Annotated in this window: 185 protein-coding genes, 5 pseudogenes and 1 other annotated feature (1 of these 191 cut by a window edge); of the genes and pseudogenes, 104 read left to right on the top strand and 86 right to left on the bottom strand. The window is 57.5% G+C overall.

Going from position 1 to position 230,686, the window contains the following annotated elements:
- A protein-coding gene (locus AEYBE204_RS30510; protein ID WP_023462324.1) for an SDR family oxidoreductase crosses the window boundary here: on the bottom strand, positions 1-776 show its 5' portion. Its footprint begins 106 nt before the window's first position; only the first 776 of its 882 coding nucleotides appear in the window; the start codon lies at positions 774-776; its stop codon lies off the left edge, out of view.
- A 102-nt stretch (positions 777-878) separates the two neighbouring features.
- Between AEYBE204_RS30510 and AEYBE204_RS30505 the strand changes: the two genes are divergently transcribed.
- Positions 879-1,772, top strand: a complete 894-nt coding sequence (locus AEYBE204_RS30505; protein ID WP_023462323.1) for a LysR family transcriptional regulator — start codon at positions 879-881, stop codon at positions 1,770-1,772.
- Positions 1,773-1,897: 125 nt separating this feature from the next.
- Here the strand turns inward: AEYBE204_RS30505 and AEYBE204_RS30500 are convergent, their stop codons facing one another.
- Positions 1,898-2,779, bottom strand: coding sequence for an AraC family transcriptional regulator (locus AEYBE204_RS30500; RefSeq protein ID WP_023462322.1), 882 nt, complete (start codon positions 2,777-2,779; stop codon positions 1,898-1,900).
- A 135-nt stretch (positions 2,780-2,914) separates the two neighbouring features.
- Between AEYBE204_RS30500 and AEYBE204_RS30495 the strand changes: the two genes are divergently transcribed.
- The 6 genes from AEYBE204_RS30495 (at position 2,915) to AEYBE204_RS30475 (ending at position 5,941) form a co-directional block, all read left to right on the top strand.
- Positions 2,915-3,658 (top strand): SDR family NAD(P)-dependent oxidoreductase, encoded by a 744-nt coding sequence (locus tag AEYBE204_RS30495; protein ID WP_023462321.1) that lies wholly within the window; start codon positions 2,915-2,917, stop codon positions 3,656-3,658.
- 14 nt (positions 3,659-3,672) lie between these two features.
- Complete coding sequence (locus AEYBE204_RS30490; protein WP_023462320.1) at positions 3,673-4,068, top strand: VOC family protein; 396 nt, start codon at positions 3,673-3,675, stop codon at positions 4,066-4,068.
- Position 4,069: 1 nt separating this feature from the next.
- The gene (locus AEYBE204_RS40715; protein WP_200862174.1) at positions 4,070-4,411 is read left to right on the top strand and encodes a hypothetical protein; all 342 of its coding nucleotides are present in this window, start codon (positions 4,070-4,072) and stop codon (positions 4,409-4,411) included.
- Positions 4,321-5,028 (top strand): hypothetical protein, encoded by a 708-nt coding sequence (locus AEYBE204_RS30485; RefSeq protein ID WP_200862173.1) that lies wholly within the window; start codon positions 4,321-4,323, stop codon positions 5,026-5,028. Before AEYBE204_RS40715 ends, AEYBE204_RS30485 begins: the two co-directional genes overlap by 91 nt.
- Positions 5,029-5,038: 10 nt before the next feature.
- Positions 5,039-5,365: a nuclear transport factor 2 family protein gene (locus AEYBE204_RS30480; protein ID WP_023462317.1), complete on the top strand. Its 327-nt coding sequence runs from the start codon at positions 5,039-5,041 to the stop codon at positions 5,363-5,365.
- 105 nt (positions 5,366-5,470) lie between these two features.
- Positions 5,471-5,941: a nuclear transport factor 2 family protein gene (locus AEYBE204_RS30475; RefSeq protein WP_023462316.1), complete on the top strand. Its 471-nt coding sequence runs from the start codon at positions 5,471-5,473 to the stop codon at positions 5,939-5,941.
- Between the two features lie 214 nt (positions 5,942-6,155).
- Here the strand turns inward: AEYBE204_RS30475 and AEYBE204_RS30470 are convergent, their stop codons facing one another.
- Complete coding sequence (locus tag AEYBE204_RS30470) at positions 6,156-7,589, bottom strand: serine hydrolase (protein ID WP_023462315.1); 1,434 nt, start codon at positions 7,587-7,589, stop codon at positions 6,156-6,158.
- Positions 7,590-8,092: 503 nt separating this feature from the next.
- Here AEYBE204_RS30470 and AEYBE204_RS30465 point away from each other — a divergent pair.
- From AEYBE204_RS30465 to AEYBE204_RS30440, 5 genes are all read left to right on the top strand, one after another.
- Positions 8,093-9,034: a TraB/GumN family protein gene (locus tag AEYBE204_RS30465; protein WP_023462314.1), complete on the top strand. Its 942-nt coding sequence runs from the start codon at positions 8,093-8,095 to the stop codon at positions 9,032-9,034.
- A gap of 29 nt (positions 9,035-9,063) precedes the next feature.
- Positions 9,064-9,498, top strand: a complete 435-nt coding sequence (locus AEYBE204_RS30460) for a hypothetical protein (RefSeq protein ID WP_023462313.1) — start codon at positions 9,064-9,066, stop codon at positions 9,496-9,498.
- The gene (locus AEYBE204_RS30455; protein WP_023462312.1) at positions 9,495-9,815 is read left to right on the top strand and encodes a transcriptional regulator; all 321 of its coding nucleotides are present in this window, start codon (positions 9,495-9,497) and stop codon (positions 9,813-9,815) included. Before AEYBE204_RS30460 ends, AEYBE204_RS30455 begins: the two co-directional genes overlap by 4 nt.
- 282 nt (positions 9,816-10,097) lie before the next feature.
- Positions 10,098-10,155: a sequence feature (sul1 is cis-regulatory element that is thought to sense ions involved in sulfur or methionine metabolism; They are found in Alphaproteobacteria), on the top strand.
- 19 nt (positions 10,156-10,174) lie between these two features.
- Entirely contained in the window at positions 10,175-11,650 is a 1,476-nt protein-coding gene (locus AEYBE204_RS30450; protein WP_023462311.1) for a SulP family inorganic anion transporter, read from the top strand.
- Positions 11,651-12,181: 531 nt separating this feature from the next.
- The gene (locus tag AEYBE204_RS30440) at positions 12,182-12,592 is read left to right on the top strand and encodes a hypothetical protein (protein WP_023462309.1); all 411 of its coding nucleotides are present in this window, start codon (positions 12,182-12,184) and stop codon (positions 12,590-12,592) included.
- Between the two features lie 526 nt (positions 12,593-13,118).
- On the opposite strand, the gene AEYBE204_RS30435 is transcribed toward AEYBE204_RS30440, so the two are convergent.
- Both AEYBE204_RS30435 and AEYBE204_RS30430 read right to left on the bottom strand, forming a co-directional pair.
- A complete protein-coding gene (locus AEYBE204_RS30435; protein ID WP_023462308.1) occupies positions 13,119-13,898 on the bottom strand; it encodes an SDR family oxidoreductase in 780 nt (259 codons plus the stop codon).
- Positions 13,895-14,224, bottom strand: coding sequence for a nuclear transport factor 2 family protein (locus AEYBE204_RS30430; RefSeq protein WP_023462307.1), 330 nt, complete (start codon positions 14,222-14,224; stop codon positions 13,895-13,897). Before AEYBE204_RS30430 ends, AEYBE204_RS30435 begins: the two co-directional genes overlap by 4 nt.
- 157 nt (positions 14,225-14,381) lie before the next feature.
- Between AEYBE204_RS30430 and AEYBE204_RS30425 the strand changes: the two genes are divergently transcribed.
- Positions 14,382-15,278 (top strand): LysR family transcriptional regulator, encoded by an 897-nt coding sequence (locus AEYBE204_RS30425; RefSeq protein ID WP_023462306.1) that lies wholly within the window; start codon positions 14,382-14,384, stop codon positions 15,276-15,278.
- 146 nt (positions 15,279-15,424) lie between these two features.
- Here the strand turns inward: AEYBE204_RS30425 and AEYBE204_RS30420 are convergent, their stop codons facing one another.
- The 5 genes from AEYBE204_RS30420 to AEYBE204_RS30405 form a co-directional block, all read right to left on the bottom strand.
- Entirely contained in the window at positions 15,425-15,886 is a 462-nt protein-coding gene (locus AEYBE204_RS30420) for a type II toxin-antitoxin system VapC family toxin (protein ID WP_235068161.1), read from the bottom strand.
- Positions 15,855-16,097 (bottom strand): hypothetical protein, encoded by a 243-nt coding sequence (locus tag AEYBE204_RS39970; protein ID WP_023462304.1) that lies wholly within the window; start codon positions 16,095-16,097, stop codon positions 15,855-15,857. Before AEYBE204_RS39970 ends, AEYBE204_RS30420 begins: the two co-directional genes overlap by 32 nt.
- Before the next feature lie 285 nt (positions 16,098-16,382).
- Positions 16,383-16,796 (bottom strand): hypothetical protein, encoded by a 414-nt coding sequence (locus tag AEYBE204_RS30415; RefSeq protein ID WP_023462303.1) that lies wholly within the window; start codon positions 16,794-16,796, stop codon positions 16,383-16,385.
- 309 nt (positions 16,797-17,105) lie between these two features.
- Positions 17,106-17,768, bottom strand: a complete 663-nt coding sequence (locus AEYBE204_RS30410; RefSeq protein WP_023462302.1) for a putative 2OG-Fe(II) oxygenase — start codon at positions 17,766-17,768, stop codon at positions 17,106-17,108.
- 9 nt (positions 17,769-17,777) lie between these two features.
- A complete protein-coding gene (locus tag AEYBE204_RS30405; protein ID WP_023462301.1) occupies positions 17,778-20,159 on the bottom strand; it encodes a heparinase II/III-family protein in 2,382 nt (793 codons plus the stop codon).
- A 209-nt stretch (positions 20,160-20,368) separates the two neighbouring features.
- Between AEYBE204_RS30405 and AEYBE204_RS30400 the strand changes: the two genes are divergently transcribed.
- Entirely contained in the window at positions 20,369-21,796 is a 1,428-nt protein-coding gene (locus AEYBE204_RS30400) for a hypothetical protein (RefSeq protein ID WP_155908358.1), read from the top strand.
- A gap of 299 nt (positions 21,797-22,095) precedes the next feature.
- Here AEYBE204_RS30400 and AEYBE204_RS30395 read toward each other — a convergent pair whose 3' ends face one another.
- From AEYBE204_RS30395 to AEYBE204_RS30365, 9 genes and pseudogenes are all read right to left on the bottom strand, one after another.
- Complete coding sequence (locus tag AEYBE204_RS30395; protein WP_081724650.1) at positions 22,096-24,966, bottom strand: TonB-dependent receptor plug domain-containing protein; 2,871 nt, start codon at positions 24,964-24,966, stop codon at positions 22,096-22,098.
- Between the two features lie 481 nt (positions 24,967-25,447).
- A complete protein-coding gene (pgi, locus tag AEYBE204_RS0120285) occupies positions 25,448-27,088 on the bottom strand; it encodes a glucose-6-phosphate isomerase (protein ID WP_031230625.1) in 1,641 nt (546 codons plus the stop codon).
- Positions 27,089-27,151: 63 nt separating this feature from the next.
- Positions 27,152-28,267 (bottom strand): annotated as a pseudogene (locus AEYBE204_RS0120280) (AGE family epimerase/isomerase); the annotation flags it as partial.
- 19 nt (positions 28,268-28,286) lie between these two features.
- Positions 28,287-29,126 carry an alpha/beta hydrolase gene (locus tag AEYBE204_RS30390; protein ID WP_235068160.1) on the bottom strand — a complete coding sequence of 280 codons (840 nt, stop codon included), beginning with the start codon at positions 29,124-29,126 and terminating at the stop codon, positions 28,287-28,289.
- Between the two features lie 282 nt (positions 29,127-29,408).
- Positions 29,409-30,470 carry a LacI family DNA-binding transcriptional regulator gene (locus AEYBE204_RS30385; protein WP_031230554.1) on the bottom strand — a complete coding sequence of 354 codons (1,062 nt, stop codon included), beginning with the start codon at positions 30,468-30,470 and terminating at the stop codon, positions 29,409-29,411.
- A gap of 66 nt (positions 30,471-30,536) precedes the next feature.
- Positions 30,537-32,297 (bottom strand): glycoside hydrolase 43 family protein, encoded by a 1,761-nt coding sequence (locus AEYBE204_RS30380; protein ID WP_031230553.1) that lies wholly within the window; start codon positions 32,295-32,297, stop codon positions 30,537-30,539.
- A 13-nt stretch (positions 32,298-32,310) separates the two neighbouring features.
- A complete protein-coding gene (locus AEYBE204_RS30375; RefSeq protein WP_023462293.1) occupies positions 32,311-34,269 on the bottom strand; it encodes a glycoside hydrolase family 97 protein in 1,959 nt (652 codons plus the stop codon).
- Positions 34,266-35,339, bottom strand: coding sequence for a glycoside hydrolase family 43 protein (locus AEYBE204_RS30370; RefSeq protein WP_023462292.1), 1,074 nt, complete (start codon positions 35,337-35,339; stop codon positions 34,266-34,268). Before AEYBE204_RS30370 ends, AEYBE204_RS30375 begins: the two co-directional genes overlap by 4 nt.
- 12 nt (positions 35,340-35,351) lie before the next feature.
- The gene (locus AEYBE204_RS30365) at positions 35,352-36,014 is read right to left on the bottom strand and encodes a formylglycine-generating enzyme family protein (RefSeq protein WP_162148402.1); all 663 of its coding nucleotides are present in this window, start codon (positions 36,012-36,014) and stop codon (positions 35,352-35,354) included.
- A gap of 350 nt (positions 36,015-36,364) precedes the next feature.
- Here AEYBE204_RS30365 and AEYBE204_RS40980 point away from each other — a divergent pair, with 350 nt between their 5' ends.
- Positions 36,365-36,499, top strand: a complete 135-nt coding sequence (locus tag AEYBE204_RS40980; protein ID WP_023462290.1) for a hypothetical protein — start codon at positions 36,365-36,367, stop codon at positions 36,497-36,499.
- Positions 36,500-36,633: 134 nt separating this feature from the next.
- Here the strand turns inward: AEYBE204_RS40980 and AEYBE204_RS30360 are convergent, their stop codons facing one another.
- Positions 36,634-39,486 carry a TonB-dependent receptor gene (locus AEYBE204_RS30360; RefSeq protein WP_052019408.1) on the bottom strand — a complete coding sequence of 951 codons (2,853 nt, stop codon included), beginning with the start codon at positions 39,484-39,486 and terminating at the stop codon, positions 36,634-36,636.
- 457 nt (positions 39,487-39,943) lie between these two features.
- On the opposite strand from AEYBE204_RS30360, the gene AEYBE204_RS30355 reads away from it, so the two are divergent.
- From AEYBE204_RS30355 to alkB, 7 genes are all read left to right on the top strand, one after another.
- On the top strand, positions 39,944-42,403 hold the full coding sequence (locus AEYBE204_RS30355; protein ID WP_155908356.1) for a hypothetical protein: 2,460 nt from the start codon (positions 39,944-39,946) through the stop codon (positions 42,401-42,403).
- A 10-nt stretch (positions 42,404-42,413) separates the two neighbouring features.
- A complete protein-coding gene (locus tag AEYBE204_RS30350) occupies positions 42,414-43,871 on the top strand; it encodes a glycosyl hydrolase family 28 protein (protein WP_023462286.1) in 1,458 nt (485 codons plus the stop codon).
- A gap of 271 nt (positions 43,872-44,142) precedes the next feature.
- The gene (locus AEYBE204_RS30345; RefSeq protein ID WP_081724648.1) at positions 44,143-45,465 is read left to right on the top strand and encodes an oligosaccharide MFS transporter; all 1,323 of its coding nucleotides are present in this window, start codon (positions 44,143-44,145) and stop codon (positions 45,463-45,465) included.
- 2 nt (positions 45,466-45,467) lie between these two features.
- Complete coding sequence (locus tag AEYBE204_RS30340) at positions 45,468-46,676, top strand: glycoside hydrolase family 88 protein (protein WP_031230544.1); 1,209 nt, start codon at positions 45,468-45,470, stop codon at positions 46,674-46,676.
- A 5-nt stretch (positions 46,677-46,681) separates the two neighbouring features.
- Positions 46,682-47,608: an ROK family protein gene (locus AEYBE204_RS30335; RefSeq protein ID WP_369751894.1), complete on the top strand. Its 927-nt coding sequence runs from the start codon at positions 46,682-46,684 to the stop codon at positions 47,606-47,608.
- 417 nt (positions 47,609-48,025) lie between these two features.
- On the top strand, positions 48,026-48,811 hold the full coding sequence (locus AEYBE204_RS30330) for a 2OG-Fe(II) oxygenase (protein ID WP_023462282.1): 786 nt from the start codon (positions 48,026-48,028) through the stop codon (positions 48,809-48,811).
- Positions 48,801-49,460 (top strand): DNA oxidative demethylase AlkB, encoded by a 660-nt coding sequence (alkB, locus tag AEYBE204_RS30325; protein ID WP_023462281.1) that lies wholly within the window; start codon positions 48,801-48,803, stop codon positions 49,458-49,460. The genes AEYBE204_RS30330 and alkB overlap by 11 nt, the downstream gene beginning before the upstream one ends.
- 275 nt (positions 49,461-49,735) lie before the next feature.
- On the opposite strand, the gene AEYBE204_RS40325 is transcribed toward alkB, so the two are convergent.
- On the bottom strand, positions 49,736-49,939 hold the full coding sequence (locus AEYBE204_RS40325; RefSeq protein ID WP_162148401.1) for a hypothetical protein: 204 nt from the start codon (positions 49,937-49,939) through the stop codon (positions 49,736-49,738).
- 739 nt (positions 49,940-50,678) lie between these two features.
- On the opposite strand from AEYBE204_RS40325, the gene fic reads away from it, so the two are divergent.
- Positions 50,679-51,809 carry a protein adenylyltransferase Fic gene (gene fic / locus AEYBE204_RS30320; RefSeq protein WP_023462278.1) on the top strand — a complete coding sequence of 377 codons (1,131 nt, stop codon included), beginning with the start codon at positions 50,679-50,681 and terminating at the stop codon, positions 51,807-51,809.
- Positions 51,810-52,407: 598 nt separating this feature from the next.
- Here fic and AEYBE204_RS30315 read toward each other — a convergent pair.
- The 5 genes from AEYBE204_RS30315 to AEYBE204_RS30305 all read right to left on the bottom strand — a co-directional run bounded on the left by AEYBE204_RS30315 (position 52,408) and on the right by AEYBE204_RS30305 (position 56,683).
- Positions 52,408-53,469, bottom strand: coding sequence for a serine hydrolase (locus AEYBE204_RS30315; protein WP_023462276.1), 1,062 nt, complete (start codon positions 53,467-53,469; stop codon positions 52,408-52,410).
- 73 nt (positions 53,470-53,542) lie between these two features.
- Positions 53,543-53,767, bottom strand: a complete 225-nt coding sequence (locus AEYBE204_RS40975) for a hypothetical protein (RefSeq protein ID WP_255346430.1) — start codon at positions 53,765-53,767, stop codon at positions 53,543-53,545.
- Entirely contained in the window at positions 53,712-54,086 is a 375-nt protein-coding gene (locus AEYBE204_RS39965; protein WP_255346427.1) for an SDR family oxidoreductase, read from the bottom strand. Before AEYBE204_RS39965 ends, AEYBE204_RS40975 begins: the two co-directional genes overlap by 56 nt.
- 2 nt (positions 54,087-54,088) lie before the next feature.
- Positions 54,089-55,555, bottom strand: coding sequence for a DUF6880 family protein (locus AEYBE204_RS30310; RefSeq protein WP_023462275.1), 1,467 nt, complete (start codon positions 55,553-55,555; stop codon positions 54,089-54,091).
- 336 nt (positions 55,556-55,891) lie between these two features.
- Positions 55,892-56,683, bottom strand: coding sequence for a hypothetical protein (locus AEYBE204_RS30305; RefSeq protein WP_023462274.1), 792 nt, complete (start codon positions 56,681-56,683; stop codon positions 55,892-55,894).
- A gap of 92 nt (positions 56,684-56,775) precedes the next feature.
- On the opposite strand from AEYBE204_RS30305, the gene AEYBE204_RS39535 reads away from it, so the two are divergent.
- Positions 56,776-57,381, top strand: a complete 606-nt coding sequence (locus AEYBE204_RS39535) for an SOS response-associated peptidase (RefSeq protein WP_023462273.1) — start codon at positions 56,776-56,778, stop codon at positions 57,379-57,381.
- A gap of 452 nt (positions 57,382-57,833) precedes the next feature.
- Here AEYBE204_RS39535 and AEYBE204_RS30300 read toward each other — a convergent pair whose 3' ends face one another.
- Positions 57,834-58,259: a helix-turn-helix domain-containing protein gene (locus AEYBE204_RS30300; RefSeq protein ID WP_023462272.1), complete on the bottom strand. Its 426-nt coding sequence runs from the start codon at positions 58,257-58,259 to the stop codon at positions 57,834-57,836.
- 703 nt (positions 58,260-58,962) lie between these two features.
- Between AEYBE204_RS30300 and AEYBE204_RS30295 the strand changes: the two genes are divergently transcribed.
- The 4 genes from AEYBE204_RS30295 to AEYBE204_RS30285 all read left to right on the top strand — a co-directional run bounded on the left by AEYBE204_RS30295 (position 58,963) and on the right by AEYBE204_RS30285 (position 62,248).
- Positions 58,963-59,577 (top strand): GntR family transcriptional regulator, encoded by a 615-nt coding sequence (locus AEYBE204_RS30295; RefSeq protein ID WP_023462271.1) that lies wholly within the window; start codon positions 58,963-58,965, stop codon positions 59,575-59,577.
- A gap of 118 nt (positions 59,578-59,695) precedes the next feature.
- Entirely contained in the window at positions 59,696-59,839 is a 144-nt protein-coding gene (locus AEYBE204_RS40320; RefSeq protein WP_023462270.1) for a hypothetical protein, read from the top strand.
- A 39-nt stretch (positions 59,840-59,878) separates the two neighbouring features.
- Positions 59,879-60,526 carry a lasso peptide biosynthesis B2 protein gene (locus AEYBE204_RS30290; RefSeq protein WP_023462269.1) on the top strand — a complete coding sequence of 216 codons (648 nt, stop codon included), beginning with the start codon at positions 59,879-59,881 and terminating at the stop codon, positions 60,524-60,526.
- Entirely contained in the window at positions 60,527-62,248 is a 1,722-nt protein-coding gene (locus AEYBE204_RS30285) for an asparagine synthetase B family protein (protein WP_023462268.1), read from the top strand.
- A gap of 69 nt (positions 62,249-62,317) precedes the next feature.
- On the opposite strand, the gene AEYBE204_RS30280 is transcribed toward AEYBE204_RS30285, so the two are convergent.
- The 4 genes from AEYBE204_RS30280 to AEYBE204_RS30265 form a co-directional block, all read right to left on the bottom strand.
- Complete coding sequence (locus tag AEYBE204_RS30280; protein ID WP_023462267.1) at positions 62,318-64,390, bottom strand: Atxe2 family lasso peptide isopeptidase; 2,073 nt, start codon at positions 64,388-64,390, stop codon at positions 62,318-62,320.
- The gene (locus AEYBE204_RS30275; RefSeq protein ID WP_023462266.1) at positions 64,390-66,933 is read right to left on the bottom strand and encodes a TonB-dependent receptor; all 2,544 of its coding nucleotides are present in this window, start codon (positions 66,931-66,933) and stop codon (positions 64,390-64,392) included. The genes AEYBE204_RS30280 and AEYBE204_RS30275 overlap by 1 nt, the downstream gene beginning before the upstream one ends.
- 84 nt (positions 66,934-67,017) lie before the next feature.
- On the bottom strand, positions 67,018-67,968 hold the full coding sequence (locus AEYBE204_RS30270) for a DUF4880 domain-containing protein (RefSeq protein WP_023462265.1): 951 nt from the start codon (positions 67,966-67,968) through the stop codon (positions 67,018-67,020).
- 69 nt (positions 67,969-68,037) lie between these two features.
- Positions 68,038-68,610: an RNA polymerase sigma factor gene (locus AEYBE204_RS30265; RefSeq protein WP_023462264.1), complete on the bottom strand. Its 573-nt coding sequence runs from the start codon at positions 68,608-68,610 to the stop codon at positions 68,038-68,040.
- Positions 68,611-68,745: 135 nt separating this feature from the next.
- On the opposite strand from AEYBE204_RS30265, the gene AEYBE204_RS41085 reads away from it, so the two are divergent.
- From AEYBE204_RS41085 to AEYBE204_RS39955, 3 genes are all read left to right on the top strand, one after another.
- Entirely contained in the window at positions 68,746-69,024 is a 279-nt protein-coding gene (locus tag AEYBE204_RS41085; protein WP_035441951.1) for a helix-turn-helix transcriptional regulator, read from the top strand.
- Positions 69,025-69,088: 64 nt separating this feature from the next.
- Entirely contained in the window at positions 69,089-69,406 is a 318-nt protein-coding gene (locus AEYBE204_RS40315; protein WP_155908351.1) for a helix-turn-helix domain-containing protein, read from the top strand.
- Positions 69,407-69,415: 9 nt separating this feature from the next.
- Positions 69,416-69,733, top strand: a complete 318-nt coding sequence (locus AEYBE204_RS39955) for a helix-turn-helix domain-containing protein (protein WP_081724646.1) — start codon at positions 69,416-69,418, stop codon at positions 69,731-69,733.
- A gap of 2 nt (positions 69,734-69,735) precedes the next feature.
- Here the strand turns inward: AEYBE204_RS39955 and AEYBE204_RS30255 are convergent, their stop codons facing one another.
- Entirely contained in the window at positions 69,736-71,451 is a 1,716-nt protein-coding gene (locus AEYBE204_RS30255) for an ABC transporter ATP-binding protein (protein WP_052019406.1), read from the bottom strand.
- Positions 71,452-71,742: 291 nt separating this feature from the next.
- The gene (locus AEYBE204_RS30250; RefSeq protein ID WP_023462262.1) at positions 71,743-72,495 is read right to left on the bottom strand and encodes an SDR family NAD(P)-dependent oxidoreductase; all 753 of its coding nucleotides are present in this window, start codon (positions 72,493-72,495) and stop codon (positions 71,743-71,745) included.
- Between the two features lie 116 nt (positions 72,496-72,611).
- On the opposite strand from AEYBE204_RS30250, the gene AEYBE204_RS30245 reads away from it, so the two are divergent.
- A complete protein-coding gene (locus AEYBE204_RS30245; protein ID WP_023462261.1) occupies positions 72,612-73,520 on the top strand; it encodes a LysR family transcriptional regulator in 909 nt (302 codons plus the stop codon).
- Positions 73,521-74,214: 694 nt separating this feature from the next.
- On the opposite strand, the gene AEYBE204_RS40855 is transcribed toward AEYBE204_RS30245, so the two are convergent.
- Positions 74,215-76,200 carry a hypothetical protein gene (locus AEYBE204_RS40855; protein ID WP_023462260.1) on the bottom strand — a complete coding sequence of 662 codons (1,986 nt, stop codon included), beginning with the start codon at positions 76,198-76,200 and terminating at the stop codon, positions 74,215-74,217.
- 586 nt (positions 76,201-76,786) lie between these two features.
- Between AEYBE204_RS40855 and AEYBE204_RS39950 the strand changes: the two genes are divergently transcribed.
- From AEYBE204_RS39950 to AEYBE204_RS30225, 4 genes are read left to right on the top strand one after another with little or no spacing between them, the layout of a single operon-like run.
- Positions 76,787-77,161, top strand: a complete 375-nt coding sequence (locus AEYBE204_RS39950; protein WP_155908349.1) for a hypothetical protein — start codon at positions 76,787-76,789, stop codon at positions 77,159-77,161.
- A 4-nt stretch (positions 77,162-77,165) separates the two neighbouring features.
- Positions 77,166-78,494: a nucleoside 2-deoxyribosyltransferase gene (locus AEYBE204_RS30235; RefSeq protein WP_023462259.1), complete on the top strand. Its 1,329-nt coding sequence runs from the start codon at positions 77,166-77,168 to the stop codon at positions 78,492-78,494.
- A complete protein-coding gene (locus AEYBE204_RS30230; RefSeq protein WP_023462258.1) occupies positions 78,491-79,114 on the top strand; it encodes a 7-cyano-7-deazaguanine synthase in 624 nt (207 codons plus the stop codon). The genes AEYBE204_RS30235 and AEYBE204_RS30230 overlap by 4 nt, the downstream gene beginning before the upstream one ends.
- Entirely contained in the window at positions 79,111-79,776 is a 666-nt protein-coding gene (locus AEYBE204_RS30225) for a hypothetical protein (RefSeq protein WP_023462257.1), read from the top strand. The genes AEYBE204_RS30230 and AEYBE204_RS30225 overlap by 4 nt, the downstream gene beginning before the upstream one ends.
- A gap of 52 nt (positions 79,777-79,828) precedes the next feature.
- Here AEYBE204_RS30225 and AEYBE204_RS30220 read toward each other — a convergent pair whose 3' ends face one another.
- From AEYBE204_RS30220 to AEYBE204_RS30120, 23 genes and pseudogenes are all read right to left on the bottom strand, one after another.
- Entirely contained in the window at positions 79,829-80,554 is a 726-nt protein-coding gene (locus AEYBE204_RS30220) for a M48 family metallopeptidase (RefSeq protein WP_023462256.1), read from the bottom strand.
- Positions 80,551-83,808, bottom strand: a complete 3,258-nt coding sequence (locus tag AEYBE204_RS30215) for a type I restriction endonuclease subunit R (RefSeq protein WP_031230528.1) — start codon at positions 83,806-83,808, stop codon at positions 80,551-80,553. Before AEYBE204_RS30215 ends, AEYBE204_RS30220 begins: the two co-directional genes overlap by 4 nt.
- Before the next feature lie 9 nt (positions 83,809-83,817).
- The gene (locus AEYBE204_RS30210; protein ID WP_023462254.1) at positions 83,818-84,678 is read right to left on the bottom strand and encodes a DUF4868 domain-containing protein; all 861 of its coding nucleotides are present in this window, start codon (positions 84,676-84,678) and stop codon (positions 83,818-83,820) included.
- On the bottom strand, positions 84,675-85,208 hold the full coding sequence (locus tag AEYBE204_RS30205) for a hypothetical protein (RefSeq protein WP_023462253.1): 534 nt from the start codon (positions 85,206-85,208) through the stop codon (positions 84,675-84,677). The genes AEYBE204_RS30210 and AEYBE204_RS30205 overlap by 4 nt, the downstream gene beginning before the upstream one ends.
- Positions 85,201-86,427, bottom strand: coding sequence for a restriction endonuclease subunit S (locus AEYBE204_RS0120270; RefSeq protein WP_023462252.1), 1,227 nt, complete (start codon positions 86,425-86,427; stop codon positions 85,201-85,203). Before AEYBE204_RS0120270 ends, AEYBE204_RS30205 begins: the two co-directional genes overlap by 8 nt.
- Entirely contained in the window at positions 86,424-87,464 is a 1,041-nt protein-coding gene (locus tag AEYBE204_RS30200; RefSeq protein WP_023462251.1) for a virulence RhuM family protein, read from the bottom strand. The genes AEYBE204_RS0120270 and AEYBE204_RS30200 overlap by 4 nt, the downstream gene beginning before the upstream one ends.
- Positions 87,465-88,973, bottom strand: coding sequence for a type I restriction-modification system subunit M (locus AEYBE204_RS30195; protein WP_023462250.1), 1,509 nt, complete (start codon positions 88,971-88,973; stop codon positions 87,465-87,467). It lies immediately after the preceding gene.
- A complete protein-coding gene (locus tag AEYBE204_RS30190) occupies positions 88,970-89,512 on the bottom strand; it encodes a restriction endonuclease subunit S (protein WP_023462249.1) in 543 nt (180 codons plus the stop codon). The genes AEYBE204_RS30195 and AEYBE204_RS30190 overlap by 4 nt, the downstream gene beginning before the upstream one ends.
- A gap of 167 nt (positions 89,513-89,679) precedes the next feature.
- Positions 89,680-90,954 carry a site-specific integrase gene (locus tag AEYBE204_RS30185; RefSeq protein ID WP_023462248.1) on the bottom strand — a complete coding sequence of 425 codons (1,275 nt, stop codon included), beginning with the start codon at positions 90,952-90,954 and terminating at the stop codon, positions 89,680-89,682.
- Complete coding sequence (locus tag AEYBE204_RS39530; RefSeq protein ID WP_155908347.1) at positions 90,941-91,597, bottom strand: site-specific integrase; 657 nt, start codon at positions 91,595-91,597, stop codon at positions 90,941-90,943. Before AEYBE204_RS39530 ends, AEYBE204_RS30185 begins: the two co-directional genes overlap by 14 nt.
- A 40-nt stretch (positions 91,598-91,637) precedes the next feature.
- Positions 91,638-92,150: pseudogene (locus AEYBE204_RS41080) on the bottom strand (integrase arm-type DNA-binding domain-containing protein); the annotation flags it as partial.
- Entirely contained in the window at positions 92,122-92,244 is a 123-nt protein-coding gene (locus AEYBE204_RS40970) for a hypothetical protein (protein ID WP_023462245.1), read from the bottom strand. The pseudogene AEYBE204_RS41080 and the gene AEYBE204_RS40970, both read right to left, overlap by 29 nt.
- A 603-nt stretch (positions 92,245-92,847) precedes the next feature.
- Positions 92,848-93,978 carry an LPD7 domain-containing protein gene (locus AEYBE204_RS30170; RefSeq protein WP_023462243.1) on the bottom strand — a complete coding sequence of 377 codons (1,131 nt, stop codon included), beginning with the start codon at positions 93,976-93,978 and terminating at the stop codon, positions 92,848-92,850.
- 184 nt (positions 93,979-94,162) lie between these two features.
- Positions 94,163-96,217, bottom strand: coding sequence for a type IV secretory system conjugative DNA transfer family protein (locus AEYBE204_RS30160; protein ID WP_023462241.1), 2,055 nt, complete (start codon positions 96,215-96,217; stop codon positions 94,163-94,165).
- A complete protein-coding gene (gene virB11, locus AEYBE204_RS30155; protein ID WP_023462240.1) occupies positions 96,214-97,308 on the bottom strand; it encodes a P-type DNA transfer ATPase VirB11 in 1,095 nt (364 codons plus the stop codon). The genes AEYBE204_RS30160 and virB11 overlap by 4 nt, the downstream gene beginning before the upstream one ends.
- Positions 97,289-98,281, bottom strand: a complete 993-nt coding sequence (virB10, locus tag AEYBE204_RS39520; protein WP_162148399.1) for a type IV secretion system protein VirB10 — start codon at positions 98,279-98,281, stop codon at positions 97,289-97,291. The genes virB11 and virB10 overlap by 20 nt, the downstream gene beginning before the upstream one ends.
- Positions 98,282-98,598: 317 nt before the next feature.
- Positions 98,599-99,480, bottom strand: coding sequence for a TrbG/VirB9 family P-type conjugative transfer protein (locus tag AEYBE204_RS30150; protein ID WP_023462238.1), 882 nt, complete (start codon positions 99,478-99,480; stop codon positions 98,599-98,601).
- Between the two features lie 10 nt (positions 99,481-99,490).
- Positions 99,491-100,228: a virB8 family protein gene (locus AEYBE204_RS30145; RefSeq protein ID WP_023462237.1), complete on the bottom strand. Its 738-nt coding sequence runs from the start codon at positions 100,226-100,228 to the stop codon at positions 99,491-99,493.
- A gap of 20 nt (positions 100,229-100,248) precedes the next feature.
- Positions 100,249-101,022, bottom strand: coding sequence for a P-type DNA transfer protein VirB5 (gene virB5, locus AEYBE204_RS30140; protein WP_023462236.1), 774 nt, complete (start codon positions 101,020-101,022; stop codon positions 100,249-100,251).
- Between the two features lie 11 nt (positions 101,023-101,033).
- Entirely contained in the window at positions 101,034-102,089 is a 1,056-nt protein-coding gene (locus AEYBE204_RS30135; protein ID WP_023462235.1) for a type IV secretion system protein, read from the bottom strand.
- A 114-nt stretch (positions 102,090-102,203) separates the two neighbouring features.
- Positions 102,204-104,657 (bottom strand): VirB4 family type IV secretion/conjugal transfer ATPase, encoded by a 2,454-nt coding sequence (locus tag AEYBE204_RS30130; RefSeq protein ID WP_023462233.1) that lies wholly within the window; start codon positions 104,655-104,657, stop codon positions 102,204-102,206.
- Positions 104,658-104,659: 2 nt separating this feature from the next.
- Entirely contained in the window at positions 104,660-104,983 is a 324-nt protein-coding gene (locus AEYBE204_RS30125; protein WP_031230507.1) for a type IV secretion system protein VirB3, read from the bottom strand.
- The gene (locus tag AEYBE204_RS30120; protein WP_023462231.1) at positions 104,983-105,288 is read right to left on the bottom strand and encodes a TrbC/VirB2 family protein; all 306 of its coding nucleotides are present in this window, start codon (positions 105,286-105,288) and stop codon (positions 104,983-104,985) included. The genes AEYBE204_RS30125 and AEYBE204_RS30120 overlap by 1 nt, the downstream gene beginning before the upstream one ends.
- A gap of 738 nt (positions 105,289-106,026) precedes the next feature.
- On the opposite strand from AEYBE204_RS30120, the gene AEYBE204_RS30115 reads away from it, so the two are divergent.
- The 10 genes from AEYBE204_RS30115 to AEYBE204_RS30070 all read left to right on the top strand — a co-directional run bounded on the left by AEYBE204_RS30115 (position 106,027) and on the right by AEYBE204_RS30070 (position 118,620).
- Positions 106,027-106,716, top strand: coding sequence for a ParA family protein (locus AEYBE204_RS30115; RefSeq protein ID WP_023462230.1), 690 nt, complete (start codon positions 106,027-106,029; stop codon positions 106,714-106,716).
- Positions 106,716-107,006 carry a hypothetical protein gene (locus tag AEYBE204_RS30110; RefSeq protein WP_023462229.1) on the top strand — a complete coding sequence of 97 codons (291 nt, stop codon included), beginning with the start codon at positions 106,716-106,718 and terminating at the stop codon, positions 107,004-107,006. The genes AEYBE204_RS30115 and AEYBE204_RS30110 overlap by 1 nt, the downstream gene beginning before the upstream one ends.
- A gap of 32 nt (positions 107,007-107,038) precedes the next feature.
- Positions 107,039-107,974: a replication initiator protein A gene (locus tag AEYBE204_RS30105; protein WP_023462228.1), complete on the top strand. Its 936-nt coding sequence runs from the start codon at positions 107,039-107,041 to the stop codon at positions 107,972-107,974.
- Between the two features lie 1,108 nt (positions 107,975-109,082).
- The gene (locus tag AEYBE204_RS30100; protein WP_235068152.1) at positions 109,083-109,907 is read left to right on the top strand and encodes a toprim domain-containing protein; all 825 of its coding nucleotides are present in this window, start codon (positions 109,083-109,085) and stop codon (positions 109,905-109,907) included.
- Positions 109,908-109,944: 37 nt separating this feature from the next.
- Positions 109,945-111,987, top strand: a complete 2,043-nt coding sequence (locus tag AEYBE204_RS30095; protein ID WP_023462226.1) for a ParB N-terminal domain-containing protein — start codon at positions 109,945-109,947, stop codon at positions 111,985-111,987.
- A gap of 138 nt (positions 111,988-112,125) precedes the next feature.
- Positions 112,126-116,364, top strand: coding sequence for a strawberry notch-like NTP hydrolase domain-containing protein (locus tag AEYBE204_RS30090; RefSeq protein WP_023462225.1), 4,239 nt, complete (start codon positions 112,126-112,128; stop codon positions 116,362-116,364).
- Between the two features lie 68 nt (positions 116,365-116,432).
- A complete protein-coding gene (locus AEYBE204_RS30085) occupies positions 116,433-117,353 on the top strand; it encodes an ArdC family protein (protein ID WP_023462224.1) in 921 nt (306 codons plus the stop codon).
- 178 nt (positions 117,354-117,531) lie between these two features.
- Positions 117,532-117,837, top strand: a complete 306-nt coding sequence (locus AEYBE204_RS30080; RefSeq protein ID WP_023462223.1) for a DUF4326 domain-containing protein — start codon at positions 117,532-117,534, stop codon at positions 117,835-117,837.
- A 99-nt stretch (positions 117,838-117,936) separates the two neighbouring features.
- Positions 117,937-118,221, top strand: coding sequence for a hypothetical protein (locus AEYBE204_RS30075; RefSeq protein WP_023462222.1), 285 nt, complete (start codon positions 117,937-117,939; stop codon positions 118,219-118,221).
- 3 nt (positions 118,222-118,224) lie between these two features.
- A complete protein-coding gene (locus AEYBE204_RS30070; protein ID WP_031230499.1) occupies positions 118,225-118,620 on the top strand; it encodes a type II toxin-antitoxin system PemK/MazF family toxin in 396 nt (131 codons plus the stop codon).
- Positions 118,621-118,692: 72 nt separating this feature from the next.
- On the opposite strand, the gene AEYBE204_RS30065 is transcribed toward AEYBE204_RS30070, so the two are convergent.
- Entirely contained in the window at positions 118,693-119,151 is a 459-nt protein-coding gene (locus AEYBE204_RS30065; protein WP_155908345.1) for a hypothetical protein, read from the bottom strand.
- 499 nt (positions 119,152-119,650) lie between these two features.
- Here AEYBE204_RS30065 and AEYBE204_RS30060 point away from each other — a divergent pair, with 499 nt between their 5' ends.
- The 9 genes and pseudogenes from AEYBE204_RS30060 to AEYBE204_RS30030 all read left to right on the top strand — a co-directional run bounded on the left by AEYBE204_RS30060 (position 119,651) and on the right by AEYBE204_RS30030 (position 127,196).
- Positions 119,651-120,559 carry a DUF2493 domain-containing protein gene (locus AEYBE204_RS30060; protein WP_023462219.1) on the top strand — a complete coding sequence of 303 codons (909 nt, stop codon included), beginning with the start codon at positions 119,651-119,653 and terminating at the stop codon, positions 120,557-120,559.
- A gap of 263 nt (positions 120,560-120,822) precedes the next feature.
- Positions 120,823-121,092 (top strand): hypothetical protein, encoded by a 270-nt coding sequence (locus AEYBE204_RS30055; RefSeq protein ID WP_023462218.1) that lies wholly within the window; start codon positions 120,823-120,825, stop codon positions 121,090-121,092.
- 60 nt (positions 121,093-121,152) lie between these two features.
- Positions 121,153-121,671 carry a hypothetical protein gene (locus AEYBE204_RS30050; RefSeq protein ID WP_023462217.1) on the top strand — a complete coding sequence of 173 codons (519 nt, stop codon included), beginning with the start codon at positions 121,153-121,155 and terminating at the stop codon, positions 121,669-121,671.
- A gap of 10 nt (positions 121,672-121,681) precedes the next feature.
- A complete protein-coding gene (locus tag AEYBE204_RS40705; RefSeq protein WP_023462216.1) occupies positions 121,682-122,755 on the top strand; it encodes an antirestriction protein in 1,074 nt (357 codons plus the stop codon).
- Between the two features lie 897 nt (positions 122,756-123,652).
- A complete protein-coding gene (locus AEYBE204_RS30045) occupies positions 123,653-124,054 on the top strand; it encodes a single-stranded DNA-binding protein (RefSeq protein WP_023462215.1) in 402 nt (133 codons plus the stop codon).
- A gap of 182 nt (positions 124,055-124,236) precedes the next feature.
- A pseudogene (locus AEYBE204_RS41075) lies at positions 124,237-124,341 on the top strand (DUF6878 family protein); the annotation flags it as partial.
- 901 nt (positions 124,342-125,242) lie between these two features.
- Positions 125,243-125,809, top strand: a complete 567-nt coding sequence (locus AEYBE204_RS30040; protein WP_235068149.1) for a hypothetical protein — start codon at positions 125,243-125,245, stop codon at positions 125,807-125,809.
- Positions 125,806-126,738, top strand: a complete 933-nt coding sequence (locus AEYBE204_RS30035) for a hypothetical protein (protein ID WP_023462213.1) — start codon at positions 125,806-125,808, stop codon at positions 126,736-126,738. Before AEYBE204_RS30040 ends, AEYBE204_RS30035 begins: the two co-directional genes overlap by 4 nt.
- A 77-nt stretch (positions 126,739-126,815) precedes the next feature.
- Positions 126,816-127,196, top strand: coding sequence for a helix-turn-helix domain-containing protein (locus tag AEYBE204_RS30030; protein WP_031230491.1), 381 nt, complete (start codon positions 126,816-126,818; stop codon positions 127,194-127,196).
- Between the two features lie 38 nt (positions 127,197-127,234).
- Here AEYBE204_RS30030 and AEYBE204_RS0120250 read toward each other — a convergent pair whose 3' ends face one another.
- From AEYBE204_RS0120250 to AEYBE204_RS39515, 4 genes are all read right to left on the bottom strand, one after another.
- Positions 127,235-127,417, bottom strand: coding sequence for a hypothetical protein (locus AEYBE204_RS0120250; protein ID WP_031230489.1), 183 nt, complete (start codon positions 127,415-127,417; stop codon positions 127,235-127,237).
- Between the two features lie 64 nt (positions 127,418-127,481).
- Positions 127,482-127,919, bottom strand: coding sequence for a hypothetical protein (locus tag AEYBE204_RS30025; RefSeq protein WP_023462211.1), 438 nt, complete (start codon positions 127,917-127,919; stop codon positions 127,482-127,484).
- Between the two features lie 7 nt (positions 127,920-127,926).
- Positions 127,927-128,280: a hypothetical protein gene (locus AEYBE204_RS0120245; protein ID WP_023462210.1), complete on the bottom strand. Its 354-nt coding sequence runs from the start codon at positions 128,278-128,280 to the stop codon at positions 127,927-127,929.
- Between the two features lie 50 nt (positions 128,281-128,330).
- On the bottom strand, positions 128,331-128,927 hold the full coding sequence (locus AEYBE204_RS39515; protein WP_023462209.1) for a response regulator transcription factor: 597 nt from the start codon (positions 128,925-128,927) through the stop codon (positions 128,331-128,333).
- Between the two features lie 1,476 nt (positions 128,928-130,403).
- Between AEYBE204_RS39515 and AEYBE204_RS30010 the strand changes: the two genes are divergently transcribed.
- The 9 genes from AEYBE204_RS30010 (at position 130,404) to AEYBE204_RS29970 (ending at position 149,924) form a co-directional block, all read left to right on the top strand.
- On the top strand, positions 130,404-132,875 hold the full coding sequence (locus AEYBE204_RS30010) for a glycoside hydrolase family 2 TIM barrel-domain containing protein (RefSeq protein ID WP_052019398.1): 2,472 nt from the start codon (positions 130,404-130,406) through the stop codon (positions 132,873-132,875).
- A 798-nt stretch (positions 132,876-133,673) separates the two neighbouring features.
- The gene (locus AEYBE204_RS30005) at positions 133,674-137,402 is read left to right on the top strand and encodes a TonB-dependent receptor (protein WP_023462205.1); all 3,729 of its coding nucleotides are present in this window, start codon (positions 133,674-133,676) and stop codon (positions 137,400-137,402) included.
- Positions 137,403-137,502: 100 nt separating this feature from the next.
- Positions 137,503-139,599, top strand: coding sequence for a rhamnogalacturonan lyase (locus AEYBE204_RS30000; RefSeq protein WP_304412553.1), 2,097 nt, complete (start codon positions 137,503-137,505; stop codon positions 139,597-139,599).
- 26 nt (positions 139,600-139,625) lie between these two features.
- Entirely contained in the window at positions 139,626-140,105 is a 480-nt protein-coding gene (locus AEYBE204_RS29995) for an EF-hand domain-containing protein (RefSeq protein ID WP_031230475.1), read from the top strand.
- Between the two features lie 130 nt (positions 140,106-140,235).
- Positions 140,236-143,211 (top strand): TonB-dependent receptor, encoded by a 2,976-nt coding sequence (locus AEYBE204_RS29990; RefSeq protein WP_023462202.1) that lies wholly within the window; start codon positions 140,236-140,238, stop codon positions 143,209-143,211.
- 150 nt (positions 143,212-143,361) lie between these two features.
- Positions 143,362-144,654 (top strand): glycoside hydrolase family 43 protein, encoded by a 1,293-nt coding sequence (locus tag AEYBE204_RS29985; protein WP_023462201.1) that lies wholly within the window; start codon positions 143,362-143,364, stop codon positions 144,652-144,654.
- Positions 144,655-144,696: 42 nt separating this feature from the next.
- A complete protein-coding gene (locus tag AEYBE204_RS29980) occupies positions 144,697-146,745 on the top strand; it encodes a beta-galactosidase (protein ID WP_023462200.1) in 2,049 nt (682 codons plus the stop codon).
- A 63-nt stretch (positions 146,746-146,808) separates the two neighbouring features.
- Positions 146,809-148,830: a beta-galactosidase gene (locus AEYBE204_RS29975; RefSeq protein ID WP_023462199.1), complete on the top strand. Its 2,022-nt coding sequence runs from the start codon at positions 146,809-146,811 to the stop codon at positions 148,828-148,830.
- A 50-nt stretch (positions 148,831-148,880) separates the two neighbouring features.
- A complete protein-coding gene (locus tag AEYBE204_RS29970) occupies positions 148,881-149,924 on the top strand; it encodes a family 43 glycosylhydrolase (RefSeq protein WP_023462198.1) in 1,044 nt (347 codons plus the stop codon).
- A gap of 10 nt (positions 149,925-149,934) precedes the next feature.
- Here AEYBE204_RS29970 and AEYBE204_RS29965 read toward each other — a convergent pair whose 3' ends face one another.
- The 4 genes from AEYBE204_RS29965 to AEYBE204_RS29950 form a co-directional block, all read right to left on the bottom strand.
- Positions 149,935-152,445: a beta-galactosidase gene (locus AEYBE204_RS29965; protein WP_031230471.1), complete on the bottom strand. Its 2,511-nt coding sequence runs from the start codon at positions 152,443-152,445 to the stop codon at positions 149,935-149,937.
- A 102-nt stretch (positions 152,446-152,547) separates the two neighbouring features.
- Positions 152,548-153,279, bottom strand: a complete 732-nt coding sequence (locus tag AEYBE204_RS29960; RefSeq protein ID WP_023462196.1) for an SDR family NAD(P)-dependent oxidoreductase — start codon at positions 153,277-153,279, stop codon at positions 152,548-152,550.
- A 2-nt stretch (positions 153,280-153,281) separates the two neighbouring features.
- On the bottom strand, positions 153,282-154,472 hold the full coding sequence (gene dgoD, locus AEYBE204_RS29955) for a galactonate dehydratase (RefSeq protein ID WP_023462195.1): 1,191 nt from the start codon (positions 154,470-154,472) through the stop codon (positions 153,282-153,284).
- A 106-nt stretch (positions 154,473-154,578) separates the two neighbouring features.
- Positions 154,579-155,286 (bottom strand): FadR/GntR family transcriptional regulator, encoded by a 708-nt coding sequence (locus AEYBE204_RS29950; RefSeq protein WP_023462194.1) that lies wholly within the window; start codon positions 155,284-155,286, stop codon positions 154,579-154,581.
- 238 nt (positions 155,287-155,524) lie between these two features.
- On the opposite strand from AEYBE204_RS29950, the gene AEYBE204_RS29945 reads away from it, so the two are divergent.
- The 10 genes and pseudogenes from AEYBE204_RS29945 to istA form a co-directional block, all read left to right on the top strand.
- On the top strand, positions 155,525-156,964 hold the full coding sequence (locus AEYBE204_RS29945; RefSeq protein WP_035441946.1) for a sugar porter family MFS transporter: 1,440 nt from the start codon (positions 155,525-155,527) through the stop codon (positions 156,962-156,964).
- A 50-nt stretch (positions 156,965-157,014) separates the two neighbouring features.
- Positions 157,015-159,432, top strand: coding sequence for a glycoside hydrolase family 2 TIM barrel-domain containing protein (locus AEYBE204_RS29940; protein ID WP_023462192.1), 2,418 nt, complete (start codon positions 157,015-157,017; stop codon positions 159,430-159,432).
- A 670-nt stretch (positions 159,433-160,102) separates the two neighbouring features.
- A complete protein-coding gene (locus AEYBE204_RS29935; protein WP_023462191.1) occupies positions 160,103-163,705 on the top strand; it encodes a TonB-dependent receptor in 3,603 nt (1,200 codons plus the stop codon).
- A 434-nt stretch (positions 163,706-164,139) separates the two neighbouring features.
- On the top strand, positions 164,140-165,699 hold the full coding sequence (locus AEYBE204_RS29930; protein WP_200862172.1) for a DUF5597 domain-containing protein: 1,560 nt from the start codon (positions 164,140-164,142) through the stop codon (positions 165,697-165,699).
- 177 nt (positions 165,700-165,876) lie between these two features.
- A complete protein-coding gene (locus tag AEYBE204_RS29925) occupies positions 165,877-167,079 on the top strand; it encodes a family 43 glycosylhydrolase (protein WP_023462189.1) in 1,203 nt (400 codons plus the stop codon).
- Positions 167,080-167,102: 23 nt separating this feature from the next.
- Positions 167,103-169,004, top strand: coding sequence for a polysaccharide lyase family protein (locus AEYBE204_RS29920; RefSeq protein ID WP_023462188.1), 1,902 nt, complete (start codon positions 167,103-167,105; stop codon positions 169,002-169,004).
- Between the two features lie 115 nt (positions 169,005-169,119).
- Positions 169,120-169,638: an RNA polymerase sigma factor gene (locus tag AEYBE204_RS29915; RefSeq protein ID WP_031230462.1), complete on the top strand. Its 519-nt coding sequence runs from the start codon at positions 169,120-169,122 to the stop codon at positions 169,636-169,638.
- On the top strand, positions 169,635-170,666 hold the full coding sequence (locus AEYBE204_RS29910; protein WP_023462186.1) for a FecR domain-containing protein: 1,032 nt from the start codon (positions 169,635-169,637) through the stop codon (positions 170,664-170,666). The genes AEYBE204_RS29915 and AEYBE204_RS29910 overlap by 4 nt, the downstream gene beginning before the upstream one ends.
- Positions 170,667-170,753: 87 nt before the next feature.
- Positions 170,754-173,366, top strand: a complete 2,613-nt coding sequence (locus AEYBE204_RS29905) for a TonB-dependent receptor (protein ID WP_081724641.1) — start codon at positions 170,754-170,756, stop codon at positions 173,364-173,366.
- Between the two features lie 330 nt (positions 173,367-173,696).
- Positions 173,697-174,450, top strand: a pseudogene (istA, locus tag AEYBE204_RS40850) (IS21 family transposase); the annotation flags it as partial.
- A gap of 217 nt (positions 174,451-174,667) precedes the next feature.
- On the opposite strand, the gene AEYBE204_RS29895 reads toward istA, so the two are convergent.
- Positions 174,668-176,677 (bottom strand): S9 family peptidase, encoded by a 2,010-nt coding sequence (locus AEYBE204_RS29895; RefSeq protein ID WP_023462183.1) that lies wholly within the window; start codon positions 176,675-176,677, stop codon positions 174,668-174,670.
- 388 nt (positions 176,678-177,065) lie between these two features.
- Complete coding sequence (locus AEYBE204_RS29890; RefSeq protein WP_369751893.1) at positions 177,066-177,671, bottom strand: amidohydrolase family protein; 606 nt, start codon at positions 177,669-177,671, stop codon at positions 177,066-177,068.
- A 270-nt stretch (positions 177,672-177,941) separates the two neighbouring features.
- On the opposite strand from AEYBE204_RS29890, the gene AEYBE204_RS29885 reads away from it, so the two are divergent.
- Complete coding sequence (locus tag AEYBE204_RS29885; RefSeq protein ID WP_023462181.1) at positions 177,942-178,244, top strand: hypothetical protein; 303 nt, start codon at positions 177,942-177,944, stop codon at positions 178,242-178,244.
- A gap of 177 nt (positions 178,245-178,421) precedes the next feature.
- On the opposite strand, the gene AEYBE204_RS40845 is transcribed toward AEYBE204_RS29885, so the two are convergent.
- Positions 178,422-178,652: a hypothetical protein gene (locus AEYBE204_RS40845; RefSeq protein ID WP_023462180.1), complete on the bottom strand. Its 231-nt coding sequence runs from the start codon at positions 178,650-178,652 to the stop codon at positions 178,422-178,424.
- Here AEYBE204_RS40845 and AEYBE204_RS29880 point away from each other — a divergent pair.
- The 4 genes from AEYBE204_RS29880 (at position 178,557) to AEYBE204_RS29865 (ending at position 185,855) form a co-directional block, all read left to right on the top strand.
- Positions 178,557-179,975 carry a PAS domain-containing methyl-accepting chemotaxis protein gene (locus tag AEYBE204_RS29880; RefSeq protein WP_235068172.1) on the top strand — a complete coding sequence of 473 codons (1,419 nt, stop codon included), beginning with the start codon at positions 178,557-178,559 and terminating at the stop codon, positions 179,973-179,975. The genes AEYBE204_RS40845 and AEYBE204_RS29880 overlap by 96 nt on opposite strands.
- Before the next feature lie 46 nt (positions 179,976-180,021).
- Positions 180,022-182,238: a methyl-accepting chemotaxis protein gene (locus AEYBE204_RS29875; RefSeq protein WP_023462178.1), complete on the top strand. Its 2,217-nt coding sequence runs from the start codon at positions 180,022-180,024 to the stop codon at positions 182,236-182,238.
- A gap of 61 nt (positions 182,239-182,299) precedes the next feature.
- On the top strand, positions 182,300-183,988 hold the full coding sequence (locus AEYBE204_RS29870) for a methyl-accepting chemotaxis protein (protein ID WP_023462177.1): 1,689 nt from the start codon (positions 182,300-182,302) through the stop codon (positions 183,986-183,988).
- A 187-nt stretch (positions 183,989-184,175) separates the two neighbouring features.
- Positions 184,176-185,855, top strand: a complete 1,680-nt coding sequence (locus AEYBE204_RS29865; protein ID WP_023462176.1) for a methyl-accepting chemotaxis protein — start codon at positions 184,176-184,178, stop codon at positions 185,853-185,855.
- On the opposite strand, the gene AEYBE204_RS39505 is transcribed toward AEYBE204_RS29865, so the two are convergent.
- Positions 185,852-186,595, bottom strand: coding sequence for a LuxR family transcriptional regulator (locus AEYBE204_RS39505; protein ID WP_052019397.1), 744 nt, complete (start codon positions 186,593-186,595; stop codon positions 185,852-185,854). The genes AEYBE204_RS29865 and AEYBE204_RS39505 overlap by 4 nt on opposite strands.
- Before the next feature lie 211 nt (positions 186,596-186,806).
- Between AEYBE204_RS39505 and AEYBE204_RS29860 the strand changes: the two genes are divergently transcribed.
- The gene (locus AEYBE204_RS29860; protein WP_023462174.1) at positions 186,807-187,967 is read left to right on the top strand and encodes an FIST signal transduction protein; all 1,161 of its coding nucleotides are present in this window, start codon (positions 186,807-186,809) and stop codon (positions 187,965-187,967) included.
- A gap of 1 nt (position 187,968) precedes the next feature.
- Positions 187,969-189,816 (top strand): bifunctional diguanylate cyclase/phosphodiesterase, encoded by a 1,848-nt coding sequence (locus AEYBE204_RS29855; RefSeq protein WP_023462173.1) that lies wholly within the window; start codon positions 187,969-187,971, stop codon positions 189,814-189,816.
- On the opposite strand, the gene AEYBE204_RS29850 is transcribed toward AEYBE204_RS29855, so the two are convergent.
- A complete protein-coding gene (locus tag AEYBE204_RS29850) occupies positions 189,813-190,277 on the bottom strand; it encodes a helix-turn-helix domain-containing protein (RefSeq protein ID WP_023462172.1) in 465 nt (154 codons plus the stop codon). The genes AEYBE204_RS29855 and AEYBE204_RS29850 overlap by 4 nt on opposite strands.
- Before the next feature lie 14 nt (positions 190,278-190,291).
- Entirely contained in the window at positions 190,292-190,795 is a 504-nt protein-coding gene (locus tag AEYBE204_RS29845) for a response regulator (protein WP_023462171.1), read from the bottom strand.
- A gap of 321 nt (positions 190,796-191,116) precedes the next feature.
- Here AEYBE204_RS29845 and AEYBE204_RS0120225 point away from each other — a divergent pair, with 321 nt between their 5' ends.
- The 5 genes from AEYBE204_RS0120225 (at position 191,117) to AEYBE204_RS29820 (ending at position 198,765) form a co-directional block, all read left to right on the top strand.
- Positions 191,117-193,465: a PAS domain-containing protein gene (locus AEYBE204_RS0120225; RefSeq protein WP_081724639.1), complete on the top strand. Its 2,349-nt coding sequence runs from the start codon at positions 191,117-191,119 to the stop codon at positions 193,463-193,465.
- A 416-nt stretch (positions 193,466-193,881) separates the two neighbouring features.
- Positions 193,882-195,099: a tryptophan synthase subunit beta gene (trpB, locus tag AEYBE204_RS29835; RefSeq protein WP_023462168.1), complete on the top strand. Its 1,218-nt coding sequence runs from the start codon at positions 193,882-193,884 to the stop codon at positions 195,097-195,099.
- A 475-nt stretch (positions 195,100-195,574) separates the two neighbouring features.
- A complete protein-coding gene (locus AEYBE204_RS39935; protein ID WP_023462167.1) occupies positions 195,575-196,519 on the top strand; it encodes a glucokinase in 945 nt (314 codons plus the stop codon).
- Between the two features lie 97 nt (positions 196,520-196,616).
- Entirely contained in the window at positions 196,617-197,402 is a 786-nt protein-coding gene (locus AEYBE204_RS29825; RefSeq protein WP_023462166.1) for a response regulator, read from the top strand.
- Between the two features lie 145 nt (positions 197,403-197,547).
- Positions 197,548-198,765, top strand: a complete 1,218-nt coding sequence (locus AEYBE204_RS29820) for a tetratricopeptide repeat protein (protein ID WP_023462165.1) — start codon at positions 197,548-197,550, stop codon at positions 198,763-198,765.
- A gap of 138 nt (positions 198,766-198,903) precedes the next feature.
- Here AEYBE204_RS29820 and AEYBE204_RS29815 read toward each other — a convergent pair whose 3' ends face one another.
- Both AEYBE204_RS29815 and AEYBE204_RS29810 read right to left on the bottom strand, forming a co-directional pair.
- Complete coding sequence (locus AEYBE204_RS29815; RefSeq protein WP_035441943.1) at positions 198,904-199,329, bottom strand: helix-turn-helix domain-containing protein; 426 nt, start codon at positions 199,327-199,329, stop codon at positions 198,904-198,906.
- Positions 199,330-199,391: 62 nt separating this feature from the next.
- Positions 199,392-200,225, bottom strand: a complete 834-nt coding sequence (locus AEYBE204_RS29810; protein WP_081724638.1) for an EAL domain-containing protein — start codon at positions 200,223-200,225, stop codon at positions 199,392-199,394.
- A 207-nt stretch (positions 200,226-200,432) separates the two neighbouring features.
- Here AEYBE204_RS29810 and AEYBE204_RS29805 point away from each other — a divergent pair, with 207 nt between their 5' ends.
- Together AEYBE204_RS29805 and AEYBE204_RS0120220 are read left to right on the top strand one after the other, a co-directional pair.
- Complete coding sequence (locus AEYBE204_RS29805; protein ID WP_235068147.1) at positions 200,433-202,007, top strand: ATPase domain-containing protein; 1,575 nt, start codon at positions 200,433-200,435, stop codon at positions 202,005-202,007.
- Positions 202,000-203,610 carry an ATP-binding protein gene (locus AEYBE204_RS0120220; RefSeq protein ID WP_023462161.1) on the top strand — a complete coding sequence of 537 codons (1,611 nt, stop codon included), beginning with the start codon at positions 202,000-202,002 and terminating at the stop codon, positions 203,608-203,610. The genes AEYBE204_RS29805 and AEYBE204_RS0120220 overlap by 8 nt, the downstream gene beginning before the upstream one ends.
- Positions 203,611-203,881: 271 nt before the next feature.
- Here the strand turns inward: AEYBE204_RS0120220 and AEYBE204_RS29800 are convergent, their stop codons facing one another.
- From AEYBE204_RS29800 to AEYBE204_RS29790, 3 genes are all read right to left on the bottom strand, one after another.
- Entirely contained in the window at positions 203,882-205,081 is a 1,200-nt protein-coding gene (locus AEYBE204_RS29800; RefSeq protein ID WP_023462160.1) for an FAD-dependent monooxygenase, read from the bottom strand.
- 132 nt (positions 205,082-205,213) lie between these two features.
- A complete protein-coding gene (locus AEYBE204_RS29795; RefSeq protein WP_023462159.1) occupies positions 205,214-206,335 on the bottom strand; it encodes a PAS domain-containing sensor histidine kinase in 1,122 nt (373 codons plus the stop codon).
- A complete protein-coding gene (locus tag AEYBE204_RS29790; protein ID WP_023462158.1) occupies positions 206,336-207,130 on the bottom strand; it encodes an alpha/beta fold hydrolase in 795 nt (264 codons plus the stop codon).
- 239 nt (positions 207,131-207,369) lie between these two features.
- Here AEYBE204_RS29790 and AEYBE204_RS40310 point away from each other — a divergent pair, with 239 nt between their 5' ends.
- Positions 207,370-207,525 (top strand): hypothetical protein, encoded by a 156-nt coding sequence (locus tag AEYBE204_RS40310; RefSeq protein ID WP_155908339.1) that lies wholly within the window; start codon positions 207,370-207,372, stop codon positions 207,523-207,525.
- 71 nt (positions 207,526-207,596) lie between these two features.
- Here the strand turns inward: AEYBE204_RS40310 and AEYBE204_RS29785 are convergent, their stop codons facing one another.
- The gene (locus AEYBE204_RS29785; RefSeq protein WP_023462157.1) at positions 207,597-207,857 is read right to left on the bottom strand and encodes a hypothetical protein; all 261 of its coding nucleotides are present in this window, start codon (positions 207,855-207,857) and stop codon (positions 207,597-207,599) included.
- A gap of 690 nt (positions 207,858-208,547) precedes the next feature.
- Between AEYBE204_RS29785 and AEYBE204_RS29780 the strand changes: the two genes are divergently transcribed.
- From AEYBE204_RS29780 to AEYBE204_RS29770, 4 genes are all read left to right on the top strand, one after another.
- On the top strand, positions 208,548-208,826 hold the full coding sequence (locus AEYBE204_RS29780; protein WP_031230427.1) for a DUF1778 domain-containing protein: 279 nt from the start codon (positions 208,548-208,550) through the stop codon (positions 208,824-208,826).
- A gap of 74 nt (positions 208,827-208,900) precedes the next feature.
- Positions 208,901-209,350, top strand: a complete 450-nt coding sequence (locus tag AEYBE204_RS0120215; RefSeq protein ID WP_235068144.1) for a GNAT family N-acetyltransferase — start codon at positions 208,901-208,903, stop codon at positions 209,348-209,350.
- A gap of 469 nt (positions 209,351-209,819) precedes the next feature.
- Positions 209,820-210,182, top strand: a complete 363-nt coding sequence (locus AEYBE204_RS29775) for a helix-turn-helix domain-containing protein (protein ID WP_023462155.1) — start codon at positions 209,820-209,822, stop codon at positions 210,180-210,182.
- Entirely contained in the window at positions 210,179-211,549 is a 1,371-nt protein-coding gene (locus AEYBE204_RS29770; protein ID WP_023462154.1) for a type II toxin-antitoxin system HipA family toxin, read from the top strand. The genes AEYBE204_RS29775 and AEYBE204_RS29770 overlap by 4 nt, the downstream gene beginning before the upstream one ends.
- On the opposite strand, the gene AEYBE204_RS41070 is transcribed toward AEYBE204_RS29770, so the two are convergent.
- On the bottom strand, positions 211,546-211,965 hold the full coding sequence (locus tag AEYBE204_RS41070) for a type II toxin-antitoxin system VapC family toxin (protein ID WP_023462153.1): 420 nt from the start codon (positions 211,963-211,965) through the stop codon (positions 211,546-211,548). The genes AEYBE204_RS29770 and AEYBE204_RS41070 overlap by 4 nt on opposite strands.
- A gap of 1,568 nt (positions 211,966-213,533) precedes the next feature.
- Here AEYBE204_RS41070 and AEYBE204_RS29760 point away from each other — a divergent pair.
- The 9 genes from AEYBE204_RS29760 (at position 213,534) to AEYBE204_RS29720 (ending at position 224,065) form a co-directional block, all read left to right on the top strand.
- Positions 213,534-214,700 (top strand): TolC family protein, encoded by a 1,167-nt coding sequence (locus AEYBE204_RS29760; RefSeq protein WP_235068142.1) that lies wholly within the window; start codon positions 213,534-213,536, stop codon positions 214,698-214,700.
- A gap of 115 nt (positions 214,701-214,815) precedes the next feature.
- Positions 214,816-215,025 (top strand): hypothetical protein, encoded by a 210-nt coding sequence (locus AEYBE204_RS29755; RefSeq protein ID WP_023462150.1) that lies wholly within the window; start codon positions 214,816-214,818, stop codon positions 215,023-215,025.
- A complete protein-coding gene (locus AEYBE204_RS29750; protein WP_023462149.1) occupies positions 215,025-216,044 on the top strand; it encodes an efflux RND transporter periplasmic adaptor subunit in 1,020 nt (339 codons plus the stop codon). The genes AEYBE204_RS29755 and AEYBE204_RS29750 overlap by 1 nt, the downstream gene beginning before the upstream one ends.
- Positions 216,045-216,055: 11 nt before the next feature.
- Positions 216,056-219,235, top strand: coding sequence for an efflux RND transporter permease subunit (locus tag AEYBE204_RS29745; RefSeq protein ID WP_023462148.1), 3,180 nt, complete (start codon positions 216,056-216,058; stop codon positions 219,233-219,235).
- Positions 219,236-219,300: 65 nt separating this feature from the next.
- The gene (locus tag AEYBE204_RS29740; protein ID WP_023462147.1) at positions 219,301-220,242 is read left to right on the top strand and encodes a cation diffusion facilitator family transporter; all 942 of its coding nucleotides are present in this window, start codon (positions 219,301-219,303) and stop codon (positions 220,240-220,242) included.
- A complete protein-coding gene (locus AEYBE204_RS29735) occupies positions 220,239-220,670 on the top strand; it encodes a hypothetical protein (RefSeq protein WP_081724636.1) in 432 nt (143 codons plus the stop codon). Before AEYBE204_RS29740 ends, AEYBE204_RS29735 begins: the two co-directional genes overlap by 4 nt.
- On the top strand, positions 220,667-220,897 hold the full coding sequence (locus AEYBE204_RS29730; protein ID WP_023462145.1) for a hypothetical protein: 231 nt from the start codon (positions 220,667-220,669) through the stop codon (positions 220,895-220,897). The genes AEYBE204_RS29735 and AEYBE204_RS29730 overlap by 4 nt, the downstream gene beginning before the upstream one ends.
- Positions 220,898-220,956: 59 nt before the next feature.
- Complete coding sequence (locus AEYBE204_RS29725; protein WP_023462144.1) at positions 220,957-222,960, top strand: heavy metal translocating P-type ATPase; 2,004 nt, start codon at positions 220,957-220,959, stop codon at positions 222,958-222,960.
- On the top strand, positions 222,953-224,065 hold the full coding sequence (locus AEYBE204_RS29720; protein ID WP_023462143.1) for an NAD(P)/FAD-dependent oxidoreductase: 1,113 nt from the start codon (positions 222,953-222,955) through the stop codon (positions 224,063-224,065). Before AEYBE204_RS29725 ends, AEYBE204_RS29720 begins: the two co-directional genes overlap by 8 nt.
- Before the next feature lie 188 nt (positions 224,066-224,253).
- Here the strand turns inward: AEYBE204_RS29720 and AEYBE204_RS40570 are convergent, their stop codons facing one another.
- Positions 224,254-225,228 (bottom strand): GrpB family protein, encoded by a 975-nt coding sequence (locus AEYBE204_RS40570; RefSeq protein ID WP_200862171.1) that lies wholly within the window; start codon positions 225,226-225,228, stop codon positions 224,254-224,256.
- A gap of 1 nt (position 225,229) precedes the next feature.
- Positions 225,230-225,598: a VOC family protein gene (locus AEYBE204_RS0120205; protein ID WP_031230410.1), complete on the bottom strand. Its 369-nt coding sequence runs from the start codon at positions 225,596-225,598 to the stop codon at positions 225,230-225,232.
- Positions 225,599-225,702: 104 nt separating this feature from the next.
- Here AEYBE204_RS0120205 and AEYBE204_RS29710 point away from each other — a divergent pair, with 104 nt between their 5' ends.
- The gene (locus AEYBE204_RS29710) at positions 225,703-226,260 is read left to right on the top strand and encodes a TetR/AcrR family transcriptional regulator (protein ID WP_031230408.1); all 558 of its coding nucleotides are present in this window, start codon (positions 225,703-225,705) and stop codon (positions 226,258-226,260) included.
- 22 nt (positions 226,261-226,282) lie between these two features.
- Here AEYBE204_RS29710 and AEYBE204_RS29705 read toward each other — a convergent pair whose 3' ends face one another.
- The 3 genes from AEYBE204_RS29705 to AEYBE204_RS0120200 are packed head-to-tail and all read right to left on the bottom strand — an operon-like array spanning position 226,283 to position 227,942.
- Positions 226,283-226,891, bottom strand: a complete 609-nt coding sequence (locus AEYBE204_RS29705) for a hypothetical protein (RefSeq protein WP_023462139.1) — start codon at positions 226,889-226,891, stop codon at positions 226,283-226,285.
- A gap of 3 nt (positions 226,892-226,894) precedes the next feature.
- Positions 226,895-227,617, bottom strand: coding sequence for a HupE/UreJ family protein (locus tag AEYBE204_RS29700; RefSeq protein WP_023462138.1), 723 nt, complete (start codon positions 227,615-227,617; stop codon positions 226,895-226,897).
- A gap of 7 nt (positions 227,618-227,624) precedes the next feature.
- Positions 227,625-227,942 carry a hypothetical protein gene (locus tag AEYBE204_RS0120200; protein WP_023462137.1) on the bottom strand — a complete coding sequence of 106 codons (318 nt, stop codon included), beginning with the start codon at positions 227,940-227,942 and terminating at the stop codon, positions 227,625-227,627.
- A gap of 413 nt (positions 227,943-228,355) precedes the next feature.
- On the opposite strand from AEYBE204_RS0120200, the gene AEYBE204_RS40305 reads away from it, so the two are divergent.
- Complete coding sequence (locus AEYBE204_RS40305; protein WP_023462135.1) at positions 228,356-228,517, top strand: hypothetical protein; 162 nt, start codon at positions 228,356-228,358, stop codon at positions 228,515-228,517.
- Between the two features lie 193 nt (positions 228,518-228,710).
- On the opposite strand, the gene AEYBE204_RS29690 is transcribed toward AEYBE204_RS40305, so the two are convergent.
- Both AEYBE204_RS29690 and AEYBE204_RS29685 read right to left on the bottom strand, forming a co-directional pair.
- Positions 228,711-229,193, bottom strand: coding sequence for a hypothetical protein (locus tag AEYBE204_RS29690; RefSeq protein ID WP_155908337.1), 483 nt, complete (start codon positions 229,191-229,193; stop codon positions 228,711-228,713).
- A gap of 123 nt (positions 229,194-229,316) precedes the next feature.
- Positions 229,317-230,615, bottom strand: a pseudogene (locus AEYBE204_RS29685) (ISNCY family transposase).
- Between the last annotated feature and the right edge of the window lie 71 nt (positions 230,616-230,686).

Below are 230,686 nucleotides of genomic sequence, written 5' to 3'. Positions count from 1 at the left end.
GGTATCATGCCATCGCTGACATAGCGTTGGGCCATCAGGCGCATTTCATAGGCCATCCATTTCGGCATGATTTGCGCCAGGTTCTGTTCGAAGGCTGACGGATCATCGCCGCCATAGACGACCGGCTGGCCCAGCACGTCCGACCAGATGCCGGCGATTTGCGTGCCCGTCAATGTTTCCGGGCCGACCAGGTTGATGGTGTCGATCGGCAGCGTCGCCGCGGCCTCAGCGCGACGGATCAGTTCTATGGCGGCCACTTCAGCGATGTCGCGAACATCGACCATGGCGACACCCTTATTGCCAATTGGCATCGGATAGACGCCAAAGTTGGTGATCACGTCCTTGATCATCAACTCGTTGTCGATGAAGTAGGCCGGGCGCAGGATGGTGGCGCTGAACCCCATCTGGGTGATCATCCGCTCAGCGCCGGACTTGACCGCGAAGTGCGGCACGTTGACAAAACGGTCGGCGTGGATCACCGACAGATAGACGACACGGTTGACGCCAGCTTCGCGGGCGATATTGAGCGTAATCAAGGCCTGGGTAAACTCATCGCCAGCTACAGCATTGAGAAGGAACAGCGTCGACACCCCGGTGAAAGCGGTGCGTAAGCTGTCAATATCGAGGAAGTCGCCCTTTGCCAGTTCTACTGCCGCCGGTAGGTTGGCCTTTTGCGGATCGCGGACAAGTGCGCGAACGGCGGCGCCGCGGGCGATAAGTTGATCGACGACCTGGCGGCCGATGCGGCCTGTTGCGCCTGTAACAAGGATAGTCATGTGCGTCTCTCCAGTGAGGGGTTGCTGACACCGACTAATCTAAGGGTTCACATTTGATCCGATAGCCGCTATATATGGACATACTGTCTCACAGGTGGAACAATGGATCTGGTTGCCCTTTCCGACTTTACGCTTGTGGCGCGGCATGCCGGCTTCGGCCGGGCTGCGCGTGCAGCCGGTCGCCCCAAGGCCACGTTGTCGCGCCGGGTCTGCGAACTGGAGGCACAACTTGACCTTCGCCTGTTCGAACGTGGTGGCCGCACTCTGAAGCTGACGGAAGAGGGACGCGCGCTTTATGAGCGCACCGCCAGCCTGCTGACCGATCTTGATGAGACAGCGGCGGCGATCGCCTCCGGCGGGAACCGGCCGAAGGGACGATTGCGCGTCAGTGCGCCGCTACTGTTTTCGCAGACCGCCATGGGAAAGCTCGCCGCCGGGTTCGCCTTGAAGCATCCCGAGGTTAGCCTTGAAGTCACGACCGAGGATCGCTCGGTCGATATGGTCGAGGAAGGCTATGACCTGGTCATACGCGTGAACCCCTCGCCCGATGAGAGCTTGGTGGGGCGTGCCTTTCTGCGCGATAGGCTGGTTGTTGTAGCCAGTCCGGCGGTTCCTTTGCCAACAGACGATACACCGTCACCGGCGGTCCTTCGCAGCGGTGCCGCGCAGGCATTGAGTTGGCAGGTCACATCATCTGATGGACCAGCGCGCATCACCGTGCGGCCTGTTCTACACCTGTCCTCAATGATCATGGTACGCGACGCCGTGCGCGACGGCGCAGGCGCCGCCTGCCTGCCCGTGTCCCTTGTCAGTAAGGATATCATCGAGGGCCGGTTGGTCAGTTGGGGGGAGGTAATAGGTGCTGATATTGCGCTGTGGGCGCTTTACCCGTCAAGGCGCCTGCTGAACGCACGCGTGTCCGCATTTCTGGATCATCTGAAAGCAGCTTTCCCAACTGGCGCGCCAGATGAGCTGGCAACTTTCCTCAAACCCTGAAGCTACTCGGTAGGAGGGCATCGTGGTGCCCAATGCGGAAGTGGACTTCAGGTTCCAGCGATTAGGTACGATCACCCGGAAAGCGGAACTACATGATTGCGCGTCACTATATATACCGACAAAATTTACGTCACCTGCCCTCTCAGCCTCATCACATCCTTGGATGGCGGTGAACCAAACTGCCTTGCATATTCGCGGCTGAATTGGTTCGGACTTTCGTAGCCGACACCGAACGCTACCTCCGTAGCACTCCCTCCTCCAGCCATCAAAAGTGTCCTGGCATGCAGAAGACGGACTTGCTTCTGGTACTGGATGGGGCTGAGCGCCGTTACCGCCTTGAAATGTCGGTGAAACGCCGAAATGCTCAGCGAGGCCATTTCAGCGAGCGCTTCGACACGCAGCGGCTTAGCGAAGTTCTCACGGATCCATTGAATCGCTACGCCTATCCGAGAGAGCGCGGCGTCGGGTGCCGCAATGTCGCGAAGCATCCAACCTAGCGGGCCTTGCAGCACTCGGAACAGGATTTCTCGCTCATAAGCAGGCGCCAGCACTGAGACCTCGTCCGGTCGTTGCATCAATCGGAGCATCCGAACCCAGGCGTCGAGAAACTCGTCATTGACCGGAGCAACGGAGAAGCCAGATCCAGACAGTTTGCTACGTACCTGAACGGGAAGGTCGCTCATCAGAGCCGCCACTGTTGGGGGGTGAAGCGTCAGGCTTACCGCGAGATATGGTGCCCCGGAGGCCGACGGATGCACCGAGCCGACTGCGGGAAGATCGACCGACATGACGAAGTAGGTCGCCGGATCATAGGCGAACGTCCGTTCACCGACTGTCATTGTCTTCGAGCCCGTAAGAATCAGGTTGATCATCGGTTCGTAAACGGCCGAAAGTTGATGTTCGGGGATTTCGCCCTGAACCATGGCGACACGAGGGATGCCCGTTTCCGTCCTACGGTTCCCCGCCGACGAAGCCAAGCTGCGCAGTTCCTGAAGTTGCTTTTCCATGAAAACGAGCGTGGCAGACCACGGCCCGCGCCGCAAGGATGAAGCAGAAATAGGCAAGCTTTGGAGAGGAATGGGTGAGCGCCGGTGCGCGCTCGGACCTAAGCTCTGGGCACATCAAATACGGAAAGAAACGGAATGAAAATCGTCATCGTAACCGGCAGCAGCCGGAGCCTTGGAGCAAGCGCTGCTATCGAATGTGCGCGCAGCGGCATGGGGGTCGTCGTCACCTACAAAAGCAGCCCTGAAAAAGCCGAGACCGTAGTCAAGACGATCGTCGAGAACGGCGGTAAGGCCGTGGCCGTGAAGCTCGACGTGGGTGATGTCGGCTCATTCCTGGCCTTTCGTGACGCTGTTGCCGCGCGACTCCTGTCAGTCTGGGGTCGGAAGGACTTCGACTATCTCGTCAACAATGCCGGTTACGGGCTGTTCAATCCGATAGCGACCGTCACGGAAGAGCAATTCGACGGGCTGCTCAATGTCCACCTCAAAGGCCCGTTCTTCCTCACGCAATGCCTGCTGCCTTTGATGGCGGACGGCGGCCATATCATCAACATTACCAGCGCCACATCCCGCGTGGCGACGGCGGGCGTCGCGCCCTACGCTGCGTTCAAGGGTGGCCTCGAAGTCCTGACACGGTACATGGCCAAGGAGTTCGGCCCGCGCGGCATCCGGTCGAACTCAATTGCGCCGGGCGCAATACGTACCGAGCTCGGCGGCGGCCTGAACGACGAGTTTGAGGCAATGTTGGCTGGCCAGACTGCGCTTGGTCGCGTCGGCAAACCCGTAGAGATTGGCGGTGTCGTCGCCAGCCTGCTGTCCAGCGAGAACCGCTGGATCAACGCCCAGAACATCGAAGTCGCCGGCGGCTACATAATATAACCAAGGAGAGCAGCATGCTCGATCACGTCTTCATATCCGTAAGCGACATCGCTCGCTCGCTGGCGTTCTACGAGGCGGCGCTTCGCCCCCTTGGGATCGTCCATGCCCATGACTACGACGGGAAGGATGGTCCGCCGGGCCACCCGGACTTGAAGGGCTTTGGCGCCGGCGGCAGGGTGTTCTTCTGGCTTCGCGAAGGCGTCGTCGAAGGTCGTGCCGCCCATATTGGCTTTGTCGCCGACGGCACAGCGCAGGTCGATACCGCCTTCGCCGCATCCATCGTTGCGGGAGGCACGCAGATCCATTCGCCTGGTCCCCAGCTTCACTACGACCCCAGATATTACGCCGCGCAGATCCGCGATCCCGACGGTTACAGCATTGAATTTGTCTACAAGGAATGGCAGCACTAACATGGCAAAACTAATGATCTATGGCGCCAGCGGCTATACCGGTCGCATGGCAGCGCACTACGCGAAGGCGGCGGGAACACCCCTCGTTCTGGCGGGCCGCAGCAAAGAAACCCTCGCCGCGCTAGCCGCCGATCTTGATGTCGAATATCGAGTGTTCGGCCTCGACACCCCTGTGGCAATCGATGAGCGTTTTGCCGACGTTTCGGTCCTGCTGAACTGTGCCGGTCCCTTCCTGCGGCGATCCGAAACGGTGTGCACTATCTCGACACGGCTGCCGAATTCGACAGCTATCGCCTGGCCGAAGTCCTCGACGACGAGGCGAAGGCTGGGGGAACCATGCTAATGCCGGGCGGTGGCGGCAGCGTCGCCATGCTCGGCAGCCTTGCCGAATATGCTGTCGGAAAGGTCCGTAATCCTCGCAAGATCAGGATTGCGCTGCATGTCACGGGTGGTCTGTCTCGCGGATCCGCGATCAGCGCCATGGAAAATGTCACAACCGAGACGCTGGCGCGTATCGACGGAAGGCTCGTCAGTGTTGCAGCCGATGGCAGTCGAAAATTCGACTTCGGCAGGGGCGGGGTCGACTGCTTCCCGGTAACCCTTCCCGATCTCATCACAATCTGGCGCGCGACAGGTGTTCCTAATGTAGAGACCTTCGTGCATGTGACCGGCGACGGCTTCCCCCAGGACGATCTCACTTTGCTTCCAGATGGACCGAGTGAGGAAGACCGTCTCTCGAACCGATATCAGGCGGCTGTCGAAGTCACCGGTGCGGAGGGGCATGTGAGCCGTGCACTTCTCGATACGGTCAACGGCTACACCTTCACCGCGATGGCGGCGGCCGAAGCTGGCCGCCGGGCGCTTTCAGGCGAAGTCCGTGCCGGATTTCAGACGCCAAATGGAGTATTTGGAAGCGGCTTCGCCCAGACCATCGCCGACACAACGATCATCGACGTCTAAGCAAAGCATCATGCAGAAGATCATCAAACGCTTCATCGCGACCGCCAATACCTTCGACGTCGAGGGGGTGCTGTCGCTGTTTGCCGCCGACGCCGTCATCAATGACGTATCGGTCGGTGATGTCTTTGCCGGTAGAGACGGCGTCCAGCTCTACCTCCAGCGGTTCTTTGTTGGGTACAACACCGCCAGCACGCTGTTATCCATCGAAAGCTTGGATAATTTCAACGCGAACATCCGCCTCAATTTTACGGGCGATTTCGGCCACGAGATCGGCATCCTCAAGATCGCGATCAACGCGGACGGCCTGATCGAACGCATCGACGCCGATCTCGAATAATGGCGCCACTCATAGCTCTGCCGAAGCAACGAACATCGGCGTTTGAGACAGCAATACCGGAGAGGGCCCGCATCCCGCGCATCCGGCACTAGAAGGAACACGTTCATGACCACCTCTATATCTCCCGCCCAGGAAAGCACCGACAAGCTGGCCATCGTCGAAGCGCTGTATCGCTTTGCGGCTGGTATCGACCTCCGTGACAAAGGGCTTTTGGCGTCGTCACTTGCGGTAAACGCGGTTTCGGATTTTCGTCCAGCCGCCGCGAAGGCCGGGTTCGAATATCCTGTTATCGAAGGCCGAGATCTCATCGTCCGGGCCCTATCGACCTCTCTCAGCGCGTTAGACACAACCCATTCCGTCAGCAATCCGCGTGTGACGATCGACGGTGATACGGCACACATGGATGTACTCGTTGAAGCTCAGCACGTTCCTCGCAGTGATCCCTCCCGTCATTATTTGATGAAGAATCGCTACGACGTCCAATTGATCCGGTCAGGCGACAGCTGGGTCATCACGCGTAATACCGTCGACAATGTCTGGCGTTCGGGAGACATTGGCGTCCTTAGCGGGATTTAGGACCGAAGAAATGGCCTCGGCGGGAAATGGAAGAGCATCGGCAGGAGACATAACGCGCCTTGGATCGGAGGCTCGATAACCGCCTTTCCCTTACTTAGTGCAAGTCACCCTCGCGCCCTAAGCGGAAATGGAACCGCATTTTCGTCGGTTTCCGAAGTCGGCCCAGAAAGGGGACGATGGCACGGAGCTTACCGGCTCATTAGTCCCGATTGCGCTATTTCCGAACGCCGGGCATATGGCGCCCCCCCTGGTGAAGGATCAGCGACGTCGCCTTGCCATCGGGACCCCTGACGAATTCGACCTGGGCTTCGATGACCTTGTAGAAAAACCGGTCCTCGGCTTCGAGGAATATGGGGGCTTTTCCCTGCCCCGTCACCTGGGCGAACAACTGGCCGTCTTCGAGCGTAATAACCATGTCCATATCCTGCGACAGTTGATACGTGCCGGGATAGGCTGCCAGGGCTTTGGCGCTGATGGCGATTTCCTTGTGGACGACGGGCACGGCGGCGTCCTTGCCGTTCATGACGGCCACCAGCATATTGCGCATGTCTTCGGGCGACGGTGCGCCTGTACCCGTCTCGATGTTCTCAAGGATAATGATCGACATGTTAAGGTCGCGGTACCACGCGACATTGGCGCTAAAGCCCGGAATTGCGCCGGAATGATGGATGTGGCGCAAACCGCCGCGTGGCGCGCGGATGATGAGCCCAAAGCCGTTATTGCCGTCGACGCCGCGAGTGTTCTTATAGGCCGTCGTCATCCTTGTCAGCGATGCCGGTTTCAGAAGCTTGCCGCCGAACAGGCCCTGCTGCCATTTGAGCAGGTCGTGGGTCGTCGTGGAAATGCCGCTGTCGCCAAATTCCGAGGTGTGGTCCCAGGCTTGCGTGGCCGACTCCATGCCGCCGGGCGTGGCGGCATAGCCCTTGATCCCGATCACAGCGACGTTGACCCGGCTGTGGGTCATGTTCAGGGGCTTGAATATCCGCGTCTCAACGAATTTGGCAAAGGGCTTTCTGCCGAGCTTTTCGACAACGAGGGCCAGCAGGACGAAGTTGGTATTGCTGTAGGCGTATTTGGTATCGGTCGGAAAATCGAGCGGCTTGTCCGTGACGTAGGCCAGCATCTGGGTTGGCGTCATAGGTGAGGCAGAGGCGGCCAGGGCTTCGGGACCTTGCTGCCAGTCCGGAATGCCCGAAGTGTGCGTCAGCAGGTTTTTGAGCGAGATGTCGCGCCAGGCAACCGGCAGGCCCTTCAGGTACTGGCCGACCGGCGCATCAACACTGAGTTTGCCATCGTCTTCCAGCAGCATAATCGCCGCGGCCGTGAATTGCTTTGTGACCGAGCCAATATAGAAACGGGTGTCCGGGGTGATCGGCGTTTTCGCCGCACGGTCGGCAAAGCCGTAACCCTTGTCGAGCACGACCTGGCCGTCCCTGACAACCAGGACTGCGCCCATGAACTGATCGGCATCGGTAAACGACCGGATCATGGTGTCCATCTTCGCCACGGCTGCGGCGTCCGTGGTGATCGATGGTGCGGTGGCGGCAGACGCCGTGACCGCCTGTGCGCGACCTTGAGCGGCAAATGCGCTAGCGATGGCCATGGGCAGGCAGAAAACGGCTTCGCGGCGAGAAAGCGTCGATATCATGATAGGTCCTCCGAGACGAAAAACTTTGTTTTTCTTTGATATCCGGCTTAGGGAGGCACAGGTGAATGATGCATGAATACCACGTTCAATGCTGGTCGATTTCGCGCAACAATTCACGATATTTCACTCGATATGCCGGCTGGCGCCCGTACCGGAAGTAGCCTCCTCAGGCTTTCGGTTTGGCTAGCGATGTCCGAAAGCGGACCTAAGGTACTGGCCTTATTCGCTAAGACTTGGTGGGCATGGCGAGTGCGGGTTCGTAGGCCAAATGGGGCCCTGCGAACACCGATCCCGCCGGGGGCGGGGTGCCTGATGAATATGGCGCAGAATCCATAGATACCTCCCATAACGCTGGGCCGCCGCGCTTCATAAGGTCTGCCGGGTATCGTCTTCGCGCGCTTAGACGCCGCCTCTTGATTTAGACTCATCCGCACAGCATTTCGATTTTAACCACACAATCACTTTCCGTGATGGAAAGATTTGACTTGCCAAGATGGAAAGTCATGTTTATCACTTTCCACATCGGAAAGTATGGATCTGTGATGTTTAAATTTGCGCTCGCCGTTGTCTTAGCGGTCTGTCTTATTGCCCCCGTTCCGGCCTCCGCCGCGCCCGCTTCGACCGGCCTGCCTATGTGGGTTATCAAAGACGAAGATTCGACCCTCTACATCGTCGGGACGGCCCATGGGCTCCCGGCGGGCTTACCTTGGCGGTCGGCCAAATTGGATGCGGCACTTTTGGAAGCTAGCGATGTCTGGTTTGAATTCGCCGAGGTCGGCGGTGGCGCGGCAATCCCGCCGGATCGGCTACTGTCCAAAGGGCCACCCCTCTCAAGCCGGCTTACGCTCGCTGAACGCGACCAATACGCTCTGGTTGCCGCGCGACTGAAATTAACGCCGGCAACGCTTTCAGCGATGGAGCGCATGACGCCCGGTGCGGCGGTCATCATGCTTATGGCCCACGTGGCCATGGCGGGTGGGCTTTCAACGGAAGACGGCATTGATCGTAGTCTTGCCCAGAGTGCCAAGGCGCAAGGCGACCGCATCAGTGGCCTTGAAACCATCGATGATCAACTCCGCCTGCTTATATCCGGCTCGGAGGAAGATCAGTTGGTTGCCTTCAGGCAGTTCCTGTTTGCGCCAGAACCACACGAAGATTCGGCTGATTTCCAGCGCGCCCTCGCACTTTATGTGTCCAACGACGATGTCGAGGCCCTGACAACGTATTTTGCGACGTGGGCGAAATCGATGCGCGAGCGTCCCTATGGGCAGGACGCGCTGAATGCGCTGCTGCGAGACCGTAATGCAAAGTGGGTTCCTCAGGTCGAGCAGATCCTTGCCGGCAAGGGCGTGTCATTCATTGCCGTAGGCGCGGCCCATCTGATCGGCCCGGACAACCTTTTCGAGATGCTAAGCCTTCGAGGCATTAAGGCTATGCGCTACTAAACCCTGCATCTATAATAGAGAGACACAAAATGACTGACCCCATTACGCGTAAATCAGCACAACAGGCTCTGGCAGAAATCGCACGCGCCCAGGCAATCGGGCGCCGCCGGGGAGTCTGGCCGCGGTGGACCAAATACCTAGAAGCGTTACTGATTGGGTTCGCCCTGTCGGCGATGACTCACTCGATGGTTTGGATCAGCCTGGCCGCAGCCGTTGCAGCCGTTTTCCTCCGCTTCTGGTCCGTTCGGCACTACGGTGCTTTGCCGCGCTGGCACTGGACGAACACCCTGACAATCGTCGTCGTCGCGGCGAGCGCATTTTTCGTTGCGCTTCTCCGCTCCAATGCTTTACTGGGTTGGTTCCCGGTCGCCCTTGGCATCGCCGTAAGTTTGTCATTGATTGTCTTGTTTGAACTGCAGCGTAACGCCGCCCTTGCCAAGCGCGATCAAGGCGCTGAGTCATGAATGTTCCCCACTTTGACACTATAATCCACGCGCCTCAGCGGTTGCAGATCTGCGCAATTCTGTCCCAGCTGATGCAGGTAGAATTCCAGGTGGTGCGGGACGAGTTGGCCGTGAGCGACAGCGTCTTGTCCAAGCACATAAGTCAGTTAGTCGAGGCGGGTTACGTCGATCAACTCAAGATCAAAAGGGACGGGCGTCAGCGAGCGATGCTGTCGCTTTCAAAAAAGGGCAAGCTCGCCTTCACCGCCCATATCGAAAGTCTGCAGGCCCTGGCCAAATTAAGTGACAACAGTCATTCTTCTAATGAGGATGACTAGGTCACTCACGGCCATAGCCATCGATACTTATGTTAGCCTCAACCGGCCACCAAGCGCCCAATGCGGTCATTCGGCAAATGCCGAAAGATCCATTACCGGACGTTAGGGCAGTATCTAAACAAGTCCAGTAAACGGACGCTTCCTGTGCGAAGTCGGATCGGTCAGCCGCCCGCGACGTCGCGGACATTGATTACGTCAACGATAGCTTTCGTCAGAAGCATCTTATCGGAAGGCCGGCCAGTACTTGCTAGTCGCCCCCGCCTATGGCAGAGAAGGCCTTAAAATGGACCTGGTCTGAGCTGCCGGGTGGCTATTCCGGGCGCCGATCCCTCGGACAACGTTTCACCGTCTCAATTCCCATGTCATTACTCGCCTCGCTGAAACGCGAATGGCTGCCGCAACCGCGTCAGGATCTCCTGTCGGGTACGGTGGTCGCGCTGGCCCTCATCCCCGAAGCCATCGCCTTTTCCATTATTGCCGGCGTCGATCCGGCTGTCGGCCTCTACGCCTCCTTCGTCATCGCCGTGACCATCGCCTTTACCGGCGGCCGCCCGGCGATGATCTCCGCCGCCACCGGGGCCATGTCGCTGCTGATGGTGACGCTGGTGAAGGATCACGGGCTGGAATATCTGTTTGCCGCCTCGATACTCACCGGCCTGATCCAGATCGTCATCGGCCTGTTGAAACTGGGCAGTTTGATCCGTTTTGTCTCGAAGTCGGTCATGACCGGTTTCGTCAATTCTCTGGCCATACTAATCTTCATAGCGCAACTGCCGGAGATCATCGGCATGGGCTGGCTGACCTATGCCCTGATCGCCGGGGCGCTCGGTATCATCTATCTGTTCCCGTATTTAACAAGGGCCGTGCCCTCGCCATTGGTGGCCATACTGGTCATCAGCGCCATCGTCATCGGCCTGAAGCTAGATGTCCGCACCGTCGGCGATATGGGCGTCCTGCCGACGGCCCTGCCCGACTTCCACCTGCCACAGGTACCGCTCAACTGGGAAACCCTGACCATTATCGGCCCGGTGGCGCTAACGCTGGCTTTTGTGGGGCTGCTGGAGTCGCTCCTGACCTCGAACATCGTCGATGACATGACCGACACGGCGTCGGACAAGGACCGTGAAGCGCGCGGTCAGGGCATAGCCAACATCCTCTCGCCCCTGTTTGGCGGCATGGCCGGTTGCGCCATGATCGGCCAGAGCGTAATTAACGTCAAATCCGGCGGCCGCAGCCGCCTGTCGACCCTGTGGGCAGGGCTGTTCCTACTGTTCCTCATTCTGGTGCTGCAAGACTGGGTGCGGCAAATCCCGATGGCGGCACTGGTCGCCGTCATGATCATGGTCAGCGTCGGCACCTTCGACTGGGGCGCGGTGATGCGCCTGCGCTCGACGCCGGTTCAGTCGAGCGTGGTGATGATTGCGACGACCGTCACCGTCGTCCTGACGCACGACTTGTCCAAAGGCGTGCTGCTGGGAGTGGTCTTGAGCGCCCTGTTCTTCGCGCTGAAGGTCTCGAAGCTAGTGGCGGTCGAGCGCTCCGGCGATGACGATCATCCGCGCTACGTCGTAAAGGGCCAGTTGTTCTTCGTGTCTTCGGACCTGTTTATGGCGGGTTTCGAGTTCCATGGCCACCCGAAGACGGTCGAGATCGACCTGAACCATGCACGCGTCTGGGATCTGACGGCGGTGGCTAATATCGACAAGGCCGTCTTCCGCTATCGCCGGTCAGGCGCGGAAGTGACCGTCATCGGTCTGTCGGAAGCATGCAGCACGCTGGTCGAAAAGGTCGGGCAGTTCGACAAGACCCATTTGCCTGGAGCAGTCGGTCATTAGGCTGAGGGGTGCCCAAAGGAGGCATGGCTGCGCCTGCGTCGAACGACGCCCGGAAGGACATTTGCAACTATGAAATTTTCAGGAGAGCCTTTCAGAAAATTTGAGCGCGCCGCAATAAGATCTGAGCGCGTTCAATTCCTTTGTTCGGGTCAAGGCGTTCGAGGATCGCCGGTAGATCATATGCAGGGCAGGAGCTATAGATCACGATACCCACGTCTGTGTGTAAAGAGGAGTTCAATGCATCCGTCGTATGCCGGTGGCCAAGGTAACGCATATCCCCTTAGCCAACCTCGGCTTTACGATTTGTGGAAGACTTATGGGGCACCGTCGGATGAAGTCTTTGCCCGTTTGCTGGCCGAGGAGGGCGAAGCTACAACCGAACGCCTGCGCGGCACCGAACGCGCCGATCCGGACTAGGTCACCTATCCGCGCTTCAAGATTCATGACGACGCCAATTTTGTAATGATAGAAGGCTTGGCCGCAACGAGCAATCGGTGTCTAATCACCGATATTCCATTCTGAGGGGCGTCTATGAAAACGATTTGGGCAATCTTCACCGCCCTATGTGCATTTATGGCACCGGTTGCGGCAAGGGCCCAGTCGGGTACGGAATTTTACGGCAGGATATGGTTCTTCAATTACACGGATAAGCCGGCGCACCTAACCTTCGCCGACGGACGCGCGGCAATCGACGTTCCAGCGAGGCTTGTCGTTTATATTCCGGTCAATCCGGGCGGTTTCGATTTCACGGTGGAGTTGGAATCTTTCCGACCTCTGAAAGAAAGCCATTATTTCGAAAAAAGTTCTAGCTTTGCCGAGGTGGATGGAAAGCAATGGGTCTGTATGATGCTTAGCGTCCCTAACGGCGAATACTATCATCCGGATCTCGTACGTATGCTGTCGCCGGAATGTGGAGAATTGATCGAATCCGGTAAACGTTAGGCAGTACGCACGATCTTGGCGTTCGGAGGCCGAGTCGATCAGGTACGGAAGAGTCTCAATTTTCACAGAAACTGACCAGGCTAAAAGGTATAAACCTATAGCTCCTGTTGGGGTCATGTCACAGGTTTCGCTTTCGGTGATTTGGCGGATTCGGTACTTGCGGTAAGGTGAAACGTGTCATTGCCGGTCTCGAAGTAAGACTGACTACCGTACTTTGACGTGACGTGCGCAATGCAGGCCCGCGACGGAGGCGTATAGAGAGCTTTGCCATCGTAAACCTCAACCGAGGTAGGCGCTGCTTTCGAGCAACTCCCACCTTTTTGGGCATATATGCCCGGCTTAAGACCGAACACGCCTCCCGGCGGCATGGTGGTGTCAACCGCGGCCCATGCCGGCGCAGATAGACATAGGGCGAATAAACTGATCTTCCATTTCATCGTGAATCCTCTCTGTTGCCAAGATCAGCGTAGGCCGTGTTGCACGCCCTCACCATAAGGCGATGCAACACTTCTCATAAGGAATAGGATCAGACCGTTGGGATGGTTCCACCGTCGATAATGTGCTCGGTTCCCGTAATCGACGTTGCCCGATCAGAGGCCAGGAAGGCGATCAGATCGGCGACCTCTTCCGGGGCGGCCGGTCGTCCCAGCGGTATGCCGCCGAGCGAATTCATGATGACCTGAACGGCTTCATCATAGCTAATACCCGCTTGCTCAGCTATGCGCAGGGCCAGACCGTTGGCACCCGGATCAGCGATCCAGCCAGGAGACACCCTCACGACCCGCACGCCCTTCGGTGACACTTCTTTGGAGAGGCTTTTACTGTAGGTGTTCAGCGCCGCCTTGGCCGAAGCATAGCCGGTCGTCGCCTCGGGTAGCGGGAGGCGGTTCTGGATCGAGGTGACGTGGATAACAACGCCGCTGCCCTGAGCGATCATGCCGGGAATAAGCGCGCGATCCAGCCTGATCGCCGGGAAAAAGTTGAGATTGAACTCCTTCTCCCACTCCGCGTCGGTGAGCGCGGCAAAGCCGCCCGAAGGCGCCGACGAACCGCCCAGCACGTTGACGAGAATATCGATTCCGCCAAGCTCGCGGTATACCGCTTCGACGACCGTTTGGACCCCTGCCCCTGTCGTCAGGTCGGCTTCGACGAATGCTGCGCCGGAGACATCGGCCGGCTTGGTACGAGCGGTAGTGAGCACACGCGCGCCAAGCGCATTGAACAACGCCACGGTAGCGGCACCGGCCCCCGACGTGCCGCCGGTGATCAGGGCACGACGCCCCTGCAGGGTGAGGAAGGGCGTCATACGGTGATCTCCAGCTCAGAGACCTTGTCGTCCGCGAGGACAAAAAGGTATCGCAAATCGATCGGGCTGCCGGGGAAGGTTCCGGTGACGTGCGCCGTGACCTGAACCTTGCCGTTTTCAGTCGTGATGTGAAAAGGCTCGACGCTGTAGGTGTATTGTTGGCCTTCCTCGGCCATCCACTTACGAATAGCGTCGCGCCCTTTGTGGGTCTGTCCTTTATCCTTCACACTTCCGTTTTCCGTGAACGTGGCGGCGACGGCTTCCGCGCCGCCATCTCGGTCGGCGTCGAAGTAGGCTTCGATCGCCTTGGGCAGTTTGACACTCATTTTGGTCCTCCGATCATACATTCAGCTTTCACCGGCAGCCTTCACCGGCTGCGGGCCTCACCCCCCCTGCAGGAGGTCGACAGCCAGCAGTCTACGCGGCCGTTATTGACTTGATAATCGGGGTAAATCAGGATGTCTCTTTTCGAAAAGAGGGATAATGACGCGATCTGTTCTTGCCGAGTTAGACGCGGTTCTTTGCATCGCTCGCCGAGGCTCCTTTACGGCGGCGGCGCTGGAGCTGGGCATGTCGACGACATCGCTGAGCAACGCGGTCGCAAAGCTTGAGCGGCGGCTGGGTATACGCCTGTTCAACCGCACGACACGAAGCGTTTCGATTACCGATGCCGGTAAGGCCTTTGTGGAACGGGTTGCGCCGGCGATGACCGACATTCACGATGCCATGCTTGCGGCGCAATCGCTTCAGGCGATACCGAGCGGCACATTACGCATCAACGCCTTTGCCTCGGCAGCCAGAGAAGTGATGGAACCGCTCATCTTTTCATTCATGCAGCGCTACCCTCAGGTGCATGTCGATCTGGTGACGGAAGGGAAACTGGTCGACATTGTAGCCGATGGCTTTGACCTGGGGTTGAGGCCGGTCGATTTGGTGCCCAGCGACATGATTGCCTTGTCACTCGGCCTTCACCGTAGCAACGCAGTGGTCGCATCACCGGCGTTTTTGCGCACGCACGGTAAACCCATGGTGCCTGCCGACCTGTATCGGTTTCGCTGCATCCGTGCCCGCCTCCCCAATCATGCCCTGTTGCGATGGCGATTTGAGAAGGACGGCAACGCTGTCCAGATCGATGTACAAGGCTCGATCACACTCGACGAACCGAGTCTTGTCCGGTTGGCGGCACAAAATGGACTGGGGCTCGGATACATCATGGAGGCGGACGTGCGCGAGGACATCGCCGCCGGCCGACTGGCGCGCGTCCTTGAAGACTGGACGCCCCCACTGGCCCCTTTGGCGCTATATTACCCCGGAAGAAAGCACCCTCCTGCGGCCTTCAGCGCGTTCATTAAGGCAGCGCGTGAATTTGCGAATGGGTAATGGTGACATCGCGCCCATTGCGGCCATGCAACGACGGTGCAGTTATCAACTCACAGCCGACATTTGAACATTGAATAAAGTTGACGAACATTTACAGGCCCACCTAGCAAAGAGGTAAGGAAGCTCAATACCTACTGCCAAAACGATCAATTGGCGGCCCACGGATCGATCAACGCTAAAGGTAACGCCTCGAAGTCCTTGATATTGCGCGTCGCGAGAGAGGCTCCAGACGCCACAGCGATCCCCGCAATCATCATATCCGATGGGCTGGAGGGGTGTCCTACCGCTTCACGCAAAGCTCGAAACTTCCCGGCCTTGAATCCAGCCGCATCGTCCAGTGGTAACACACCGAGGGCATCCAACAACTTTATGAAGGCAGCCTGCAAATCAGCCTTGCGCTTGCCATCAGGCAACCGCTCCAACCCATGAGTGATTTCCGCGACAGTTATAGCCGTTGTCGTGAGCCGCACGTCGTCCGATCGCCCCAGCCAGTCTCGGACATGCTCATGCGGCTCCGGTTTCATCAACTCTGATACAACATTGGTGTCGAGAACGATCAATTGAAACGGCAGTATATTAAGCGCTAAAGTCAGGCGCCGAACGGTCATGCTGTCGGGCAGGCAGATCGAGGTCTACGCCATTGTTGGCACTGAACAAATTCTTCGACAGAGAAAGCAGGCCGGCACCTGTGATCCCGCCAACCGCCTGCTTCAGTATTTGTCGAACTTCCTCTTCCATAGAGTGACCGTGCGTTGCTGCGCGAACGCGAAGGCGTTCTTTCAACGTGTCATCGATATTGCGGACGGTAATGCTCGCCATTTCGGTCTCCTTGCATCTACCATACCACAATGCCCTCATTGAAATCAATGAAATCATCGGCAGCCACGCGCCCAAAGGAGACATGCCGCGCGGAAATGAGCAGTTTCACTCGAAGCGGACTTTTTCTTAAGATGTAGAAAATTGACCGAAATCATTCAGGTAAAGGCAGCCAACCACACCGTCCAACCTCGTTCAACCTGACCCCTATTTCTTCATGTCCTGATGCATCAGTCGCGCAAACCCGATCCGAAAAGGTCGGGACTAGAAGTCTTCCACCTCGAAATCCTACAAGGCCTGGTGCTGGCCGCCACAGCGCGCACGCATGGAACCGCCGAACAGGCCGTTGACACGACGGCCCTTGCCGCCGCCGACGCTCCCATCATGCATAAGGTAAATCTCGCCGCTGGCCGCATCCTTGGCGAAGAAACCGGCGACCTGAGCGGAACTAGAATTCGTTGGGGTATTCACCTCTACGGTGATCATCTGCGCTTGGCGTTTCGGGTCGTAAACTCCAAAAGCATTCCATCGGCGCGGTACCGCTGCGGCCTCCAAGTTCGTGAAGGCCGCCCACAATTCTCCGGCCCCATTCGAATAGACTGTCTCGTCCACATTGCCGCTGGGAAACCCTCGCTGTCGCGCAATTTCTAGCGACTTAGCAAAAAATATGTCTATCTGTTCTGCGCCAGGGGCTTCGGGCATTGGCTGTTCCGTGAAGGAGCGCAACGCCTCCTCTCAGGCGTGCATCGCTTTAGGCTGCTACCAATCGGTAGAATTTGCAATCAACCGTGCTACAAAACATGTGAAAAACTTCGAGAAATCGAAATTCATCAAACCCTGTCGCGCCTGATATTTGTAAAGCTCGATAGGCAAGCCATCGAGCCCCGCGAAGAAGGTGAGCCGGCCATCCGAATAAGGATCGTTGCGGATAGGCTCACCGTGACTAGGTCCGCTTTTTGCGATCAACGCGATATCGCCAATGTCGCCTTAGGGCCAAATGCGGTAGTCGGCCTAGAGGACGGCCAAATTGACACTCATGCTGCGCCGAATGCCGGCCCCACGGAATGGGTAGACGCAGTGAAGCATCCATGACGGCCAGAGATAGAAGTCTCTGACCACAGGCTTCACCATGAAAAGGTTCTTGGCACCGACGGCGGTGCGGCTGTCAATGAATTGCAGGCACCCCACACTGTTCTGCCGATGTTTTTCAGCCTGGAACTCAGCCTCGTAGTCATCAGGCACCTTGAGGAACAGAACACAGCTATAGACGCAGCCCTGATGGTAATGGACGGGGTTGAAGTCGCCAGCGACCATGTCATTGGCCCAGCCTTCCTTGATCTGGATTTCCAGCTTCTTGTCTTTCAGCTCTTCCGTGTCGTCGTAGCCGCTGTAATTTAGAAGCACATTCTCGCACCGGTACGTATAGGTACGCGCGACGTCATAAAGAAAATCGGTCAGGTCCGGCATGGCACGGATGATGTCGGTCATCCGCACTTCGGCAGACAAATTGCCGGCCAGATGTTGCCCCCATTCCCGGCTTTGCCGTTCGCTTTTTTCTGCAACGATCCGGTCGATACGCTGGTTCAGTGCGGTCACCACGGACAAAGGTGCTTCGGCCTTCATGATGATCGGGCTAAACGGAGCGACGACCTGCATTTTGTAATCGGGCGTCATAGGAAACTCCTATTGTGGGGCGCAACAGCGCAGCCGGACGAAGCGACTATTCCCCGCCACTGGCACAGCCGCACCATTGACCTCGATCGTTTTGCCAACCCTGGGCAACCACAGCCCCAGTTCGGCGTCCGTTTGCCCCTGGACCCAGAATTTAGGTTCAGCCTTATAGTCGGCGATCAGAAAGCGCTTCGACAAGCTGTCGAGCAGAAGGCTATCACCTTTGCGCAGGTAACTGCCATCGGCAACGAAGAGGCGCTCGATTGCGTCAGGCGATGGCGTTGCACCGACCTTATAGGTGATCGCGACCATGTAGGCATCGGTCTCCCATCCCATCAGCGTTGCCGTGGCATTGCGATGCTTGATACTGCCGTCGGCCTTCAGGTTGATATAGACCTCGGTGACGCGATCGCCCCGTTGAATGCGAGCGCCGATCATATCCATCCCTGTTAAGCGCTCGATCTTCGGCGCCGGCCCTTCACTCTGAGGGATAATGGCAGTGAGGATTTTCTGGCGCTCGGATTTCTCCGCCGGTTCGAAGGCGTAGTATGTAGTGCGCGTGTCGGGTGCGTGATCCGCATAGCCCTGTAACTCGCGCAGCCGCATATTCTCCGGATAGTCCGTCGGCAAGCCCGCATCCGGGAATGGCGCAGGGAATAGCGGACGAACCTGTACACTGGCGTCCCCGTTCTTCACGACGAGATTTTGCCCCTGCCGTTTGGTCTCGCCCTCCGTATGCAGTTGGAAGGCAAATTGACCGGGTTCGCGCGCCTTGAGGTCGTCATAGACCAGTATGACGTCATCGACCCACAGAAAGTGACGGAAATTCCGCGCGAAATAGGCTGAGGTCGGGCCCGTTGCATCGGCAAAGACGTACTTTATGCCAGCGCCGTCTAACAGGTTCGGGATGGAACCGCTGTTGTGAGATCCGATATAGGTGTCTTCGGCGGGCTCGGCTTTGCCATTGAATGTCGCGACATTGTGCGCGGCAGTCTGGCGGTAATAGTCATCGTATTCCTTGCGGCCATAGGATGAATTTCCCGAATCGATCAGGAGCGGCTTGCCCTTATGGAACAAAATAAAGGAACCGGCATCGGCATGAGAGTGGTTCCAGGTAAAGCCCGATCGGACGGCCAGAAAGGTCGCATTATCGTCCCATGAACTGCGCAGTGTCGCCCAGCCTATGCCGCGATACCAGGCGCTTAAGGGCAAGTTCGGGCGCTGCCCCTTCCCGCCTTTTTCAGACGGCAAAGGGATGTTGACGAGATACCGCGGCTGATAACGTATATCTTCGCTTTTCTCCGCACCGGCCGAGGCCGTCATATACCAGAGATAATCTTCGCGCGGCCGCCCGCTGAGCCAGAGATTGGCCGCAGCCCGCGAATAGTTTTTATCGATATTGCCGTCGCCGAAATTGACGTGCAGCAACTTGCCATTGGCCGGATAGGCATTGTGGAGCAGGAAATCGACCGACGTCTCCAGCAACGGCGCATCGGCCGGCTTTTCGTTGAACATCTCCTGCCAGGCCAGACGAAATTCGAGATAGGTGCCGACAGCCAGCTCCGCGTAATTGACGCTTTCCAGATTGCCGCCGTCCTGGTCGAAGGTTGGAATCTTCGTCTCGATACGGCTGCCCTTATAGTCCCACCATTCGGTGCCTGCCGTTTCCAGACGCGTTAAATAGGGCATGGCTCGCGCATCGTCACGCGAAATCGCGACCAGACCCACACCCGTGCCGAACACGATATGTGCCCACCAGTTATGCCCCATGGTGTCAAGCGTATGAATACGTCTGCGACCATCGATCCAGTCGTTGAATACCGGCGTGGCGAGCTTCTCCAGATAGCCCGACGTCAGGACCCTGCGTTCGGCAGGCGTCAAGGTGTCACGAATGGAGTCATAGATCAGACCGAACATTTCGCCCGAAAACCCCATACCCAGATCGGAGTTCCACACGGGGTCGCGTTGCAGGAGCGGCGCATCGGTCACCAGATTGGCCTGAGCGCAAAACGCCTTCAGTATATCGTGCAGTTTTGCGGCGTACCGACCATCGCCGGTCATCCGATAGGCCAGGACGATCGACTCCAAACCATCAGGCAAACGACGGCCATCCTTGACGATTTCCCTGATCGGCGCGGCGATCTGACGATCCGCGTCTGCCTTGACACGTTGCCATTGCTGCGCGACCTCGGGATTAGCCGCGATCCGGGCCTTGAAGGATCGCAAGGCCTCATCCGAAAAGGCCAGATGCACACCGCCGGATCGAACCGTCAATTTACGGTCGATGATCTGAACAGCCACGGGCTCTGCCTGAACGCCGGACGTAAATGGAACAAGTCCCAGCATCAGAGCAGCGAAGGGCCATGCCACCGCGTAGCGTTTCGATTTCAACATGCGTTTCGTCCTGTCGTTTTTCTCTTGACTTGAGGATGAGACCTAACCCCTCCCCGCGCAATCTCAATCCTATTCTGATATCGATACCATTTAGTATTACGCTTAACAATTAGCATATTGTGGCAATTTTCTCGCGTCCGAAGACCCGCAACTTTGTTATCGATAACTTTTATGATAACTTGCGCCAAACACTTTAGGGAGGACTTTTTATGTTACCGTTTTTGAAAGTAATAAGCCTGGCCTTGAGCTTGGTGGCGCTCATAGCCTCTGCCCCGGCACCCGCGCTGGCACAAAACATGGTCGATCACCTCTTGAATGTGAAGGGACGGAACGAAGCCCCAAAAATTCTGACCGACAATCAATATCCTTGTGATCTGGCCGATGCGTTGCAGGGCCCAAAGCCCATGACGGAAATCGACGGGAAGAAGCAGAGCCTGCAAATTTATGAGATCGCCTGCCAGAACAAAAGGGGTGCCATCCTCCGGGTCAATAGTCAGGGGAAAATCGTCGATGCCATCGATTGTTATCAGGCCGACTTCGAACGCAAAGCCAACAAGGCCGCACCCGGATGCCAATTGCCTCTGAATAAACATGCCCACAAGTGGCTGGATGTTTGGATCAAGCCGCTCTTTCCCACATGTGACGTGCACGGCGTCTCCTATATCGGTCGCGCGCCCAGCAAGGTCGATATCGTCTATGAGGTGGCATGTAAGGGTGGCCTGAGTGGCGGCTCGGGATTCTACACCTTGCCACCGCCCGGTACGACGTCCGAGCAGACCAAACCCCTGGCCTACCAAAGCTGTCTGCGCGCCGCCTCGGGTTCGGTGAAATGCACCCGCACCGATGAAAAGGGCACGATCAACAACTTCAAACTGCTGGCGGACAAAGGATCAAAGGGCTGCGTGCCCAGCAACGCCCGCTTCATGGGCGGATCGAAGGACAAACTCTATTATGAAATTCTGTGCGCGAGTAACGTGAACTTCGTCCTCGTCACCGACGACTTCGATCAGTTTGGCTCGGCGATAAATTGCAAGGACGCCGAACCCTATGGTGCAAAATGCCAGTACGGAGGCATAGCGGCCGCCAATTTGTCTACCGTCACTGACAAGGCCACAAATAATACCGCAAAAGCGCGCCTTGCCACGACAAATGCGGCGCTCCAAAAGGCTGGCAAAATCTGCACGGCTCTCGAGGTTCGCGTCATAGGGAACGATGCACCGACCGGCCGGGATCTGGTCGAGATCAAATGTCAGGAAAATCCATATGGTCTGGTAGGCTATCTCCCGACAGCAGCCAGCACCTCAAAAGCAGATTTGACCGATTGCTTCACGGCGTTCCTCAGAAAACTCGAATGCCGGTTCTTCCCCGTCACCTTGCAAAAGAAGCGCGTTGAAGATCTGGTCGCGGAAAGCACTGCCTTTAAGGCCGACTGCGTCGTGAGCGAAATCCGCTATGTCGGTGCCACAGCGGACCAAGACCTCACGGTCGAAATCGCCTGCGAAAATAAGCGTGGATATATGGCGGTCATAACGCCCGATCGCCGCCAGATTGCTAAGGCATTGCCCTGCCGTCTGGCGGCGAACCGCCCCGACTGGGAAAAGTGCGCCATCGTCGGAAACGGGTCTTACACGGGCTAGGCGAACGTCCGACCCAGATGAGCCCGGCCGTTTAGCCGGGCTTATTCAGTATCAAGGCCGGAGTATCTGAGATGGGGCTCCGGCCTTTTATCGTTTCCGCCCCTACGGCCCACAAGCTCTGGGCAGCCAGACCTGATTCCAGCCATATCTTGGGCACCACACCAATTCCCAACTCTGCTGGCGTAACAGGCATCGGGGCCCTGTCTTGTGCCTTCAGATTTAGCGTATTGGACCGGTCGAACGAAAAGAGGGCGGCTACGTTTCCGTAGCCGCCCTCTCTGCCGTCAAGCGCCTGATAGTCAGAACTTGTACTGCACGGTCAACCAGGCCGAACGCGGCGCATTGCGTTTCAGCAGGAAGCCCGATTCCGGCAACTGCTCTACGACGTCATAAAGTTGCACGCCGTTCGTCAGCCCCGTTGTGATCATGGTGTCGTAGGCGGAAATATACTGGGTATCCAGCACATTGCGGACATCGAGCATGATCCGCGTGCCCTTAAGGCCATCATACTGGATCGACAGATCGAGATTGTCCTGGGTCGGCAACCAGCGAGTATCGAGCGCATTGGCGTTGAGCTTACGCTCATCCATCCAGCGATGGCGCAGGTTGAAGCGGAAATCGTCCCACTTGTACGACAGCGTGTTGCTGACCGTCCACTTCGGGGATCGAGGTAGAATACCGGAGTCGACGCGTACCGCGTCATCGTCGGCACCCAAACTATTGCCGGTGATATTCAGCCAGGTGTACGCTTCGCTAGTCCGTCCGTTCAAATAGGTTACAGAAGCATCCCAGGACAAGTTGCGAGTAATTTTCCACTTGAACCAAGATTCAACGCCGCGGGTGAAATAGGTGTTGAAATTGACGGGTAGCAGGTAGGTGCTGACATTGTCCTTGTCGACAGCCGTCGGATAGTCGTTGATCGCGAAGTTCTGATAGAACAGCGTCACCTGACCGTTGAAGTCACGATCCCCGAAGGTGTAGGCCAGTTCGTGGCCTTTCACGTAACCCGTTGGCCCCAGAGGACGTACCAGGGTGGCAACCGTGGAATAGCGGTTGATGATACCGGCTGCCGGCTGACGCCCGTCGGTATAACGGTAATAGACCTTGTTCTTCGGGTCAATATTGTAACCCACCGAGACGCTGTAATTGCGGTTCTCGACCCCCTTTTCGGCGTTGATGACCTTTGTGGGATTCAGGACGTTATAGACGTTGTCGTAGACCGTCAGAGGATTGCCATCGAGACCGCCGTTGGTCAGCGACGCCGCGCCGGCGTTACGCTGATCGTAGGTCTCGGAATAGGTCTTGGCGGTATAGTGCTGATACTTGAAGCTGGCGTTGAAGTCCCACTTCTCGTTCGGGGACCAGCTCAGGCCGATAAAGGGCGACACTTCAACGATACGGGCCTTTTGGAAGACCGTGGTGAACAGGCCTGTCCCGTAGTTGCCCCACCCGCCAGCGTCAGTAAGTTGATAGGTCGTGCCGGTATTGGTGACGTATCGGACGTTCAGATTTTCCACCTGCCCGTCGGCCCAGGCCGAGACCCCCGTGCCATTGGCCCAGTTGTCGTTATATTGTTCCGATTTGGAAATGTAGAGACCCGTGCTGACACTGAAGGTATCGGCCGTGTAGGTGGCCGTGAAGTTCCCCATGATGTCATCCGAACCGCGCTCGTTGTCTTCGGCCCGGGTGAGCAGAACGAGGTCCTGCGTCAGGGATTCCGTCGGGTAGTTTGAGGAGCGGCCCGTACCGTCGCTGGCGAAAACCGTTCCACCACGCACGTCGATATTGCGGTTTGGCAGGGTGTTCATAACGAGACAATAACCCGGCGTCGTCGCGTTGGTTACTCTTGGGCACGCGGCATTGGTGCGGTAGTTGGTGCCCAGTTGCGAGCCGGCCACGTTGTTGGCTACCCGCGCGCGAAGGGTGCCCGTATTGTCGTAATATTCGTAATAGCCCGGTGTCCGGTTCAGCAGGTTGATGTTCAGTCCGTAACGCTCGGCCGTCGCCGTGGCGGAGCCCAACGATGCGAGGCTCTGGGGCTTGTAGGACTGGCCATCATAACGCGTGAAGTTGAATCGCAACGCGCCCTGATAGCTCCAGGCACCGGCGGTCTTGTGGTCCCATTTCATCCATACCGCGTCCTGCTGGTAACGATAGCCTTCCGAAGGGTTGAGAGAATGCGTGCCCGAGTCACGGAAGTTGGGAACGGTCTGCTTGCTGCCGTTCATGAACAGGTTGACGTCACGGGGAAAGCCGTCGATCGGCTCAGGATCCTGATAGCCGTAGGTCGGTTGCTGGAAGGTCGTCAGCTCGGCGTTCGTGTCGTCAAGATGCTTGAACACCACATTGAACGAGCCGCTGCCGGTGTCGGTTTCATATTTTTTATACAGGTTGAGCTTGACCTGGCCACCATGGTTCAGGTCCCAGCCCGGATTCACCTGCCCATTGGAGCGGCGATAGAAGGCACTCAGGCTATAGCCGAAGTCTCCGGCCTTATTCATCCAGCCATAATACCCGTCGACTTCTTTCCAGGAGAGGTGCAGGTCTTCCCCCTCAAAACCGATGCGGGTCTTGATCTCGGCGCCGGGACGAATTTTGCCCGTAATGTAGTTGAACGTGGCACCGACCGAGGTCGTTACCGCCGTCGCGGAAGAACCGCCACGAACCGACTCGACACGGCTGACGGAGCTGTCGGCTCGGAAGAAATAGCCGTCCTGGAAACCGCTGAACTTGAAGGGCACCACGGGAAGGCCGTCTTCCAGAATCGTCGTCCAGAAATAGCCCGAGGTATTTGCACCCGTGCCGATGGTCATGCCGCGCGTGAAGACTTCATTACGCGCCACGCCGTCGTTCGACTCGACCACGACACCCGGGATGTCGCGCAACATGTCATCCGCACTGATCGGCGTAAATTTCGACATGTCGTCTTCCGTCAGAACGGAATAGGAAACGTTCGCTTTTTTGGCTTTGGTATTGGCCATGACGCCGGTCACGATGACCGTCTCAATGTCACCTGCAGGCGCGTCGGCCGGCTTGTCGGCGGGTGCCTCGGCTTTTGGCTCAGCGGTCTGCGCCGACGCGATGCCCGTGATCCCCATGGCCGTCGCCAAAGCAATCATCGAAACGTGCATAGCCATACGCTGCCCCTGACGGGCATTTTTCTTCATCATCGCTTCCTCCCGTCGGACTTTATTGCCCGACACCTTATTGAGCAACTTGACCGCCACGCTTCATAGATGACGCCGACGCCAAGAATCTACATCCCAAGCTTTGGTGCTCAGGTGTTCTGATATCGATATCAGAATTGAATCAAATCTGTCAACACGCCGCCCCTAAAACCTGTATATCCTTCATTCGCGTTTCTAATTTGCCACACACCTCATCACGCGGCATTAAAGTCTGTCATTTCAGCCCTCCTCACCACCACATCTATGATTGCATAGCAACCTTTGTGGGCTCGTAATTCCCTGCGTATATTGACATATTTTGAATTTCAGACCGCTATTCTACCCGTTGAAATGCGTTCTCAACCCACCCAACCATTTGCCGCCTCATTCCACCAACGCATTTCACCGTAAGGACGGGCTTGAGGTGCAAACACGTTAGATATCGATATCATTCACAGATGGACGTAGGGCTGAGACGCTCCGATTAACAGGTGCAGGGTCCGTGACCCTGCTGCTTCACCTTTTCGACGGCCGCCGTGGTGGACGGATCGTGCGCGGCGATGGCGGGGCCCGTGATGTCTTTCAGCACACTGGTGGCCAGGGTCTTGCCCAGTTCCACGCCCCACTGATCGAAGCTGTTGAGACCCATGACGATGCCCTCGGCGAAGGTCTTGTGCTCATACAATGCCAGCAGCGCGCCCAGCGTTTCCGGCGTCAGGGCATCGAGGAGGACGAGGGTCGACGGCTTGTTGCCGGGGCAGACCTTCTGCGGCGCGATGATGGCGGTCTTTTCGTCATCGAAGCCTAAGCTCCGGCATTCGGCTTCCGAGGTTTCCAGCGACTTGCCGACCATGAAGGCCTCGCCCTGCGCGATGACGTTCGACAGCAGTTTTTGTTGCATGTCGAGTGGCGCCTCAGGGTTCGATTTCACCGCGATCAGCTCCAGCGGCACGATGTCTTCCGACTGGTGCAGCATCTGGAAGAAGGCGTGCTGGGCGTTGGTGCCTTCGTCGCCGAAAACGATCGGACAGGTCTTCGTCGGCAGATGGTTGCCATAGCCGTCGGTGCGCTTGCCGTTCGATTCCATCTCAAGCTGTTGCAGGAAGGCGGCGAGGCGGCGCAGGCGGTGGGCGTATGGAATGACCGCGCGCGCCGGACGGTCGAGCGCGATGCGGTTGAAGACCTGCGCAGCGGCCAGCAGCAGCGGAGCGTTCTGTGCCGCGGGCGCGGTCAGGAAGTGCTGATCCATCCCATGCGCGCCCGACAGGAGGCGTTCATAGACCTCGTACCCGCCGGCGATGATGACCGACAGCGACACCGCCGACCACAGCGAATAACGGCCGCCGACCCAGTCCTTGAAACCGAAGACGCGGTCTTCTGGGATGCCGTAGGCGGAGGTCTTGGAGGGCGCGGCAGAAACGGCGGCGAGGTGTTTGGCAGCCGCCGCCTCACCGAGGCCCTTGATGATCCAGTCGCGCGCGCCGAGGAAGTTGGCCAGGGTTTCCTGCGTCGTGAAGGTCTTCGACACGGCGATGACCAGCGTTTCTGCCGGGTCGAGATCGGCGGTGGCGATGGCCAGTTCCGAACCGTCGACATTGGCGACGAAGCGGATGTCGATCTGCGGCTTGAGCGGCGCCAGCGCCTGCCAGACGAGACGTGGGCCGAGGTCCGAACCGCCGATGCCGATGTGCAGGATCGTCCTGAACGGCTTGCCGGTCGCGCCGGTGATCTCGCCCGCACGGATGGCGTTGGCGTAAGATCTCATGGCGTCGCGGGCGGTTTTGACGTCAGACGCGATTTCCGCCCCACGCAGGCGGGCGTTCTCGCTGTCGGAGTCGCGCAGCGCCACGTGCAGCACGGCGCGATCTTCGGAGACGTTGATCGCCTGACCGGTCCACATCTTCTCGCGCGCAGCGTTCAGGCCGGCGGTTTCGAACAGACCGAGCGCGGCTTCGAACCCTTCCTGCGACCATGACTGCTTCGACACGTCGACATAGAGACCGGCTATAGACAGGGACTGCTGCCCCAGACGGTCGGCTTCGTATTCGAACTTGGCCACGATGGGCGTCTTGGCATCGACGTTTGCGATGGATTTAAGATCCGAGATGGCTTTTAAAAGCGACATATCACATTCATTTGGTAACTGGAGCGATACGCTGAGCATTTCATCTATGCCGCAGATGATATGATAGAGGCTCGACGCCGGGGCCGGCTCCACGACGAACGAGCCGTCGGGGTTCATCTTGTCGAGATAAAGCCCTGTGATGTCGGTCGACAGATAAAGCTCAAGCCCTTCGGCGGCCTTGATCAGGGTCTCGACATAGCCCGCCTTTTCTTCCGGCGTGGCGGCGATGGATTGCAGGGCCACATAGGCCTTCATGCGCTCGGTCTGGGCCCACAGGCGCGCCTTCTTGTCCTTCGGCGAAAAGTCGTCCCACAGTTCGAACACCGTGACGTTGCGATCGTGATCGGTGCCGAAGTCCTCGGCGATTTCGACCAGACGCTTGGCCGGCGCGATGAATTTATCGTCGCCCGAAATCTGCGCCCAGCGGACCAGCAGCCACGCCCATTCGAACTGATGGCCTGGCTCGATGATGCGGCCCATCTCACCTTCGAGCGGGTTCCAGTCGCCGTCGAAATATTCGCGCAAAGACCCGTTTTCCGGGTGCAGGAATTTGTCGAGACACAGGGCAGCGATCTCGGCGGCGATGTCTTTCCAGACGCTGTCGCCGCCGGCCTCGATCCACGCCAGTGAGGCCTCGAACATGTGCATATGCGGGTTTGTCTTCAGCGGCAGGGTGCGCGGATTGGCTTCCTCAAACCCGCGCACGGGGTGCTTGTAGGTCGTCAGCAGCGTGTCGCGGATCTTGAGCGCCTTGTCTTCCAGCGACTTGTCGTCCGGGCGTACCTTAAACGCCGAAGCATACCCTAGCAGTGCAAAGGCGTGGTCGTAGAAGTCGAACTCGCCCTTCACCACGTCGCCGTTCGGCGCCAACACGGCATAGACCAGACCGCCCGGCGCGGCGGCCGGTCCCGACAGCCAGTCAAGCCCCGCGTCGATGACCGAATCCGTGTCGCCCTGATAGCCCATGTTCTGCGCCAGCGCGTAGGCATAGACCTGACGCGCCGCGACGCGGGTGCGGCGGTTGACGTCGGCCGGTGTACCGTCGAGGTTCAGCGTTTCGTACACACCGCCCTTTTGCTTATCGAGACCGGCATCGCACCAGATCGGCAGGGCACTGTCGAACAGCCATTGGCGAAGCTGAGCTTGCTTCGAACGAAGCGAGGTGTCCAAAACTGACATCCTAAATCCTGAAATAAATCTAAGCGTTGATAATGCGATCGAACCAGCGCGTCGCTAATTCCGGCCACTGATCGTGCGTTCCATCAAGATCGCGCAAAGCGAAGCCGTGGGGAGCTTGCGGGAAGAGATGAAATTCGACATCGCCGCCCACCGAGTGGATGGCCTTCACGAAGTTCAGGGCGTGGTCGATGGGAACAGGCTGGTCGTGCAAAGCATAGACGAGAAATGCCGGCACCTTCGGTACCCCGTGGCCCTCGCCAGCGATCCCGATAGGCCAGGCGTCATAGAAATCTTGTTTCTGAACAGGCGGATAGTCAGGCTTACCCGCCGGCGCCTTATATTTCCGGTGATTGGCGTTGATAGGTGCATAACCCATCAAAAGACCGGCAGGCCTTATCGAATGATTTTGGCACGCCATAACGCCGGCCAGATGACCGCCGGACGACAGACCGAAATGGAAAAGCGGCAATGAAGGCAGGGCGCTTAGATAGTCAAGGCAGGTAAGACCATCCTGCAAGGCGATATCATGGGGATGGATATTCCCCGAGCGCGCATCAGTGGTGCCCGGAAGACGATGCGTGATCACATAGGCGTCAATACCAAGACCCGCCAGCCATTGGGCAACCTCGATGCCCTCCTTGTCATGGACAAGGTCCAGATAACCGCCGCCGGGATATACCAAAGCACGCGCCCTCGCCTCACCACAGGCTTTATAAATGTGCAGTTCAAGGCGATTTACGGCGTGAAATCTGCGGTCAGGCCAGTGCCCTTCAAGTACGTTTGGCGCGCCCTCACTCAGTTCAATAAGCTCGTCAGGCGTCGGCGGCGCGCCCACTGGCGTCAGCGTGGTGATTGTCACTATGCTCTTCCCTTGCGTCACAGCCGGCACCCTTAAGTGGGCGCTTCAAATCAATGACGGCACAATATCTGATATCGATATCATGATCAAGCCTCAAGGCATTACAGATGAGGGCGCCGCATAACACGGACCCCACCCAAGCCTTAATCAAGGCATTGATTAACAGAAAAGAATCTCAGATTATCAATGCCATCTATTTATGTTATCGATATCAGGAATATATGACATGCCTCTATCGACATTTGATACCGCGCACACGTCACGAACTATTAGCGATTGGCCTTAGTCACGATGCGGCGCCGGTCCCGTCGATTCCCGGTCCATCAGGGTGAACTTCATCAACTGACGCTTAGGCTTACCCATCTGACCTGACGTTCGCGCCTCTTTGATTTTCTCGACGATCGTCGCGATGGCGCTTTTCCCCATAGCGACGATCGGCTGATGGACGGTCGTCAGTTGCGGCCAGATGGTCGAGGCAACCGGCGTATCATCGAAGCCGCAAATGCTGAGCTGCTCCGGAATATGGATACCCATACCATGCGCCACCGCCATGACCCCCGCCGCCATGTCATCGTTCGAGGCGAAAATCGCGGTCGGACGGTCCTCGCGATCCAGTAATTTTCGCCCGGCTTCCAGGCCGGACTTGTAGGTAAACATACCCTGAACCACCAGGTCATCCAGCAACGGCAGATCAGCTTCATCGAGCCCCTGCAAAAACCCTTCATACCGTACTTCGGTGGGGGTGTGCGAAGGATCGCCTTTGATGAAGCCAATGCGTTTGTGGCCAAGCTTGGTCAGGTGCCGGGTCAGGGCAAGCGCCCCCTCAAAATCGTCGATGCGCACCGCCGAGACCATCGGCAGCGGTCGCGCCGTCGCCAGCGCCAGAACCGGAATCCCCTCGCGCGTCAGCATCTGAACCGTCGGCGCTGAATCGCACAACGGAGGCGGCAGAATGACGCCATCGACGCCAGCTTCAACCAGACGGCTCACTGCGGTCTTCTGCGATTGAAGCCCCCCACATTTTTCCAGAAGCACCTGCGTCCCGAGTTTGGAGGCCTGCTCAAGACCGCCGAGCATAATTTCATTCAGATAGGAAGCCGAGGGGTGCGAATACAGTATCCCGATCCGAATTCCGGAATCGCCCGAGCGCGTGGACCGCGCGGCGATATTGGGTATGTAGTTCAGCGCCTTGATCGATTCCAGCACCTTGGTACGCAACTTCTCACGAACGGGCACATTCTTATTGATCACGCGGGACACCGTCATTGACGAAACGCCAGCGTGTTTTGCTACCTCATGTATCGTCACGGACGAAGTGTTATCGCTCTCGCGTCGTTGTTTCATAGTATTGCCTACGCGATTCAGCCATTTGCAGAATTAGAACAGGTATTTGCACCAGTGGCAACCCGATCATTGCCCGATTTCAAAGGCGTCAAATTCGGCATAGCCCACCCGTGTCGCGGCAAAAGCCGGTGTCCCCGATGCCGCCTGAGCAAATACGCCGATCTGCGTGCCTACCCACCTACCAGGCTGCGTCATAAAGCCTGTTCCGACGGGTGTGAAGCTCACACCATCCAGGCTGTAACTGAACGTCACCCGGGCATGGGTCGAGCGTAGCATCGATGGCCAGTAATTCGGAAAATTCGGCGCAGGATCAGCGACGGTCATCGGGGCAAATTGCGCCCGCACCCATACCGGGCCCGTCACCTTAACCGGTACCGTAAGCACCGTTTCAGCGCCACCGATATTGGCGCGCGGCCGGGTAACCTGAACCAGCCTGATGCCATCGCTCGTGCTCTCAAGCCCGATCCAGCCGTAATCATAACCCAGCACCAATAGCCCTGCCCGCTCGCCCGCCAGATTGGGCGTCAGGCTGAGCTGTGTCGTAGCACTGAACCTCATGCCCGGCAGCTTTTGCGTCAGCAGGTTGCCCGCTTCCCACAAATTGACCGAAGAAGACACCGATTTGAGTCGCAGCTTACCCGCTACCGACCGATCCACCCAGTCTTCCGCAGGATTGGCACTCCATTGCCAGCCCTGATGATAGCCATGGGTAAAGTCGTCCTCGACCACTGGCGCGCTGACCGGCTGAGGCGTCACCCCCGGTTTTTTATGCCGCCATACGGGCTGACCAAAGGTCTGACCCTTTTGACGTTCACCGATAATCGGCCAGCCATCCTTACCCCACGACATCGGTTGCAACATGACACGGCGACCATATGAATCCGTATCCTGAAAGTGGAGGAACCAGTCCTCGCCCGGCTTTCCGTTTTGGGTCGGCGTGTCCACCCAGGCCCCCTGATGCGGTCCGTTGATGTCAGTCGCCCCTTGGTCGATCACACTACGCCCTTCATAGGGACCATAGATCGACTTCGATCGGAATACGCCCTGCCATCCACCTTTGACGGAACCGGCCGGGGCAAAGATGTAGTACCAGCCATCACGTTTATAGAGCTTTGGGCCTTCCGTCGTGAACCACGGCATCAGCCCCTGAGAGGTTTTAACCTTGGGAAGATTGTCGGCTTCGATGACCCGTACGCCCTGATCGACCGTTTTCGTTCCGTCGTCCGTCAGTTTCTTAACAAGGATGACGTTGCTAAAACCCGCACGTGACCCAGCAAAGGCCAGCGCCAGATACCCCTGACCATCCTCATCCCAGAACGGCGCCGGATCGATGGCGCCTTTTGTGTTATCGACCATCACTGGCCTGGTCCACGGCCCTTTGGGATCAGTGGCCGTGACGAGGAATATCCCGAAATCCGGATCGGGATAGTAGATCATGAACTTGCCATCGTGATGGCGGATGGCAGGCGCCCATACACCACCCCCGCGTCGCGACACCGCGTGATGCGCGTCCGGAACATTGCGTTCAAGCGCATGACCGATGAGCGTCCAGTTCACCAGATCTTTTGAATGCAGGATCGGCAAGCCCGGCACGTTGGTGAAACTGGACGCCGTCAGATAATAGTCATCGCCCACCCGCACGACATCCGGATCAGAATAATCCCCCTGAAGCACCGGGTTGATATAGGTGCCGTCGCCCTGATCCGGGGTCCAGATACCCGCCGACATCTGCGTATCCGGCTTGACCAGGGGCGGTTCGGCCGCGGCGGCAACCCATGGTGCCAGTAATCCAACTGTCAAAGCGACGATATAGGGTTTCATAGACATTTAAAAAACCTGCTTACGCCTTAGTGAAGCGAATGGCCTGGCCGCCTGCCGCGTTTAATTGCAGCTTAAGCCGTGATGCCGGGGTGACAGCTACTTTTTCGATCTTGACCGGCGTCTTGTTCGCCGGACGGCTGAGATTGCCATCCATATAGCGCGTGGCTGTCCAGTTTCCCTGCCCAAGGAACGACAGGTCCAGTTCCAGCCGACGCTCCATTTCGTTGGTGATCGCGCCCAGATACCAGTCGCTGCCCTTACGCCGGGCAATAATCACATATTCGCCCAACTCCCCGGCAATAGCCTTCGTGTCATCCCAGGTTGTCGGGCAATCATCGAACCACTTCAACTCGGGCCACGGCTTATCGGCATATTTCTCCGGCTTGTCGTACCAGTAGACGACGGTCAGCGGGCTATAGCAGGTCACGGCCAGAGCAAGCTGATGCGCATTGGTCGTCTGGTTACGCTCCTGTGCGTAGCAGATGGTGTAGTCGATGGGTCCGGCGATGGGGCGCGTATAGGCGAGATTGACGTGGTGGCGCGCCGCCGGAAACTGTTCATTGCCCTTGACGCCTTCCAGCGTCAGGTAGTTAGGCAGGGTTCGCTCCAGACCGGCCGGACGCAGGTTGTCGTGCAGATTGACAACCATGCCATGCTCACCAAAAGCCTTGACGACCTTGTAAATGAAGTCGACGTCGGACTGACGCCCCTCCCACATGAAGCCCAGCTTGACGCCCGCCACGCCCCATTTTTGATAGAGCTTGCACATGTCATCAAGCGCGCGGGTCACCGCCACGCGGTCAATATAGAGAAGAACACCGATGTTTCTCGTTTTGGCGTAATCGATGACGCGCTGAAGATCGAGGACCTTGATCGGCACCGTTGGCTCGGACGCATCCGTCCCGTCGCCGTACCAGTGCGCGTCGAACAGGACATATCTGATCCGGTGTTGTTCGGCGAAGTCGACCGCCTTAAGCGAGGCGTCGGTTCCGTAAGGCTTCATAATGCGGAAGGCCGTGCCGGGCTTCACCCAAGAAACGTCGCCAAGCTGGTTCGGCGTTGCCAGCGTAGGCACGATAGGGTGACGCTCGATAAGCCCTTTGGCGCTATCAGCGACCAGCAGAACACGCCATGGCGTTTTCTGACCGGCATCAATCGTGAACTCGGCTTCTTCAGGTGTTTCGTCCTCGCCGCCCCATCCGGTGGCGCGCCCGGGATAGCGCATAAGGTAGGTGACAAGCCCCCCCTTGTCGTGAGAGCGCACGGTCCCCCGCGGATAGTGCAGACGATCGGACTCGGCGAGAAAAGCGTAGGTTCCATTCCCTACATCAACCGTCACCGGAAAGTCGGCAAAGGGCACCTTGTCCGACGAGATCGTCAGATCGGGGTGTTCCAGCGGCGCGACCTTGTCCTGAGACGAGACGTGAATGTCACCTTCATCACGGCTGGTATAAAGCCTTGCCGTGTCGGGAAAGCGATATTGCGTGCGCTCTCCCATCAGCTTCAGCGTCTTGGTTTTCGGCGCACTTACAAACACATAGCGCAAGGCCGCGGCACCGTTGAACACCCGCAGGATGATGTCGAAGCGTATGCCGGATTTTACATCTTCGAAATGCGCCGTCAGTTCCTGAGACGCCTCATCGTAGTTCGACGACTGTCCGAACACCGGCGTCCATGACCCGGTATAGACCTTCGTCGTTGCGCCAAGACCTTTTGCGCCCTCCCCCAGCAGACGCCCCTCGGCAAGCCACAGGCCGACAGACGACGGCAGCTGCACCACCTTACCGTCATAGGTAGCGCTCCACTTAGGGATCGCACCTGACGCATCCAGCGTCACCTTCAGGCGCTTATCCGGCGAAACGATCACGTAGACGGCGGCGGCCTTCGATTTTGCGGTAGCGGACAGAGCCGTAGAGGCGCTGGCCGTAGCGGCTCCCGCCGCGGTCAAGGCAACAATATCGCGTCGGCTCGGTGTCATTTCAGTCCCTCCAGATCTTTCAGTGTCCACTGATCGCGCCAGCGGATCACCGGTTTTTCATTTTCCCATTCAATCGGCAGCCAAAAATAGCGCCCGTCGATGGCGTCCTTCGGTCGCCAGATGTCGCCCATGAAGATGAAACGGCCCCTATACGGCAGTACGAAGGTCGACTGCCCGCCGAAGGTGACGGCCGCTTGCTCGGGCGTGCCGCGCACAGGGTTGCCCAAGGCTTTCCAGGGACCAAAAATGTGATCGGCAACATAAGACTTGGCCGGATTGGGTGCCCAGCCCGTCAGCCCGGATGTGAGGAGATAATACCTGCCATTGCGCTTGAAGATCGCCGGGGCTTCGTCATCGCCCATCGGCATCATTCGGGCGTATTTTCCCGCCGGGCGCAGATAGTCTTCGCTCAGTTGCGAGATATGCATCGTGTGGTTTTCTTCGGACGCATAGAGATGGTAGGCCTTACCGTCGTCATCGACGAACAGCGTCATATCGCGCGCCATCTGCCCGGTCTCAAAATCGCGGGCGACCACGGTTTTGGCCGGATCTTTGTCGGCCTCGGACAAGTTGACGGGCCACACGCCCGCATTGGGCCTGAACGAACCCTGATAGACGTAGGGTCCGGTGACCTTATCGGCCACAGCGACACCGGCCCGGGCAGATTTATAGCCCAGACCCTTCAGTTCGAGATGGAACCACATCACGAACTTCCTGGTCTTTTTGTTATAGATGACCTTTGGCCGCTCAATCACCGAACCTTTGACAATATCACTCATCGGATCATCAACGACCGAAAGGGCGATACCTTCATCTTTCCAGTTTGTCAGATGGCGCGAACTGTAGACATGCACCCCGATATGCGCCCGATTGCCGGCATCCCCGCCGATCTTGTGTTCGCCGAACCAGTAATAGACGCCGTCATGCAACAACACGCCGCCGCCATGCGCATTGATATGAACACCCTTGTCGTCCGGCCAGATCGCCCCCGGCCGGATCGCTGTTTCAGCGGCCACGGCGACGGTTATTGGCGCCACTATTAGCGCGAGCGAAACCCAGAAAGCTTTCATGTCGATGTTTCCTTATGGCTCTCTGGCAACGCGAAGGCCGACACCGGCACCACCGAATTGCGCACGATAACGGTACGCCATGCGTAGTTGTTCCGGCCGCGTATCGTAGGCGCCCCCACGTAAAACGTGCATCTGGCACTCGCCCGTCACTGCGCTACCGTCCGATGGGGCCTGATAATATCCGGACTCCCGATAGCAGTCGGCCACCCATTCCCAGGCATTGCCATGCATGTCGTAAAGCCCGTACGCGTTAGGTTTGTACTGCCCGACCGGGCGCACACCCCCGTATCCGGACGCGGCATAATTGGCGTCACTTTTGGTGATCGTGTCACCGGTCGCATATAGACCTTTAGCCCCGGCGCGCGCCGCGTATTCCCACTCCGCCTCACTGAGAAAGCGATAGGTCTGCGCCGTTTTTACCGACAGCCAGTTGATATAGGCTTCAGCCTCCTTCCAGCGCAGGTCCCAGACGGGATAGTCGGGCCCCTGACTTTGACGCAAGGGCTTACAGACCTGCGCTGCGACACAGGCGCCCCACTGCGCTTCGGTGATCTCGTACTTGGAAACGTAAAACGGTCGAATTGTTACCCGACGCCGTGGCGCTTCATCACCTTCGCGGCCCGGCTCTCCCTTTTCGGACCCCATTTCGAATGTACCGCCAGGCACAGCAACCATTTCCGGTAGCTCGCTCGCAGCCGCACTGACTACACTCAGCGCCCATAGCGCCACACAGAGCCGCATCGCTCCGAACCTCATCCCGCATTTCCTCATTTGTATGATTTTCAGGAAGACTACACGATCTGATATCGATATCAAGACACGGAGGGCGCCTTAAGCCATTATGTGCTGAAAAAGATATGAAGCAATGTCGGGCTTGGCCGTTGCCCAAAAACCGTCTGACTGACAAAAAAAAGGCCGCTACGCCTTTGTAGCAGCCCGTAAAGTCTAACAGGGAACGCCTGATGAGGGAGTCGATCAGACGCCGACAATCGAGGAGGCTCGATCGAAAAAAGGAAAACTGCCAAATGGCCGTTTCAAAGGCAAATGCGGAGAAGAATCCGGTTGGCCTGCTTGATTTAGTAGCATTTTCTGATATCGATATCAATATAAAAATAAACCACCTCGCTCAGCGCAAGGTGGTTATAATTTTTACAATCTAATTGATTTTATTTACAATTTAAACACGCTCGCACGCCAGTCGATTTGTTGGCCAGAGACACAAAATCAACGCGACAGCTTACCGAAACCTGTTTTTAAACCAAATTTTTGTTATCGTTACCTCTTTTGCTTTCGATCAACCTCCGAACTTGTAACGCAGGCTGATGGCATAGTTACGGCCGTTCTTAAAATGCTGGCGCTCGATGCCGGTCTCAAAGTCCCCTGGTTCGCCGACAAACCGATTAAGGCCCTGATCCGTCAGGTTCGAGGCGTTGAAAGAGATTGTCACCAGATCGCTCAGTTCATAGTTCACCGAGGCATCAAGAATACCGTAAGCCTGGATCATGCGACCGTCGATGGGATTGGCGATGGCATTGAACAGGATCGATTCCGAGCGCCAGGTGTAAACGAGGCGCGCTGACAGCTTGGAATCGTCATACATGGCCGCCAGGGTATAGTTATGCTGGGACTGCATGGGCTGCTGGGTATCGACAATAACCGGAGCCGCAGCCGTTCCGAAGTTCACCGGATTCGACGTATCGACATAGGTATAGGAGCCAGATACGCCGACATTCCGCCAGGCGCTATCCATCTTGTCGAAGAAATATTGCCCGGCCAATTCCAGCCCGCGCACATATCCCTTTTGCGAATTGACGTTACGCGTCACCAGATACTGGCCGCCGGTACAGCTGTTGGCGATCGTGCCCGTATAGGCCGGAGCCGTCGCGACGGTCTGACAGGTGGTAATGCCGGTGAAGAATCCATCGATATTCTTGTTGAATAGCGCTAGCGAAAGATAGTTGGTGCCGCTGAAATAACGCTCCAGCGAGACATCGATACTATCGGCAATCTGCGGCTTCAAATCCGGGTTGCCTTGCGTCGCCGTACCGCCGGTCTGATTCACCGTGATACTCGGGTTGAGGTCGGCCAACCCTGCGCGTGTCATGCCGCGACCGTAGCCGAAGCGCAGCAGGAAGTCGTTATCTCCGGTAAGATCGTAGCTGAGATTTAACGACGGCAGCACATTGTCGTATGAGGTCCCGCGCGTCACGTCCCGGATCGTCGCCGGGGTCGTGGTGGTATCAGTGACCTTAGCGATGGCATTGCCTTCGGTTTTCACGTAACGGACGCCAATATTGCCGCGCAATCTGTCGGACGGGTCGGCGAATTCGGCCACGACGTAAGCCGCGAGCGTATTCTCATCGATATAGCGGCGCGCCGTCAGACTTTCGGCATAGCTGCCTTCCGCCAGAATGCCGGCATTGGGAAAACGCTGGCGCACCTGATTTCCCAAAAGAGCGTTGGGCGAGAACACCACGTACCCACCGGCATAACCAGCTTCGCCACCCATGAAATTGCTCGGCGCGCGCTCCAGCATATCCGCATAGGCCGCGGCACTCAGAGCGTTCGAGAAGTTGGCCGTCCGCGCCAGACCATCGGTCGTGAGATTGCGCCCGGTGAAGCTGAAGCTCTTATAGAGGCTTTCCTGATAGGCGTAACGCGTACCGAACTTTACGCGCTTCAGATAACCGTCGCCGACATGATACACGCCACTGAGGGCGACAGCGTAGCCCTTGTCGTCCCACACCTGATTGGTGCCATTGGCATAATCGCGCAGGACGAAATTGGTCGGATCAGACAGACTGGGGCCCGAGAAGGTAAGCTGATGCGGTTCGCCATCCGCGACGCGCCCGACGGTCCAGGTCAGACCCGCCGCCGAGTCCAAGTTAACCGAGCGGTTATCCTGCGTCTGATCGGACTTGATGTAAGCGAAATCCGCTTTCAGATCGAGCTTTTCAGAGGGGCTCCATTCGACCCCTGCCGCCGCGGTCCAGGTTTCATACGGCCGGTGCTCGTCGCCACCGATCGTGTTGACCGTCGAGCGAAGAAATTGCCCCGACACCAGACGCTGTGACGCCAATACATCGTTCGTGCCGCCGTTGATATTTCGATTGGCGAGGGCTTCATCGTAATTGAAGGCCGCCGTCTGCACGTTCTGAACATTGCCGCCATCGACCGAGTTCAGTCCGCGATAATTCTGATTATAGAGATAATACAAGTAGTTGAATTCGGTATAGAAACGCAGGCTATCGTTGACACGGTAATCCGCCGCAAAATTCAGCCCCTTGCGTTCACGGATGATGGTTTCCTGGAAGACGTTGCTCGTCAGGGCCGGCGCCACGATGATGTTGCTGATCTGGGCCGAGGTCAGCCCGGTCGTGACCGGTACGTTATTGTTCGCTGTGACATTGGCAAGAAGCCAGACGTCGCTGCGGCCGACATATTCCGAACGGGCCTGAGCAAAGCTATTGCTGGTGTTGGCCGCCGCCAGAGTCGAATATTCGGCACTGTCGGCACGGATCATTCGCTTGAAGTTCGGCCCGCCGTTCGCGGGGTTGTTGTCGGACCGTCCGACGCTCTTCTGATACACCCCGGCCAGCATGACCCCGATACGGCCACCATTAGCGAGATCGAAGCGATTGGCGGCAAGCCCGAAGATTTCAGGTTCGGTCTTTTGCGCCAGATCGTTATATTTGGCGGTTACACCGAACGAGAATGTTTTACCCTTGAAGTCGCTGGGGTTGCGCGTGCGCACATTGACCAGCCCCCCGATACCGCCTTCGATATGTTCGGCCGAAGGGTTCTTATACACGTCAATGCCAGCCACCATGCCGGGGATGGCGGATTCTATATTGAATTCACGGCTGCCTGCCGTAAAGAACACACGGCTGTTGATCTGCGACGCCGTCTGACCCGACAAACCGCGGATTGTGATGCCGGACCCCGCACCAACGGGCGAAGCCCCCTCGCCGCCATAACGATAACCCTGAACGCCGGGAATGCGCGTGAGCGTTTCAGAGACGTTCGGATCAGGCAGCTTGCCAATGTCCTCCGCCGTTATGGAATCGACGATTTCCTGACTGTTCTTTTTGATTGCCAGCGACGACCGCGCCGATGCCCTGATACCGGTCACGACAACGTCAGTCACGTCACTGCCGCTCGTGGGAGTAGGATCGGCCGTTTGGGCCGCAGCCGGTAAAGCCAAACCAGCCGCCAAAATCAGGGCGAGCGAAGACGCCTGCCATTTGGCAGTTATTGAGAGATTCATGAGTTCCTCCCGTGCATTGACGGTATTGTTGTTGCTGGTTCGATGCTGAAGACGCAAGCTGCCTCACGACGACACCAAACATTCTGATATCGATATCAGAAATATTGACGTTATCACAGAGTGGGAATTCGTCAATATCATTGATTGGAAGAATTTGAACATCGCGGGAAAGCCAATATTAACCAATGGAAGTGAGGGAAGTGATAGACAAAAAAGATTTTCGGACCAATGCAGCGCACCAACGACCTGTTTAAAATCAATTTTTCGCCTATGCCGTCCTGTCAATCGATTGTATTTCATTTTGTTCAAAAAGCCCTCGCCTGAGCACCAAGCCAACTTGACAACACTGCTGCAATTTCATTTATGTGTTATCGATATCAAAAACGACGGCGAATGCGGTCTCAGAGAGGATGCCATGAAGATTGTCCACACCCTGCCCGCCGGGGCGTCACTGCTGTCACTTATACTGACCATTTCCCCTATACCCCTGCTTGCGGCGACGCCGGTCGATACTTTGATCTTCGGGGACACAAAGTCCGAAACCGCTCATGGCCTTACCTCTGAGGCCAGCGATACGATTGTTGGCGCTTTGAACCAACCTGCGCGCCGCTTTCTACCGCTGAAGCCTGGAAGCGCCAACACGGATGAATGGCGCGGCGGCTCAACGGCCTTTAAGTTAAAGGTTGACGGCACTGGCCAGAACTATCTCAGCGTCAGACTATGGGGTGGTGACGACTCGGCTAATCGCGCCACGCTGTACTGCGATGGCAAGCAGGTCGGCTACCGTCAATTGAGCGATATCGACATTCTCGATCAGGGCACCCATGGCAAGGTCAAGCCCGGTCACTTTCATTACGTAACTCACACACTGCCCCTCGCCTTAACGACGGGCAAAGCCAGTATTTCGTGCTCGATCCGGGCGACGGGGCCCATCTGGCGCTACGGCGGTGACATTGCCAAGTTTCAGAAGCCCATGACTGAGCCCAGTCGCGGCTTCTATGCCTTGGTCGTTCACACCGATCCTTTTGTGAAGTTCGGAGGCGATGACGGTGCCGCTTCAGAATTCCCCCTCAATCCCAAAAATGATGCCGCTGTGATCGACAAGGTCAAGACGCGGGTCAACACCGAAGTCGGTAAGGTTTGGGCCCTCAAGGGCCGCGCACCGCATCAAATGGAAATCATTTTTCTCGCCCGGACCTTCGATACACACTGGACGAAAGGCTATCTGCGGCCGGAAAGTCTCATAGGGATCGTTAAAGGCGCTGATGCCTATTACGAGCAGTATAAAGCCAATCCCGATATCGCCATCAACGATAAGAACACGCCGAATCCCGGCTGGTTTGGGTTCGGTCTTTTGGGCGAGGCTCTGAAGATCGCCGGACCACACATCCAGAAAGAACTGGACGAGACACTGACGGCACCGGACGGCCGGGAAATCAAGCGTCGTGACGCCTATGCTGAGATGTTCCTGTACAGCCGAGAGTGGAACAAGAAAAACCGCCGACTCTACACCAACCAGTCGATGATCAAGGACCTTTATGGAATCTGGAACAATAACGAAGGCCTCATCGCTGTCGGCAGCCCCCTCGCCGATCCACGGTCAAAGCTTTTGCCTTTCTTCTACGAGTCCATAGGTCTCCTGCCCTGGAGCGGCAGCCTCGACAGCAACGGTCAACCGACCTATGCCGCGTCCGAAGGCGATGCCAAATTCTCGGTGCCGAAGGATTATTACGAGACAACCCAAAAGGGGCTCACCAAGGAACTGGGTTACGTCGGCGGTTATGGCGAGGTGCTCGACTGGGTCGCCGCGCTTTACGACGCCACCCGTCCGGCCAAGGGCAAGCCGGGCGATAAGAAAATCCGCGACCAACTGGTGAAAATAGCGCAGGCCCGCGCCTATTTCCGCGTGCCGCACGCCGACGAAAACGGTTTCAAATCCATGCGCCTGGAAACAGGGATTGGCTGGCGCGACATGTATTTTCCCGGCGACGTGATTTACGGACAGCGTCCATCGTGGGAGTCGTCGCCCTTGCAGGTCGCTATCGCCACCGGCGATCCCCGACTGATGGCCTATGCTCAGCAGCAAATCGCGGACAACCAGTTTTTCTCCAGCGTCGAGCACATGATGGAAGCGAAAACCCTTCGCGCGACCATCGGCCTGATCGACGTTGTTGATGAATATGCGCAAATCAACAAAGTCGCGCCGCAACCCTTCAAGCTGCCGATGTCTGCAGATCAACCCGACTTCGTCTTTACCGACGAAGAGAACGCCGTCGTGGCGGTGAAGAACGGATCGGATATCTTTTATGCCTCCCTATATTGGCGGGCAAACTACGGCATCAGCGGCGTCGGACGCGTGCACTACATTACGCCCACTACTGATCGTCTGGCTACCGTCGTGCTTGACCGGCAGGAATACGAGCCCTCAGGCTTAAGCTATACCCGTCCCAACAATCCCCATATCAATGGCACGCGCTTCACCGTCAAATACCCTGACGATGGAGATGTCTGGACCGCGGGTGAACAAGATCCCGTGGCTAAGCTGCCGGCAGACTCGAAATACGTCGTTGGCGAAGACAATCCCTATGCCGGTCGCGCGGACTATTATCAGCTAACCTATGGCCCCTACCTTGTGGCCGTAAACGCGTCCGCCAACAAGCGGTTCGAGGTGAAACTGCCGGTCAGATCGAAGCCGGTGAAAGAATTGGTATCGGGCAAAACGCTTGCCCCCGATGTCGCATTGATTCCGCTGACACCGGGCACCTCGGCGGTCATTTACCTCGGCACCCCCAAATAAGGACGTTCATATGAAACTCTTGCTTTCAACTGTCGCAGGCTTACTTTTGGCGGTTGCCGCCGGGCAGGGCCACGCCGATACCCTTCTGGCCTACCCTGCGCCGCCGGTGCCTATGGTTTATGCCGCACATAATGACGCCTACACTGTGCGCGTTCGGACGCCGGGGGGCGAGTGGCAGGACCTTTACGAATACAATATCCGCGTTGACTGGGATAAGCCGCAGGATGCGTCGATGGTTTATTTCGATTTCACGGGTAAGGTTGAGGTCGAGGTCCAGAAAAACAACGGCACCTTCCAGACGGTTGATGTCCTTCCGCGCAAACCCGACCTCAAACTCACCCGCAAAGGCAAGATTGTCAGCTTTACACTGGAAAAACCGGGCCGCTTCTCGCTGCAATTCGATGATGACCGCCTGCACAATATTCATATTCTGGCGGGCGCGCCACCGGCCGCCAAACCCGTTGGAGACAATGTTCGTTATTATGGCCCCGGCCTTCATAATCCAGACGATGGCGGTAAGATTTTCAGGCCGAGGTCTGGTGACACCATCTATCTGGATGGTGGTGCCATCCTCAATGGCAACTTCGACCTTCGGGGCGTGGAAAACGTCCGCATCATGGGACGCGGCCTGATTTACAACACTGGTCGGGCGGTCGAGATCGACGGCTCTAAGAACGTCTCACTGGAAGACTTCATTGTCGTCAACGATGACAAAGAGGCGGCGGCTCGCATTTCCAACATTAGACACTCGGTCAATGTCAAGCTGACCGGGATCACCGGCTTCACCTCGGGTAAATGGTCTGATGGGTTTGGGATTTCCACATCCCAGCACGTCTATGTAGATCAGGCCTATCTCAGAACCTCGGACGATGCCGTTGTCGTTTACGCCGTGAACGACTGCCCGATTTGCGCAACCAAGACCGATACAGCACCGTCGGCTGAATCGTACGACACCTACGATATTCGGGTTACGAACTCGACCTTCTGGAACGATGTGGCGCACGCCATGTATGTCGGGCATTTCGGCGATAACGCCCGCCCACGTACTATCCACTCAGTGACGTTCGACAATATCGACGTCCTTAATCTGGATGAAGATGACGAGCCGTGGGAAGGCGCTATGGCCATATTTTCCGGGGACTCGACCCTGATCAAGGACATCAGTTTTTCGAATATTCGCGTCGAACGCATTGAAGAAGGTAAGTTGATCCACATCGTGGCCGGCAATAGTTCTCGCTACAACAAGTCCGCCGGTCGAGGGGTTGAAAACGTCATCCTGCGCAATATTGCCTTTACCGGCGAAGGCATGCCCAGTGCGTCGATTATTTCAGGCCTCTCTGAAAGCACGGCGGTTAAAAACGTTCGTATCGAAAATCTAACCATAGGCGGACGAAAAGTCCAATCACCTGAGTCCGGCAATATTAAGCTAGGACCATTCGTCACGGATTTTTCGATCACACACCCTTAAATACCGCAACGTTCAGGGGTATCAGACCTGGCCTGATCTCCTCTGAACGTCTCCATCCAACAAAAAAATGTGAGTTTTCACATTTTCTGCTGGATTTAAATTTCACCGCAAACCCTCTGCTTGCTTGATATTTTTGCCTATACACCTGCATTTATTTCTGATATCGATATCAGAAATACGCACCCGGATCGATGCCCTTGAGTCCGAAAGCGTAATAATTGAAAACCCGTCACCGTACATATGATGACGAGAAAACACTGGGTGGAATTGTATGGCATTGGTCGCTTCTGGAAGTGATAGTCCCGTGGTCGCGCGCCCCGGTAAGGTTAAGGTTCAGGTCCTCCTGAGCGTTTTCGTCTTTGCTTATTTCGCCTCGCAGGCCATGAGCATTTCGCTTTTGTCGAACTGGTTGAAATCGACCTTGTCCCTGACAGGCGAACAGACTGGTACGGTGCTGGGTGCCAACTTCATTGCGGCCCTGATCTTCCAACCTCTATACGGGTTTATCTCGGACAAGATCGGGTTCCGAAAGCATGTGCTTTGGTTCCTGGCCATAATGGTGGGGGCCTGCGGGCCGTTTTTCTATTTCATTTACGAGCCATTACTGAAATCAAATCTGATTCTGGGAGCCGCTGCGGGCGGCGCCTATCTATCCCTGACCTTCATGGCCGGATCATTCGCGCTCGAATCTTACGTGGATCGTCTGGGGCGCTGGTATGGTTTTGAATATAGCCGCGTCCGGATGTTCGGTGCCCTTGGCTTTGCCTGCGCGGCCTTCTTTTCCGGCAACCTCTTCAACATCAATCCGCACATCAATTTCGGTATTGCTTCGGGGCTCGCCGTCATTCTGATCGGCACGCTGTTCTTTTTCAGGGGTGAATCGAAAGAGGCCGTGCTCGGCAAATCGAGCCGCGTGACTTTGAAGGATTCATTTGCCGTTCTGAAGTTACCGAAATTCTGGGGGTTCATGGTCCTGATCCTCGGCGTCACAAACCTCTACCTCGTCTTCGACCAGCAGTTCCCGGTCTATTACGCCTCTCAGTTCGAAACCGAGGCTATTGGCCGCGTGATGTTCGGGCGTCTGAACTTCGCCCAGATTTTCATGGAAGCGGGCATGTTGTTCATCGCGCCGTTTATCGTCAACTACATCGGCATCAAGCGCGGCCTGCTACTCGCCGCCGGCATCATGATCATTCGCATTACAGGCTCTGGTCTTGTGGAAGGGCCAATCGCCATTTCCGCAATGAAGATGCTGCATTCGATCGAATTGCCGATCCTTGCCGTTTCCATTTTCCGTTACATCGCTGCCCACTTCGAATCGCGCCTCGCATCGACCCTTTACATGGTCGGCGTTAGCTTCGGTCACAGCCTCGGGCTTGCCATCCTTTCGACCCCTGTGGGCCGGCTTTACGATCTTTTCGGCTTTCAGCACACCTATCTGATTATCGGTCTGGGCGCGTTGATATGTTGGGTCATCTCGATCTGGACGCTGGCCCCCGATCCGGAGACAGCGCCTTCAAACGGTGCTGCTGTTTCCCCGGATGCTCCGGTGGCCGATCCTCTGCTCTCTTCCGTTCCAGACGCAAAACAATGATTATGAACCTTCTCAATTCCGATATATCCGGTGCCGCGGACAACGCGCGAGAACCCCTGCCCAGCCGCCGCCTGCCCACTACGCCCGATAAAGCGCTCATTCAAAAAGCCATCACCGACGCGCTGAAACGCATCGATAAGGGGATCGAGACTTTCGGGTCCGCCTATCCGATGCCGTCGTCTGAGGGCTATGAATATAAATCTATGGATAATACGGAGTGGACAAACGGGTTCTGGACCGGCCAGTTGTGGCTGGCCTACGAATTGTCCGGCGACGAAAAATATCGCAATGCGGCCGACGAGAACGTCAAGAGCTTTCACCAGCGCATCTTTGATCGCGTAAATGTCGATCACCATGATCTGGGGTTTCTATACTCACTTTCTTGCGTAGCCGCGTGCAAGTTGACGGGATCGCCGCTCGCCCGGGAGGCAGGTGTAGAGGCCGCGCGCGTTCTGTTGAAGCGCTACCTGCCCAAAGCGGGCATCATTCAGGCGTGGGGCAATCTGTTCGACCCGGAAGAAGCCGGTCGCATGATTATCGACTGCAACCTCAATCTGCCATTGCTCTATTGGGCAACCGAGCAGACCGGTGATCTGGCCTTCGCCGACGCCGCAGACAACCATATTCGGCAGGCGCAGAAGTATATCGTCCGTCCGGACGCCTCGACCTTCCATACCTATTACATGGATACGGTGTCCGGCCTTCCGAAGCGCGGCACCACGCATCAGGGCTATTCGGATGACTCGTGCTGGGCCCGCGGACAGGCCTGGGGTATTGCGGGCTTTCCTCTCGTTTATCGATACTGCCGCGACACAAGCCTGATCGACACCTCGGCACGTCTTGCCAATTATTTTCTCAATCGATTGCCCGATGATATGGTCTGCTGCTGGGACCTCATTTTCACCGATGCGCCGCATGAGCGCGACTCATCGGCGGCAGCGATCGCGGCATGTGGATTGCTGGAACTGGGCAAATCTGTTCCGCTGGTGGATCCGGACAGCAGCGCCTATCGCGGCAGCGCCATTGCCATGGTGGAAAGCCTCATCCGTCACTACGCCGCCGCGCCGACGGATGCTGGCACGGGTCTTCTCAAACATGGCGTCTATCATATGCCCAAACACATTGGGGTCGATGAATACTGCCTCTGGGGCGACTACTTCTACCTTGAAGCCTTGACCCGTCTGACCAAGGTTTGGGAGCCGTACTGGTAATGCAAATCGGAATTGATTTTGGCGGCACGAAGATCGAGGCGGCCGCGCTTGATGAAAACGGCGATTACCTCCTCCGGGTCCGAAAGCCAAACCCGGGGCGTTATGATGAGGCGATTACGTCCATTTGTGACCTTGTGGAATTTGTCGAACGTGAGACCGGGCAAACAGGTACGGTAGGCATTGGCACACCGGGTTCGGTGTCTCCAACGACCGGCCTCATGCGCAACTCAAATTCGCTTTACCTTAACGGGCGGCCTTTCCGCGAGGATCTGAGTGACGCCGTGGGTCGCGAAGTCCGGTTGGCCAATGACGCGAACTGCTTTGCACTTTCTGAAGCGGTAGATGGCGCTGGTGCCGGTGCAAAAGTCTGTTTTGGTGTGATCCTAGGCACGGGCTGTGGTGGTGGTCTGGTGATCAACGGAACCCTTGTCACTGGCGGTAATGGCATCGCCGGTGAATGGGGCCATAACCCCCTGCCCTGGCCGGAATCGCACGAGACGCCGGGCCCCGCTTGTTACTGCGGTCAAAAGGGCTGTCTGGAACAGTGGATTTCAGGAACCGGCTTACAACGTGATTATTTTCAGCGTTCGCAGATAGAACGTCCAGCTGAAGAGATTATCGATTTGGCGCGCAAAGGCGAAACGGCCGCCGCACTCGCCTTGGAAAATCTGATTGATCGTATCGGCCGTTCGATCGCTACGGTTTGCAATCTTATCGATCCTGATGCAATCGTCATCGGCGGCGGGCTTTCAAACGTACCGGAAATTTTACAGCGCGTTCCTGTCGTCATAGCGGAGCATGTCTTCTCGGATGTCTGGACGTCACGGATTGTACAAGCCAAATGGGGCGACTCCTCCGGCGTACGTGGCGCAGCAAGGCTTTGGTCCGTCGGAGAGATACCTCTGAGAGTGGCAAGAGCTCGTATCGCGTGATAGATGAATTAGGCTCGATATTCGCCTATCGAGCCTTTCCCCCGAAGTTCAGGGCACCCACGACGACATAGCCGTTGTTGCTGTAGGCCATTTCCCCGCCCATCTCACGGCTATGGCAATGGACTCGCGTCATAGACCAGGTCCACACAGGGCCAAATCGAGCCGACTGCCCGATAGTCGCAATCGCGCCCCCAGCGGTCATTCACTGAACGCCGAAACACCCGTTACCGGACGTTCCAAGCTACTGGAACACCCAGTTTGCACACAAGACCTTCCGACTGCCTATATGATATGCACTCGAATAGAGAGCGGGAGCGTATGCAACAGAGCAATACTAAATTCGAGCGCAAGAGACGGGGCGCAAGTGCTGTCGAGACCGGTCACAGTGACATCCGATGATTCTCTGGATGGGCCGCCATGATGACCGACACTACCCTCACCGCTTCGACGACCCCGACGGTCAACCATGGCTCGATCAGCACGGGAGCCACAGGTAAGGTCTTATCGGAACGTATCGAACGAGTGAACTGGAACCGCGCCCTAGTTGATCTGGACGCGCAGGGCTGGACGGTTCTGCCGGGCCTATTGAGCTCGGCGGAATGCGATGCGACAACGCGCCTTTATGGCGGTGGCGCAGGCTTTCGCAGCCACGTCATCATGCAACGGCATGGCTTCGGACGCGGCGAATATCGGTATTTCGCCTATCCCCTGCCCAATATAGTGCAGGCCTTGCGAACGCTCATCTACCCCTATCTCGCACCCCTTGCGAACTGTTGGTCTAAACGCATGAGGCAGGACGTTAGCTTCCCCCTAGACCATGCGATATTCCTCGACCGCTGCCATGCCGCTGGCCAACGACGACCCACGCCTCTATTGCTCCAATATGGTCCGGATGATTATAACTGCCTTCATCAGGACGTCTACGGTGAATACGTCTTTCCCTTGCAGGCGGCCGTGCTACTGTCTGAACCGGGCCAGGATTTCGAGGGTGGCGAGTTCGTGATAACAGAGCAGCGCCCAAGGATGCAGACACGGGCAGCGGTCGTGCCCTTGCGCAAGGGCGACGTGGTCGTCTTCGCCGTCAACAGCCGCCCAGTCGCAGGTACGCGGGGCGATTATCAGGTGAAGCTGCGTCACGGCGTCAGCTGTATTCGAGCCGGTCACCGGCACACTCTGGGAATTATCTTTCACGATGCCCTCTGACCCCTATCAACTGGATTTGCTCGCGACCGCCCGCGAACCCTTTCAGCCACTGTCGGAGGGAGCTATGCTGCTGGCGGGGTTTGCAGCTGATCGGGCGTCTGAACTTTTGGCGGCTGTCAGCGCCGTGACGCAGATCGCACCGTTTCGCCACATGGTAACACCCGGCGGATGGCCGATGTCGGTCGCAATGACCAATTGCGGGATCGCCGGGTGGGTCACGGATCGCTCAGGTTATCGCTATGACTCTGTGGACCCACAGACATCGTCGCCGTGGCCGGCGATGCCCACGTGTTTTGCTGCCCTGGCCTCGGCCGCCGCGGCGGCTGGCGGTTTTTTGGGGTTTCAGCCGGATGCCTGCTTGATCAATCGGTATGAACCCGGCGCACGGCTCTCCCTGCATCAGGACCGCAACGAAGGCGATTTCGATCAGCCGATCGTGTCTGTGTCGTTGGGCCTGCCCGCTATTTTCCTTTGGGGTGGCCGGACCCGTCAAGATCGTGTCAGACGGATTCCGCTGCTTCACGGTGATGTCGTCGTTTGGGGCGGTCCGGCCCGCCTCACATATCATGGGATCAATCCGCTGAAGATTGGTGACCACCCGCTCACCAGCGGCGTCAGATACAATCTGACCTTCCGCAAGGCTTTGTGACAGGCTTGGCCATCAGAGCACGTTTAGAGTTACATCCGGTCCAACACCGCGTGTCCGGCAAGCACCACCTTTGAATTATGCAGGCCTAATCTGCTAAGATTTTTATAGTTTTGCCGTTGATCGTAACATTCCGAAATTCGAGACCCGTTACACCGGAGACATCAAGTTCACTCTTGGCAAGTTGCAGGTCGATATTCTGTAGAACAACGTCTTTGACGATGGTCTGGCCCAGATTAGGTCGTATGGTGCCAAAGGCTCCAAAGCGGCCTTTAAGTTCAGTTATCCGGATTTGCTGCACCACAGATGTTGGCGGCATGGCCATCAAGATCGATAAATTGTTTCCACGGTTCTAGGGAGAGGACGTTGCCACCATTGGCTTTCAGCGTAAGGTTGCGGATGGCGATATTTTCGTAGCGCTGAGGTGTATCTGGCCCCTCCATCCGCTCCAATCTCCCAAATCCCGACAATTTATCGTTCAAGATCAATGAGAAGGCTCTAAGCCCGCTTTTTTTGACGGTTATTGTGCCACCAGTCTGTGCCACCCAGACAGTTTTTCATCGTTCGCAAACCCTTATCCGCAAGGGGCTGGAGACGATTTCGACTGTGCCACTTCACTGTGCCACCAAGGCTATAATTCCCGGTCCTTAGAAATATTGGGGCGCAAGCCTTCCTATGATGGACAGCAGGCGAAGAACTTGGTGCGGACACGACCGTCAGCACAAGCCTCGGCAAAGCCCTCCAAAGAGGGTGGAAACAGTCTCAAGCACGGTCTGGGCGATCATGAACCGATCATCTTCTCCCCTCGTCGTAAGACCATAAGGAAAGGCTCTGGGCTGATTGTCCGGGCCAGATGTTCTATGTGAAATGGAAAGTGCCTAAGGACTTGCAGCAGGTCGTCGGGAAGACGCAGCGCCTATTGGTAGAATCTGCCACCTCGGTCTGATGTCGAGGCACATGTTCATAACTATCTGAATAGGAATAGTTTTTGAAAATTCAGTTATTCAATATGATTTAACAACTGTGCGCTGGAGGAGGAGGTACATAGGCATGTTCGCTGCGAAGCAATATGAGTGTGATGCGACTAAACCCTAATTCATGTCGATGCTATCGACATGAAGGGTCAAACGTGTCGATAAAAACAAAAAACATCGACACGTTTTCTTGACGTGTCGATGCTATCGACATATCCCTTAGCATGTGTCGATAAAAGGCGATTTTATGAACATGAAGCCTACAGAATGGCGCGCTGATGCTCCTTACGATGCGTTGCCGCGGCTTCCTCCTGCGATTGATCAGATTGAAACTCGCGCAGTGCTCAAGGCTTGTATAAGCGCTCGCGCGGCTTTGGGAGAGCTTCGGCAAGCTGGGGAACTAATACCGAACCAGTCTATGCTCATCAGCCTACTGCCAATGTTGGAAGCAAGGGCATCCTCTGAAATTGAAAACATCGTAACGACTACCGACAGGCTGTTCCAACACGCTTATCAGCCTGAGACCAATGCCGACCCGGCCACCAAAGAGGCATTGCGGTATAGTCGTGCTTTGTTTCAAGGCTATCAGTCTCTACATGATCGCCCCTTGACGACCCGCACACTTGAAGAGCTTTGCAGCACTATCAAGGGGGTAGACATGTCGATACGTCGCACGCCCGGCACGGCGCTAGTTAATGACCAGACGGGGCGCATAGTCTATACCCCGCCGGAAGGCGAGGCGCATCTGCGCGGCCTACTGGCCAATTGGGAAACGTTCATCAACACACCGAACGATCTCGACCCCGTCGTGCGTATGGCGGTGGCCCACTATCAGTTAGAAGCAATCCACCCGTTCACTGATGGCAATGGGCGCACGGGCCGTATCGTCAATAGCCTGATTTTAATCCAAGACGGGCTGCTGACTTTGCCGATCCTCTATCTCAGTCGATATATTATCCGCAACAAGTCGGAATATTATCGGTTGCTTCAAGCGGTAACATCCGAGGGGGCTTGGGAGGATTGGGTGTTGTACATGGTGCGAGGCATTGAAGACACCGCCATTTGGACAACGGCAAAGATCGGTGCCATGCGTCAGCTTATGGAGCAAACGGCCGAGCATGTCCGCACCCTGCTACCGAAGATATACCGGCATGAATTGATCAGCCTGATTTTTGAGCGCCCCTATTGTCGCATAGCCGACTTGATGGAAAGGGGCTTGGCTAAGCGCCAAACGGCATCAGTTTACCTCAAGGCTCTGGTTGATATAGGTGTTTTGGAGGAAGTATCTGTGGGCAAGGAGAAACTTTTCCTGAACCCACGTTTGATGTCGCTTCTCCAATATGAGACGCACGATTTTCCTCCGTTCGAAGGACGATAGATAGATGGAGTGCCCTCGGAATCGCGGGCATAGTCGCCCGTTGTCAAGGATTACTTGACGACTGAACGAGCCATTGAGTTGCGGAATGTTCGATGCGGTCTATTGCCAGCTTCAAAGTGCGGACATCATGGCCGTTGCCGTAATTGGCATGAACTTCGCCTTTGTTCGAGTTTGTCCAGCCGCCTAGCGCCAAGCCAATCGTGATCGTGTAAATTCGCCTGCAATACTGACCCCCTAGAGGGTGGTTTTCGCGTCCAAAGCTGACCCCCTTTTAGGGTTGTGTCACAGTCCTTCCTTTTGACGTTTTGTCGTGCGGGAAGGGTATTTGGAGGATGATTGCCGTGGATCAGATCGGTCAGATCCGCCGTGCCTATTTTGAGCAAGGCGTAACGATAAAGCAGATAGTTCGGGACCAGGGTGTATCGCGAGATGCGGTGCGGCGTGTCATACGCTCGGGGGCGACTGAGTTTAAATACGAGCGCCAGGTACAGCCGGCCCCGAAGCTGGGTGCCTGGATCGAGTATCTGACGCAGATGCTGGAGGCTGAAGCCAGGCTGCCGCGGCGGGAACGACGCACTCGCCACCGGTTTTCTCGGGATCATGACTCTGCGGTCGCTTTCAGAATACGGAGTATCTTCTGGCGCATCGCATTTACGTCAATCTTTTCCTGATTTGACAGGATAACGACCAGCTCTTCCCGATGAATCTGTCGTGCCATGACCGCGGTGTATCCGGGCAGATCACCCTTGTGCCAGGGATAGTATTTACCCCCTTGATCGGCCAGCGCCCATCCGTAACCCCACGCCGCGCCGCCATTTGGCGTATGACGAGTATGCATGATTTTTTGGGACTGTGCCGATAGAATGACATTGCCGGACAAAGCCTTGTCGAACCTCGCCAGATCTTCCGTTGTGGTATAGAGCGACCCCGCACCATCGAGAATTTCGACAGGCACTGATAGCTTGGCTGGCGCGTTACCGCTTTGCGCATAACCGAGCGCTAATCCCGACACCTCGGTATTTGTGCGCAGCAAACCAGAATCTTTCATGCTGGCGGGGATAAAGATTCTTTCATTCAGGCGTGTGGCATAGTCCTGACCGCTGGCCTTCTCGACAACCAGCTTCAGAACGACATAGCCGGCGCTGGAATACGCAAAGACCCCGGGTTTGCTGGTCAAACGTGCGGCTACCAGATCACCCGGTACGAGCGGCCGGTCCAGATGATGTTCTGTAGCCTCTTCGATTCCCGATGTGTGGCTTAAAAGCTGTTCGACCGTGATGGTACTGCTTGCCTTGCCCGCCAGTTCAGGAAAAACACCGTCCAGGCGGTCGGAGAGTTTTAGTTTGCCCTCTTCGATCAATTGGAACGTCAGAACAGCGGTGAAGGGTTTCGCCAGGGACGCCGCCGCAAAACGGCTCGCCGTCTGATTGAGAGCGTTCGTCGACCGATCTGCCAGACCAAAGCTTTTACGAAAGAGGACCTCTCCCTTACGCAAGACAAGTACGTTGCCGGAGAAGTTATCACCGCCACTCTGTCTTATAGCCTCATCGATCTGACTGCTGATCGATGAGGCGCTCTTGGCCTGACAACCTGATACCGCAACAAGATTTGTGAAAGTCCCCGCGGCCAGGAGCGGCATAAATGACCGACGGTTCAGCATTATCTCCCCCTTTTCGAAAATCAATAACACCGATACGTCGGCTTAGGCAAATTAACATGGCGTAATCGTAACGCTATTTGTCATCATGGCTGCACCTGTGCGCCAAACCGGTCCTTCCTCTTTTACGGCATCGACCTGGAACATTTGCATCAAACGCTTGTCGGCGACAGCAAAGGATGAAGCGCCCGACCAAGCGGGCGCCTCCATACTTAGATTTGCGCCTGACCGCCGTCGACAAAGTTCTACCGTTGACGAAGCTGGCGTCGTCGGATGCCAGGAAGAGAACCGCCTTGGCGATTTCGTCGGGATGACCAACCCTGCCAGCGGGAATGAGACCCCACGTAGGCCTTGGTGCCTTCCGCCTGGTTACCAAACAGGTCGTTGAGGCCAGCGGTATCCGAAACGCCTGAACTTATGGCATTGACGCGGATTTGGCGAACCTTCAGGTCCAGTATCCAGTTGCGGGCAAAGCTGCGAATAGCCGCCTTAGTCGCCGAGTAGACACTGAAGGCGGGCGTACCCGACACGCTGGTCGTCGATGCCGTAAGTACGATCGCACTCCCATCACGCAGGAGCGGCAATGCCTTCTGGACCGTGAACAGAGCTATATAGCTCACGGTCAGGTCTTAGGCAAAAGACCCCAGAATCCGTACTTGCGACTATGATTTTTCTCCAACTGGGCGCGGTATGTGACGTGCAAATCCATATTCCGGACTTGGGCAGCCTCTGCATCCGAGCGCAGCGCCAGCGCATCTAGGCTTTTGAGATAGCGGGCGGCATGCGGATAGGCCTTGGAATTGCCGCGAGAGAGAATATCTTCAATAAGCGCGCGATAGAGGATCGCGGCCGCGACAGCTCCGGTGTCGAGTCCGCAGCTATCAAGTGCCTCCGCCGCCTCCGGCAGCAGATCGTAATGCCTGCCATCCCACAGCCCGAAATTCTTGACCACCAAGCGGGCGGCGAGATCGATCCGCGGCCACGCCAACAGAAACTCCAGAGCCGCATAGATATGTTTAAAGGCCAAAACATAGTCGAATGCCCTGTCCAGCACATTGAAGTCTTCAAAGTCCGGCAAGCGGGCGACATAGTCACGCAGCATTGCGATATTTAGGGAGTCTTCGAACACGGACCAGCGTAGGGCTTGGGCAGCCTCTGTCTCACCAAGCTTGTCCAAAATAGCCGCTTCCAGGCCTGCACGTTGAGGTGCCAAAGCGTCCCGCGCCACCTGACGGTCGGCTAGATCGGTACGTGACATGAACACGAACTTTACGGCACGCTCGCGCCGCACCCAATCCAGCGCCTCCCTGGCCCGATCCGCCTGTAACAGACGTCGTGCAATCCCCAGGGTGTCTTGGACATTCGGATGCTTTTGGCTTTCGAGCCTAATGAAGCCATCCAAGTCACCCAGCGCATCGGCAATCATTTGACGGACCAACAGATATTGCGACGCGTTCGAATAGGTGAAGCGGTTTGTCGTGTCCGTATCCTGAACCTCCAGCTCGGCGTGACGCTTTGCTAGGTCACTATCCCAACGTCGCAAAACAGGTGGTGGCAAAAGCTCAACAACGGCACGCGCGGCGTCAACAAAATACCCATGATCACTTTGCCCCAGGGCCGCCGCGATCCGATCCGGCAATAGCGCTAATTCATCCGGTGACAAACGCGGCGTCAGTCCGCCCAGGTCTTCAATAGCGCCGTAATAAACGTCCTGAACATAACCCGATGAATCGTCCACCCGCTGGAACACCGCCTCGTGCGTGGCTATGAAGCGCAACAGCCGGTCTATGGCCAGTGCGGGCGCGGCGTCCCCCAATTGGCGTGTGATTGTCGCTACCGTAGAAGCCAGATCGTTGCAGAATGCACGGGCCTTGTTCCAATCGATATAGCCTCTGGCCTTTTCCAGTGCACTCAGCCGCCGATCAACAACCTTGGCTATGGCCTGCGGCCCGTTTTGACCAGCCAGAGCGGCCGATACCTGACGCCGAAACCCGGCGTTGTGCTCGGACTCGTCCGAAACAAGTTGCGCGAGCTTCGCCGCACCGAGCGATATCAACGCGTCCTGGGTGATTTGAGGTTTACGTGCCATGCCGATTCTGTGAGCGATCCCGCCGAAACATAGGGCGTGGCCTCAGGCCTGTCGATATCCCGTACACGTATTTTGGCTGTTCGCATCGTTCCAAAACTTAGGCAAATCGCTCAAAAAAAAGCTAATCGCATTAAGTCGGCCCTTAAAACTTAAAACGTCAAAAAATCTTCTGGGACCTGCCACCAGGACTTACCCAGGCCCGTAAAACCTAGGTCGCCATCCTGATGCAGATCGCCAGTTATATTTCCTTGGATATCCTACGCGCCCCTGATTACCTTTACCGCTCATAGCAACGGTCCCCCTCGAGCGGCACTAAACAACATATCCTCAAATAGGTCAGGCGACGCGGTTATGCTGAGCTCGCGTGCGCAGCCGGTAGCCCAGTTCCGTCAGCTCCTGAGCCGCCAAAAACACGGTCATCTCTCCCTCATAGACCAGCTGCAACATATCACGCACGTGACGGGGCACATCGCCTGCCACATCACCGCCGGCGCCTAGATGACCCAGAATGTCGTTGCGTATCCGGTTGGCGTTATCCGACGTTGGATCGGCCAGCAACGCCACGATGGCCGAGGTGAAGAACGGATCAATCTCAAACGGGGTGCCGTCACGTCGCGTGACCCTGACGATCGCCAGATCACCCTTAAAGCCGTCAAAGCTGGTTGACGCATCCTGATCTTCGGCCCGCCGCATCGGTGCCCCCATATAAGCCAGCCCGGCCAGAGTTCCACGCTCGGCATCGAATAGACCGATCGATAAACACAGAGCCTCAAAGTCTTTCCGCGAAATTGAGAGACTGAGCCGCTCTTCAATTTCCTCCTGCGCAATCTTCCACGCCCGACGCAGGCGCTGCACGATCGGGCAGGCCGGCATGAAGATTGCGACATTGCGGAGATCGGGACCGGAATTTTCGGTGGGATCCGCCGTCAGAACCAGCGCATAGCGGTCGAAATGGTCGTGATCGCCCATCCAGTCCTGGCGCGGACGCAGCCGCGCGACCAGATACCGTTCCACGCGCGGATAGTTCAAAAGCACAATCTGCTGGCCCGAATAGGCCGGGGCGCAAGTGATCTCGCCCGGCGCAACCGCCCGCCCGCTTTCATCTTCGATCAGGTAACGAATTGACATGCACACCTCACTTGCGTTCTATATTTGTTCCAATTCCTCGCGAAGTCAATCCGGGGGTCTTGGATTTTATGCAGTAAGCGTAGAGGCGTACTATGTGCGGACGTTATGGCGGTCCCCGCGAACTGGAAGTCCATGCGGGGTTTCTCGATGTTCCGCCCCCCTTTGCCAATAAGCGCTCCTATGAGCTGATCCGACCTACGGACATGGCACCGGTCTTCGCCAGAAGCGGCAACGGCAACGTTGTAATCAAAGAGATGCGCTGGTGGCTGGTGCCAGCCAGTCACCGTGGCACGGTCCGCGAATGGACGAATACCACCTTCAATGCGCGCCTGGATGACATTGAGCGCAAGCCCACCTTTTCACGCGCATGGAACCTTAAGCGTCGGGTGCTGGTTCCTGCTGATCATTATTACGAGTCGAGCAAGACCTCACCGCTCAAGCAAACCTGGCGGATCGCGGCCAGAGGTAACACGCCGATGGCCTTCGCCGGCATTTGGGATTATGCGAACACCGCCGACGGCGCGCTCCTTTCGTTTGCCATACTGACGCGAGAACCGGGCGACACCATGCGCCGATTTCATCCTCGAGAACCGGTTGTCATCGCGCCGTCTCACTGGCAGGCCTGGCTTAATGGCGACGACATGCCGGCCCTATCACAGTCGTGGTCCGAGGACGCGTTCTCGATCGTCGTCGCATAGGTTTAGCCACCCTGTTGACGTTTGCAAAAAATAGAACAAAATAGGAACTTAAAACGCAAGTGAGGCTATTATGGTTATTGACCTTAATTGGGCGCCGCCCCCCATGATTCGAGATTTGCCTTTCGACTCCGTGCTGCGGATACAGTGTCAGGCGTGTGGCGGGGTAAGACAGGAAACGATTTCTCGTCTCTCGGAAACACCTGGACTTCGGACCGAGTATGTCGACCTTCTCGAAATGCGAACACGGTGCACTCTGACGGGGTGCGGCGGGAGCGTGCGGTTTCAGGTAGAGTCTGCGCGCCCTCGCCAGGGGGTATTCGAAGCTTACCGACGGCCCGTTAAGCCAATCGTGAGGCATAGGCCGAAGCCAGAACCGCAACTCGAATTGTTCGGTGCGTTGGATCACGCCACCGTTCCCATGTCAACGCGACAGACCTTTTGACACGCCCCGTTCAGCCTTCGCCCAGGAGCACTCGCACCAGATCCAGCACGCGTTGGCGCTGCGCAGCGGATTTGATGCGAGGAAAGGTTTCTGCCAGTTCAATCCCCTCGCTCGACATTAACAGTAGCAGGGCGCTGCGCTCTATCGACATCTCGCCTTTCGCTTCCTTATCCTCGCTCAAGCCGTCGAAGAAATAGGTGACCGGGGCCTTCAGTGCGCTTGAAATATCGTACAGCTTAGACGCGCTAATACGGTTTGATCCCCGTTCGTATTTTTGAATTTGCTGAAATGTCACAGCTAAACGCGTGGCCAGCTGTTGCTGGCTCAACCCCAAAAATTTGCGCCGGATACGCACCCGACTACCCACATGCACATCGACCCGGTGAGGCGCTTTCGTCGCACCGTCTTCCGTCCGACGGCACCCTTTCTGATCCATAGGCATCATTCCGCTTCTCGCTCCAATCGTGAATGGGCGAGCAACGAAGAGCCAATTCAAGACTGACGGCGCGCCCGCCCGATAGGTCGACCGGCGGACGAATTACCCTCAATACGGATAGGGGCCCTCATTATCGGCAGCGTCTGGCCATGGAGAATGGGCCTATCGCTGATAGTCCCATGACACAACGCGTTTTACCAAGCGCCACGCGCTCAGCTTACCAAAATTTTCGCTTACATTCATCGCAAATTAGCAACCTCAAATTGCTTATTGATATTTTAATGGCTATATATTTTCAAAATTGGCAATTATTGGTTGCTTTTGGGCTGTGCGGCGCCGCACGGCGTTCTCGTTTGCGATTGCCGGCGACAACGGTGTGTCAAGGACAGCGTCAGGCAGGGCATCCCTCAGTATATGAGAACGCTGATCTTCATCTCTTGTCCGCCATCTGCTTGCAAGAAGACGGCGTAGTCCAACACGCCATCTCGTGAAAAATCACATGGTGATTACAGTATAATCGCGACGTAATAATGCACTTGCGCGACGCTACGCTTTATACTGAAAATACAATTTTGTCGCGAATGCGCTTGGCCGGGTTGACCACCAGTAATGACCTGTGGATCAACACATGCAGCGCTTTCGTACGCACCGGAACTCCAGACGGACGTAAGGTTATACGCCGCAGTGAGCGTAAGAGGTTGGTATGGTGAAGGAGTCGACGATCAGGCGCGTCCATAACGGCCTGAAAACCTTGCTTCGCGACGGTACATTCTATCCCGGCGATAAGATTGATGTGAATGTATGTGCCGATCGGCTCGGGGTTAGTCAGACCCCGGTGCGACAGTCCCTGTTCTGGTTATGTGGTGAGCGTCTGGTAGAGACAGCCTCAGGCGAAGGCTTCCACGTGTCGCGCGTGACCGAGCAATCCATGCGCTACCTTTATGAGTGGCACCGCGCGACCATCCTCTATCTCCTTGACCTTATAAAGGCCCGACCACCCCAGACATTCGCGCCGGCTATCGTTCAAACGACGGGCGACATCGACCCGGTCCTGAGTATCGAGCGATTATTTCTCCTGATTGCCAGAGCCTCGCGTAACGTCGAGTTCGAGCGAGAGATCGTCAACGCCAACGACCGGCTTCACCTGGCCCGCCGCCTCAAGGGCGATCTCATACAGGACCGCGAAGATGAGCTTTTACACCTCAATAGGCTGTGGACCGCCGGTGATGCCGATGGGCTTAAAATCGCCCTCGAGCAGTACACAGCGCGTCGTCTGGTCATCATCCCGGAACTCGTCGAACGCCTCCGCCGAAGATAGGCGACAATCGCAACGAAATTTTCGTGCGATTGCCGCACTATAAATTTCGGATACTACCAATACGGGAAAATACTCACCTGGTCATGAATGGTCATGACGTTTAATCCAGGAGAGTGTCATGCGTAACCTTACCCAAGAAACCGCAGCCGTCGCGCCGATCGTGCTGGGCGTTGCCACCGAAGTGACCAAGGGCAACGGCAATCAGGTCGAACTCGACGACGAATTCGAACAGCGCCAGATCCCTGGCCTCACCGCTAACTAATACCGGTGGAGGGGTGCGGTAACGCACCCCTTTTTGCTCATGCACCTGACCCTGCCGCCTCATATTTCGGCCTGCCGAATCGCCGGCCGAAGCCTCATTCTCGATCTGCGCACCAACCGGTATCTGGCCTTGCCGCCCGATCTGGACACAAGTTTCCAAGCGGTGTTCGACGGCCTTACACCTTCAGAACGCGATGCTGAGCGCCTATGCTTGCTCGGCCTGACCGTCCGCCGCAAAACGGAAACACCGCCCCGTCTGACCACCTATCCGGCCCCCAGGGCCGATCTTGACCTGGCCGGCGTGACGCCGACCCTGTCGAGCGTTCTTGACGCTATCGCCTCACAGGTCCGCGCGACCCATGCCTTGAAGCGTCGGGGCCTTGAGGCCGCGATCCTGCGCCTGCACCAGGTTAAGCGGGCGCGTAACCCCAAAGGGGGCCACAGGGTGCTGTGCGAATTCGCCGCGTCAGCGCAATTGAGCGGTCGTTTCATCGACCGCCACAACCGATGCCTGGAAAATTCATTGGCCTTCACGACCCGATGCCGTCGCCAGGGCCTCGCCGCCGACCTCATCCTTGGCGTTAAGATGGGACCCTTCGCCGCGCATGCCTGGGTGCAGTCCGGTGAGACGGTTCTGAATGACCGGCTGGATCAGGTGAGGCACTTCACCCCCATATTGGTGGTTTGAATGACACTTGGGTTCCTCGTGATTAAGGGGCCGGATCGGCGCCGCCTCCAATATCTGAAGACCCAGGCCGAGAGGCAGGATAACCTGCGACCTGCGTTCGAACGACCGGACCTGGTCGTCATGACCACCCCGGCTACACCCGTGGTCGATCTCGCGAACCACGCCGGGCTCGTGGTAGGGCACGCATTTTCGTCGGAAGCCCCTTATCTTCCGCTTGACCGCGAAAAGGACGCGCCGCGCCCTGATGCCCGCTGGCTGACCCGTCATATCTGGGGCGCCTATGTCGGAATCTGGTGGTCTGCCGACGGCGGGTTCCACCTGTTACGAGATCCCATTGGCACCCTGCCCGTCTACTATCGGCGCGACGGCGAAACCCTCATCGCCGCCTCGCACGTGGATATCGTGCGTCGGCTTGAGGGTCCCGCCCTGGCCATAGACTGGCAAGGTCTCCATCGACACCTGTTCGCCCGCGATCTTAAGGCCGAGCGTACGGCCCTGGCCGGGATTTCGGAGTTGAGGCCCGGATTTGTGCTGAGCTGGCCGTCGACGACAGTCAGTGAAGCCTGGTCGCCCTGGGACTTCGTCGACCGCTCTATGGCCCTTTCGGCCGAGACCCGGGCCGAGTACCTAAGACAGCGCATCTTAAACTGCACCGCCGCATGGGCGCGCCCCTTTTCTACAGTCCTCGCGGCCGTGTCAGGCGGACTGGATTCGTCGATCATGGCCGCGGCGTTGAAGGTCGGCGGCGCGAACTGGCGGGCCTACACCCTGGCGACACCGCGCCCTGATGGCGACGAGCGAGCTTATGCGAGGATACTCGCCAGGCATTTGAACGTTCCCTTAGCTGAGGACCTCTATTCGCTCAGCGCAATCGATATTGGCCGGGCGGCATCCCGTGACCTGCCGCGACCCATGGGCCACCCCTACGGCCAGGCGAGACGGGCATCCGCCCAACAGTTCCTCAGTCAGTTTGGCGGGGAGGTCGAATTCAAAGGCACGGGCGGCGACAATGTGTTTTGCTTTACCTATTCGGCCACCCCCGTGGTCGACCGGTTTCGAACAGAAGGCCTGTCGTCCGGTGTGTGGGACACACTCAGTGACGTTGCCGACCTGACCGGGGCGACCCAGTTTCAGGTCACGAGGGCCGCCTGGAGGCGACACCATCAACCCACCCCGTATGTCTGGCACGGCGGCCACAGATTTTTGACGGACAATCGCCTGAACATCGAACCCGAGCTAACGCATCCCTGGCTCGTAACCCCGAAAGGCGCCTTACCGGGCCATGCGCTTCATATTTCCATGCTCATCCGCGTTCAGGCGACGCTCGAAGGCTTTTCACGCTATGGCGGGCATCCGACCATATATCCCTTGATGTCTCAGCCCGTCGTCGAATTTTGCCTGTCGACGCCATCCTGGATGTGGTGCCGCGGCGGCCAAAATCGCGCCTTGGCGCGGGCGGCGTTTGTCCCCTATTTGCCGCAACAGATTCTGGATCGTACCAGCAAGGCGGGTCCTGACAGCTTCTGCCTCGATGTCGTGCAAGCCAATCTCGCGGCCATACGGCCGTTATTGCTCGACGGTGTTCTCGTCGAAAACGGTCTGCTCGACCGGTCGCGACTGGACGCCGCTCTGCAAATCGAACACCTGAACACCAGCTCCGACTTTGTGCCCCTGTCCCTACTGGTCGAGGCTGAGAACTGGGTGCGCGCCTGGCTCGCGTGACCGGTGGGGTCATCGTGAAAAAAAAGCCCCGCCGTCAGGCGGGGCAGACATGAACCCCCGGAGAGAGGCTCAATTCGGTTTCACGGTGCGCTTCAGCACATCCCAGCGTTGATAGTCTTCGTCGTAGCCATATAGATCCTGTCGATCAAGTAGCCAATAATCGAACCAGGCGATGTTCCGGCGATACATGGCCAGGCGATGCGCGGGTTGCCATTTGACGTGTCGCTCGTCGGGGAACACGATCATATCTACCGGTGACTCAGCCCGTTTCAACGCATGAAAGCTTTGCAGGCTACTCAGGAGTTCATCGTCCGAAATCTGGATCAAGGTCGGGATCTTCAGGCGCGACGCGTTAAGGATCATGGAATAGGGACCCCAGAACGCCTGATCAACCTCGGCGGCGTCCGGATAGCCCAGACTTTTCATATAGGCCGCACCGGCGGGTCCCCAGGTCGCAGCGCTGTAAATATCTTCACAGCATCCACTGACCGACATCACCGTAAAGTGGCCGCTGTTCACCGCCGCAAACTGCGCCGTTGATCGCCCATAGCTGAACCCCGTCAAGCCGACCCGACGCGCGTCCACCAGGCCACGGGCGACGAGCCGGTCTATAACCGTTTCCAGCGACGACAGGACGCTGCGCTTGTCGGCCCAATCCTGACGGTCGATCTGCTCGGCTTCCAGAGAGGTGCGCGCACCGCTCGAGCGGCCAACCCCAGGCGGCTGCTCATAGACGAGCACGGCAAACCCTTTGGCGGACAGCGCATGGACGGGATATTCATCACCGGTGCCGCCGCGCAGGAAACCCCGCGCGTCATATCCCACGACCACCAAGGGTAGCCGTCCCCCCGAATAGTCGGGAGGCAAGACCAGACTGCCAAAGGTCTCAATGCCTCGACTATTGCGCCACCTCAGGCGCTCGACCGCCCCAAAGCGGAAGGTACTGAATTCCGGGTTGGGATCGAATACGGGGTCGAGGATCCCCGTCGACAGGTCAATCCTGACGAGGGTACGGGGGTGCGTGGCGGTCTCAAAGCCGCAGACCAGATGCGTCGGGGTGTAGGCACACCCTTTCAAGGCGTCCGTCGTGTGAAAAATTCGTTCGGGGTTCGCCATACCTGACGTGGTATCCGTCGCCAGGCGGTAAAGTCCCATTTCGGGGGCCTGAGCCTCTTGTTTGAGGAAAATCAGCTGTCGCCCGTCGGCCGTCCACCACATCTGCCGAATGCCGTCGCACACGACGTCAGGACAGATAAGCCGCCGTCCATTCGTCATCTGCAGGTCCAGCCGCGTCCGGCTATCGAGCCTGTCAGTGACCGCCACTCGCTCTGCCCTGTGGCCCTGAGCGCTCATCAGGACTTTCGCGGCATCCGATGGCCGCAATTCCTCCGGCGTTGGCATTCGGCGTTCGCCAGTGGTGAGGTCGAAGATCATTTCTACGACGGGCAACGGCTCGCGGACCAAAGGCTTCAATCCCCGCGTCGGGGCAAAAGACTGGTCATAGGCATAGCCTTGCCGGCCACGTCTGGTGATATCCGCCTCTGCGTCAGCCAGACCGGGTCGGCCGCTGAAACGAAGACGGTCCTCAGCTACCCAGTCGAAAGAGTCGATGTCATATCCGGCATCGATCAGGCGATGGGCGGGCCCGTCACCCTCGATCAGCCAGATATCGATTTGATCCTTGTCCCGACGCAGATAGGCCAGTCGTCGGCCGGACGGCGACCATTTGGGTGCCACGGCCGCCGCGAAACCGGTCCGACGGGGGGCGAAGCCGCCATAGGACGACTTTCCCCGAATAAGCTCACCGCCCTGATCGAGCTGACGCAGCGACCTTGGCTGGCCCAGCTGGATCGTGAAAAGCCCGACGCAATAGCGGTTCTCATCCGGACGCGCCTGCCACATATGAAAGGCCACACGAGATCCGTCCGGCGATACCGACATTATAGGGGCGTCGATGGGCGAGACGCCGGTCGGCCCGATGTCGCGAATCGCCGCCAGATCTTCCGGTTCGACGGTTCGAGCGACCCCATTCAGACGCGTCTGCGGCGGAACCAGTGTGGCGCAGGATGGGGCGGCCGATATCACGCTTGGCAGACCCAATCCGACGACGACAAATATGAGGGCTGACAGAGATCTTGCCATCACCAGCGCTTCGTGAAGGTCAAGGCGACAAACCGACCAACGATCGAGGCGTTGGCGCTATCGAACACCAGGCCCGGCTGAAGGAGCGACGGGCTATAGGCGTAGGGCGGATCGCGGTCGAAAAGATTGATCACCGACAGGCCGATCCGGCTGCCATCGAACTGACCGGTTGGGAAGCGGTAGGTAAGATTGACATCCACGGTCGTCCACGAGGCGACCTGTCGGTTCGGCGTGACCAGGTCATCGATCGAGCCCGAAATGTAGTTGGCCGTCGCCGTGGCGTCCCAATTGCCTCTCTGCCACGTCGCGCCGCCGCGAGCCCTGACCTTCGCGGGGTTGAGGATTGTGCCGGTGAACTCGACCGCCGGCAATGTGACGATCGTTTGCTGCTTGACCTGTAGTTTCGACGCATTGAGGAACAGGTTGAGCCTATCCTCGCCAACCGTGAACGACTGCCGGTAGCTGAAATCGATGCCGCGGATATATTGCGCGCTGGCATTCTGGAAATCATTCTTCAGGAGGACGACGACCGCGGCCGGATCATAGGCGACGCTGGCATTGTTGATGAACTGGTCCGCAGCGGCGAACACCGCCGCCTGACGACTGGCGGAGGGGTTCCACTCGATGAACGGCGCATAGATCGGGTTGGCCAGAGATCCAGGGAGCCGCGCAATCGGCCGCACCGTGCGGTTGGTGAAGTCGATGTTGAAATAGGTCGCGGTCAAACGCAAGGTGGGCACACGCTTGGGCGCATATTCCGCCCCCGCCGTCCATGACTCCGAGGTTTCCGGTTTGAGGTTCGGGTTTCCCCCATTCGTCAAAAGCGCGGTACCGCCGCCGGTATAGCCGAGGGGTGCCGATCTGTAGAGATAGAGATAGGACGTCTGATACATTTGCAGGAAGGACGGCGCCTTGAACGAGGTGCCCCAGGTGCCGCGCAGCACCACCTCGTCGGTCGGCTGATAGCGGACGCCGATCTTCGGATTGGTCGTGCTGCCAACGTCGTCATACTTTTCCGTACGGACGGACAGGCTCAGATCAAGCGCATAGAGCCCTCCGCGCTCGGTCGAGGGCGCAAGGACCGGCACGAAGGCTTCCGCAAAGCCATAGCTGACCGTGCGCTGCGCCTTGATATAGGTGGGGTCGCCGGGCAGGTAATTCTGAAAGCGGTCCTCCCGGTAGCCGCCGCCGACGGCTAAATCGATGGATAAGGGGCCCAGGGACACCGGCCCTTCCACTACGAACTCGCCATAGGCCACACCGTTCTTATAGTTCGTCTGCGCCGGGGCGATAGTCGCCGTACGCGTATACCCACTGTTTCGGCTTTGCGCACCGGCGGCAATAAAGCGCGCCTGCCACGCGCCGAAGTCCTTGGTGAGATAGGCCGCCACATTATAGGCCGGCGTGTACATCGTCGAATAATAGACCTCAGCCGTCGGCGTGGCTTTCATCACCTGTTCCATCCGGCGATCGCTCACGAGGACATCGACACCGACCTGGGTGGTGTCGCCGAAGGACTTGCCGATCGTCAGAAACGCCGATCGCCGCGTCTGCGGTCGCAACATGGATTTGATCGGCGGTGAGGCGGCGGTAAGCTTACGGTCGCCCGCCTTGATTTCTGCCTGGTTCGAATATTCAAAACTGCCCAGGACATTCCATCCGTCCGCCGCATGGCCCAGCATCACGCTGGCAGTCTGTTCGGCGCCACCACCCTCCGTCGTGTCGCCGATCCGGAGGCTGGCTTCACCGCCGTTCAAGGTCTTGTTGAGGATGAAGTTGACGACACCTGCCACCGCGTCGGCCCCGTAGATCGCCGAAGCGCCATCCGTCACGATCTCTACCCGCTTGACGGCGGACAGGGGGATGCCGGAGACGTCGCCCCCCTGAAAATAGCTATCGGCGGAGATGCGGTGGCCGTTGACCAGGACCAGGGTCGCATCCGACCCCAGGCCCCGCAGATTGATCGTCGATGCGTTGCTGACATTGGAATTATCCGAACGCGAGCCGTTCGTGCCGATCATGCCCGGATTCTGACCGCCGGAGAAGTTTTCAGGCAGGCTACGCACCAGATCCCCGGTTTGTGAAAAACCCGACCGCTCGATGTCGGAACGAACAAGGGCGCGCACCGGAGAGGTCGGCTTCGCCGTCCGCAGGTGAGAGCCTGTCACCGTGACCTCGATCAGCGCTTGTCCGTCCGTCGCTTCAGCGGTTTCGGTACTTTTAGCCGACACCTTTAGGACGATCGTGGTCGCGCTGGCGCTGGCGATTTCAAGGCCGGTGCCGTCGATCAGTCGCGCCAATACCTCATCGCGCGTGAGATCGCCCTTGATGCGCGGCGTCTTGAATTTAGACGCTACATCGTAGGGAAACAGAATCTGTACATCCGCCTGACGCGCAAAGTCGGTCAAGGCGTGCGCCGTGTCCTGCGCCGGGATATCGAAAGGATAGACGCGTTTGTCGGCCACGGCCGCGGCCGACAGACATAAGGCGATTGCCACGACCGAGGTCGTGATGCGGATTTTCTTTGATAGATGTGTTGACATGGTGCCACCCCTTTTCATGTCACTTCCGTGACGCCGGGGTTTCAGTCGTGCGACGAGACTCGAACCATCAAGCCATCGTATAAATTATTTGGTCAGTACCACAGTGCCCTTGCCGTCATCGAGCGCGACCACCCCAAAGCCATCCTTTAGCGCCGCCAAAAACGCTTTGGGATCACGGGTCGTAAATCGTCCCCCCAGACTCAGACCGGAAAGAGACGGGTCGGCGATGGACATCTTGCGGTCGAGATAGCGATTATATTCGTTGACGGCGGCCTCAAGCGTCTGTCCGTGGAAGACCAGTTCGTTCGATTTCCACGCCGTCACCTGATCGATGGCCGTATCGGGAAGGGCGCGAACCCTTTGTTGTCGGTCGTTGGCGAGCGCCGCCTCCCCCGCCTTCACCTCGGTTTGTCGCGCGCTCAGACCAGACGCGCGGCGCGACCTAACCGTGCAACGGCCTTTAATGACAGAAAGATCTAAGACCTCGCCGCGAAGGCGGGCGTTCACCTCGCCCGAAGCCATTGACACCGCGCTGTTCGGCGCGATGAGCAGGCATTCCTGGACGGTCGCCGGAACCCGAACCGAAATCTCGCCGCGTCGCAGCGTTATTTCGACGGTCGCGCTTTTGCGCCATTCAACATGGGTATCGGTATTCAGGTCCAGAATGATGTCGTCAGGCAATGAAACGGTTTTCCGCCCCCCCACCGCTGTGGTCGCCGAAGCTTTCGCGGATTGTACCGCAAAGAGCGAGACGCCGGCGACACCCGCCACCGCCAGGACGCCGCCCCCGCCCAAGAGAAGATTTCGTAGTCCACGTGCCGGCGGCTTATCCAGCTTCGGCTTCAGGGCCGGCTTCGTGCGGTCAAGCATCTGAGTCGTCGAGACGATCTGGGCAAAGGCCACCGCCCGACGCGGATCGGCGGCGCGCCAGGCCTCAAATGCCGCTTTGTCCACAGACCCGGAATCCATACGCGCCAGCCACTCGGCCGCCTCGTCCTGAAGCTCCTGCCACGATGGTTGTCCTTCGCCCGCCACCCGCTAAACCTTCTCCCTTGCCGCGGCTGTTTCGCCGCAGTCATTTATAATGCGATTGTCAGGAGGCGTCTATTCGGCGTGTATAACGGACGATGGCGATTCAACCTCAGCTTTGTCGGCGGGTGGGATCATATCGCGCAGGTCGCGGGTCAGCATAGCGAGGCCGCGCGTCAGGTGACGTTCGACAGTCGTGACCGTAATGCCGAGATGAGCGGCGATGTCGCGCGGAGCCATGTCCTGAATGCGACGCAGGGTTACCACCTCACGGCACCGGCGCGGCAGCTTGGCCAACGCCGCCATGACCGCCGCCAATTCCTCTTTACCCGACAGCCGCTGGAACGGGTCAGGGCCGAGATCGGCAAAGACCAGCGTCTCATAATCGGGAAAGGCCTGCATCGGCACGATACGCTGCCGTTTTACCCAGTCGAGGGACCGACAATAGACGATGCGCGTCACAAAGGCTTTGGGATTACGTGCAGCGCGCCACCCCTCCCCGCCTAAGACTTCGGCATAGGCGTCTTGCACGATATCATAGGCTACTTCGCGATTGTTCGTCAGTCGCGAAGCCACGGTCAGATACACGCGCTCATAGGGCATGACCTGATTGCAGAGCCAGTGATCGACGTCGCGAAGCCAGGTCATGTTGACACGTTCCAGATGAGTGAAGTTTTAACTCGTGCGCGAAAGTCAAAGTATGTACTTAAATACATATCAACGCAACACGATTATAGGTTTTAACCTATAGATGCATGCGAGCGTATCGTCATCCTAGGACGGATGAATGTTTTTCTTCTCGTTGGGTGGAGGGTGAAGCAATTGCGATTGGCCAGAGGGCTGTCGCAAGACGAACTCTCCTCTCGATTAGGTGAAGTGACGCAAGGCTACATCAGTGAGCTGGAGAACGGCAAAGGGAACCCTACTCTGCAAATTCTGTATGCTTTGTCGCGTGTTTTCGGCGTTTCGTTGCCGGAACTTGTCACCGCAGATGGGGTCCCTCCAGCGGTTCTAAACACTCCCACTCAACGACCGTCGAGTAGAATGGATTCAACTGAATAAGGCCCTCACCCAATTATAGGTTATAACCCATAGAGTTGCGCTTACTCATTCGCATCATGTGCGAATGAATTTTCGTCTTATACTCGGCTGGAATGTGAGAAGAGGTAGGATTGCGCTAAAGCTATCCCAAGAAAAGTTTGCCGCGGCGGCTGAGATCGCCGATCAGCCTACTGTTAGCGAACTTGAATGCGGTGAGGGCAATCCTACGTTCAAAACTTTGGAAGGGGCCGCAACAGCGCTTTCCATCACCGTTCCACAGTTATTCGATGTAGAAGGAGTGCCGAACGAAGTAATCTCTGCCGCGAAAGGGAAAACTTGGTCTGGCGACGAAATTCGCGCATTAACCGCCAAGTATTTGAAAAATAAAACCACAATCGATTGAATATATTTAATGAACGTTCAAGCACTTGTTGGTTGGAATGTCGCTCGCTTGCGAATTAAGATGAAGATGTCCCAATCCGAATTGGCCAAATCTTGCGGTTGGGTTGATCAAGCTTATATTAGCGGTCTAGAAAACGGCAGACGCAATCCGACGGCCATCTTGTTATATGTCGTATCATCAGCATTGGGAGTACAAGTCGGCGAGCTGTTTTCTACAATTGGTGCTCCGGCCATGTTTTTAGATGGCCCAGTGAAGATGAAAAACACTGAATCGCGTCGACGGAAAATGCCGGGAAATGAGAGCGCTCAAGATGTGACATGGCTATGAGATCACTGCTGCCAATGCCGACGGTATGATGGATGTCTCTTGCAAAGGTCAAAATGGGTACCAATAGCTGAAATTGTGCCTTCTTCAATGAAGATTATTTGGTCCGCTGATTTCGCGACCTCTGGTTTGTGCGTAATGAAAAATTTTGTCGAGTGCTCAAAAGTCTCTGATTTCAATAACAAAAGGACTTTTTCCTCACTTTGAGCATCAAGCGCGGATGTAGCCTCATCAAGAATAAGCACCGGCGCGGGGATACCGGTCAGTCGCGCCAATTCGAGCTTCTGTACCTGTCCGCCCGAAAGCGTCGTACCTTGCTCGCCAACTTCGACGGAGAGATCCAGCGGTCCGGTCTTGTCCATGAACCGCCATGCTTTTAGCAGATCGCTGAGATAATCAAGTGTTTGCTGGCTGGGTGGGTAAAGCCCATTCTCAGCTAAGGATCGGTTGAGAAGTTCAGACCGCTGCGGAACGTACATCGCGTATTGATGGCGCCAGGGATAAGGAATATCGGCCAACACTTGCCCGTCGATTTCAACACGGCCTGACTGCGGCTCAATGATCCCGGCAATGACCTGCGCCAAAGTCGATTTTCCCGATCCGTTAGCGCCCACAATCGCGACGAATGCGCCGGGCTCGATGTCGAGATTGAGGTTTTTGAGGATAGGACGGCCGTCGGCATATCCAGCCGACAGGTTTCGCAGTGTGATCCGGGCTGGCCCAGTCGGCGGGGCTGGTGCCACAGGCTGGATGTCACCTGTCCGTCCCAATTCCTTGACACGCCCTATGTTGGTCAGCGCTACGCCAGCCTGATTCAGCGTGTAACCTAAGCCGCTCAACGGCATGACCAGCCGTAGGGCATAGGTATGCAACATTATGAAATCGCCTGCCGTTATGCGATGAGCCAGGACATCGCCTGCGCCCCAACTGAGCAAGGTCAGGAGTCCTGCGCCGAGTACCACGAACTGCATCCCATACAGTCGGACCAGAGACCAATTCATTCGCTCAGTCGCCCGACGTCTGGCAGATAGTCGATTTAGCGCAGCCGTCGTCTCGGGTTCGACCATTCCATTGAAAGCGATGCGGCGCGAATTGCGTAATAGGTCTGCGATCAATCCTGAGGCTGAGGCTTGGGCATGACACATCGCTCCTACCGCCGCGACATGCCATGTGGCCGTTATCCGGGTTACCGCAAAATATCCGATCAGCGTGCTGGCCAGAACAAAAGCATATGATGATGTAATCACATGTGAAACGAGGATTAGGCTGAATCCGACTTGAAGCAGAAGCGGCACGACCCGCCATAGCACACCGTCCATCACCGTCTGCAGGCTCGTCGGCAAGCGTTCGATATCAGCGATAACTTGCGCGCTATCGCCGCCTCCCGGGCGGCTCAGTTCATAAAGTTGTGCGCGAAGCGCGCGTTGAATCAGAGTCTGGCAAAGTAGGTCCGTGACCTTTGATGAATAGACGCTGCGCAGATTGGACGCGAGCGCGGCGCCTACCCATGTGCATACAAACCCTACGACCAACCATAGGGCAATATCCCTCTCGCCATTGTCAAAGCCATCGATCAGGAGCTTGAGCAGAAAAGGTGAAAACACACCCAGCCCTACGCCGACCGCCTCAACACTCATCGTCATCGCAACTGGCTTCCAAGCGGCGGGGCCAAGATTCGCGATAGTATTTAATAAATAGAAAATGGCAGATTTCGTGCGCATTGAGACAACGTACGAGCGTCTGTGCAAAATCAGAAAGTTATCATCCGGCTATCACCCGATGATAATTCTTATTTTTAAGTTGCGTTCGCTTGGAACGCGGATACCGCCGAACCTGCTAATGCAGGGCCGCATTATAAGCTTAAAACCGCAAAATTCTCTTCGGCAGTCGCGGAGTGGAGAACTCACTTTGTGACTGCGCAAGGTACACACGTCCCGAACGGCACGGCCGGAGGTCAGCAGGCCACTTGTCGGAAGACGACAAAGGCGCCCGGCGAACCGGACGCCTCATGCCTAGATTTGCGCCTGTCCGCCATCAACGAACAATTCGACACCGTTGACGAAGCTGGCGTCGTCGGATGCCAGGAATAGAACCGCCTTGGCAATCTCTTCAGGACGACCAACCCTGCCGGCGGGGATCAACCCAGCCAGATAGGCCTTTGTGCCTTCTGCCTGGTCACCGCCGCCGAACAGGTCGTTAAGGCCAGCGGTATCCGTCACGCCCGGGCTAATTGCATTGACCCGGATTTGGCGGTCCTTCAGGTCCAGTATCCAGTTGCGGGCGAAGCTGCGAATAGCGGCCTTTGTCGCGGAATAGACACTGAAGGCCGGCGTTCCGGAAATGCTGGTGGTCGACGAGGTAAGCACGATTGCGCCTCCATCCCGCAGAAGCGGCAGAGCCTTCTGGACCGTGAACATGACGCCCTTAACATTGGTGTCGAACGTTTTCTGATAGTGCTCTTCAGTAATCGCGCCCAGAGCCGAAAACTCTCCACCGCCGGCGTTGGCGAAAACCACGTCGATATGGCTGTGCTGCTGTTGGACGGCATCGTACAGGCGGTTGATATCCGCGAGCTTGGCCATGTCGCCGCGTACGCCGGTAATCCGGCCACCGATCGACTTGACCGCAGCATCGAGCGCTTCCTGGCGACGGCCGGTGATAAAGACGAATGCGCCGGCCTCCACGAATGCCTTTGCTGTCGCCAGGCCGATCCCGCTGGTGCCGCCGGTTACGACCACAACCTTGTTTTCGAATGCATGTGCCATTGTCTTGTCTCCATGTTTGCCGGCCTGATCGCCACTGACAGGAAGAAGATAATTTCAGAACGATACTGGCTGTAGTCTGCAAATATGCTACTTATCGTTCCATATAGAGAACGATATTGCGCAGCGATCTGAATGATCTGGCTTATTTCGCCGAAGTAGTCACTCACGGCGGCTTTGCCGCTGCCGGGCGAGCCTTGCGCGAGCCGAAGTCGAAACTCAGCCGGCGGATCGCTGCGCTGGAAGAAAGGCTGGGCGTGCGTCTGATCGAGCGCTCCAGCCGCAGGTTTCGCGTGACGGATGTGGGTCAGGTTTTCTATCAGCGCTGTCGCGCCATGCAGAATGAGGCGGAACAGGCTGAGGCGCTTGTCGCGGAGGCCCAGACTGAGCCGCATGGACTCATCCGTTTCAGTTGCCCGACCGGACTGGTCGAAACCATCTCCTCGCACGTGGCCGGCTTCCTGGATCGCTACCCCAAGGTTCGCCTTCAGCTCATCGCCACGGATCGGGCGGTTGATCTGATTGCGGAGCGCATCGATCTGGCGTTACGGGTCAGGTTGTCACTCGACAGCGATGCTTCGCTCACTATGCGGACACTCGGCCAATCAACGCGTATTCTTGTAGCCGCCCCACACTTGGCAGGCCGGATTACCGAGATCGAGCAGCTAACGGCCTATCCCCTCCTCGTATCCAGTGATGATCAGGACGAAACCGACTGGCCGCTTGAAACGGACGACGGTCGAACAAAACTCATCCGACATTCCGCGCGAATGGGCTGCGCAGATTTCGGGGCACTGCGGTCCGCGGCGATAGCAGGCATGGGCGTCGCCTTCTTGCCAGATCATGTCTGCCACGAAGCGTTGCAAGATGGCAGTCTGGTCCGCGTCCTGCCGACATGGCGCGGCCGCCAAGGCATTGTTCACCTGCTCTTTACAACCCGGCGTGGGCTGCCACCGGCCGTGCGCAAACTGATTGATCATCTGGCCGCCGGTTTTCCAAAGAACGCGCTCAGCGGGGGCAACGGCTGAATTGCGCGGATATTGTTGAAAAGGTCGGATTTTCAGTAAAGTGATTGAAAAAATTGACCCACCAGGCCTATCGAGAATTTTGACGCGAGGGGAGACCGACTGTCAGGAGTAGTCCGCCTCCGTTGCTCTCCTGGGCCATTCAGCCGGGAGGCAATTGACGTAGACGAAGTGCAGTAAAAACTAGAGCATCGGCGACAGGGCGTAAGGTGTGTAATAAAAACAGACCTGTTCGCGTACATTACCTGTTACGCTCGGTCATTGTTTAAGGCTGGAAATACAACGCTTTGCGCCAGCCGCCAGGCACCTGATCTTCCCCGTTGATGGCGCAAACCGGGGTGACGTGTCAAGTTATTCCCGATCTGTTCCGCCCACGTGACAGAATAGCCACTTGGAAGGGGTAGAATGGATTTCAACTTTTTGGGCCTGAAACGGCTAGACGTTCAATTTGAAAATTGCCCCTTTCGGAGCATCGCCCTGGATCTACACTGAATGTCACGCCAATCATTCGTCAGGCAGTTAATCCAGCCCACTCAGCTAAGTGACGGGGAACGGTTTTTCCCGTCACTTAGCTGGCCGGTTAGGAAAGATTGCGAGTTATCGGGAATGGTCGCGCGCAGCAAGTCATGAAATCGCCGCGACCATTAGTGCGCTCCTGGACTGTACATGGGTAGAGCGCTCGTCCGACAAACATCTGTCATGCCGCCTCCCACACCCGGTTCAAAATCTGGGCTGCGAGCGCAGATTTGTCCTGGGGGAGGAAACGGCCATAGTGTTGGGCGACCATATCTGGCGTGTCCTGAATAGCGTAGCTCGCCTGTTCGTATGAACCGGTCTGCTTCAGGATGTGAGTCGCCAGCACGTCCCGCACGTTGTGAGGCCCATGTGGCAACAAGCCTTTGATGGCACCTCGTCGCGTGTAGGGATTGTAAATCCCATAGCGCTGGATCGTTAGTCTCCAGGCCTCGTAAAAGGTGGTTTGATTGTATGCGGCTTCCGCGCTGCTCTTCTTCGCCGTCTTTACGAAAAAGGTGCCAGGATCGACCGATGGCCCAATCAAGGTTGCCCGGTGCCGGTCGATGTAGGCATCGATCCAACCATATAGACCGCCAAGATCGGGGAGCATCAAACGAAACGGCTTCGCACCAAAAAACGATGACGTTGCGTTTTTGAAGGCGATGGCTGGGATCATTACCTCCCAGCCATTTTCGCGAGCACTCCAGCGAATTTCGCCGCGCTTCATGTCCTCAAGCTGCCGCTCTGATCGTGGCATTTGATGCCGCGGACAGACCATTAATTCTCGCAGGTTTTTCTGTCGCAGGCCGAGATGCAAGCCAAGCCGTAGCATAAGATAGGCTCGGACCGCCTCAGCTGCCGACTTAGGATAGCGCTGTTCATCGGGCATCAGTCGCAAAATTTCTTCGGTGATTTTCCGATACTCGGCCACCGGACTTTCAGCCTCCAGAATGGGTAAGATTGGCTCGAACGGGTCGCGATGAACCCGAGCCACGCGTTGAATTTCCTTTATGCGATTGCGCCCATGGCGATACATCATGTCACAGGCGGCGTTCCAATCACGCCTGGCGGCCAGTATATCCTTCTGCGACACGAGGCCCGGCAACACACATAGGTGGTCGCCTAGCTCGGGGTTCTGCCTTAACCACCCGGTTTCTTCGCGAACCAATGAGAGACCGACGACGAGCATATCAACTTCCCAGGCGGTATAGAAACCTCGCCTCGTTTCACGCCATTGCAGGTACCAGTCCCATACGGCCGGAAAGAGAAGCAAAGCAAAGGTCAGCGATTTCATAGTCGCGCCATAACCACGCACGGGACCGCTCTTAGAGGCAACCAATGCACCAAACATCAAACCCAGGTGCTCGACTTTCTGCGCGGCGGTTTCCCGACCCCAAACACCGTTTCGCTGAAGTCCAAACGCAGTGAGAGTAGACGTCTTGAATTGCAGGAGCTCGCTCATTTCAGCTTCCAGTCTGGCCGGCGCCTTCACACTGCCGACCAGGGCTTCCTCATCACGGTCGCTTTGAGTTTCATCCTCTGGGGCTGAATCTGGAATCTTTCTGCCACTCCGAATGCCACGAAATCGCAAACCAAATCGATGACGGGCAGCTGCGGCTTGGTAGCGGCGGTACTCCGTCGAGCCCATGATGATATTTCGTTTGACCCACGCTAGAATTTCTTCCTGCTCTTCAATTGGTCGGAAAATGAAGTCGTCCGGCAAATGCCAGGCGTACCTGCGTTGTTCCGAGGGCGAGATGTCCTCAAGGACGTGGCCCCGCGCTGCCAAGTTCTGCCTTGGTACACGAGCCTTGAAGTAGTAGTTTGGAAGCCCATAGCGACGTTCGATGCGATGCAGTATTTGGAAGCTTTGCACTGTCAGAGGAATAGCCTCGCCACTGCACCATTTCCGGATTGTGTGCGGATCTAAAGTTGCTTCCGCGTCCGAAACGGCCCGACATAAATGCCGACCGCTGTCGCCATGACGCTTCATATGGAGCGTCATGGCGTTGGTAAAACTGTCGGGGTCTTTCCATTCCGTCCACTTTGGCTGTGGAAATTCGATAACTGGTTTGGCCCTCCTGCCGCTTCGACGAATAGCGCCTTCGGTAGTCGGCAAAGCAGGCGCCCGTTTCTTAGGAGCGACAGGCCCCTCTTTCAACGACATTGGGGGACGGCCCCTTCGCTCGCCCTCGGTCGCTTTGTCGTCAGTGCAATTTGCTCGAACTGCGCTAACCAGCCTATCAAACAGTGGCAGAAGATGTTCACGCACTTGGCGCAAAACCCGTTCTTCGAGTCCAGACTCTACCGCAACAATTTTCAGGTCTAGGCCGCCGCGCTTCCCGGGTGGAAGCCGGCCACTCTTCAATAGCCGGATCATGTAGGCTTGCAATATATCAACTTCCCGAGGCGGCAGCACCGGCGCCACTCGCAGCTGACAGAAATTGGATATCATTCGGGCGGTAAGTTTAATTCTTGGCTTCATTGGCTCTCTCTGAACAAAAGCCTGCTAGCTAGTTCGGCCAAACTGTCCGCTCAACCGATTCCAGTCCGCGTCGCCTTAAACCTGTGAACTTCTGCCTCCACATCTCCGGCCCTGAACGCAGTTGAATTACGTCATGGCCTCGGCACCCCTCCAAGGAAAGGAGGAGCGGATCATATAGCGGGCCAAGTCAATGAGCCTATTGCAAACTCCTTCGCCACGGTTCAATCTCAGGTTCGAATCAAATATAATAAAACCAAAGAGGGCTGTTATGGGGAGTAGTGGTTCTGGAAGCTTTTCCGACTATTCTGGAAAAGAAAAGCAGGGACAAGGAAGCGGCTCATCCGGTGGCGGCAGCGGTGACGACTTGTGCCGCCAAGCTTTCCATGCTGGCCTGGAAGATGTATCACACTACGATTTCTTTTCAAAGAGCCGTGGCGTGCCGGCGCCAGGAACAGCCTTAACGCTGGCTCATAAGGGCCGTATTATCGCTGTCGATCCAAGCGGCGTCAGCGTCGGTGCATTACCTACAAAGTTTAACTACTTGGCTGGCTGTCTACGTGATGGCATCCAATACACAGGCGTCGTGGTCAGTTCGTCAACTTCACCGGTCCCTCGTGTAGACGCCGATTTCGTGCCCGTCTAAGGCCATGCTCGAAGACACTATACTTATCGTGGGCGAGATTTGTGTCGACTTTTCTCTAGCGACAGACCGTAGCCCGGTGAAAATGCGGCTTGGCGGCATCGTTCACGCGGCTCGTGGCTTGTGGGCTTGCGGGATAAAATATGCGGTTGCAACCGTTTGCCCCGAGTATCTGGTCGATGAGGCTGAAGGTTATCTCGCAAACCATGGATGCCACGAGTTCATTAGGCTCGGAGATCTCCAGGGAGCGCCAAATGTCATAGTGATCGGTGATGTCCGAGAAATCGGTCATCAAGGCTACGAAGACATATTGCGCGAACGCAAAAAAGTGCAGCTTTTCGATATAAAAACGCAGGCCGGTCAATATAATGACCTGGTAATCTTTCCGGGCGCGTTTGACCTTACCGCCGTTTTAGACGCAATCCATCCTACCTCGAAGGTCACCATCGACATTGCGTATGACATCGCCTCGCTCGAAAAAATGAACGCGCTGGCCGGTCGTGTCACCCGGATCGTAATCTCAACATCCTCGGAGCTATTCGCATCCGTCGCATCCGACGATTTATCTCCACTGTTGGCGGCATCGAAAAGCCTCGGGGCCGAACATCTCCTCCTGAAGGAGAATCGTGGCGGAAGTCGGCTTTTCGATCTTGTCGCAGGCACAGTGACGGAATTGCCAGCAGTCCTTGGGAACACCGTGAACTCCGTCGGCGTGGGAGATGTATACACCGCTGTCTTTGCTGCTGTCAGTCGTCAGAACACGGTCGACGCCGCGTGGCGCGGGATGCAAGTTGCAACCCGGTACGCTCAGACCACTTTTCCCGACGATTTACGACGAGATGTTCAGCGTGAACTAATGCTATCCACGGACGAGGTTCGCGCGCTTGGTGGCACAATTCTGCCTTGGCATGAGCGGTCACAATTTGAGATCTACCTCGCTGCGCCAGATTTTTCATACATAGAAAAGCCGGAAATTGAGGCGGCATTGTCATCGTTGCAATACCACAATTTTGTGGTGCGCCGCCCTGTGCAAGAAAATGGCGAAGCGGACCAACACACTCCGTCTCATACGCTTCAATCCTTCTATCGCAACGACGTCAAATTACTCAATAATTGTTCGTTGGTCTTTGCGATTCCTCTACAGCGCGACCCAGGAACCCTTGTCGAGATAGGAATGGCGATAGCTTTAGGCAAACCAGTTGTTACGTTCGATCCGAGAAGAGAGAACAATAACACAATGGTAATATGCGGCAGCAACACGTATTCTGCCGATTTAGATGAATGCCTAAACGCATTATTTCAATGCCTATCTTCAATCCGGAATAGACGGTCATGAAGGCGGCAATACTATTGGCATCCGGCGGGTTAGATTCGACTACGGTTGGCTACAAGCTTGCTGAAGATGGATTCTATGTCCTGCCCATTTTCTTTGACTACGGGCAACATTGCGTCGAGACGGAGTGGGCCAAGGTTCGTGAAGTATTGCCGTCTCACTTCGAAAAGCCTGAACGCAACACCATTTCAGACCTATTCAGAGGATCGAGCTCCCGATTAATTGCAGAGGCCAATCTATGGGAAGACAAAGTAGTTGATGATGACCTTTATGTTCCATACCGCACCCTTCTCTTCTACGCAGCGGCGGCCGCACGGGCACAGACACTGGGGATATTGAGCGTTTATACAGGCTTCATAAATAGCAATCACGCCAAGGAAATTGATTGCACAGCCGAGTTTATGAACAAGCTCGACGGACTTTCAGAGGAGATCGGACCTGTAAGATTTGTATCGCCGTTTAGATATTGGTCAAAATTCGAGGTGACGCAGGAAGCGCTGCGCCTGGGAGTACCGATAGGAAAGACGTTTTCTTGCCAGGCCGCGAGTGAATTGCCATGCGGCGCTTGCCCAAATTGCGTAGAAAGGTTAGCAGCCCTGCGGCAAGCAGGATTACTGACATGAACCCAAATTTCGCTGGTAGCGATCCGATCGACATTCTTGCCGGTGCGAGACGGATTGCTGACTATGTCAATTCAGAGGGCATGTCGGTCGGATCTTACGGCGTTCGTGGCCATTGCGACCACATAGGGGCGGTTCTGGCCGACTGCACTTTACAAGCGGGCCTCAATTACGCAAAAGTTGTTCGTCCGCGCGTCGACCGAATTCTGGAGCGCTTTCCCAACGCTGATACTGTTTATGCTCTCACAGGAATCGTCGAAGCGGGTGAAACCGCAGACTTCCTGAACTGGAGCCACCCATTAAAAGCGTCTCGGTTTGAGCGAATGGTTTATTTTGTCCATGACGCCGGTATTTCAGATGTGAATTCTTTGAGGGTTCGGCTATTGGAAGATCAGTTTTGCGTGTGCCTGCAAGAACTTCATGGTGTCGGGCCCAAAACTGTAGACTATATGGCATGCATCGTTGGCATAGAATCCATTGCCGTTGATCGGCATATTCGCACCTTTGCAAAACGTGCAGGCATCGAAGGCACAGACTACAACTATCTTAAGTGGACTTTCTGCTACGCGGCAGATTTGCTATCTGTGCCTCGCCGGGATTTCGATTCATGGATTTGGAATCGGGAATCTAGCCTAAATTCAAAGCAACTCAGTTTGGCTTTCTGACCCAGTCTGCTAATCGTCTGTCATCAATATTGGCTGAGCAAACTTGTCCTTATCATTCAACCAGTAGCATTTCCGCAAGGCTATCCAATTCAGATTTTGCACTTTGCCAACCAGGCATGTGCCGGTCCAGAAGATCATAGAAACGCTTGCTGTGATTGTGCTCCAGCAGGTGACAAGCTTCGTGAATAATGACGTAGTCAATGCAATGACGCGGCGCCTTTATAAGTGCCGGATTGAGATGAATCTCGCCCTGGGGCGAACAACTGCCCCACTGGGTCGCCATCGTTATCAATTTCAGTGGAGGCTTTGCGTTCACCCAGGGTAAGACCGAAGTCCAGTGCGCGAGTTTCCGTGCAAAATAGTCCTCGGCCCGATCATGATACCACTGTCGTAGCCGATTTCGCACCACAGCAGGGTCGTTCGAATAGGTCGCAACCTCCAACCGCCCACGGGTTAATTTGACCGAGGACTGCGCTATCGGCGCCGCACTGATGATCAGCTTGTAGCGGCGTCCGAGGTAGAAATGGCTCTCCCCGCTGACATACTCGCGAGGCAGAGACAGGGCGCGGGAAGCAACTGCGGATTTAAGATGCCTAAATACCCAACGTGCCCGCTGCTGGGCTGCCTTCTGTATTTCGTCCGCCGACTTGCCCGGCGGCGCTTCGATCTCAATGGCGCCATCCGGATAAACATGAATGCGGATTTTGGCGGTGACGGACGAGGTCTCCAGGACATCGCAATGAGCCATTTCGTCGCCGTAACGGATCATTACCTTCATGAGGCGTGATCTCGCGCGATGCCAACCCGCGTGATCTCAACGACTCTATCCGTAATGGTCTTTGCACGGTCCAACCCAGTTAGCGCGTACAGGCGAGGCAAAATGGTTTTCCGTATCGCGGTTTCGATATTTTGCGGGTTTAGGGAATTTTCAGCCACGGCATTGCGCACAGCACCTTCGATGTCCAATGCCGCCGTGACATACTCACCTTGCTGATCTCCCATTACTACATCGTCTCCGACTTCCAACCGCATCACGCCAAAATAGGCAGTGGCATGCCCGCGATTTTCAAGGGCTGAAGGCTGTCCTTCCACCTTCCTCGTTTTCAGCTTCTCGTCGAGGTCCTTGAACAGGATGTATTGCTTATAGGGATGGTCGAACTGCGATGAAGCCTCGGCAATGGCCTGCTGCAACAATTGTGAGAAGTAGAGCTGTGCGTAGGGATCGTCCGCCAATGCCTGTTCGATGGTCTTGCGGACCCTTGAACGGATTATGTCGGTTTCATTCCGTGTCTTCTCAGGCGTCCAGCTCTCCGGTGGAGTCTGTTTGCCAAGGTCATTGACGATAAGGACACCGCCAACACCCTTAACATCCTCGGCAATCACGTAGCGATCGACTAGCTTGCGGATCTGATCTTCGTAGGTCGTGAAATCGACTGTTTCCTGGGCGTCTTGTCTGACTATCTTACGTAAACTAGTGAAAAATTTGAGGTCGCGCTTGTAGGTCGCGATCTGTTGCTCCGAAACGGAGCCGTCCTCGAAAAAGGACCTCGAACCAAGTGCGATACGCAGACACATGCCAAAAGCAGTGAGTGCCTCATAGAAGTCTTCACGTGCCTTCTGGTTGATATCCACATCGCTCTGGTCGTCCACCCGAGGGACGAGGACTCGCCGATATTGCTCGATGTCGGACCTGTTCTTGACCGACGAAAAATGGCTCCACAGCTCCGCATGCAAGGCCGGCAGGCGCTTATATTCCGTGCTGACATTGGTATACAGATTTTCGATGTCGTCAATTTCGAACCCGCCCTGGGTTTTTTCAGCCAGGTTCTGGTATTCTGTCAGGGCGGTATCCAGCGATTTCAGGATGCCCCGGTAATCGATAAGCAGTCCATAAGGCTTCTGTTCGTGCAGTCGATTGACCCGTGCGATCGCTTGGATAAGGTTGTGCTGCTCTAGCTTTTTGTCGATATACAAAACGGCGTTTCGCGGTTCATCAAAGCCCGTCAGAAGCTTGTCCACGACGATCAGAATGTCCGGCCGGCCCTCCGTCCCGAAGTCTTCAATGACCTGGCGTTCGTACTCTTCTGGCTCGATTTTTACGTTGTCCATCCACCATTGAAGCACTTCGGGCAGTTCAGCTTCGTCAACTTCGGAATGTCCTTCGCGTGTGTCCGGCGGCGAGATGACTATTGCGCTGGAGACAAGGCCTGTAGCGTCTAGGGCCTTTTTGTACCGGATGGCGGAGCGTTTTGCATCCGTCGCCAATTGGCCCTTCAGGCCCAGGTCCATGTCTTTGAAATTGGTCTTGAAGTGTGTGGCGATATCCAGCGCGATCAGTGCGATGCGATTATCGGAACCATAAACCGGCCCCTTGGTGCCGAATTTTTTCTTGAGATCATTCTTCTGGTTTTCCGACAGGCCGTCGGTGATTTTCTCGAACCAGTTATCAATGGCCTTTTCGTTGACGTTGAGGATCGGCTTACGCTCTTCATACAAGAGGGGCGTTACCGTCCCATCGGCGACGGCGTCCTGCATGGTATAAGCGTGCACGATACGGCCGAACTTGTTGGCCGTCTTGTCGTCCTTCAGCAGCGGTGTCCCGGTAAAAGCCACGTAGGCGGCATTCGGCAGGGCGCTGCGCATGCGCTCATGATTTTCGCCGCCCTGGCTACGGTGGCCTTCGTCAACCAGGACAATCATGTCGGGGGTCGCATTGTGGCACTCGGGCAGCTTTGCGGCGCCGGCAAACTTGTTGATGATGGTGAAAATGATCCGCTCGGTGCCCCGGCCTATGCGCTTTGCCAGATCCCGGCCCGATTGAGCCTTCGCCCCGGCCGCGTCTTTGCTGTCATAACCAAAGGCGCCCCCGGTCGCGAAGTTGGCCGCTAATTGTTTCTCAAGATCACGCCTATCGGTCACGGCAATTATGCGGCAGGCCTTTAGATCGTCGTCGATCAGCAGCGCCTTGCACAGCAGAACCATCGTGAAACTCTTGCCGGAGCCTGTTGTATGCCAGATGACGCCGCCGTCACGACCGCCGTCCGGCCGTATACCCTTGATGCGAGCCAACAAGGCCTTGATGCCAAAATATTGGGGGTGGCGCGCAACGATCTTGCCGACCTTTCTATCGAACAGGACATAGGTGCGCACGAAGTCAAGCAGCCGCTCCGGCGTGCACAGACTGATCAGCAGCCGGTCCTGAGCGGTGACCGCTTGGTCATCACTCCACAGATGCTGAAAATGGTGTCGTACCTCAGACACGTGATTTTTGAGCATTTCCGCGCGCGGATCGATTGATAGTGCGTCGTTCTTGATGGCGACGAAATGATCCTCAGTGAAGATTTCCTCACGCCATTGCGACCAGAACTTTCGCTCCGTCCGCGTCGTGGCGTAGCGGCCGTCAGTCATGCCGACGGACATTAGGAGTTGCGCATAGGCGAAGAGGTTGGGAATCTCCTCTTGGCCCTGGTTGCGTAGCATTTGGCTGATGCCCTCTTCCACCATAGGCTTGTTGGTATTTCCGCTGTCGGGGCGCTTAGCTTCGATGACCAGTAGCGGGATGCCATTGACGAAACCGACAATATCTGGCCGGCGCGTATGGGTGCCGGCGACAGAGAGACACTCAAACTCCTCGGTCACAATAAAGCTGTTGGTCCGCTTGCCCCATTCGATAATCGGCACGGTGACGCTATGTCTCTTGCCGTCGACGAATTCGGTGACGGTGATGCCCAGCGTCAGGGCGTTGTAAAGTTTCTCATTGGCCTTCAGCAGGCCTTCGTTGAGGGCCGGGGCTGACAGGTCGCGCACAATCTGGTCGATGGCGTTGGTCGACAACGGATAGGCTTTTCCCTTGTAATCAAAGGTACGACGACGCAGTTCCTCGACCAGAACCGTGCGAAGAATGACACCCGTATTGCCCCCGCGCGCAGTGAGGCAATCGGCGGCCGACATATAAGACCAACCCAGGGAAACTAATGTGGCCAAGGCAGGTATATGCGCGCTGTAGAGTTCAGCAGTATTGGGGGTTAGCATGCTCCCCACCTAAATTGCGCGCTTGGAATTGGTGACGTAGCGCTGACCACTCAGCGGTGCCTCATAGAGGCTATCATCCAGAAACCGGAAAAACTGACGCGCCAGAGCCTTGTCTTCAGGCACTTGAAGAATGCCGTTGTCGAGAACCAAAGCAAGCCCGGTCGCGGCGGCCCTAGTTTGAATTTCCTGCGACGTGTGCTGATCCAGAACACCGGAATACATGACTTTGTGTATCAGCTTTCGCAGCGTTTGCGTCGCCTCTTCCTTGAACGCAGCCAAGTGGGCGATGTTGATAGAAGCATGAGCTGCAATCGCATCGATGTCTGCGTCGGTGGCCTCTTGATAAAACTCGGTTAGTTCAAAAATGGCACGCAGATTATGATAGCTGTCGAATTTGATTAGACCGTTCTCAACGACGCAGCACAAACTGGCGCCCAACGTAAAGGCAGGCTCGGTCAATTCACGGAAATTGTTTTCATGCAGCAGCAAAGCGCGCTTGCGATTGAGCAACTGCATCCCAGTAAAACGCTGTACGAGCAGTCGCTGCGCTCCATCGTTACCAGCCACGGTGAACAACGCCCTGATGTTTTCCGCTTCAAAGTGTGCGGTATCAATAACCGGCAATGCCAATGCGTTCCCAGTCGCAACGGCAATGATGTTGGCAACTTCCTGCGAAACGACGAGGGTCAGAAGCTCATCTTCGTCGGGGTTCCAATCCCCGTCAAAGGCCACTTCGTTTGGGCGTCCGGCACGGAAGGCGTTTTCCTGATTAAGGAAGAGCGCTTCAAGTCCATTCTGAACCGGGTTGGTCATGGGGATACGTTTGACCGCGTTCCCGTTGTTAGTTTTGCAATAGGCCAGAAGGGTCATGCCGACCTCCCGTTATCTGAAAGATCAATGACGATGTATTCGGTCAATTGCCCGACAGTCAGGCATTGTCGAGCGGAGCGTAATTCCATCTTGGTTATAAGCACGTAGGCTACACCTTCATCGGTGTTCACTTTGTAGAAATGCCACCCAAGCAACCCCAGCAGCGGATTAAAATGGTAGCCATAGCCAGTACTGATCACGAGTATAAAAATGATCATTGTCGGAATAAGAATATGCCAGTTGAGATCGCCAAATTGCGCCGTGAACAACGGCGAAAGATAGAGCAAAATGAAGGTGATATATTCCCGGTCTGCCGCTTCAATTGATGTCACTTTGAATTTGGAGCGCTCCAAATGTTTGCGACAGTAACGCAGCAGTGAAACCATGATAACAATGAGCACAATGGCTAAGGCAACCAACGCCAGCGCCACCAACGACTTGCCATCCGTGTACACCACCCAGGCGTAAACCAGAGCCACCGGCGCGAGGGATGTTCCTGTCAGCATGAGCTTCGCCAATTTGCTAAGCACGGGCAGCCTCCTTCGTCGCGACCTTCACGCGGCGCATGCCGGTCAATAGCTGCTGCATCAGTGCCTGTTTTTCTTGGCGGAGAGCGGTCAGCTGAGCGCTGAACCCCTTCTCTTTCAGTTCCGCAGTGTCGATTAGATTGCTGATCGCTCGTTGTTCGTCGAGCGGCGGCACCGGCACTTTGATCTTGGCAAATTCCTTCCACCGCAGGCTTCCGCGCCTATCGACCGACGCATTGGTAGCAGCGGCAAAGATTTGGCGATAGTGGTCGGTCTTCAGCAGTTTGTAGAGAAACCTATCTTCAATTCTATCAGTCGCCCGAAACACACAATAGATGGGGCTGACGATCCCGACATCACAAATGTCCTGGTAGCCGATAGAACCTTCCTCAACGTGGTTTGAGGGAAAGCCAAAAGTGCCACGCCGCATGACTTTGTAGTTAGAAGTATCATCACTGTAGACCTTCTTATTAAAGTAACTCAGCGATTCAACCATGCCGTCATATTTAGAGCATGACAGCACCGGAACATCAGCGTGGTCCAAGCCTCTTTCCGATACCTCCACGGCAACATTACTCATTGCAACGTTATGCCACTCCCCCGAATACCCAGGCAGGCGCTTCTTGCCGATCAGGAGCGACTGCATCAACGCTTTTTTCTGCCCGCGGGCATTGGTGATCAACGCTGCAACTGTCTCAATCGCCCGGTCCCAAGTGGATAGGATTTCGGCGATTCTGCGCTGCTCAGGGAGTGGGGGGTATGGAAATTCGAAAATTTCAATGTCAGCGATATTCAAGCCAGGCTGAGCTCCGCCCTTGATAGCGCGATAAACAGCCGTTTGCCCGAATCGACTTTCGAGCAACGCCCGAACGTAGCCAGGATCATTTTTGCTTGGATCAACGGCGATCCGGGCTGTTGTCTGTGTAATGTTTGCGCCATCCAACCATTCAGGGACTGCTGCTACCTTACCGGTTCCAGCTCCCACGATAGTAAGCAGCAAATCTTTTGGGCGTACTTTCGAGCGGCGATATGGGCGGTCAATCTCTATTGAAACTCGAAAAAATTCTTCGATTGGCGCCCAGCCAAACGAATAATCTTTGCCGCGAATGAGAGGGATTCCACCTTCTTCAAACGCTCCCGGCTGAACGATGCCGTAGCAAATCTTACGGTCTTTTTGTACCACGTGCTGCAATTGCTGTAGTTTCCATCCCTCAGGAATCATGACCCTGCGCCTTTCCCATTTGCAGTCCGTGGCTTCGAAGCTTCCAGGGCCTTGGCCTTACTAACCGCCTCAATGAAATGCTGCTCGACTGGCCTGGGTTCGTTGATCGCGCGAATGTGCCAAGCTTCATATTCAGCCTCGACCTTGATTGCGGCAGCCTTGGCGGTCACCCTGCCGGCGCCAGACAGGAGAGGATGGTCGCCAAGCTTGAGGAAGTCATCCAGTTTCGAAATCCAGTCCGCCATGTGCATAGGCTTGCGGTTTTTCGCCATGCTTTCGGCGAACTCAAGAAACGCCACCGTTATACGGTTGAGCATCCCCATCTCATCCGGCGCCAGATAGTTTTTGGCGACCTGTGCATCTGCCTTAGTCGGCATTTGTCCGCGCTTTTCGCCCGTCCAGCTTGTGAGGCCCATCATGGGCTTCGCCGCGTCGGCGCGCGTCATCTTTGTTTCCGCCGCCGTTTGACCGTGCGCGGCATGGTGCATCTTATTCTGCACCGTCTGGAAAAATTGCTGGCTTGCCTCATCCCGGGGATCGTAATCCACGCTGGTCGCGTAGATATCGAGCACCTTTTTGTAGAAAAGCTTTTCCGATGAGCGGATGTCGCGAATTCGCGCGAGAAGCTCTTCGAAATAGTCGGCGTCTGGGTTCTTGAGCTGGTCGTCGTTCATGACGAAGCCCTTGACCAGATATTCAGACAATGCGGCCGATGCCCAGCGGCGAAACTGCGTACCGCGCGGACTGCGCACGCGGAAGCCGACAGCCAGGATAATGGGAAGGCTATAGAGTTGGATTGCGCGGGAAACCTGCCGTTTGCCCTCGGTTTGAACTGTCAAGTTTTCTTTGACAGTTGCCCTCGGATCGAGTTCGCCTTCTTCAAATATGTTCCTGACGTGCAGACTGACGCTCTGTTTCGTCGACTGGAAAAGTTCAGCCATGTCGGCCTGAGAGAGCCACACAGTGCCGTCCCGCGCCTGAAGCGAAATTTGAGTTTGACCGTCTTCGGTCTGGTAAAGAATGATCTCGCCGGCCATTTAGTAACCCAATTCTTTGAGATAACCGTCCATCTTGTCTTCCAGCGCGGCCAGTTCAGCTTTCAGTTTCAGCCGCTCTGCACGAACCGCCATTAGGTCGATCTCGGCTTCCTCTTCGAACGTCTCCACGTAGCGGGGGATGTTGAGGTTATAGTCGTTCGCCGCCAGTTCTTCAGGCGTGGCGAGGTAAGCATATTTCTCGACGGATTGACGCGAGCGGTAGGTTCCAACAATCTTGGCAATGTGGTTTTCGTCGAGTTGGTTTTGGTTCTTCCCCGACTTGAATTCACGGCTGGCGTCGATGAACAAGACATTCTTGTCCTTCTTCGTCTTACGCAGGATCATGATACAAGCGGGAATGCCGGTTCCGTAAAACAGCTTTTCCGGTAGGCCGATGACGGCATCGAGCAAGTTTTCCTCGATCAGCTTCTGGCGGATACGCCCCTCGCTTGAACCGCGGAACAAAACACCATGCGGTGCCACGACCGCCATGCGGCCGGTTTTTGGCTTCATCGTTTCGACCATGTGCAGGATGAACGCGTAATCACCCTTGGTCTTCGGCGGTAGCCCGCGCCTAAACCGGCCGAATTTGTCGGCCTCTGCCGTATCCACGCCCCACTTATCGAGGCTGAAGGGCGGATTGGCGACCGCAACATCGAAATGCTTAAGCCGTCCGTCACCATCCATTAGCTTGGGGTTACGAATGGTGTCACCCCATTCAATGCGGTGATTGTCTTCGCCGTGCAGAAACATATTCATCTTGGCAAGCGCCCAGGTGCTGCCGATGGATTCTTGCCCATAGAGCGCATATTTGCGCGAGCCATTGTACTTGGCCTGCACCTGGCGCGCACATTTCATAAGGAGAGAGCCGGAGCCACAGGTGGGGTCGCAGGCCTCTTCACCTTCGGCCATATCCATGATTTCAGCCATGAGTTCCGAGACTTCCGGGGGCGTGTAAAACTCACCGGCTTTGCGACCGGCATCGGCGGCAAAATTCTTGATCAGATACTCATAGGCGTTACCAATGATATCGAGAGTACCGATACGCGACGGACGCATATTGAGTTCGGGCTTGAAAAAGTCCTCTAATAGGTGCCGGAGGAGGTCGTTCTTTTGGCTTTCCTCGCCCAACTTGTTGGAATTGAAGCTGATATCCTGGAAAACATCGCGAAGTTTGCCGACGTTGGCGTCTTCTATGGCATGGAGCGCCTTGTCGATACGCTCGCCGTTGCCGGCCTCGTGCCGGTGATCATAAAGCGAATAGAAGTTGGCGGAATCGGGAAGTACAAAGCGCTCATTGCTCATCAATTCAGCGATGAGATCAGGAGTATCTCCATACTGCTTTTTATAGCTGTCCCAGTGATCCTGCCAAACATCGGAGATGTACTTCAGGAAGAGCATCGTCAGGACATAGTCTTTGTAGATGTCCGGCGACACTGTACCTCTAAAGGTATCGCAAGCTGCCCACACAGCCTTGTTGACCTGATCCTGTTTAATCTTGTCGTTCATAGTCCAGCCTCCGCACTTCCGGCCAAGCCAAGAGCCAGAGCCTCTAATTGTTGATCACGATTCTTGATTAAATTATGCAGCAGTCGTCGCTCGACTCGGGCCGCGTTACTCAATTCAATGATAGCCTCTTGCTCCTGAAGCCTCGGAATTGGAACCGCAAGCATCTCGACGACCTCGCGTCGGATATTCAAAATGCTGCTTCCCGTCGCGGAGCGCTGCAAGTAGGACTGCGCGGGTCGCTGGTTCATGTACCAGGCTAAATATCCCGGCAGACATGGGGCGCCCTTGGCAAGGCGGATTACGAACAGATTGGGCGCGCAAATGCCCGGTCCGGGTACGTCGTCAACTACGGCAGCGACATTGCGAACACCGCGCGTCGTAAACACGACATCGCCCAATTGAAGGAAATCAGGTAGGCGCTTGCCGGGAGGAACCACTTTGATTGCCCCCGGCCAATCGACGCCGGACTCAGCACTTATGTCGCGCATCTGAATGAGCGCAACCTCTCCCGCCGGGAGATCGTCAATAGCGCCGCGCATGGGGTGTCCTGCAGACACCTCGGCCAATTCTCGCAAACATGATATTTTTGCAGTAGCGCTCATACCGCGATATATATGGCCAGTCAGTTAGGGAGTCAAATTTTAATTTTGCGGTAGCTTCCATACTGCGGTTTTTGACTTCCCCCCGGCCAACTATTTCCATTTAGTCAAATTGTGACTCCATCAATCAGGTCGCTGATTTGTTGTGCGACATCGACAAGGTGGCTGTCGTCGAAATGCGTGTATCGGGCAGTGCTGTCTATTCTAGCATGGCCCAGCAACCGCTGGATTGTAGGCAACGGAAACGACATTCGGGCCGCCTGGCTTGCATAGCTATGCCGAAGATCATGAAGCCGGATCACGCCCAGCTTTGCCTCGCGCTTCATGCGACACCAATAGGCATCGATATCTATGCCTGTGCCATATTGCCCCTTAAAGACCAAATCTGCCGGCTTTCCACGCTTGAATCCCGCCAAAAGGTCTTGTGCCTGGGAGCACAAATGCACAATGCAGGCGCCGGTCTTGCTATCATCGAGATAGATGCGCGAGCCTCGAACCTCTCCCCATGTCAGTCCAACGATTTCGTCTTTTCGGCAACCGGTCAGCATAATGAGCAATAACGCCGCGCAGTGCGCCGGACGGTGTTCTCGGCTCGCCGAAATGACCTCACCCAGTCTGGCAAACTCATGCTCATTCAGAAACCGCTCCATCTTGCGGCGCGGGTTGGCCTTGATCAGGCGGCAAGGATTACTACCCTCGGGCCGAAGTCCCCACTCCTCGGCCTTTCGCATCACGGCCTTTAAGCGTTCAAAAGCCCGATTAACCGCACCCGGCCCACCACGGCGGTTACACAGCACCATCCATTTCGCGACGTCCTCATGGGTGACCTCGTCGATACCTTTGTCAATAAAAGCGTCGGCGAGGTATAGTCGGCGATATTTGTCCTCCGTGTGCTGGCTGCTCGGCTTCCACTGACACCACATCACCTTCCAGTAGTCCTCGAGATAATCCTGGAACATCGGCAGCGTCCGCGTCCGCTTGCGTTCGTCGGCCAGGTTCCGGTCGGGGTCTGAATGATAAATGCAGCGCCGAGCGACATCGAGCGCGGTTTGCATGTCAATGACTTTGGCATTGCCAATCGTGATCGTGCGATTGCCGGTTATTGCCGGATACTGGACAATGAACATCTCACGTCCGGTGGCGTATTCGCGCACGCCGAAACCGGGCTGCTCCTCGAACCAGACAGTCTGGCGCTCTGGTATGGAGTTTCGCCCAGCCGTTGCAGCGGCCTTGCGACGAGGCACCGGCCTTCGCAGCGGCGGGCGGGCCTGATGTTCATATGCTACTGAGCGTTCACCATCGGTAACTTTTTGCAGGTCATTTGCGCGTGGCTTGTCAAAGATGTCCAAAAGCCAATCGGAGTCGAGGTCAAGAGCTGACATTTTGCCACCCCATCAGCTTCACGATGGAACCGCCCAGCTTTTCGGCGGCATTGGCAATGCAATCATCTGATAGATGCGCATAGCGCTCGGTCGTCTCTGTCAGGGCGTGCCCAAGTAAACGGCCAATGGCATCGAGGCTGATGCCGTTCTGAATGGCGATAGATGCATAACTATGGCGAAGGTCGTGCAACCGCACATCCGGAAGACCAGCTTTATTGCGGAACTTAGACCAGAAATAGCTCAGGTTTGCCGTCTGGCCTTTCGTGCCGGTGAAAACAAGTTCGTCGTCGGCGCCACGCGGCAACCCATCCAGGATCGCCTTCGCTTGCCGACTCAGCAGAATGGACTTGGGTCCGGTCTTGCTGTCCTTCAGCTCAAGCCGACTATCCGAGATTTCGCCCCAGGTCAGGGTGGCAATTTCGCTCGATCGGGCGCCGGTATGGATCAGCAGCCGGATCGCAGCGACCATGTAGGTATCGTCGCATTCAGTCAGCCGGCGGTGCAACCGTTTCAATTCAGCCGCATTCAGGAAACGTTGCAGCGGCTCCCTTGCGTACCGTGGCACGCCACGCGCCGGGTTGGAGCCCAGCTTGCGCAGGCCAAGACGTTCCGCATATTGCATGACACCGAAGGAGAGCGACATCCCGATTAAAGGCCCCTGGGCGATCCGACATCTCGTCCCGCCAGCGCATGACGTCATGTTTGCGGATGGCAGCGACCTGCATCGTTCCGAAGGCCGGGACGAGCACCTTGCGGATGCTATGGACGTTTGTCTTTTCGGTAGACGGCTTCCAGGCAAACGGCCGATCTTCGAAATACTGTTCGACCAGTTCAGAAAAGGTCGCGACCTTGGCGGCGATCTTCGATCGCTTCGGACGGCTCGGTAGACCTCGCAAGGCGACCTCTTTGAGCCGCTTGCGCGCCCTTTCCCTCGCGTCTTCGGCGGAGACATGCCTCACATCGCCAATTGTCCAATTGCGGGCCACGCCACGCTCAACGTACCTGAGGAACCAACTCTTTCGTCCCGTTATGTAACGGCGCAATCCGAAGCCGGGTAGTTCAGTGTCCCACAAACAGGTCTCGTCCTCCTCGCATCGTCGCCTTGCGACGTGGCCTGTTAGATATAGTTTTTGCGGTTTATCCTTACCAATTTCCGTGACAACATGGTCATCCAGAGAAACCCGATCCAAAAGCACTTTTTACCTCCTGAGCTTCGAAAAGATCAATCTTTTCAAAGATCAGGCCGCCGAGCAGGGCGTAAGGTGTGCAAGCAAAATCGTTGACGATCATAGACACCCGCTTTGCGCTATGATTGGGATCAGCGAATACCTGGTTTGGACAATTGCAGCCCATTAGATACCAGAAGGTACCGTACCAACAGGTACCCACAGGTACCCTTGAAAAAATGCTTGCCTGTTCGAGGCATAGAGGTATCATATGCACGCGCCATATTCCTGCGCTGCCATAGCTTTTCTTCTCTCCTAATCTGAATGCGGCATCCGCCGCTTAGAGAAAGCATGGCCATGTCACAATCTCCGAAACTTTTTCGACAAAATCCCATTGGCCGATTGGTCTCATTCATCGAGACAACGGCATCTGAAATCCATTGGTTTTACTATTGTTGGATCGATCCGATAGTACGCGTTGGGCTTTGGGTTTTCGGCGTCACTTTACTATTAGTCGCCGCGATCCTTCGCTTCTTCATCATGCTACCAATCTTATTCATTCGGCTTTATCTGGCGCTGATCGGTTTCGGACTTGGGCTCATTTTCCTGTTTATGATCGGCAAATTTTTGCGGATATGGTGAGGTGAAGACCAGTCGCTGGAACTTGCTTCAACCTCAAGCCGCACGTACCGGATTTTCCGTCTCAACCGGCCTGGCCGCCAAGCTGTCATCGCGTGCGTTCTATATTGCGATTTGGACGGCGGATCCGCTGAGCGGTCTCCACGATTTGCGGCGCCTTGCGGTCATAAACCGGTATACTCGGTTCAGCGGCGGCGCGGGTCAGGCGTAACCGGACTTCGTCTCTTAGCGCGTCCAGCTTCTTAGCGTCCCAGGCATTGCGCTCTACCTGCTTTTCAACCACTTGCGTCTGCCCGTTTTTGTCGGTCTCCCGCCGTTTCAATGTGACCGGTTTTCGCCCCTGGAACGCGAGCGCAATTTCGTCGTTGAGCTGCACCCGCCCCTCCTCTAACGCCCGAGGCAAATCGATGCCCCAGACCTTGGTTTCGCCTTTTTGAGTTTGCAGCGTGACATAGGGACTGTCGGCGTTGCCGGGATTGTCCTGGTAGGGTGCCGTCCCGATGTCCTTGACCCGACCGATATAGACACGATGGGTGAGGAAGCGCTGGCGCATCAGCTCGCCCGCCATTTCGACGGCAATTTCGCTATCGCCACGCTCGCGCAGGACCGCCTTCAGCACCTCAACAGCCGTTTGCTGGCGACCCGAAAGCGGCTGTACGGGATCACTACGGATGTCGCTGCTGCGCGACTTCGCTGAGACCGCCCGGTCCCTGGCCTGATCTTCCCGTCTCGCCTGATCGACATGGCGCGGCTTATATCCCTCAACCACCATACCCCGCGCCTGCGCCTGTAGCCACGCCTCCCGTTTGAAGCTAACGGAGCCTCGCACCCGGACCGACGACCAACCCCTCGCCTCGGCCACGTCGATCATGGCGCGGATCACGTGGACATCATCCTGTGCCGTCGTCAGGCGCGTCCCCTTGTCCTCGAAGGCCACGGCCTGATCTCGATCACGATAGTGAAAGGCCTTTCCCGCTTCCAGAAACCGGTTTCTGACCGACTGTGGCACGGCGTCGGCCACACGATGGGACTGCAACGGCATGGACCGTCTGTCTTCACGCGTTTCCTCGCCCGGTTCAGGTGGCGCGACCTCGCTCAGATACGCGGGTGCTTGCGTGTCTTTGCTCGCGGGCGTCTCCAATAGGTCGCGCGCGGTTACCTGATCGGTGGCCCCGATTTGACCAGGATCTGCCCGCTTACCCTCGTCAATCGAGTTCACTGACCCGTCTCCGCTGTCGGAGCGGGGGTGATCTGACCGGCTTCGTAAACCGCACGCGCCTCGGCCGTATTCACCGGCATTCGGTGCCTGCCGTCGAGCACCAAGGGCTTCGGTGGGGCGCTACAGGCCGAAAGGCCGGCCAGGGCGATCCAAAAAAGGAAGAATCGGGGGTGGACGATCGGCATCAATGTGTCTCCTCAATAGGGGGTATATCCAGGCTTAGGTGTTTGCCCCTTCCCTTCCCGGCGCGACGGGCCACCGTCTGACCCTTCGATGAACGGTTGGCGGACGGGTTCGCAGGAACGGGGCCTTGAGTTTGGCCAAGAAAGGCGGTGATTATGTTCTGAATCGCCTCCGGCGACGGTTTTTGCTGATTATCGACCGGCGGGATCTTGGCGGTGTCGATGGCAAGCTGTTTCACCTCAATCGCCTCGCCTGGTTCCAACGGCCGCGTCCGGCGTTCGGTCTTCGCCACAAACAGATCGACATCAAGGGGCTCAATCTCGACCTTCAGATCGGTGCGTGCGGCGACGTCGAAGTCGGCTTGGCTCGGTAGCCTGCCTTTGATGCCGGCGAGCATCGGACTGACGGTTTTGAGGCGGTCAACGAACGCCGCGTCGCTGTAGAAATAGGCCTTCTGCGTCCGGATGGGACGGGTCGCTTCAAGCACAACGATGGCCTGATCCGCCGGTAGCGCTTTCAACTCCTGCGCCAGCATCAGGGCACGGCGCTGTTCGGACGTCGTCTCGCTCTTCGATCCGTGGCTACGGCCTGATCCACCGCCGCGGTTACGGCTGATGCTCTGGCTTTTCACCTTCTCCGTGGTGAAGCCCAGCATCTCGCTATAGGTGTTGGCGTCGCGCTGCTCGCGGGGCGCAAAGAGAATTTGCAGGCCGTGGTTGGTCATCAGGGTCCGCGCATCTTTGTCGCCATAGACCGACTCCAGTTGCGCGATGCTCTGCACGACGGTCAGTAGTCTGAGGCCGTAACCGGAGATAAAGGCATTGGCCTTGGCCAGTACATTGATGCGGCCGAGCGCGGCGAACTCGTCGAGAACGACCAGGCAGTTGTGCGTGAGCCTCGGATCGTCCTTCGGCTGGGTGCGGACATTGAGGTTGATCAGTTGGGAGAATAGCAGGTTGATGAGCAGTGCTGCGTCGGCGAGCTTGTCCGGCTGGATGCCGATATAGATCGAGATCTTGCGCGCTCTTACCGCCGACAGGTCGAAATCGCAGGCCGAGGTGGCCGCCTCGACCAGCGGGTTGGCGAACATGGTGAGCGGCGCATTGAAGGTTGCGAGAATCGAGGTCAGGGTGTTTTCGCTGGTCGAGCAGAAACGCGACAGCGCATCCTGGCATTCGTTGCTGAAGGGGTGATCGGTCTTGTTGCGGTCGTCGACCAGGTCTTCCAGATGGATACGAAGCGGCTTGCCCTTGCCCGACGACTGACGAAGCACCTCGCCGAGGGTAACGCGACTGTCGGGCGTCTCCAGTAGCATGAGAACCAGCCCAAGGAAGAGGTTGCGCGCCTGGTCGTTCCAGAAGGCGTCCTTGTCGCCGCCGGAAGGATAGAGGGTTTGGCCAATGGTCAGAATGTCCCCAACGCGATAGTTCGGATCGCGGCGGATCGCATCGAGCGGATTCCACCGATGCGTCCTGAAATCCTCCGCAAACGGGTTGAACAGAAAGACGGTCTGGCCATGCGCGGCGCGATAGGCCGAGGTCAGGTTGAAATTCTCCAGCTTGATATCGAGGACGACGACCGAGCCCGCATAGTTCAGAAGGTTTGGAATAACGACGGCCACCCCTTTCCCGCTCCGCGTCGGCGCCGCGACAAGGACAAAGCGCTCGCCGCCGAAGACGAGAAACTGGCGCCCGGACTTGCCGACGATGATCCCGTCCTCGGCAAACAGGCCGGCCTTACGGATTTCCGCCGTTGCCGCAAAGCGCGCCGAGCCATGCAGCGCCCGTTTAGGTCCACTCAGCACTTCGGCCAAAACAAAACCCGGCACGACGTAAACGGCACCGATCGCCGCGAGGATTGAGACCTGAAGCGGCTTGCGTTGTGGCGTCGCTTCGCCGTAAGCCCGCCAATAATCGGGCCAGGTCGATAGGGTGATGTTTTCCGGCCAGGTCTTGTGAAAGGCAAAGAAAGCGGCACCCGCAAGCCATAGCGTGGCGGGTATGCCCGCCAAAACATAGACGGCAATAGCCAGGGTCAGGGCAGTGCTGCGTGTCATGGAACGGCCGCCCGCGTGGCGCTCTTGTCAGGATCGAACCAGACTTCGCGGACGTGTCGGCGCGGTGCAGCGTTTCCATCGCCCTCATCGACGTGAAGGGACCGGGCCGTCATGTGCACGATGACGTCGAGCGTTAGGCCGACGAGGCGCTTCAATGCCGGAATGTCGTAAGCCGCCGCGTCAGCATGTTCCCGGCACATAAACACATAACGCTCCGCCGCCAGCGCGCAGGATTCCGCGTGAAACGAGGTCACTGACCCGGCATGGCCGGTGCTCAGCAGTTTGAGAAAATCGAACGCCTCGGCGCCCCGAAGTTCCGCAAGCAGCACCCGATCCGGCTTCATGCGAAGGTTCGAGGCAATGAGGTCGGAAGGCGTTATCTCCGCCAAGCCCTGCCCGCCCTTCGAGTAGAGCAGATGTACGCGGTTAGGGTGCGCCGGCAGGTCCAATTCGCGCACGTCCTCAATGGTGATCAGGCGTTCCTCGCTTGGGATGGCCTGGCACAGGGTTTTCATCAAGGTGGTCTTCCCCGACCCCGTCTCGCCGACAATGGCAATATTCTTACGCCGTCGGACGGCCCGTTCGAGGAAAGCGGCGAGCTGGCGCGCCTGCAGCAAGGCGGCAAGGTCAGCGTCGAGACCGAGTTCGTCTGGGGTGTTCGGCTGATTGACCCAGGTAAAGTGGCCGAACGCGCCTTCCGCGTCATATTGGGCGAGCGTGCGTATCTGGCTCGACGGGATCCGAATGGAAAGCGACACGTGCCCCGGCTCGACGGCGGGCGGCACGACGATCTGGACCCGTTCGCCGTCCGGCAGCATGGCCGAGAGTATCGGATGGCGCGGCCCGACGTCCTGATCGGAGTAGTTGGCAATCGCCGTCGCCAGCGCCGAAAGCCGATCAAAGGTCAGCTCCGGAGCCTCGACCTGCGCCCATTCGCCGGCGCGCTCCAGGAACACCGCACCGGGACGGTTGACGACCAGTTCAGTAACCCCTTCACCCGACAGATGGGGCGTCAATGGCCGCATCAATTCGCGCACCATGGCGTCAGGCCCAAGGCCGCCGGTGGCCGCGTCAGCGAGGCCGGAGCGCATAGACGTCCCCGAAATCCAGATCCCGCGCCACGTAGATCAAACCCCGATCGCCCTGGGTCTTATAGAGCGTCGGGCGGATATTGATCGACTGCTCCAGTACGCGATCGGCCATCTGACGGCCCGCCGACTGCGTGTTCTGGAAGACGATCGTATCGCCGCCCGGGTTGCGGCTCGCCGCATAGACGATGGCATCCTGTACGGTGGAGAGAAGGAAGGCGGAGCCCACCCGTTGCCACCAGTGATGATCGACATGACCGGGTAAGCCCGCGGCACCCAGCCCGTCCGCCGCCGGCGAGTTGAGGTCGATGATCACGCCCGTCGGCGTCTTGATCCGCGTCCAGATTACAAATAGCCGACGCTGACCGTGCTCCAGAGTCGCCCGATACTCACCGACGGCTTCCGAACCGCGCTCCAGCAACACCACACGGCCGTTGTCGGAATAGACGTTCTGCGTCAGGACACACGACGCCTGGCCAGCCAGATCACTCACAAGACGCACCGACAGACCGCATTCGATCGTCCGCCCCTTGGGCAGGATCATATTCCGATCCCCCAGGCGCGCGGCCTTGACCTTTGTCGAGCGCGGGACGTCAAGGCGGCTTGAAAGCGTCTGCGTGTCATCCAGAGGCCGGGCGGCCGCGTCCTCTGGATGGCGGACCTCGGAGACTTGAGTGAACAGACCCGGGTTCTCCTGAACCGGGTCGTTCGTCGGTGCAGGTTTCTTTGCCGACAGAAGGACGTCGCCGCCGTATGGGTCGACCCGCTTTTGGACGGGGGCCGGCCGCTCTGGTGTTGTCGGGCCGGGTTCGTAGGTCGGGGTCGATGTATAACTCGCGGTCGACGCCGGTGCGTCCGCGCCGGATGCGTCGGTCATCAGCACGTTACCGTCACGACAAACCTGTACGGGGCCGTTGGCGGTGACGAGCGGCGCGCCATCTGATCCCCGGACATTGATCGGCGGCTGACCGTCCATGCACCTCGTGACACTCCCGGGCGCTATCTGCCCGGTCTGCCCTGGCAAGGGCGGGCCCTCGCTGGCGAATGTCCGGCGACCGGCGCTCGCGGGCGCACGCGTCTTGTCGGACGACGCCGCTGCCGTCTCCTCCTTCTGCCCTTTTACAGACTGGTTGAGCACAAAGGCCATGCCGAGCACGAGCACGGCGGCAACCGCTGTCAGGAACACCACCTTGCCCAGGATATTGGGCGTCGGCGCCGTACGCGCATTGACCGAGACGATGTCGTCCGGGCGCGGCTTGGCCTCGGGTGGAATATCGAGATCTGGGGACCCGGTCACTGCCCGCCCCCTTTCTCTTCACGGCGCATCCCGTCAAGCGTTGTGCCGTCATTCGGCGGCACGCCATCGGGATCGAAGGCGTCGTTCCAGACACCGACGGTCATGTCACCGAGGCGCAGGATGAAGCGCTCGGCGGTACGCTGGACGACCACCAGTTCGCCGTCCATGTGGAAGTTCAGTCTCTCCTCCTCGCCGGCCGGTGTGATCCGATAGAGCGTGGGGACATCACGGTTATTGGCGAAACGGAAGTAGGTGAACCGGCCATCATCGAAGGTCAGCGATGGCGCGATGCCTTCGGATCTAGGGGCCATCTGCATCGAATAGGCCCAGTTTCTCGGCACCGGGCGCTGCGGCTTGGGTCCCAACAGGCGGGCCGAAGCGGTCGACAGATCGAGTTCGCGTTTTCCAGGCGCCAATGAGACCGCCGGGTAGCGGTAAATTACCCGATACATGGGCTCAGGACTTGTCCACCGGATGACCTTGCCTTTGCGGTTGCGCACCGGTTTTGCCGTTACCACCTGGAACTCCAGACTGTAGTCCCGGCGATCGGTTCGCAGTTCCAGATTGTTGCGCGTCGCGCCCGCCTTGGGCTTAATCCAGATCGTCCCGGTGCCTTCGTCGGCCCGCACGCACCACTGACTGTCCGGACTCTGGCAATCGGCCGTCAAGCCGGTCGCGGCCGACACGATTGTCTCGCCGTCTTCGAGAACGACACGCGAGACAAACCCCCGCTTGACGTCGATCTTTGCGACCGCCTCGGCGTGATAATCCATATAGACGACGCGCACGTCACGGCCGGATGGCACGGGTTCATCCGCATAGGCGACGCTAAGAAGGCTGGCCACTGTCGCCGCCGTTATGAATGGACCTGGCTTCATTCGGACCTCCTTAGAATTCGGCTTGCGGTGGCATCGGGCGCACCGAGGGGGACTCAGGATCGACGCGATAGCTGGTCACGCGATAACCGAGCGGATTGTTGATCAGATCCTTCTCCTTGCCGCTCATCGTGGGACGATATTCGTAAGCGATGGTGGCGATATAGTTTTGGGTCGGATCGATCAGGCCGCTGTCGAGGTGTCGCGTGGTCTTTGCAAAGCGAACGACCGCCTTGGGACTGATAGTATCGCTCGCCAGAGCGATGCTGAGCACCTCGACCGTCTCTTCGGTATGGGTGCCGAACCGCTGGTCCCGCGCATTTTCGCCCTCGAACAGGTGCGCATAGTCGCGCGCCACACGATCATCGCTGAGCATCAGCGTCGTGTCGTAGTCGGTTTGCAGGAGCTTATAGACGTAGGACTCCCGTGCCGTGACATAGCGTTGCGCCCAGTGCTTATCGAGGATTTCCTGATAGCCCTTCGTCGTCCGGTCATCGACGGCCTGAACGAAGGCGACATTGCCCGTAGCGCGGTCGACCTCGAACACATAGGGCACCGTGCGCCGCATCGGTGCGAGCGTCGCCAGCGCGATGACCGTGATCGTCGCCACGCCGGTGGCAACGATAGCGATCCGCCACGCGCGGCGTTCTGACCGCTGTAGCTGGCTCTGGCGATCGGCCTCCCAGTCGGCCGATTTCTGATAGAAGTCCTTTTCCTCGGACGGTTTTACGGTACGTGCCCCGGAAGGCATGGCTCCCCTCCCCGCTCAGGCTACGCGCCCGGCATCTGAAATACGAAACTGTCGGTGGCCGATGGCGCGTCCTTGTCGTAGCGCTTCATTGTGCGTTCGCGCAGGCGCTGTTGCTGCGCGGCCTGCTGGCTCTGCGACAAGGCGTTGACCGTATTGATCCGGTTGGCGTCGTTCTGCACGTGCGCCTGCTCGACAGCGATACGCGCGTGCAATTCGGCGATCGCCTTTGGATCCTGAGTCTGATTGATCTGGGCGCGCAGAGATTCGATCTGATCTCCGCGAGACTGCAATCTGTCGAGGGTTTGCTGCTGGTAGGCGATGTCCTGGTAGGTGATGGCTAATCCGGCCTCACATCGAGCCTTCGCTTCGCCTGCCTGATCCGCGCAGTCATAGACTTCGGCCTCGGAGCGCAGGTTCCGGGCGGCAGCGGTCAGTCCCGCCGCACCAAGGGTATCGAGCGTATTATAGGCCGAGACCACGTCATCCGGCGCCACCTGTCGAACCAGAGGGTTGTTGAGGATATCGCCCAAGCCACGCGCACCCGTTAAGGCATCGAGCTGCGCCTTGGTTTTCGCATAGGTTTGCTGGAGCTGCGAAAGCTGCTGGGTCATCTGCTGATATTGCTGCGTCCAGGCCCTGACCTGTTGCACCGCCTGAGCCAGATTGGCGGTGTCGATCACGGGCATCAGCGCCTGCGCCGTACCGGCGCTAAGGGTGAGGGCTATGGCGGTCAGGGCTATCGCCTTGCGGCTGGGCCGGGTCTTGGCCATGTTGAAAAGCGTGGGCAGGGGCATGACGCGTGCCTTCAGGTTGAGGATCGACGAAGGTTTTCGACGATCGGCTGCTGGTAGAGGGGTGGCGAGGTAGGGGACGGGCCTGATGGGCTTTGATCGGTGCTCGAGCCTCCGTCGTTGCGCGCGACGCTGCCCCCGGTCCGTTTTTTGGTCGCGGCCCGGTAGGCCTTGCCGCCAAGGCCAAGGACACCGCCGACGATAGCCGCACCGATCCCCATAGCCGCCTGACCTGCAGCACCTGCGGCCGCACCGGCCCCGGCGAGACTGGCCCCGCCGCCAAGGGCTGAGGCGATGGTATTGAGATTCAGCATGACAATGGCCAGGGCCGCCGAGACGATCATCAGCGCGACGCAGTCCTTGATGATCTGGCTGTCATCCCCGTAGGCCTGGAGCGCTTTTTCAGCGAATTGCTGCGCAAAAAAGCTGAGCATCGTGAAGGCAGCAGCCACTAAAATGTTCAGCAGGATGTAATTGACAACCTGCCCGATCCAGCTCTCCGCGAACCTCTGTGTTGCAGGAAATGCTGCGCACAAAATAAAGGCCGGACCGACAGCAAAGATCAGGGTCAGGGCCACCTTGGCCAGGACAAGCAATCCGATGCCGACCGCGAACATCACCACCTGCGCGATGATCACTACGGCCAGGGTGAGATAGAGTGTCAGGTTCGGCATCACCTCATTGGACGCTTCCTGACCGATCGCCCGGCTCAGTTCATTATAGGGTTCCATGAACTCGTCGATGACGGCGCCGACCGACCCTGCCTGACTGAAGGCACTCACCATGCCGTCCTGGATTCCATCGAACGCATTGATAATCTTGCCCTGGAACTGGCCGGCGCTGAGCGCCACGGTGACCACGAACGCCAGCTTCACCAACTTCCACACAGGCGTCATCAGGGTCTGGCGAACCTCACCGCGCGCCACGCCATAGCCCATGAGTATTACGTAGATGGTGATACCGGCCAGGGCGACCGGCACCAACATCGAACAGACGGCGGCGCTTTTCTCCGAAACGAAGGCGGCCAGCATCATATCCATAGAAGTTTCGATGTCGGACGCTATACCCATCACCCGCCCCTCTCGTCGGTCGATTTAAAATCCAGAGGCGGCGCGCAATCCTTGCACATGCGCCTGAACAAGCTGTTGTCCGTAGCGGCGGCAAACGTCAGCGTGACTATGTATCTAGACATGCTTGGCCCCCTTTGCGCGCTGCCGGCGCTCGCTGATGCGGCTTTGAAACACGGGCATCCAGTCGGCCGGATCGTCCCCGACCTCGGCCCTGATCTGGTCAAGCAACTCGACATTCTCCGTCGTCCCCGAGACGACATTGAGGATGTCGTCGAGGCCAGCGAGATCAAACCTGGCCAAGGCGGAGGTATGGCCCTGCTTCACTAAAAACAGACGGCTCGTTTCGCCGAGATTGCGGATGAGACTGAACTCGGCCTCAGTGACCTTGAATCCGTTTACATAATCGCCGTGGTCGGCCTTAGGATTGGGTAGGAAAACTTGCGTCACGGTCTGTTCGACCATGGTTTTGCCAATGCGGTGTTCGAGCACATCAGAGGGGGATTGGGTCACAAATACCCCGAGTCCGCCCTGCTTACGGATCGTCTTCTGTTTGTTCAGCGCAAAGTCAGCAAAGTGCTCGTCCTGCAAGGGTTTCCAGAACTCCTCCATCAGGTAAATGAAGGGCTGACCGTCGATCAGCGCCTCGGTCCGGTGCAGGAGGTAGGCCATGATCGGGGTGCGCACCTCGGCGTCATCAAGGAACTCCGTGTAGTCGAACCCCGTAATTCGCGCGTGTGTGAGATCCGGCCGGTCCTCGGCATTATCGAAGACCCATCCCAGCGGATGTCCCCTGAGCCATTTGGTCAGCCGAGCGTGCAAGCTGTCCTCTCCGGTCTTGGGCAGGTTCTGCGCGACCGCGCTGAGACTTCGGATATTGTGGGTGACCTGCGCGGACATCACGGTGCGCACCGCGCGCGCAATGTCATTGTCTTCTTTCGCCGAAAACCGACCGCCCTCCCCTTTTCGGGTGAGCAACAGCCTGACGAGCCGCTCGCAGAACTGGATATTGTCGTCAGTGAGAGGTAGCTGAAAAGGGTTGAATCCGGTCGGCTGCCCGCGTTCGAGGCGGAAATACCGTCCCCCCATGGCCCGTATCGCGATCTCGGCGCCCCGGTCTTTATCGAACAGGATGCAGCGCAGCCCTGGATACTTGGTCGCGAAAGCAATCAGCGACATTTCCAGCGCCGTCTTGCCGACACCGGTCGCGCCGCAGATGAAGGTGTTGCCGGGATATTTTTCGTCAGTGACGTCCCGGCTCTCGGGCGATGCATGGAAGTTGAAATAGTAGGGCTGGCCGCTCGGTGTCCGAAACAGCGCAAGCGCCTGCCCCCAGGGGTTGCCCTTGGCCTTGCCGCGGGCAAAATTATGAAACGGACTCAAGGCGGCGAAGTTGCGGCTCGTCAGCTTTGCCTCGCGTGGCCGCATCGACCAGTTGCCGGGAATCTGGGCGAACCAGGCGCATTCGGGAATGGCGTCAATAACGGCCATCTTAAGCCCGGCACCGTCCTGCAGGAGCGCCCTCGCCTCGCCCATATTCTTGGACACCGCCGCCGGCGTCTCCCCGAAGATGGCCAGGCTATAGTGATACTCACCCAGTTCAATCAAACCCGATTGCAGATCGTCCATCGCCTGGTCCATCTCACCGATCTCGCGCTCGGCGACGTCGTTGGATGCGATCAGTTGGCCCTTCTGACGGTCTAGCGCCGCCAAGCCGTCGCGACGGTTCATCAGGCTGAAGCTCTGGGTCTCGATATATTCATACTGCCCATAGAGGACGGCATTGCTCATGCCGGGTTCGGAGTGGCGCGGATAGTCCTGAATATCCAGAAGCCCGGCGAACTTCCGGCCTTTCGGATGCCAGATCTCAAGCAGGCCGTTGCGCTCGCCGAAATGCAATCGTGATGTGGGGAGGTAGTTGGCGAGATCCGCCTGGCGCAGCGGCACCTCCTCCCAAACGCCATTGGTCAGATAGCCGAAAAAAGCCAGCATCTGCGAATAGACGACGGCATTGGCGCTATAGGTGCCGAGGCGAACGGGGGCGTAGCGCGCAAGGCTGGCCTCAACTTGCCGCCCCGTGTCTTCCAAAATGGCGAGCGCTTCAACCTCCGCCGCTTTTCGCGCTTCTGGCGTTGGCTTCGTACCCAGATTGAACCATTTTGCCGGCCCGCTTGGCGTGGGTCGGTAGATGAGCGTCAGGTACAGTTCCGTCGCCATCTGGCGATGGGTGTCAAACGCCTGATTATACCGATCGCTGAAGGACTGGCAAAACGGATTATCGAAATGGGCATCCAGCCGCTCGTGTACCTGCCGGCGCAACTTATGCGTCCATACAGCGTATTGCCCGCCCGCAAGGCCCCGTAGGAAGCCAACGAGACCTTCCTTCCGCAAATGTATCTCAAGAGGGTCTGCGGTTTCAAACGCGATGCCGTCAAGGCGCCAGGTCGCGACGTAATCGCCATTGGCTTTTAATCGGATGACATCCGGCGCGACATGGCTGCCAAGGGGTATGTGATCGGCCGCCGCGACCTGGGCGCTTGCCGTTTCACGTAGAGCTTCGGCAGATCGCATGGCTACCTCCGCTTCAATCGATAGGGAGCGAAGGAGATAGCGCCCCAAAGTGCCCTCCCCTTCCCGTGCCGGTGCCGCATGCGCAGGCGCATGAACATCTGGCGCAGACGCTGATCGTCCCGTCGGGTGATTTCGCGCATGGCAATGACGAGCGGCACATAGATAACCGCGAGGACCAGACTGGCATACCCACTCACGAGGTAGAGCAGCCACATCGCCACCACGAGGAACGCACCCGTGGTGGCCAGGAAGGCTATCAGCGGCACGCCGAAGAACATCGGCGGTCGCGTGCAGCCTTTGAATATCGGGTCGCGGTAGGGTTCCATCAGTTGATCAGCCAGCCAGCGATGGCGGCGGCGCCGCCGACCAGGACGGCGCCGATGACGATGTTGGAGACCTCCGACCACTTGGCGTGCTGGAACCCCATTTTATAGCCGGCCCAGGCGATCATGATGGTGAAGACGACCACCCCGACGCCGAGCAGCGCTGACTTAACGTTGTCGAGCACGGTCGTCAGTTTCTCGATCTGCGCGAACGCAGGCGTCGATATCACTGCCATTACAGGGGAAAGGGCGACGCTCAGAGCCAAGGGGGCGCGCTTGGCCGAACGCGTCTGGAGTCGCGTTACCATAATGATCTCCTGGAGAGGGAGGGTTAAATGTGTGCAAATTGGCGTTGCAGCGTCACGCTATGATAATCGTATTACGCGCGTCAATAGCAATTATGGGTTGACTATCAAAATTTGTATTTCCATTATCGCGGGCACGTGGTGAACGCCTCTCCTGGGATGGCGCCGAGCCAAGGTCTGTAATCCCAGGTGGTGCACTTAAGGGAATATCGCCGGAAGGTGCTTGAAAGACGATAGCTATTATCGTTAGAAAACAGATCATTGTGCGCAATTTGGATGCAAATAGACGATCTCCGTGACGTTCTGTGAGAATCGAGCGATACCTGTAGGTATCTTAGAATACTCGACGCTATCTCAAGGTACCGTGTGGTATCGAACGGTATCTGTCCGTACCTTAAGATATCGTCAGATATCTGAGGGTATAGTACCTTTCGATATTTTCGGGTATCTTACGGTATCTAGTGGTACCGCAGGGTATTTCGAGGTACCTACAGGTACCGTATCTGTTGGTACCGGAGGGTAGATTTTGGTATTTTGAGATATCTTCAGCTACCAACAGGTAGCCCCGGGTATAGTAACCTATCGTTAAGTATCTTTGGGTACTCCGAAGTACCGATGGGTACCTTGGGCTATGATACCGTACCGTACTATACCCTAGAGTATAGTATCTGGAGCTACCTGAGGGTACCGTCTGGTACCGAGTGCAGAATCGGACCACAGTCCGCATAAAAGGAGGCCAATATGGCTGTTATTTCATTTGCCAACAGTAAGGGCGGATCCGGGAAAACGACCAGTGCGCTTCTGCTCGCCTGCGAGCTGGCAAACACAAAACGGGTAACGATTATCGACGCCGACCCCCGTCACCCGATCACAACCTGGGCGACGCTCACGGGTGTTCCCGAGAACCTGACCGTGGTGACGAACGAATCTGAGAAAACCATCCTCGATGAAATCGAAGCGGCGGTCGAACAATCCACCTTTGTCATTATTGACCTCGAAGGCACCGCGTCGCGCCTCATGAGCTACGCCATGTCCCAATCGGACCTTGTGGTCGTGCCGGCGAAGGAACAGCAGCAAGACGCGCTGGCAGCTCTTGATGTTATCAAGGAAATTCACCGGGATATGAAGGCGAACCGAAGAGACATTCCGTATGCGGTACTCTTCACCCAGTCAAAAGTGGTCGCCAAGTCCCGTACAGCGCGATTTATTTCCCAGCAGTTCCGCGACAATCCCAAGATAGACACGTTCAAAACGGAAATCTTCGAGCGCGATGCCTATTCTGCAATGTTCGCCGTCGGGGGCTCCATTCGCACCATGAGTTCTAAAGACGTCAACAACCTCGACGCCGCCCAGCGCAACGTCGAAGCATTTACAGCCGAAATCATCGCGAAGTTGCGTGCCAATCGCGAGAAAGCTCAACAGGTGGCCTAATGTCCGATGCTCGTAAGCCTTTGAACTTCGACGACCTTTCCGACTTTGACGCGCCCGCGTCAATACCCAGTACCCCGAAGCCGTCAACGGTCGCGACCCGAAAAGCGATCGATAAGGTCGCGGCGTTCCCGAGCCGGGAGGCGTCCACCGATAGCCAGATGAACGTGAAAGGACCCGAGCACGTGCTCGAACGCTTCCGCGCTATGGCGAAAGCCGAGCGTTATCGTTTAGGCGAATTCATTGAAATCCTCATGGACGAATATGAGGCCAGCAAGAGTAAGACGCGCTGATGGCAAGTAATAAGCGGCCAGATCCTTATCCCATGGGTGACCTGTTTGTTCAGGACATCATCGACTATTCCCCGAAAGAGGAGCGGACGATGATGGAGAGACCCTTTTTCTCTCTTTCCAAACGCAAACGCAATAAACCCATCGACTATGTCAGCGACGACAAACAGGTCTTCGTTCGCGTCCTGCCACACCCCGATTACGGCATGGCGACGATTTGGGACCATGACATCCTCATCTGGTGCATCAGCAAGGTCGTGGCGGAGAAGGCGAGGGGCAGTAATTTCGACTCTCGAACGATTTACACGACACCGCATGAGATTCTGCGCGGTATCGCGCGCGGCGTCAGTGGTACGGAATATCGGCGCCTGTTCGAGGCCATAAATCGACTTCGACACACGTCAGTCGAGACCAATATCAGGGCGCGAGGCAAACAGTTCGCCAGTTTCAGCTGGTTATCCGAATTCCAGGGGGAGGGGAACATAAATACCCCCGACGAAATCGCCAATGTGAAGTCGATTTCGCTTTCCTTGCCGATGTGGATTCACGACGCCATTCTGAAAACCGACAACGTTCTGACACTTGATCGCGAATACTTCATGCTCACGAGCGGTCTTGATCGGGCGCTGTACCGAATTGCCCGCAAACATGCCGGCGCGCAGACGGCAGGCTGGACCTGCGGTTTTCCAACCCTGCACATGAAAACGGGCAGCGACTCCTCAGTTAAAAAATTCAACGAGATGCTAAAGCGCGCCGTCAAGGAGAATAACCTGCCGCGCTACCAGATGACCTTGACTGAATTGCAAGACGGAACGCCCGCCGTCCATTTCATTGATCGCAAGATCCAGGAGGTGCAGATCGAGGCCAAAAAATTGCAGGCTGATACGGAGCGTCTGGAGCGTTTGGGTCGTGAGGACGCACGTCAGGCATTGATAGATAGCGGGAAATCCCCGCGCACGGCGAAACGCTGACGAACCGCTCGTGTTTTCAGGGGCCGCTCTTCAATTCTGAACTGAAACTTCAACGAGGATGAAATTTCGATTTAGAGTCAGAAAGATTCACTGATCAACGAACCAAGGTTTAAACGCCAGATATGCGTCAAAACACCTGTTTTGGACGCGTCTACCTCGGTGATTCACTCGTGTTTTCAGGGGCCGGGCGACCAACGGAGTCAAATGGACCAAGGTCTTTGGCTTAGATACTGATTTCGTTCACTTTCTCTCAAGTACAATCTTGTGTTTTCAGGGGCGGCCCTTGCCGCAGGTCAACCGTCGCAGTCGCGAGCACACTCGTGTTTTTAGGGGCGTCGGGCTAGTCTTTTCGACCGCCGACACTTAAGCGGTAAAAAACACACATATTTAAAGACTTATGAGAGCCCGTTATCGTGTTTTCAGGGGCCGGTACCGCTGCAAAGCCTTTTTGGTCATCGGTTGCGCCGCCTCGTGTTTTCAGGGGCCGATTCGGGGTTAGAGGGACTCTAATTGAGAAAACGGTCAAGTCAGGATGTAAAATAAAGTCCAGCATTTCAGCGCGTTAAACTATTTATGCACAGGCTGTGAATAACTTACATTTCGGCTCGTGTTTTCAGGTGTCGTTTGGCTCGTACTATCGGGGACCGGCGGCTCGTGGCATCGGGGGCGAAACCCTCGTGCTATCAGGGACGTCGCTCGAAGATAAGCACATGTTATATAATCATATTTTTCCCATTTTTCAGGGTTTAACTCTGTAACCTCTTTTTTAATAAGACTCTTTTTAAGGGCTAATAGGCCAGGCACCGAGCGCTGCGAAAAGACGCGCCCTTCAAAAGGGGCGCTCTTTTTCGCATAGACAATGAAGGATGTCGAACCCTCTGCCCGACCCGAAGGTAGCACCGGTCAGCGCGCTTCCTGACAGATGCACGCCCCTGAAAACACGAGGTGAGCTCGTAAAGGAAAAGGTGAGGGTGGGGGCGAGTGTTCTCAACAGGAGCCTCTTGCCATGACACTCCATCATATCGTGGCCGCCAAGCATGGCGATCTATACGCGCGCGGTCAGCGAGCGCTCATCCCCGCCCCAGGTCACAGTGTCTGGGACCGATCTGTGTCCTTGCTCATCGGCAGAACCGGACGGGTCATCGTCCACAGCTTCGGTGGCGCTACCGTACGGGAAATCCTGGCCGATCTGGAGGCGTCCGGTCTTATAGACGCTCAGGGATTTCCCTTGAACGGGCCGAGTGCCCGAACCGCACCTTCTCAGCCTCTAGCACCACGCGCGCGCCGTGAACGTGCCGCTGCGCTGTGGCGCCAGACGATCCCTTTGAAGGGCGCTTTAAGCGCCGACTACCTGAAGCAACATCGCGCCATCAATCGGCCAGCTGACCAGATCGGGGCTTTGCGCCACCATCCCGCCTGTCCGCTATCGGCCTATGATCCCAGATGCCGCCGTACACGGCCTGCTCTGGTCGCGTGCTTAAACGATGCCGACGGACGCCTTACAGCCGTCGAGCTTACCTATCTCACCGACACAGGACGACGGGATTTCACCCTTCGGACCTCGCGCAAGCTGATCGGTACAGTTCCGGCGGGGTCCGGGGTCGCGCTTGATGCGGCCGCTCCACACATGCTTGTCGGCGAAGGCGTGATGACCGTCCTTTCGGCGTGCGAGCGCTATGCGCTGCCCGGCCACGCCTGTCTTAGCGCCCACAATCTCAGCACCTTCCAGCCCCACACCGAAATGCGGAGCCTTGTGATTGCCGCGGATCGGGGCCCGGCGGGAGAATCGGCAGCAGCGATCTTAAGCGCGCGGCTGCGTTCAGCCGGGCTTTTGGTGGATGTGCGCTTGCCACCTGAGCCCTATGACGACTTCAACAGTTGGGCGCAGGCTGAGGCGAGAGAAAAGGGTAGGGCGGGAGTGGGCGACGTTTAAACCGGGGATGGGCCCCGGCGCGTCAGGAGTTGATCCCATGACCATCTTGACCTCTTCGCAACTGAAGCCGCTGTCCGTCCGTCTCGGCGACCTCGATATCGCACCTGAAAACCCCCGCTACCTCGAGCCGGCCGATGACCAGATACCCGATCTGGCCGAAAGCCTCGATCCGAAGGGGCCGGGTTTGCTTGTGCCACTTCTGGTCCGTCCAGGCGCCAAGTCTGAAAAGCCCTTTATGGCGCTCGACGGCCGCCGCCGTCTGTTGGCGTACCGGCATCTGCTGGCCACAGATACCATCAACGAGGCCCTGGAAATCCCGGTCCTGCTTTGCGAAACCAAAGACGCGGTCGCTGCCGCGGCCATCACATCCAACATCGCGCGCCTGCCGGTAAAACAAGCCGATCTGATCCTCGCGGTTCGCGCGCTTCTGGGCCAGAAACTCAAGCCGGAGCAGATTGCACGCGCGCTGTGCGTCGAACTGGCGGTGGCGAGGCGTTACATCGGCGTCGCCAAGGCGCACAACGAGGCGCTGCTGGCGTTTCGCGATGGTCTGTTCGACTTCGCGGTTCTCAAACTGATCGCGCGCCTGTCGCCGACTGAACAGGCCAAGATGGCCGGACACGCGCGTGCCAACGGGCGCCTGACCACCTACTTCGTTCAGGACTATCTCGACGATGCCGGGCTGTCGGCTCTGTCACCCCTAATCGATTTCGTCGGTCTAGACACGTACCGCGGCGCCGGCGGGCGGACGACGTCTGATCTCCTCGGCGAATTGCCCGACACCTGCGTGGATATCGATATCGCCCATACGCTGTGGCGGGAAAAGATCGAACCCCTGAAGGCGCTGTTCGAGGAAAAGGGGCTAAGCGTGTTCGTGACGGCGACCGAGGAGAGCGATCTCGAAGAGATCTATGCCAATGCGCCCTATCGCTACAAACGTTCTAAGGATGAAAAGGCCGCGATCGTTGAAACCCGGACGGTGCGAGACGCAACCCTTCAGGCCATGAGGGCGTCGGAAAGCCCTTTGGGTCTCGATCAATGGCGCGAACTGGCTTTGGCCCAATACGAAGTCAGTGCCGCCGAATTCGCCCCCATGCCGGTTCGCGCCATGTTGGTGTCGGTGGGAAGCCGTCAGGCCCTCGATTTCGATTTCTACACGATGGACGCTGACATCGAGGCATGGCGGGCGGCTGACGCGGCATTGGTCCCTGAAAACACGAGTGAGTCGTCGCGACCGCAAGCTGATATTATTCCGCGGCGACCCGTCGTCATCGATACCTCCGATCGGGGCCATGCCTTCCATCGCGCCGCGACCGACATTACCGTTCGCGGGTTTCGCCGCGCCCTAGCCGACAATTTCATGCCGGCTCTGAAGCTCCAGATTTCGACCCTCTTCCAGCAGGTGGTGCTGGTCGAGCGTCCTAATGGTGGTCTTGATCGGGCCCTGGCGGTGCAGTGTTCGAGGAATGTCCAGGCGGCGGGGTACGGTGCCGTTGATGGCGTCGATAAGGCGATCGTCGATCGCCTGCTGGCCTATCGCGAGGCGTTTCTGGAAAGCGGTCTGCGGCCCTATCCGTGGGTCTCTTCCTTGCCGTTCGCCCAGATTCAGGATTTGCTCGCCCAGATGACGGCCGCCAGCGTCAGCGTGGTCGAGGAACGGACGGATATCGTCCGCCGCGCCGCGCGCGCCGAGTTGCAGGAGGTGGGCGAGGAGATCGACTTCGACCTGCGCACCTACTGGTATCCTGACGGCACCTTCTACGCCAAATGTACCAAACCTCAGCTTCTGGTCTATGCCGCCTCGATGGACTGCGATGTGGAAGAGCTGGCCGGGTTCAAGAAGGCGGCCCTGGCGAGCTTCGTGGCCGAAACGGCGGTACGGAAGGAGTGGCAGCCCTCCGCCTTCAGTTTTGCGAATGCCGAACTGCCGGAGGGAGAGGTCGAGGCCGTCGACGAAGACGAGGCCGTCGAAGGCGAAGATGCCGACGGTGATGAAGACAATGAGGACGGCGGTGAAACGGAAGGGGATGACGCTTCGGACGATCCCGAAGCGTCCGTGGAGGCGATCGCTGCCGAGTAGAATTTCGATTTTGAGTGTGTGACGGGCTTCCGGTTTCGGTCGGGAGCCCGTTTTTTTTGGGTTTGCGGAGGAGAGAAGAGGGGAGGGCGGGCAGGGATGCCCGAGGCGTTCGGGCGGAAATTCAACCGGAGTAGTCCCATGTCCCTCAATCTGTCTCTGTTCACCTCTACGCCCGACAAGGCTGCCGCCACGCTCGCCGCCGCGCGGGCTCTGGCCAACCTGCTGGGCCGCAATCGCCGTCTCGACCGCACCCTGGTGCGCGATGCCTTGTCCTTTGCCTTCATGGCCGACGATACCTCCGGTGCCTGGGCCTGGAAGGACGCCTATGACGCCATTGAGGCCGCACAGGTTCTGCATATCCGCAAAATGGCCGCGCCGCTGTCGCGGCTGGAAGATGCGTCCATGGGCGTGGTGCAGACGCTAAAGGCGCTGAATGATCTGGGCCTGACTCACAGTCGCCGCAGCGAAGAACAGATTGCGCTCGATCAGTTCTCGACCCCGCCGGAAATCGCCGCCCTGTGTGCGCTGGCCGCTCAGATCCGGCCGGGAGACGTGGTTTTGGAACCTTCAGCCGGCACGGGGCTTCTGGCTATTCTGGCCGAGGTCTGCGGAGGTGTGCTGCACCTCAATGAAATCGCAGGGCATCGCGCCGATTTGCTCGACGGTCTGTTTCCGACGGCGACCCGCGCCCGCATCGATGGCGCGACCGTCCACGACCGTCTGCCAGTGTCCGGTTCTGTCGATGCCGTGGTGATGAATCCCCCGTTTCAGCACCTCGAAGCGCATCTCCTCGCCGCCGGTAAGGCGCTCGCCGATGGTGGTCGCTGCGTGGCCGTCGTTCCGGCGTCGCTATTCACCTCGGATGTCGGCCAACGTCTGGCGCGCATTTTCAGAATTCAGGCCGCTATTGTGCTGCCGTCGGGAAGCTTCGACCGTCACGGCACCTCGGTAGATACGGGACTGCTGGTGTTCGATCGCGCCGCGCCTGAGGTCGGTATGCCCCCTGTCGCTCTGACCGAGACTCTCGAGGCTGCGGTCGAAGAGGTCGTGGCGCTTCCGGCGCGTCTGACGGCCAAGGCGCGTGTTTTCCGCACAGCGTCCCCGTTGGGAGGCGTGGCTGCGGGGTCCGGGCTGCGGGTTATCGGATCGACACGCTTTGCCTTCCTCAAAGAAACGGCGGAGGTGGCCTACGACGTCACGCCCTGGGGCGGGGCCGGAGCGGATGTCGGGGTCTATAGCGGCTATCGCGTCTCGCGGCTGGCCCTGCTGCATGCGGTGCCGCATCCGTCGCCTCTGGTCGAATCCGCCGCCATGGGGTCGGTGGCCCTACCGGAACCTACCTACCACCCACGTCTGCCTCAGTCGGTTATTGAGCGGGAGTTGTCCGATGCGCAGATGGAGACCGTCATTTACGCCGGTCAGGCGCATCAGGACATTCTGCCGGGTTTCTGGGCGCTGAACGAGGCCAAGACCGGTTATGGGCCGGTTTCGGCCGAGCATCCCGGCGGCTTCCAGCTTCGCAAGGGCTATTTCGTCGGCGATGGTACCGGCGTCGGCAAGGGTAGACAAATCTCCGCGATCATCGCCGATAACGTCGCTCAAGGGCGGGATAAGGCCGTCTGGTTGTCGAAGAACGATGCCCTGCTAGAGGATGCGCGTCGCGACTGGACGGCTCTCGGCGGGTCGGTCAATGACATGATCCCACAATCGACCTACAAGCTCGGCCAGGCCATTCGCGCGGACAAGGGCATCCTGTTTTCCACCTACGCCACCTTGCGCGTGGCCGGACGTCAGGAGAAGAAATCCCGCCTCGACCAGATCGTCGATTGGCTCGGCGAGGACTTCGATGGGGTCCTGGTCTTTGACGAGGCGCATGAGTTGGCCAATGCCGCTGGCGGCAAGGGCAATCGTGGCGTCAAGAAGCCGTCTCAGCAAGGTCTGGCGGGATTGCTGCTGCAATATCGACTGCCAAAGGCCCGCGTCCTTTACGTGTCGGCGACCGGTGCGACGACGCCTGACAATCTCGGTTATGCCTGCCGTCTCGGCCTGTGGGGTTCCGTCGAAGCGCCATTCCTGTCCCGGGACGACTTTCTGAAGGCGGCCGAGTCCGGCGGCGTGGCGGTGATGGAACTCATCGCCAGGGAATTGAAGGCGCAGGGGCTCTACACCGCCCGCATGCTCTCCTTTGACGGCCTGACCGTCGAGCCGCTGCTGCATGAACTGACTCCATCCGATATCGAAATATGGGACGCCTGGGCCGCCGCCTTCGAGATCATCCATGCCCACCTCGACAAGGCGCTCAAAGCCATCGGGGTGACCAAAGATGGCGAGTGTCAGTCCTCCATGGCCAGGGCGACAGCCAAATCCGCTTTTGCCTCGACGGCCCAGCGCTTTTTCAACGCGCTTCTCTGCGGCTTTAAGGCGCCGTCGGTCATTCGCGCCATCGAGGAAGACGTGGCCAACGGCCATGCCTGCGTCGTCCAGCTCGTCAGCACCAACCAGTCTGTCCTCGATCGTCGTCTTGATGCCGTCTCGCCGTCCGAGTGGAACGACCTGACTATCGATCTCACGCCCCGCGATACGGTGACGGAATATCTCGAAAACGCCTTCCCGACGACCGCCATGGTCTCGACGACCGACGACAACGGCAATGAGATCATGGTTCCGCTCAAGGATTCATCGGGCAATGCCGTACACTCCCAGGAGGCGCTGGCCCTGCGCGACGAGCTGGTCCTGTCACTGGCTCTGCTGCCGGGTGTGCCGGGCGCGCTTGACGCACTGCTACATCACTTCGGGCCGGATCGACTGTCGGAAATCACCGGCCGGTCGCGCCGGGTAATCCGCAAAGACGACCGTCTGGTGCTGGAGCGACGCCCCTCGACCGCGTCAAAGACCGATACCGACGACTTCATGTCCGACCGCAAGCGTATCCTTGCCTTCAGTCAGGCGGGCGGGACAGGGCGCAGCTACCACGCCGACCGCGCATGCGGCAATCAGCGTCTGCGTCGTCATTACCTCGTCGAGGCGGGCTGGCGGGCTGACAATGCCATTCAAGGCATCGGACGTACCCACCGATCCAATCAGGTGTCGGCCCCGTGCTTCCGGCCGGTGATGACCAACATCAAGGGAGAAAAGCGGTTCTTGTCGACCATCGCCCGTCGGCTGGATTCGCTCGGTGCGCTCACAAAAGGCGAGAGACGTTCAGGCGGCAACGGCCTGTTCCGCCCGGAAGACAATCTGGAAAACGAGTGGGCGCGCCGCGCACTGCAGGCCTTCTATGGCGCAATGTACAAAGGCAAGGTCGAGTGCATGGACATCGAGACCTTCGAGCGCAAGACGGCCCTGTCCTTGCGGACGTCTGACGGTGTGCTGAAGGAGGCGGACGACCTGCCGCCGCTACATACCTTTCTCAACCGGCTTCTGGCTTTAAGAATAGCCGATCAGAACGCCCTGTTCGACGATTTCGAGACCCGGCTGCGGGCCATCGTCGAACGCGCCGAGGCGTCGGGACAGCTCGACAAGGGTGTTGAGGATGTGGTCCCGGCGGCTCTGGAGTTGCAGGACGAGATCGTTATCCGCACCGACGTCACCGGGGCGCAGACCCGTTTGCTGCGCTTCAAGGTGTCAGAGCGCCGGCGCATCGCGTCGGTGGCAGACATGCTGGAGCGGGTGTCCCATTGGCCGCGCACGCGCTGGGACTACGTGTGGAATGCCAAGTCCGGCAAGGCCGCCCTGCTAGAGCACGGTCTGACCGCGGCCGGCGAAGACGACAACCTCTTCCCCGCCGTGCGCCTGCATCGTCCGCAGGCCTCGGAGATGGTGTTTCAGACCAGTTTCGCCGAGAGCAATTGGCAGGTCGTTGATGAGGCACAATGGCGGACCGCTTGGGACGAAGAGGTGAGCGGTCTCGATCCGTTTGTCCATTCGCAGCTCAATCTGGTCACGGGTCTTCTGCTGCCGATCTGGAAGCACCTGCCGACGAGTAGCTGCTTCGTCAAACGCCTGCATGGGCCGGACGGTCAGACCTGGCTCGGCCGGACCCTGAAGGAGGGCGATGCCGCCGCGCTGCTAAAGACCCTGGGCGTGGCGAGAACGGGTGGAACTCTGCCGTCACCGACCGAGGCGCGTGACCTTGTCATGGACGGGGCCGGGATCGTCAGGCTGTTTGCGGGCCTGCGCCTGAAACGCTCAGTGCTGATGAACCGCGCGCGGCTGGAGGTGGTGAGCCCAGACCTGTCGGAGACGCGCCGGTTGCGCGAACTGGGCTGCTTCGTCGAGATCGTCAATCACGTGGCGCGGACTTTCGTACCCGATGTCGATGTGCTGTCGGCGGTGATGCGCAGCTATCCGGCGCAGGAGGTGTTGCCCGCCGAGTGAGAAAAGGAAAGGGGAGGGCGGGTTTGGCGAGCCCCGAATGGTTCGGGGTGAACATAGGAGATTTCCGCATGTCTGCCGCCAAACCGACCCTCCTCGATACCGCCATCGCCTCGATCATCAATGAAATGGCTAAGGGCACCGCGCCTTGGCGCAAGCCCTGGAAGACCAGCAGCGGCGGCGTTCTGCCCCGCCGCTCGACTGGCGAGACTTTTTCCGGGATGAATGCTATCCTGTTGTCGACCATTCAGATGGCGCACGGCTATAGTTCGCCCTACTGGCTGACCTTCCAGCAGGCGCTGGCGCTTGACAGCTGTGTGCGCAAGGGCGAGCGCGGTTCGCCTGCCATCCTTTACAAGACCCGCGTCGTGCCATGCGAGGGTGAGGCCGGAGACGGCGCGAGCGCCGGCAGTTATGACCGCGATCCGGATCGCATTTTGCGCTTTCTCAAATCCTACGCCGTCTTCAACGCCTGTCAGATCGACGGCTTGCCGGAGCGCTTTTTTCCGGTGGCGTTGGCGCCAGAACCCGATATTGCGCTCGATCCGGCCATCGAGCGCATCATGGCGCGGTTCCCGACGCCGGTGTCGGTCGGTGGCGACCGGGCTTGCTATTATCCCGCGACCGACCGCATCCAGATGCCGCCGCGAACCGCCTTCGATACCGATGCCGACTATGTCGCGACGCTGCTGCATGAGTTTGCCCACGCGACCGGACATTCTTCGCGGCTTGATCGCTTCAAGACAGACGGAGTCCGCGAGGCGTACGCGCGGGAGGAACTGGTGGCGGAACTGACCTCTCATCTGGTGTCATTGCATCTGGGCCTGGCGCCGTCGGAGGCCGTCTTCCACAACCACGTCGCCTATCTGTCGTCCTGGGTGTCGATGCTGCGCGACAAACCGGGCGAACTGTTGAAGGCCGCCGGTAAGGCGCAGGCGGCGTGCGATTTGATCCTCGCCTGCGGTTGCGCCGACGATCAGATTGCGGCGTGACTCGGCATGTTCGATTTTTTGCGGGTGAGGCTCTTGGGCCTTGCCTGCCTGATCGCATGCGGCTTTGGTTTGGCAGACGCTGTCGGTCGGTCAACGGGCAGGCCGTTGCCGCGCAGGGCGCGTGACCGCCCGACTCGACGCCTGCCCCTGATGCCGCAATTGATCAGGAGGACAGACCATGTGCAAGGTACTCAACAAACATCATAGCAACGCGTCGGCAGACGCCGTCTATATCGGACGCGGCTCTAAGTGGGGCAATCCGTTTCGGGTCGGTGCCGACGGTGATCGTGCAGCGGTTATTGCCAAGCACGAGCGCTGGCTATGCGAGCAGGTTGATCTGTTGAGGGCGTTGGACGAACTTCGCGGGCGCGATCTCCTCTGCTTTTGCGCGCCGGCGGCCTGTCATGGCGATTTGTTGTTGCGGCTGGCGAATTGTCCGCGTGACGAGCGCGTCGCGTGGTATCGCAAGGTCAGATCAACTTGATTTTAAGCGCCATATGATATACAAAACATATCATTATTCATAGCTCTATAGTGACGACGGGCTTCGTCAACTGGCCAGTCAGGGAAGAGGAGTGGGTATATGGCCGTACATGCGGAAAAGGCCGGCGGGTCATTTCTGGTGCGCTTGCGCAACCAGGACACGCCTACGAGTGTGACGCCGGCGACGATCGATCGGCTGACCGAATATATGGGCCTGACCAAGACGGAGATTGTCCACCTGGCACTCCGACAATTCGCGGATCGCTTCTTGCCGCGATACGAGCTGGATGATGGGCCGCTGACTGAAGTTCAGCTTGAAGCCATCAAGGCCGCCAGTCCGGTTTCGGAAATACCCTCGGATAAATTCGCCGACCGATTGTTCTGATCCGTGGCCAGGTATTTCGCGTCGCTTCCGGCACCAGGTGATCTCATCTGGTGCCATTTTCCTGAAACCGTCGGTGTGCCTGGGCCGCAGCCGCGACCGGCGCTGGTTCTGGCGGTGGCCGCTGAGTTCAAGGCAGTGGTCGTCGCCTATGGCACCAGCCAGAAAACCGATCAGATATATCCTACCGAGTTTGTAATCGACCCGACCGATGCCAATTTCGACCTGACCGGGTTGAGCGTCCGGACCAAGTTCGACATGGCGCATCAGGTCCAGATCCCGTTCAATACCGACTGGGTAAGCAAAGCGCCGAGCATTATGCCGAATACGCCCTTGCCCAAGCTCGGTGTGCTGCCACCCCATTACATTCGGGTCGCCAAGGCCGCCGCGCGAAAGCGTTGAGGCGGACGCGCCTCGTCGCCGGTTTGCGCTTCAATCGGGTCGTCGCGTATGTCATCGAGGTTCTTTAATAATTCAACGCTTCCATGCAGTCAGCCAGTCGGCAAACTGCGAGGGTCTGACGCTGTATCGGGCGAAATTGCCATCGTGCAGACTGTTCAGCTCGACCAGCACCATCTCAGTGAAAACATCTCGATCCGCCTCCGGGATGGCGGAGGCGGCGAATGTCTCCACAAATTCGACCGCGGCCTGTGGCGTCACCTTCTCCTGTATCACGTCCGTGACGATCTCTCTCAGTTGCAGACGATATTGTAGTCTGACGGGATCGGGCTCGCCCAGCGACTGCCTGACGGCCTTGTATCTCGACGCCGATCTTTCGTACGCCCACAGGAAAACGTCTCTCAAGAGGCTGTTATCGTTGAGCTCATAAACGCCAAGCGTGCCTGCCGCGTGGACATCTACCGCCACATCGTTAAACGCGAGCGGCGACAAGTTGTTCTTGATCAACGGGATGTTGGCCGCGAGGCGCGACACGCGTTTGTTTACGTCATCGAACGGTTGGCCTTTGCCATTCGGGGTGCTCTCTTGGGATATCGATCTCGCAAAAAAAAGAGCCCAATATCGCAAGTTTTCCTGTCAATCTCGCAAAAATTACGCGATCTCGCAAAATTTGCCCATATCTCGCAAACGCGGCTTTAGTTTTTGCACGTTCGATCCGTGAGCCGACCAGAATTTATATACAAATTTTGGTCAGTCGGTTCGTTTTTGAGGAGGGAGGGGGGCGAGAAGGGTTCGGCTGTTTCGGTCGCTCAGTGTGCGGCCAGCGGATGTCGGGTCAAAGCCGTTGGCAGAGGCGGGCCATCGACTTGCCTTCAGCCTGCCACCGATGACGCAAGGCTTTTAGAGCGGGCAAGGGTCAGGCCGGGCGCTGCGCGCCCTTGCCCGCGCAAAGCCCCGCGTCGGTCTCGGGGCAGAGGCAAGCCCGTTGGGCGCCTCTCCGGACAACCGATTCTCTCTTTCAAGGACATCCGCCATGACCGCTTTTTCTTCTTCGCTTTCCCGCTACGACGCTATCTGTGAAGCCGCCACCTGCGAGCTGCCCCATCCGGTCCAATCCGAAATCGAACACCTGGGTTTGGCCATTTCTACCGAAGTTCTGGACACCTTCCTCAACACCGCCCTCCAAGACCAGTTGCCCCTCATTATGGAGGGTCTGATCGGCGGCTTTCATTCCGCCGCGCTCCGTCTTCAGCGGGAAGCCGACCGCGCCCAGAACGATATGCGCCGCCTGCAACGCGACTTCGACGGCTCCGAGATCAAGGACGTCGAGTTACAGGACGCCACGGTTCGCTTCAATCGCGCCGAGGCCGCCATCATGATCGTCGAGGTTCTGCGCGACGCCGCCGGCGAAAACTACACCGCCCAGACCGGCGAAGTCTGGACCCCGTGGCGCGGTTCGGCCAAGACTCACGTTTCCTGCTTTTCCATGATCGAAGCCAAGGACGCTCTGAAGGCGCGCCGGGTGCGCGAACAGGGTCTGATGGACCCCGGCGGTCAGGTCGTCGTGTTTCGCGGTTCACCTTATGCCAAGTCGGCTATGGATGCCCACCGTATCTACGATGCCCTGAACTGGGCCCTGTCGCAGTATCCGCAGATGCGTCTGGCCACGAGCGGCAATCACGGGGCTGAACAGATTGCCATCAAATGGGCGCGCGACAAGAAAATGCCCGTGGTGCTGGCCAAGGCCGATTTCGACCGTCATCGCCGTGCTGCCCCCTTCAAGGCCAATGACGAGATGATGGCGCTGGATCCCGTGTTGGTGTTGACGCTGGATCATTCGCTAGACGGTGAGGTCACCGATGCCTTCGGTCCAGCGGCTAATATCGCTCAAAAGGCGCGTGAAATGGGCTTGCGCGTTGTGTCGGTGACGCGGAAGAAATAAGCCTGCGGCTCATCGCCCCGGGTTTGCCGGGGCGAGACTCAGTCTCTGGGACCTGAGCTTTAATCGGGTTTTCCTACCGATTTCGCGTCCGCTCGAAAAATCCGTATAGGTCCGGATATTGCTTACGGAACAGCCGGCTTAGTCAAAGCGCGCCGATGACAGTATCCCCATCCAGCGCTTCCGCCGGCGTCTCGGTTTCCCGTCTGGGATAATCAAACATGGGGCTCGCCTTTACGAGCCAACTATAGCCCTTCATTGCTGAGATGTTTAAGGCCTGCGATCCGACGGCGGACGACGTCGATACAGAGTTCGCCTTCTCCCCGAAAAGCATCGAGGAGGGTTATGCGCTGATGCTTCAGGACATTGTTCGCCGATTGCCGGCGCTCACCCCTGTCACCGTCAAGGGGTCTAATACCCGCAACAAGATGCGACCCGACGGCCACGGCGGTTGGGCGGGCCTGATCACCGGCGATGAAATTGTCGACCACGAAAGGCTGAAGACAGCGTGCGGAGCGTTGAAGCTCGCCACCTAGTGGCAACTACAAAGAAGAGGGGAGGGACAGGCGGGATGCCACTTGATGAAGGAGCATCCCATGGCCGACTATCATTCCACGGCTGTTATCCAGCCTGACGTCCCCATCGCCGATCTCAGTCCGCTCGAAGCGCTCTTGTTAAGCCACATGGTCGATGTGGCGCTGAACGGCGATGGGCTCTATCTCTGTATCGAAACAGGTGTGAACAGCCTAGTTCAGGTCGCCATAAACGAATTGCGCACGGCCCATCAGAATAGCACGGGCTATGACAGCCAGCTTCAGTCGGTCGTCGATCAGTGGCTGACCGAAATCCCGACAAATGCAGAAGAAACCGATGATACCGAATTCGACTTCGACACGCACCTGACGGAGAACGCCTACATCCTCATTCTTCAGGATGTCCTGCGTCGCTCAACGACCCGATCCTTCTTCACGGTCAATGGGGCCTACACCTGCACCAAGATGCGTCCCGATGGGTTCGGCGGCTGGGCCGCTTTCGTCACCCCGACCGAGATTCACCGGATGTCGACCGATAGCTGGATCGAGTCGATGTTCGAAACCCTGAAAATCGTGGCGTGAGGAGGCGATCATGGGATGGACCTTCCACATGACGATGGGCGGGCATCGCACACCGAAGGCGTTTCTCGACGCTGAATTCACCTGGTCGAACGACCAGGCCGACAATCGCGTCCTTAGATCGTCGGTTGTCGGACGCGTCTACTATGCTGCGGTCGAACGGATTTCGAGAATAGACGGGGCACGCATCGTCTTTGCCGTCGTCACCTTGTTCCGTCACACACCGAAAAACCGCGAAGACTATGTCTTCGGGTGCAAGGAGATGGACGAGACGGTTGGCCCTTGTGAGCGGCGGTGTCCTAGCGTCATCCTCGAACTCCTGACCCCCACGCAGCACGAATATGCGGTGTGCTGGCGTGCCGATTGCCGAACCAACCTAGCGACAACGGCGGCGCAGCGGCGTAAGCCGCGACCGTCGGAGGGCGATATTGTCGAGTTGGCCGAGGCATTGCGGTTTACCGATGGAGCCAAGCTGACGCGGTTTCAGGCCGTGCACCGCTATGGGCGGCGGCAGCTGGTTTATGCCTCGCTGGAGAATGGTGGCCTCTATCGTCTGTCGGGGCTGTCGAAGCGCGCATACACCCTGACGCGGGCGAATAAAGAAAAGGGGAGGGACGAAGGGACGACATTAACCCCAACCAAGGAGCCCACCATGTCGTCCGATGTACCCGAGACTGCCCATTGCATTCCCATTTTCGCCACCCCTGTCGCCGAGGAGGCGCGGCCCAACGCCCTGCCGAAACTGTTCGGCCGTTGGTTCATGAAGGCCGAGGCCGTCGTCTACGCCTTCATGACTGAGATGGCCCCCGAATATACCGGCGGTTTGTGGGACTTTTACACCCTCAGCAACGGAGGCGGGTTCATGGCACCACGTCGTACCGAGCCGCTGGCAATGAAGTGGCACGGCAACGGGTTTGCCAGTGAAGTCTCGCCCGAGGCCGCGGGGATCATCGTCACATTGTTCACCTTATCGCATCTTTCGTTCTCAGACGATGCGACTGCGGTGTTCACCGAGAACTACGCCCGGCTTTACGCCTATGCCGTCGATCATCCCGAGGCGGTCAAGATCTACCAGGCCATCGATTGAGGATCGGAGGGCCTCGCGCTTCGGGCGGGCTTCCTCGACGCTATCTCGGAAGGCCGCGCCGCCGCTTCGCTATCTGCGGCGGGCAACGATGGAGGGGCGTCATTGTCCTCTCCATCCTACCTGTCACCCGATCCGTCAACGGGCAAGCCGTTCCCCGCCGGTTGCCGCGCTTGCGCGGCGGCCTGTGGTGAGGAATCGAAGCCCCGACGGGTGGGAAGAGGCTTTGTTCACGCCAGCTATGGAGATTTGCACAGGCTTCGTCCCACCTGATCGGTCGACTGTTCGAAACCCGCGGCTTCGCTTTTGAGATCGAAATCGCTGGGCTCGACTGTCACCGTCGGCACATGCGCGACGTTGAACGGTCAATGCTGGCCGTGGCACTCTACGAGGCGTCTGTCGGCGAGTGACGGCAGCTACATCGGCCAGCGATGGCGGCGGCCTTTGTCCTGCGGCATCTTCCGGACAATACGACGGGTCTGGTGATCAAGCATATTCCGCGCCGGCACCGGATTGCTGAACGTCGTCGCGACAGTGGTTCAGTCGTGCCGTCAAAGCGTGGCTGTCCGGGTGAGCGCCTATATTTGTGCCACAGAGGCAGGCTCGTTAACGGACCGGGCCGGGCGGGGCGGGTCAAGCAACCGGCATCGTCAGGACGCTGAAGGCCGTGGTGGCAACCTCCGAACCTCACCTGAGCATCCCCGGCTAAGGCGCGACGCAATCTCGATGCGCCAATCTCCTCCCGCCTGGTCGCGTCGCAAGGGCAAGCCCTCCTTCACTGCGTTTCGGCCCTTCGGGTGCGTCCCGGCCTTTGGGCGGGGGGTGACCTTGCGCATGATAGCGGGCGCGCCCGCAGCCCAAGGGGATCGGCCCCGAGGGCAGAGCTTCACGGAGGTTACCATGTCCACTGCCGCTTTCACCACCCTCGTCGCCAATGTCGGTCGTATCGATGCCATTCGCACCTTCGCCGATGGCCGTCAGATTTCCAGCTTCTCCGCGGCTGTCACCCGCCGGTTCAAGTCGAAGGGCCAGACCGTCGAAGAGACCGACTGGTACACGGTCAAGACGACGTCGCCGCACCTGATCAGCCTGATCGACAAACACGTCGATGTCGGTGACCAACTGATCATCAATGGCGCCCTGAGCATCAATACCTACGAGCGCAACGACGGAACCAAGGGAACGCAGGTCGAGGTCTTTGCGTCGGACATCCGTTTCAATCTGGCGAAGAAGAAGCCGGGTTCTGAAGCCTCGACCGGTCAGGCATCGGGTTCGGATCTCGACGACGAAATTCCGTTCTGACGTGCAGAGGTGACCCGGCTCAGGCCGGGTCTTCCTTTTTGACCAGAGAAAAGGGGAGGGCCGAGGCAGGCGCTCATTATCATGAAAGGAGAGCCGCCTTTGTCCGTCCCTGAAAACACGATCCCGCCGCCGTCCCGGAAGACGCACGCACGTCGAGGTGGCAGGCCCTCGCCACAGCCAATCGCGACACGATCCTAGCCGCCCTGCGTGAAGCGGGTCTGACTCGTGTCGTCGTTCCATTCGGTGGCTCTGGGGACGACGGCAATCTGGAGGACATGACGGCCTAAGATCGATGACGACGACCTGATCATCTGCGGGATGTTTGAATTCGGTTCGTGCGATGCCGACTATCTCGCCGATCTGAACGAACAATAGGGCATTGAGCGCAGGGCGGAAGAGGGCATCGAGCGAGCGCGTCTGAGCTTTCTCAGGTGCGCGTCCACGTCCGCCGGCTTCGGTCGGCGGATTATATTCACCGCACAGGTCGGATTTTCCAGGGGTGTCTGGACGGTGTGGCGCGCTGGTCGCGCGCCACCTTCTCTCTGCCTCATTGCGCCGTCAGTGTAGCCGATCACCCCGGAAGTCAACGGCTACGCCGTTCCCTTCATTCGGGCCTCGAAGAGGCCCTCCCTCGGTGACTGCCGGGGGCCCCGATCGGCTCCCCTGCGGGCGGCAATGATGCCTTCAGAGGAGTGGATGAGATGGTCGTTTATGGTAAAGCACATACGGTTCGGTTGCCCTATGGAATGGATCCCCGTTTTGCGGAATTAGACGCCGAGTGCGACGCGCTTATAGCGAAGTGGGACGCGGAACGTGCCGCCCGCAAATTGGAGACGCGGGCGCACTGGACAGCGGTCCGAGCGGTCCGAACGGAGCGGCGTTTGAAGTGCCCTGGTCGATGACCGGGGCTATTTTTTTGCCATCGAGAGGTTCGACTGACGGTCTGGACGGTCGCGCGCCTTGACAGTGGCGCGCGGCTTTTTTGCGCCCGCCCACCCGCCCCGAATTGGGGGTAAGCGGTGTACCGGCGCGGGTTCGCTTTGCTTGCGCCGGTACGCGTTTTTGGTTTGTTCGAGAATGGAAAAATCGTGATTCAAAATGGCGTGTTTTGGCTAGATGCAGGATAGGCTTTCGCCGGAAAATGTATTACTGTAAGTTGTCATCAAAGCAACCTGCGCGATTTTTGAAATGCACGAGATTTCTGAACCCTCACCCCGTAAGAAGCGCACCAGCCTTATCGCCGTTGATCTTCTTACGCATCGTCAGGCATGGCTCGACTGGTGTCACGCAAAGGGGGTTAGGCCATCCGTGGCAATGCGCGATCTGGTCTGCGAACACCTGAGTGACAAGGCGGTAAAAAGGCCGCTTCGAAATGCGGCCGTCCAGGTTCATTCACCCGAACGCGCAAGCGAGCGGCGCGAGATTGCGATGACGCCCTCGGAGCTTGCGCGGGTTATGTCGATAGCTGAGGCCGACGGCTTCTCGGTATCGAAATGGCTGGCGGCTGTGGTGCGTTCGAGGCTGACGGGCACGCCGCAGTTCGGCGCGGCGGAGCTTCAGGCCTTGACCGAATCCAACCGGCAATTGGCATTGATCGGACGTCAGCTACATCACCTCAATCGCGTTCTCAACGGGCACAGTTCAGAGATACCAGAGGTCAGTTCCATCGACACCATCCGGCAGCAAATTTCCGTTCACACCGCGCATGTCTCGCGGCTGGTAGCCAGTAATCTTGAGCGATGGAGTGTTAAATGAAGCGGGAAGATGTCGACCGGATTTTGCGCGATTGGGACAGTCGGCCATTCAATACCGAGGACGTCCGCCGCCGACGGGGCAAGATCGAGTGCGGCCCCACGGGACTGGTGATAAAGCGGTCGACGTCTGCGCCGTCTGGCGGTGCGAAGCCGAGTGCAAGTCGTGCCCGTCAAAAACTCAGCGCGGTCGCTCGTCGTGTGCCAGAGGTCATGGTGAAGATATCGGGCGGCGGAACGGGCATGCGGCAGATAAAGGCGCATTTCGACTACATCTCACGCAACGGCCAAATCTCACTTGAAGATCAGGATGGGCTCGTGACCACAGATCATGCCGACATCGGCGCGCTCCGCCACAGTTGGCAAAATGGTGGTTATCCGGTGCCGGAAGAGGGGCGGGTTAGGGAGGCGTTCAACATCGTGCTGTCGATGCCCGAGGGCACGGACGAGGTCGCACTCAAGCGGGCGGCGTGCGACTTCGCCGCCGAGCATTTTCGCGACCATCAGTATGCGATGGCCCTCCACACTTTCGACACGGACCCGGACCCCACGCCGGCGCGACACCCACACGTCCATCTGGTCGTGAAGGCGCGTTCCGACCGAGGCGTGCGGCTCAACCCGCGAAAGGCGGATCTTGCCCGTTGGCGAGAGAGCTTCGCACGAGCTTTGGGAGATCATGGTGTGGAAGCGGTCGCCAGTTTGCGGCAACTACGCCAGCAAGGTGATCGGGGGGTCGCGATCGGGACGCTGAAGCAACGCGCGCGGACAGGTGAGGGAGCGGGAAGGGGCGACCGTGTGAAGTCGCCGGTCAATTTCAGATCAGATCAATCTTCGTTGATCGATGCGCTCAGCCGTTCTGAGGATCGGGAAGATCGGCGTCTGGCAGTAGCCCTGCAGGCAAGGTTCAGGAGCGGGCCGGACCGAGGACGATAAGCGTCGGTTGTCAGGCCGTGCTGGGCGAGTTAGTTTAGCGCGCTGATTCCATACAGACTGGTGCCTGGGGAGGTCGAGTGTCCGAGCAAGTGCGCGACCCTATGGATGTGGTTATCGGGGCCCAAATCCGGAAAATGCGCAAGGCGCGCGGGATAGGTCCGGCCGTGCTCGCTGGGCAACTTGGCGTCACGCACCAGCAACTAACAAAATACGAAAATGGCTTAAATCGTCTCAGTGCGACGAAACTGTTCGAGGTGGCACGGCTTCTGGAAGTGCCCTTGAATGCGCTGTATGTTGAGCAGGAGGGTGATCCCTCGGAGCGACTCGCCCATTTGGACTTTTATAGTAGCCCGGCAGGTGTAAGGCTTGCGCGCGAATTTCAAAAGCTGCCAAGTCTTCAGCGAGCTGCGGTAATGGATCTTATTCGATCGTTGGCCGCCAGTAAATCAGTAGAATAGGGGATGCTTCGGATATCGGGCACTCAGTGCAAAGGATATTAATTATCTTCCCTGCTTCTAAATCTATTGCGCATAGTTCGATCGTAAGTTTCGATGGCCCGTGAAAAGGCGTCGTCGAAAATTTCGGCATAATCATTCAATCCGGCGACGCGTAACGTACTCCGTGCGTCATCGAGCGTTGCCAGCGCGCTTTCAAGAATAATCAGTTTGGCGGTCGTCATGTTATTCCTAATGCATAAAAAGGAGTAGCGGTACGAACTTTGGCGCCGTTCGAGGGAGACGGGACTATTCGGGACGGCGCTCTTTCAAGCGGCGTAGATATTCGTTTTCCCAAACACCCAAGCCGATTGCGATGGCGACGTAGACTCCCCCCAGGAGGCCAAGGACCGTATTAAAGGCGAAATATCCGATCGTTTCGATCACCATCCGAGCGGCTAGATGGCAGACAACCGTGGCTACCATTGTTCCGGCTGCAAATAAGGTCCACAGACGACGTGAAAGATGGGCGATGGCAATAAAGGCAAGGGCGACGACCGAATCCACCGCCAGGGTAACGGGACCTGGGTCGAAACCTTGTTGAATGAGTGGATTAATTGCCCACGCCGTCCAGACTATAGCGGTAGCCAGGCGTTCCGCCCAGCTACCACGCCAAATAGCGATGCTGCCGCAGGTGAGAACCAGGGCATAGCCTGAATAAACCCACACGTGGTGTATAAGCGCCATCGTTTCGTCAGACCTCTATCTGGCTTGTCGATACAGTCGTTGGCTCGATCCGGTGACGCCCTTGAATAGGTTTGTCCTGATTATTGCCTACAGCAACGGTAGAGCATCCCAATTGCCCGCGGACCTCATCAAGACATCCGTGCGCGCGAACCATGGCGCCACGTGCGCCATTCAAAAGGGACGCCGACTCGATTATGGCGTCCATGGCATTCTGACCATAAACAGCCGACATTTGGTTGCTGACGCGCAGGCGTGTCAGCCGCGAAATAAGTTCACCTGTTTCGCCGAGCGCTGTATCCAGCGCATCCTCGGTAAGCAGCAGTTGCTCGCCCCCGGAAAGGACAATTTCAGATCGTTTCATTTTTACTCCAATCAAGGCCAAAGTGATTAGAGAACCAGATCAAGGCAGGCTTACCCGGTCTGGCCCGTGATGCGCTGAATGAGTAGAAACAGTCCGAGTAGGCTGGTGACGGCCACGACCGTCAAAACTATGATTCCGCTTGCCGTTGCGAAAATCAGGTAAAACAGCCTGCTAAGATCAACCAGCCTTATCCAGGTACGAAGTGCCAAGATACTTGCCACAATCAGACCTCGCAGATTTTTCGCAGACGACACGGAGTTTTGGGAACTCAGGTCATTTGCGCTGGTGTCACCAATTTGCCTGTCTGGCCCGTAGGCATCAACCGGCTCGGAGTGTTTCGAGCCACCATTGAGCGCCTCGTGGCCCGACCCTGCCGCAAGCGCCAGTTCGGAATCGAGACTCGAAATTTGATATGGTTCGTTTTGGATAGGGGTTTGCCGGTTTTCGTATTCGGCAAAAATGCGTACGGCTTCCAAGCTGCTCGATACTTCCAGTCGCCGACGAGCCGCTTCAAGGTGTTTTCTTACGGTGAACTCGCCGATACCTAGATCATTGGCTATTTCTTTAGGTTGGCGATAAGCGGCGAGTGCGCGCAAAATTTCACGTTGGCGATTTGAAAGACTCTGAAGTTTCGAGGTGCTCGGCATTGGTTTCAGTTTGCTTAGTATGGTGCGGGAGGAGTCGCATCGCCGATTTGGCTCATGCGGATACAGAAGCACGCGACGGTTGCATATTCGCAAGGTAGGTCGTTACAGCCCATGCTGTCCAGTGTTTAGCGATCTCGCGTAAAAAGCGGTCAATGAGACCTTGGCGTTCGCTTACGCCTCACTAGACCTCCGAACAGCGCGCCATGCCGCCATCAGTTCATGAGGGTTTTTGCGAGTGTCAAGCTGATCTTGGACGCGGCTCGCGCGCGGGACCGGCTGGACGAGCAGCCCGAAGACTATCGCCCTGAGCTGGCCGAGTATTTAGGTATCGCCGAGGCCGAGCAGAGGACACGACGACTGAGCTCTGAAACAAGGATGGGCCCGGACGGCTACTCTCTTTGGGACCGTTTCGTTTAGGGTCTAGCTGTTTTAGCTTGCTGGCGCGTTGTCTTTCGCAAAGGATCAGCCGCGGTCGTCACGATAAAGTTGCGGTGCAGTCCTGATCGCTCCCATGAGAATGCCAAGGCCACTTGTTGCAGGTCAGACCGCACTATGATCGCAAGGGACGCATTCGCTAAGATGGATCTGGAAGTAGGCTAGATCCGTACCTCAGCAAATCGCCATTGTAGATTTCAAAATAATGGCATCCAAATTGCTGCCCATGGACTACGGCGGCGGCGACCTTGTCTTGCAAAGGGCTAACCATTTGAAATCCGCACCGCTGCCGGGTAGTCATAATTTGCCTAAAGGCGATTGCCGTTGGTGCATCGTCAGAGGGCGAACATCCGATAAAAACTCAGCGAAAGGCCCGATTTTTACAGTGTTCGGGATGTTCCAAACAGATCGACTGGAAGTGAGGCACCGTAATTGGTCGTCAGATGGACATCGAGGCTCAGATATGTGTTTGGCCGCACCCATTGTGAACGTTCTGGACGTCCGCACCGGACGCTGGGTTAGACGCTTGCCCATACAAATAACGCTGGGCAACGCCGTTCAGGATATTGTCCTGCCCATGCCACATATAGCCTAAGACTGTGGGTGAAAAGCAGCGGCGGACAGGACATAGCGAAACTCTATGCAGTCGGCCATGGCGGCGCCGAACTGTCCGTCAGTGTCACGGGCAAGGTGGACGAATGGACTGAGATCACGATTCCCCATATTGGCTCTATCGGTTAGGTGCAGGTAGGTGCCTATGTCGAAGGGAGCGCCGGACAGTAGCTCAAGCTCGATAATTTCACGCTTGTCAAAGACAGCTGAACACCCGCAGATCACCAAGGGTGTGAACGAAATCAATCGTCTCTTCAAAAATCGGTTCCGCTTTTCCAAACGCCCGCGTCTTACCCCAGAACGCAAGCAAATGAAAATCTGTCCTCTGGCCCGATTGGGTTCGGGGCATGCCAGTTTGACACTCGTCTAAGATGCGCCGGGATGGGCCTCACAAAGCGTGGAACCAGCTAAGAAGAAGCGGAATAATTAATGGCTGAAAGAACAGGCGGCGCCGATCGGCGAACCGTACTCAAAACACTTGGCACAGCGGCGCTGGTGACAACGGTCGGTGGCGGCGCACTCGCTCAAAGTTTGCCGGCCGCTAGCCAGGGCGCCCGCAGCCCTGAAAGCCCCCGAATCCGCGAGTTGTTTAACTTCGGTTGGAGCTTTCAGGACGGCGACATCGCCGAGGGGAAAAATCCCGATTTCGACGATTCGGGCTGGCGTAGGCTTGACCTGCCGCATGACTTCCAGATCGAACAGCCGTGGGACAAGACCGCCAACCGGGCCCGCGGGTTCAAGACGCTTGGCACCGGCTGGTACCGCAAGACCTTCAAGGCCGACGGCAACTGGAAGGGCAAGCAGGTCCTGCTCGATTTCGAAGGCATCATGGTCTCCGGCGACGTTTTCTTGAACGGCAAGAAGGTCGGCGGCACGGCCTATGGTTATCTCGGCTTCGAATCCGATATCTCCGATGTCATCCGCTATGACGGCGACAATGTGGTGGCCGTGCGCGCCTCGACCGGCGGCAATTCGCGCTGGTATACCGGCGGCGGCCTATTCCGCGACGTGCACCTGGTGGTCCGCAACCCGGTCGCCATCGCGCGGCACGGCGTCTTCGTCACGACGCCGGTCATCACCGCCGACAGCGCTCAGGTCGCCGTTCAGGTCGAGGTCGGCGGGCTGAAAGGCAAGACCGATGCCGTCGAAATCTATACGAAAATCATCTCGCCGCAGGGCAAGCTGGTCGGCGAGACCCGCGGCTTTGTGCCCCTCCCGCGCAACAACCTGCCCACAGTCGAGACGCCCCTGCCGAACCTCGCCATAGCTCAGCCGCAGCTGTGGTCGATCGAGACGCCCAATCTCTACACCGCCGAGGTCGAACTCATCGCCGACGGCAAGATCATCGACCGGCTGACCAAGCGCTTCGGAATCCGCACCATCGAATTCTCAAAGGAATTCGGTTTCAAGCTAAACGGCAAAAAGATTTTCCTGCAGGGCATCGCCAACCACCACGACCTCGGCGCCGTCGGCGCGGCCGCCTACCGGACCTCGATCGCCCGGCAGATGGATACCTTGAAGGCCTTCGGCTTCAACCATATCCGCACCTCGCACAATCCCTATTCGGAATCCTTCCTCGACCTCGCCGACGAAAAGGGCCTGCTGATCGTTGACGAGCTTTACGACAAGTGGGGCAGCACGCGCGCCTGGTCCGGCAGTGCGCCGTGGAACGACATCTGGTTCGACAATCTGAAAGAATGGATCAAGCGCGACCGCAATCACCCGTCGGTGATCCTGTGGAGCTTCGGCAACGAACTGCAATTCGAGCAGGAGCGCTGGAACTGGCCGACCGGCGACTGGGGCCAGACGACCTATCGCATCATGGACGTGGTGGCCAAACGCTACGACCCGACGCGCAAGACGACGGTGGGGATGTATCCGGCGCGCGCCAAGGGCATCATCAAGGCCAACCCCGCCTTTACGGTCAAGGAAAACATCGTGCCGCCCGAACTGGCCACGATCACGGACATCGCTTCCTTCAACTATGTTTGGGACGACTATCAGGAATATCTCAAGCACGCGCCTGACATGATCATCTATCAGAGCGAGGCCGTGACCAACGAATTGGCGGCGCCCTATTTCGGCATGGACCGCGAAAAGATGGTCGGCCTCGCCTACTGGGGCGCCATCGAATACTGGGGCGAATCGGACGGCTGGCCGAAAAAGGGCTGGGCCTATTCGTTCTTCAACCACGCCCTGGAGCCGTTCCCGCAGGCCTGGCTGACCAAGAGCATCTTCACCAACGAACCCGTGGTCCACATCGGCGTCGTCGACAACGAAGGCGAGTCGAAGATGTGGAACGACGTGATGGTCGGGCAGAAGGTCATTTCGTCCCACTGGAACCGTCAGGACGGCAAGACTTACAATCTCTATACCTACACCAATGCCGAAGAAGTGGAACTGCTGGTTAATGGCAAGTCCATCGGCGTGCAGACAAACGACATGAATGTCCGCAAACGCAACACGATCTACTGGAAGGACGTACCCTACGCGCCCGGCAAGATCACCGCGGTGGCACGGACCGCCGGCAAGGTCGTCGCCCGTCACGAGATGGAGACGACCGGCAAGGCCGTAGCCCTGACCATCGAGGCGGAGAACCCGGCTTGGAAGGCGGACGGCCTCGACCTCCAATATGTCAAGGTCTACGCGGTTGACGCCAAAGGTCGCAGAGTGCCGACGACGCCGGGCGAAGTCACGTTCAAGGTCAGCGGCTCCGCAAGGCTGATCGCGGTGGATAACGGCAACCACTGGAGCGACGACCTGTTCGCGGGCAACAGGAAAGTGCTGCACAACGGGTTCGCGATGGCGGTTCTGCGATCGGGGCGATCACCCGGCATCGTTAAGATAGAGATCACCGGTACCGGCCTCAAGGGCGGCATCAAAACGTTCCAAGTGAAATAAAGGCAGACCAATCGGCTATTTCGGCAAACGCTGGAATAGCCTGTCCTTTAGGCGAGGACAGTAGGTCCTGTTCGTCAAAGCGCAATCTTTAATGCCGATCAACCCTCGCGTGGCAGAACTCAACAAGAGGCCGCGCCAAGGCGTCATTTTGCTTCATTATATCAATAGATTTTGTGCACTTTCTAACCCAACTTAGCGGGCGTCCGCAGCTCGCTTTCGGCGGCGCGCCACGTCACTCGTGAAAAAATTTTCACAAAATTTCATTTTTCATACAAATGAGGTTCCGCTTTTCCGAGCCGCCGCGTCTTACCCCACAAATCAATAACGATCGATAACGATTGAAGGGGAGTGAAATGGATCGGAAGACGGCTTTGCATTTGCATTTTTTGACACCTGGTCAGGCGATCAGGATGTTGGCGTTCGATCTGCCCGAGGCTGTGGCTTCGGCATTCAAATTTTGGTTCCATCTTCGGCCTTGCCAGTGCCGCCTTCGGCTTGAACCCGGAACCCGCATTCTTAGCGGGCCGCAAGATGTGAAGACCGCGACCTCCATACCTGTTGGATCGTGGATACGCTCAGGACTGTCGCACTCCCTGCGACCTGATCGAACTGGGACGGGTGGGTTCAAGCGACCCGTCTCCTTTTTTTCTTAAATCGCGACACGCTTATCGCCGAATTCAAGTCGTTTCGGGCCAAGGCCCAGACACCCCTTTCGTAGCCGCACATCTGCGAAGGGCATCACAAAACTAACGAATGCGGAACACCGCTTCGGGGGACCAGACGGAGGAAGTACCCAGTATGTCCAGCAAATCATTCTCATATCAGCTCAAGACCGGAACTGGCCTCGGTCTTATGATCGCCATGGCCGTTACGCCGGTGTTCGCACAAACCGCAGCGCCCGCGCCGCAGGATGACGTCACTGAAGTCGTGGTTGTCGGTGCTCGCGCGGCGCAGCAGACCGCCAACGATCGTAAGAAAAAGGCCCGGACGCCGACCGACTCCATCGTTGCTGATGACGTGGGCGCCTTTCCCGATCGCAACCTCAACGAAGCCATCTCGCGCGTCGCCGGCGTGGCGCTCAGCCGCAACGAATTCGGTGAAGGCGATTCCGTCTCCATCCGCGGCAACGGCCCCGACCTGACCCGCGTTGAGATCGACGGCGTCGGTGTGCAGAGCGCTGGCGGTAGCATGGCGATCAACGGCTCCGAAGGCGGCGGCCGTGGCGCGGACATGCGCGAACTCCCCTCCGACCTGATTAAGAGTGTCGACGTCGTCAAGGGTACGACGGCGGACATGACTGAGGGGTCGCTCGGCGGCGGCATCCAGATTCAGACCCGCACCGGTCTCGATTTCAAGAAGCCGTACATCTCCATGCGCGTTGGCGCGCAGCAGAATTCTTTGGGTCAGCGCTGGACGCCGGACCTGAACATCGTTGCGTCCAAGAAATTTTTCGATAACCGCCTCGGTGTGATCTTCAGCGTGACGTCGAGCGAGGTTCAGAACGATTCCCACGCCCAGGAAACCGTCACCAGCGGCAGCCAGGGCTATGCGCGCACGATCGACTGGGATAATTCGCCCAATAAGACGTTCAGCTTCAATCCGGCCACCGCAACCGGCGACGGCGCGAATACGCCGCTTCTGTCGTGGGCGGCAGCGGCCGGTAACGGCGCGCTGATCTACTCCAAATCGCCTCTGGAAGTCGTGACATTGTCGTCGCAAGCGCAAAGCAAGGCGGACTGTACCACGCTGTTCCCGACCATCACGGATGCGCAGCTTGGCCTGATCGCCGCCAGCACCAACAACGCCAACCGCGCCGCAGCGCAGAACCAGCGCTATTTGGAGCGTCAGACCTGCCTCAATCAGTGGAACGACTACCATCCGTCCCTGATCCGCAGCTTCATGACAACGCAAACCGAAAAACGTCTTGCCGCGGATCTGCGCTTTGACTTCCGTGTCAACGACAATCTGACGGTTTACGCCAAGTACGCGGTCGCCAACCGCGAAATTGATGAGCAGCGTCGCCTCCTCGCGCTCGGTGGCGTGAGCATCAACACCGCTGGCAAATTCACCGACTCATTGGTCACCAACACCAACATAGCTACCGGCACTGCCCAGATCCGTACACCCGTCGCCGGGTCGGGTTACTATCTGTATAATGCAGCACCGGGCAATATCGGTTGGACGACGGGAGCGGTAACCCTCGACCAGGTCGCGGGATCAGTAACGCAAAACATGGCATTCCCGATCTACGGGCAAGTGGTCAACGTCGATCCCAACAGCGTGACGGTCGATGCCAATCACCATGTTACCCAGTTCACCATCACTGATGGCACGGTCGAAAAGCAGCAGACCAATAACAGCCAGTATTCCGACTCGACCTATCTGACCTTTGGCGCTCAATACAAGAAGGGCCCGCTGCGCGTCGACTTCCTCGCCGCGCACTCGGAGTCCGAGTTCGGCAAGACCGACCAATTCGCCAGCTTCACGACGCCTTACACCGGCGCGAAGCTGACCGTCCAACCGAACGGCCTGTGGCTGTATGAAATGCCGGCAGGTTTCGACATAAACAATCCGGCCAACTACTCCGCTGTTCGTGCGGCCGCCGCCAATATCGGTGCCGTCACAGCGAGCATCAACGGTCCGGCTAGCCCCGCCTACACGGTTGCTCAGCAACCGTGGACCAGCAACAGCTTCTCCTTCACCTATTCGCCGCGTCTGGAAGAGGGGTCGGAAAACACTTTCAAACTCGATGCTACCTATCGGATCTGGGACAAAGTGCCGTTTTTCCGGCAGCTTAAGACCGGGATAAGCTTCCGCGATGCCGAGCGCAGCGCATGGCAGGGGGGCGGTTATACCGTCAAGCCCGCCGTCGGCACCTTTGGGGCCGCAGGCTATGTTGCTCCGGTCGTCGTGCCGACGATGAACCTGCGTGGTACATTCCGCGCGTGTGACGACGCGAAGTATGGTACCACGGGTACGGCCGCTCCCGCGGGTTCTATCGGCTGTAATTATGGTTATGTGCCCAGCACCAACCTGTCGAACACGCTCTACGGCGTCGAAACATTCACGCCCGCCCAGATGCAGGAGATCGTCAACAACGTCTTCCGTCCGGCTTCCTCGACCTTTTTCGGCAGCTACCCGGATCGGGGCAATCTGATTTCCGGCTGGACTGATATCGACGTGGCGAAGCTGGTTACCTACATGAACGGCGACGTCAATCATAACCTCGACTGCCTCAAGGTGTGTCGCGGCAGTGACGGCAATATGTATGAGCAGCCTGTGCTCAAGAGCCAAGAAAAGATAACGGCGGCCTATTACGTGCTCGACTTTGAGCAAGAACTGCCGTTTGGCCTTGTCTTCGATGGCAATTTCGGGGTGCGCGCGGTGGAAACCGAAGTCAACGGCAGTGGTCTGATGACCCTGACGTCGGTTCGGAAGAACGCCAGCTTCAGCGCCGCCAACCCCTATGCCGCGGCAGGTGTCACTTCGACTAGCCTCTCCAAGAATGTAACCTTGCAGAAGACGACGAGAGATTGGCTGCCGAGCTACAACGCCAATCTGTGGGTAATCCCTGACAAGCTGGTTTTGCGCTACAGCACAGGCAAGACGATCTCGCGGCCGCCCATTGGGCGTCTCTTGGCCGCCGGCACCTGTATCTTCGACGAACGCAGCGCGGAAATCGATGCCGCGGACGGCAGCGGGCTGAACGATTGCAACACCCGCGTCGGGAATCCGGACCTCAAGCCCTATACGGCGAAAAGCGAAAACTGGACGGTCGAATGGTATCCGAACAAAGACACCATGTTCTCGCTTGCCGCGCTGGAACTTGACGTGAAGATCGGCGCGCCGCAGGCGACGACCCTGTCCAACTACAAGCTGTTTGAAGGCACGGACGTCACCGATCCCGTCACAGGGCAACCGGTCTCGGATCTATCGTTCGACGTGGCGACATGGCGCAACGGCGACCCCTATAACCGCAAGGGCTGGGAGTTCGCCACCAAGACGGCCTTTACCTTCCTGCCGTGGTACCTGCGCTATACCGGCGCCGACTTCAACTATTCGAAACTGGAGTCCAGCAGCAACACGATCCGCGATCCGAACTCGGGCGACTCGATGCATCCTAAGGGTGAGTCCGACTACTTCGCGAACCTCTCGCTGTGGTACGACGATGGCAAGACGAATGCGCGGATCTCCTATCAGGGCCGCGGTGAAAGCTTCGCCTGTATCTCGTCCTGCGGCGCCAATACGGTGAACAACTATCCGGGTCCCTTCGACTTGGACGCGCGTCCGCTGCCCTATAATCCGGGTCAGGCCTATTTCCGTTATGAGACGCAGTACATCGACGCAAAGATCAGCCACAAGGTCAACACTAACGTCGAGGTCTATCTCGAAGGTCGTAACCTGACCTACGAAGCGCCGGTTACCGGTGGCGGGCAATACAACGCCTTCACCAGCGCGGAGAATACGTGGCGCATCGGGTACGGCGGGCGTCGCGTGATGTTCGGCGTCACCTATCGCATGCAGTAGGTTGAGTAAGAGGAGGGAGGTCGTCGAATACTCGCGACCTCCGTACTTCATTTTGCAATGTAAGATGTAAGGGTACGACTGTATGAAGGCGATAAGCGTAGTGAATTTGCGTCGGGGCTTGCTTCTGGGAGCCGCCGTTATAGGGTTTTGTGCCACAGGTGTGCAGGCCGCGCCACGCTGGCTCGAAGCCCTTGACCGTGGCGCGGTCGCCGTTCCGGCCAAGGACGGCGGCATTTTGGTGAGCTGGCGCCTACTGGCGACCGATGCGCCCAAAACCGAATTCGACGTTTACCGCGATGGCCAGAAGCTGAATGCTAAACCGCTGACGGGCGGCACGAACTTCGTCGATAAGACCGGTACGCCCCAATCGACCTATGTCATCCACACCCGCCTCAAAGGCAAGGATATCGAGGTCACGAAGCCGGTGCCGGTCTGGGGGGAGGGCTATCTCAGCATCCCCATCGAGGAGCCGCCCAGCGGCGTTACGCCGACCGGAGAGACCTATACGTACACGGCGCATGAGGCCAGCGTCGCCGATCTGGACGGTGATGGTCGTTACGAAATCATCCTGAAATGGGACCCGGCGGATAAGTCGAAAGGGCCGGTGACCTGGCCCAATAACGCACAGGATAATGCTTTTCACGGCTATACGGGCCCGGTCTATATCGATGCCTATACGCTGGACGGCAAACGTCTGTGGCGCATCAATCTGGGCAAAAATATCCGCGCCGGGGCGCACTATACGCAGTTTCAGGTCTTCGATTACGATGGCGACGGCCGTGCGGAAATGGCTGTGCGGACCAGTGACGGCACGATCGACGGCACCGGCACAGTGCTAGGCGATCCCAATGCTGACTGGCGCGAAAAAGACGGTGAAGTGCCGTCCACCGACCGCACCGGCGGCGAAGTCAAGCCGGATGGCACCATGGTCGCGCCTTTGCAGGGCCGTATCCTCAAGGGACCGGAATTTCTGACGGTTTTCGACGGGCTGACCGGCAAGGCGCTGGCCAGCGAACCCTACTGGCCGCAGCGCGATCCGCGCACCGACGCGCCCACGGCGGCGCAACTCAAAGAAACCTGGGGCGACGGCTACGGCAATCGCTCGGATCGTTTCCTCGCGGGCACGGCCTATCTCGACGGGGAGCGGCCCAGCATCATCATGTCGCGCGGCTATTACGGTCGCAGCACGATTGCCGCGTGGGATTTCCGCGACGGTAAGCTGACCAAGCGCTGGGTCTTCGACAGCGCCGCGTCCGGCAACGAAGCCTATAGCGGGCAAGGCAATCACCAGTTCAGCGTCGCCGACGTCGATAGCGATGGAAAGGACGAGATCGTCTATGGCGGTATGGTACTCGACGACACGGGTAAGGGCCTGTGGAGTTCGGCCGTGCGCCAGGCTCCGGCGGTGGCGGAAAATGACGACCCTACCATTTACGGCACCGGCGAGACATCTGGTGCCAAGACCTATACGTCTGGCCTGCGTCACGGCGATGCCATGGCGGTGAGCGACCTCGATCCGACGCGTCCGGGCCTTGAAAAATGGGGTGCCCATGAAGAGGTCAAGCACAATGGCGGCATCGGTGCCGCGATGCTTGACGCGCGCACCGGTAAGATTCTGTGGACGACGCCCGCCGACAAGGACACCGGGCGCGCCGTTACGGCGGACATCGACCCGCGGTTTCCGGGTTCGGAGGCGTGGGCCTCTAACAACGACATCCTCTATACCGCGCAGGGCAAGCCGATCGAGGGCGTTAAGCATCCGCGCGAACTGAGTTTCGTCGTCTGGTGGGACGGCGACGATCTGCGCGAAATGTACGACAAGAACCGGATCACCAAGTGGGACTGGACGACGGGCAAGTCGGTTAATCTGCTGGAGGCCACGGGCGCTCTGGCGACGACCGGCACCAAGAATGTGCCTGTGGTGTCGGCGGATCTGTTCGGCGACTGGCGCGAGGAAGTAATCTGGCACACGCCGGACGAAAAGTTCCTCCGTATCTATACGACGCCCTATCCCACCGAACGTCGTTTGGTGACGCTGATGCACGACGCGCAATACCGCGTCGCGATTGCCTGGCAGAACACCGCCTACAATCAGCCGCCCTATCCGAGCTTCTATCTGGGCGACGGGATGCAGAACCCGCCGGTGCCGCAGATCGTCACGCCGAAATACAAGCAAGAGGTGCCTAACAAGCCCTGATTATCGAGTGAATAAATTCAGCGACGATGACATCGGTCATCGTCGCGCCGCCGGACCGCAACTCAATGACGGCCGCGCAACAGGAGAGGGAAAACATGCGTATCACTAAAACGTCGATCATTCTGGCGGGTATTGTACTCATCGGGGCGGCAGCGCCCGTTTGGGCGCAGACCCACCCGCTGGGTGACAGCCTGGGCAAGTTTGACAAGGACGGCGACGGAAAGGTCAGTCTTGCGGAATGGTCGGCAGACCGGGCCGGATTGTTCAAAAAAGTCGATGCCAACACCGATGGCGCGATCACGCTCGACGAAGCGATTGCCTACTATATCAAGGCCGCGCCCGCCGACGATCCCAAGACACAAAAGCGCATCGACAGCGTCATGACCGCCGATGCGAACGCGGACGGCAAGGTCACGCGTGATGAACTGGTTGCCGTCGCGGCCACCGATTTCAAGACCCGCGACGCCGATGGTGACGGGTTCATCACCGTCGCGGACAAAAGATAAGCCGGACACCCAAATTGTCTGGCCGGTTCACACGCGCCGCCCGCGTGAACCTATAAAAAAGTGCGGCATAGGGGACTATCAAGCACCCAAATCCCGGCCCTAAGTGAGCCGGGATATTCAGGAGAGAGAAATGACGAAAATCACGCCATCCCGGCGCCTTTTACAACCTTCGCTGCTCGTTATCGCCGGCCTTCTGGCGGCGACGACAAGCCATGCCCAGACAGCAGAGACCGCGCCTTCCAGCGACGAAACCGTTGTTGTCGTGAAGGGCTTCCGTGCCTCGCTGGCCAGCGCCCTTAACGTGAAGAAAAAGGCCGACGGCATCGTTGATGTCATCAAGGCCGAAGACATCGCCAAATTCCCCGACGCCAATCTGGCCGAGTCCCTCCAACGCGTGCCGGGCGTGTCGCTGACGCGCGGCGACGGCGGCGAAGGCAAGCAAATCACGGTTCGCGGCCTCAATGCCGGCTTCACCCGCGTCCGTATCAACGGCATCGAAGGTGTGACCGCCACCGGCGCATCGGACATCAACGGTTCGACCAACCGCGGCCGCGGTTTCGACTTCTCGGTCTTCGCCTCGGAACTGTTCAACAGCCTTGAGGTGCGCAAAACCTCCGAAGCCGCCATCGAAGAGGGCAGCCTTGGGGCCACGGTCGATCTGCGCACCGCCCGTCCGTTCGATTTCAAGGGCAAGGCTCTGAGCGTCGGCGTTCAAGCCTTTAACAACTCGCTGTCGGGTAAGACCGAGCCGCGTTACACCGGTCTTTACTCCAACCGCTGGACCACCGGTTTCGGTGAAGTCGGTGCCTTGGTGTCGCTGGCCTGGTCCAAGCGTACCGCGACCGAAGAAGGTTACGAAGCGGTCGAACTGCTGAGTGCCAGCAACGACGGCGGCTTCTGTTCGCCCGTCGGCTATACGCCGCAAAGCCCTGCCAATGACGCCGTCAAGGGCGTGACCGCCACGAACTGCGGCGTCGGTGTACCGCGTACCTCCAATCTGGCCGCATATAACAGCGTCTTTTCGCGCGTAGACGATTATGGCGGCACCGTCGCGTCTCCGGCCGCGGGTTCGGGTGCGTTCGCCCCGCGTATTCCGCGTTACCGTCGTTCGGTAACCCAGTATGAGCGTTTGGGCTTCACAGGCTCCTTGCAATGGCGCCCGAGCCCGACGACGGAACTGAACTTCGACACCCTGATTGGCGAGTTCAAGAACGACCGTTACGACAACTACATCTCGGCCATTTCGTTTGGCCGCAGCATGGCTCAGTCGAACGGCAAGCCCCAGACCTCCATCTTGGAAACCCATTTCACCGACACCGGAAGCTGGGATTACGGCAAGTTCAACGCCGTCGATATCCGTACCGAAGGCTTGCTCGACAAATATACGACCTATTTCCAGCAGTATGTTCTGTCGGGTCACCACGACTTCAGCGACAAGTTCCGCGTCGATTTCCTGACCGGGTCGTCCTATTCGGACCTCAAGGAGCCGATGCGCGCCACCGTGCAGTTCGATGCGCCGAACGTGAACGGCTTCTCGTTCGATTTCCGCGGTGATCGCAATGTGCCGACGCTGAACTTCGGCATCGACGTCGCCAATCCGGCCAACTTCACCTTCGCGCCGCAGGAAGCCGACGGTACCTTCCACGGTCAGTTCGTCGGTCGCTTCCTCCAGACTAAGAACACGCTGAAGACGACCGAGCTTAATGCGCGCTACGACTTCACAGACAACTTTACCCTACGTGGCGGACTGTCGTCGCGTCAGAATACCTGGACGAACGTCGAACTGGGGTCGGGTGGTAACGGGCTGGCCTTGCCCGCTGGCGTGTCCCTATCGAGCCTGACACGTCAGATTTCCGGCTTCGGCGAAGATCTGGGCGGTACGGGTGTCGTCTCGTCATGGACGGCGGTCGATCTCGACAAGTTCCTCAAGGTCTTCGATATCGAATGCCATTGTGCCGCGGTCCCGGGCTCGCAATACAACATCCTCGGGCAGGTTAATCGTGGGGTCGATGAAAAGATCGATGCCGTCTATCTGATGGGTGATTTCAACTACGACCTGTTCTCGGTGCCGGTACGTGGTAATATCGGCGTTCGTCACGTCAAGACCGATGTGACCTCCTTCGCTCTGGTCAATGCCAACGGCACACTGACACCGGCGACCATCAACAACAAATATGAAGACACCCTGCCGTCCCTGAACGTGACCGCGGAACTGCCATCGAATCTGTTGCTGCGCTTCTCGGCGTCCAAGACCTTGTCGCGCCCGGAATATACGGATCTGGCACCGTCGACCTCTCTGAACTCGCAGATTCAGACCGTGACGATCGGTAACGCCCTGCTGCAACCGATCCGCGCTACGACCTACGACTTGCAGGCCGAGTGGTATTTTGCCCCGAACGCCCTGTTGTCGGTCGGCTACTTCCACAAGGACATCGACACCTTCATTCAGGGCGTGTCGGAGCGTGTGGTCTTCTCGACGCTGGGCCTGCCCGATTCGATCCTGCTGGGTCAGGGCTGCTCTATCACAGGCGGCACGCCAGCCTGTCCGACGCTGCCCAGCACGACCGTCGTCGTCAACCGCAAGGTCAACACGCCGGGCGGTCCGCTTGACGGCTTCGAAGTCAGCCTGCAAGCGCCGTTCAGCTTCCTGCCGGGTGTCTGGAAGAAGTTTGGCGTTCTGGCCAATTACACCCATGTCGACTCGAAGATCACCTACATCACGCGCGTCGATAACCCCAACACGGCGGCCAATGAGTTGTTGCAACAGACCGCTAACTTCACGGGCCTGTCGCCGGATGCGTACAATCTGACGCTCTACTACGAAGACGATAACTTCTCGGCACGGGTTTCGGCGGCGCACCGCTCGGAATACCTGCTGAACGTCCTCGGCGACGTACAGGGCCACGATTACACAATCGTCGACGGCTCGACCAATGTCGATTTCAGCATGGCCTACAACGTCAACAAGAACCTCCGCGTGACGTTCGAAGGTCAGAACCTGACCGACCAGCCCCTGCGATACGGGCGAGACTCACAACGCGACGATACGCTGCTGTACGTCCACTCCGGGCGGTCGTTCGTGCTGGGGGTTAGCTACAAGTACTAGGCGTCGGATCGGTTTCGAACCGACAACTACGCGACCGGTTTCCTCTGAGATCCTGAGCCCCGGTCGGAACTGGCAGGCACTTCCGAAAGTGCCTGCCTCTTTTCATATCGAGTGGGCCGCTTCTTGGCCCTCCTGAAAGGCATGAGCCGAATGACACTGAAGCCTCTGATGTTCGCCACCGCTGCCTGTTTGGCCATGACTCTTCCGGTGATGGCGCAAGTGTCGCCATCGGCTGTGCAAATCGACGATCAGTCGGCGCTCAAAGCCATCGCTGCCGACCTTATCGTCGTCAATGCCGACGCCGTCCGTGGCAATCTGACGCTGCCGACATCTCTCAACGGCGCAACCATTAGCTGGTCTTCGGGCAATGCAAAGCTCGTGACGAATACCGGTGAGGTTAGCCGTCCCAAGGGCCGTGACGCCATGGTCGTTCTGCGCGCGACCCTCAGCAAAGGCACAGCGACGGCGACCAGGGATATTCCCGTGCGGGTCGTCAAGGCGGCGAAGAAAGAGGTCAATCAGGCCTATCTGTTTGTCCACTTCACCTTCCTCGAAGAAAAAATCCACTTCAGCCTGTCCAAAGGCAATACCGCGCTCGACTGGCAGGAACTGAACAACGGCAAGCCCGTATTTACGTCGCCGATCGGCACGACAGGTCTGCGCGATCCCTATATCGTTCGTTCGCCCGAAGGCGACACCTTTTACCTGATGGCGACCGATCTGAAGTGGTTCAAAGGCGACAAGGGGCCGGATCGCAAACGCTATATTCAGGTGTGGGAATCCCACGACCTGGTCAACTGGTCCGAACAGCGCGATGTCCTCGTCTCGCCGCCGAACGTACAAAATACCTACGCGCCCGAGGCCGTGTGGGACGAGTCGATCGGGGCCTATGTCGTCTTTTGGACGTCCAAGATCGATAACAACGACTATTTCACGCCGATGTACGCCACGACGCGCGACTTCGTGACCTTCACCGAAGCTTATATCTGGCAGTCGGGCGAATGGCGGATCGACTCGACCGCGACCAAGGTCGGCGACTGGTACTACCGTTTCACCAAGTCGATCGATAAGGCCAACAACAATTGCCACGACATCGTCGAGGAGAAATCGAAAGATCTCCGCGCGCCGGGCGAGGCCTGGATCAGGGTCGATTCCTGCATCGGGGCGAAGGCCGGGATCAATGAGTCCGAAGCACCCCTGACGTTCAAATCGAACCCCGGCGATATCAACGGCGACTACTACTACATGTGGATGGAGCGCTGGATCCCTGACAAGACCTATGTGGCGCTGCGGACCAAGAGCCTTGAGACGCCCAAGTGGGAGGTGGTGCCGGTCAAGTTCCCCGTTCCGTTGCCCAAACATGGTGCCATCCTGCCGATTTCCGCCGCAGAGGCCAAGGCCTTGACCAAAAAGCATCCGACTACCGCCAGGTCTGCGAAGTAACGTCTTGGCAAACCATTTTGATTTTTACCGGAAAACATTGATATGAAACTGAAAGCTTTGATGTTGGCCGCAGCGATGCTGGTTTCGGCAACCACGCCAGTGATCGCGCAGCAGGCGAAGAGCCGCGCCGACTGGGCCGGACAGGGGCAATTGTTTGTCGGTACTTGCTACCAGCCGGTCGATCGCTCGCCTGAGCAGGTCAAGATGGACATCGCCTATATGAAAAAGGCGGGCCTGACGATCGTGCGTCTGGGCGATTTGTCGTGGGATTATTTCGAGCCGAAGGAGGGGGCGTTCGCTTTCGAAGCCTTCGATTCGGTCATGGATCAGATGCACGCTGCGGGTATCAAGGTGCTTCTCGATATTGGCGGCTCCCCTGCGCCGCAGTGGCTGCATCAGGCCTATCCCGGCGTGACGCTCGTCAAGGAGGACGGCTCGAAGCTTTATCCCGCTGAACGCTATATGGATGACATAAGCGATCCCGATTACCGTCGTCTGCTGCACCGGTTCGCCGACATATTCACCAAGCGTTATGGGAACCATCCCGCCGTCGTCGCCATTGGATACAATAACGAAATCGGTAATGGCTATATGTCGTTTTCGGAGCCGACGCGCCAGCGGTTTATCGTATGGCTGAAAGCCAAATACGGTGATCTGTCCGCGCTGAACAAGGCGTGGGCCACGCAGCGCTGGTCGCGAACCCTCACCGACTGGGATCAGATACGTATCCCCAGCGTGGCCGGTGTTGGTCCCAATGAACGTTATCTCGATATGCGCCGGTTCTGGTCCGACGCCTCGATTAGCGTGCTGGAGGACCTCGAAGCTCTGCGAAAGAAAAACGCGCCGACCAAACCCGCGATTTCGAACCTATTCAGCGATTCCGCGCGCCGGGGCTTCGATTATCTGTCGACCTATCGCCAATACACCACGCATGGAGCCTTCGGCTATTATGCGGGTAACGTCACCGCAGGCGCCTTTGAAACCATGATGATGAAGGGCGGCATGTCCACCCCGGTATGGTTCAACGAATTCCAAGCCGGGAATTTCGGATTTTACGGTGAGAAAGGCCGTTCGCGCATGCTCGGTTATTTCGGGCTGCTGAATGGGGGTCAGGCAATGCTGGCCTGGACCTTCAACAGCCACCTGGGTGGGGAAGAGCAGATTATTTTCGGCCTGATCGACCACAATGACCGCCCGTCGTGGAAGCTGGATGAATGGGGCATGATCTCGAAAGAGTTCAAGACCATGCAGACGCTGGGCTTTCCTCGTGAGCTTAAGCCCGAGGTGGCGGTTTCCTATTCGTGGGAGTCGCGTCTGGCGGCCAGTCGCGAAGCCGAGGGTGTGCGCATCAACAAATACTACACGACGCCCTATCGCGACCATAAGTACAACGCCTTCGGGCCGCTCTATAATGACAACCTCGATGTCGCCGTCATCAACATCGCCCACGAAGACCTCAGCCGATACAAGCTGCTGGTCATTCCTGGCGAATATCTGATGGAGAAGGCCGCGACCGACGCCGTACGCAAATATGTCAGCGAAGGCGGCACGGTTGTGATGACGGGCCTGTCCGACAAGGTCAACGAAAACAACCAGTTCCACAATACCGATTTGCCAGGACGGTTGAGCGACGTTTTCGGCATAAGAACGCAGGAATTCTACACCCACCCGACGTCGCTGACCGGCACCATAAACGGCGTCGAGTTCAAAACCACAAACAACTACTACGAGGTGCTGGAGCCGACGAGCGCACAGGTTTTCGCGCGCTTCTCAAACGTCGAAGGTGCACCGCCGGTCGTCACCATCAACCGTTTTGGCAAGGGTCGGGCGATCTATGTGGCGACCCAATCCCAAACTGCCGTGCTCCAGCCCCTATATCGTTATCTTTATAAGGAACTTGGCATCAAGCGCGGACCGGTCACGCCGGAAGGCGTTTTTGCCCGCGTCGTCGATGGTCGCACGCTTTATGTCAACACCAATCGCAAGACCGTAGAGGTCGAGATTCAGGGCGATAAAAAAGGTGTGCTGTCCGGAAAAAGCTGGACCGGCAAGGTGCAACTCCCAAGTCTTGGGGTGGACGTCCTCGAATAGGTATCGGGTTCAACAGGTATCAGCCGTTTATACCGCATTAATGAAGCCGTTGAAGGATAGGAAATGAAACTGAAAGCATTGATGTTCGCCACGGTCGCGCTTATGGCCGCTGCCGTCCCCGTCATGGCGCAGGAGGCGAAAACTCGCGCCGACTGGGCCGGACAGGGACAGTTGTTCGTCGGTGTCAATTATCAGCCGGTCGACCGGTCGCCGGAAGAGATCAAGCTCGATATCGCCCTCATGAAAAAGGCGGGCCTCCAAGTCGTGCGTATGGGTGACCTATCGTGGGACTATTACGAACCCAAAAACGGAGTCTTTACCTTCGATGCCTTCGATTCCGTGATGGATCAGATGCAGGCCGCCGGGATCAAAGTCGTGCTCGACATCAGCGGTTCTATTGCGCCGCAGTGGCTGCACTACGAATATCCCGGTGCCAATATCGTCAAGGAGGACGGCACGACTCAGTATCCGTCTCGGCGGTACATGGTCAATATCGCCGACCCAGATTATCGCCGTCTGCTGCACCGCTTCGCCGACACCTTCATGAAGCGCTACGGCAATCATCCCGCCGTCATCGCCATCGGTTATAATAACGAAATGGGCAATGGCTACCGCTCGTTTTCCGAAGCCGACCGTCAGCGCTATATTGTCTGGCTCAAGGCGCGCTATGGTACGCTCGATGCGCTGAACAAAGCCTGGGCGACCCAGCGCTGGTCGCGCAATATCAGTGACTGGGATCAGATCCGGCTGGCCGATGCTGCCAGTCCCGCCGAACGCTATCTGGACACCCGCCGCTTCTGGGGCGACGCGGCGGTCGATGTGCTGAAAGACCTCGAGGCCATCCGCAAACAATACGCCCCGAAAAAAGCCGCCTTGTCAAACCTGTGGCCCGACGGGCGTCTGGGTTTCGACTGGGCCTCGACCTACCGCAACTACGCTACGCACGGTGCCTTCGGATATTATGCCAACAACGTCCTGGATGGTGCTTATCAGACGGCGGAAGCCAAGGCCGGGATGATGGCACCGGTTTGGTTCAATGAGTTTCAGGCGGGACGAGAAGGCTATTACGGCGAAAAAGGTCGCTCGCCCATGCTTGCCGTCCTCGGTCTGCTGAATGGTGGCCAGGGGGTTTTGGCGTGGACGTGGAACAGCCATCTGGGCGGCGAGGAGCAGATTCTGTTCGGTTTGCTCGATCACGACAACACGCCGTCGTGGAAGCTCGACGAATGGAGCAAGCTCGCTCGTGACTTCAAAACCCTGCAAAAACTGGGCTTCCCGCGCGAGGTAAAGCCCGAGATCGCCCTGTCCAGTTCGTGGGAGTCGATGCTGGCGGCGGAGAAGGTCAAGGATTACTACACCACGCCGTATGGGACGCAAAAGCGTAACGCCTTCGACCCGCTCTATAACGACAATGTCGATGCGGCGGTGATCAACCTCGCGCATGAAGATCTGAGACGCTACAAGTTGGTGGTCGTCGCGGGCGAATATATGCTGGACACAGCGGAAACCGAGGCCGTGCGCGCCTATGTCAAAGGCGGTGGCACGGTCGTCATGACCGCCTCATCGGCCAAGGTGGGCGAGACCAATCAATGGCATAACACGGCCCTGCCGGGGCTCCTCACCGATGTTTTTGGTGTGAAAACCCACGCTTTCGACAAGAACCTTGATCCGCTGACCGGCACGATCGACGGCGCAGGCTTCACCACGACGATCAATTCGTACGAGCTACTCGAACCCTCGACTGCGCAGGTTCTGGGGCGTTTCACCAATGTCGAGGGCGCGCCGCCCGTCGTGACGGTAAATCGTTTCGGCAAGGGCAGGGCGATCTATGTGGCGACCCAGTCCCAGCCCGCCGTGCTTCAGCCGCTGTACCGGTACCTTTATAAGGAACTCGGCATCAAGCGCGGACCGGTAACACCAGAAGGCGTCTATGCCCGTGTCGTCGAGGGACGTACTCTTTACGTCAACACCAATCGCAAACCGGTCGATATCGACATCGACGGGGCCAAAAAAGGCGTCCTGTCGGGTAAGGCCTGGACGGGCAAGCTTCAACTGGGCGCGAACGGCGTCGATATCCTCGAATAATCCGGCCCTGGTCAGGGCTACATGGCACATCTGATACGAAAGGCTGCCGCATGAAAACCCTTTTGTCCGCCGCCGCTGTCATCGTCGCCCTGGCTCTGCCGGGTCAGACCGTTCACGCAGCCCCGGCACAGGCGGCGACCAGTATCACGCCCAGCGCTTTGTGGCTGGATGACCGGGGGGAGCATATTAATGCGCACGGCGGTGGTATCACCAAGGTTGGCGACACCTGGTACTGGTTTGGCGAGTACCGGCCGAAGAATGCCGTGCCGGGACGGCGCTACGTGTCGTGCTATTCGTCCAAAGACCTGATGAACTGGACGTTTCGCGGTCTGCCCATCGACATGACGGCCCCCGAGAATATTGGTCCCAACTGGGTGCTGGAACGACCCAAGGTGTTTTACAATGCCAGGACAAAGAAATTCGTGATGTATATGCACATCGACGGCCCGCTCGACCCTAACGAGACAAATCCGCACATGGCCTACAAGCTGGCGCGGATCGGTGTAGCCGTCTCCGACAAGATGACCGGACCCTATACCTATCTGCGGTCGTTCCGGCCTTTGGGTCAGGAAAGCCGTGATATCGGTCAGTTTATCGACGATGACGGCACTGCCTACCTTATCTTCGAGGCTCGTCCGACCAAGGGTTTCTTCATCGCCAGACTATCCGACGACTATCTCGACGTCGTCGAAGAGACCGCGTTCATTCAGGCCCCGATCGAAGGCGGGGCGCTGGTGCATCACGACGGGCTTTATTATCTGCTCGGCTCGGGCCTGACGGGCTGGCGCACCAATCCGAACAAATACGCGACGGCAAAATCCCTCAAAGGGCCGTGGAGCGAATTCAGGGACATCGCGCCGCCTGAAACCAACACCTATCAGTCTCAATCCACCTTGCTGCTGAAGGTCGTCGGCAGCAAACAAACGACGATCGTTTTCATGGGCGATCAGTGGAAGCCCGACAGTCAGTGGGACAGCCGCTATCTTTGGATGCCGCTGGAGATCGGCAAGGGCAAGCTATGGCTGCCGGAACCGCACGAATGGTCGATCGACGTCAAGCGCGGCACCGTTAGCTTCCCGACCAAAAAACCGTAGCCGTCTGCGCTTACGGTTTGGGCGCGGTCAGATCGAGGACCAACTCGTAAACCGGCGTCAATTTTACCGATTTGAGAACCGCTGTCTGTGTCACCGCTTCCGGTAACTGGGGTTTGTAGGCTTCGTCAATATAGATCGGCGCGTTTTTCACCAGCGGCAGAAGGGTCAGGGTCAGGGGCTTGTCAATGAGCTTTTCAAAGCGGCGCAATCCCACCGACCAGGTCGGGCCGTACCAGAATTCGTCGTCCAGCAGGGTGACCTCGCTGAAGAGCCGCGCCACGTCGCCCTGATAGTCGATGTCGAGATAGACGTCGCTCAGACCGTCCAGACTGTCGGGATCGAGCGTAAGCCGGTACGCCGCCGAACGCCCGTAGAGTTCCGGGTAAGGTTGTAGAGCCGCCTTGGCCCGCCCGCCGATGACCGGTGTCGGAACGCTCTGGGCGTCGCGGACCTGTTCGACGGTGACTTTCGGCTCACGTTTCTCGGCCTGCGCGCTGAGAACCGTAAAGATACCCGAGGCACGAGCCTTATTTAGCTTCAGGGTCGCTTGGGGTGTCTTATCGAGCGGCGGGAAGATGCCGACCTCGATAAGGGGATTGCCCCTCGACCGCGCGATGAGTCGGTCGCCGTCGCTAAGGATCGTGGCGTCGGAGCGCACCAGATGCGTTTGCCCCTTGAGGGTAAGGAGAGAGGTTTTACCGGCGGCTTCTTCGCTCAGGACGACGATGCGAATATTGCCGCCCTTGCGTTCAAGCGTAATGGCGATGCTATCGCCGGGCGTGATGGCGGAGACGACCGAGCGCCCTTCGACAAGGCGAGCCTTGCCGGTGGTGGCGCGCACCCGGACGTTCGGGGTGTTGGCGAAGGCGAATTCCGGTGTGATGCCTTTTTCCGCCACGAAGACGTAGGTGACGGTCTCGCCGTCCTTGATACGGGTGAGGGGTTGGGCCGTCGCCCAGGCCAGATTGACGCCGTCGAGATCGAAATTGAACGGCCAGATGAAATAGGCCCCGTCGGTAACGGTGACCGGGGTGTAGGGGAATTTAAGCTCACCGGCGGGCAGCTTGACGGCAAACTGAATGTCGGTCTGCGCCGCCATCTTATGCTGACGGACGTAATTGTTGAAAAAGACGAAGCCGCTGTTGGACAGAGAGCGGACGCTGTAGCGTGGGGTCGCCAGATCGCTGCGGCCTTTCGACGGGTTTGCCGGGTCGTGCGTCGCCATGGGGGCCAGACGGTCGCCAAAGCTGCGCAGAAAGATGTGGTAGGGGCGGATGGTGGTGAGGACCGAATTCGCCTGCCCATACTGCCCGAAGGGGGCCTGAAAATCGTAATTTATGATCGGCATGCCGTTGGGCGCGCCCTGAAGATCGCTTTCTTCGAGCGTGGTGTGTCCTTCGGGATTGCGACCTCCGTGATACATATAATAGCCGTAGAGGTTGGCTCCGGAGCCCAGTTGCACGGGCAACATGGCACCGATATCGTCCGAGCGGATAAGGGGCCGACGACGATACATGATCGGTACGCCGCCGCCGTATTCGGCTCCGAGAAAGGGCGTGTTGTCCATGTCCTCATAAGCGGTGCCACGGGTGCGCGGTGTGGTTTGCGCCCCGACATTGCCCGCGACGCGATTACCGAAGCGGAAGGCATAGACTTCTTTGGGCGGCAGGACGTCGGTGCGTGAACTCCAAGGTTCGTCGGCGTATCCGGCGAAGACTGGCACCACCTCGCCCTTTGGATAAATGGCCCCGTCCCAGCCGGTCACGGTATAGTAGGGGACATCGAAACCTATTTTGAGCGCCAGAGCCTTCAGGGCGGCGATGTGCTCCGCGCCTTGCCCCGTACCGGATTGGTTGTATTCGTTTTCAAGCTGGATGCCGATGACCGGCCCACCGTCCTTGAAAAGCAGGCCGCGCGACTGCTCGAAAATGCCGCGCCAGTAGCGTTCGACATAGTGCAGATACTGCGGATCGTCGCGTCGTGTCGGCATGGCGTTGACCACCCAGTCCGGTGTGCCGCCGAAGCGGACCTCGCCGTGCGCCCATGGGCCCAGACGCAGAAAAACCTTGATGTCGTGTTTGGCACATAGCGTCAGGAAAGTGCGAAGATCGCGGTCGTCGCGCCAGTTGAAGTCGCCCGCGCGTTCCTCATGATGGTTCCAGATGACGTAGGTGGCGACGATATCGACGCCGGACGCCTTCATCTTGAGGAGTTCGTCCTCCCATTCGCGCGCCGGCGTACGGGTGTAATGGAACTCGCCCATGACCGGCAACCAGGGCTTGCCGTTGTGCGTCAGATACTGGTTGTTCACTCGGAAAGTGTCACCGGCGGGCGATGTCGCGGTGCCAGTTTTCAGATGCTCGTCCCTGACCGGAGCCGGTTGAGCGATGGCATCGACATTCAGCACGGTTTGCGCCGACGCCGGGAATGCTGTCGACAGCGCAAGCAGGGCTGCGCCTTGCAACCCCCTCTTTCGCAAGGCGGTTCTATAGGGCGAATGCGACAAAGGGCGGTTGAGCATCGTTCATCTCCCGGGGTTACGAATCTTTTTAATATTATATATAATACTAATAAAAAGTGACGCCCATACCTTTGTTGCACAAGTGGTATGGTTGTGCCGTCGTCAGAGCTTGGCCAGACGCCCGCCGTCAACGGTGATTTCCGATCCGGTGACGAAGCGCGCTTCGTCGCTCAGAGCAAAGGCAATGGCGGCGGCGATGTCCTCCGCCTGACCGATATCGAGCGGATCGAGGACTTCGAGGCCGGACTTGATATTGGGGCTTTCGCGCAGCATCGGCGTATCGACCGCACCGGGCAGGATGGCATTGGCGCGAATGTTTCGTCCGCGACCCTCTATGGAGGCGGTCCGGGCCAGCGAACTGAGCGCGGCCTTGGCGGCGGCGTAAGGCCCGACCAGCGGCGAGGTCTGATGCGCATGGATACTCGACACATAGACGAGGCTACCGCCGCGGCTCATATGCTTAAACGCGTGATGCGTGAAATAGGTGGCGGCGAAGAAATTGATCGTCATGATCCGCGCCCAGTCGTTGCCGGTCAGTTCGGCCAGAGGCTGATAGATCATGGCCCCGGCGACGTTGACGAAACCGTTCACATAGCCGAAGCGTTTCAATGCTTCCGCATAGGTGCGCTCGGCCTCCGATTCGACGGAAACATCGTGGGTGCGTATAAGCACCCGATCCGGCGCGGCGACGCGCGCCTGCGTGTCTTGTAGTGCCGCGAGGTCGCGGTCGACGAGCACGAGATTGGCACCTTCGTGAGACAGGCGTTCGGCGGTTGCGCGCCCTATGCCGCTGCCCGCCCCGGTGATGATGACGGTCTTGTCCCGAAAGCGCATATCTACCACTCGCGTATATAGCCGTCCGGACCACGCCAGACCGGGTTGCGCCACGGTTCGCAGTCGCGGCTGAGCTGGCGGACCTTGTCCTCGTCGATATCGACCCCCAGACCGGGACCGTCGAAGGCTTCGACCATGCCGTTCTTAACGTCGAAAATCTCTGGATTGGTCATGTAGGATAGCAGGTCATGCCCGCCGGTATTGTAATGGATGCCGAGCGACATTTCCTGCAAGACGAAGTTCGGGGTCGCCAGCGCCAGTTGCATACATGCGGCGAGCGCAATCGGCCCCAGCGGACAATGCGGGGCGATCGCCACATCATAGGCTTCGGCCATGGCCGCCATCCGACGGACTTCGGAAATGCCCCCCGCGTGACTGAGGTCGGGTTGCAGGATATCGACAGAGGCGGCGGCCAGGAACGGTTTGATGTCCCAGCGGCTGTAAAGACGTTCACCGAGCGCAATGGGGATGGTGGTCAACTGGCTCAACTGGGCCATGGCCTCGGGATGCTCGCTGAGCAATGGCTCCTCAATGAACAGGGGGCGTAGCGGTTCCAGAGCCCGCGCCAGTTGCTTGGCCATAGGCTTATGCACCCGCCCGTGGAAGTCGAGCCCGGCATCCATGCCTTCGGCCCTGACCGCTTCGAGGCGGCTGACCGTGGCGTCAAGCGCGCGCGATGAATCGAGCCAGCCCATGTCTTCGGTGCCGTTCATCTTGACGCAGGTAAAGCCTTGTGCCTTACGCACCCGCGCCGCCTCGACCACATCGGCGGGACGGTCGCCACCGATCCATGCGTAAACAGGCAAACGGTCGCGGACCTTACCGCCCAGCAGTTGATAGACGGGGACGCCCAGCGCCTTGCCTTTCAGATCCCACAGGGCCTGATCGAGGCCGGAGAGGGCGGACATGAGTACCGGACCGCCGCGATAGAAGCCGAGGCGATAGGCGGTCTGCCAGATGTCCTCGATACGGTCGGGATCGGCGCCGATGAAGCGATCGCGCAGGGAAGCGAATGCACCCTGCACAGCTTCGGTATGGCCTTCGAGCGAAGCTTCGCCCCAGCCAACCAGACCGTTTTCGGTTTCTACACGCACGAAGAGCCAGCGCGGCGGTACGGGAAACAGATCTATGGATTTGATATGCGTCGTCAGGCGGGTCGCCTGCGCCGCCACCGAATTCGAATTGTCAAGCATGCTAGACCCTTAGTGGGCCTGTTTTGATACGCGATCCGGCCCTTATTTATGGGTCATAAGGTATAATCCGGTACCAACACTGTCAATATATATAATATAAATAATATTACTCACGCTTGGGCAGTTCGTTAATGAGGTCGAAGGCGCCCTGAATGAGGTCTCTCATCTCCTTTCGGGCCGCCTCGGACTCCCCCGCGAGAATAAGCTGCGCCACGCGGTCATGGTCCCTGGCGCTGGCACGGTGGACACCTTTAAGCTTGTTGGTGCGCATGATGCTGACGTGCAGGGCCGCCGAAATCATGTCGCGCATCTGAAGGTAAAAGCGATTGCCGCTGGCCTGAAGCACCGCCACATGAAAGGCGATGTCGGAGTGCAAAGGGTCGTCGTCACCTTTTTCCGCCGCATACATTCTTCCGATAGCGGCCTGAATTTGCGCCTTGTCGTCTTCAGTGGCAAAACGCGCCGCTAACGCGGCCGCGCCGGATTCCACGTCGAGCCGTATTTGCGTGAACTCGACCAGCAGGCGCATGGAAAATTTGCGCTCCAGCAACCAGCGTAGGACATCGGGGTCGAGCAGATTCCAGTTGTGCTCAGGCGAGACCCGGATGCCCTGCTTCGGGCGCGTGGTGATCAGGCCCTTGGCGATCAGCATCTTGACGGCTTCGCGCAGGACGGTACGGGCCGCACCATAATGTTCGCACAGCGCGCTTTCCGTAGGAAATGGGACGTCGTCGAATCGTCCGGTGACTATGCCGACGCCCAGATCCTGAACGATAGAATGGGTAACGCTGGTGCTAAAGACAGGTTGGCGCATGAGTATCCAAGCTTAGTAATTGACATACCGATATTACAATTCGATCCAAAGCTCAATTGGCACTCTAAGGAACAATGTTACCGCTCTCGGTCGCTACCGGCTGAGCAACCCGATTTCATCTATTTAGATTATTTGTAATATATTTCTTGACGGGCTTTCGGGGCTCACGTTTAAATCCCCCATAATCATCGCCAAGCTTATTGAAACGGACGCGGCGAAAAAACAGGGGTAAGCTTCCATGCACATTCTTTCTGACGGGCCTTCCGGGACAGGTGCGTCTCCCGACTACCGGTTCAACCTCGGCTATATCTGGATGATATCCGCAATAGCAGCATTGGGCGGGCTTCTGTTCGGTTACGACTGGGTCGTGGTGGGCGGGTCCAAACCGTTCTATGAACCCTATTTCCACCTGACGACCGAAGAACAGATCGGCTGGGCCAACAGTTGCTCCCTGCTGGGCTGCCTGTTGGGGTCGATCCTCAGCGGTTTATTGAGCGACCGCATCGGGCGGAAAAAGCTTTTGATCATCGCCGCCGTGCTGTTTGCTGTGTCTTCGGTGTTTACGGGGTGGGCGCACCGGTTCGATACCTTTGTCTTCTGGCGTATCATCGGCGGCGTCGCCATCGGTGTGGCGTCCAATATTTCGCCGACCTACATCGCCGAGGTCAGCCCGGCGTCCTGGCGGGGACGGCTGGTAACCCTCAATCAACTGACGCTGGTCGTCGGCATTCTGGCAGCGCAGATCGTCAACCTGCTGATCGCGGGCGATGTGACCGTGACGGGACACGACGCCATTCGCGAAACCTGGCAGGGGCAATATGGCTGGCGCTGGATGTTCACCGCCGTGGCGGTGCCGTCGGTCGTGTTTTTCTTCTGCGCGTTTCTGGTCCCGGAAAGCCCACGCTGGCTGATCAAGATGGGCCGCAAGGACAAGGCGGCAGAGGTGCTGCGCAAAATCGGCGGCGATCGCTACGCCGAGGACGAACTGCGCGACATCGAAGCCGGGATCGTTCGCGAGCGTGCGGACAAAAGCTCGCTCGGCGAACTGTTTGCCCCCGCCGTCTTTGGATTATTGCTCACTGGCATCGGTCTGGCAGTCCTCCAGCAGTGGAGCGGCACCAATGTTATCTTCAATTACGCCGAAGAAATCTATCGCGGTGCGGGTTATGACCTCAGCGGCGTCATGTTCAATATCGTGATCACCGGGGCCATCAATCTGATCTTCACGCTGGTGGCGACGGCGACGGTGGACAAACTGGGGCGGCGTACCCTGATGTTGTGGGGCGCAGCGGCCATCACTGTTATGCACGCGCTGTTGGGAGCGGCCTTCTTCTTTCATGTTGAGGGTCCAATCGTCCTGATCCTAACTCTGGGGGTTATTGCCGCCTATGCGACGTCCCTGGCACCGGTGACCTGGGTCCTGTTGTCGGAGATATTTCCGAACCGTATTCGCGGAACGGCCATTTCCATCGCCGTGTCGTCGCTGTGGATTGCCTGCTTTCTGGTCACCTTTACCTTCCCAATTATGAACGAACGGCTGGGCGCGGCGGGTGCCTTCTGGTGTTATGGGGGCATCTGTCTGCTGGGTTTCCTCTTCATCGCCCTGCGCGTACCGGAAACCAAGGGCAAGTCGCTTGAGGAAATCGAAGCGCAACTGGCACATCGGAAACCTCAATAGGGTCCAGAGCCACGTCACTGCTGTGACCACGGAATGAAAAGAGACTGAGCATGTGGAAAAGCCTTGTACTGGCTATGGTCGCCGTTTGGGTGTCGGGAACCGCATCGGTTCAGGCCGAGCGCCTTGATCTGTCGTCGGGTTGGGCCTTCCATAAGGGCGCGACCTTCGGAGCCGAAGCGCTGGGCTTCGACGACAGCGACTGGTCCAAGGTGTCGGTACCGCACGATTTTTCCATTCAGGACAAGCCCGACGGTAGTCCCCCGTTTTCGAAGGAGGCCGTTTCCGGTCAGGACTCCGGCTATCTGCCGGGGGGCGAGGGGTGGTATCGTCGCGAGTTCAGCCTCACGTCCTCACAAGCTTCGGCGACCGTACTGTTGCAGTTCGAAGCGGTCTACATGGACGCCGATATCTGGCTTAACGGCACAAAGATCGCCACGCATCATTACGGATACACCGCCTTCACCCTCGACCTTACGGGAAAGGCGAAGGCGGGACGCAACCTGATTAGCGTTCGGATTAATCACGTCGATCCGTCGTCGCGCTGGTACGCCGGGTCGGGCATTATTCGGCCCGTGCATCTGGAACTGCTCGACAAGCTACATATCGATCCGCTGGGGGTTGCAATCGCGACACCGGTGGCGACCGTCGATAAGGGCGAGATCGAGGTTTCGACCCACCTAAAGAACAGGGGTGGCAAGGCGGGTAAGGTCACGCTCACCACGGTCGTGGTCGATGCACACGGCACCCAGGTAGCGATCTCGACGGAAAGCCAGGCATTGGCGGCAGGTGGCTCCGCAGACCTGTTGCAGCGCCTTATGGTGACCCGGCCGCAATTGTGGTCGATCGACAGCCCCAATCTCTACAGGCTCATTCAGACGGTCCGCGTAGAGGGACGGGTGGTCGACGAACGTGTCACGCGATTCGGCATTCGTTCGATCACGGTGGATGCCGAACACGGGGTGCGGCTCAACGGTCAGCCGATTGAGCTCAAAGGCGGCAATATCCACCACGACAACTATATGCTCGGCGCTGCCGGCTGGCCTGATGCGGACAAACGCAAGGTCGCCCTCATGAAGTCGGCCGGATATAATGCGATCCGAAACGCCCACAACCCGGCCAGTCAGGCGACCCTAGATGCTGCCGACGAACTGGGGGTTCTCATCGTCAACGAAGCGTTCGATATGTGGGGAAAATCGAAAAAATCCAAAGACTATGCCCGGTTTTTCGCTGCCGACTGGCAACAGGATATCGACAGTATGGTCTTGTCCGGGCGTAACCATCCCAGCGTCATTTTCTGGAGCATCGGCAACGAAATTCCTGAGCAGGGCTCCGCCGACGGCGCGCGAATCGCCACGATGCTCTCAGGCCGTATCCGGACACTGGACCCGACACGCTTTGTCACCCATAGTTTCACCTTCAATGCGCCCAATAATACGGCGCTCATCGCCGCACTCGACGTCATCGGCCAGAATTACAAGGCCCCGGCCTTTGAAGCCGAGCATCAGGCCTATCCCAACCGCGTCGTCTATTCGCCGGAATCGACGTCCAAGGACGGTTTCCGTTACTGGCAGATCATCGAAAAAATGCCCTCTGCCGTGGGTGATTTCGTGTGGACCTCGGTCGATTATCTGGGGGAAACCGGTATCGGCTGGATGGGGTATTCAAAGGACTGGAAGCAGTTAGGACCCTACCCGTGGCATCTGGCCTATGCGGGTGAAATCGATGCAACGGGACGCAAGCGACCGGCGGCCTATTATCGCGAGGTGTTCTGGAAAACCGGGTTGACGCCGATCTCGGCTTTTGTCCGCCAACCCAAAGGCAGCGAAGACCTGCCCGATCGTTTCCTGTTCAATCCGCCTGCCGAAGTCGACTGGTCGCTGGAAGATCTGCACGAAAGCTGGACCTGGCCGGGACAGGACGGCAAACCTCTGGAAGTCGTCGTCTATTCTGAATTTCCGGGGGTCGAACTGCGTCTGAACGGTCGTAGCCTCGGTCGCAAGGCGGTAAGCGTGGACACGGAATTCAAGGCGACCTTCAGTGTACCGTACGAACCGGGTGTCCTGACGGCGATCGGCTACCGCGATGGCAAGGCTGCCGGGCAATGGGAGCTAAGGTCGGCGGGTAAACCTGCAAGTGCACGTGTTACCGTGGATCGTCATCAGATGGCGGCCAATGGTCGTGACCTGGCCTATGTATCTATTGAAATCCTCGATGCGAACGGCGTGCCGGTTTACGCTCAGACAGATGACCGAAAAATCACGATCAAGGTTAAAGGGGTGGGTAAATTGCTCGGGGCAGGTAGTGGACATCCGGCGCGATTGGAGAGCTTTACGTCAGGACATTTAACTTCGTTTCATGGCCGCGCGGTTGCCGTGATTCAATCGAGAGAGACCGCAGGGCAGATCGCCATCGAGATAAGTGTGGATCAGCTACCAGTTAAGCGAATCACGGTTCAGACCATTCACTAGAGTCCCTCAGCTACCTCGGCAGGTCCCCTTGCGATTCGGGAGATAACGGGCGCTGTAAGATATACCAACTGGCTTTGTAGTTATCGGGATACGGAAGCCATTTTTACCGTGCTTCGAAGGCGCGGCAGAAGTGAGATTGTCAGGTCAATTTTTTGACAGAGATATGACCAAATTGTCGCATCTGGGACTGAAGTTTGCGCAAGTAACACACCCGTTCGAAAGACAACCCAGTCCTGACTAAGGCTGCATGTGTCAAAAATAATTATTTGAATTCAATATAATAGTAGAAATTTACCAACCTAAGCGTCCGGTGGTAAGGTCCATTCATCGGGATAATGCCCTCGAATTGTCCAGCCAATATCTTCAAAATTGTTGAAATTGATCGACCGGTGTTGTTGACACACATGTATTATTGTATGTTATGTAATACAAAATAAAGAAACGAGCGATGCGGGCCAGCGCCCGATATCGCGCACCAATAACCGTGAAGCGAACGCGTAGGCTCAGTCTTGTTCGCAGCCTCAGGCGATGCCTGCACTCAGGGACGTTCGTTTTTCGACGTGATCGTTCGTCGGTCGTCCTTCAAATCACTTTCAAAAAATTAGCGCTGTCATGCGCAGGGGAAACGTCAATGAATCCTAATCCCAACCGTCCATTTTCAAGCGTACTCATGCGAAGCTCAGGGCTGGCCGCTATTCTGCTGGTCGCCGGTGCCACAGTGGGTATGGCGCAACAAACCGCTTCGGTCCCCCAATCAGCCAATGGCGATGAGACTACAACAGTCATCGTGGTGGGATCGCGTGCATCTCAACAAAGTGCCATCGACCGGAAGAAAAAAGCCAAGACGGCAACCGATTCGATTGTCGCCGATGATGTCGGATCATTCCCCGATCGCAATCTGGCCGAGGCTCTGTCCCGCATTCCGGGTATGGCTCTGCAACGCGGTGAAACCGGCGAAGGCGCTGGTGTCAATCTTCGGGGTAATTCGAACGACCTGACGCGCGTCGAAATGGACGGTATGTCCGTAACGGGGGGCGGGTTCGATCTTGCTAATGCAACGGATGGGGGCGGACGCGGTAGTGACCTGCGCGAACTACCCGCTGACCTGATCAAAAGCATCGACGTCGTAAAGGGCAACACACCCGACCTGACCGAAGGCGGGCTGGGCGGTTCGGTACAGATTCAGACCCGAACCGGTCTGGATTTCAAGAAACCTTATTTTTCCATGCGCGTGTCAGGTGAGCGCAACTCTTTGAGCCAGAGGTGGTCGCCGGATATCAATCTGGTGGCGTCGCGCAAGTTCTTCAACAATCGGCTGGGCGTCATCTTCAATCTGTCCACGACGCGTAAGCTGAACGACAGCCACCAGCTGAACAACGCCGGGTCCAGCAACGCCCAAGGTTATGCGCGAGCCTACGATTTCGACAATTCGCCGAACAAGACTTTTCAGTTCAATCCCTCGACAGTGAGCGGCGTCGGTGCGACGGACCCGGTCGCGAGCTGGGCTCTGGCCACCGGTACAGGTAACTTCAATACCCTTAGTCCGTTGGAAATTGTTACACGCTCGGCGAATGCTAAGACCAAGGCTGAGTGTCTGACGGCACTTCCGCTCTATACCGCGGCTGAACTCAATACTATTTCCGCTGGGTCCAACAATAACAACCGTCGCGACGCTCAGGCTCAGCGCATTTCCGAGCAGGTCACCTGTCTCAACCAATGGAACGACTATTCGCCCGCCAGCGTACGCGACGTAAATCTCACCCAGTACGAAAAGCGCATCTCAGCCGACATCCGTTTCGATTATCGCGTAAACGACAATCTGAACGTCTATCTGAAGTATCAGATTGCCAACCGCGATCAGGAAGATATCCGCCGCAATCGTTCGCGCGGCGGCATCGGCTCAACCTTTTCGACGACGCCTCTGGTGACCAACACTAATATCGCCGTCGGCACGATTAATCCTGTAACGCCCATAACGGGCTTTTACCTGTTCAATGCCGGTATGCCGACCGGCTCCGTGGCGCTTGACAGCACGCTGGCAGGTTCCAACGTCCAGAATTCGTTCCCTTATTACGGTGTTGGGGTCAATGTGGTGCCCGGTTCCTACAAGGTGGACGCCAATCACTATCTGACCGAGTTCGATTTCAACAACGGTTCTATTTTCTACGACAATATCCGCAACGATCAGGTATGGCAGAATAACTACCTGCTGGTCGGCGGAAACTATAAAAAGGGTCCACTGAAAATCGACTTCCAGGCCAGTCGTTCGTCTGGCACCTATAGCCGGTATGATAAGCGCTTCAGCTTGCAAATCCCCTACGGCACAGGCCATATGGAGGTGCAGGAAAGCGGCCTGTGGTCCGTCGAATATCCTGCGAACTTCAACCCTGACGACTGGTCGAGCACTGTGCCGATGCTGGCTCCGACCGGTACTGCTCAGCAACAGGCCGAGGCGGCGCTGTATTCGGCGACCGTAGCGGTGAACTATTCGCCCCTGATGAGTGAAAACGGCGAAAAAGCGGCCAAGTTCGATTTGACCTACCGTTTGCCGGAGGTACCGTTCCTTAAACTGTTCAAGACCGGTGTCAGCTATCGAAACCTGGAAAACGAACGTTGGGGCGGGGGCGGCTATACGCCGGTGCCAGGGGTCAACGTGCCGACCAACACCTTGCGCGGCAATATCCGGGCCTGTGAAAATCAGGCGACGACCACTGCCGCCAATCGCTGCGTCTATGGTTATGTGCCCAACGCTCTGACGGGTACCAATTTCAATCATGGTCAGGAAACCGTCACGCGCGCCCAACTGCTCTCCCTCTATCAGAACAGCGTTGAAAGCTTCGATGGGGCCTTTATGCCGGGCTATGAGGGCGTTGAAGGCCTGAGCCTTTGGAATACCATCGACGTCGAAAAGGCGTTTAATCAGATGGCGGGCAACGTCAATATGAACTTCGACTGCATGAAGGTCTGTACGGGCAGTGATGGAAAGCTATATGCCCAGCCGACGAACCGGACGTTCGAAACCATCACGGCCGCCTATTACATGTTCGAGTTTGAACAGAAGTTGCCTTTCAACATGAGCTTTGACGGCAATTTCGGCGTTCGTATGGTGAAGTCCGAAGTCGAAGGCATCGGCACGGTGGCCGTGTCGTCAATTCGCAAGATCATTTCCACACCCGCCAATCCAGCCACCGACTGGAATGCCACAACGGGCAATACGCGCGTGACGACGACGACTCTTCGCCGTCCCATCAGTATTGAGCGCTCCTACACCGACTGGATGCCCAGCTATAACGCCAACCTTTGGCTTATCGATGACAAGCTGGTCCTGCGTTACAACTGGTCGAAATCCGTTGCCCGCCCATCCCCTGGCAAGCTTTGGCCCGCCGGTGAATGCTCTGTCGATGAACGAATCGAAGATCGCTTCGACGAGGGCGAGGAGGATCTCGACATGACCTGCTCGACCTTCGGCAATCCGGACCTGAAGCCTTACAGGGCCAATAAAAATAACACCTCGATTGAATGGTACCCCAACCGCGACAGCTCCTTCTCTCTGGCTTATTTCCGCCAGAAAGTACTGGTCGGTGGGCCGGAAACCGTCCGCGTCACTGATCAGCCGGTCTTTACCGGCACGGACGAGGTCGATCCGATTACGGGTCGCAAGCTGTCTGACTTCCTGTTCACCTTCAACACCTACAAAAATGGCGAAGGCTATGTGATGTCGGGCTGGGAATTCTCCTCCAAGACAGCATTTACTTTCCTGCCTTGGTATCTGCGCTACACCGGTGCCGACTTCAATATCTCGACCAACGACTCTAAGGGGCGCGCTGGCTATATCGATCCGATCACCGGTGACAGCCTGGGCGTGCCTAGCCGCGCCAAGTATTTTGCAAATCTGGCGGTCTGGTACGACGACGGCAAAACCAATGCGCGGATCGCCTATCAACGGCGCGATCGGGTGTTTAGCTGTGTGTCCGCCTGCGGCCGCAATGTGGAAGGTGTTTATGCTTTCCCGAACCAGAACCCAAACAACTTCGTTCGACTGCCCTACAACCCGGGCGAAGCCTATTACACCAAGGAATATGCCTATCTCGATGCCAAGGTGACACACAAACTCAGCCCGAACGTGGAACTCTATTGGGAAGGTCGCAATCTGCTCAAGGAAGCCAATATCCAGATCGGTTCCGATGCGCGTGGGTTTGTAGACCAGGAATACCAATGGGCGGCATCTTACGGCGGTCGCCGCTTCACCGTGGGCTTCGTCTATCGGAACTGATCTTCAATAACTCTATCCCCGACCAGGAGCCCTGCGGTGTTGGCCGCCCTTCTCCCCTCCGGTCGCACCTTAGCAGGCACGGTCACGTGCCTGCTCTTTTTGTATGGACATTGAGCGTCCCACTCAAAAATCCTGGAATAAATACAGCGTTCTTTTAGGTTTTCAGGTTCCCCTTTTTTGTGCCGATACGTCTTACCTCATTAATCAATCAAATCGCATAAGATTGAGGGGAGAGTAGGGATAAACTATCGCACACTTGGGCGCTCTCCTTTAGGGATGACACTCACTTCGTGCCCGACGTCCCGTCTTTTTCGACTTGTCATTTATCATCTTACGTCAGGCAGGAACTCATGAGATTGAACCACTGGGCTTTCGCTTTTACCGCGCTGAGCATAGCTGCTGGTTTTTCGGCTAACGCCCAGAAGGCGCCGCACTTGAAACAGCAGGGAACGGTCAAGCAACTGATCGTCGACGGCAAGCCCATGTTGATCCTCGGTGGGGAACTCGGCAATTCCACGGCGTCGGACCTTAAATACCTCGATCGCTACTGGCCTACGCTCAAAACAATCGGTCTCAACACGATCATCGCGCCGGTCGAATGGGATCAGATCGAACCGAAGGAGGGTGTCTATGACTTCGCCCCCCTGGAGGGGCTTATCCAGCAAGCCGAAGCCAACAAGGTGAAGGTGGTGCTGCTGTGGTTCGGCGCGTGGAAAAACTCCACGTCGAGCTACACGCCGGCCTTTATCAAAAAGGACTATAAGACCTATTCGCGGGCGCAAGACGACAATGGCGTGCCGCAGGATATCCTGAGCGCTTACGATCCCGACAATCTGAAGGCCAACCAACGGGTGTTTGGCGCGCTTATGGGGCACCTGAAAGCTTTTGATAAGAACCATACGGTCGTGATGGTGCAGGTCGAGAACGAACCGGGGATGTTACCGGTCGTGCGCGACTATAGCCCTCAAGCCGAAGCCGCTTACAAGGGTCAGGTGCCGAAGGCGCTCACCGCCTACCTCGCGAAAAACAAATCCACCCTTCATCCGTTCGTGCGCGATGCCTGGGCGAGCGGGGGCAACAAGACGGCGGGGACCTGGGCTGAGGTTTTTGGCTCCAGCGTCGAAGGCGAAGAAATCTTTCAGGCCTGGGGCTATGCCACTTATCTGAACGCGCTGACCAAGGCAGGCAAGGCCGCCTATGATCTGCCCATGTATCTGAACAGTGCCCTCAACCGCCCGGATCAAAAGCCCGGTCAGTACCCAAGCGCCGGGCCCATCCCGCACGTCTTCGACATCTACAAGGCGGGTGGCCCCGACATCGATTTGCTGGCGCTTGACGCCTACTTTCCCAATTTCGTTTACTGGGCCGATCAGTTTAAGCGGCCAGACAATCCGGTCTTTGTCCCCGAGGCGAACCGCGCCGGTCGTACAGAGGCGGCAGGGGATGCGTTCTATACGCTAGGCGAACTGGAAGGCATCGGGTTCTCGCCCTTCCACATCGAAACACTTCCTAATCCCGAAACCCATCCGCTCACCGATGCCTATAGAGTCTTGAACCAAGTTGCGCCGATCGCTCTGGCGCATCAGGGCAAGGGAACCATCCGCGGTTTTCGGGCGCCTGTGAACTATGAAGGGGTGATCGACGAAACGCCGAAGGTCTTCGATCTGGGTGGCTACAGCCTGACGGTTTCCATGGTCGATTCCCGAACCCCGAAGGACACTCAGGACATCAAGGCGCATGGCGGCCTCATCGTTCAAACCGGGAAGGACGAATTCCTCGTTGCGGGCCGCGGTGTCATCATCCGCTTTGCCGACGCCGACAAGACCTCCGGCTATCGCGTTGGTCTCGAACAAATTGTTGAGGGCGAATATGTCGATGGCGAATGGGTGCCCGGAAGGTGGCTCAATGGTGACGAAAGCGGGCAGGGTCGGTATCTGCGTCTGCCGCCGGAGAAATTCGGTATCCAGAAGCTTAAGGTCTATCGCTACAAATAATCTGAGTGTCGAAACGGTGGCGGCCCGTGTGAGCGGGTCGTCGCAGTCTTTGCCGCCCACCGTGACAAACTGACGAATGCCGTCGCACTTAAGTTTTCGTCTCGTGAAAGGTACCCTATGACTGATCCCATAAACCGCCGCGCCTGGTTGACGGGGTGTGCTTCAACGGCGGCAGCCATGGCCTTGCCGGTCCGGGCTCAGGACAAGTTCACCTATCCGACCTATCCTAAGCCTGGTACGCCAAAGCGGGCGGATGCCGACAACAGCCGTCGCACCATACCGGCGCCCGTTCGCGATTACTGGCCCTATTCGGGAATCAGTGGTCCGGGTATGCCCGTCACCGATGAGACAGCGCGTGGTGGCTGGGCCTCCGGCTTGATTGATAATAAATACAGGGGCCCTGTGCCGCGCCGCTACCCCACGGCGGCATGGACAGACGATGATAGCGGTTCTGCGGTAACCCGCGGCCTCATGCCGCCCCTGCGGCCGATCTGGGACGTTCATATTCGTGATACGATCATCTGCCTCGGTGGCGATGGATATTATTACATGACGGGGACGACCGGCGACAACTGCTGGGCATTCAATGATGGCATCGAACTTTATAGATCCTCCGACTTTAAAACGTGGAAATATTTGGGTTTGGTCTGGAGCATCGAGCGCGATGGAACGTGGGAGAAGAACTGGACCATGCGCGAGGGCGTGCCGTTCCGGACAATCTGGGCGCCGGAGATTCATTTCATCAACGGAAACTATTATATCTGCCACTGCATGAGTGGTGTCGGCATGGGCATTCTCAAGAGTACGAGTGGCAAGCCGGAAGGGCCCTATATCCACGTAGTTCAGTCGGAACCAATCAAGGGCGGCATCGACTCGACCCTGTTCAAAGATGACGATGGCCGCATTTATCTGACCTACGGCGCAGCGGCGCAAATACGCGAAATCAAGCGCGACTTCAGCGGCTTTGCCGGTGAGTGGCAGACAATCGCCTATGACATGCCGCCACTGCCCCCTAGTCCCGAACGCCCTGGGCCGGTCGGAGGGCCACGTATCGGCTTTGAAGGCGCAACGGTGTTCAAGGCCAATGGACGCTATTATATAGGCTGTTGCGACTTTATCGAGGGACGATATTCCTTCATGTTCGGCTCGTCCGACACGCTTTTAGGGCCGTATCGAGACCGCCACGAAGGGCCATCGGGAAGCGGTGGGGGCAATGTGTTCCGCGATAAGAAAGGCCGCTTGTGGCTTACCTATTTCGGCAATGACAACCAGATGCCATTCCGTGAAAAGCCGGGCCTGGCGGCCATCGAGTTCGATTCTGCGGGCAAGGTTATCTTGTCCCCAAAGCAGCCGTTTGCCAGCAAAGCCTGGAAAGCCTGAATAGTATTCACCGGAGGCCCCGCATGATGTTCAAGATCAAAACGATAGCCGTGGTCCTTGCGATCGCGCTAGGTATGATGTCCGGTCTGTGCTTCGCCAACGTTCCCGGAGGCGGCTCCGGCTCTGGACCGGATGTCACCCTGAAGGATGAAGGCGACACCTACCTTCTGGATAACGGGATTGTTTCCATCCGCGTCAAAAAAGCCGACGCGACCATTCGTAGCTTTAGCTACAACAACCTCAACCTGTTTGACGGCGGTCATGGGGGAGGACAGTTCTATTTCAGCTGGAATACGCCAAATTATGGCGGCCCAAAAGGCACGGCATCTCTCACGGTCAATCTGGCCTCGACGAAAGGCGATTATGCGGAGGTAAAGGTCCACAGCCCATGGTCGGGCAAGGCCACCGACGGCGCGATGGACGTCGATATCTATTATAGCCTTAGGCGCGGCGCTCAGGGATTTTATGTAACCGCCATGATCGATCACCCCGCAGATTACCCGCGCACCGAAGTCGGTGAATGGCGTTCGAACGCCTATGTCAGCCCAATCTTCGATTGGCTGAGTGTCGATGCGCTGAGGCAGCGCAAAATGCCGACACTGGATGATATGAAAGCGGCCAAAGCTGTCGAAGGGGCTCCGAAAGAGGTCACGCAGCTAACGACGGGGCAATATGCCGGGCAATACGAATGCAAATACAGCTACAGCGCCGATCTCGGTGACCTCAAGGTCTGGGGCTGGAGCAGCACGACCAAGCGCGTTGGTATTTGGATGACCGTGCCGAGCCACGAATACTACAACGGCGGCCCGATGAAGCGAGAACTGACGGTTCACATGAACCACACCCTGCTGAATATGCTCAACGGATCGCACTACAGTCAGGGTACGCAGCTCGTCTTGGAAGCGGGAAAATCGTTTCAGAAAACCTGGGGGCCGTATTTTGTTTATGCGAACAGCTACGAGGGCGCGGTTTCCGATCCATCGTCGAAAGTCGTTGATGCGCTCTGGCGTGACGCACAGGCTCAGGCGGACGCCGAACAGGCGGCATGGCCCTATGAATGGTTTAAAAATGCCAACTACGTTCAGGCATCGGGACGCGGTACGCTTTCCGGCGTGCTCAAGGTCGAGGACCGCGGCAATCTGAAAGCGTCGGCAGCGGGCGCGTGGATCGGTCTGGCGCCCGACGATCAGGGCACCGACTTCCAGATGCAGGGCCGCACGTACCAATTCTGGGTCAAGACCGACGCAAACGGGCGTTTCAAAATACCCAATGTGCTGCCGGGTACCTATAATCTGTGGGCCTTCGGTGCGGGCAATGCCGACACTTTCAAACGCGCAAAGGTCGAAATAGGCGCGGGTAAGGCCGTGGACCTCGGCGTGGTAAAATGGACAGCGACGCGTGTCGCCGAAACGGTATGGGAGATCGGCCTCCCAGACCGGGATGCCAAGGAATTCAACAATGGCGAATTTAACTACACTCAATGGGCTACCTTTGAAAGATCGCGCACTGACGCCGACACCGGCCTGACCTATACAGTGGGCAAAAGCGACTGGCGCAAGGACTGGAACTACGCGCAGTTCGGCCCGACCCCGTGGACCATCAATTTCGCGCTGACAAAGGCACCGGCGACCAACGCGCCCGCCGCACTTTACCTCGCTCTGGCCTCATCGGAAAACACGATAGAGGTGACGGTCAACGGAAAGACGATTGGTACGTTCAAGCCGGTACAGCCCAGCCACGCCCCGGTGCGCCTCGGCAGTCATGGTGCCTTTGCCGATACGCGCCTGACGATTCCAAGCGGTTTGCTGAAGTCAGGTACCAATAGCGTCACCCTTACCCAGATCGGCGGAAAATCGAAAACGGGTACCACGCAATATGACTACATCCGTTTGGAGGCAGCCGGAGCGAAGTTGGGAACTCTCTGACCCATGTCCTTAGCGTGTCATGTGAGGTAATCTTCGGCTCTATGGTGTTTTCAGGTTCCCCATTTTGGATATGAAACGTCTTACTTAGGTCTGATAACGCACCCATGGACAAGCTGTGAACGCCAAACCTCTGACAGATATTGAACGGTTGAACGCCCGTTATCGATCCCCGATGATGTCGTTCTTCATGCGTCGTTCAGTCACCCACAGCGATGCCGAGGATTTAACACAGGAAGTGTTTGTGCGTTTGATTTCGTCTTATTCTGGCGAGGTCGAGAACGTCGACGCCTATATCTTCCAGATCGCCGCCAATATCCTGCGCGACCGCGGCCGAAAGGAAATGGTCCGCAATTCCGAAATGGCGCGGCAAAATCTGGAAAGCATGGCGTCGATTGATGTCTTTGATCCGTCGCGGATCTTGCTCGGACGGGAGTCTCTCCGGGCCGTATCGCGTTATCTCGATGATCTTCCCGAGAAGACGCGCGATATCTTTATCCTTTTCCGCGTCGAAGGCCTGCACCAGGAGGAGATTGCCTCCGGCCACAACATCAGCGAACGTGCGGTTCGCAAACATATTGCCAAGGCCTTTGAACATGTCATGCGTAAACTCAACGAAGAGGGGCATAGTCAATGACCAATCCTAAGCCCATCGACACGCTCGCCGGCGCCGCCCACTGGTACGCTCTTTTGGCCACCGGCCCTTTGTCCGCAGCTGAACAGTACGAACTCCAGGCCTGGCTGGCTCAAAATCCGGACCATGCCGACGCGCTGAAAGAAGCGACGCGGATATGGGACAGCTTTGAGGTCGAAACCCTGCCGACAGAATTTGATGTCCAGCGGTCGGCCGCGCTGAGCCGCCTTGCGGCCTCTAAACGCAAAAACGCCCGGCAACGGACCAGGCGCTTCTGGATACCGAGCGCCATCGCCGCGTGTCTGGTGTTGGCCGTCGGGATGGGGGGGACCGTCGCGTTCCTAAAGGCACGTGAACCCGTTAGGTACGCGACTGCAGCGGGCGAAAGCCGTGTTGTGGTGCTTAATGACGGCTCCAGAGTGACGCTTGATGCCGACACGGCCATCAAGGTGCAATTCCGCAGCAATATCCGCCAAGTGTGGTTGACCAAGGGCCGGGCGAATTTCGAAGTCGCCGGAAATCCGGTCAGACCATTTACGGTCGATGCCACCGAGAGAACCGTTGTGGCGACTGGGACAGAGTTTACGGTCGAGAAGATGAGCGCCGAGCTGCGCGTCGTGCTCTATGAGGGCCATGTCGCGATCATGGCCAAGAAGATGCTGCCGAACGGGCCGGGCTCGTCTGTCACCGGCGCGGAGAGCTACACCGAAGCGACCCTTGAGCCGGGATCGACCTATGTCTATTCCACCATAGCCAAGGCCACGCGCATAGCGCCGTTGAAGAAAAGCGACGATCTCGATTGGCAAAAAGGTATACTCGCGTTCGATAAGGAGCCCTTGCCCCTCGCCATCGAACGGGCCAACCGCTATTCCAAGGACAAGATCGTCCTGAAAGACGTTAAACAGAAGGACATCAAGGTCAGCGGCGTATTCAAGGCCGGGGATCAGGCCGCATTCGTCGATGGCGTGGCGACGTTTAATGGTCTTAAGTCGCGTGAAAGCAAAGGCGGGTACACGCTTTCCGATCACTAGGTTTAAAGGTGTGATCGGGGTCTGGGTTTCTGCTATGGTTTCGCCAGGGGCGCCTGACAGTTTCGGTAACGGAGCCGGATTCGAAGAATGAGCTTGAGGCAGGGATTACATGCTCTGGGAGGATTTGGTTTCCTGATCTTCGCCGGTGTGGGTCCGATAGCGCTATCATCCGGTGCCGTCCACGCCCAGACCCAGACGATCACTTTCAATATCGCAGCCCAACCGCTCGACCAGGCGCTTTTCGCTTACTCATCGCAGTCAGGTCAGCAGGTGATTTACGACGGCGGTGTGATTTCCGGCAAGATGAGCCGAGCACTCAAGGGGACGTTTACCCGGCAACAGGCACTCTCAAAGCTGCTGGAAGGCACCAACCTGAAATTCCGGGTGCGACCGTCCGGCGTCGCGATCCTGTACGCCGCAGCCGACGTGGAGTTGCCGGCGCCGGCAGCCTCCAATCGCGCGCCGGCGCAGACCGTTGACCCGGAACCGACCGTCGTCATCGTGACGGCGACCAAGCGCCCCCGCAATCTCCAGCGCGTGCCGATGGCGGTCTCCGCCGTCAAGACCCGATCCTTTGAAGTTTTTGGCACCGAGCAGGTCGAGGAATTGACGAAGGTGGTGCCCGCCTTGACCGTGATCCAGGGCGATACGCCCGCGAACAGCGCCTATATCCTGCGCGGCATTGGCACGGTCACCGCCTCGATTGCGGCGGAACCGAGCGTGCTGGTGCAGGTTGATGATGTGCCGTCCCTTTTTCAGGCCCGGTCCTTTGTCGACCTGACCGACGTCGAGCGCATCGAAATCCTGCGTGGCCCGCAAAACACCCTTTATGGCCGATCGTCGACCGGTGGCACCATCAGTATCATCACGGCCGGGCCGACCCAGGTCTTTAGCGCCGCCTCGACCGGCACGGTGACGTCCGATGCCGAGCGGCGATTGGCGTTTCATACGTCAGGGCCTATCGGCAAACACCTCTTTGTCCGCGTGGCAGGCAATCTGGCTACCTACGACGGCGCGGCGGAAAATCTCACCCTTGGCGAACGCGTCAACGGCTATGAGAGCGGCAGCGTGCGCGCCAAGGTCCTTTGGGCGCCGTCGCGGCGCACGCAGGCTCTGCTGTCCGGGTGGTACAACCACAACCGGTCGAGGTGCTGCGTATCGGCCTATGTGTCGCTCGCCGACGACGCGCGTCTGCGCCCGGACGGAGGTCTCGTCTCGGTGCCACAGAGCGTCTTCGCGACGGACATCGTTGCCGCCGCTGATAACCGCACTATTCGACAGGACACCCGCACCTTTGCTGATCTGAAAGACGGCGGCCTGTCGCTGAAATTTGAGCAGATATTCGGCGAGGGCTACCGCCTGACATCGGTCACCTCGATCTCAAAATTCACGATGTCCGATCAGGTTGATGCAGACGGCGGCGAGTTGCCGAATTTCACCGCCCGCCAAGTCGGTTCAGGCACAATGTCGCAAAGCGCCATCGACCGATTGCTCCTGGTCGAACCGCGCTTCGGTGATTTTCTTGCTGCCGGAAATGTCCAACTCGACGGCTACGCCGCTGATGGCAAAACCCAGGAGCTTCGCTTTCTGTCGCAAGCCGATGCCTTGCGCTACATGGTGGGCGTTTTTCTCTCCGACAACGAGGTGCGCCTCGACAGCGCCCGCGGTCCCGCCTTTGGCCAGTACCGGTGGAACGCACTGGCCCGAAGCAAGGACACGGATCTGTTCGGGCAGGTGGACTGGACGTTCCGCCCCGAAATGTCCCTCTCTTTGGGCGTGCGTAGCCAGCACAAGACCTATGGTTACCGCTTCGAGGATATGTTGGCGAACCGGTCTTGGGTCGACCGCCGCAAGGACAATTCCACCAGCGTTCGCCTGAGCGTGCAGCGCATCAGCGACGCCGGGAATACGATCTATTTGGCTCTGGCAACTGGCCATAAGGCGCCGGCCTTCGATCTCTCAAATGGCTTTGATCAGGCGCGCGCCGACAGAGGGCCCGTTAGAGCCGAAGAGGCTCGGTCGATCGAAACAGGCTGGAAGGTTCGCAATAGCAGCAGAAGCTACGCATACCTATCGGTGTTTCGCGTCGACTACGACGATTTTCAAAGCCAGTCGACGGACTATGCGACCGGCCAGACCTATCTTGACAATGTCGATAAGGTTCGTACGCAGGGCATTGAATTTGACGCGTATCGCCTGATGAATCCGTACTGGCGCATTACTTTCACCGGCCACTACCTCGACGCCCGCATCGTCGACTATAGGCATGCCCCCTGTTATCCGGGGCAGACGGTGGCACAAGACTGCCGGGGCACGCCGGGGCGGCAAGACCTGACCGATCGCCAGCTTCCGCACGCGCCGCGCTGGAAATTCAACCTCATGAACGACTACAATCTCCGACCCAATCCCCGGCAGTGGCTGGTCCTGAGCGGCGCTTACCGATGGCAAAGTGCGACCCTGATGGCCATAAGCCAGGATCCAAATGCGCGGCAGGAAGCCTTTGGCGTGTTGGACCTGTCCGCCGGGCTTCACGATGTCCGTGGAAAATACGCCGTTACAGCCTTCCTCAGCAATGTCTTCGATACCTTCTTCGCTTCCGCCCGTCAAAGCGAGTACCGAACCCAGCCTCTGTCGGTTGTGCAGGTTCCGGCGCGCGACTCCGCCCGGAGCTTCGGCATACGGGTGATGATGAGTTATTGAGCGGCGGAGCGTTGGGAATGGAAGGGATCTAAAATGACGTCGAGGCGGCGCTGACCAGCAGACCTTAAATTTTACGTACAGGGGCGGGGCCATGTCAAAATCAAAACACTGCGGTATGCCGTGGGTTCCGATTCCGGGGTGATGGCGCCACCTGTTGCGAAATGATGGCGCCAGTCGTTCCGAGATAATCCCGCCAGGGGTTCGGATGCAGGCTTCGTCAGAGTTACGGTCTTCTTTTTTCGAGGAGAGATGCCGACGGAGAGAATTGCCATGCGCCGGGTGCGCGAAATGATCCGCCTCAAGCTCGAGGGTGGGCTATCGATAAGTTAGATCGCCATGCGTTGCGGGATCGCGCTATCGACGCTGCGGGAAATGATGAATCGACACGCATCGTCCGGCATAGGCTGGCCTCTGCCGTTGGATCTGACAGACGCAGAGTTGGAGCGCAGGCTTTACGTCGAGGCCGGCACGAAGTAAGGGCATCGCCGCCGGCCGGAGCCGGACTGGCGACGCTGAACCGCGAGCTGAAGAAGACGAACGTCACCCTTCAGATCCTATATCGCTGCCAATCCCGACGGGTACCTCTACAGCCGGTTCTGTGACCTTTACCGCAACTGGGAAAGCCGCCTTCCGGTGACGATGCGTCAGACGCATCTGGGTGACGACAAACTGTTCGCCGATTATGCCGGTGACAAGGTGCCTGTGATTGTCGATCGCCGTACGGGCAAGACACAGGACGCCACTTTTTCGTCGCCGTCATCGGTGGCTGAAGCCTCAGCTTTGCGTTGGCGACCTGGACGGAGAAGTTACCCGACTGGATCGAGGGCCACATTCAAGCCTTGGCCTTTCTGGGCGGCGTGCCGGCCCTGATCGTACCGGACAATCCGAAGGTCGCTGTTATCAAGGCGGGCTTCTACGACCCGCAAATCAACCGCACCTACGCCGAGCTAGCCGCTCATTACGGCACGGCGATCTTACCCGCCGACCGCGTCGTCCGCGTGACAAGGCCAAGGTAGAGGCCCTGGTTCGCATCGTCGAGCGTTGGCTATTGGGCAAGCTCCGCCATCAGCGCTACTACAGCCTTAGGCCATACGCCATCGGGTAAAGGTTTCACTTTAACACAGTCGCGGTTGCCGCCATTATTACGCTCTTCCCGCCGTAGGGCAAGACGGTGTCCGCTGCCGAGGTTGCCAGCGTCACTCACCAAGGACGGCAAGGTTCAAACCTCCCAAACGCCATTTTTTCGGGCCCTTGACCAGACCCGTCTCACTCGCCGGGTCTGGTTTCTTTTTAGCGGGGCTCTATTTCACTGGCAGGTATTTTTCGAACCACGCTACCACGCGGCTCAAGGCATCAGCGGCGTTTTCCTTCTTGCGGAAGCCATGCCCTTCGGCGGGATAATAGGCCACCTCGGTCGGCGTGCCGTTGGCCTTGACGCGCTCGACCACCTCGGCGGCCTGATTTTTGGGGACGCGGGCATCGTTCTCGCCTTGCAGAGTTAGCAGCGGGGTTTTGATGTTCTTCGCATAGGTCATGGGCGAGGCGGCGTCATAGAGCGCCTTGTTCGTCATTGGATCGCCGAGCAGGGCGCGTTGGTATTCCCGCAGGCCAGCGTCGCCGTTTTCCCACATGGTGTACCAGTTGATGATGCCGAACTGCTGAACCGCGGCGGCGAAACTGTCCGGATATTTGCCGATCGCCATCAGGGTCATGTAGCCGCCATAGGATCCGCCTGTGATGCCGATCTTTTTCGGGTCGACATAGCCGGTCGCCTTGAGGAAATCGACGGCGCCCATCACGTCTTTCAGGTCGCCATTGCCGAGGTCTTTTTGGTTAGCAAGCTGGAACGGCAGACCGTAACCTGTTGAACCGCGGAAGTTCGGCTGGATGACGATGTAGCCGCGCGAGGCGAGTGCCGTCGTGTATTTCGAGAAATAGTCCTGAGACTGCCCGGTCGGGCCACCGTGCGGCATGACGATGGCCGGGTTTGACCCGTCGCGCTTTAGGTTGAAAGGCATCGTCACCACGGCGCTGATCGGGGTGCCGTCGAAGCTCTTATAGTGGACGATGGTGTTTTTCGGCAGATTGACCGGATCGAGGCTGGCGATGGCCAGTCGTGTGATGCGTTTGGCCGGTTCGGCCCCGCTCAGATCGACCGTCCAATAGTCGAGCGGGGAATCCCCTGCATCGCGATTGACCAGCAACTTGCCCGTCACCGGGTTGAAACTGCTTTGCGCCGAGGTCGCCAACCCGACAAAGCCCGGATCAATGCGCAAAGGCGTCTCGGTCAGGGTGGCGAGATCGACGCGGTCGAGCGTGCCCCGACCGTCGGCATTGTTGGAGACGATCAGATATTTGCCGTCCGGCGAGAACTGCTGCGCCATCTGCTCCCACGGCGTAGGCTTGAGTCGTTTCGTCTCAAAGGTCTCGCGGTTGTAAAGCGCGGCGTGGAACTGACCGGTACCGGCATTGGTCGACAGGGCAAACCATTTACCGTCCGGCGACACGTCGGCAATATAAGTGGCTTCGGTGTCCTTTGACGGAACGGCCTGAACCGCCTTGCCCGTGGCGACCTCGATCAGCCACGGCGTGCCAGCGGAATCGTCGGACCGGTTACGGTGGGCGATGATATATTTGCCGTCGGGCGTGAAACCGCTGGCGAACCAGAACCAGTTACCGTCTTTTTCATCGGTCAGGACGCGCACCTTGCGGGTGGCAACATCCATTACGGCCACGTTCGATATGGCGCTGTCGCGCGGACGTATGGAAAAGGCGATCAGTTTGCCGTCCAGCGACGGACGCGCGCCGCGTTCGGTCAGGTCCGGCGTGTCGGTCAGGTTGACGACGTCGCCACCGTTGATCGGCAGGGCGTAGAGATCGAAGATTTCCTTGCCGTCGATATCGGACAGAAAATAGACCGTCTGTCCGTCCGGGCTAACGAAAAGATTGCTTTGCGGGTTCTCGGATTCGCTGAGTTGAACCGGCGTCATTTCCCCTTCGCTCAGTTTCCAGATATTGATCCGGCCCGCGATATTGGTGGCCAGAACGATGTGCTTGCCATCCGGTGTCCACACGGCTTCGGGGGCGGCACGCACGGCGGTCAGATCCTTGAGCGGCACCGGGCGGGCGTTAGGATTTACAGGGGAAACGAGGCTATTTGGATTGGTGATATCCTTGACCGGCGTAGCGATAGGCCCCTTAGTGGGCGGCTTGGCAGCATAGGCGGCCATGGGCGCCATCACAGGGGCAGCGGTCAGGCAAAACGCGCTTAACACAAGCGGACGCAGATGCGAAACATGGCGAAAAGACATGGCGGCTCCAGAAAAAAAATGGGCGACTAAAATAATGGAGGCAGCAGAAGCGCGAACGCGGGCATGGCAAGGATCATGGATCAGGGACGCTTTTTTGCAAGCCTTGTTTGAACCGGTTACTGGCAGCGCATCTGAACTGAATGACGGTGTCCGACGGCGACAAATCGACCGATTGCGTCAAGGGTTGCTCCTCCCGCCTCTGTTGTGATCCCGATGGGGCCTACGGCCAGAGATTGGGCTGCGACAGGTTGAGCGCTGCATCAGCCTGGTCGCGATCGGGTCTGCCGCGCACGCCGATGCGCGGCCTTTTTGGTTCCAGTCCCGCCGTTCCCGGAGCCGAACATCCTAGCGTATTTCCCGGTCGTTCCTGTCCGTTACATCCCCTATGCTAGTGCCTTAAGATGCCGGTTTCGGCCGGGTCAATACGCAAGAATCGCGCGGCGTTTTCATATAGAAACTTGCGCACGCGGTTGATTGAATAACTGATCGCTTCCGGCCAGACCATCTGGTCGGTGCCGTAGAGGATACGGTCTTCGAAACCGGCGTCTATGAACGACTGCATGTAGGGCCAGACGTCACTGTCGCGGTAACCCACCGTCAGGAACCCGAATTCCGCATAGACGTTCGGATAGGCCGCCATTAGAGCCAGCATGCGCTCCTTCATAGGATACCCAGCGTGGACGACGAAAATCCGCAACCTCGGATGATTTACCAGCACAGGCTCCAACAGTATCGGGTCCGACAAGGCGACACGATATTCCGGTGCCGCAAAATAGGTCTTCCCCGGCGCGCCTGGACCCATATGGATGCCGACCGGAACATCCAGTTCCTCAGCCAGAGCCCAGTAGGGTTCGAAGCGCGGGTCGGTGGGGCCGATGCCGTGATACTGAAAACTCAGTTCTGACAGGGATTTAAGTCGGCCCTCGGCATGGCGTTTGCGCAGTTCGTCAATGCTTGGCAACCTGGCAAACGATCCGGCGCCGATCGCCGGGATGAGCCGCTTAGGTTCGTCGGCGGATTTCAGATGATACCGTGCTGCATCGTATCTGGGGGCGTTAGAGAATGAGAACTAATGCTCCATTGACTACATTCGCGGTACTCAACAGGTTATTTTTTGCTGGTGATCCCGCCATCAATCCCATGCATTTTTGAATCCCGAAGCCTAGTCCCAGAGACTTGCATTATCTACGTGCCAATCCATCGGGCTTAATCTCCCATTAACTTCTATACCCCTCTTCTGGAACACTTCGTTCGGAGTGTTGTCATGGTTCAATCACAGATAATCGTTCTGCCCGTGAAAGATATGACCGCCACGGCTCTTCGCCTGGCCCGAACGATCGATCAGGTGACTGTCAGAACACGGACTTTACAGCTGCTAGAGACGCACAGGGAGACGCTTGATAGGGCGCGAGTTCTGGCGCAGGAGGCCGTAGCGGTTTTGCCTCTTGAAAAGCAGGAGGCGACGCTGAATGACCTGAATATCAAGCTGCTCCGTCTCGAAACCCTCTTCACACGGCTATCCGTGCATATTCTGTCTGATGATCTGAACCCGAAACAAGGCCAATAGCGTGGCGTTTGTGTATCCCTAGCGCGGTTAGCCATGTTGGTAACAGCGTGAGCGATAGAATGGTCGGGGCAGACACAAGGATTTTGAAGCTGAGGCCATTGACCGCAAGACGCGTTACGCCAACACCGACACAACCTTAGCGGTTCATTAATCTTTTGGCCCCAAATTTAGATTACGTTACTCTTTTTGCCGACTTTGTCCTTGCGTGCGTTCGATGAAAAGGGAACCTAAAGCGAAAGTGATGCCATGTTTTCCTTCGGTGCACGGAATGATGATCGTCATCTCATAGAGGCTATAAACCAGTCTCAGGCGATAATTGAGTTTGATCTCGGCGGTAAAATACAGACGGCGAATCCAAACTTTCTCGCGGCTCTGGGGTATAGGCTGGATGAACTCAGGGGTAAGCATCACCGGATTTTTTGCGATGCCGATTATGTTCAGTCGGATGCATACCTGGCATTTTGGTCCGACCTCCAAAACGGTGCATATAAAACCGCCGAGTTCAAGCGGTTCAGAAAAGACGGCACGGCCGTCTGGTTGCAGGCGACCTACAACCCCGTGCGTGACGATCGGGGTCGGGTGTTCAAGGTCGTCAAGTTCGCCACGGACATTTCCGAGCTAAAGACGAAATCGCTGGACGACGCCGGAAAGATCGCCGCCATTTACCTCTCACAGGCGGTTATCGAGTTTGCCCCGGACGGCACGATTTTGGCGGCGAATGAAAACTTCCTCAAAACGGTTGGTTATGGGTTGGCTGAGGTTCAGCGACAGCATCATAAGATTTTCTGTGAGGATAGCTATGTGACATCGCCCGAATATCACAATCTGTGGGCCGATCTGGCCGCCGGTAAGTTTACCCATGGTGAATTCAAACGTATCGGCAAGGGCGGACGGGCGGTTTACATTCAGGCGGCCTATAACCCCATTTTCGATGAAACCGGCAAGGTCGTAAAGGTTGTCAAATTCGCCGTCGATATGACTGAGTCGGTCGAACAAAAGCTGCGTAATGATGGCATTAGTCGCGAAATCGACGGTCAGCTTGTTGAAGTTCTGTCAAAGGTAGGCGCCGCCAAGGATATGGCGCAGGACGCCGGTCAGGCCTCCGACAGCACGGCCAGTATCGTCAATTCGGTGGCCGCGGCGTCCGAGGAACTGAGTGCCAGTGTGCGCGAAATCGCCTTTGGCATGAACCGCGCCCGCGACAGCGTCCAGACCATCTACGCTTCGGCGGGTAAGGCGACGCAATCGGCCGAGGGCCTCAATGAAACCGCCGCCGCCATGACGCAGGTGGTGGGTCTCATTCAGAATATTGCTAGTCAGATCAATCTTCTGGCACTCAACGCCACGATCGAATCGGCGCGCGCGGGCGATGCCGGTAAGGGCTTTGCCGTCGTCGCCACCGAGGTCAAAAGTCTGGCCAATCAGGCGGCCAGTTCCACCCGGACCATCGCCGATGAAATCGCCAAGATGCAGTCGGTCACGACCGATGTGGTGTTTGCCATCGGCACGATTTCGTCGGCACTGGATGAGGTGTTGTCCAGCGTGACGCAGGCGGCCTCGGCTATTGATCAGCAGACCTCGGTCACAAGCGAAATATCCGGGAATATGCAGTCGGCGGTGCAGGCCGTGCAGCAGATCAAACAAGTCCTCAGTCACGTATCGAGCACCTTTATCGAGGTGGCCGATGCGTCGGGCGTCGTGAAGACGAACGTGGAGCGCCTGGTCGGCTAGAGCGCATATTCTAGACAGATATTTGAGAGGGGTAAGGGGCATATCCATGCGTTTCAATCTGAAGATCCGACATAAACTGTTGGCTATGGTCGCTGTGTTTCTGGTGCCGATCTGCCTGATGACCTTCCTGTTCGTTCAGCAGAGCTTGAAGGAAATCACCTTCAGCACTAAGGAAATTCGCGGGGTCGAAGCCCAGACTCGGACATGGCCCGTCCTGAGCACCCTGGCGCGTAACGCAGCTCTTGGTATGGAGGGTAATGGGCCAGCCTTCGAGCCGGGCACGGCGTTTGACGATATCGCCGAGGCTGCGGCCGAGGCCTTGACGACCGCGGCGGGCAGTGCGCCTGAGATTGGACGTGACCGGGCGCAAGCCCTGATAGGCGCGGTCGCCGACGGGTCGAACCTGACGCTCGATCCCGACCTTGACACCTATTACCTGATGGACGCGACGGCCTTCAAAGCGCCGCTGGCTCATCGGGAAATCAGCGTGACTCTGGCGGAACTGTTCTCGGTCGTGGGCAGGCAGCCCACCCCGGCGCAGGCGCGCGAGCTAATTCTCGGGCTGGGGCAGTTCCATACCGCCTGGATCGGCGAAGTCGACTCGTTGAAAAAAGTGATGGCGCAAATGCCGTCTCTGGCCCCGCAGCTTCAGCCGCAGATGGAGGCCTTTGCCAAAACCGCCGAAGCGCTGGAAGCCCAGACCCTGAGCGCCACAGATCTTATCACGCAACAAGGCCCCGCAGCGTCGATTGATCGTGAGGCCCTGACGGCGGCGTATGACGCCTATCGAGCCAGTGCTGACCAGTTATGGACCCTGTCGGCGGAACGGCTGACCCAGCGTCTCAAAGATCGGGTGACGGGTTTTGAGACCAAGCTCTACACGCTGCTCGGCATAGCCACGATGGCGTCTTTGCTGGCGATTTTCATGGCCTTAGGCCTGTCACGGTCAATCATCGCCGCCATTAAAGGCTTGCGCCGTCACCTGCATGATCTGGCTGATCAGGACATCAATGCGGAGATCCACGAAGCCCGCAGGACCGACGAGATCGGCGAAATTGGTCAAGCCATCGTCTATTTCCGCGAACGGGTCATCGAACGCATCGCCGATGCCACAAATGATGTGAAGCGCAATGCGCTTATTGTGAAGGAAAAAGAGCGTATCAACACCCTCAGTGCGCGCATTAAAAAATCCCTGACTGATGTGATCGAGGCGGTGCAGACTCTGTCGGGTTCGATCAAGGAAACGACCGGGGACGTAACCCATACCGCGCAGGCCACCAGAGAAGAACTTCTGATCGCGATAGACAAGCTGACCTTGTCAGCCGAAGAAGTGGATGAGGTGTCCGACGCCATGGTGCTGGTATCCGATGCCTTCGGAGACATAGCGAATACGGCGAGCCAGAGTGCCGGACTGATAAGCACGGTGTCGGCCGAGATCCAGAAATCTCGTGAGGTGGCTGACACCTTGTCCTTGACGGTCGGGAAAATCGGCGAGGTATCCAAGCTGATCCAAGATATTGCATCCCAAACCAATCTGCTCGCGCTGAATGCGACCATCGAAGCCGCTCGTGCCGGAGAGGCCGGGAAAGGGTTTGCCGTGGTTGCTGGCGAAGTGAAGTCACTTGCAAGCCAGACAGCGCGGGCGACGGGCGAAATCGAGAGTCAGATAGCTGACGTGCAGCGGGCGACGGCAGGCATGTCCGACTCCATTTTAAGCATAAATAGCCTGATTGCCACGATCAGCTCGTCATCAGCGCGCATGGCGGCGGCAATCGGGACGCAGGGTGAAAAGACGGAGCTTATTCGGATAGATCTGCGGCGCGCGGCCATTGGTAACCGTCAGGCGGTAGACATTATTAATAAACTCCCAGAAGCGACGCGGCGCACGGAAATAAGCGCCGGCAATATGCGCCACATTTCCGATGACATGGCGCAAACTTCTCAGGACATGCAGGGCGAATTGAGCCGGTTACTCGAGGAAATGGTCGATAAACGCATCGCCGCCCGCTACGCCACCGTGCAACATATCGACGTCCGGTTCGGCACACGTCAGTTTTCGAATATTCGGCTCCATGACATTTCGGAGTCGGGCGCGCGAATTGCCCGTGTCGAGGGCGCCCAGGTGGGCGATGAACTGACGCTTATCATCAATGAGGTGGACCGGTTCGACGGCAAGGTTGTCTGGGCGGGTGGAGAAACCCTGGGCGTGGAAATCAGCGAAACCCGGCTGGCCCAGCACCAGCTTATGGCGCTTGCAGCTTAAGTCACATCAAAGCGAAACCACGGGCTTTGTACTCGGTGGTTCTTTCAGGAAAGTTACGCCTATGAAGCTCGCAGATATCAAGATCGGCATAAAAATTCTGGGCGTGATAGCCACGTTTGGCGTCTCTAGCATCACCATGACGCTGTGGCAAAATGAACAGCTGAATTCGGCCAAAGACAGATACGAACATATCATCGTTTCGCAGGATGCTGCGCTTTTGTCGGGCGCCCGGATGAGCCAGAACATCTATGCCATGGAGGCGGCCAATAATGGTCTTGCCTTCCAGGATTGTCCGAGTTCGGCCTGCGAAATATTTGATGATCAGGCACGCAAGGCGAGGAAACACTTCCAGGAGCGCTATACCGGCCTGGTCAAACTGGCACCGGAATATGAGGCGGCCTTTGCCCCCATCAAGGCCCGATTCGATATTCTGTCGAACGAATCCATCGAAGTGCTCATTCCTTTGGCTGCCAATAATGACCAATTGCAATTGCGGGATAAACTGACGAAACAAGCTTCAGATGTGCAGGCGATCACGGACGACCTGCGCACCCTCATCGATCAGAAAAAAGCTGAGAATGAAGCGCTCGTCCGCCAGATGGGCAAGGCCATTGAGATCGATGCCCGCAACGGCCTGATCCTATCTATTGTTCTTGTCTTGGGCATTACCGCCCTGGCCTCTTTCATCGCTTTCGCTGACATTGTAAAAATGATCACCCGCCTGACCGCGCAGATGTCGAGCGTGGCGGGAGGAAACCTTAACCTCTCGGTCGATGGCCAGGATCGTCGCGACGAAATAGGTGGCATGGCGCGGACACTGGCGGTTTTTCAGCAAGGCCTTCGTGAGACGGAGGCTCTGCGGGGTGAGGCCGAACACCTCAAAATCAAGGCTGAGGCCGACCGCCGACAGATCATGATCGAGCTGGCTGGCGACTTCGAGAAATCCGTGGGCGGCATCGTGACGACTGTCTCGGCGGCAGCGACTGAGATGCAGGCCGCCGCGTCGCAACTTACCGCGTCGGCTCAGGAGACCTCGGCGCAATCCGTCGCGGTCTCCGCGGCGGCGGAAGAGGCCGGCACAAACGTTACCTCTGTGGCATCCGCTGCCGAAGAACTGGGGGCGTCGGTCGGTGAAATCGGTCGTCAGGTGATGACCTCCAGCCAGATTTCGACCGATGCAGTGCAGCAGGCCGAGCTGGCCGCTGTCGTGGTCGATGAACTCAACGCGGTTGCCCTCTCCATCGGCGGTGTGGTCGATCTGATTGCCGGACTGGCCGGACAGACCAATCTCCTCGCGCTCAACGCGACTATCGAATCGGCCAGAGCCGGGGAGGCCGGGAAGGGCTTTGCGGTCGTGGCGTCCGAGGTGAAGGCATTGGCCGGACAAACGGCCCGGGCCACGACGGACATCTCGGCCAAGATCGCCCAGATTCAGAACGCGACCGGCCGCGCTGCCGAGGCGTTTAAAATGATTACCCACACGATACAGACGATCAATGCGACTAACGCCGTGATCGCATCGGCGGTGGATCAGCAATCAGCCGCGACCCACGAGATCATACAGGCGGTCAATCAGGCGTCCCTCGGTACGCAGGAGGTTACCATCAATATTACCGGCGTGGCACAAGCTTCAGAACAGACCGGCGAAGCCGCCTCGCTCGTCTTGTCCTCGTCCAGCCAGCTGGCCGAAGAGGCCGAGCGCCTTCATGCGGAGATGGACCGATTTCTAGCAACCATAAGGGCGGCCTGAGTCGATTCAATGCCTTTGGAAGATTTGAAATTCAGGCGAGTTCATTTCGAATACAACCCTGTTTTGCGGTGCAATAAAAAACGGTTGTGTTAACCGCGTTTTCCAAAACTGGAGCCCATTTATTAAACGATCGTTAAGTGTTCGCCTGCAAATCATGGGGCGGGGACAATAGCGGCGGACGCGACACATGTTTAAATTTCAGCTCATCAAAACGCAGCTTTTGGGCGTTATGGTCATTTTGATTGCGGGCATTGTCAGCCTGTCGTTATGCGCCTGGTACGTAGCGGAGGTTGGACGGTCGGGCCTTCAGACGGTGTTTGCTGATCGCGTGGTGCCATTAAGCGATCTGAAAAGCGTCAGCGACGCATATGCTGTCGCGATTGTCGATAACGCCCACAAGATGCGGTCGGGCGCGGTCAGCTGGGACGAGGGCGCCAAAACCATGCGCGATGCCCTCGCATTGGCAGAGGAAAAATACGGCGCCTACATGCTTACCCGCATGGATTCGAATGAGAAACGACTGGCAGACGAGGCGCGCGGCCTGATGACCGAGGCCACCAGGTCTTTGGACACCTTGCAACAGATCGTCACCCACAAAGATCAGGCAGCGTTGGAAGCGTACATTTCAAACGACCTCTATCCGGCCATTGATCCCTTTACCGGAGTTATTGATACTCTGACCAAGTTGCAGGTGACAGAGGCGAAAAAATCCTATGATGTGGCGGTGTCGCAGCAAAACCTTCTGTTCTCTATTTTGGCTGTGGTTGTGCTGATGAACCTTGGGATCGGCGGGGTGGGTATCTGGATCGTGCGCCGTCATGTGATCCGGCCGATCAACGCCATGACCCGCGCCATGACCACCTTGGCCGACGGTCAGTTCAGTGTCGCTGTCCCGTCGCTGGGGGCCCGAAATGAAATCGGTGACATGGCCAAGGCGGTCGAGATTTTTAAGAAAAATGGCATGGAACGCGTGCGTCTTGAGGCTGCCGAACAGACGGCGTTGGCACAACGTGAGCAAAGGGCCCGTCATATCGAAAATCTGGTCCGGCAATTCAACGCCCGTACCACGGAAATCATCAGCGTGGTCTCCTCGGCGGCAACTGAACTGGAAGCCTCGGCCCACACCATGACTACGGGGGCCGAAGAAACCTCGAAGCAGTCCATGGCGGTATCTGCCGCCTCCGAAGAAGCCTCCGTCAATGTGCAGACCGTCGCGGCGGCCGCCGAAGAGATGGCCGCCACGGTGAACGAGATTGCCCGGCAGGTGCAGACTTCGGTCGGGATCGCGGCTCAGGCACGTGACGACGCTGTCACCACCTCGCAGATCGTCCAGCAATTGTCCGATGGGGCGCAGAAGATTGGCGATATCGTAAAGCTGATCGGTGATGTGGCCTCACAAACCAATCTTTTGGCGCTCAACGCCACGATCGAGGCGGCGCGGGCCGGGGCCGCCGGCCGCGGCTTTGCGGTTGTTGCCAACGAAGTCAAGACGCTAGCCGGGCAAACTGCGCGCGCGTCAGGTGAAATATCTCAACAAATTACCGAAATTCAGACCATTACGGGCGCCGCAGTGACGGCGATCACCCAAATAACCCAAACCATAGAAAGCCTCGCCGATATATCGACAAGTATTTCGGCGGCGGTCGAGGAACAGTCCTCTGCAACTCAGGAAATCGCTCGCAACGTCCAGCAGGCGTCTATGGGTTCCTTGGAAGTGACGCAGAATATTACCGGGGTCACACGCGCGACCGAAGAAACGAGCGTTGCAGCGTCTCAAGTGCTGGGGGCGTCCGGTGAACTGGCAGAACAGTCATCCGCGCTGCGCCGCGAGGTTGAAACCTTCGTGGCCCAGATCCAAGCCGCTTAATCAATGATGTGAAGTCGGATGGCGTCGGCGATGGCCTGACTGCGATTGCGCGCGCCGAGCTTGCGCGTTGCCGATTTAAAATAGGTGTTAACGGTTTCCGTCGATAATCCTGCTTTCAAACCGGTTTCCTCGCTGGTCAGTCCGCGGGAAGCCAGCTCCAGGCACTTTTGTTCGCTGTCCGTCAGTCCGACTTGCGCGTTGAAGGCGCGCAATACCGGCTGGGACATATCGGCATGGAGCCTGTGGCTGGCCCACCTCAGGACCGCTCGTTCGTCGGAGGTAAACGGCGTACGGCGCGTAAATCCGGCTGTGCCATATAGACCGTCGCGATCATTCCAGAACGAAAAGATCGTCCGGGGCGCAATATGATAATCATCGAACAGGCGCTGCATGGGTTTCACCTCTGGCGCCTGGGTCACCGCCTTTGGCAGGTCAAACCAGGACAGATCCGGCTGTTCGGCAGTCAGGTTTTGAATCAGGGGATCTATGCTCGTGTATCGTTCCCGCACGAAGGTCGCGAGCATATCTACCGGCATGTCCGTCGATAGCAATATGCCGCTGCCGGTCTGGCATCCGTCGAGATCTACGCCGCTGAAACCGTAATGTTCGAACGGAACGACCGCCCTCAGGTGCTCGACAATTGAGCTGTTGAAGACGGGATCTGACTCTTTCAGATTGGCGAGCTCACTTATGGCGAATTCACGCGCACTGAGGAGCCGGGAGCGGACGTAGGAAGGCATGACAAACCGAAATTGACTGATAACGCCACTCAATAACAATCCGAAGGGGGCAGCGGCAAGTCATTTCTGGGACACACTCTTTAACGTCAACTATTATGTTATTGATTTGCAATGCCAAAACGGCGTTATGAATATCTGTATTAACAGAATGGCGTAACACGATAGTAACCTATTTATCCCAATTTAGGCGATAGTACAGGGAGTAACGGTCGTGTGGACCCAAACAATAAACTGGTCAGGCCTTGGCACTGATGATTCGCGTTCCAAACTAAAAGCGGCCCGCCTGGTCTTCATCTTCGGCCAGACCGATGCGTTTTTTGACCCGACGGAGCTGTGGCCCTCACGCCTAAGCGCTCTGCGCGCGGCGGCGCCGAAGGCCATTCTGATCGGCGCCAGTACCGGCTCGGCGATTGCCGGTCCGGGGCTTGATGAAGCGGGGCTTCAGGCCCTCGCCATCGGATTTGAACGTGTCACGCTGCGTCAGGCGGCCGAAAAGGTCGTGACCGCCGATCAGAGTTATGCTGCGGGTCTGCGTCTGGGGGAGGCCCTCGCAGCGCCCGATTTGCGGTACGTTCTGCTCCTTAGCAAAGGACTGAACCTGAACGGCAGCCAGCTCGCAGAGGGGATTACGTCGGTCATCGGGGCGGCGGTTACCCTCTCCGGCGGCATGGCAGGCGACGGCGCACGGTTTGGCAGGACGCTCGTCCTCAACGATGGGTCGCCGGACGAAGATATGGTCACGGCGGTGGGATTTTACGGCGAAGCCCTCCGTATCGGAACGTCAACCGGCGGGGGCTGGCGCGAATTCGGACCTGAGCGTCTTGTCACCCGATCCGAAGGCAGCACTCTGTTTGAACTGGACGGCAATCCGGCGCTTGACCTTTACGAGCGGTATCTGGGGGACGAAGCTACGGGATTACCGGCCTCCGCATTGATCTACCCGCTTAAAATCCACGATCCGGTGTTTCCCGATCGTGAAATGGTCCGTACCGTTCTGTCGGTCAATAGAGACAAGCGCAGCCTGACCTTTGCGGGCGATATACCGGAAGGCTGGCAGGCGCGGCTGATGCGCGGACAATTTGACAGTCTGGTCGAGGGCGCTGAGACTGCCGCTCAGGCGGCCCTTAAGGACTTGCGTCGACAGGCCCCTGACGCGGACGCAGGACTATGCCTGATGGTGTCATGCGTGGGTCGGAGATTGCTAATGGGCCAGCGTACGGTCGATGAAGTCGAGGCTGTGGCTGCCATTCTCGGCGAAACCCCTCTCACCGGTTTCTATTCCTACGGTGAAATTGGCCCTCATGCCGGCACTGGCGTGAGCGGCTTGCACAACCAGACGGTTTGCCTGACTCTTTTTTCGGAAGTAGCGTAAAATGCATCGTCTCCTGCAGCGACAAATCACTCGCGCCTCGCGTGACGGGGCGCTTGACACCTCCCGACTCATCGATCAGGTCGATGGCGCCTATAGTGACTACGAGCGGGACAACCATCGACTGGATCGCGCGAGCCTGCTCATGTCGGAGGAGCTGGAAAGTGCCAACGCGACGTTGCGCCGCTCGCTGCGGGAGCTGCAGCGGCAGGGCCACCGGTTCCAGGTCACCCTGGACAATATGCCTCATGGCGTCTGCCTCTATGACGATCAGGGGCGCATTCTGGAATGCAACAGACGCTTTTGCAAAAAATATGGTCTTGCCGAGGACAAAAGCGTCAAGGGCCTCACCCTAACGGAAGCTCTGTCCAAACACGGCTTGTCAGAACGGGCGGACCTGCCGTGGCGTCTGCTGGTGATGGAACACGTGACCTTGCCGGTCCACGGCTACAGCGAAATCGAGCAGACCTGGCCTGACGGGCGAGTCTTGCGCATTTCGCGCAGTGAAGTCGAAGGCGGGGGCTTTCTCGATACCATTGTCAATGTGACGGACGCCCATGCCGCCCGCGCGCGCATCCAGCACATGGCAAATTTTGATGCCCTGACCGATCTGCCCAATCGCGCCCTGTGCCACCAGCGCCTTGGAGAGGCAATCGCTGCAGGTCGGACAGGTGAGCTGGGCGCCCTGCTATGCCTGGATCTTGATCGTTTCAAGGCGGTGAATGATACCTTGGGACACGGCGTTGGCGATGCGCTGCTGATCGAGGCGACCCGTCGGCTAAAAAAGATGCTGAAAGCGCAGGATACCGTAGCGCGCCTTGGAGGCGATGAATTTGCGGTTGTCGTGAGGCACCTGAAATCGCCGGCGGAGGCGCATCGCATCGCCCGACGCATCATAAGCCATCTCAGCATGCCGTATGATATTAACGGGCACCAGGTTCTGATCGGCGCCAGCATCGGCATAGAGTTCATCGATAAGGGGGCCCGGGAGATAGAGGAGGTGCTGCGCAACGCTGATCTGGCACTCTACCGCGCCAAAGCGAATGGCCGTGGAACGTTCGAGGTTTACATGCCGGAACTGCACGAACAGCTGTCGGCGCGGCGTCAGATGGAGATCGATCTGCGTCTGGCGCTGAAGGCGTCCGAATTCTTCGTCCTTTATCAACCGATCTACTGCGTCAAGACGCAAACCATTTGTGGCTACGAAGCGCTGGTACGCTGGCAGTCGCCAACACGCGGCCTGGTCTCACCGGCGGCGTTCATACCTCTGGCGGAGGAAACCGGGCTGATCGACGAGGTCGGGGCCTGGGTTCTGCGTCAGGCCTGCCAGGATGCGCTGACCCTGCCCGATTACCAGACTATGGCGGTCAATCTGTCGCCGGCGCAATTCAAATCCAAGAAGATTGTGCCGATGGTTCGCACTATCTTGGCTGACACAGGATTGGCGCCGCACCGTCTTGAGCTTGAAATTACTGAAGGCGTCATGATCGGTGATCAGCTTGAGGCCCTGAGTATTCTCAAAGGTCTTAAATCCCTGGGCGTTCGTATTTCACTGGACGATTTCGGCACCGGCTATTCGTCATTTAGCTACGTCCGGGCGTTTCCTTTCGACAAGATCAAGATAGATCAGTCCTTCGTCCGCGATCTGGGCCGGACCGCCGACAGTCTGGCTATTATACGCGCCGTGGCTGGCATGTGCAGCAGCCTTGGTATTACCTCCACCGCCGAAGGCGTGGAAACCGACGCCCAGTTCCACATCCTGGAGGCCGAACATTGTGATACCCTGCAGGGCTATCTGTTCGGTCGTCCGGCACCCCTTCTGCGCCAGCCGGACCTGCGAACCGCTGTCTAAACCGTGTGCTTGGTGAGGGCCGGCAAGGGGCGTTCGGCCATGTCGTCCTCCGCCAGGGCCTGGATCAGATCGGCAAGTTTCCGCCTGATGCGGACGTCGTTAATGGTGGTGAAATAACGGGCTATCGTCGCGCCATCAGAGGTCAGGAGCAGCCGGCACGCCTTAACGTCCGCTTGGGAAACGTCCGGCCATACCGCCTCTATACGCTTGTCTGAACCCTCGAAAAACCGCGCGATCGGCGTCCTGAGAAACCCGGCGATTTCAAAAAGAACCGATGCGCTGACGCGGTTTGCACCGACCTCGTACTTCTGTACCTGCTGGAAAGACTTACCCAGGGCCTGAGCGAGCTCCAACTGCGTAATACCCTGTTGTTTTCGGCAGAATTTAATTGCGTTACCGACCTGCAAGTCCACGGGATGAACGGTGTGATGCCTTGATATTTCAGCTTCCTGATATCCCATACCTGACTCTCCATTTACTGTGTTATTGCTGTTTTGATGCTTTGTAGTCGGCGATCCTCGCCGACGAATTCTTCAGATCTCCGGCGGCGGTCGGGACCGAAATAGTTCTGGGTCTTGATAAAGGCACGGGGAGAATTGACGACCTCTCTGATTTTGCGAAAAAGTTCATTGGCGGTGACGGGTTTAGCGCAGAACTCGGTAATTCCGGCGTCACGCGCAGAAACCACGCGTGACCGTTCCGAGTGTGCCGTCAGCATAATGATGGGGATGTGCAGGCTGGTGCTATCGGAGGACGTCCGGACCAGACGGACAAATTCGATGCCATCGAGCACGGGCATCATGTAGTCGACGATGACGATATCTATAGGGTTACTTCTGAGGAGATCGAAGGCTTCGACCGCATCCCGCGCCTCAAACACGCGTTCGGCGCCAAACCCCCGCAATATGGTTTTGACGATCGACACCATGTGATGGTTGTCGTCAACGACCAGAAAGCAAATACGCTTTAGCGACGCCATGTACTCATTCCGCCTACGCCAGGGCCATACTCAATGCGGTTGGAAGTGGGCGGGCCTTGCTTGGCCCAGCCGCACCTTAAACGCACACCAGTTTCCAAGATGTTAAGTTTTTACGCCCAGAATTGGGGTAAATGGAGAGTTTTGACTTCATGAGACTCTAGTCAGTCGCGACCGCGCCGAGAATCACCCCCGTTACGCGAAGTGCGGCGAATAATCGCAGTCTTTCCGAGCCATGCGTGGGAAACCGAACGACATTTTTATTCGTAGCATGCCCATGGTCCTTCGTGATCACATTGCTCATTTGTTGCGGGGAGACATCCATTGAAGACCGTATCAGGTTCCGTCGGCACGTTCGAAGAGATCGCCGATACCTTGCCGGCACTTATCCGGATTACAGATTGTGATCGGAGGGTGGTATGGGCCAACGCAGCCTGGACACGTTTCAAAGGTCTGTCGCTGGCAGAGGTTTGTGAACGCGACGCGGTAGACGGTGTCCATCCGAACGATCGTTTGGAACTCGAACGGGTCTTCAATCATGGGTTTGATCATCAGGTTCCCTTTGAAGTCCGTTACCGACTGAGGCATCAATCGGGTGCTTATCGCTGGATATTGCATCAAGGGACGCCGCGTTACGACGGCAGCGGTGCCTTTACCGGTTTTGTCACCACGTGCATGGATGTCCATGAGTCAACTACGACTGATGCCCGCCATGCCCATTTCTCGGAAATAGCGACTGATATATTGATGATAACGGACGTCCATGGTGAAGTCATGCAGGTCAATAACGCCTGTGAGCGTGTATTGGGCTGGACGTCGGATCAGATATGCGGTCGGCCTGTCCTCGATTTTCTGCACCCGGATGATATTCCGGCAGCGGTATCTTCTCTGGAGAATATGCTGCGGGGCGAACAGGTGAATGCCTTCGAAAACCGGTATCGGACGCGGGACGGGGGTTATCGATGGTTGTCGTGGCGGTACCGCTACGACACGGAAGACGCCCTTTGCTATGCCTGCGCTGTCGACATCAGTCAGCACAAGACTTACCAGCTGGAACGTGAAAGCGCGATTCAACGCTATGATATGGCGATGACGGCCACCTCGGAAGGTGTGTGGGATTTCGATCTGGACACGCGCGAACTCAAGGTGTCGGATCGTTACAAGGAAATACTGGGCTATTCGGAAGGAGATACACCGCGTGATGCGGATGACTGGCTGGCCCTGATTGATCCGGCCGACCAGGCAAATGTATCGAAATCCTTCGATGATCACCTGGCCGGACTTACGGCGACCTATAGTGCCACTTTCCGAATGCAGCATAGGTCGGGCGCTTGGAAAACCATTCTCTCGCGAGGGGTAGCCTTGCGGGACACGACCGGAAAAGCCTACCGTGCGGTCGGCATCCACCGTGACATCACCGATCAGCAGAACCGAGAAAACGAATTGCACGCATTAAAGGAGCGCGCAGAATCGGCTAATCGCGCCAAGAGTGATTTCCTGGCTAATATGAGCCATGAAATCCGCACGCCAATCAATGCCGTCATCGGCGCCGCTCATATTCTCGGGCGGGGACCATTGCCGGAAGAGAAGCATCTCAAGGTCGTCAGTGTTTTGACGCAAAGTGCCAGCTCACTTCTGGATCTGATCAATGACCTGCTGGATCTGAGCAAGATCGAAGCCGGCGCGCTCGATCTGGAACGGACGCCCTTCGATGCTAGAGGTATTGTTTCCGATGTTCTGAAAACGCTCGAGATACAGGCCTCGTCGAAGGGACTGGAATTGCAACAGCAAAACCGGTGTAATTGTATCACCGAACGTCTGTTTGTCGGTGACAAGGGCCGCATCGGGCAGATTCTGCTGAACCTGTGCGCTAATGCCGTCAAATTTACGGAAACCGGGACGATCACGGTCGGGATCGACTGCCAGCCGACAACTGATCCGCAGATTGAAGAATTAAGATTCTTCATCAGCGATACCGGCGTCGGCATCGCACCTGAAAAACTGGACGCCATCTTTGGAAAATTTGAACAGGGTGATTCTCGCCTTAACCGACGCCATGGTGGCACAGGCCTCGGTCTGGCTATTGCTAAATCCCTGACCCATGCCATGGGTGGGCAAATAACCGCCCAAAGCGAAATTGGAGTGGGATCGACTTTCTCGGTACGCTTGCCCCTCGAGCGGCTGGGTGGACCGGTGGAAGACGACGGCGTGACCGACGCCCCCGACCTTCTGACGCAAGGCGCACGCGTCTTGATCGTAGAAGACAATGCCGCCAATATATTGGTCGCCACGCACTTCCTCAGTGAATTTGGTTATGACTACGAGGTGGCGGAATCGGGCGAGACTGCTCTGGCCAAAATCACTGAGGGCTGCCGTTATCATCTTATACTGATGGACATTCAGATGCCCGGCATGGACGGGCGGGAAACGACACGCCACATCCGCGCGTTCGAATTGCAACAAAATCGCGAACGCTGCCCAATCATCGCCATGACGGCGCACGCCCTGCTGACCGACAAGGCGCAATGCTTTGATGCCGGTATGGACGACTATATTGCCAAGCCCTTCGACCCGGATGTTCTGAAGGCCAAGATAGCTGAAGCGGTGAAGGCCTCCCGCCCGTCTCCCCTTACGCCCCCTTCTGATTCCGTGGTCTCAGAAGCCCGCCCGTGACGGGGCATGGGACATCGGTGAACTTAAAGCTGTTCCGGCATTATGCCAGACTGCGAAGGGAGGCTACGGGCCACGTTTGATACCCAGCCTTCTGAAACAATCTCGCCCCCTCAGGCGACGACTAAGGGACCTGGCTTCCATATGTCCGGCGGGATTCCGCAGTCCTCCCAGCGGCCCGTCGCAGGCTCTCAGGTTCTCCAGGCAGACCCGCCGTACCGCGACCGGATATACGAACGTTTTAAGGCAGGTCCGCTGACATCCCTTTATCCTTCGGTCTTTGGTCATATGCGCGACAGGCCGCCATCGACGCTCAGCACCTGACCGGTGATAGGTACCAGATTATCATCCATTCGATCACCGACAGCGTACAAGCGCTGGGGTATATGCCCACGAGAATTGGTAAGGGAACCTTCGCTTTGAACCTGCTCAGAAACAGCTATAACCAACCCGATAGTGAGGGACGGTTCGGTCAGTTCGGCGGACGATATGTGCCCGAAACGCTGATGCCGCTGGTCCTGGAACTGACCACGGCGTGGGAAGACGCCAAACGGTCATCAGAATTTTGGGTGCAATATCACAGCTTACTCACCTCATTTGTCGGACGCCCATCGCCCCTTTATTTTGCGGAGCGACTAACCAAGCACTATGGTGGGGCGAAAATCTATTTCAAGCGTGAGGAACTCAACCATACCGGCGCACATAAGATCAATAATTGTATCGGTCAGATTTTGCTGGCAAGGCGCATGGGCCGGACGCGGATTATTGCTGAAACCGGGGCCGGTCAGCACGGCGTTGCCTCAGCAACCGTTTGCGCTAAATTCAACCTGCCGCTCGTCGTTTACATGGGTGCGAAAGACGTTGAGCGCCAAGCGCAAAATGTTTTTCGCATGAAGCTTATGGGGGCAGAAGTCCTGCCGGTGACCGGTGGTGCCGGGACCTTGAAAGACGCCCTTAACGAGGCGCTGCGCGACTGGGTGACCAATGTTCACGATACCTATTACATGATCGGAACGTCCGCGGGGATGCACCCCTATCCGGAAATGGTGCGAGATTTTCAGGCCGTGATCGGTAAGGAAACGCGCGAGCAGATCTTAGAATGTGAAGGCTGCCTTCCAGACGCAGTTATCGCCTGCGTCGGAGGTGGGTCCAATGCCATCGGCATGTTTCATCCGTTCATCGACGACGAAACGGTTCGACTGATCGGCGTCGAAGCCTCAGGCCATGGTCTCGACGTCTATAACGGACATGCCGCATCGCTGAACGGCGGACGCCCCGGGGTACTTCACGGCAACCGGACCTACCTGCTTCAGAATGAAGACGGGCAAATTCTTGAAGGACATTCCATTTCCGCTGGGCTGGATTACCCGGGCATCGGCCCGGAGCATTCGCACCTGTTCGATACAGGCAGGGCGCAGTATCTTACCTGTACCGATAAAGAGGCACTGGACGCTTTCAGGCTGACCTGCAGGCTAGAGGGTATCATCCCGGCCCTTGAATCTTCCCATGCGATTGCAAAGGTCGGTGATCTGGCCAAAGAGGTGGGTTGTGGTGGCATCATCGTTCTCAATCTGTCCGGACGCGGCGATAAAGATATTGATACCGTAGCGACCCATATTGAGTCGGCACCTGCCTAGCCTGAGGATAACCATGCCTTATTTCCATTGTCACGTGGGTATGCGTGTGGGCCGGATGATTCGATCTTAGCCACACTATGCCCAGTAGGGTCATAGATAGTCCGGCCAGGCATATAATAGCTGCAATCAATGATTCTGATATTGCACAGAATCTGACCTCTAGCCGTTACATCAGTGCGCTTCGGGTAGACGCCTAAGCTGTAGCGACTGTGTGCCAGATGGATCGGAGCTTTCGGCGTCACGCGCTTTGGTATGATCGACGAGCCGTCACCGACCGTGCAGGCGTTATGAGGTCGTCCTGCTATTCCGCCCAGACGTCGGTAATCGTTCCTGGTATTCGCCGTGCGGAATTATCCCTCCAGGATGAACCCCTAATGAAAGGTGGCCGAGTTGCTCACATCATAACGCAATCTCAATACTTGTCCCATAATTGTGGTGAAATACTTAATAAAAATTTTCGCCTTGGGAGGCTGATATGGGGCTCGTACTTTTGGCCGATGTGTCCAATAGCGCACATCTGAAACTGGCTCTGGTCGAACAGGGCCAACGACACGATGAGGCGAGCTATTATCCCTGTCGATCATTGCACCAGTTTAGGCAAAGTGTGACCGAATTTATGACCGGTCACGGGGACCCCGCTATCGTGGCGACCGCCCTGTCAGCGGGTGGATGGGAGATTGATGGGGGGTTGACCATGCCCAATCATGGTTATCTACTGACGCGGGATTACCTGCGCGATTTAGTCGGCGTGCAGCGACTTCATATTGTGAATGACTGCGTGGCCAAGGCCATGGCCGTTCGACGCCTGAAAAATGCCGATCTTGAAAAGGTTTGTGGTGGTGTCGGTGATCCGGACCAGATCAGTGTTTTGATCGGCACAGGGCGCGGCTTGGGGACGGCCGGGATGGTCCCAGATCATCTCGGTGAAACCCTCATCCTGCCGTGCGAGGGTGGCCACTCCGATTTACCAGTGCGCAATGAACTGGAACTAAAAATCTATCGGCATCTGGAGCGGAAATACGGACATGTGTCCCGCGAACGGGCCGTCTCCTTGACCGGCCTCGTCGATATTCACAATTGTCTTTCGGACATTAATCCAGACGATATTAGCCCGACGACGCCATTTGCCATTGCTTTGCTGGCACGGCAGGGTGATCCAACCGCACTGGCTGCCGTTAGACTGTGCCAGACCTTCCTTGCAGACGCGACATCAGACGCCGCGCTTATGGCGGGCGCCCGCGGAGGCGTTTATCTCGCGGGCGAACTCATCCACATTGTTGAAGGCCTGTTCACCTGGACCGAATTTGCAGATCGCGTCGCGGACAAGGGCCGTCTGCATGGCTATGTGAAGGATATTCCGATCTATGTCATCAAAGCTCGTGATATCGAGCTGATCGGTCTCTCAACCCTATTCCAATAGGCGTGGTGAGACGCCGCTAAAGCGCCCACCTTTTTATTAATGATCCCGTGGCACCTTAACGTTCAGAAAATACAGCCGGAAGATTCCGATTAACGTCATGACTAAAACTGCTCTGATTATTGAGGATAGCTCCGTCCAGGCGACACTTATCGGCAAGATGATTTCAGGGCAGCCGGGATGGAATTACCTTCATTTTCTCACCCTGCGAGAGGGCCACGACGCGTTGTCGGTTTACCAGGTGCAAGCCGTCTTTCTTGACGTGTTTGTCGGTCCCTATAATGCCATTGACCATATACCGGCCTATCGCAAACGCACGGGTAACGCGCCCATTGTCCTGATGACCGCCGGATCCTCACGAGAAGCAATAAGCGATACGCTGGAGCGCGCCCGTCTGGCGCGAGCCGACTTCGTTTTGAGGAAACCGTTTACCGAAGGCGATATCAGCCATATTTTCAGCCAGGCTTTCCAGACGGCCGCCTCAGTCGAACGGCGAAAATCTGTTTTGGTCGTCGAAGATTCCCGGACGCTGCGGACCTATATAAAAGGCCTTCTCGAATTTTCGGGCTATTGCGTCCACGAAGCCGAAACAATGGAGCAGGCGTTCAAGGACGTCAATATTGCGCATGTGGATGCCGTCTTGTGCGATGTTTTCATGCCCGGTATGGGCGGACTTCAGGGCATGAGGCACATTAAGACGACGTGGCCCGCCGTGCCCGTTATTGCCATGTCAGCGGGACTTCAGGCGAGGGTTTCTGAATGTGACGTATTGCGTGCGACCGAGAAGCTGGGCGCGGATGCACAACTGCCAAAACCCTTCACCCCCGACGCTCTTCTTCTGAAGCTTGAATCCGTTCTACGTCGGCCTTTGCTGCTGGAGGGATGAGGACGCATCGTGGCGCTTGGGCCGAACAAAGTTGCAGTATTTGTAAGGCTTGTCGCACGCTACATATGATATCTCTCGATGCGCACGTCGTGTGAGTGCGGTCCAGTCACCTGTCAAGACTTTTAAATCCGGGAAGCCCGCCACCATGTCCATCTTGTGCAGATTCGGCCTCTGGCTGGTTCTATGGCTGACATTTTCCGCCGGACCAGGTTTGGCCAGTGACGGCGAAGAACGGATCGGCGACCAAGCGACGTCTACCAGCCTGGCGATCGGGCATTGGAAGAATGCCTGCCGTGAAGGGGCTGGGTCGCCATCAGCTTGCGCCAAGCTGGGTGGTGCATTTTTTGTGGGCTATGATAGCGTAAAACCCAATATAGGCGAAGGGCTGCGGTACGAAACCTATGCCTGTGAGGGGGGGCTGCCTTCCGCCTGCACCGATGTGGCGAACATGTATCATAAACTGGGTCGGTACAGCGAAGCGCGCACCGCCTATCGCACGGCCTGTAATGCCGGCGATGGAGGGGGATGTCGGAACCTGGCAGTTATGATGACAACCGGGCAAGGTGGCCCCGTCGATTTCGGCGGCTCAAAAGAGATGTCGACGAAAGCGTGCACCATGGGTGTCAGTGACATGTGTCAGATGGCAAGACGCCCTGGACCCACGGGGTATGATGAATTCCACGCAGCGTTTGCCCGCGCTGAAGCGCGAGACGTACCGGGAATGATTGCCCTGATGAAGACGTCCTGCTTCGAAAGGGGTTATTATGACGCCTGTGACCTCATTGCTCGCTGGAGCTTGGACGGAACGCAATGGCCCAAAGACATTAGTCTGGGGCGCGCGGGGTTGAAACAGGCCTGCGCCCTTGACCCCTCGAAAGGCTGTGCGCGCTATGCCGAAATGATTTTGCGCGGCGAGGGCGGCGCCATGTCGACTCCTGAAGCTTTCACGCTCTATCAACGCGCCTGTGATGCCGGGGACCGTGACGGATGTTACGGTGTGGCGAGCATGATGTATGCCGGTCAGGTCGGGGTCGTCGAGATGCCCGTCATCGTGGATCATCTAAATCGCGCGTGTCGTGATAATGGCCTGTCAGCGTGCGCTCTGCTGGCAAAAATCCTGCGTCATGGCGAAGGCAATATTGCGGCCAATCCCGAGAGAGCACGTGATCTTTATTTGCAGGATTGTAACACACGCTTCGGGCAAAGCTGTTTTGAGTACGCGACCATGCTCATGAAAGGGGAACTAGGCGGGCCATCCCCGGATCAGCGACGCTACGCCAAAGATGCTTTCGAGCGAGCCTGCCGGACTGGTGTTGTCGCTGCGTGCGATGCTGCCAAGACGACGTCAGATCCTGCCCCTTAGGTTCGTCAAGGTCGCGTAGCAACCGGATTCGACGACCCGTATCGGCTTAGCATGATGCGCAAAGCCTGTATCGACTGTGAGACGAAAACACCCGAAACCAGTGTCGCAGGACGGGGAGCTGGCTGACGGGGTTTCGCTTTAAACCCCGTCAGCTAGGGTACGCACTAGGGCGACCAGTCGTCGACGTTGACTCGCAGATCTGATTTCAGGAAAAAATTTGGCGAGCGTAAGCCCTTCGGGGGACTTCAGGAATTTTTGGATCGATGTCTCACTGGGAGAGAAATCCGCATAAACACCTTGGGACTGCCCGCAGCCCTCAAAAAAATAAACGATCGGAACCTTCAGCGCTGTGGCGATATCGAATAGTTTCGACGCGCTTATGCGGTTTGTGCCTTTCTCATATTTCTGTATTTGCTGGAATGTCAGGCCTATTTGCTCGGCCAGATATTCCTGGCTAAAACCAAGGGCCTTACGCCGTGCGCGAACGCAGGCGCCCACATGGATATCTACAGCATTGGGGCTGCCAGTATGTTGGGAATGGTGGATTGCTGGTGCTGATAACATCGTATTCTCACAAGGTCGCCTGAGGGCATTGCTGTGTTGGTGAAATAAGTGGAGGGTGTCCACTACGACATAATTTCTCGAAGTTCTCCTTCGGGGCTCAAGGGACCTGTCGCGGCCCCTTCGATTAGATCAAAACCTTTGAGCCGGGCAAATTCGATCTGGCGGGGACCGTCCGCGTCGGCGAGCAGGGTCACCTTTCCGTGATCCTGCATGCGACCCAGCCACCGGTCATGCTCTATCGTCCAGCGGCTGCCTGTCAGTTCCGGCGCCCAGAATGTAAAGCTATCAAAGTCACTCATTTCAAAGTCACCCTCAAAATTTCCCCCTGATGCGGAAACCAGACGACCAACTCTTATCCCGGCTCGCCTCATTTCTTCACTCATGGCGCGCGTTTCAACCGCCATAGGGCCGCGGAATTCCATTTCCAGGCGTTCCGGCGCTATCCAGCTTTCGAGAAGCAAGGCACTTAATAATCTAAAAACGGGTGCCACCGGCAACATTGACTCTTCGAGCGACACGCGAATGACCTTGTCGCCGGAGTGGGCCAACTGGCGAAATACCTGGAGCAAGACGGTGCAAAACAAGGATGGTCCAAAGGCCTCACCTGCCATGGCCCTGATGAGTTCCGTATAAGGAACGAGGCCGTGGTCAGCGGAGGCCCAATGAGGCATGGCACGAAAGCCGCAGACGATGCCTGTATCCACCTGACGCGTTGGGCTGTAGAAAACGTCAATCTGCTCTTCCAACAGGGCGCAAGCCAGCTGTGCTCGGCTGTAGGGCAGACTGATGCTCAGGGCGAACGACTTTGTGGGGGGGGAATTAACCCCGGACGGACTCTTCATTTGTGAAGCTGGAATTCTGCCCGGGACACGCGGTGTATTTTCGAAAGCGACCATGGAGCTACCCCACACTGCAAACCTTTGTTATGCAATTTTAGGGGTCAAAATCTTTCCAACCGGTTAAGATGGTGCGATGGGCCGTCTTCCCTACATGGCATAGCGATCGCTTGGCAAGTCCCCAACCCAGAAATACTGTCGGCCGCAGATCACTATAGGAAATTTGTATTCATTGAAGTCTTATTTGGCACGGCCAAATAATCCTCATTGAGCTCTGTAAACTGGGCAGGGGTATGGGTTGGCTACGACCGGATCAACTATTGGCTTGAAAAAATGTCGGATTTGAGAAGGGAAGCCCACCTGATTAAAACGGGCATGGTTGAACTCGACACCGTCTTGGGTGGCGGTTTGCCGCCTGACAGGGTTTACCTGGTCCATGGAACACCGGGTTCCGGCAAAACCACCTTGTCCCTGCAATTTCTTTTGGAAGGCGTCAGGAACGGGGAGAAGGTTCTCTATGTCACCCTGTCTGAGACGAGGGACGAACTCGCGGCCGTGGCGCACTCGCATGGCATGAACCTCGAGGGTGTGGAAATTTTTGAACTTCTGCCCGAGGAAAGAGATCTGGATCCGGAACATCAGTACACCATGTTCCAGCCGTCTGAAGTCGAACTGAATATAACGACAAAGGAAATTCTGGATATTGTTGATCGTCTGAAGCCGCGCCGGGTAATCATCGACTCGCTATCCGAAATCAAACTTCTCGCTCAAAATGCCCTGCGTTTCCGTCGGCAGGTGCTTGCTCTGAAGCAATATTTTTCCGGACGGGCCTGTACGGTCTTGTTTCTCGACGACAAGACTTCGGCTGGCGAAGATGCGCTTCAGTTAGAAAGTATTGCGCACGGAGTAATCAGCCTCGAACAGTTGTCGCCCGAATATGGCGCCGAGCGCCGCCGGCTAAGAATAACGAAGTTGAGGGGGCAGAAATATCGCGGGGGCTACCACGACTTCACGATTGTTAAGGGTGGTCTGACGGTATTTCCGAGAATAGTGGCCAACGAGCATGCCTTTCCGCGTGAAGGCGCACTTGTTAAAAGTGGTGTAGCCTCAATGGACGCTATGCTCGGCGGTGGCCTGAGGTCCGGGACAAGCGTGCTGCTGCTGGGACCGGCGGGAGTCGGCAAGTCGTCCTTATCGATTCAGTACGCAGTTGAAGCGGCCCGGCGAGGTGAGGCCAGCGTCCTGTTCACCTTTGACGAGCGTAAGGAGACGATGCTGGAGCGCGCGGACGGTTTGAACATGCCCTTACGGGAGTTTATCGACTCAGGTCTGATAGATGTGCGCGCCATAGATCCCGCCGAACTTTCACCCGGTGAATTCGCTCACCGGGTTCGACAGGCGGTGGAAGGCAATGGGCAGGGTTCGGTCAGGGTCGTGGTCATTGATAGCCTTAACGGCTATCTGAATGCCATGCCGGAAGAACGCTTTCTTACTGCGCAGCTCCATGAACTCCTAACCTATCTGGGCCATCTTGGCGTTGTCACCTTTTTAGTCGTGGCGCAACACGGACTTTTGGGTCAGGCGATGAAAACCAGTATCGATACCAGCTATCTGGCGGATACAGTAATCCTGTTCCGTTACTTCGAGGCCAAGGGGGAGGTCCGTCAACTGGTCTCTGTGCTGAAAAAGCGAAATGGTCAGCACGAGCGCACTATCCGTGAGTTTTCGTTGGGCGGAGAGGGGATATCCATTGGAAAACCTCTGACAGATTTCCAAGGCGTTCTGACCGGCACCCCCGTATTTCAGGGGCCGGGTGATCTCCTGATCGTGCGCGATGAGTAGCGAATTCGAGAAACGCGTGCTCGTGCTGGCTCCGACGTCGCGCGACAGCGCGATGACCAAGGCGCTTTTGCTTAAAGAAAATATCGCTGTGGAAATCTGTCCCGGCCTCAACGAGGTATGCAACGAGCTGAAAGTCGGCGCGGCCTGTCTGGTCATCAGTCAGGAAGCGGTGATCGGCGATAAATCTGGCAGGCTGCAGGCGACGCTTAGTAACCAGCCGGAGTGGTCAGACCTGCCCGTCATAGTGCTGACGCGCCCGGATGCTGATCAGATGGCGCTGCTTAATCGACTCACCCAGGTGGGCCACATGACGCTGATCAAGCGACCGGTCCATCTCGATAATTTTCTAAGCACCGTGCGGGCGGCGCTGCGAGACCGTCGACGTCAGTATCGCATGCGCGCCTATCTTCTTGAGCGGGCCGAAAGTGAAGTAGCGTTGACGGCGGCTGTAGAGAAGGCCATTGCCGCCAATAACGCAAAAAGCGAGTTTCTGGCCAATATGAGCCACGAGATCCGAACCCCGATGAACGCCATTCTCGGCTTGTCGCACATCCTCGCGAGAAGCAGCCCGTTAACGCCGCAGCAGCAGAAATATATTTCGACCCTAAACGGGAGCGGCGAAAGCCTGCTGATGCTGATCAACGATTTGCTCGACATCGCCAAAATCGAAGCCAGTGGCATCGAGATCGAAGCGATTGCGTTCAGACTGGATCTGTTGCTAACCGAAACGGCGGAGATGTTAACGCCGCGCGCCCATGAAAAGGGTCTCGAGGTTCGGTTAGGCCTGGATCATATCCAGGGAAAATGGTTTCAGGGAGATCCCACCCGAATTCGGCAGATTTTGACCAATCTATGTGGAAACGCCGTCAAGTTCACAGAACAGGGCAATGTTAGCATCGATGTCTCGACGATACCGGGCGAACAGGATGGCCATGAATTCGTCTCTATCAGTGTAAGCGATACGGGCAGCGGTATTGAACCGGGTCAGCTCACGAGGATCTTCGACAAGTTTACTCAGGCGGATAACACGATCAGCCGCAAGTTCGGTGGTACGGGGCTGGGTCTGGCCATCAGCAAGACCTTGGCTGAACTGATGCACGGTACCATTACAGTGGACAGCGATGTTGGCGTCGGCACGCGATTTACCGTGCACCTGCCGCTTACCCTCGCGGTGAGCCCAGGGACAGAGAAGGATGGGGTATCGGTAAAGGCTGAAGAAGTCCCGGAAACGAAGGGATACGTCTTGCTAGTAGAGGACTACGAGCCCAATATACTGGTGGCCGCAACCTTGCTGGAGGGGTTTGGCTACGAGGTTGACGTAGCCCGCAATGGCGCGATCGCTGTTGAGAGTGTTAAGGCGAGAACCTATGCAGCTATTCTGATGGACGTCCAAATGCCTGTCATGGACGGATATACGGCAACGCGCGAGATCAGGGCCGTCGAACAGGGTAATAACCATTTGCCAACGCCGATAATAGGTGTAACGGCGCACGCCATGTCAGCAACGCGCGATGAATGCATCCAGGCAGGAATGAATGATTTCATCTCAAAGCCCTTTGTCCCTTCCGATTTGCGAAAGAAACTAAGTCTGCTCATAAAATAATGCCGACAAGGTCGCTGGACGTGGATCGAAACAGTTTTGGTTAGGACGCTATCGTTCCCCATCCTGACAAGTGGTTCGATTGGCTCGAATCTGTGCAGATCCCGGAGGTCGGAGCACAGACGCACGCGGTGCGGCGGGGCGCCGGACCAAAGATCTGCCAGCGTGGGGGCCAGCTCGCGTGAGCTGACCACATGCCGTCGACAATGGGGGGCCGCCCTATGGGCAGCCCTTTGTCGTTCTGTTTGAGATCAGACGAGAGGTTGCCACCATATCATGAGGTGCTCGTCGCCCTGTAATTAGGCAGATCGATGTCTTTCGTTTTGCCGGTCAGCAGCGCAGATGCCGCTTCACGGATGCCCGGCAGGCCCAATACGCGCATTACGCCACGCAGTGTGGCGAGACCAAGACGCGAACGAGGATTCAGGAGCTTCGGGGCGAACTTAGGCACGCCTTGGCCCTGCTCAACAAAAGGCCGCATTAGGGCATCATAGGCTGCGAATGCCGCAGTCGGACTTTCTGACCGCGACAACTCGCCCGCCAGCACGTAGGCACCCGTCAGGGCCAGTGTGGTTCCAATACCGGCCAACGGCGTGGCGCACCAGGCGGCGTCCCCTAGCAGCACCACCCGACCGTTCGCCCACCGCTCCATCTTAACTTGACGAAGAACGTCGAAGTAAAAATCTTCGGCGATCATCATGCCTTCGAGGGCCCGGGAGGCTTCCCACTCCGCGTCACGGAAGCGCTCGTACATCCATGCTTTTTGTTCGTTGACGCCTAAGCTCTCTTCGCCTTTCGGCTTGGCCTGAGCCGTCAAGAAGGCGTGTGTCTGACCGTCCGGGCCAGGACGTAATAGAATTCCCCGACCGCCCGTGGCGTTATACCAGCGACCCATGTCTGTATCGGTCTCACCCTTCGGCATGGTGTAATACGCCATGGTGATGTCCATCCATCGAGGGTGGTTCTCGCCGGGAAAGACAAGCTCCCGCGTCGACGACCCAACGCCTTCGGCGACGATGACAATGTCAAATGTCTCGGGTTCAGACTCTGCAAAGGTGACCGTTATGGCATCCGATGTTTGAGTGATGCCGGTGATATAATCGCCGAATCGAAAGGTGGCGCGCGAACGCGCAGGCTCGTATAGCAGAGAGGCGAGGTCGCCTCTGAGGATTTCAAGCTCCGCCGTCGGCCCGTCGTCGCCCAGATCCTCTGCGTCGAACTCAGCGATCACCTGATTATCTTCGTCGACCCAGACGGAACCCCGTTCACCGGTATTGCGGGCCTTCACCTCGTTCTCCAGACCCATGCGACGGATGACTTCGTGCCCCGCGCCCCGCACATCGACGTTTTGCCCGCCGCTACGAAACAACGGCGCCTTTTCGACAACCACTACGTCAAAGCCATATTCGGCAAGCCACCAGGCCGCACAATTGCCAGCGATGCTGGCGCCAGTGATCAGGATTTTACGGGGCATGAGGATTCCTTTTCCACATGCTTAGGGCATTTTGGTATCGGGTTTCAGGACGCTACTCTGCCTAAACAACAAAAGAGGCGTAAGTCACTAGCACCGACCAGAACGGGATATCGCATCACCCTTTGGACACAGTCACAAAGGCATTCGAAAAGCAAATCGTGTCTCCGTGTCGGTCGAGGTGACGCTCAGTTCGCCACCATGCCCTCTGGCGATTTCGGCAGCGATATAAAGCCCTAAGCCGAGCCCATTCTGGCTGGGCCGCGCTTGTTCCCGTGTGAAGGGTTGGAACAGCACAGCGAGCAATTCCGCCGGGATGGGCCGGCCTCCATTTGCAACCGCAAGCTCAAATGCCCCGTCAAAGACCTGCGCTGAGACATGGATAGCCTGATCCTTAGAGCCGTGTGAAACGGCGTTGGCAACAAGATTTGACAGGAGTTGCGTCAGGCGCGCTGCGTCACAATTGATCGGTGAAGGCAAGTCGATCGCCGTACGAATATCCCGATCCGGAAAAGCCGAGCGTAGTTCGTCGACAGTATGAACCAGCCTTGGCCCCAAATCATCCGGACGCCGCTCAATACCCAATCCGCCGCCGAGGCGCGTTCGGGCGAAGTCCATGACGTTTTCGATCAGCTCTGCCATGCGAGCCGCGCTGGTCTGCATCATGGTGACGATCGATTGCTGACGCGTGTCGAGCGTTGACCTGGCCAGCAACTGACTTCCCGATGAAATAGCTCCCAGTGGATTGCGCAGGTCGTGACCGAGGACAGCGATAAATTGCTCACGAAAAACGGAGGCGTCGCGCTCTGCGGCAAGGCTGCTTTCAGCAGCCAGCTTCGCCATTTGCAGATTCTGTTCCAGGAGCCGGCGATCCGTTGCGCGGAACAGGGCCAGTCTCACGAAAAGCGGCTTTCCGGCGTCGTCGCGTTCTTCGGCCGCATTTATCAGGAAGTGCACCCGCTCGCCGGTCTTGGACACCAACTCCAGTGCCGCTTCTTCGAAATATCCCTGCATACGGAGGAGGGGCGCCAGGTGGGTTTCATAGAACACCTTGCCCGACACGGTCATCAAATCGGAAAAGCGCTTGCCGACCAGCTCACCGGCCTCATAGCCGAGCCATCCCGCAAAGCGCGCATTACATTTGACAATTTTTGCTCGGCCTTCGGCAGTCACGAAGCCACAGGGCGAGTTTTCAAAAAAGCTTTCATAGCTATCCTGAAAATTATGCCAATTCGAGTAAGAATGATCGGACGCCATTTAGACGAACGATTCAATCGCGGCGATGGTCTCCTCCGGCGCGCTGAGATTTGGGCAGTGACCGGTTGCTTCCATGACTATAAGCTTGCTGTGAGGGATCTGCGCATGAATATAACGACCAACTTCCTCCGGCGCGATAACGTCATCTGAACATTGCAGAATTAAAGTTGGCACCGTTACCAGTGGTAGGGCCGTTCGGCTGTCACTGAGAAAGGTCGTTGTCGCGAAAGCCTTTGCCATTTCCGGATCAGTTCGGCAGAAGCTGGCGGTCAGCTCCTTCGCCAGTTCTTCTCGCTCCGGATTGGCCATAATGACGGGGGCCATGGTCATCGACCAACCCATGTGATTACTGTCCAAAGACTGAAGCAATTCTTCGATCTGGGGCCGGGTGAACCCCCCTGTGTAATCCCCATCGTCGATATAGGAAGGGGAGGGACCAACTAGGACGAGAGACTGGATCGCGCCAGGTGCCTTGTTGGCAGCGATCACACCAATCATCGAACTGACCGAGTGGCCAACGAAAATTACATTCGTCAATTTCAGATCATCGATGATCTCAAGGACATCATCTGCATACCCATCTAGCGACGCATACTTCGATGGCACAAAGCATTTCAGATCGGATTCACCGGCGCCTACGTGGTCGAAGAGAACGATTTTAAAACGGGAGGCAAACGATGGGGCCACATATCGCCACATATTCTGGTCACAGCCGAACCCATGTGCAAAGAGCAGCGTGGCCGCAGCCCTACTGTTACCCGTCACCTTGATGTTGTTACGCTCAACCAGATTCATATTGCACCTTCGCCCTGCTTACCAAAAAGCTGGCTTCAAATCCACATGACCAGAGGATTATATGGAATGAGCGACAATTTTATCGAGGGATTGTCCGCTTTCACTAAGCTAACCTGTCCCGTCATGATCAAACGCAATAATTTGACGGGGTGACATGAGGTGCGGTGCGCCCCACAAGTAAGCGGTGATTTTTAACGTTCCTCAATTTAGAGTGACGAACCCTCCAGCGGATTGCCGAAATGCCTGATCAACCCAAATCGACAGCTGACCAGGTGGCAGATATCATTGCCAGAATAAATGCTGGCGATATCGACCCCAGCAGCGGGTGCGTGGCGCTGCTCATGGCAATAGAAGAAGCCTCAATCAATTTTCAATCCAGGCACGATAAACCGTAGTCTACTGGATACTGTGAAGTGAAGCGCTCAAAATCAGGCCAAAATTAACATGGCCGCATCGTCGCCTCGACTCAGGGCGTTGATGATCTCGACAGGCCCTTGCGCATCGCTTTACATTGCGCCCGCTTGAAGCCCTGAAGCGCGATATCGACATAGACTTCGAAGCGGTTCAGCAGTTCTTCAGAAAACATATCTTCAGGCGCGAGAGCGCAGACATACGACACAATAGCGTTCCGCGCCCGCACGTCGGAAACCCCGCCGACCCGATATTTTTCGAACACCTCCTGGACGACATCAGGTGCGTCGTCGAAACCAGTGTTTTCATTTCGCATCGCCATTTCCTACGGCACGCGAATGGCCGGGTGTACAGCTTTAACTGAACGCGGCGATTTAATAAAGGCATGTCGATAAGTCATATCCGGCCTCAATTACGGATGGGGTATTATATTAACGCTTCATAATGCTAATGATGGGAGAATTTAGCGTCATTCTAAGCAGCATCTGCGCTTGATAAACCCGATTTCCATAGGATTTATTAGCGGCTGAAATAGATGATGCTCTCAAATAGCGAGATAACAATTGGTTTCAGTTGCGGCACCTTGTGATGTCAGATTTGACGTTATTTTCAAGATATGGGCTTATTTCTTCCAATCGAAGGATGGTCAGAGGACGTGTTCGGGCTGTTGAAGCAAAGTCGTACGGTTTGCTTTCGCTCGTCTCTCTGACACATACCAGCACGGTTTATCCCTCACATTTAGCCCCAATGCTCACGACCATGGCTTTTGACCACAGCCGCTTGGGGTGGTTTGACACCTGCGTCTGGACGCCGATGCCGGTGGGCCGACCTCCATCGCTAAAGCAGCTTTACACGTGATAGTCAGTTCATTACGCTTCCTTTCACGCGTCTTTTGCAACGCACATTTCCCATAAGCTTTATGCGACGTACGCATTCATGGCGCACACATTGACAATTGACTGTATGTGTGTACAATGCACTGGAATTTCTATGGATGGAGCTTCAGATGCCAAGCGTGGCCGTCGATGACAATAAGCGAATGCATTTGAGGGTTTCGCCGGAAGCAAAAGCTAAGCTGATCCGGGCCGCGGCGATCCAAAATACGGATCTTACCAACTTCATCATGCAGACGGCACTAAAAGAAGCGGACTCAGTGATCGAGGCCGCCGAAGCCATAATCCTGTCTAAGCGGGACTTCACTCGCGTTCTTGAATTGCTTGAAAACCCGCCGAAGCCAAATGTAAAATTACGGGCGGTTATAGCGGCGTTACCCTCCACGCTATGATCCTCCCGCTCTGGCACGAAGAGCCAATATCGAAATCGCATGACCGAAAAATATTTGATTGTGGCGACGATCAGATGAACGAATTTCTGCAACGTTTTGCTCGTCAGAGTCACGACCATAACGCGGCAAAAACTTTTTGTGCCATCAAAACTGATAGGCCAGAGAAAATCCTCGGGTTTTACACCATTACCCCATCTGCAGTTTCACATGATGAGGTTCCGACGAATTTGGTCAGAGGCCTAGCGAGACACGAGGTGTCTGGCTTCAAGCTGGCGCGGATAGCAACGGATACCTCTGTTGCTGGATTAGGTTTAGGCGGACAACTGCTGGCTGCTGCGGCACTCCGCTGCCTACGCATTTCAGAGCAAGTTGGCGGTCGGGTGCTCATCATAGACGCTAATAACGAACGCGCCGCAGCATGGTACGGAAAATACGGCGCTGAACCGCTTAAAAACCATACACTTACCCTGATAATGCCGTTGGCGACTTTTGCTAGCGGACTTCGGGAGAAGGGTTTGCTATGATCTTTGGACTTTTGCAGATAGCCTCGGCCTGTCATAGAGGTCTGTCCATTTTGCCAAAAACTCCAGCTCACATCGTGAAGGATGCCGCGATTTTCAAAATAGGTGGCCCGCAGAATTAAAAAAACGGACCCGCAATTTTAAAACTGCTCCACCAAGCCTTTGTCATACTGGATGAACTTACCCAGTATTGCCCGCACTCAATCACACAATGGCACCCCTCAGGCATGGCATGATTTCAGCGGATATTATAAAATTATAGGAACATGGGTGCCTAGACTCGCCCGATATATTAGTACCTATAAAGTGCCAAATTTGGCATATTAAGCCAGATTAAGGGAATTAATGTGCCAAATTTGGCATCTTATACAAAACTTTTTCAGTCGGATCGCAATAAACAATTATACGTTCTTGCTTATAATGGGCCAAATATGGCACATTAAGGCCATTAATCCTATTTAATGTGCCACATATGTCCACTAATCCTGATGCTTTAATCAAGACGGTCAGCCACTTGGAATCGCAACTGGGCGACCGTTTATCCAAACTCAGATTAAGCCGCAACTTGACCCGCGCACAGCTTGCCAAGGAAACCGGCACGTCCGCACGTACGGTTGCCAGACTGGAAGCCGGCGAGGGCGCTTCGCTCGATTCTTTTATTCGCATTCTCTTGGCGCTGAATATGGAATCAAACCTGCTCGGTATGCTGCCCGATCCAGCGGTGAGGCCTATCGAGCGCGTAAAATTACGGGGCCGGGAACGTCAACGCGCGCGGCCTCGGCAAGCTGAAACCCAACCCGCTTCACAATGGGCATGGGGGGATGAGGACGAATGACCGACGCATATGTGCGGCTATGGGGCAGGGATATAGGCGCTGTCAGTTGGTTGGAAAATCGACAAATTGGGGTTTTCCAGTATGATCCGAACTTCGTGGCGAGTGGCATCCAACTGACACCACTGGCAATGCCACTGGGAACAGATCCATATGAATTCCCTAGCCTGCCAAAAGAAGCATTTAAAGGTCTTCCCGGCTTGCTGGCAGACTCGCTTCCCGACAAGTTCGGAAAAGCTCTGATCGACGCCTGGCTGGCCCAGCAGGGCCGCGCTACCACGAGCTTCAATCCAGTCGAGCGGCTCTGTTATATCGGCAGCAGGGGTATGGGCGCGCTCGAATTCCATCCGGCGATCTCGCCGGGCAGGAAGGGCTCACGCGCCGTCGAGGTCGATGCACTGGTAAATCTGGCCAATATCGTTCTCAACAACCGGGAGGGTCTCGCTGGCGTCCTCACGGGTGAAGACGATCACGAGACGCTCCAAGACATCGTTCGCGTCGGCACGTCAGCCGGTGGCGCGCGCGCCAAGGCCGTCCTGGCATGGAACGGGCAAACCGGTGAATTCCGTTCGGGCCAGATTAAGGCTGGTGAAGGCTTCAGCTATTGGCTGATGAAGTTCGACGGCATTGGAAATAACAGAGATAAGGAGCTTGCCGATCCCCAAGGCTTTGGCAGTATCGAATATAGCTTCTATCTGTTGGCGCGCGCCGCAGGGATCGACATGACTGAATGTCGTTTACACCATGAAGGTGGCAGAGCGCATTTCATGACGCGGCGATTTGACCGAACGGAGGCCGGTCAGAAAATTCACATGCAATCGCTCGCCGCGTTACGGCATTATAATTTCAATGCGGCCGGCGCTTACAGTTATGAACAGGCTGTTGAAACCATTCGAATGCTCGACCTTCCGACCTACGACATCGAGCAGCAATTCCGGCGAGCAGTCTTCAACATCATGGTCCGCAATCAGGACGACCATGTGAAAAACATCGCCTTTCTGATGAATCGAAAAGGGGAGTGGCGATTGTCACCCGCCTTCGACGTCAGCTACGCTTATAATGCTTCTGGCGACTGGACCAGCACGCACCAGATGAGCCTCAACAGCAAGCGTGATGCCTTTGAGCTCGAGGATCTACTGGCATTCGGCGAATTCTGCGGCATGAAACGGCCGGCCGCCGAGAAAATGATCCGCGATATTCAGGAAACGGTAGATACTTGGCCGGCTATCGCCGAAGAGACAGGTGTCGATGATGACAATATCCGCGGTATTAGTAGCACAATGCGAAGAGAACTGGTCCTGCCCGCGCCTGGTCGGCGGAGTGCGAGTTCAGCGCTGTCACGGCGCCGGAATGTGCCGGCACGGTTTTAGTTCGCCCATGGATTGATTATTTCGACTCCAACGCACTCGAAATCTTTTACGTTTCGAGTGGCAATTGTGGCTCCATGCGCTAGAGCTATAGCAGATATCTGAGCATCAAACTGACTTATGGGGCGTCCAATCCGCTCTCTAGCGCTAACAATTGAAGCATATGTTACCGCCGCTCCGCTATCGAAAGCTAAGATGCGCCCGGCAAAATCCTCAGTAAATATGCCATCAATCGCTATTGTCAGCGCCTGTCGCCGTCGCCCGTCTTCAAGCCTAGCGATTCCATATCTGATCTCCGCCTCACTGACCGCAGTAGTGAAAAATTGGTCTCTGGGACGAGCATCGATCCAGGTCACTACGCTTTGATATGGCGCCGGGCGCAGTAGCTCCGAGATTACATTTGTGTCCAAGATTATCATAGAAAATCAGGCGCCGGCCGAATGGCATCTCTGGGCGGAATGTTCAAATCCACTCCCTCTCCTAGTGCTAACCGCGCGCGAACTGCACTGGCGAGGCTAGGAGACTTGGCCGTGGAAACCGACAGCGCGACGCGGAGAATGTCACGCGCCTCATCCTCCATAGATCGGTTGTGCTCTGCCGCTCGAATCCGTAAGCGAGATTTAAGTCCGTCATCAAGATTTCGAATAGTCATACTAGCCATGTGATCCCTCCATCAATGATGTTATATTAATCATTGATGAAAAGCGCGTCAACCATTAGGCGCACAGGTGATTGGCGATGATGATGAAACCCGCAGATTGCCAACTCTTGGAAATCGCGCGGTAATTACTATGGCGCAAAAGTCTAAGTGAGATCGTTCTGCGCCCCCCGAGAACCTTGGGATCTTGCGAGGAGGTAAAACATGCGATCTGAGCTATACATAATAGCTTCGTGTTGCTCCTTGGGATCTTGCGAGGAGGCGAAATATGCGATCTGAGCTATACGCAGACGGGTAATGGTCGGGGGGGCCATCGGCGCAATCCATCATGCGACTAAAATGACATATGAGGCGGTGGAAATCATATCCGCCTGTGTCAAATAGGTCGTATGATGGATTTGAGCTCGATGAAACCCGGGGCATGTTCGAAAAATCAAAGGTGGTCACGCCTATAATAGAGATTCTATTTCACGCTCATTTTGGTGTATCGGAACGCGCTATTTCGGATACCAGCTAAGTTGTAATCGATTTTTAGCCCGACAAATCAATTCACGTCTCAATTTATAGAATATTTTTAATGTAAATGTTTTCTTATTACTATGAAATGTTGATTGGTATTTAGACTTTGGGAAAATTCCTGACGGCGCTTTCCGTTTGTTATTAGATAACGCCTTCCTCGTTGTCGGAAAATTTGATATACACCCAAGCCTCAGCCCCTTGCTGACAGGATGACAACAGGTGCAAGCGCTCCGCTCCTTATTGACAACGTTCGTCGCAGTGCTGTGCATTGGGTCTGTAGCTATGTCTGGCGTTGCGGCCGCACATGCAAGTGTGCAGGTACTTGAACATCAGGTTTCTGGCGATAAGCAACTGCCCGACGGTGGGTGGATAGCTAAGTGCGTAGACGCCAACGGGAACTGTCTGGGCCATGTCGCCGACGATCAGGCTCCTGTCACCGACCTTTTGGCGGTCCATCATCATCACCATGGGTCAGCCGAAGTTTTACCCGGACTCGCACCGACTGGTAGCCCTGTGCTGAGCGGCCTGACCATCGAACTCATTTCGTTGCGCCCTGGTTCCGCCGTCGCACTTGGACATCATAATTACGCGACTCCCGATCAACCTCCGCGCGCGTGAAAGAACTCATCTGACGTCGAAACAGCACTGACTATGCTGTGTGTCTGAGCCCTTTCACGAGATTTACTCATGTTCTCCCTATACATGCGCGGTAAACGCGCAAAGCGACAGCTCGTATCAACGAGTTTGTTCGCGGCGTGCCTGACGGTCGTCGCCCCCTTGTGGGCTCATGCCCAAAACGCCCCTTTATCCTTGACCGAGGCGCTTACCCTAACCGCCAATGCCGACCCCACGGCGACAGCGACCAATCGACGCTTGGCAGCGGCCGATGCCAACATCCGTCAAGCCGGTGTGCGGCCGAATCCTAGTGTCGGTCTGGAAGCCGAGAATTTCCTTGGCTCCAATCCTTACAATGGGTTGAACTCGGCGGAATTTACTTTGACCTATCAGCAACCGCTGGAACGCAAATCAAAACGTCAGGCCCGCGTCGGCGCTGCGACGGCAGAAAAGGACCTCGTTCGTGCCGAGGGTCGGGCCCGTACGTGGCAGGCGATGACAGCGGCCCAGGTTCTTTGGGTCGAGGCCGCTGCAGCCGAGGCTGAAATTGCCGTCGCTCAGGAACGTTTGTTATTGGCCGAGCGCTCACAAGCCGAAATCGCCCGCCGGGTGAGCGCCGCACGTGACCCGTTGTTTGCCGGCTCGCTCGCAAACACAGATGTCGCCAATGCCCGGATCGCAATAGACCAAGCTAAGGCAAAAGCTCGGCAACTCAAGCTGCAACTTGCCTCCTTTTGGGGTGGTGGTGCAGACTTCACTATAGATCCCGCCGTCCTGGAGACCACGATTTCTCTAAGTGGCGGGCCGACTCTTTTAGAGACGCCGGATATCGAGGTATTGCGGGCGCAACAGCGCGTCTCGACGGCTCAAATTCGTGTGGAGACCACCCGGCGCGTCCAAGACCCAACGTTTTCCGCCGGTATTCGTAATTTCCGCGAAGACGGCTCGGTGGCGTTCCTGATCGGGGGGACCATCCCGCTAAACCGCTTTGACCGCAATCAGGGCAATATCGATCGCACCCGCGCAGAAGCCGAGGCTGCTGCGGCCGATATAGAAGTGGCGGAACGCTTACGTCTACGTGATATCGCGGCGGTGACCATCCGCATGAACAATGCGGTGGAAGAGGTCCGGCGCATTGATGCCGAGGTCATTCCACAGGCCGAAAAAGCGGTGGCACAGGTGCGTGAGGGTTTTGCGCGAGGGGGCTTCACCTATCGGGACGTCATTGGTGCTCAGGAGACCCTGATCGCCGCGAAAGCGCGCCGAGTGGAGGTCCTGAAGATCTACCAGCTCGACAAGGCCGAACGCGATCGCCTGATCGGACAATGGGTGCCGCTGATCCAAAGCGAGAGCAATCCTTAGACACCGAGTGTTGATACGCGCGCACCAGTGCGGCCGATGACACACTTTTCACCTCATATCATGCCTTGAGCTCACCGGCGCGACCGGTCGATCGAGGGGCCAAACGGATACGTAAATGACCTTAATACCTTCACTCAAATTTCAGGTTGTGCTGGCTGCCATGGCTGTAGCTGGCTTTGCCTTGGCCGCTTGCGCCGAAAAACCTGCCGATCCCGCGCTGAACGTCGAACAAGCCGCCGACGCGATCAAAAGCGATCCGAACACACCCCAAAAGGATGCTGAAGATGGCCACAGCCACGCCTCCGGCGAGAAGGACGCACACTAATGACGCTGTTGAATACCTATCTCTCCCGCTCGCTACTTCTAGCCGGTGTCGCCGGTCTGGTCATGCTGACGGCCTGCGGTAAGAAAACAGACGCGCCCCAGAGCGAAGAGCCCGCAGCGGAAGCCCCCCAGAAAAAAGGGGAGGGCGACGGACACGGCCACGGCGCTGAAGATGGCGAGGCGGGCCATGGCGAAGAGGCCGGCGGTGAAAAGACGACCATGTCCGACGAGGCCGCCAAGGCCGGCGGCGTGGAGATCGGCGTCGCGGGGCCGGGCAATGTCGACCTTACGGTGGACATCGCCGGTCGTGTGGAGATCGCCCCGGAAGGACGCGGCGAGGTTCGCGCCTGGTATCCGGGCCGTATCATGTCGATGAACGTACAACTGGGTCAGAAAGTCAGCAGAGGCCAGACCCTAGCGCGCGTGGAATCGAGCGAAAGTCTGCAAACCTATTCGATCCCCGCGGGCATATCGGGCACCATCATCGAGAAAAACGCAAACGTCGGTGATATGGCGATTGATCGTGCCATCTATGTGATCGCCAATCCGAATAGCATGCAGGCCGCCTTCTATTTGTTCCCGCGCGACGCTGAGAATGTGCGTGTCGGCCAGACCGTCAGCATCAAGACGCTCGGTGGCAATGTCATCACGGCCAAAGTAGACTCGCTTCTCCCGTCCGTCGATCCGAGCACACAGACCTTGACCGCCATCGTCAAGCTGCCGGCCGCGGCCGCCCAGTACTTGCGTCCGGGTATGGCCATCGAAGGCAAGTTCGTAACGTCGCAAAGCGCTGCCAACATTGTGGTGCCGGCCGACGCTCTGCAAACGCTGGAAGGCAAGCAGGTGATCTTCGTCAAGTCCGGCACGACCTACACGGCGCGTCCGGTCCAGGTCGGTCGCCAGTCACCGCAGGCTGTCGAAATCGTCGGTGGCCTAGAAGGCGGCGAGACATACGTCACCAAGGGTTCATTCCTCATCCGCGCGGACATTGCCAAGTCCGGCGCCGAGCATGAGCACTAGGATGAACCGTCATGCTTGAAAAAATCATCGCGCAGTCGATCCGGCACCGCTGGATCGTCATGATCGTCGTCGTCGCCCTGTCGGCCCTCGGCGTCTACAACTTCACCCGCCTGCCCATCGATGCCGTCCCCGACATCACCAATGTTCAGGTTCAGATCAATACCGAAGCCGCCGGCTATTCGCCGCTGGAGGCGGAGCAGCGCATCACCTTCCCGGTGGAAACGGCCATCGCCGGCTTGCCCGGTCTGGAATATACGCGCTCGATCTCGCGTTACGGCCTGTCGCAGGTAACGGTTGTGTTCAAGGAAGGCACTGACATCTACTTCGCGCGTCAGCTCGTAAATGAGCGCGTGCAGTCGGTCAGAAGCCAGCTACCCGCCGGATCGGAGCCGCAGTTGGGGCCAATCTCGACCGGTCTCGGCGAAATATTCATGTATACAGTCGAGGCCCAACCGGGGGCGCATAAGCCCGACGGTTCGGCCTATTCACCGGAAGATCTGCGCACGCTTCAGGACTGGGTCATCCGTCCGCAACTGCGCAACACGCCGGGCGTCACCGAGGTTAACACCATCGGCGGCTTTGAGCGGCAATACCATGTCACTCCCTTCCCTGAACGCTTGTCGGCCTACGGCCTGACGATGGCGGATGTTATTGCCGCACTTGAGAAGAATAACGGCAACCGTGGCGCCGGTTATGTTGAAAAGAGCGGTGAGCAGTTCCTGGTTCGCGTGCCGGGGCAGGCTAACACGATCGCGGACCTGTCACAGATCGTGGTCCAGACGCGCATGGGCGTACCCATTCGGGTCGCGGATGTCGCCGATGTCATATTGGGTGAAGAACTTCGGACCGGGGCGGCAACCCAAAACGGCAAAGAGGTTGTGGTCGCCACGGTCAACATGCTGATCGGTGAAAACTCGCGTACGGTGGCCAAGGCGGTATCGGAGAAACTGGCGGAGGCGAACAAGTCCCTGCCGGAAGGTGTTTCCGCCGTATCCGTCTATGACCGCACCACGCTGGTCGAGCGCACCATCCAGACGATCGAGAAAAACCTCGCCGAAGGGGCGCTGCTGGTTATCGTCATCCTGTTCCTGCTCCTGGGGAACATCCGCGCGGCTATCATCACGGCGCTGGTCATTCCGGTGGCTATGCTGATGACCATTACCGGCATGGTCGAAAACAAGGTGTCGGGCAATCTGATGTCGCTGGGGGCGCTCGACTTCGGTCTGATCGTCGACGGTGCCGTCATCATCATGGAAAACTGTCTGCGGCGGTTTGCCGAAGCGCAACATCACCACGGGCGTCTGCTGACGCGCGAGGAGCGTTTCGATCTGGCGTCAAAGGCCTCGGCCGAAGTCATCAAGCCGTCCCTGTTTGGCGTGCTGATTATCACCATCGTCTACGTCCCGATCTTCGCGCTCACGGGCGTCGAAGGCAAGATGTTCCACCCGATGGCGGCGACGGTCGTCATGGCGCTGGGCGCGGCGCTGGTGCTGTCCCTGACCTTCGTGCCGGCGGCGGTGGCCATGTTCGTCACTGGCAAGGTGCAGGAAAAGGAGAGCTTCGTCATGCGCGGGGCACGTAAATTCTACGAACCTATCCTGCATCTTTCGATCAAAGCCAGATACGTGGTCGTGGCGGGGGCTATCGTCCTTGCTGTGGCATCGGGGTTCCTTGCCACGCGTCTGGGGGCGGAGTTTATTCCGCAACTGGACGAGGGCGACGTGGCGTTGCACGCCATGCGCATCCCCGGCACCAGCCTGACCCAGTCGATCCATATGCAGGCCGCCGTCGAGGCGCGTCTGAAAACGTTCCCTGAAGTGAAGCGTGTCTTTGCCAAGATCGGCACAGCGGAGGTCGCAACGGACCCCATGCCGCCGTCCGTAGCCGATACCTTCGTCATTCTCAAGGACCGAAAGGAGTGGCCCAATCCCAAGGAGCCCAAGAACGATCTCGTCGAGCGTATGCAAAAGGCGGTCGAGGAAATCCCCGGCAATAATTACGAGTTCACCCAGCCGATCCAGATGCGCTTCAACGAGCTTATCTCCGGCGTGCGCTCGGACGTGGCGGTGAAGATCTTCGGTGACGATCTAGATCAGTTGCTGAAGACCGGCAACGACATCCAGCGCGTCATGTCGACCATCCCCGGCGCTGAAGACGTTCGCGTGGAACAGGTCTCCGGTCTGCCCATGCTGCAGATAACGCCGGATCGTGCCGCGATGGCGCGCCTGGGCCTGAGCATCGGCGACGTGCAGGACGTGGTCTCCACGGCTCTGGGCGGCACCGAGGCCGGTCAGATTTTCGAAGGCGACCGTCGTTTTGACGTCATCGTGCGCTTGCCGGAAACCCAACGCGCCAATCTCGCCGAGATCGGACGCCTGCGTATCCCGGTCAGCCGTGACGGTGACTCGACCGATGGCCCCACGGGTGCCAGCTACATCCCTCTGGCCGATGTTGCCCATATCGAGATGATCAATGGTCCCAACCAGATCAGTCGCGAGCAGGGCAAGCGCCGTGTCGTGGTCACGGCCAACGTCCGCGGCGCCGATCTCGGTACCTTTGTCACCACCTTGCAGGAGAAGGTGACGGCGCAGGTCAAGATGCCTGAAGGCTACTGGGTCAATTACGGCGGCACGTTCGAGCAGATGACCTCAGCGGCCAAGCGTCTTCAGATCGTCGTGCCGATCGCCCTGATCCTGATCGTCGGTCTGCTGTTCATGCTGTTCGGCAAGATGGAGGATGCTCTGATCGTCTTTTCGGGGGTGCCATTGGCGCTTACCGGCGGGGTGGTGGCGCTCGCCTTGCGCGACATACCGCTCTCAATCTCGGCGGGCGTGGGCTTCATCGCCCTGTCCGGAGTGGCGGTGCTCAATGGTGTGGTGATGCTAACCTTCATCAAGTCCCTGAGGGCCGAAGGCAAATTGCTGGACGAGGCCATCATCGAAGGCGCGCTGACCCGTTTGCGCCCGGTGCTGATGACGGCGCTGGTAGCCTCGCTTGGTTTCGTGCCGATGGCTTTCAATGTCGGGGCGGGCTCTGAGGTTCAGCGACCTCTGGCGACCGTGGTCATTGGCGGCATCGTCTCCTCTACCATTCTCACCCTGATCGTTCTGCCGGCGCTTTATCGCATCGTGCACGGCAAGGAAAGAAAGGCTGAGAGACGAAACCGGGAGGTGACCGGCGACGGCATCTAACCCAGCGGGGTCCGGCTGTCGAGCGGCCGGACCCCACCCATCTTCCCGATTGAAAGGAGGCGCTCATGGCGCACGATCATAGTAAGGGGGGCGCATCGCCCGGTGGGGCCGGAGATGCACATTCTGGCCGTCAGGCCAACGAGAAGCGGCTTCTGATTGCCATTGGCCTCACAGGGACATTCCTGATTGCCGAGGTCGTTGGTGGCCTTGTCTTCAACAGTCTCGCGCTCTTGTCGGATGCCGCGCACATGATGACGGACGTCATGGCGCTGATTATTGCCTTGATCGCCATTCAAATCGGCAAGAAGGCCGCCGATTCCAAACGTACTTTTGGCTACAGACGCTTCGAAGTGCTGGCCGCGGTGTTCAACGCCATCGTGCTGTTCGGCGTCGCGATTTACATCCTCTACGAGGCCTGGGAGCGTTTCAACCAGCCGCCGGAAGTTCAGACGACCGGTATGCTGATCGTTGCCGTGCTGGGCTTAATCGTCAATCTGATCAGCATGCGCGTGCTTCAGGGCGGTAGTGACGAGAGCCTCAACATGAAAGGGGCCTATCTTGAAGTGCTGGCCGACATGTTGGGGTCACTCGGTGTCATCATCGCCGCCATCTTGATCTATGTGACCAAGATCCCGCAGATCGATCCCATCTTGGCCGTTCTGATCGGCTTCTGGGTTCTGCCGCGCACCTGGAAGCTTTTGAAAGAGAGCTTCCATGTTCTCCTAGAAGGCGTTCCGGCCGGTGTCGATCTGCAAAAGGTCGAATCCGAACTGGCGGCCGTGCCCGGGGTCAAGGGCGTGCACGACCTGCACATCTGGAGCGTCACAACGGGCCAGAACAGTCTGACCGCGCATCTTTTAGTCAATGAGACCAGCAACGACGCTCTGGTGCTCGCACGGGCCCACGAAATCGCCGCGACCTTCGGGATCGCCCACGCGACCATACAAGTCGAGCGCTCGCACGTCGGTGCGGAAGCGCCTTCCTGGTCCAAGGACCAAGACCTATGAATCGACAACTATCCACCCTGAGCGCCATGGCATTGTTGCTCATTTCCGCCATAGCGCCGGCGTCCGCCGGTGCCCAGCACGCTGCCTCCGCGGAGGCGGTCCGAAAGGCGCGGATGCAATGCATATGGGAGGCGAAATGGCCTCTGCGTCATTCGTCGGCTTACAAAAGCGCGGACGTCCGCACCAAGCGGCAACTGGCCAATTCTTCCAATCCAGAGTTACGCAAGATGCAGGGCGTTTGCCGCGCCTTGTCATCCACGTCGGACACCGAAAAGCGACAGGCGCGCTCGACCTGTCAGGAATTGCTTCTGGTTAAGCGCATGCGCGGCGGCGATGACGCCCGGTTGCACGCCAACCGCATCGAGCGGGTCTGCACCGCTCTGGCCGATCCACCCGAAACTCTGATGAAAGAGGGAAATCTGCGATGACCAAGGTTTATTCGCTTCGGCTGCTGGGGCTGCTCTTCGCCAGTGCGGCCCTGACCGCATGCGCCAGCCCACCGCAGGGCGAGAAGGACTACACCGTCAAGACGGTGAAGATGTCTCCGGCGCCTCGGGACAAGTTTTACAAGATCGTCAAGGTGCCAAATGCGCCGAAGACACAAGTGTGCGAACCCAAATCCGACGCGCCGCAAAGCGGCTGCGCGGAAAAGTAATCACGACGTTACGCGGAGTGCGTGGCCAATGCCCCGCGGCCGCCAGCAAAGGATGCCCAATGGCACACGATCCTCATCCCCCTTCGAAAGATGCGGGCAAGACAGATAACGGACATATACCTCACGACGGTCGCGATCGCGGCGACGAACTCGAAGGCCTGCACGGTCACGATCATGGTCCCAGCGACGGCCCGTGGTGGAAAAGCGCCAAGGCGAAGCTGACACTCATGTGTGCGGCAGCTTTCGCGGTCGCCTTCTTATTGGCCAGACTCATCCCTCAAAGTGCGCCTTGGGGTTACATCGCGGCTATGATGGTGGGGCTCATCCCTATTGTCCGCCGCGCCGCAAAGGGCGTAGCGGGAGGTTATCCTTTCTCGATCGAGACGTTGATGACGATCGCGGCCGTTGGGGCCATCGTCATCAATGCTGCCGAAGAAGCGGCCGTGGTCATTGTTCTGTTTCTGGTCGGAGAACTGCTGGAGGGCATAGCGGCAGACCGGGCGCGTGCCAGTATCCGCGAACTCGCCACACTCGTCCCGAAGGATGCTTTGCTGGACCGAGGAGAGGGACGAACCGAAAAGGTTTCGGCGGACACCTTGGGTGTTGACGCGGTTGTCCTCATTCGCCCCGGCGATCGCGTGCCGGCTGATGGGCTCATCATCGAGGGTGAAAGCGCCATCGACGAAGCGCCGGTAACCGGAGAATCCGTGCCCAAGCGAAAGGGCAAGGGCGATCAGGTGTTTGCCGGCACGATCAACCAGGAAGGCGTGCTTCGGGTGAAGGTCACCGCTGCCGCCGAGAACAATACCATCTCCCGAGTTATAAAGCTGGTCGAAGAGGCGCAGGAAGCAAAGGCGCCGACCGCGCGCTTTATTGATCGTTTCTCTATGTATTATACACCGGGCGTCATCGTCTTCGCACTACTTGTAAGCGTTATTCCGCCCCTCGCTTTGGGAGGAGCCTGGTCGGAATGGCTCTATAAGGGGCTCGCCGTCCTGCTGATAGGTTGCCCCTGTGCGCTGGTGATCTCTACGCCGGCGGCGATCGCAGCGGCTTTGTCGGCCGGGGCGAAGCGCGGACTGCTAATGAAAGGTGGCGCTGTTTTGGAGACCTTCCGGAAGGTCACCTTTGTGGCGATGGACAAGACTGGCACGCTCACAGAGGGTAAGCCCAGGCTGACCGATATTCAAGGCAACGGCATGGAAGAGGCCGAAGTATTGCGTATCGCAGCGAGTCTGGAGGCCGGGTCGAGCCATCCATTGGCAACGGCGATCCTCAATGAGGCCAAGGCGCGTAACATCGGTCACGGTGAGGCTGAGGAATCCAAGGCTATTGCCGGCAAGGGCGTGGTCGGCACGGTCGAGGGCCGGAAGGTCCGACTCTATTCGCCCAAAGCCGCCGAGGAATATATGCCAATGGGCGGCAATATGCGTCAGGCCATCCAACTCTTCAACGATGAGGGAAAGACGGTCTCAATCCTGATTGTTGACGATGAGATCGCGGGTTTCATAGCCATGCGTGACGAGCCGCGTAACGATGCCAAGTCCGGTGTCCAGGCACTGCAGCGTCAGGGCCTTACGACTCTGATGCTGACGGGAGACAATAAGCGCACCGGCGAAGCGATCGCCAGTCAGTTGGGTATGGAAGCCCGTACCGAATTGATGCCCGAGGATAAGCAACGCATTGTCCGGGAGTTGAAAGAGAGGGGCGAGGTCGTCGCTAAGGTTGGTGACGGTATCAATGATGCACCGGCGCTCGCGGCCGCTGACATCGGTATCGCTATGGGTGGCGGCACGGATGTCGCGCTCGAAACCGCCGATGCGGCGGTGTTGCACGGTCGGGTCCTGGATATCGCCGACATGATCGGCCTGTCGAAACTGACCATGTCCAATATTTTCCAGAACATCACGATTTCGCTGGGTTTGAAGGCGGTGTTTCTGGTGACGACCATTATGGGAATCACCGGTCTGTGGCCGGCGATCCTGGCGGACACTGGGGCGACGGTGCTTGTGACCGCTAATGCCATGCGGCTTCTGACCTGGCGAGGGAACCGTGATGCGTAGGCGTGTTGAACCGCCAAGGCTGGCGCGCGTCTACGATGTCATTGTAGTAGGCGCCGGACAGTCAGGGTTGGCCGCAGGGTACTTTCTCAAACATGCTGGCATCGACTTCGTGATTATCGACCGCGATCGCCGTGTGGGCGAGGTCTGGCGCAAGCGTTACGACAGCCTAAAACTCTTTACGCCACGCGAATTCAACGGCTTGCCCGGGCGCGACATGTCTGGTGATCCGGAAGGTTATCCTGATCGGGATGAGTTTGCGGATTACCTGGAGAATTACGCGACCCATTTCGAACTTCCCATCTTGTTCGGGTTGCGCGTCGATAAAGTCCGCCGCCTCGCGGATAGCAGCTTTGAACTGATGCTGTCGAACCAGACAACGTTGAGGGCTCGGAAGGTCATTCTCGCGTTTGGGACCTACCCGTCGACCATCATTCCGGGGATGCGCAACACGTTGGCACCGAAGGTTCATCAAATGAACGCGACGGCCTACAAGAACCCGAAGGATGTGCCCTTGGGCCCTGTGCTCGTGGTTGGGGACGGTGCGACGGGTCGTGATCTGGCATTCGACCTTGCGGATACCCACGAGGTGCATCTGGCTAAGGGGCGACCACAACTGACGCTGCCTGCGCGGTTGCTGGGTAAGAGCCTGTGGCGGTGGCTCGAATGGGTGGGGCTATTTGATACCCGGCGCTACCGGACAGGGAAGGGGCTGCGGCGCCCTATTCCCAGCACCGTCCCCCAAGACAAGGTGCTGAAAGCCAGGGGAGTCAAGCTACATCCGCGATTGATTGCCACGAAAGACGAGACAGCGACATTCAAGGACGCTCAGACCCTGAAGGTGCGTTCCGTGATCTGGTGCGTCGGCTACGGCATGGACCTCAAATGGGTAGACATACCCGAAGCCAAGGACGCAGACGGCCGAATTGTTCATGACCGGGGCGTGTCGCAGGCGGACGGGCTCTATCTTGTAGGCCGCCTTTGGCAATCGGGGTTGACTTCCGGGTTGATCTACGGTGCAGGGCCCGATGCAGAATACGTCGTTAACGTCATCGTCGAGAGCCGGCGGGTGTGCGAGCATGCCGATCGAGAAGGTGCCACGCGATAGTGCCGTGCCAACGCGGCATCGGCCGCTCAAACGCCCGGTGAAGCTCGTATCGACACCAGTTGCCTGTGTTTCAAGCGCATTTGATTGATGGCGCGCGGGGGGTGGAACTTGCCAAAGTCGAGCCGGACCGAAGGCGTTTCCGGAAGAGTACGATCCGAGCCATCCGGCGGCAGACGCGCAGGGCTACCCTAGAGAGGTCGCGACGGATGGACGCGTGTGTGTAGAGAAAAAAGGGATGTCTGGATCACCGAAAACATCTCATGAAAGAGGGGATGCCATTCGACCGTCAGATTTTCACCCGATGGGTGCCAGAAAAAGTCGAAGACATGACCGTCGTCGTCCTCGGTCTGATGCGACCAGCGGTCCGGTAAATCGGCAACCTCGGCAAGGTAGAAATACCAGAGCCTCTGTTGTTCACCGAGGCGATGCGCGCCGATAAACCCCATAGGGTCGACAAGAGCGATCCCACTCTCTTCCTTCAGTTCGCGCCGGGCGGCCGTTTCCGGGACTTCTCCGGGTTCGATGCTGCCCTTGACGAACTGCAGGTCGGCGGTCGGGTGACGGAAGGCCAGGACTTCGATCCTATCATCCCGGCGTCTGTAGATCACCGGGCACGCCTTGTCGGATCGCGCCGGAGCCGGGGGACGTTGTCGGTGCCATTCGACCGCCATGGCCTCCGTGGCGAGGATAAAGGGCGCTTTCAAATCCTGATAGGCGGTTCTCGATAAGGGCTTGTCGGCCAGGATGCGCCGTTTCAGATCGTTGTATTCAGCGGCCTTTTGAGGATGGGCCCGCAAATAATCACGAAACGCCAGATGCCGCTCAATGTGTGGCGAGCCGGAAGGATAGAGATGCAGGTGGTGCGTCCGCTGGCCCGTTACGGTGTTCGACTTCTGGAAATAGCGACGACCGGTGATACCGTTTTCGCCCTTCGGCACATAACCCGCCTTCAGTAAGGCTGTGTCCGCCGCATCGACAGCCTCCAGGGAGGTGACGACGCCCAGCATATCGATGACGGGTTTGGCGACGATCCCCTGTATGGCCGTACTGCCGATGTGATGGAGTTCGATAAGAACCGTGTCCAAAACAGAGCGCAGGGCCTTCGCTTCCGCCTCGAAGGCGTGACACCAGGCCGTCGTGTATGGGGCCAGTTCGACGCTCACTTTAGGCCGCATCCATTTGGGCAAAGAACAGAAGTACACCTGCCGGATCGAGCACATGGGTTGCCAGCGCGCCATAGGCCTCCCGCCGGGGCGGATGCACGGTGACCTCATCGAAACCGCCGTCCGCCTTTACACGGCGCGCGGTTTCGAACCATGCCGTGGCGTCATCGACGACGAGGTGGATCATGGTGTTGTGCGCCCACGCTTCGACAAAGGCGTTCTGCAGGAAAAAATGCGAGGGGCTCAGCTTCATCAGCGCCAGATCGGCGTCCTGATAGGCCGATGTCCAGCCCATCCGGCTATAGAAATCGATTGATCGGCGAAAGTCCTTCGTCGGCACAAACAGCCTTTGATCCAGTATCCGGGGCATGGTGCACTCTCTTCTGAGGAACAGGCATATACCGTAACAGAGGAAAGGTGCGTTTGCGCCCATCATGTAATATGAAATGGCCGATACCGGACAATGAGGGCAAAATGTCTGATAATGATGTGATGGATCGCCGTCAGGCACGGACCCGCAAGGCGATCAGGGAAGCCTTCATCGCCCTGTTGTTTGAACACAAGTATGAAGCCGTGACTTTAGTGCAGGTCGCGGCGCGCGCAGACGTCGGCCGTTCGACCCTTTACGAGCATTTTCGCACCAAGGCCGACCTTTTGCGCGACAGTCTGCAACCGGTCATGGCGGCGCTGGCATCGGTCATTGGATCGCGTGACGTACCGGCGCAACTGGCGTGGTGGTTACAGCATATGCGCGAGCGGCAGGCCTTTGCCCGCGTGCTGCTTCACCATCAGGGACGCGATCTGCTTCAGCCCATGCTGGCCGAAGCCGTACAGGCAAGACTGGACAAGCTGGAGGCTTGCCACGAAGCGTCGGTCCCGGCAGATCTGCTGGCCAGGCAGATCGCTGCCGCGCAGTTCGCCATCTTATCTCCGTGGGTGCTGGGGCAGATGGCGCTGACGTCTGCGGAGCTGGCCGGCATGCTCCACATTACCAGCCGCGCATTGGTGCGCTCAACCTTCACGGCGCCGTGACCATGGTGAACGGTCTTATCGACTATTCGACCTGTAGAATGACGAGATCCTGATAGAAGCCCGACGTTTTGACGGTGACGGTCAGCGGCTCCTTGCCCTGATTGCGGAAGTACCAGCCGTGCGTGCCCTCGAACGGCGCGGTCAGCGCGCCCTGATCGTGGCTCAGGCCCTTGTCCTTCCAGTATTCGGTGAAGTCGCCGCTGGTGTCGCCCTTCTTTTCCGCGTGCATGTCGGCCTTGACCGGTGCCGTTGAGGTCCAGCTATAGATGAAATGATCGCCGGTCTTCATATGCGCCTTGATCTCTGCCCCGGAGTGCGGCGCCAGAGTCAGGGTTTGCTCATCCGAGCGCAGGGGCGTTGTCTTGACGATGGAGGCTCTGGTCTGGGCCGGAACGATATAGACTTCGGCGGTTTCAGCCGAGGCTTCGTCCGGAGTTTCGACGTCTTCGGCATTGGTCATGCTGGTGAGACCCATGGCCTTGCCCGCGCCGGTCAGGTCGATGCCGCGTTCCGCCGGCAGGACGAACAGGACCAGGATGACCGCGGCGCCCAAGAGAGCCGCGCCCGTAACCTTGATCAGGGTAGGCGTCGAAACCGTGTATGGCGTGGAAGTATCGAGCGGCTTGGACATGGATTACCCCGTAACGAGTCCGGAAAGCTGACAACCGATAAGGATGAAGCCCGCGCACATCAGAAGTGCGTTGGCCGCGACCGCCGAGCGATGGAACCGTGGCGTCTGACGCCACAGTGTCATCAGGATGAGGATGGCGCTCAGCGCGATGAACTGACCGATCTCTATCCCGACGTTGAAGCTGATCAGATTGGCCAGAAGACCGTCGCGCGAAAAAGACAGCTCCTGAATCCTGGTCGCCAGTCCGAAACCGTGAAACAGGCCGAAGACCAGAACCGCCGCCTTCGGATCAGGCTGGAAGCCCAGAACACGCTTGAGCCCGCCGAGATTGTCGAGGCCCTTATAGACGACCGACAGTCCGATGATGGCGTCGATAATATAGGGACTGGCGTGGATATTCAGCAAAACGCCCGCCAGCAGGGTGATCGAGTGCCCCACCGCAAACAGGGTGACGTATTTGGTGACGTCACTCAGTCGGTAAAGGAAGAAAATCACGCCGAACAGGAACAGCAGGTGGTCGTATCCCGTGACCATGTGCTTGGCACCGAGGTACATGTAGGGGACAACATGAACGCCGGTTATGCCCTGAATGAAAGTCTTGTCCTTATCCGATACGCCATGCGCCAGAGCGTCCGGTGCCAAAAGGCACAGGAGGACGGCCAGAAACGCCACGCCGGTAAAGACCAGCGGGCGCCATAGTTCATCGCGATAGGTGGTGTCGGGCATGAACCGCTTACTTGATCGAATAGGCGGTCAGGGCGGGTGTATCTTCCACGCCGTTCAGAGTGACTTCAACGACCGAGCCCTTGGGAGCTTTCACGCCCTTGGCTTCCAGCTTGTTACCGCCAGCGGGCGACAGCTTGAAGGCCTTGGCCTTCGCACCCGGCGCGGTGACCTTGACCGTACCGGTCAGCCCCTGACTGGGGATGTTCTCGTCGTCGTACTGTACATAGACTTCGACGCCCGAAGGCTTGACCACCAGTTCGACCGAGGTCTCCTGATAGTAGTCGAGCATGCCACCGTGCAGCGGCTTGTGACCGGCGTGTGCCAAAGCGATCCCTGGCAGGACGAGAAGAGAAAGAGCTAAAACAGTGGCTTTGAGTGAGTTACGGACGGCGCGCATGAAAAATCTCCTGAACAGCTTCACCATATTAAAATGAGAATGAATTGCAACAGGCTTTCGGTTTCCGATCGCAGCATGCGCATGCCTCCTGAAATTATTATCGCTTGTATTACACGCGTTAAGATTCTTTTCAGCGATGTGCGCTAGATTAACTGCATGGATACGAAAGTCATTTCAGTAAGGGTGCCTGAATCTGTTCTAGTGCAGGCCCAGCAACTGCAAGCCCACTACGGCTTGAGCAGATCGCGGCTGGTTGCGTTCTTGATCGAGGATGGGGTGAAGCGACTGGCCCTGTCTCGCGACAAAGAGAGGTTGTCAATTTTGGCCGGAGATCGCAAGCCATGAAGGCCGATAAATTTGATTTGAACAGGGCTTGCTTATACCTCGCGATTATTCTCGCTTTGGTGATCGCTGCGTCCTTCAGATATGAGCTTAAGATCAAAGCCAGCGGTGTTGAATTCAGGCCTGTTCATGCGGGCCAGGTTGAAAAAGCGCCGGATTAGAGTCGCTTGAACAAAGGGCGGGCGACAACCAGTTCAACAAAATCGGTATTATATTATGTCTAGGCCGGTTAGAAATGTCGCAGTTTGCGCCAGATAGAAATGTCACTGGCACCGTCGGTGGAGTAGGGCGGCGGGTGGGCGCGCAGCTGTCAAGCGAGCGCAGCGCCCGACCGACGACCGTGGCACCTGGCTGTTAGCGGCCGTCGGCAGAACCGGAGTTGATGCCCCTTAGTCGGAGCTGACGGCAAACCCGGTCCACGACAAATTCATTGTCGCCGTGGCTTATGACGTAGCCACCGCGCTCCAGATGTTCAAGACCGCTGGGGAGCGCGTAGATGTCGCCGCGATTCTTGGCCGAACCCTCAATGTAATAAGCGAAAGGGCTCACCACTTTTGGCGACTGATCGTAAATTTTGTTCTTTTCTTTTAGCCACCTGGAGAACGCGCGAACGATGTTTTGCAGGCGCTTGCCTTCCGGTAAGGACAAGGTGGGTAGAAAATGAACTTCGCCGACCGTCCAAAGTATCTCGCGACGCAGCGTCGGCAAGACAACAGTCACGACCGGTGACCGTGAAACGTCAATGGAGCCGTTCCCATTATAAACGAGTGGGCCGAAGCTGCGGAAATATAGCACAAACCCATATTCCGTTGGCGTCTCTTCCGGCGGCTCGGGCAAGTTCCGAAACCACCCGACCACGGCGCTAGAAGGACCGGGCGCCTCTATAAAATACGAAGTTAAGCCCGTCATCCGCGTCATGACAACAAGCTTAGCAGGTGAAAGCCGTACCCGAAAGATCGATCAACCAACGCTGAACATATGCTTGGTCTGATCGCGCCGCTTCGGTGCCTTGCTGGTGCGCATGCCGGGTGGCTCGGATTGCTGGCTCTGGCGGATCAGGGCGAGGAGGCCGCCGAGGCGCTTGTTCTCAAGGACTGCCGTCTCGGTGACGCGCCGCAGCTTGTCGAAGGTGCGGTAGGGCATGCTCCGGCCTTTGTAGCGAACCTCCAATCGCCCATCGGGAAAGTCCACGACCTCGACCCGCTGGCCGATTGCTGCCTGAGCAAATTCGGACGGTTCGATCATGAATAGGATGTTGTCGTACTGGAGAGTGAGCGACTGCGACAGCGTTCGTTCGGCGCGCCAGGTGAAGGCCTCATCCAGCCGGTCCCTGGGCGTCATCGGCCGGTGGAGATCCTTGTCGTTGAACGGCGCCTTGGCAAAGCGGGTGTTGTAGTCGGCCATGAAGGTCGGCAAGAAGGCGTTGCCAGCCTCCATGGTGCTGATGCCGGCGAGCCGAAGCTCCTTTACCAGACGGTCTTGCAAGGTCTTGTTGGCGCGCTCTACGCGGCCCTTGGCCTGGCTGGAGTTGGCACAGATGATCTCGATCGTCAGGGCCTTCAGCGCGCGACCGAACTGAGTCATGCCGTCGCCGTGAAGCCCCGCGGGCTTGTTCACGCGGAAGACCGCATGCTTGTCAGTGTAAAAGGCTATGGGTTTACCGTGCTGCTCCAGATATCGCTGGGTAGCGTTGAAATAGGCGAAGGTCGACTCCGACTGAACGAACTGCAGGTGCATCAGTCGACTGGTGGCGTCGTCGATGAAGACGAGCAGGGTGCATTGTGGCCCGCGCTCTTCGAATCACCAGTGCTCGGAGCCATCGACCTGGATCAACTCACCGACACACTCCCGGCGATAGCGCGGCTGGTAAACCCGTCCGCGGCGCTTTTGTCTGTCCGCCCAGAGGCCGGCCTCAAGCATCCAGAGCCGCAGTGTCTCGCGCCCAATCGTGATGCCGTGGACCTCGCGTAGCTTCTCCGCCGCCAAGGTGGGCCCGAAATCTGCATAGCGCTCACGGATCACCGCCAGCGTATGCGCCTTGAAACTTTCTGGCATCTGTCGGTTGCTTGGTCGGCCGCGCTTCTTGGACACGAGAGCGGTTGCGCCTTGATCCTGATAGGCTTTGGCCAGACGCTGGACCTGCCGGCGTTCCAACCCCAGAAGCTCCGCAGCCGTCGAAACCGTCAGCCGACCGCTCGTCAGATCGCGCAAGACTTCAAACCGCGCCAGCTCTTTGTCGCTCATGATATGTAACGCCATTTAGAGGGCCTCCCACAAATATGTGGGAGGGTGCCATCTCTAACTGGCACAGGTGCGACATTACTAAATGG

The sequence above is a fragment of the Asticcacaulis sp. YBE204 genome (assembly GCF_000495855.1).
Lineage (GTDB): Bacteria > Pseudomonadota > Alphaproteobacteria > Caulobacterales > Caulobacteraceae > Asticcacaulis.
This window is presented reverse-complemented; position numbering and strand designations above follow the sequence as displayed.

What these genes read in the sequence shown, in the direction of transcription:
- AEYBE204_RS30505 (WP_023462323.1), top strand. Translation starts at nt 879, where the DNA reads ATGGATCTGGTTGCCCTTTCCGACTTTACGCTTGTGGCGCGGCATGCC.
- AEYBE204_RS30500 (WP_023462322.1), bottom strand. Translation starts at nt 2,779, where the DNA reads ATGGAAAAGCAACTTCAGGAACTGCGCAGCTTGGCTTCGTCGGCGGGG.
- AEYBE204_RS30495 (WP_023462321.1), top strand. Translation starts at nt 2,915, where the DNA reads ATGAAAATCGTCATCGTAACCGGCAGCAGCCGGAGCCTTGGAGCAAGC.
- AEYBE204_RS30490 (WP_023462320.1), top strand. Translation starts at nt 3,673, where the DNA reads ATGCTCGATCACGTCTTCATATCCGTAAGCGACATCGCTCGCTCGCTG.
- AEYBE204_RS40715 (WP_200862174.1), top strand. Translation starts at nt 4,070, where the DNA reads ATGGCAAAACTAATGATCTATGGCGCCAGCGGCTATACCGGTCGCATG.
- AEYBE204_RS30480 (WP_023462317.1), top strand. Translation starts at nt 5,039, where the DNA reads ATGCAGAAGATCATCAAACGCTTCATCGCGACCGCCAATACCTTCGAC.
- AEYBE204_RS30475 (WP_023462316.1), top strand. Translation starts at nt 5,471, where the DNA reads ATGACCACCTCTATATCTCCCGCCCAGGAAAGCACCGACAAGCTGGCC.
- AEYBE204_RS30470 (WP_023462315.1), bottom strand. Translation starts at nt 7,589, where the DNA reads ATGATATCGACGCTTTCTCGCCGCGAAGCCGTTTTCTGCCTGCCCATG.
- AEYBE204_RS30465 (WP_023462314.1), top strand. Translation starts at nt 8,093, where the DNA reads ATGTTTATCACTTTCCACATCGGAAAGTATGGATCTGTGATGTTTAAA.
- AEYBE204_RS30460 (WP_023462313.1), top strand. Translation starts at nt 9,064, where the DNA reads ATGACTGACCCCATTACGCGTAAATCAGCACAACAGGCTCTGGCAGAA.
- AEYBE204_RS30455 (WP_023462312.1), top strand. Translation starts at nt 9,495, where the DNA reads ATGAATGTTCCCCACTTTGACACTATAATCCACGCGCCTCAGCGGTTG.
- AEYBE204_RS30450 (WP_023462311.1), top strand. Translation starts at nt 10,175, where the DNA reads ATGTCATTACTCGCCTCGCTGAAACGCGAATGGCTGCCGCAACCGCGT.
- AEYBE204_RS30440 (WP_023462309.1), top strand. Translation starts at nt 12,182, where the DNA reads ATGAAAACGATTTGGGCAATCTTCACCGCCCTATGTGCATTTATGGCA.
- AEYBE204_RS30435 (WP_023462308.1), bottom strand. Translation starts at nt 13,898, where the DNA reads ATGACGCCCTTCCTCACCCTGCAGGGGCGTCGTGCCCTGATCACCGGC.
- AEYBE204_RS30430 (WP_023462307.1), bottom strand. Translation starts at nt 14,224, where the DNA reads ATGAGTGTCAAACTGCCCAAGGCGATCGAAGCCTACTTCGACGCCGAC.
- AEYBE204_RS30425 (WP_023462306.1), top strand. Translation starts at nt 14,382, where the DNA reads ATGACGCGATCTGTTCTTGCCGAGTTAGACGCGGTTCTTTGCATCGCT.
- AEYBE204_RS30420 (WP_235068161.1), bottom strand. Translation starts at nt 15,886, where the DNA reads ATGACCGTTCGGCGCCTGACTTTAGCGCTTAATATACTGCCGTTTCAA.
- AEYBE204_RS39970 (WP_023462304.1), bottom strand. Translation starts at nt 16,097, where the DNA reads ATGGCGAGCATTACCGTCCGCAATATCGATGACACGTTGAAAGAACGC.
- AEYBE204_RS30415 (WP_023462303.1), bottom strand. Translation starts at nt 16,796, where the DNA reads ATGCCCGAAGCCCCTGGCGCAGAACAGATAGACATATTTTTTGCTAAG.
- AEYBE204_RS30410 (WP_023462302.1), bottom strand. Translation starts at nt 17,768, where the DNA reads ATGACGCCCGATTACAAAATGCAGGTCGTCGCTCCGTTTAGCCCGATC.
- AEYBE204_RS30405 (WP_023462301.1), bottom strand. Translation starts at nt 20,159, where the DNA reads ATGTTGAAATCGAAACGCTACGCGGTGGCATGGCCCTTCGCTGCTCTG.
- AEYBE204_RS30400 (WP_155908358.1), top strand. Translation starts at nt 20,369, where the DNA reads ATGTTACCGTTTTTGAAAGTAATAAGCCTGGCCTTGAGCTTGGTGGCG.
- AEYBE204_RS30395 (WP_081724650.1), bottom strand. Translation starts at nt 24,966, where the DNA reads ATGATGAAGAAAAATGCCCGTCAGGGGCAGCGTATGGCTATGCACGTT.
- pgi (WP_031230625.1), bottom strand. Translation starts at nt 27,088, where the DNA reads ATGTCGCTTTTAAAAGCCATCTCGGATCTTAAATCCATCGCAAACGTC.
- AEYBE204_RS30385 (WP_031230554.1), bottom strand. Translation starts at nt 30,470, where the DNA reads ATGAAACAACGACGCGAGAGCGATAACACTTCGTCCGTGACGATACAT.
- AEYBE204_RS30380 (WP_031230553.1), bottom strand. Translation starts at nt 32,297, where the DNA reads ATGTCTATGAAACCCTATATCGTCGCTTTGACAGTTGGATTACTGGCA.
- AEYBE204_RS30375 (WP_023462293.1), bottom strand. Translation starts at nt 34,269, where the DNA reads ATGACACCGAGCCGACGCGATATTGTTGCCTTGACCGCGGCGGGAGCC.
- AEYBE204_RS30370 (WP_023462292.1), bottom strand. Translation starts at nt 35,339, where the DNA reads ATGAAAGCTTTCTGGGTTTCGCTCGCGCTAATAGTGGCGCCAATAACC.
- AEYBE204_RS30365 (WP_162148402.1), bottom strand. Translation starts at nt 36,014, where the DNA reads ATGGTTGCTGTGCCTGGCGGTACATTCGAAATGGGGTCCGAAAAGGGA.
- AEYBE204_RS40980 (WP_023462290.1), top strand. Translation starts at nt 36,365, where the DNA reads ATGGCCGTTTCAAAGGCAAATGCGGAGAAGAATCCGGTTGGCCTGCTT.
- AEYBE204_RS30350 (WP_023462286.1), top strand. Translation starts at nt 42,414, where the DNA reads ATGAAACTCTTGCTTTCAACTGTCGCAGGCTTACTTTTGGCGGTTGCC.
- AEYBE204_RS30345 (WP_081724648.1), top strand. Translation starts at nt 44,143, where the DNA reads ATGGCATTGGTCGCTTCTGGAAGTGATAGTCCCGTGGTCGCGCGCCCC.
- AEYBE204_RS30340 (WP_031230544.1), top strand. Translation starts at nt 45,468, where the DNA reads ATGAACCTTCTCAATTCCGATATATCCGGTGCCGCGGACAACGCGCGA.
- AEYBE204_RS30330 (WP_023462282.1), top strand. Translation starts at nt 48,026, where the DNA reads ATGATGACCGACACTACCCTCACCGCTTCGACGACCCCGACGGTCAAC.
- alkB (WP_023462281.1), top strand. Translation starts at nt 48,801, where the DNA reads ATGCCCTCTGACCCCTATCAACTGGATTTGCTCGCGACCGCCCGCGAA.
- fic (WP_023462278.1), top strand. Translation starts at nt 50,679, where the DNA reads ATGAACATGAAGCCTACAGAATGGCGCGCTGATGCTCCTTACGATGCG.
- AEYBE204_RS30315 (WP_023462276.1), bottom strand. Translation starts at nt 53,469, where the DNA reads ATGCTGAACCGTCGGTCATTTATGCCGCTCCTGGCCGCGGGGACTTTC.
- AEYBE204_RS30310 (WP_023462275.1), bottom strand. Translation starts at nt 55,555, where the DNA reads ATGGCACGTAAACCTCAAATCACCCAGGACGCGTTGATATCGCTCGGT.
- AEYBE204_RS30305 (WP_023462274.1), bottom strand. Translation starts at nt 56,683, where the DNA reads ATGTCAATTCGTTACCTGATCGAAGATGAAAGCGGGCGGGCGGTTGCG.
- AEYBE204_RS39535 (WP_023462273.1), top strand. Translation starts at nt 56,776, where the DNA reads ATGTGCGGACGTTATGGCGGTCCCCGCGAACTGGAAGTCCATGCGGGG.
- AEYBE204_RS30300 (WP_023462272.1), bottom strand. Translation starts at nt 58,259, where the DNA reads ATGGATCAGAAAGGGTGCCGTCGGACGGAAGACGGTGCGACGAAAGCG.
- AEYBE204_RS30295 (WP_023462271.1), top strand. Translation starts at nt 58,963, where the DNA reads ATGGTGAAGGAGTCGACGATCAGGCGCGTCCATAACGGCCTGAAAACC.
- AEYBE204_RS40320 (WP_023462270.1), top strand. Translation starts at nt 59,696, where the DNA reads ATGCGTAACCTTACCCAAGAAACCGCAGCCGTCGCGCCGATCGTGCTG.
- AEYBE204_RS30290 (WP_023462269.1), top strand. Translation starts at nt 59,879, where the DNA reads ATGCACCTGACCCTGCCGCCTCATATTTCGGCCTGCCGAATCGCCGGC.
- AEYBE204_RS30285 (WP_023462268.1), top strand. Translation starts at nt 60,527, where the DNA reads ATGACACTTGGGTTCCTCGTGATTAAGGGGCCGGATCGGCGCCGCCTC.
- AEYBE204_RS30280 (WP_023462267.1), bottom strand. Translation starts at nt 64,390, where the DNA reads ATGGCAAGATCTCTGTCAGCCCTCATATTTGTCGTCGTCGGATTGGGT.
- AEYBE204_RS30275 (WP_023462266.1), bottom strand. Translation starts at nt 66,933, where the DNA reads ATGTCAACACATCTATCAAAGAAAATCCGCATCACGACCTCGGTCGTG.
- AEYBE204_RS30265 (WP_023462264.1), bottom strand. Translation starts at nt 68,610, where the DNA reads ATGACCTGGCTTCGCGACGTCGATCACTGGCTCTGCAATCAGGTCATG.
- AEYBE204_RS41085 (WP_035441951.1), top strand. Translation starts at nt 68,746, where the DNA reads ATGAATGTTTTTCTTCTCGTTGGGTGGAGGGTGAAGCAATTGCGATTG.
- AEYBE204_RS40315 (WP_155908351.1), top strand. Translation starts at nt 69,089, where the DNA reads ATGAATTTTCGTCTTATACTCGGCTGGAATGTGAGAAGAGGTAGGATT.
- AEYBE204_RS39955 (WP_081724646.1), top strand. Translation starts at nt 69,416, where the DNA reads ATGAACGTTCAAGCACTTGTTGGTTGGAATGTCGCTCGCTTGCGAATT.
- AEYBE204_RS30255 (WP_052019406.1), bottom strand. Translation starts at nt 71,451, where the DNA reads ATGCGCACGAAATCTGCCATTTTCTATTTATTAAATACTATCGCGAAT.
- AEYBE204_RS30250 (WP_023462262.1), bottom strand. Translation starts at nt 72,495, where the DNA reads ATGGCACATGCATTCGAAAACAAGGTTGTGGTCGTAACCGGCGGCACC.
- AEYBE204_RS40855 (WP_023462260.1), bottom strand. Translation starts at nt 76,200, where the DNA reads ATGTCGTTGAAAGAGGGGCCTGTCGCTCCTAAGAAACGGGCGCCTGCT.
- AEYBE204_RS39950 (WP_155908349.1), top strand. Translation starts at nt 76,787, where the DNA reads ATGGGGAGTAGTGGTTCTGGAAGCTTTTCCGACTATTCTGGAAAAGAA.
- AEYBE204_RS30235 (WP_023462259.1), top strand. Translation starts at nt 77,166, where the DNA reads ATGCTCGAAGACACTATACTTATCGTGGGCGAGATTTGTGTCGACTTT.
- AEYBE204_RS30230 (WP_023462258.1), top strand. Translation starts at nt 78,491, where the DNA reads ATGAAGGCGGCAATACTATTGGCATCCGGCGGGTTAGATTCGACTACG.
- AEYBE204_RS30225 (WP_023462257.1), top strand. Translation starts at nt 79,111, where the DNA reads ATGAACCCAAATTTCGCTGGTAGCGATCCGATCGACATTCTTGCCGGT.
- AEYBE204_RS30220 (WP_023462256.1), bottom strand. Translation starts at nt 80,554, where the DNA reads ATGAAGGTAATGATCCGTTACGGCGACGAAATGGCTCATTGCGATGTC.
- AEYBE204_RS30215 (WP_031230528.1), bottom strand. Translation starts at nt 83,808, where the DNA reads ATGCTAACCCCCAATACTGCTGAACTCTACAGCGCGCATATACCTGCC.
- AEYBE204_RS30210 (WP_023462254.1), bottom strand. Translation starts at nt 84,678, where the DNA reads ATGACCCTTCTGGCCTATTGCAAAACTAACAACGGGAACGCGGTCAAA.
- AEYBE204_RS0120270 (WP_023462252.1), bottom strand. Translation starts at nt 86,427, where the DNA reads ATGATTCCTGAGGGATGGAAACTACAGCAATTGCAGCACGTGGTACAA.
- AEYBE204_RS30200 (WP_023462251.1), bottom strand. Translation starts at nt 87,464, where the DNA reads ATGGCCGGCGAGATCATTCTTTACCAGACCGAAGACGGTCAAACTCAA.
- AEYBE204_RS30195 (WP_023462250.1), bottom strand. Translation starts at nt 88,973, where the DNA reads ATGAACGACAAGATTAAACAGGATCAGGTCAACAAGGCTGTGTGGGCA.
- AEYBE204_RS30190 (WP_023462249.1), bottom strand. Translation starts at nt 89,512, where the DNA reads ATGCGCGGCGCTATTGACGATCTCCCGGCGGGAGAGGTTGCGCTCATT.
- AEYBE204_RS30185 (WP_023462248.1), bottom strand. Translation starts at nt 90,954, where the DNA reads ATGTCAGCTCTTGACCTCGACTCCGATTGGCTTTTGGACATCTTTGAC.
- AEYBE204_RS39530 (WP_155908347.1), bottom strand. Translation starts at nt 91,597, where the DNA reads ATGTCGCTCTCCTTCGGTGTCATGCAATATGCGGAACGTCTTGGCCTG.
- AEYBE204_RS40970 (WP_023462245.1), bottom strand. Translation starts at nt 92,244, where the DNA reads ATGATCGTCAACGATTTTGCTTGCACACCTTACGCCCTGCTCGGCGGC.
- AEYBE204_RS30160 (WP_023462241.1), bottom strand. Translation starts at nt 96,217, where the DNA reads ATGACACGCAGCACTGCCCTGACCCTGGCTATTGCCGTCTATGTTTTG.
- virB11 (WP_023462240.1), bottom strand. Translation starts at nt 97,308, where the DNA reads ATGCGCTCCGGCCTCGCTGACGCGGCCACCGGCGGCCTTGGGCCTGAC.
- virB10 (WP_162148399.1), bottom strand. Translation starts at nt 98,281, where the DNA reads ATGGACGGTCAGCCGCCGATCAATGTCCGGGGATCAGATGGCGCGCCG.
- AEYBE204_RS30150 (WP_023462238.1), bottom strand. Translation starts at nt 99,480, where the DNA reads ATGAAGCCAGGTCCATTCATAACGGCGGCGACAGTGGCCAGCCTTCTT.
- AEYBE204_RS30145 (WP_023462237.1), bottom strand. Translation starts at nt 100,228, where the DNA reads ATGCCTTCCGGGGCACGTACCGTAAAACCGTCCGAGGAAAAGGACTTC.
- virB5 (WP_023462236.1), bottom strand. Translation starts at nt 101,022, where the DNA reads ATGCCCCTGCCCACGCTTTTCAACATGGCCAAGACCCGGCCCAGCCGC.
- AEYBE204_RS30135 (WP_023462235.1), bottom strand. Translation starts at nt 102,089, where the DNA reads ATGGGTATAGCGTCCGACATCGAAACTTCTATGGATATGATGCTGGCC.
- AEYBE204_RS30130 (WP_023462233.1), bottom strand. Translation starts at nt 104,657, where the DNA reads ATGCGATCTGCCGAAGCTCTACGTGAAACGGCAAGCGCCCAGGTCGCG.
- AEYBE204_RS30125 (WP_031230507.1), bottom strand. Translation starts at nt 104,983, where the DNA reads ATGGAACCCTACCGCGACCCGATATTCAAAGGCTGCACGCGACCGCCG.
- AEYBE204_RS30120 (WP_023462231.1), bottom strand. Translation starts at nt 105,288, where the DNA reads ATGGTAACGCGACTCCAGACGCGTTCGGCCAAGCGCGCCCCCTTGGCT.
- AEYBE204_RS30115 (WP_023462230.1), top strand. Translation starts at nt 106,027, where the DNA reads ATGGCTGTTATTTCATTTGCCAACAGTAAGGGCGGATCCGGGAAAACG.
- AEYBE204_RS30110 (WP_023462229.1), top strand. Translation starts at nt 106,716, where the DNA reads ATGTCCGATGCTCGTAAGCCTTTGAACTTCGACGACCTTTCCGACTTT.
- AEYBE204_RS30105 (WP_023462228.1), top strand. Translation starts at nt 107,039, where the DNA reads ATGGGTGACCTGTTTGTTCAGGACATCATCGACTATTCCCCGAAAGAG.
- AEYBE204_RS30095 (WP_023462226.1), top strand. Translation starts at nt 109,945, where the DNA reads ATGACCATCTTGACCTCTTCGCAACTGAAGCCGCTGTCCGTCCGTCTC.
- AEYBE204_RS30090 (WP_023462225.1), top strand. Translation starts at nt 112,126, where the DNA reads ATGTCCCTCAATCTGTCTCTGTTCACCTCTACGCCCGACAAGGCTGCC.
- AEYBE204_RS30085 (WP_023462224.1), top strand. Translation starts at nt 116,433, where the DNA reads ATGTCTGCCGCCAAACCGACCCTCCTCGATACCGCCATCGCCTCGATC.
- AEYBE204_RS30080 (WP_023462223.1), top strand. Translation starts at nt 117,532, where the DNA reads ATGTGCAAGGTACTCAACAAACATCATAGCAACGCGTCGGCAGACGCC.
- AEYBE204_RS30075 (WP_023462222.1), top strand. Translation starts at nt 117,937, where the DNA reads ATGGCCGTACATGCGGAAAAGGCCGGCGGGTCATTTCTGGTGCGCTTG.
- AEYBE204_RS30060 (WP_023462219.1), top strand. Translation starts at nt 119,651, where the DNA reads ATGACCGCTTTTTCTTCTTCGCTTTCCCGCTACGACGCTATCTGTGAA.
- AEYBE204_RS30055 (WP_023462218.1), top strand. Translation starts at nt 120,823, where the DNA reads ATGTTTAAGGCCTGCGATCCGACGGCGGACGACGTCGATACAGAGTTC.
- AEYBE204_RS30050 (WP_023462217.1), top strand. Translation starts at nt 121,153, where the DNA reads ATGGCCGACTATCATTCCACGGCTGTTATCCAGCCTGACGTCCCCATC.
- AEYBE204_RS40705 (WP_023462216.1), top strand. Translation starts at nt 121,682, where the DNA reads ATGGGATGGACCTTCCACATGACGATGGGCGGGCATCGCACACCGAAG.
- AEYBE204_RS30045 (WP_023462215.1), top strand. Translation starts at nt 123,653, where the DNA reads ATGTCCACTGCCGCTTTCACCACCCTCGTCGCCAATGTCGGTCGTATC.
- AEYBE204_RS30040 (WP_235068149.1), top strand. Translation starts at nt 125,243, where the DNA reads ATGCACGAGATTTCTGAACCCTCACCCCGTAAGAAGCGCACCAGCCTT.
- AEYBE204_RS30035 (WP_023462213.1), top strand. Translation starts at nt 125,806, where the DNA reads ATGAAGCGGGAAGATGTCGACCGGATTTTGCGCGATTGGGACAGTCGG.
- AEYBE204_RS0120250 (WP_031230489.1), bottom strand. Translation starts at nt 127,417, where the DNA reads ATGACGACCGCCAAACTGATTATTCTTGAAAGCGCGCTGGCAACGCTC.
- AEYBE204_RS30025 (WP_023462211.1), bottom strand. Translation starts at nt 127,919, where the DNA reads ATGGCGCTTATACACCACGTGTGGGTTTATTCAGGCTATGCCCTGGTT.
- AEYBE204_RS0120245 (WP_023462210.1), bottom strand. Translation starts at nt 128,280, where the DNA reads ATGAAACGATCTGAAATTGTCCTTTCCGGGGGCGAGCAACTGCTGCTT.
- AEYBE204_RS39515 (WP_023462209.1), bottom strand. Translation starts at nt 128,927, where the DNA reads ATGCCGAGCACCTCGAAACTTCAGAGTCTTTCAAATCGCCAACGTGAA.
- AEYBE204_RS30010 (WP_052019398.1), top strand. Translation starts at nt 130,404, where the DNA reads ATGGCTGAAAGAACAGGCGGCGCCGATCGGCGAACCGTACTCAAAACA.
- AEYBE204_RS30005 (WP_023462205.1), top strand. Translation starts at nt 133,674, where the DNA reads ATGTCCAGCAAATCATTCTCATATCAGCTCAAGACCGGAACTGGCCTC.
- AEYBE204_RS29995 (WP_031230475.1), top strand. Translation starts at nt 139,626, where the DNA reads ATGACATCGGTCATCGTCGCGCCGCCGGACCGCAACTCAATGACGGCC.
- AEYBE204_RS29990 (WP_023462202.1), top strand. Translation starts at nt 140,236, where the DNA reads ATGACGAAAATCACGCCATCCCGGCGCCTTTTACAACCTTCGCTGCTC.
- AEYBE204_RS29985 (WP_023462201.1), top strand. Translation starts at nt 143,362, where the DNA reads ATGACACTGAAGCCTCTGATGTTCGCCACCGCTGCCTGTTTGGCCATG.
- AEYBE204_RS29980 (WP_023462200.1), top strand. Translation starts at nt 144,697, where the DNA reads ATGAAACTGAAAGCTTTGATGTTGGCCGCAGCGATGCTGGTTTCGGCA.
- AEYBE204_RS29975 (WP_023462199.1), top strand. Translation starts at nt 146,809, where the DNA reads ATGAAACTGAAAGCATTGATGTTCGCCACGGTCGCGCTTATGGCCGCT.
- AEYBE204_RS29970 (WP_023462198.1), top strand. Translation starts at nt 148,881, where the DNA reads ATGAAAACCCTTTTGTCCGCCGCCGCTGTCATCGTCGCCCTGGCTCTG.
- AEYBE204_RS29965 (WP_031230471.1), bottom strand. Translation starts at nt 152,445, where the DNA reads ATGCTCAACCGCCCTTTGTCGCATTCGCCCTATAGAACCGCCTTGCGA.
- AEYBE204_RS29960 (WP_023462196.1), bottom strand. Translation starts at nt 153,279, where the DNA reads ATGCGCTTTCGGGACAAGACCGTCATCATCACCGGGGCGGGCAGCGGC.
- dgoD (WP_023462195.1), bottom strand. Translation starts at nt 154,472, where the DNA reads ATGCTTGACAATTCGAATTCGGTGGCGGCGCAGGCGACCCGCCTGACG.
- AEYBE204_RS29950 (WP_023462194.1), bottom strand. Translation starts at nt 155,286, where the DNA reads ATGCGCCAACCTGTCTTTAGCACCAGCGTTACCCATTCTATCGTTCAG.
- AEYBE204_RS29945 (WP_035441946.1), top strand. Translation starts at nt 155,525, where the DNA reads ATGCACATTCTTTCTGACGGGCCTTCCGGGACAGGTGCGTCTCCCGAC.
- AEYBE204_RS29940 (WP_023462192.1), top strand. Translation starts at nt 157,015, where the DNA reads ATGTGGAAAAGCCTTGTACTGGCTATGGTCGCCGTTTGGGTGTCGGGA.
- AEYBE204_RS29935 (WP_023462191.1), top strand. Translation starts at nt 160,103, where the DNA reads ATGCGAAGCTCAGGGCTGGCCGCTATTCTGCTGGTCGCCGGTGCCACA.
- AEYBE204_RS29925 (WP_023462189.1), top strand. Translation starts at nt 165,877, where the DNA reads ATGGCCTTGCCGGTCCGGGCTCAGGACAAGTTCACCTATCCGACCTAT.
- AEYBE204_RS29920 (WP_023462188.1), top strand. Translation starts at nt 167,103, where the DNA reads ATGATGTTCAAGATCAAAACGATAGCCGTGGTCCTTGCGATCGCGCTA.
- AEYBE204_RS29910 (WP_023462186.1), top strand. Translation starts at nt 169,635, where the DNA reads ATGACCAATCCTAAGCCCATCGACACGCTCGCCGGCGCCGCCCACTGG.
- AEYBE204_RS29905 (WP_081724641.1), top strand. Translation starts at nt 170,754, where the DNA reads ATGAGCTTGAGGCAGGGATTACATGCTCTGGGAGGATTTGGTTTCCTG.
- AEYBE204_RS29895 (WP_023462183.1), bottom strand. Translation starts at nt 176,677, where the DNA reads ATGTCTTTTCGCCATGTTTCGCATCTGCGTCCGCTTGTGTTAAGCGCG.
- AEYBE204_RS29885 (WP_023462181.1), top strand. Translation starts at nt 177,942, where the DNA reads ATGGTTCAATCACAGATAATCGTTCTGCCCGTGAAAGATATGACCGCC.
- AEYBE204_RS40845 (WP_023462180.1), bottom strand. Translation starts at nt 178,652, where the DNA reads ATGCTTACCCCTGAGTTCATCCAGCCTATACCCCAGAGCCGCGAGAAA.
- AEYBE204_RS29875 (WP_023462178.1), top strand. Translation starts at nt 180,022, where the DNA reads ATGCGTTTCAATCTGAAGATCCGACATAAACTGTTGGCTATGGTCGCT.
- AEYBE204_RS29870 (WP_023462177.1), top strand. Translation starts at nt 182,300, where the DNA reads ATGAAGCTCGCAGATATCAAGATCGGCATAAAAATTCTGGGCGTGATA.
- AEYBE204_RS29865 (WP_023462176.1), top strand. Translation starts at nt 184,176, where the DNA reads ATGTTTAAATTTCAGCTCATCAAAACGCAGCTTTTGGGCGTTATGGTC.
- AEYBE204_RS39505 (WP_052019397.1), bottom strand. Translation starts at nt 186,595, where the DNA reads ATGCCTTCCTACGTCCGCTCCCGGCTCCTCAGTGCGCGTGAATTCGCC.
- AEYBE204_RS29855 (WP_023462173.1), top strand. Translation starts at nt 187,969, where the DNA reads ATGCATCGTCTCCTGCAGCGACAAATCACTCGCGCCTCGCGTGACGGG.
- AEYBE204_RS29850 (WP_023462172.1), bottom strand. Translation starts at nt 190,277, where the DNA reads ATGGGATATCAGGAAGCTGAAATATCAAGGCATCACACCGTTCATCCC.
- AEYBE204_RS29845 (WP_023462171.1), bottom strand. Translation starts at nt 190,795, where the DNA reads ATGGCGTCGCTAAAGCGTATTTGCTTTCTGGTCGTTGACGACAACCAT.
- AEYBE204_RS39935 (WP_023462167.1), top strand. Translation starts at nt 195,575, where the DNA reads ATGGGGCTCGTACTTTTGGCCGATGTGTCCAATAGCGCACATCTGAAA.
- AEYBE204_RS29825 (WP_023462166.1), top strand. Translation starts at nt 196,617, where the DNA reads ATGACTAAAACTGCTCTGATTATTGAGGATAGCTCCGTCCAGGCGACA.
- AEYBE204_RS29820 (WP_023462165.1), top strand. Translation starts at nt 197,548, where the DNA reads ATGTCCATCTTGTGCAGATTCGGCCTCTGGCTGGTTCTATGGCTGACA.
- AEYBE204_RS29815 (WP_035441943.1), bottom strand. Translation starts at nt 199,329, where the DNA reads ATGTTATCAGCACCAGCAATCCACCATTCCCAACATACTGGCAGCCCC.
- AEYBE204_RS29810 (WP_081724638.1), bottom strand. Translation starts at nt 200,225, where the DNA reads ATGGTCGCTTTCGAAAATACACCGCGTGTCCCGGGCAGAATTCCAGCT.
- AEYBE204_RS0120220 (WP_023462161.1), top strand. Translation starts at nt 202,000, where the DNA reads ATGAGTAGCGAATTCGAGAAACGCGTGCTCGTGCTGGCTCCGACGTCG.
- AEYBE204_RS29800 (WP_023462160.1), bottom strand. Translation starts at nt 205,081, where the DNA reads ATGCCCCGTAAAATCCTGATCACTGGCGCCAGCATCGCTGGCAATTGT.
- AEYBE204_RS29795 (WP_023462159.1), bottom strand. Translation starts at nt 206,335, where the DNA reads ATGGCGTCCGATCATTCTTACTCGAATTGGCATAATTTTCAGGATAGC.
- AEYBE204_RS29790 (WP_023462158.1), bottom strand. Translation starts at nt 207,130, where the DNA reads ATGAATCTGGTTGAGCGTAACAACATCAAGGTGACGGGTAACAGTAGG.
- AEYBE204_RS40310 (WP_155908339.1), top strand. Translation starts at nt 207,370, where the DNA reads ATGCCTGATCAACCCAAATCGACAGCTGACCAGGTGGCAGATATCATT.
- AEYBE204_RS29785 (WP_023462157.1), bottom strand. Translation starts at nt 207,857, where the DNA reads ATGCGAAATGAAAACACTGGTTTCGACGACGCACCTGATGTCGTCCAG.
- AEYBE204_RS29780 (WP_031230427.1), top strand. Translation starts at nt 208,548, where the DNA reads ATGCCAAGCGTGGCCGTCGATGACAATAAGCGAATGCATTTGAGGGTT.
- AEYBE204_RS0120215 (WP_235068144.1), top strand. Translation starts at nt 208,901, where the DNA reads ATGAACGAATTTCTGCAACGTTTTGCTCGTCAGAGTCACGACCATAAC.
- AEYBE204_RS29775 (WP_023462155.1), top strand. Translation starts at nt 209,820, where the DNA reads ATGTCCACTAATCCTGATGCTTTAATCAAGACGGTCAGCCACTTGGAA.
- AEYBE204_RS29770 (WP_023462154.1), top strand. Translation starts at nt 210,179, where the DNA reads ATGACCGACGCATATGTGCGGCTATGGGGCAGGGATATAGGCGCTGTC.
- AEYBE204_RS41070 (WP_023462153.1), bottom strand. Translation starts at nt 211,965, where the DNA reads ATGATAATCTTGGACACAAATGTAATCTCGGAGCTACTGCGCCCGGCG.
- AEYBE204_RS29755 (WP_023462150.1), top strand. Translation starts at nt 214,816, where the DNA reads ATGACCTTAATACCTTCACTCAAATTTCAGGTTGTGCTGGCTGCCATG.
- AEYBE204_RS29750 (WP_023462149.1), top strand. Translation starts at nt 215,025, where the DNA reads ATGACGCTGTTGAATACCTATCTCTCCCGCTCGCTACTTCTAGCCGGT.
- AEYBE204_RS29745 (WP_023462148.1), top strand. Translation starts at nt 216,056, where the DNA reads ATGCTTGAAAAAATCATCGCGCAGTCGATCCGGCACCGCTGGATCGTC.
- AEYBE204_RS29740 (WP_023462147.1), top strand. Translation starts at nt 219,301, where the DNA reads ATGGCGCACGATCATAGTAAGGGGGGCGCATCGCCCGGTGGGGCCGGA.
- AEYBE204_RS29735 (WP_081724636.1), top strand. Translation starts at nt 220,239, where the DNA reads ATGAATCGACAACTATCCACCCTGAGCGCCATGGCATTGTTGCTCATT.
- AEYBE204_RS29730 (WP_023462145.1), top strand. Translation starts at nt 220,667, where the DNA reads ATGACCAAGGTTTATTCGCTTCGGCTGCTGGGGCTGCTCTTCGCCAGT.
- AEYBE204_RS29725 (WP_023462144.1), top strand. Translation starts at nt 220,957, where the DNA reads ATGGCACACGATCCTCATCCCCCTTCGAAAGATGCGGGCAAGACAGAT.
- AEYBE204_RS29720 (WP_023462143.1), top strand. Translation starts at nt 222,953, where the DNA reads ATGCGTAGGCGTGTTGAACCGCCAAGGCTGGCGCGCGTCTACGATGTC.
- AEYBE204_RS0120205 (WP_031230410.1), bottom strand. Translation starts at nt 225,598, where the DNA reads ATGCCCCGGATACTGGATCAAAGGCTGTTTGTGCCGACGAAGGACTTT.
- AEYBE204_RS29710 (WP_031230408.1), top strand. Translation starts at nt 225,703, where the DNA reads ATGTCTGATAATGATGTGATGGATCGCCGTCAGGCACGGACCCGCAAG.
- AEYBE204_RS29705 (WP_023462139.1), bottom strand. Translation starts at nt 226,891, where the DNA reads ATGTCCAAGCCGCTCGATACTTCCACGCCATACACGGTTTCGACGCCT.
- AEYBE204_RS29700 (WP_023462138.1), bottom strand. Translation starts at nt 227,617, where the DNA reads ATGCCCGACACCACCTATCGCGATGAACTATGGCGCCCGCTGGTCTTT.
- AEYBE204_RS40305 (WP_023462135.1), top strand. Translation starts at nt 228,356, where the DNA reads ATGAAGGCCGATAAATTTGATTTGAACAGGGCTTGCTTATACCTCGCG.